The following is a 230,686-nucleotide window of genomic DNA, read 5'->3' as shown; positions in this document are numbered from 1 at the left end:
GTTACTGGAGGTGCGAGCCTCCAATCGCGCTGCCCGCGGCCTGTATCACAAGCTCGGATTTTCCGAAGACGGTCGCCGCAAAAATTATTACCCGAAGGCCGACGGAAGCCGGGAAGATGCGTTGCTTATGAGCCTGGATCTCTGACACGGGTACATTGTAAGCGGAACGGATTTTCCATGCCGGCCGTCGAATTTTCCGGGCTGAGGCCCTAGAATAGTCGTTCAATTTTTAGCGCCTTCTTTAGAGATAGCGCACTACCTCGCCGGTTTTCACCACACCCATGCCCAGTAGCAAAAACCCCTCATTACTTGACGGCTCCGTCGCCGGCCATCTGCAGCGCCTGGCGTTACCCATGGTCTGGGGCATTCTCGCCACCATGTCATTCAACGTGGTGGATACCTATTTTGTAGCCCAGTTGGGAGATGCACCACTGGCTGCGATGAGTTTTACCTTCCCCGTGGTGATGGTCGTTAACGCACTGGCCATCGGCCTGGGAGCGGGAACCTCATCCGCCGTGGCAAGGGCCTATGGCGCGGGTGACATGGCGCAGGTGAAACGGTTGGTGAGCGACGCCACCTTGCTGGCGTTGCTGATCGCAACATTGGTCAGTGTAACGGGGCTGCTGACTGTAGAGCCGTTGTTCCGGTTGCTGGGTGCCCAGGAGCGGCTGCTGCCACTCATTGGTGACTATATGGTGACCTGGTATCTGGGGGCGGTATTTGCAGTGGTGCCGATGGTATCGCTGTCGGCGCTGCGCGCCATCGGCAACAGCGCCCTAACCGGGCGGATCATGCTGGCGGTGGCGTTGTTTAACCTGATTCTCGATCCATTGCTGATTTTCGGCCTATTCGGTTTCCCGCGGCTGGAGCTGGAAGGGGCGGCACTGGCTACGGTCATTGCGCGGGGGCTGAGCTTCGCCATAGCGCTCTACATACTGGTGAGCCGGGAGCAGATACTGGCACTGCCTAGCCGGCACTGGCCGCAACTGAAGGCATCGTGGCGGAGTTTGTTGTCGGTAGGGCTGCCGGCGATTGCCACCAACGTGATCATTCCCATGTCTGGCGGCGTGGTGGTAGCACTGGTGGCCGCTCATGGTGCTGATGCGGTCGCGGGGCTTGGAGTGGCGCTGCGTATCGAGCCTGTGGCGCTGATCGTGTTTTACGCCCTTTCATCCGTAGTTGGACCGTTCATGGGACAGAACGCCGGGGCGGGGATACATGAGCGCTTGCAGCAGACCATATCGGTGCTGGCGCGGTTCTGTATCTTTTTCGGGGTGGGTATGGCTGTGTTGCTGTGGCTGCTGGGTGCACCGCTAGTCTCTCTTTTCAGCGACTCGCCACAGGTGGTCGCTGTGGCGGTGGCTTATCTGAGCCTGGTGCCATTCAGCTATGCGGGTTACGGGTTTGTGATGTCGGCGAATGCTGCCTTCAATGGCCTCGGTCACCCCCTTCCCGCGACCCTGATTTCCTTTTTGCGGGTGCTGGGCCTCTATCTGCCGCTGGCATGGCTGGGCAACAAACTCTGGGGTATTCAGGGGCTGTTCGTGGCCACTCTGGTTTCCAATCTGTTGCTGGGAGGAGTGGCCTGGTGGTGGCTGCGGGGTTACCTGGCTGCGCGGGCTGCCGAGTCAGAGAGTGGGATGGGCAAGAGTGTGCTGGCCAAGTAACAGCGATTCACTGTTTGAAACGCCCGCGCAAACAAGGCGCGCGGGCGTCGTAGGCATCTACAGTACCTCGCCCCTGGCGATCGGTTTGGTGGCCGCCTGCAGCCACTCCTGGGTTTGCTCGTTGACCAGTGGCAGCAGAGCTTCCCGTACTTTCCGGTGGTAGCGGTTCAGCCATTCCAGCTCGCTGTCGCTCAGCAGCGTCGGCTCAATCAGATGGCGATCAATGGGTGCCAGAGTCAGATCTTCAAACTCCAGAAAGCCCGGGTAGTCGGCACTCTCCTTCACAAAGATCAGGTTCTCTATGCGGATGCCGTACTCGTCGGTGAGATAAAACCCCGGTTCGTTGGAGACAATCATCCCGGCCTCTAGCGCCACATTGGTGGCAGCCTTGCCAATCCGCTGGGGTCCCTCGTGTACACTGAGAAAACTGCCCACACCGTGGCCGGTGCCGTGGGCGTAATCCAGTCCCGCATCCCACAGCGATTTCCGTGCAAAGGCATCGATTTGTTCGCCGCAGGTGCCGATGGGAAAACGCAAGGTGGCAATGGCGATATGCCCCTTGAGTACACGGGTAAAGTGCTCTTTTGCTGGTGCCGGGAATGCTCCCAGTGCCACGGTGCGGGTGACATCTGTGGTGCCATCCGGGTACTGACCACCGGAATCGATCAGGTAGATACCCTCCGCCTTCATCGGCAGGCTGGATTCTGGGCTGACCCGGTAGTGGACGATGGCGCCGTTGCCGCGATAGCCGGAAATGGAATCGAAACTGTCGTCGGTAAAGCCCTCGCGAAGTTCGCGTTTGCTGCGTAGCAGTTGCACGGCTTCCAGTTCGCCAAAGTTTTCCTGCTGCACCGCCTTAGGTAGTTCCGCGAGAAATTCGCACAGGGCGGCGCCGTCGCGAACGTGCGCAGCGCGACTGCCAGCCAGCTCGACGGCATTTTTGCGTGCCTTGGCGCCGGTGATGGGGTCTCGTTCCAGCAGCAGGTGCATTTCCCGGTTTCTGAGCTGTTGCAGGGTCCAGCAGTTGGTCAGAAGCGGATCCGCCCAGACTTTCTGTACATGCTGCCGTTCGGCGGCGGCAAACAGTTGGGGTTTGTCACTGACGAGTTCTACTTCCCTTCCCAGGTGTTGGCGCAGGGCGTCGCTGCTGGCGCCGTCCGCCAGATACAGGGTCGCACTGCCGTCCTGGTAGAGAAATCCCATAGACAGCGCCACCGGCAAGTGAGGAATATCACTACCGCGGATATTGAACAGCCAGGCACAGACTTCCGGATTGGCAAGCCACAGGGCATCCTGTTTTTTATCCGTGAGTAACTGGGCAATACGCTGGCGTTTGCTGGCGGAATCTTCGCCGGTGAAGGTATGGGGGTGGGGACATGCCACGCCATTGGGAGAGGCAGGGCGGTTTTCCCAGATACGGTCGATGGGGTTGTCATCCAGAGGGCGCAGCAGAATGCCGCACTCAGTGAGCCGCTTTTTCAGCGGGGCCAGTGCAGGCTCGGTATGCAGGCGCGGATCGTAGCCGAGAGTATCCCCTTCATTCAGCGCGTCACACAGCCAGTTGGCGATGTCGGCAGCGGATAGGCTTTGCTGTTCGATGGGTTGAGAGCCAATTTCCTGCGCCGCCTGCAAGGTGTAACGGCCATCGACGAACAGCGCGTTGCGATCGCGAGCGAGAGCGGCGAGGCCCGCGGAGCCGGTGAACCCGGTAAGCCAGGCGAGGCGCTCGTCAGCGGCGGGTACATACTCGTTCTGGTATTCATCGCCGCGGGGGACCAGGAATGCATCGATTTGCTGGCCAACCAGCTCAGATCTCAGCCGCTGGAGTCGCGTAGGGTTCATGGGGTTCCTCTGGGTTTATGACTTAAAGACCATAGGCAGTGTAACAGCCATGGATGCGCGCAAGCTGCACTCTTCGGAAGCCAAATTACATGCTCGAATTCCGAAACCGTGAAATCTCGTCGCCGGCAACAGGTCCCACGCTGGTGACCCGATGTTCACAGGCATGCATAGTCTGACGAGTTCCACCCGCTTCCCTGGGCCTGGACGTGTATAATGCGCCCCTTATTTTAGCTGTATCACCACCAAGACTATGGGCCAGAGTTCTTCACTGGCGGGCATCAATGGCCGCCGCACCTTCGCCATCATTTCCCACCCGGACGCCGGTAAGACCACGGTGACCGAAAAGCTCCTGTTGTTCGGAAATGCCATTCAGCTGGCGGGCTCGGTCAAGGGCAAAAAGGGCCCCCACGCGCGCTCGGACTGGATGACCATGGAGCAGGAGCGGGGTATCTCCGTGACTTCCTCGGTGATGCAGTTCCCCTATAAGCAGCGAGTGGTTAACCTGCTGGATACCCCGGGGCATGAAGACTTCTCGGAGGACACCTACCGGGTGCTCACCGCCGTGGACTCGGCACTGATGGTGATCGACGGGGCCAAAGGTGTGGAGGACCGCACCATCAAGCTGATGAACGTGTGTCGTCTGCGTACCACGCCGATCCTGTCATTCATCAACAAGCTGGACCGGGATATCCGCGACCCCATCGAGGTGATGGACGAGATCGAGGAAGTACTGAACATCAAGGCGGCGCCAATCAATTGGCCGCTCTCTTCCGGCAAAAATTTCAAGGGCGTGTACAACCTGTACACGGACACTATCCATGTGTTCAAGCAGGGGCAGGGACACACGATTCCCGACGATATCCAGATCAAGGGATTGGATTCCGCCGAGGCCGACGCCCTGCTCGGTGAATATGCGGACGATATCCGAGATGAAATCGATCTGGTGCGTGGCGCGACCCACGAATTTGACCTGGACGAGTACCGCGAGGGCAAGTTGACCCCGGTATTTTTCGGTACTGCGCTGGGTAACTTCGGCGTGCGAGAGATGTTGGATGGCTTTGTGGAGTGGGCCCCGGGCCCGCAGCCGCGGGAGACCAGCGAGCGCACGGTAGAACCCGAGGAAGACAAGTTCACCGGTTTTGTGTTCAAGATCCAGGCAAATATGGACCCGAAACACCGCGACCGCATCGCGTTTATGCGAGTGTGCTCGGGAACCTATAACCGGGGCATGAAGATGAAGCACGTTCGCATCGGCAAGGATGTGAAAATCGCCGATGCAGTGACCTTTATGGCGGGCGACCGCACCCATGTGGAAGTGGCCATTGCCGGCGATATCATCGGGCTGCACAACCACGGCACCATTCAGATTGGCGATACCTTTACCGAGGGCGAGAGCCTGAAGTTTACGGGCATTCCCAACTTTGCCCCGGAACTGTTTCGCCGCATCCGCCTGAAGGACCCGCTGAAACTGAAGCAGTTACAGAAAGGCCTACAGCAGTTGTCGGAAGAAGGATCCACCCAGGTGTTTTTCCCCCTGGACAACAATGACATCATTGTTGGCGCGGTGGGGGTGCTGCAGTTTGAGGTGGTAGCTTACCGCCTGAAAGATGAATACAAGGTGGAAGCCATTTACGAAAATGTGAATGTAAACACTGCGCGTTGGGTAGACAGCGACAGTGCCAGGGAGCTGGAAAATTTCAAGAACAAGGCCAGTATCAACCTGGCTCTGGACGGTTCCGGCCACCTTACCTATCTGGCACCGACACGGGTTAACCTGCAACTGGCGCAGGAGCGCCACAAGGAAATACGCTTTTACGCAACCCGTGAGCATTGATCCGGAAATTTTTGCCGTAACCGTCGCATTAGCAGCAATAGTATCAGCAGTAGTAACAACAAGAGATTTTCGCAGTGACAGCCGTAAAGAAAACAACAATCCCCGCGCAGCTGCCGGAAGAAATGCCGCGGGTGGGCAACTGGTTTACCCAGGGTATCGGGCTGTTGATCGTCAAAATGCTCGGCTGGCGGTTTGACGGCAATTTCCCGGCGGAAAAGAAATTGATGGTGGCCCTGGCTCCGCACACATCCAACTGGGACTTTGTGGTAGCCATGCCATTTATCATGGCGCTCAAGCTCAAGGCCTCCTGGATGATGAAGAAAGAGGCGTTTTTCTTCCCGTTTAAAGGGCTGTTTATGGCGCTGGGTGGTATTCCTACCGATCGTTCCGCTGCCGGCGGTATGGCCAAACAGGTAGCGAACCAGTTCCGGCAGAACGAAAAAATGTGGGTTGCTATCACTCCGGAAGGCACTCGCAAGAAAGCGCACAAGTGGAAAAATGGATTCCTGCGTATCGCCAATGCGGCGGGTGTACCGGTATTGCTGGTCGCCTGGGATTTCCCCACCAAGCGAATCTGCATCGATTCCCTCTATCATCCCACCGGTGATCTGGAAGCGGATATGCAGGAAATCCAGAAGCGCTTCAGCAAGTACCGCGGGCGAAATCCGGAATATCAGACCGACATCGACACGGTCTGATTGTTGTCGCTGAGCCGGCTACTTTTCCGCGTCGTTAAGGGTCGCAGCGCAACATTTACAGGAAGCACATTTGCAGGAGGCATAGCCAATGACCATTGCCGTGACGGTATGCCTTTCATTTGCTGTGTTCGCGGTGATCGTGTGGGGGCTGATGCATATGCGCACACCGCGCTTTCGCATGGAGCGGGCCCAGTTCCAGCGCGGACTCGAAGATGTCATTGCAGGTCAGGCGGACGATAACGAGTGGCGGGCGTTGACCTGTTACCCCATGCGTCACGACCCTCCTCTGGAGCAGTTGCGCCTCGAGTGCCTGCAGATCGAGGAAGAAGAATACACCGGTAAAATACCGTATCTGTTTACTGAAGCCGGACTGAGCAAGTTGCGGGAAGTGCGCGAACGCTTGCTCGCTCTGCCTCAGCAGGATTGAGCCTCCATTGCGAGCCTCAAAACTCACAATAATTTAACGAGTTATATCGGGAGAAACTATGTTGAAGCTCATGTTGAACCCCATGTTGAACCCCATGTTGAAACCACTGATCAATGTTACTGGAGGCCTGGCAGCTGCGCTGTTGGTGGCCGCCACTCAGGCCATGCCACTCAAGCAGGAAGACGTGTCGGTAGCGGAAGTACTGCGGGATCGCGCACTGGATTCTTCCGATGCCTACAGCCTGGTGGAATCGCTTACTGTTGAAGTAGGTCCCCGCCGTGCCGGCACCGAAGGGGATGAGCGCGCGGTGGCGTGGGCGCAGCAAAAAATGAAAGACCTGGGCTTTGATCGCGTCTATACCGAGCAAATCGATGTAAAACGCTGGGTGCGCGGACACGCTCACGCAGAAGTGGTCGCGCCTTACCCGCAACCGCTGGTGGTGACTTCCCTGGGGTATGGTGCGGCGACGCCGGAAGGTGGACTGACTGCAGAAATTGTCGAGTTCGCCGATGTAGAGGCCCTGCAGAAAGCGCCGGCCCGGAAGATAAAAGGCAAGATTGCTTTTATCAACAAGCGTATGGAGCGCGCGCGTACCGGAGAAGGCTACGGTCCGGCTGCCGCGGGGCGCAGCAAGGGCATGCGTGCGGCTACAGAAAAAGGCGCCGCTGCTCTGCTGCTGCGCTCCGTGGGCACCGATTCCGACCGCTTTGCGCATACCGGAATGATGTCCATCGACGGTGTCGAAAACCCGGTACCGGCACTGGCCCTGTCGGCGCCCGATGCCAATCTGCTGGAAGCAATGCTGAAGCGCGGCAAGCCGGTGCAGGTGAAGCTAGATACCCACAACGAACGCCTGGAAAATGGCCCATCCTTCAACGTGGTCGGCGAAGTCGTTGGCCGTGAGAAGCCGGAAGAAGTGGTGCTGATTGGTGCCCACCTCGACAGCTGGGACGAAGGCACCGGTGCCCTCGACGATGGCGCTGGTGTGGCGATTGTGATGGAAACCGCACGCCTGATTGCCGAGTTGCCGCAACGTCCTCGCCGCACCCTGCGGGTGGTGTTGTTTGGTGCTGAGGAAATTGGTCTGGTGGGTGCCCGACAATATGTAGAAGCCCATGAAAATGACCTGGATAAGATCATCATGGTGTCTGAATCCGATTTCGGAGCTGGCAAGGTGTGGCGCTTTGATACCCGTATTCCGGAAAGTAAATTCGTCATCGCTGACCAGATGATGCAATTACTGGCGCCACTCGGCATTGAGCGTGGCAACAACCAGTCTTCCGGCGGCCCGGACAGCAGTGTCTTTGTTGCGCGCGGTGTGCCAGCGATGGGGCTGTTCCAGGATGGTAGTGATTACTTCGATTATCACCACACGCCAAACGATACTCTGGACAAGGTAGATCCGGAAATCCTCAAACAGAATGTCGCCGCCTGGGTGGTGATGTCTTTTCTGGCCGCCGAAATGGAAGGAAATTTCGGGCGGGTGTCCTCTGAACACTGAGCCGACAATATTCAGAAATGGTGTAATAAAAACCCCGCTTATTGCGGGGTTTTTTGTTTCTGGTATGCCAATTGACTTTGCTGTTGCCCCTCGGCATGCTGCCGGGACTTTAACCACGCTGAATAAAGGAATACCTAATGGCCACTATCACCCTGAAAGGAAACCCAATCACTACCGTTGGAGAACTGCCGGCAGTTGGTAGTCAGGCGCCGGATTTCACCCTGGTGCAGGGCGATTTGTCCGAGCTGACTCTGTCCGAGCTGGCGGGCAAGCGTGTGGTATTGAATATTTTCCCCTCCGTAGATACGCCAACCTGTGCCATGTCTGTGCGCGCATTCAATGAAAAAGTGGCGTCCCTGGACAATACGGTGGTGGTCTGTATATCGGCGGATCTGCCTTTCGCCATGACCCGTTTCTGCGGCGCTGAAGGGATTGAAAATGTGAAGCTGGGCTCTACCTTCCGCTCAGGTTTTGGCAGTGATTACGGTGTGGCATTCGAGACGGGGCCACTGAAAGGCCTGATGTCCCGTGCGGTCGTGGTTATCGATGAGAGTGGCAACGTAGCCTACACCGAACAGGTGGCAGAAACTGCCGATGAGCCGGATTACGAAGCGGCACTGGCTGCGCTGTAATCCCTTGGCTAGCAGCCCTGCGGTGAAGCAACCGCAGGGCTACACAATTTTCCCGTCAAACCAGCGCGCGCTAGCGACTCTCCCCCCGTAATCCGAGGATAGTTGCCTGCAATTGCTCAGCTTTGCACTCTGCCGCAGCAACGGGATCTCCCGCTACCACTGAAACTTTCGACCAGAATCTTCTGGGTAGCGTACTAAACGCGTTGCCGTCCTTGTGGCTGAAAAAACTGCCCCACAGTCCTCGTAAGGCCATGGGAATCACCGGTACCGGCGTGCGCTGTAGAATCTTTTCAATTCCGGCCTTGAACGGCTGTAATTCCCCGTCTTTGGTCAGCTGACCCTCGGGGAAAATACCCAGCAGGTCACCATCTTTCAGCCCTTGTTCGATAGCTTCAAACGCCTGCGCGTAGCCCTGCGGATCCTTTTCCTTTGAGCAGATGGGAATCGCGCGGCTGGTTTTGAAAATAAAGTGCAGTACCGGGATTTCGTAGATGGGCTTGTACATGATGAAACGGATTGGTCGGCGCACCGCACCGGCCAGTAACAGTGCGTCTACATAACTGACATGATTGCAGGCGATGATCGCTGGCCCCTCCGCGGGAATCTGTTCCAACCCTTCGTGTTTGACCCGGTACATGGTATGGGAGAGCAGCCAGATCAACAGGCGCATGGTGAATTCCGGCACTTTGGTAAATACAAATACCGCAACCGCCGCATTCATCAGCGCGATGATCAGGAAGAACTGGGGAATACTCGCGCCCAGCTTATTCAGGAATACGATACCCATTACCGCCGCGACCACCATAAACAAGGCATTCATCACATTGTTCACGGCAATGATGCGCGCGCGGATTTGCGGGGCCGAGCGTTCCTGCATCATCGAGTACAGAGGCACTATGTAAAAGCCGCCAAAAATACCGATCAGGGTCAGATTGGTGAGAATGGCGAAAGAGCCCTCACTGGCCCAGAAGGCGATGGCGGTCGTGGTGCCCGATGGAATGAAGGAACCGGTGGCCGTCGCGAGCAGTGCACCGGCCACGGTGAGTCCGGCAGCGCCAATCGGCACCAGTCCCAGTTCTACACGGCCGCGCGAGAGGCGTCCGCACAGTAGTGAGCCGACTGCCACGCCGACAGTGAAACAGCACAGCAGCAGGGTCACCAGGGATTCACTGCCACCCAGTACGTTGCGGGTCAGACTGGGTATCTGGGTCAGATAGGCCGCACCCAACAGCCAGAACCAGGAGATACCGATAATCGCGTAAAACACCGACGGTGTTTTTGCCGCTTCCTGCAGTATGTCCCGGGTCTGGGAAACCGGGTTGTAGTTGATGTCGATATCGGGGGCGGGAGCCGTGGCGGCGGGAATGGCGCGCGCCGCCAGGTATCCGAGAGCCGCGACGGCAATGATGATTGCGGAAATAAACACTACCCCCAGTTCACCTTCGCCGGTGTGAGCCGCCAGCAGGCCGCCGACGATGGTCCCCAGCAAGATCGATACAAAGGTGCCCATTTCCACCAGGGCATTGCCGCTTACCAGCTCAGTTTTACGCAGGTGCTGGGGCAATATCGCGTATTTCACCGGACCAAAAAATGCGGACTGAACCCCAAGTAAAAACAGCACCGTCAGGCAGAGGTAATTGTTGCCGCTGTAGAGCGCGGTTGCGCCGAAGATGGCAATGCCAATCTCCGCGAGCTTGATACGCTGGATCAGCACACTTTTGTCGGTTTTGTCGGCTACCTGTCCGGCGGTGGCTGAGAACAGAAAGAACGGCAGGATGAACAGGCCCGCGGCCAGATTGATCAGGAAGTTCGCCTGGTCCGCGGCGAGCCGGAAGGCGATCATAACGATCAGGGCATTCTTGAATACATTGTCGTTAAAGGCGCCGAGGAACTGGGTGCAGAAGAAGGGAAAAAAACGGCGGCTGCCGAGTAGCTGGAATTGATTCTGGTGGGCCATTAGGGTCTCCCGAAGTCCTTTGCTGCAATGGTAATCCATTGGCGGGGGGAGTGGGGGAGATTGTAGGGCGATGTCAGGGTAGGCGAGCAGTGGGGAAACGCGGGGGGAGGAGGCGGGCCTTGTGGCCCGCAAGCGGAGCTGGTGCTCCGCGCTCCCGGGGTTGGCAGATTATGACTACCAAATTAGTACTACCAAATTACAACGCGATCTTCTTTTGGCAGGTACATACCATCGCCTTCCTTCACGTCAAACGCGGAGTAGAACGCTTCAATATTCGGCAGTACACCTTGTACCCGGTACTCCGCAGGGGAGTGCGGATCGGTTTTCAGGCGCTCACTCAGGGCCTCATCGCGCATCTTGGCGCGCCACACCTGCGCCCAGCCGAGGAACACGCGCTGGTCGCCAGTGAAGCCGTCAATGACCGGAGCCTCTTTGCCGTTCAGAGACATTTTATAGGCCTTGTAGGCAATACCGAGGCCGGAAAGGTCACCGATATTTTCACCCAGGGTCAGTTCGCCGTTTACGTGTTCACCTTCCAGCGGTGCGAAGCCGTTGTACTGTGCAACCAGCTTGCCGGTAAGGCCTTCAAAGTTGCTGAGGTCGGAGTCGGTCCACCAGTTGTTCAGGTAGCCCTTGCCGTCAAACTTGCTGCCCTTGTCATCGAAACCGTGGCCGATCTCGTGGCCGATCACACCGCCGATACCACCGTAGTTGACGGCGTCATCTGCCTGCATATTGAAGAACGGCGGCTGCAGGATGGCTGCGGGGAATACAATCTCGTTCATCGGCGGATTGTAGTAGGCGTTTACGGTCTGTGGGCTCATACCCCACTCGCTGCGATCCAGGGGTTTACCCAGTTTGTTGCGCTCGTTCAGAGTCTCAAACAGGGTCGCGGCAATGGCATTGCCTACCAGATTGTCGGCGCTGACTTCCAGTGCGCTGTAATCGCGCCATTGGTCCGGGTAGCCAATTTTGGTGGTGAAGTTGGCGAGCTTCTCCAGTGCCTGTTGCTTGGTTTCTTCGCTCATCCAGGTGAGCGATTCGATGGATTCACCGTAGGCGGCTTTGAGGTTGTTCACCAACTCAACCATGCGCGCCTTGGCTTCCGGGGGGAAGTACTTTTCTACGTAACGTTGTCCCACCAGCTCGCCGACAGAGCCGTTAACGAATTCAACGGCGCGTTTCCAGCGCGGTTGCATCTGCTCGACACCGCGGATGGTGGTGCTGTAGAAGTCGAAGTTTGCCTGGGCAATTTCGCTGTGCAGGTAGGGCGCTGCAGAGGAAATTACCTTGATCTTGAGATAGCGCTTCCAGGTTTCGAGGTCGGTATTGGTAACAATCTGGCTGACCGCTTGCAGGTATTCAGGCTGGGCAACCATGAAGTTTTCGGCTTTTTCCAGGTGCGCCATCTGCAGGTAACTGTCCCAGTCGACGGCGGGCAGCAGTGCTTTCAGTTCAGCCACGGACTTCTTGTTGTAATATTTTTCCGGATCGCGGTTATCAACCCGGGTGCGGTGATGGGCTGCCAGGCTTTTTTCCAGTGCGTAGATGGCGTCGGCGTTGGCTTCGGCATTATCCAGCCCGGCGAGCTGCTGGACCTTCACCAGATAGTCCCGGTAAGCCTGCTGCAGTTTCTGGCCTTTTTCGGTTTCATCGAAGTAGTAATCGCGATCGGGCAGGCCGAGACCTCCTTGCCACAGTACCGCAATGTAATTTTCTACGTCTTTGAGGTCTTGCCAGATACCGGCGCCGAACGGTGTGCTGTAACCGACGGTGTCCGCATAGGCAAAGAAGTCGGTGAGATCTTTAGCGGAGTTGATCGCGTCTACTTTGGCCAATTCGCCAGCGATTGCTGTGAAGCCTTTCTTTTCGATCACCTCTTCGTTCATGAAGCTGTTGTACAGGTCGCCGATCTGCTTGGCACCGGCATTGTCGGCGTGTTCGCCGGCTTCCATGATCAGGGTCTTCACTTCTTCGGTGGCTTTGTCGCGCAGCATGTAGAAGGCGCCCCAGCTGGATTTGTCCGCGGGGATTTCCGTGTTTTTCATCCAGGTGCCGTTCACATAGCTGAAAAAGTCATCCTGTGGGCGCACGTTAGTGTCCATGGCGGAAAGGTCGATCCCGGAACTCAGCCCCGCCTGTTGGGATACGTTAGCTTCAGTCGCGGGCTTGCTGCCCTGGGTCAGTTCGGCAGCGGCGTTGTCAGACTTAGCACAGCCGGTCAGATTGATACCGGCGATAGCGCCGGCAATAGCCAAGGGTAATAGCAGTTTGTTCATGGTTGGCCTTTTGGGCTTGTTGTTTGGACTTATCGTGGTTGACCAGCGAGACGCCGGAAAGGAAATCGATCGCGTAGTATGCACCGGGCGTAGTTCCCGGCAAGGGAAATTGCGGTGAATTGCCGCGAATGAGCGATAAGGTCGGAGGTGAGAGCGGAGGGGGATGGATGCACAAAAAACCCCGCATCTGCGGGGTTTTGCATGGCTGACGGGGTTTAGTTCGGCAGTCGGAAAGTGATTGGCACTGAAAACCTGTATTCGTTCATTTTCAGTTGCTCTGGTGTTGCCGGGTAGGGCCCCGCACGCTCCACCGCATCCAGTGCCTCGCGGTTGAGGCTGGCATAGCGGGACTCCTGCACGGTGGTCACGTCTTTCACATTGCCCTTGTTGTCGATGGTGACATTGAGGCGCACGCTGCCCTCCTGGCCGCGGTCCAGCGCGCGTTTCGGGTAGCTGATGTGCTTGAAGGTGTGGCGCAGCAGCATAGAGTGATAAATCTGGCGGGCCAGAATCATGTCAGCGGTAAGTGGTGCTTCGTCCTCTTCTTCCAGCTCATCTTCGTCCATTGGCGGTGCTGCCGGGCGGGTGGTGGTGGGCTTCAAAGGTTTGGGCTGGACAATGTTGGCGGCGGCGGTTTGCGACTGTGGCTGCGGACGCGCGGATGCCGGTGAATCGACCGCTGGTGTGCCAATGGAGGCCAGGGTGGGTGGTGGAATGTCGGCCAGTCCTGGTTTGATCTTGCTGATCGCGGCCACCTGAGCCAGTTCGGGTTTTGCTGGTTCCTCAGGCTTGGTGTTTGTCGACGCGGTTTGCTCTGTGGCTTCCTGCTCATCCACCTGTGCGGCAATCTCGGCAACGCGACCGGCCTCTGGTTGCAGGCCTTCGAAGGTCGCGAGCAGACCGGAATCCGCCTGGCCGGCTTTCAGCAGGTTGTCGCGGAAGTCGGTTGAGGGGGGCACCGGGCCAATCCAGGCACGCAGCAGGGTGTTGAAAAACTCCCGGTTTTCAATGGTGCCCAGCAGTATGTCGTTGAGTGAAATCGACGTGGTGCCGGTGTCTGCAGCGAAGTCGATACGCAGCTGGTCTCCGGTCTTCAGGCGGCCTTTGAACAGGTTGGCAAAGGTCACCATGTTTTCCGCTTGCATTGTCAGGGTATTGCTTGGGTTATTAATGGCAATACCTTCCATCCACTGGTTGCGAAAACGGCGAGCGGACAGGTTGTCGGCGATAATGCGGACCTGCAGGCTGCGGGGTGTATTGTTGTCGAGGAGCGCGTTTACATCACTGGCTAGCCGCTCGGAATATACTGCCGCAATATAACGGTCTTTGTTGAATTGCTGTTCTAGTGCGAGTCCGTTGAGAAGTGGTGCCGCTTTTGCCGTCAGAGCCGTAGCAAACAGCAGCAGGGCGATGACAATTTTGGTCGATTTCATTTTTGCTTTGGTATCTTTTGCTAGCCGGATGGGCAGAAGCCGGCAGATAAAGCGCTGAAGATCCTCCAAAATACCCCAGACAGGACAAGCAGCAACTTCGATCGCGCCCTCCCCCCGAAAGGCGCGGACCCGGATCAAATTCAGTGCGCCATTATTCGAGCAAAAAATGCCCATTAGGAAATGAATTTCATCGAGGATCGACTCAACTCTACTTTAACTGTAATGGAGTTCAAGCCCGAAATGGGTAAAATGTCTCGTTTCCTTAAATTCGTACGCTCTCGGGGAAGACAGTTGCCTCTTTACCCCTAGAATGTGCTATCAATCGGTGCGTTGTTATTCTCTGCGACCTGTTGCAAAACTGCAGTACCTTTCACTAGCCTTTTCATACCGCCAAGATTTACATGGATTACAAACCGCTCAGTGATTACCCGCGCGATGCGGTGGATCGTCTTTTAAACGTCATTCATCTCTTTCGTGATATTCGCGCCACCAGCGAATGGCAGTACGATGTCTTACTAAAGCGTTCGCGCCTGGTTACCCTGGCGCCTGGCGAGGCACTGCTGCACGCCGGTGATGTGGATCAGTGGGTATATTTTCTGCTGCGTGGGGAGCTGCAAGTTCATGTAGACGATGATGCGGCAGCCCGTGGAGAAAGGCCTCTTGCAGAAATCCGCCCGGGAGAGGTGTTTGGAGATCTGTCCATGATGCTGGAGGAACCCCGCAGTGCGACCATCGTCGCGGCACCCGTAGGGCAGAGTATCCAGGTGTTGGCCGTGGACTGTACGCTGTTTGGCGATCTGGAAAATTTCTCCCTGCTGCATTTGCCAACGAAGCTGGTGTTCTACCGCAATATGGTGCATTCACTGCGCTGGAAGCTGGAAGTGTACCGCTCGAGATATCCTGCCCATGAGTTGGCCAATAGCCACCGACGACTCAAGCTCTACACCGGCCCCAAGAATTGTAAAGAGGAGCTGGTTTCTCTCGCAGGCCAGGCGCGCAATCTGGCCCGGATCCTGTTGGACTGGAATGCAGAGTTCGGTAGTGGCCAGCTGGCGGCGGAAGAGTCCGACATGACGGACTTCCTAGAATCCATACTCTCCTGATTGATACTCTCACTTGTCTGATACTTTGCTCAAGTGCCCGCTGACGTTTTGAAGGTGGCGCGTGACCTTGGGAGCGCGCCTCACTTACACCTTACTTTCTCCTCTCTGCTTCCTTCTTCTCTATCTTCTATATATTGATCTGTCATCTGTCTGCCAACGTATTCTGCTCATAGCCTCATCTGGAGCCGGCCTTGTGCCGATGGATTTCGTAATCCGGCAGTTATTCACAATGCGCGGCAATCGCTTTGTGCATAAAATGCGCGCTGATTTTGTTGTTGTATTGCAATTTTTCTCTTTCCGTTACGCGAGCAGGAATACGGGTATGAATGTTCTGGTGAAACTCTGGAGGCAGCGCAACTATCGGATTGCTGCCATTGTCGCGCTGTTGGCCGTCCTTTGGCTGGCGAGTGGTCTGCTGGCAGAAAAATCGGGCAGTGGTGATGGCCAGGATCACCGTATTGCGCAGGCGGTAGCCGATACTGAATCCATGACCGTGAAGGCCCGTCGCCTGGAAGCACAGCCCTATTTAACCCGAGTTGTTGTCAACAGCCGCACTGAAGCGAATCGCAGCGTGCAGCTGCGGGCCGAACTGGATGGCGTCATTGCGGCGTTGCCAGTGGCAGAGGGGCAGAGGGTGGTTGCCGGTGATGTGATCTGTGAAATCGCTGCAGAGGATCGTCCTGAGCAGTTGGAGAGTGCCCTCGCGGCCTTGCGCAAGGCTGAAATCGACTATGCCGGAGCGAAAAAACTCCAGGGCCGCGGCCTCCAGTCGGATGCGGGCATGGCTCAGCAGGATGTGGCGTTGGCGAATGCCAGGGCAGACTACAAGCGAGCTCAACTGGCGGTGAGGAACCTGAAGGTGCGCGCGCCCTTTGAAGGTGTGATCAACAGCCGAGCGGTGGAACTGGGAGACTTCGTTCGCCGTGGTGAAGAGTGCGCAACGATTCTTGATCTGGATCCGATTCTGATCGTGGGAGAGATTTCTGAGTCCAATGTCGGAAGTGTGCAGCTTGGGACCTCTGCCAGCGCCCAGCTACAGCAGGGACAAGTGGTGCACGGGCAGCTGCGCTACGTAAGCCAGGAGGCGCATGCGGTTACCCGCGCATACCGGGCTGAAGTTGCAGTACCTAATAAAGAAGGGATATTGCGCAGCGGAATCAGTGCGCGCATGGCACTGCCTGCTGGTGAAGTGATGGCACACCGCATCAATTCTTCCCTGCTGACTCTGGATGACCGCGGTCAACTTGGGGTACGTACTCTGGATGAAGAGCTGCGGGTCCAGTTTGTGAACGTGCACCTGGTCAGTGACGAGAGCGAAGGTGTGTGGGTCACCGGCCTGCCGGCGCAGGCGGTGGTGATTACCGTCGGCCAGGAATACGTCAGTGAGGGAGAGCTGGTCCAGGTGGAGTTCGAACAATCCGCAGGTGACCTGCCCGCGCCACAGGTACCCCCGGCTGGCGCTGTCGAGAGTGCGGCGGATTATTCTGGTGCGGAATCCAGTACGCAGGAGCTGCAACCATGAAACTCTTGGATGGAGCCGTAGACCGCTTTCGCAGCAGCATTAGCCTGATGTTGTTGATTGTTATCGTCGGTATCGCTGCCCGCGGTGCCATGACGGTGGAATCCAGCCCCGAGGTCAATCCGCCGATCGTCATCGTCCAGGTGATGCATGAGGGGATTTCTCCGGAAGATGGTGTGCGCCTGCTGGTTCGGCCGTTGGAGCAGGAAATCCGTGCGCTGGAAGGGGTGGAAGAGGTCATCGCGAATGCGCGGGAATCCCTGGTTTATCTGATCGTCGAATTTGACTCCGCGCTGGATATCGATTTTGCCGTGGATGAGGTGCGCAACGCTGTCGACCGCGCCAAGGCGGAATTGCCGAGGGATGCGGAAGAACCCATTGTGGAGGAAGCTTCCGCGCAGCCGTTTCCGGCAATTGTGGTAACGCTCGCCGGAGAGCACATCAGTGAGCGAGAGTTGTTGCGCAGTGCGCAGCAGCTAAAGCGCAAGATTGAAAATATCAGCGAAGTACTGAGTGCGGATATCAAAGGTAACCGGGAAGAAGTGGTGGAGGCCACCATTGATCCGGTGCGTCTGGAGCACTACCAGATTACCAGTGGCGACCTGATCAATGCGGTACTGGGAAATAACCTGTTAATTCCCGCGGGAGAGATGGATGTCAGCAAGGGGCGTTTTTCCGTCAAGGTGCCCGGGTTGATCGAAACCGCGCAGGATGTTTACCAGATTCCGTTGAAACAGTCTGACCATGGGGTGGTGACCCTGGGGCAGGTCACCGATATCCGTCGCACCTTCAAAGACGCCACCAGTTACACCAGTGTCAACGGTCGCCCCGGTCTTGCGATCAATGTGGAGAAACGCACTGGCGCCAGTGCGGTGGATCTTGCGGATACGGTGCGGGCAGTGGTGAATGCCGAGCGGGAATATTTACCTCGCGGAGTCAAGGTGGATTTTGTTTTCGATATGTCACAAGTGGCCAGAGATATGGTCAGTGAGATGGAGGGCAACATCCTCACCGCCATGTTGCTGGTGATGATTATTGTGGTGGCTGCTCTCGGCTTCCGCTCTGGATTACTGGTCGGGTTCGGTATTCCATTTTCATTGCTGTTCGGCATCATCATCACCTGGTATCTCGGGTATTCCTTCAACTTTATGGTGATGTTCGGCATGTTATTGGCGCTCGGCATGCTGATCGATGGCTCCATCGTGATTACCGAGTTTGCCGATCGCAAAATGGCGGAGGGGCTTTCTGCGCGCGCGGCCTATGCTATATCCGTGCGGCGCATGTTCTGGCCGGTAGTGGCCTCGACGGGAACGACCATGGCGGCTTTCCTGCCGATTATATTCTGGCCCGGGGTTGTGGGTGAGTTTATGCGCTATCTGCCGGTTACTGTGTTCGCGGTGCTGGCAGGTTCACTGGTATATGCGTTGTTTTTTGCTCCTGTGCTGGGATCGGTGTTTGGCAAGAGCAATATGGATCTGCAGACCCAGCAGTATCTTAAACAGCTGGAAGGTGGCGATCCTACCAGCCTCGGCGGTATCACCGGCCTGTATGCGCGCGTACTCGATCCGGTAGTACGCCGCCCGTTTCTCTCGTTCGGCGCCAGTATTGCGGTTCTGGTGGGGATTTTTATTGCCTTTTCCGCATTCTATCCGGGGGTGGAGTTCTTTACCGAGACCGAAGAGCAATACGGCAATGTGGAGGTGCGGGCTCAGGGAAACCTTTCACTTGAAGAGAAAAAAGTGCTGGTCGCACAGGTGGAAACGGCGGTAATGGCCGTGCCGGAAGTGCGAGTGGTGTATTCGGCGATCGGTTCCGGTGGTATTTCCGGAAATACAGAAAAGTCACCGGATCAGATCGCCAGCCTGCTGGTGGAACTCTTGCCGTCCATGGAGCGGGAGCGGAAGAGTAAGGAAATCTTCGCTGACATTCGCCAGCGCACAGCCCATTTCGCGGGTATCAAGACCAGTGCCAATGCCTTTGAAGGCGGTCCGCCGGTGGGCAAAGATGTGGTACTGGAATTGCGCAGCCGGGATTACGACCAGCTGCTGGCGGAAACCAAACGCTTGCACGCTGCGCTGGAGAACGAGTTTGAAGGTCTGCGGGATATCGTCACCACAGCGCCGTTGCCTGGCATCGAGTGGGAAGTAAAGGTCGACCGTGAAAAGGCCGCGCTCTATGGCGCGGGCCTCACCGCTGTGGGGCGTGGTGTGCAGCTGGTTACCAACGGTGTACTCATGGCGGAATACCGCCCGGACGATTCCGATGAAGAAGTGGATATTCGTATCCGCTATCCGGATTACGCACGGGGTATTACCGCGCTGGATCAGCTGAAAGTGAATACCCCGTCGGGGGCCATTCCGGTGAGCAGTTTTGTCAGTACCCTGGCTGGGCCGAAAGTAGACAAAATTGAGCGTATCGACGGAATCACCCGGATGCAGATAAAGGCCGACGTCGAGGACGGCGTGCTGGCCGACGATAAGGTTCGGGAAATTCGCCAGTGGCTGGGGGCGCACCCAATCGATAACGGGGTCGAAGTGCTGTTCCGCGGCGCGGATGAAGACCAGAAGGAATCTCTGGTTTTCCTGAAGGTGGCATTTTCCCTGTCGCTATTCCTGATGTTTATTCTGCTGGTAACCCAGTTCAACAGCTTTTATCAATCGGCGCTGATTCTGTCGTCTGTGATCATGTCCACGGCAGGAGTAATGTTGGGCCTCACCCTGACCCAGAGTACCTTCAGTGTGATCATGACCGGTGTCGGCATCGTGGCGCTGGCGGGTATTGTGGTGAATAACAACATCGTACTTATCGATACCTACAATTACGTGCGCGAGGCGGAACCGGAGCTGGGGCCTGGTGCCGCTGCGGTAAAGGCGGCAACTCAGCGCTTGCGACCGGTCTTCCTGACCACCGCCACAACCATTCTCGGGTTGTTGCCTCTGGCACTGGGGGTGAGTGTGGATATGGTTGGGCGCACCATGGTAGTGAATGGCGTGATCGCATCGTTCTGGGTGAAGCTGGCCAGTGCCATCGTATATGGTCTCAGCTTTTCCACGTTGCTGACCCTGATTGTTACACCGGTAATGCTGGCGTTACCTGCGGCGCTCAGGGCGCGGGTGAGTGCCTGGTTGCCTGCGAAACAGGGGCTGTTAGCGGGAGAGAAAGTTGAGCGTTAGACGTGTTTGCCGGGTATCAGGCTAAAAAGAATTAGAAGGCTACAAAACAAAAAAACCCCGGCGAGCCGGGGTTTTTTGGGACTGTCAGTAGTGACAGCTTAGGCTTTGGTTTTCGGCGGACGACCGCGACGAGCCGGAGCTTTCTTGGCAGCGGTAGCCTTGGGCGGACGGCCTGGCTTCTTCTTGGCTGCGGTGGATTTGGCGGGACGGCCAGGCTTCTTGGCTGCCGTTTCGGTAGCCGCTTTCTTGGCAGGGCGACCAGGCTTTTTCTTGCTGACGGCTTTCGCTTTGGCCTTGGCTTTAGCGGCAGCTTTTTTTGCGGCAGCGGCAGCTTTTTGCTTGGCGGCAGCGGCTTTTTTCTTCTCAGCAGCGGCCTTCTTTTTGGCGGCAGCGACGGCTTTCTTCTTGGCAGCAGCAGCCTTTATCTTGGCAGCAGCAGCGGCCTTCTTCTTGGCTGCAGCGGCTTTCTTCTTGTCAGCAGCGGCTTTCTTTTTGGCAGCAGCAGCGGCTTTCTTGGCAGCGGCGGCAGCTTGTTTCTTGTCGGCAGCGGCCAGCTTCTTGGTGATGGCTGCTTCTTCCTTGGCTACGGCTTTGGCGACCTTGGTAGCCAGCTGGTTTTCGGCGCTGATGGTTGCCAGTTTGGATTTGGCGTCAGTGGCGGCAGCCTTGGCTGTGGCGGCGGCTTTCTTGGCAGCAGTTGCTGCAGCCTGGGCAGCTTTCAGTTGCTTCTGTTGAGCGGCAGACTTTTTCTTGGCTTTTGCTGCTTTTACCTTGGCTTGAGCTGCCTGTGCTTTCTTGGCTGCGGCGTCTGCGTCCTTGGAAAGCTTGTCGGCGTCTTTCTTGGCGCTGGCTTCCTGGGTGCTGCGCGCTTTTTCCAGTTGGGTTTTCAGCGAGGCGAGTTCCGCTTCCAATTTTGCTACGGCGCTCACCGCGGTAGTGGCTTTTTTACGTGCGGCCATAAAATATCCCTGTATCTAAATTTTGTATTTAGGTGTTATTTTGGATGAGTGGAATTCATCGCGCTAATTGCAGCTCATTTATATACTTGAATGCAAGTGTTTTAAGGGTGTTTTTACTCTGTAATGAATAAATTTAAGGTTTTTTTTACTTTTCTCGCGTTTATTTGGTTGTTGGGCTGCGGGTTTTGGTCGATCTACAGCTTTTTACTGCATCCAGAGAGCCGCTGGATCGGGTTGCTGATAAATGCCTGGGCGCTGCCTTTCTGGATGTTATTACGCTATCAGTTCAGTGGTCGCATTGAGGGAGATTTACGTGAACCGGGTGCGTTTGCCGGTGTGCTTGGCGGTCTGGCAATTGTGCTGCTGACAGATGTTGATCGCGGTATGGCAATTTATCTGGCTATCTACAATTTGTTTGTACTGCTGATCTATCTTTATCATTTGAGCGCGGTGCACCATCCCAAAATGCCGAGGGTAGATGCGACATTTCCAACGCTCTGCAGAGTTGACCAGCGCAAATGGCAGGCAGCGGAATATTGTCGCCAGCGTCAGTTGAATGGCGTGGTGCTGATTTTCCTGCGAGGAAGCTACTGTGCAGACAGTCGCAATCAGCTTCTCCAGTTGTGCGGGCTGCAGCGGGAAATGGCGCGATTGAAGATCGGGTTGCTGCTTTGGAGTGTGCAATCGGCAAATCAGTGGCCACAGCGATTGTGGCCGGCGAAGTCCGGAAGTAAATCTGAGCCGGAAGACTTGATGCCTCCGCTGCAGCAGTTGGCCCCGGCCGATGGAAGCAACGCAACGTTTGTGGCTCATTTCGGCGCGCCGTTGCTGCTGAGGCCCTGGATACGCGACGCCGCCCGACCCAGTGCCTGGTTGATTGATGCTGAGGGTTTTGTTGTATGGCGGCAGCTGGCCTCTAATTATCGCACGCCCGTGGATGCTGCCACTCTGCGAAGCCAGCTTTTCCGTTTGCAGGGTTTAGCGGAAGAATAACTGCTGCGATGCCCGCAAGAATTACGAGGTAGGTGATCGGGTGGAGCGCCGATGTCGATAAAATTCTGAGCGGAAAACGAAAAGGCGTATCCAATCTATGGATACGCCTTTTCGTTTTTGGGGCTGGGGGAAGACCGCCCCGGCAATCAAACTGCCAATTCTGAATACACGGTTGCGGAGGGTGCTTCCTTCACAATGGGCCGTAGGGCAGATAGCGGTTATCGGAGTGCGCGCGGATCCAGAGTAATTGCTCCCTGGACAATGGTGATTTGCGCTGACGCAGACATTTGGCGAGAGGGATTACCGGCGATTCAGCGCCTCCCTGCCAGTCCTGCAGTTGCATCTCAGCCAACGTGAAAAAACGGATCAGGGCCCAGATTCGGGCATCGTCCAGTTGCACCGCTTGTTCCAGCCATTGGGTTGCGGGGAGGCCCGCGAGCCAGCTGGCATTCTGAATTTCCGGTGCCAGTGTATTCAGGTCCTGGGTGTCGGGCTCCATGGCAGCGACGATCTGGTGCAGTAATGCGGGCTCGATCGCTCGGCGCGACTGATCGTTGGAGGCTTGATCAGTAGGTTCCCAGGCTCCGACACTCATGATGATTCCTATATAGCTGTATTGGCTGAAAGCAGATATGCGACGAAAACATACTCCGTCGCGCGCGAGGGCGATTATAGACTGCGAGGTTTACGTCCTGTCAGTCGCCCTGATTTGGATAGCCGATGGATGGCGGGCGTGGAATTTAGCATAATTCCCTCCATTCTCGACGCTGGATGTTGTGACTCAAAATCCTGAAAGCGTCACAGGAATTCAATTGGAAGTCTCAACCCTTTGTTGCCTGGGGGCCACATGGAATATATCGACAAGCCCATTGCTGCACAAAAGCGCATTGCACTGGTGGCGCACGACAATCGCAAGGCCGGCCTGATTGGGTGGTGTCTAGAGCATCAGGATATTCTCGCGCGGCACCAGTTGCTGGGTACCGGTACTACCGGAAGCCAGATCGAGGCCGCAACCGGGCTGGCCGTGGAGAAGCTGTTCAGTGGCCCCATGGGGGGCGATCAGCAGCTGGGGGCCAAAATCTGTCAGGGAGAGGTGGATATCCTTATTTTTTTCTGGGACCCTTTTGAACCCATGCCCCACGATCCGGATGTAAAAGCGCTGTTGCGGATTGCGGCGGTGTGGAATATTCCTGTAGCCTGCAATGCCAGCAGTGCCGACATGATGATCCAATCGGCGCTGATGGCTCGCAGTTTTCCCCGGCAGATTCCCGACTATCAGGGGTATCTGGCTGCTCGCAAGAGCGAACTGGCTGTGTGAAGTGTGGGAACAGGTCTCGAATGGTCATTCTAACTTGTTGATTTCTAAAGGGTATCTCCAGGTTGGCGAGGTTGGACTTGCATTGATGGCCATTTACCGGCAATCTTCCCCCCTTGATTAGACCGGTATAACCGGCGAATTCGTATCAAAAAACTGTACGGTGTTTTATGAGTAGACGACGCGGTAAGGCCGTAGAAGAAGAAAAGGCCGATATCGACCTGACGCCCATGCTGGACGTTGTGTTCATCATGCTGATCTTCTTTATCGTTACGGCATCCTTCGTAAAAGAGAAGGCGCTGGATGTGAACGTACCGGATCCAGATCAGACTGAGCAGACTCCGCCGGACCCCGATAAGCAGAATATTCTGCTGATGGTGAACTCCGCCGACGAGATCTGGATGGGGAAAAGCCGCATCGACAGCCGTGCAGTACGTGCCCGTATCGCGCAGCTTTATGCGGAAAACCCACAGGCCATCGTGATTGTCCGTGCGCACAACAAGTCCAGTGCCGACACTTATGTGACCATCGCGGATGCGGCGAAAGCGGTAAACCCGAACATTCAGGTATCCTTGGTGCCGTTCGAGGACAAAAAGCGCTAACGCTGTTCCTTGCACAGCGTGCACAAAAAAAGCCAGCTATTCGCTGGCTTTTTTTGTGCCTGGCGATTCCTGTTTGAAATCGCCAGGTGCTGTTGATTCCGTAACACCGATTCAGAACGGTGGCTCAGATTGCTGATCAGAACTCCGAGCGGATCGCCCACAGGTCGGGAAATACCGGCTTGAACAGGGTGCTCTGCAGATACCCAACACCGCTGGAACCGCCTGTCCCCATTTTGCTGCCGATGGTGCGTTCTACCATCTTAACGTGGCGGTAGCGCCACTGCTGCAGGGAGGTGTCTATGTCTACCAGTGCCTCGCAGATTTCGCTGACCAGTGGATCGTTGCGATACACGTCGACCAGAACCTTCTGCACTGCCGCAGAGGGTTCTGCTACCTGGCTGTAATCACGCTCCAGTACCGCTACGGGAATGTCATGTCCCTCATGGGCGAGAAAGCGTAGAAAAGCGTCCCACAGGGTCGGTGCTTCAAGGCGTTTCTGCAGGCGCTCGAAGTGGTTTGAACCCGGTTCGTAGTTGCTCAGCTTTTTCGCATCTTTGGCTCCGTAGAGGAATTCGAGCTCCCGGAACTGGTAAGACTGGAAGCCGCTGGCAGTGGACAGCCGGTCGCGGAATGACATGAATTCCAGGGGGGTCAGTGTTTCGAGAATATCCACCTGCTGAATCAGGGTCCGATATATGGTGTCTACCCGCTTGAGGGTATGCAAGGCGCGGTTGCGCTCACCGGTATTGAAAAGGCGCACAAGAAAATCGAGTTCGTGTAACAGCTGCTTGAACCAGAGTTCATAGCTCTGGTGTATCACGATAAACAGCAGTTCATCGTGCTCCGGCCCGTCGGAAAGCGGTTGTTGGCACCGCAGCAGTTCGTCCACCTTCAGGTAGGAGCTGTATGTCACCGTCATAACTGGATAATTCCACTTCATAGTATGTTGCCGCAATAGTCGTACCTGTTTTCGCGGCTTTGTTAATCTGAGTTTGCACAAACAAGCACAACTTTGGACATATTATAAGGTTTTCTCCCGGAGGTGTGAAAACAGCCTCTAGTGGTGACCGCAGTGGTTGTGCGGTTGAGATTCCGTATAGCAAACTGGTTGAATCGGACCTCGTACGCAGAAAGCGAGTGACTAGAATAGTGTCCACCAGCGCCGCCCGGTGGGGTGATAACGGCAATTTCAGTTGCTGTTATTGTTCAGAATAGGGATCGCGGTTTGACATAACGACAGATATTGTGGAGCCCACATGCAGAGTCAATGCGAAGAAATTCAGGTCCAGGTGCAAGACCGGGTGCTTGAAATCACCATAAATCGGCCCGAGCGCAAGAATGCGCTGACCATGGCCATGTACTCGGCAATGGCAGAGCTGTTGAATGGTGCGGCGGCCGATCCGGAAATCAGGGTGGTCATCCTGACCGGTATCAAAGGGATGTTTACCAGCGGCAATGACCTGAGTGATTTTCTCGGAGGCTCTGCGACGGGGGAGGAGTCGCCGGTATTCCAGTTCATGTCTGCCCTGTATCACTTTCCCAAACCTGTGATTGCGGCGGTGAGCGGGGTGGCCGTCGGTATTGGGACCACACTGCTATTGCACTGCGATCTCGCTATCGCGGAGGATCACGCGGTGTTCCAAATGCCATTTGTTAATCTCGGGTTATGTCCCGAGTACGGTTCCAGTTTCCTGTTGCCGCGTATCATGGGGCACGCGAAAGCGTCAGAGTTGCTGCTGCTGGGGAAAAAATTTGATGCGCAGACTGCGGCAGATGTGAATATCTGCAACGAAGTCGTGTATTCCGGTGAGGCCCTGGGACGCGCGCGCGAGTATGCCCGGGAGCTGGTAAAAAAAGCACCGGAGGCATTGCGTCTGAGCAAGCGGTTGCTGCGTCAAGGCACCTTCGAGAAGGGGTGGGAAGTGATTCGGGAAGAGGTGATACATTTTCATTCGCGCTTGCAGTCGGAAGAATTTCGCGAGGCAGCGACCGCATTTCTGGAAAAACGGCCTGCGGACTTTTCAAAATTTGATTGAGTGCCCTGTGAGGGTGCGATTGCCCGGGATACAGCTAGCCCGAGCAACGGAAACCCCACTTTTGCACACAAAAAGGTCGCCACTGGCGACCTTTTTGTTTTTCATTTGGGTTTTATCTGAGGAAAGTATTCCTGTTTGCTGTGAGGCTATCCCGCCGCAGGCCGCCAGTAATTCCTCTATGTTCCAGAATTACCTCGTGATCAAGGCACATGATTATCCGGTTGTGAGTCGGTAAACTGCACCTGGTGGCGGCTCGCGCGTCACGGCAGGCCTTCCCCGGGATATTTTTCGTAGATAGCCCGCACGATAAGAAGTAGACGGGGGAAGATTTTTATTTCCGCATCGCTTTTGCTGGAGCACCCTGGTTTTCAGGATATGACCAATTCTTCTCGCTTGCCGCCCTCTACCCTGGTGGCCCCGTTGGGGGCGCGCTGGTTACTTATCTTGTTTTTCTACTTGCTGTTGTTCGTGGTTGCCGGTGCGGGGCGTCCAGTTTCGGCTGCGGCACTGGCTGGTGCGGTGATTGATGTCGGCGTTGTGGAAAATGGCAGCCAGCGCACCGGACTGTCCGCTATCTGGCATGATCCCAGTGGTAACGCGGGACTTTCACAGGCTGTACAGGCGTGGCAAGACGGTGTTTTTGAACCGTTGCACAGCGCGGGTTCTACAGGGTTACAAAAGGGGAGCCATTGGTCGTATTTCATCCTGCGAAACCCAACGACCACCCCGCTCACACTGCATCTTGAATACATCGACCACCAGTTAATAGGGCTGGCGGCTTTTCAGCGGGATCTTGATGGGAGTGGCGCTGAGCAAAAACACTCGGATACTGCAATAGCGTTCGCCGAAATTGCCAGTCTGGAAATGGGTACCCCGTTTTCAACACGCCCGGTACCGCACAATCGTTTCGTCGTGCCTGTGGCGTTGCAACCGGGGACTAGCTATGAGTTTCTGGTGCGGTTCGATTCCAGGGAAGCGGGATTTGCTTTCCCTTCATGAGGATCTGGACACCGGAGCAACTGAGTAAAGCGCACACCGGGGAAACCGCACTACTGTCATTTCTGTTCGGCGGTGTAGCTCTGATTGGGCTGTTTTCGCTGATCGTGGGGCTGACCACCGGCGAGGCCAGTTTCCTGATCTACTTCGGTTACGGTCTTTCCAAGATAGTGGCCTGGGGCACTATTCTCGGTTTTACCCACGAATACCTGTTGGTGGGTGAGTTCCACTGGAGCTACATGTCCGCCACAGCTGCATTGAGTATCTTGTGCGGTGTTATCTTCGATCGTGTCTTTCTGCAGACCCGCAAGCACACCCCGCGACTGGATTACCTGCTGATCCTGATGATAGTCAATGCTCTGGTATTACTGGGAAGTGCAATATTCCAGATCAAGGTTGCGGCGCTGATGAGCATCACCCTGGCGATGCTGCTCTACCCCGTGTCCACCGTTATCGCGCTGGTGCGCTGGCGGCAGGGTTCCAGTGAAGCGGCGATCTTCGCGATTGGCTGGACTACGCTGCTGGCGGGGCTGTTTTTTCAGGCCCTGCGGGACATGGGCTACGTAGAGCACAATCTTGTGAATTACTATCTGCCGCCGCTCAGCTCCTTTATCGAACTGGTCACCATCATGATTGCTATGGGAATGAAGTTGCGTCGGGTAAGACTTTTAGGGCTGGAGTCGGAGCGGCAGTATCGGCGTCATCTTGAGCAGTCCAAGATGAAACTGGAAGGATTGGTGCGGGCGCGCACGGAGGAATTGGAAAAGGCCAAGTTACAGGCCGAGCTGGAGGCCCGTACTGATCCGCTGACTGGCATTCGCAATCGCCGCAGTTTTCTGGCAGACGGGGAACTCTGTCTCAAGCGTGCGCGGCGTAAAGGCGAGCCGGTGAGCCTGCTGATGTTCGATATCGACCACTTCAAATCCATCAACGACAACCACGGACACGGAATAGGGGATGAGGCTCTGCGTCTGTTCAGTAAAACAATCCAGACGAAAATTCGCGAAACAGATGTGTTTGGGCGACTTGGTGGTGAAGAATTCGCACTGTTGATCACTGAGACTCCGGAGGACTCCCTGTATACCGCAGAAAGGCTGCGCAACAAAATTGCAGCTATCAGCCTGCCGTACCCGGCGGGCAGTGTGCATTTTACCTCCAGTGTGGGTGTGGCGCACGGTGATGAAGGGCAGAGTATCGAGCAGCTGCTGCGCGAGGCGGATCGCGCCCTGTATGTAGCCAAGGCGCGTGGCCGCAATGTGGTCGTTGAGTACGCGACCGGGCACAAAGGGGAGCCGGGCTCTGAATACAGCCGCCAGAACTCGGTAGCAGAGCCGGCTTAACGTACTGGCAGTTCTCTGCTGGCTTGGATCTTGTTGGGGCGCTTGTGGGTGGTGATAAAGGTAATCGCTTTATCCGGGTGGTCTGTGAAAATACCATCTACGCCGATATCTTCGAGAAAAACTGCCAGCAGCTTGTCAAAATCGCCTGCCACTTCGGAAATCTGTTCCGGATCGGCTCTGAAGGTGTAGGGGTGTACTAGTAACCCGAGTGATTGTGCGGTCGAAGTCAGGCCGTTCGCGGTGAAGCGTTCCGTTGTGTTGTCGATCAGCATTGGAAACCAAGGGCCGATACCCTGGGCGTAACTGGCAATTTTCTGTAAGCCCGAGTCGGTACGCATCCAGGCATAATCGTAGTTTTTCAAGCGTCCATCATCAATTACCTGTTTTTCTCCCCAATCGGTTTCGGCGATCAGCTGTACCAGCGGCAAGTCCATTTCCAGATCGGGCATCAATTTGTGGCGGATTCGCTGTAGCTCCTCAGCGTCGAAGCACTGTAGGAAGACTTTCTGCCTACTGCTCGTAAAACCGTATTTTTTCAATGTTTCCAGCACGGCCTTGGAAATATCCCGCCCTTCCCGTTGGTGAAAGTAAGGTTTTTTGATTTCCGGATAAATACCAATCCCGTAGCCCAGTGATGCATTCAACCCCTGTATCAGCTCCAGTTCTTCATCGAAGGTGGCGAGCTGAAACCGGGATTTCCACAGTGGAAAGCGCCTTCCATATTTCGGGATGCGTTTGCCCTGCGAGAGGGCAAAAGGGCCGGTTACCTGCAATTGCTTGAGTTCCGGCAGGGTGAAGTCGATGGTGTAGTAGTGCCCATCTTCCCGGGCTCTGTTCGGATACCGGTCTGCGACATCCGTGACGCCGTCCAGATGGATATCGTGCATCACGATCAGGTGATTGTCTTTGCTCATCACCAAATCCTGCTCGATATAATCCACTTTCATGGCGTAAGCCAGTGTCTTGGCCTCCAGGGTGTGCTCAGGTAGATAGCCGGAGGCACCGCGGTGGGCAATGACAATGGGGGGAGCGTGGCCATTTGATTCGGCAAACGCGGGCAAGGTGTGGGCCACTAGTAAGGTCACTAGCAAAACGCCGTGAAGCGGAATTCGTATGTTCATCACAGATGTAAAACCCGAAGTATGTGGTGGGTTTAAACATACCGTGAGAAGGTGACAGGTAAACTACCGATCACGCGCTCGTCATAAAGCGGTAATAAATGTGTCGCAAAACTTGGCGGGTATATATCTGACGTGGAGGCCGGGGGTCGCTCCGCGGCCTCAATCCAGAAACGCTTACCGCTACTGCACAATCTTGATCCATTCCCCGGGTTTCGGTTCACCGCGGGGGTAGTAGCCATTCAACAGACGCAGTTGCTCCTCGGCATATTCACCAATTTCCATATGGCGCGCAAGGGAGCCGAAGGTGGTTTTGTCGTTGGCTTGCACATAGCGCAGACGCTTGATGTCTGGTTTGACGATATCGGTTTTGCGCAGTGGCCGGAAGCTGCGGATGCTGGTCAGGAACAGGTTGTCATATTCCGCGGCCGCATCTTTGTCTTTGGGTTTGTCGCTGATCCTGCCTTCAAGAAGATACTGGCGGCTGCCATAAAACAGCACCGCCACGCGATCGGGCGTATTCTCTCCAGAGGTGGGTAACTTGCCGGTATGGCCTTCCAGGCTGTATTGATTGAGTGCCTCATCTCCTTCCAGCGTGCGCACATCATACACACCGCGTAGCGCCATATCCGCCGGCTGATTGCCGTCGCGCTGGTCGACCCTGATGCTCAGTGTCGCAGAATTGTCAGGCGCGGTACCGACAATCGCGGTACGCTGATTCTCCACTTTCCAGCCTTCGGGAAACAGCAGGGAAAAACCCAGACTCTTGTGATTAAAACGGTTTTTCTCACTTTCCTGCGCATTGTTGCCGTACACGATCCCTTCGGTCTTTTCGCGATAATACTCCTGCTTGGTGACTTTCTTGTCTTCCGGCAGTTTGCCGGCGGCTTCGACCACCTCCCGCAGACGCACATCATTGCGAGGGTGAGAAGAAAATACGCCGTGATAGGTCTGCTGCTTTTTCCCTTCTATACGCGCACGGCGGCGGGAAAAGGTTTCCTGGTCTTTTAGTAGCGCGATCACGTTAATCATTGACTGGGGATCATAGCCGGCATTGTACATATACTGGGCACCGAAACGATCCGCTTCCAACTCCATATCGCGGCCGTATCCCTTAACCGCGGCGGTGCTCCAGAGGTTGGTGACATCACCTACCACACCGCTGCCGGTGACCAGTACCGAGAGTACCGAGGCAACCCCGGCACCGGTTGCTGCCGTCTTTTGACGCACCGCATGGCGTGCCGTGATATGGCCGACTTCGTGAGCCAATACTGCGGCCATTTCGGCCTCCGAGTGCAGATAGGTCAGCAGGCCGCGGTTGATATAGACATAGCCGCCGGGGAGGGCGAAGGCGTTGATATCCTGGCTGTCGATGATCGTGAAGTGATAGGTGAGATCCGGTCTGTCACTGGCCTTGGCAACTTTTTGTCCTACATGTTCCACATAAGCCGTGAGAATGGGGTCATTGTAGATGGGCGTACTCTCCACCAGCTTTTCGTGCATCTCGCGCCCGATCTTGATTTCCTTTTCTTCCGACATCAATACCAGATCTGGCCGATTGGTCGCCGGATTGAACGCGCAGCCGGTCGCAGTGGCCAGCAGTATGGCTGCCAGTAGTCTGTTGAGAGTGTGCATCTCTGGTCTCCTGTCGTTATTGTTCCATCTCCAGTCAAATGGGGTGAACAGGTCGGGGCATAAAGCCTCGCGTTAAAATACCCCGGTGTCCTGCGTCCGGTACCTGCCACAACCCTGCGCGGTTTAGCGGCTGGCAGATTGTGGCGGGAGTAAGAATTCCTGCAGCTGCGCCGCCATTCCTTTACAGGCGTTGCTCTGTACCCGGGCGATCAGCGGGATAGGTACCACGATCGCCGGCATATAGGACGTACCCTGGGCATCGGCGCTGATTTTTCCGGATAGTTCCTGGTCGCGGAAATCCCACACCGAGGCCTCGTAATCGGATTCCTTGTCCCAGGTGCCGAAGCCGAAGCAGCCGGCACCGGCCGTGCCAATGGAGCAGCCGATTGAACCTGCACTGGAAGTGGTCTCGGTGGAGCCATCAATCCAGACGATGTATTTCACACCGTATTTCTCCATGCGATCGCGCACTTCGGGAATATCCATCAGCTTGTCGAGGGATTTGATATGCATGGGCGCGGTACGCGGCTCAAACCAGGGGTAGAGGGCGTCCACAAACTGCTGCTCGGGTATGATGTTCATCCCTGCTTTGGGGTTGTGCAACGTCTTGCCCACGCAGTCGATCAGGTCTGGCTCGGTTTCGTATTCACTGGAATGACGCCGACCCAGAATCACCACCGAGTCTCCCAGCGCCAGTTCACCACTACTGCGTCGATACTCATCGATGACGACGGTGGTGCAGCCACTGCCTAATAAGCTCAGTATCATTACTGAAAAAAAAGTGCTCAGGAACTTCATCGCTACATACTCCGTGGATTCGTAAATCCTTGATCCTTGATCCTTGTTGGGTCGAGCAAACGGTGTGGAAACTGAAACAGGATTTTCAGATATCGGCTATTCACTCTCGTCGGTCTGCATGGACAGGGCCCGCTGTTTACTGGTGATGAATGCCTGTAACTCCGGTACTCGTTCAAACCCGGTGTACAGGGTGGCACCGGCGTCCCGCAGGGCGACATTGATGGCTTGAGCGAGGGCGGCCTCCTGGGACTTCAGGAACGCCGTCGGCGTCTTGCCATAAGCGGTAATCACCCACTGGGCGACGGCATCACCCTGCTGGTTGTAGGCGTGCATATCGTATTTGATCCACACTTCGAAAATGTTCACGCGGGTTTCCCGGGGCATGGTGAACTGCAGTTCGCGTACTTCGGGCACAATCACCAGGTCGACATCACTGGGTAGATCCGAAGGATACTGGGCAAGGCTGATGGTTTCCTTGAACATGGAGCCGAGAACTGTCTCAAACAGGTTTTTCTGCGCACGTCCGGTATTGATATTCCACTCATCCCGATCATCGCGGTTTTCGCTGTAAGTGAATTTTCGGAAATCTTCACTGAGGTAAACCCCAACGGTAAGGGGGTGCTGGTCGCCAATGGGCTGGGGAAAGTGACCGTCGACCGAGACCGTATGGGAGCAGGCCGCGAGCAGAAGAACACAACACATTGATAAACAACGTAGGGCATTGTGTCCAAGTACCTTTTCGATCGCGCCAATTCCATTTAACAAGCGATTCATGCATTACTCCCGGGCTTCTCTCACCCCGATTCCTTGTTTTTCCTAGCGGAAATCATTCAGTCCGACAAAGGTTCCGCCATTTTTGTAGGTCAGTTCGCGCATCAGTGCGGCAAAATCAATCCCGGTTTTCTGCAGGTGCATAGGACGCGAGAACTGGATGGGTAAACCGATCGCATGTATGCGCACCATACGGGAATTTTCACCCCGCTGAGCGTTGACTCGGTCTACAGCCATCATTACGTTGCGGATGGATTTGCCGGTAAATTCGTCGCCAAATACATAAATACTGATTTTTTTGTTGGGATCGTAAAAGGTGCGCACCGCTTTCTGGATGCCCTCGACCGGGCTGGAGTTACTGAATGGGTTCCAGGAACGCAGGCGCTCCAGTACCGCGGTGCGCCGGCCAGGCGTGTCGGGGATCCACTTGTTGCGATAGTTGGAGAACATGTAGTCACCCATATCGTTCATCACCTGAATGCCTTTTACATTCGGGTAAAGATTCAGGGTGTTTACCATCTCTTGCATCATCCGATCCCAGCCGTAATTGAACATACTGCCTGAGGTGTCGATGATGAACAGGATGTATTCGCTGTCCACGGGAATGCCGCCGATAACATTGTTTTTGCGCTGGTAGTTTTCCCCCAGTAGCCGCTTCATTTCATCGGTCATGGTCTGCAGGGCGATGGTAAGCTCGCCTTTGATTTTTCCTTCTTCACTCTCGCCCTCGGTTTTCCTGGCGTAGAGGGTCTGCAGGGTTTCCAGTTCTCCCTTGAGCTTGGCAATGCGTTTGGTTTCTATATCCAGCTGTTCTTTTTTTGCGTTGAGATCGCGGTTTAGGATTGTGGTTTCACCACGGATTTCGGCCAGTTGCTCCTGCAGTTCCTGAACCTGGCCGTCGAGATCGACCTCGGCTTCTTCGAGCACAATCGGCTGCACGGTTTTGGCAATCATCAACAGCAGAACAATGGCGCCGAAGCCACAGCAGATGACATCCAGAAAGGAAATACTGAATTCTTCCTGTTGTCGTTTGTTACGTTTTCTACTCATGGCCAATCCTTGGACGGTGCAAGAAAGGAACCCTGGGTGTCCATGGCCAGGCGCCAGTACTCACTGGCCGCGTGATAGTCGCCTTCCATGGGGGCCAGAATGACATTGACCGGGACACTCTTGGGTAACACGTCGATAGCGTCGCGGAACAGTTTCACGCGTTCCTTTCCGGAAATGGTATTACCGCGCGGCGCATTCATACCCTGGGTCGGCAGCCCGTCGGTGATCAGAATGATGTTGTCCGGTAGCGGTGACATGCTGTTTATCGCCGTGAAAATTCGCTCCAGGCTGGTGCCATTTTGCGGTACTACGGAATCCAGCGCCTTGATGGCATCGTCCATCTGGTCGCGATCGTCAACATTCAGCCAGCGATCTTCGGTGCCGACGATGGCTGCGCGAAACCCGGTATTGAAAGTGTAGATCTGGTACTGACTGTCCTGGGGGAACTGCGACACCAGCCAGGACACCGTCTGTTTGGCGCGGCGCCATTTCTCTGTATCGCGTTTTACCGCATCGGACATGTTCCGGGTGCGGATAACTTTGATCAGCTCATCAGCCAGCATACTGGCGGACGAATCCAGCAGGATCAGAGTCCGGTCGCCTCCAAGGCGCAGGCCGGTTAGGTATTGGCGATCGCCATCGCCGACGAACTTGCGCACGTTGTTGCCGAGTTTTTTGTTTTCATCCTCCAGCTGTTTTTTGGCCTGCTCTAGTTTTTTCAGTTTTTCCTGCAGCCGGGCAATATCTGTTTCATCGGTGCTGCTGTCGATTTCGGCGATATTGCCTTTGATCTCTTCAATCTGCTCGATGATTCGGCGGGCCAGTCCCTGAGTTTTGGCGAGTTCGTCGCTGGTGGAATCCAGGGTGTTGCGTGCCAGCACCATATGTTCGCGACCAAACTCGACCTCTTCCTGCAGCAGATTGACCTCCGCCGCCAGATCCTGATTTTCAGCTTTGATGTCGTGGTCGGAACCGTGTTTGATGATCAGAAAGATCAGGGCCACGGCGCCGAAGCCACAGGACATGATGTCCAGGAACGACAGGCTGAAAGCAGTAAACCGCCTTTTCTTACGCGCCATAATGCTCCACGCTGATCGCAGTGATGACATCATCGAAGTTTGCTGCGCCGATGCGGTCGCCGGCATTGAGATTGACCGGAGCGGCGATCTCCTCGCCGTTGAGCATCAGTTGCGCACCCGCATCGACGCGCAGGGCCAGGCGCCCCGCGTGATTGGTGATGGTGGCCGCAGGGTGACTGGGCGGGGTGGGGGTTACCCGCAGCTTGCCTTCCTGCCAGCTTACAAACAGCGGCTGTTGGGCGGCCAGTGCACGGTGGCCGTGCAGCAGGTGGGTGGCGGCGGACTCAGTGGTGATATTGATCTGGATGGCAACGCTTCCCGCGGGCGCGGCTGTCAGGCTGGTGACCAGACGCAAGTTGCCACTGTCACTGTGGATTTCCTGCCAGCGCTGTTCCACCGCCTGCGCCACGGCATTGTGGGGCAGCAGGTGAATACGTTCCGCCAGTTGCGCGCCGCCGGGGATTTCGGCCCAACGATGAGAGACAAATACCACGCTGCTGGTTTCTCCCAGATTTTCGATCATCGCCCGCACCCGAGACAGAATCGGCGTGCTGGCGTCCTGCAGTTGCCGCAGGCTGACTTTTGCGGTGCGGTCGTCCAGTTCCGCCATCACCTCACCCTGGCGCATGGCTTTGGCAATCCACTGTGGCAGCATGTCGTAAAGCTGTTGTTCCGCTTCCGCGGAATGCAGGGGATCGAAGCGGCATTGCATGATGAAGGCATCGGTAAATATTCGTGCCCAGGCTTCCTGGAAATGTTGCAGGCCGGCTTCATTTACGGTCTCTGCAATATCCAGTACCGCATGTTCATTGACCTCAATCCGGCTGACCAGGGTCTGGTGGCGGTGTAACTCGACGTGCAGGTGTACACCCCGCGGGGCACAACTGCCCAGGCAGGCGGTGGCAGAATCGACCAAGGACGCCGTATTGAACGGGCTTTCCTTGACGATACCCAACAGCAGCGCCAGCTGCTCGCGGGTGAAATTGCCCGGTACTGCAAGGGCAATTTCATCCGGTAAATCGCACAGTTCTGCGATGTGTTTAAGGTGGCAGTAGGCGAGGTCCGCGTGATGTCGGCAGCCCGGGTTTTCAGACTTGACGGACTCCAGGCTGAGACGCCGCCAGAACTGGTGGTTGACCTGGGTGGGGTGGTTGCGTGCGCGCATCAGGGCGCCGGTACCGGTGAGTATTTCCTGGCGGTTGATAATCGCTACCCCCGGGCTTTCAAGTACCTCGTTGGATCCGTCGAAAACACGCAGGCCGCAGTCGTTGATTTCCAGTACACCTTTGCTCATGGGAGCTCCTGTCTAAATTCCGGGTGTCCGCAGGCGTTTGCTGTCAGCGTCTGTTCAGCTGACTTTCAAAAAACGCAGCAATTTGTTGTCGCAGTAATTCTGTGCATCCAGTACCAGGCGTTCCTGCATCAATTGCAGCTGGTGGGTAAAAAACATAATGACGATGCTGATCACCAGCGCCACGAACGTGGAGTTGAAGGCAACCCCGAGGCTGACGGTTACACCGGCGATATCACCTTCCACTGCTTTGTGCGCCTGTGCCAGTGCTTCGCCGATCCCCCGTACAGTACCGATAAATCCGATGGAGGGAATGGCCCAGGTGATGTATCGCACCATGGCCAGTTCGCTGTCGAGTCTGTCGCCTTCGGTATCACATATTTCTTTTACCGAGTTGGAAACCGCGGCCACGTTGCGAGTGGAACCGAAGCGCTGCAGCGCAGTAAGCAGTGCGCGCGGTAGCAGGAAATTGCGCTCATCGTCTGGCAGGGCCTGGATCGGTCGCGAAAGGTCCCGCGCGTCTTCCGGCAGAATGGGGGTGCCCTCACTGACATTCAGCAGCGCCTGATCCAGTAGTTTGCGCTCGCGGATACTACGGCGGGCCTTGAACGCCATAATGGCCATGGCCCACAACATCAGGACGAAACAGGCCTCCTGTTCGTAGTCGCGCAATACGATATACATGGAGCGTTGCTGGACATAGGTTTCCCCGGCGGCCTCGCGGGCCAGTTGCTCCTCGATCAGCGCATCTGCATTCGGACGGATCATGGAGACGTAGATGGCATGTACCAGAATGACGGCCCCGAGCAGGGCAAATAACTGGAAGATAAAATCTGAAGATTTGAATTTCATGGGGTGTCCCGCTTATTTGTGGGCCGTACGTTGCGCTGCTGGCCCTGGTATTACTTACGCCGCTGTTCTGCTGTAATTCTCGCCTTGATTCCAGGCGCTCTTGTGTGCACTTGCTGTCAGATATCCACCGGGAAAGAGACCGTGTTGTCTTCGGATATTTCTTCCGATGCCTCGTAGCTATCGGCACTTTCCGCACTCTGTGCTTTGATTTTCTTCTGCGGTTTTTCGCTACTGGTTTGTTTGTCGGTCACAGAAACCGGCTTTGCGGTCACTTCGTCAGATTCCTTGACGCTTTCCTGCTGCTGGCCGTCTTCTGCAGCCTGTTGTGCGGTAACTACTGCGGAACACAGGCCGATCAGCAGTGCGCAGGTGATTACTCTGCTCCATCCCATAACCCGTGCCTCCTATATCCCGTCAAGGATTGTTGGTTTGCGAATATTCAATCCACCCAGCGTGCCAGTCTGAAACCGATATCGTCGCGGGCCTCGGCGCCATAGTCGCGGTAGGACAAGCGCAGTTCTGTGAGTCCGGCGTGCTTCCAGCTGGATCCGCGCACCACGTGATAGTCGCCGTCCTTGGGCCCCACGGGATTTTCTTCCAGCTTGAGCGAAAGGCCGGTACCGATGGTGTAGAGATCGTGAATCCATTCGGAAACATTGCCGCCAAAGTCATAGAGACCGAATTGATTGGCGTTATAGCTGGCGACCGGTGCCGTTGCGGCGTAGCGATCGGTATAGGTCCGCAACACCGCAGGCACTATCTGGCCGGCGCTGGTATCGGCGTAATTGCCGGAATTTTTGCCGACTGGCAAAGAGTCACCCCAGGGGAATTTACGCATGCTGCCGCGCTCGTAGCGCGCTGCCCAGGCCCATTCCGCTTCGGTGAGCAGGCGGTAGCCATTGGCATTGCTATCAAATCCAACGACACGTCCACGCTCGGCACGGTAGACCTCTTTGAGACCGTCGCGGGCGCTCAGCCAATTGCAGAAAAGTGCGGCATCGTTCCAGCTGACGTTTACTACCGGCAGGTTGTCGTTGTCGAGACTGACTCCATTGGCGTGGCTGGAACTATGCATGCGCTGGAAGCGCCGGTATTCGCGATTGGTGACTTCGGTAACCCCGACATAAAAAGGTCGCGTGAGAGAAATTTTACGCAGCACTTCATTGGCGCGACGTCCTTGCTCGCGACGGGAGGAGCCCATGGTGAACTGTGCATCGGGTCGCATCAGCAGCATCTTGCCGCCAGCACCGTGGGTAATTTCCGCGGGCACATTACTCCAGCGCGACTGCTCACCGGTGAGCAAAACCGCACGCACACTCTGCTTGAGTTTACTGGACGGCACTATGGTGGTCTGGTAATCCTCATAGCCCTGCTTGCGCACGGTGATGTTGTGACTGCGGGTGGGAAGAGTAAAAGTCTGTCCCGCGACACCGGCGAGTTTACCGTCGATGAATACCTGGGCATCCGACGGACTGCTGGAAATGGAAACCTGGCCAAACACGGCAGTGAGCGTTACGGACATATCCCGCAGGTCACCGGCATTTACATCTACGGCGCGTTCGACCGTGTTGTATCCGTCCATGAAAAAACGCAATTGGTGGCGGCTGTTGGAAGCGAGTTCCAGATCCATGGGGGTTTGCCCGCGATATTCACCGTCAACCGTGACACTGGCACCGGGAGGTGTGCTGACGACTCGAAGGGTGCCGTCGGCGGCAGCCAGATCCACGGTGGTGAGGGTCTGATCCACTCCGGCAGTTACCGGCACTGGTAGCTGCACGGTTTTGTACTGGGGCAGGGAGATATCCACAACGCGGTCGCCCTGAACCAGCTCTGCAGTGAGTGGTGTGGTGCCGAGGACAGTACCCTCGACACTCACGGTCGCTCCTGGAGGGTTACTGGTGATGTAAATATTGGCCCAGGCAGGACGCAGGCTGGCGGTCAGGGTCTGGGTATTGTCCAGGCCTTCGATCTCGATTTCCTTGCTGAACGGCAAGTAGCGTTCACTCAGTATGGTGATGCGCTTGCGCCCGGCGGGGATGGAATTTGCCAGGCCATCGGCACTTTCCACTTCCGTGCCATTCACCAGAATCCGTACCGGCACCCGCGGCTCGGCGATAACTTGCAGGTGCCCGGGTAAACGTTCCAGCTTCACGGCGTGACGGCTGTTGCTGTCACGGCTTACTTCCACGTCGCCGCTCTGGGGGAGATATCCGGTCGCGCTAACGGTATAACTGTAGTGGCCGGGCAACACCAGGTGGCCATCCCCGAGAGGCAGGGCAAACCCGCTGACGGAGACGTCCGCGTCGCTGGGCGTTGTTTCAAAAATCAGGGAGCGGGCAACCAGTAAATACACCAGTAGCACGGCCCCCAGAAACAGACAGCTGGTCACGGCAATTGCCCTGGGGGTAAGTAACAGCTTTCTGCCGCCAGTGGAAACTGGTGCGGGGGTAAACCCGATAGGCAGGATGACGGAGGCATCCTCATGGGCAGGCTCGTAATCGCGAACGGGTACCGCTTCCTTGGCTGTCATTTATGGCGTCCTGTTACTGCGTATTTATTAATTTTTCCCGCAGCGGCTGTTGGCGCAATCCCGTGTCCTTTTCGGGTTGATACGCGAAGTTTAGCCGCGCATTTCAGCTTAGCTCGCTTCCGCGACTGCAGCCTGAGTGCTGACGCTTTTGGCGTTGTTTTCGATGTGTTACCGATACTGGGACGACAATTTTGTCCACAGAAAAAAACGCAGCGAAAGCACTGAAAAGGCGGCAGGAATCCGTGGTTGGGGAGTCAGGCATGAACGTATGCCAAACCAGCGGGCAGCTGCACTGCGAAAAAAATCCAGTGCTGTTTTGAACTGCCCCAGGTCAATGGGTTTCCTTGGTCAGGAATTATTGGCGCTGTAGATTTTTTCTGCGCACTGGATGGTGACGGTAGTGGGTTCGCCGGAGGGTTCGACGACAAATTCCCTGCGCACATCGCGATAGCCCTGGCGTGTGCCCACGGCTGTATAGCGACCGGGCTTCAGGGCAATTTCACGTTCGGAAAAATTTCCCAGCTGACCCACGTGATAAATGGTCACATTGGTGCTGGCATCGGATTGCAACAAAACCGTAATCGGAATCAGTGACTTGGTCAGTGCATTTTCCAGTTGCTCTACCTGCCCGTTGAGTCTCGGTGTGTCCGCTTTCAGGGCGCGGGCATCGGCAAGTACCTTGCGCGCATACTGGTTGCGTTTACTCTGGCCGAGATCCAGTGGGTTGGCGAGCAGGTCCTGTAGCTGGTCGTCCAGTTTGGCGCGGGCTTCTGAGCGGGCTTTTCCCGTAAGCGCTTCTACCAGACTGTTGTCTTCATCGATTAGTTTGCGGTATTTCTCGGCGGCCTTGTGCCACTGTTCGTCCCGCTCATTCTGCGCCGCACCGGCGAACAGGCGGTCGATTCGCGCCTGTGCGATGCCGTTTTCGGCTTGCCTGATGCCGACACCGGGATCCGTTGCATCGGGTTTCAGTTTTTGGGCCTTGCCAAAAAAGGTTCTGGCACGGTCAAATTCGCCGGCGCCAATAGCAGAATATCCCGAAGACATGGCCTCACTGTAATCCCGCTCCAGAATCGCGGCGATGACCTTGGGAAGAAGGGTCTTTGCAGGTTGTGTATCGCCATCAATGGCAAGTGCCTGTTCCAGTTCTGATTTGGCTTTGTCCAGTGCCAGGTCCGTGAATGCCTCCGTGCCGGCAGTAACATGTGGCCAGACCTGGGGCAGTAATTCAGCGCGTTGTTTTCCTTTGACGCCCCGGGGGTGATTCTCGGAAATGGTTAAAACCAGCTCGAAAGATTTTTGCGCGGCGACCGTGTCGCCGGAATCCAGAGCTGAGTTGCCCGCCGCAATATGTTGCTCGATGCGCTCGGGGATACTGTCGCGCAACCGCTGCATACCGGTCAGCGCCAATCGGTACTGCTCAAGTGCCTGCATGAATTTGCGCTGGCGATAAACAGCATCCGCATCTTCCGCCAAAGTCCGCGCGCTAAAGTATTCCTCTGCCGCCCAGGTCTCGACTTTGCGCTCCAGAAGCTCTTCCTGCAATTGCAGAATCTCCTGCAGTACCTGTTGTACATCCCGTCGTTGCTGCGCAATTTCCGCGTCGGTGAATGGCGATTCCTGTATTTTTTTGGCGGAGGTTGGAGAATCTGTTTTCGTTGCCGTGGTAACCGTTTGAATGTCGGGTTTTTCTATTACCTGCGGCAGCCCCCAGAATACACCGACCAGACCCGCGATTAGCCCTGTGCCGATTATTAACGGCAGCAGCTTGCCGGGTTGTCGGGTGCTTTCTCTGTTCCCTGAATAGCTTGCGCTTCCAGCGGCGGGAGAATGTGCATCCCCACCGAAGGAAAAGTCCGCAGGCTGAATAAATTTTTGGTCTTCTGACGATGAATCGCGGTGTTGCATGATTGTTTCGCAGGGCTGCGCTGTTATTGTCGAATTGCCGGCACCCAGATAGGGTGCCGGCTCTCAGTGTGGAACACGGGAGTGGTGCTTCCCCATTTTCCAGAAGTCAGATATCCCGCAGGCCGCCGGTTTCCGCCTGGTAAATCTCTTTCAGCAGCTCGCGCCACTGCTGGTACTGGTTTTCCACCGAGCCGGAAAGGGTAACTGTGCGATCTTCCAGCTCGACGATACGGGGTTCCACTTCCGCTTCCATGGAGTCGCCCAGTTCCTGCAGCGCTTCAATATGCATCTTGGCTTCAGAGCGGCGGTCGAAGCCGCTTTTAACCAGGTAGCCACCGCCGGCGACCGCAACATGTCCCGCCTGGCGTGCGGCACCGCCACCGGCCCCGGCGGCGGCAATTCCGCCGACGATGGCGGCGACACCCATGATGGTGTTGTTACGGGCTTTGCGCTTCAGTTCGCGCATTTCCTTGACTTCCTCGTAGCTCATGGCGCGCCACTCCTGATAGGGCGTTTCCATGGTTTTTACGAAGGTGTCGTAGTACCCCTGCAGGGTATCCACGAACAGGTAATCGCGTTCGCGAATCTGGCGTACACGCATCAGCATGGGGTCGTTGTCCGCGGGCAGCGCGGTCAGCTGGTAGATGCCGCTTTTGTCCTGCACCAGATAGCGTTCGAATGCCGTGGGGGAAAAGCTTTGCGCGAACTTGATCTCGGAAATGGTGCGCAATTCCGCGATGTACTGATCAGATAGCTGCTGGCGATAGATCAGCATGTCATTGGAAACACGATTGTAGATTCCCTGAAACGCATCGCCTTCGGTGGGATGCTTGCGGTCATAGGCGTAGTGGGAAGCCTGTTCGGTATATTGCTTGGTAAACCAGACCTGTCCCCGTGAGTCTGTGACGGTCACGTCCACGGTAAGGGTCTCGCCATCGGATTGCACGATGGTCCCGCTCACGGTGACATCGATATTGGTGCGCTCACTGGGGATTACCCGCACCGCGCCCCAGCCCTGACTGGACTGCAGTGCATCCGCGAGAGTAACGGCGATATACCGGGATTCGGCGCGGCGCAGTTCAGGGAACACCAGTTCGTCTTCTTCCGGTTCCTCTTCCGTGTCCAGCCCGGTATTGAACTGCACAATCCCGACATCCAGCAGCCGGTTTTCCGTAATGGTGTCATCTTCCACCGTCAGTGGCGTGTAGGCGGTGGTGCGAACTTCGGTGGTAGTGCATCCCGCCAGGGTCACAAGCCCCAGTATCAGGCTGCACAGGGTTGCGCGTGCGTAAGAGAAAAACATAGGACGACTCTCCCTGATCATTGCATATTCGCTCAAGAGTTCACTTCTGAGACTTTTTATATTTGCGGTACTCTTCCCAGAGTTTTTCCTGCAGTTCCGGGTCGCTTTCACGCATGGCGGCTTCGCGGATCTGGCGTGCAACCACGTCGTCATCGTCACCGGGTGGTACATTTTCCGGGACTACGACTGCGCTGCCGCTGTGATCGAACTCGCCTTTGCGTCCTTTGGTCGGTAATCCCGGGCCGGTCGCCTGGCCACTGGAATTGTTCTGTTCCGGGCCACCTCCTTCTTCTCCACCCGCGCCACCGGCGGGCGGTGCAGGCAGTTCCGCTTCCGCAGACTGGATCAGGTCTTCCAGGGATTCTCCCGGCGGCACGTCGTCCGCGGCTTCTTCATCTTCTGCTGACGCCGGGCGATTACGCACATAGTCCCGTTCACGCAGGATCATGCCGTCATAGGTGGCCATGGTGGATTCGAAGCGCCCCTCAAGCTCTGCTACCCGCTCGGCCGACGTCATCGGCGCCTCGTTAGGGGCACCGCTACTTCCGCTGGCAGGGCTACCGGCACTGGACGCGCTAGCCGGTGCGCCGCCACCGGAAGGTCCACCGCTGGCAGAAGCGCTTTGCTGGGCACTCGCCGATGAATTACTGGCGGAGGAGCTGCTCGGCGCACTGCTGGAGGCACTTGCACTGCTGGAAGATGAGCTGCTCGATGAAGAACTGCTGGATGAACTGGATGAGGCGCTGCTGCTGGCGGTTTGTTGTTCTTCGGAAAAGTCGATATCGTCCGGTGGTTCTCCCTCACTGTTGGAGGAAGGGTCCGGCGGCATGCGGGAGTCTTCCGGGGGGCGATCGGAATCATTGTATACCTGACTGGATGCAGTGCTGCGGGCGCCCGGCTCTTGTGCGCTGCTGTTGGATGAGCGCGAACGTTGGGATTGTGATTCCTCGCCACTGCGGGAGGCAGTGCTGCTCTGCTGGCTCGACTCGCTTCCGGATTCGATACTCGGGAATGAGGTGTTCGGCTGCGCGCTGCTGGAGGTCGACATGCTCGGGCTGCTACTGCTAGTGGGTGAGCTGGGCGACGGCATGCTACTGGCCGTGGATGGACTCGATTGTGACTGACTGCGCGACGAGCTGGACGATTGCGACTGTGATTGTGACTGAGATTGCGACTGCGAAGAACTGGATGAGCTCGACTGTGATTGCTGCGGTTGTGCCGGGGGCTGCTGCTGAGTCTGCTGGCTTTTACAGCCGCTGATCACTGCCGCGAGAACCGCCATCGAGGCCAGAGTTTTCCAGTCCCATCTGCGACTTCCGTCCGCGGCCAGGGTAAAGCGTTGTGCGAACTTCCTTAATGTCATTTGTTTTCTCCTGATGCGTTTACGGGCTGCAGCGATTTCGCTTCAGCCCGTTTTGCTCCTTGCTCTGTTCGACAGTTTTCCTTCGTCGGGGTTTAACGGGCAGAATTTTTTACTGCCAGTTTTACTCCCGTTGTCAGGTCAACTTCCTTTTCACTGCGTTACATCAGTCGAACAACTGTTTTTTCAATCAAATACAAACCGCTGCACAATTCCCGTGGTGTCCACCGGTTCACCATTTTCAAAGCGCGGGCGAAATTTGGCCCGTTTGAGCACATTGCGTACGCGCGACCGAATGCTGACCTTGTCTTCGGGTTGTGCGCTGAGAATCTGGATATTACGGGCCTTGCCAAAGGCTGTGACATCGTAAGAAACCGTCACGTAGGAATTGCTCAGCGCTTCACGGTCTTCGTCCAGTAATGGCAGCGACGGCAGCGCAGCGGGGTGACCAAAAATATCGTCAATCTCCTGATTGGTCGCGCCGTTATCCCACAGGGCCTGATAGGCTTCACCGTATGTTTCCCGCGCCGAGTGCCACTTGTTGAACATCATGTACCAGTCGCCGAGTTCGACTTTGGCCTTGGCGGAGGCCGCTGGGGGCGAGGCGGGATTCTTCTGGTAAACATCCATGATTTTGGTGATCGCTGTTTTGCCTGAACTGAAACTGTTCATGCGGTAGTGATCCAGTTGTGCGCGCCGGTCGGGTGCGGTATTGGTGTTGCCGAAACTGGCGTTGACCACTACCGCTTCCTCGGGTTCACCTTTATAAGTGGCCAGATAATAATTGGTGGCCTTGAGTCCGCGCAGCGCTTCTACCAGACGCAAATCGTTGGCGCCAAAGTTCTGTGAAATAATATCCACCGCGAGCTGGTACATGTTGGTGGCGTTGATCAAATGCTCGAACAGGGTCGCCCCTTTTTCATCGACATACGCCTGCAGGTGCCAGCTGCTCAGCTGATTGATGATTGGCAGCATGCGCGGATCTTTTTCGCCGAAATTTTTCGCATGTAGCCAGAACAGGTATTCCTGGTTATCGTTCACGTCTTCCCATTGATTCAGCACGAGCTGGCTTTCGATCATGCGCTCGACCATGGGCACCTGGTTCAGGGAGTAAAGCCCTTCATTTACGCGATTGATCAGCATTGCCCGCCGAAACTGGGAAATGGCTTCCTCGTGTGCACCGGCCCTTTGCAGGGCGCTGCCCAAACCCATCAGTTGTTCGTCGATACCGGCTCCGTAGGCACCGTGTTCCGCTTCCAGATCTTCGATGCGTTGGCGATATTCATCCGCTGCTTGCGAGGGGCGGAGCTGTCGTTTGGGTTTTTCCAGAGGCTTGGAGGCGGCCTCTATGTAAGCGGCCGGAGGAGCCTTGGCATTGTCCGGGGCGGGGTCTTCCTCCGCCGTAACAGCGCCACACAGCAGAGCTGAGGCTGTAAACATCAAGCCGATAGCAAATACCTTGCTGGATTCTGTCTGTGTCACAGTTGAACCACTTCCATTCCATGTTGTGCCTTTCCCGTCGGCGATACAAAAATGTCCGCTGACGAGCACGGATTTCAGCATTGAGCCGATGAGTGTTGAGCAGGCGCAATCGCGGCTGTCGCAACCCAAGCTCTGCGGAATCTCTCTCCCTGATGTGTGGTTCGTTCACTTTCCTGCCGGTTTCCCCGGTTGTCGTCATTGTTGTAGTCATTTTCGATACTGGATTTCGACGTTGCGGGAACTTATTACCAAGAGATTGGCAGTGGTTTCCCTTGCATTTGGCAAGCGCCGTCCATGTATTTCTGAGTATAGCTAACGAATTTTCGCCGCCTTCCTCTGCGGGTGGGCTTGAGCGTCAGTGCGTTATTACGCTGAACGTTTTGTGACGCAGCCGGCCCGAGCACGGATCAGACAGTTCAATCAGGGGATTTCAACAGTCTGGCAGTCAGACCACGGGGGGAGGGAAATATATCGTTGGACTCAAAAAAGCCGGTGCCAAAAATTTCAGGGCGGCCATTGGGCCGAGTATTCTGTCGGAAGGAAGCTCTCTGTAGCTATCGCAGTAGGCTAGTTTGTCGGTTGTTCTGTCACTCCGAACGCCGGGCGAAAAATGTTGCGCACGGTTGGTTGGGGGAATTTTTGACGAATACTCGAGCGGTGTAGATCGGGATTGCAATCGAGGGAGCAACTTCCATCCTTAATTGGTCTTTTTTTTATGTTGGATATTGCACTAATTTGGGTGTGGTAGGCGTCTATGTTTGGAAAGATGGCGGAACAGCGCCATAATTTGCTGAATTGATGATTACTGTGCAATTTCAGTGGGAGAGCTTTGTGAGCATAAAAATACAACCGGAAGCCATCGCCAGCCTGCGGGGATTCGAGATTCCCGAGCGCCTGGGGTTCGGTACCGTTATGGCTCCGGTCATGTTTCGCGCGCGCTATCAGGACGGCCGCTGGAGCGATGGTGAGCTGCTTCCATACGGCCCGTTGGCACTGGATCCGGCGGCCAAAGTATTGCACTACGCACAGACCTGCTTTGAAGGTTTGAAAGCCTATCGCTGCGGTGCCGATGTGGCGCTGTTCCGGCCGGAGCGCAACGCTGCGCGTATGGCCCACTCTGCCCGTCGCCTGTGTATGCCCCCGGTACCTGAAGCATTGTTTATGGATGCCGTACGTACCATCGCGGCCTACTGTGCGAATCTGGTTCCAGGCAACAGTGGCGAATCACTATATATCCGCCCGTTCCTTATGGGGACTCAACCTGATCTCTCTGTTACCGCCAGTCGCGCGTACGAGTTCTACGTCATTGCCAGCCCGTCTGAAGCCTACCATTCAGGAAATATGCGCCTGTGGGTTGAGCGGGAAGACAGTCGCGCTGCGGTAGGTGGAACCGGAGATAGCAAGGTTGGGGGGAATTACGCAGCCTCCCTGCTTAGTATCGCGCGCCTCAAGGAGCGCGGTTACGATCAGTCCCTTTGGCTCAGTCCCGGCAACCGCCACACCATTGATGAGTTGTCGGGTATGAATTTCTTCGCAGTGATGGATGGCGCTTTGCATACGCCTGCATTGAACGGTTCCATTCTTGAAGGTGTTACCCGGGACTCCCTGCTGACCCTGGCGCGGGACCAGGGGATCGAAGTCCACGAGCGGGAAATGGATATCGATGACCTGCTGGCGCTGGTGGCGTCCGGTACCTGTAGCGAAGTGTTTGCCTGCGGCACCGCGGCGATTGTCAGCCCTGTCAGTGAACTGGGGGATGGCGAGAGTCGCTACAAGCTGAAACAGGCACCGGGTCCGGTCGCGGATCAGTTGCGCCGTGCGTTACTGGATATTCAGGAGGGCAGGGCCGAAGATCGCTATGGCTGGATGCAAAAGGTGCAAGTAGCGAGCTACTGATGTCTTTGGTTACTTATGTCGAAAAACCTGGCAGAGCTGTGCGTTACCGGGTGACATAGGCCTTCCGGCAAGGCTTTCGAGTGTTTCGGTAGCACTCTCTAAAATGCGGTTGTTTCTTGGAGAAACGGCCGCATTTTTATTTCCGCCACATTTACTAGATCCGTTGACTTGCATGACCGAGGTGTTACAAATAGAAGGCACCTTGAGTCCTATGCTGTCCCTGCGTAATCCGCCGGGTATCGGGTACAGGGTTGGTGCTCGCACCCGGTGTGCGAGAAATGCGCGTCAACAATAATAACTGGAACTTTGGGAATAGCCTTTGGCGTTATCCCTCACTTTGACAAGTAGTATCCAGATCAATTTGAGACACGGGAGTCCCCCGTAACTCGTGACTCCCATATTAAGGCTCTCCCTTGCAGTCAAAAGCTGCGAGTTCCTCGCGAGTGAGGAGATTGGGAATGCTGAATCATCTCTTTGGCCTGATGGTGCAGCCGCGCCGACAGTGGCAGGAAATTGCCGGACTGTCAGAAAAAGGGCTTAACCGCCAGATTCCTTACGTGATCGTTCTGGCCTTGGTACCGGCACTCTGCTGGTATTTCGGTACCACGGAAATCGGCTGGAGCATCAGCACCGGCGGCCAGGTTCGTACACTCACAGCGGATAGTGCCCTTTCGCTGGTTGCGGTGTTTTATATCACCATGATCCTGGCGGTGGTTGCGGTGGGCTATTTCATTCACTGGATGGCGAAAACCTACGGTGCCAAAACCCACCCCATGAAGGGGATGGTGATTGCCGGGTTTACCGCGACTCCCATTTTTATTGCCGGCGCCGCCGGTCTATATCCGGTACTCTGGCTGGATATACTGCTGGCGATGGTGGCGGTAGCCTACGCGGTTTACCTCCTGTACGTGGGTATTCCCATCGTTATGAATGTGTCCGAAGAACGCGGCTTTCTGTTTGCCAGCGCGGTAGTTACCGTGTGTCTGGTGATGGCCGTTGTGGTGATGGTGGGTACGGTGCTTTTCTGGAGCCTGGTTGCAGGACCCGTGTTCCAACACTGATTCCGAAGCCCTGGGGTCAATCCCACCCCTTTTATTGCACCGCTATGAAAGTTACTCGCCAGAACGCGGCTGTCATAGCGTTGGGTCATAACGGTTAGGTCGCAACGATTAGGTCACAACGATTAGAAAGCCGCGTTGGGAGGTATCTCTGCGCGGCTTTTGCGTATATTTGGCGCAGGGAATTTAGCCCGGGTGGGTATATGGCCTGGTGCGGGGAACCATCTGGTCAAAATCTATCTGGTTAAAACGAGACAGAGTTCCCCTTTCCGTGTTGCTCGCTCCATAGGCATTGGATACTATCCAGCCAGTCGCTTGGCGCATTTTTTATGCCCCTTAATTGGTACAATCGTACCAGTTAAGGGTGGAGTGGGAGTGGGGAAGTCAGTCCGCTCATATATGCCAGACCAGGACAGGGTGTTGGTATCACATCGAAACGATACCCAAGTAACACCGACACAACACCGAACAAAAGTAATAAAGGATTGCGGGAGATCTCATGAAAACACCAGCGAAATTGGGTGTAGTACTGCTGACGGCACTGGCGGCAGCCTGTTCTCAGGATTCGGGCAGCCAGAAGAGCGCAGAGGCGGTGAATCCCGCTTCCGCAGATTTCCAGAAACAACTGCTCAAACAGTTGATCCAGGCTCAGCCGGGAGATGTGATCGAGATTCCTGAAGGTCATTTTCAGCTGAATCGCAGTCTGTCCCTGAATGTGGACGGCGTGACCATCCGCGGTGCGGGCATGGACAAAACCATTCTTTCCTTCAAAAACCAGATTCAGGGGGCCGAGGGCCTGCTGGTCAATGCCAGCGATTTCACCATTGAAGACCTGGCGATTGAGGACACCATTGGCGACGCGCTCAAGGTCAACGAAGGCAAGAACATTATCATTCGCGATATTCGCGTGGAGTGGACCAATGGCCCCTCTACTGAAAATGGCGCTTACGGTATTTATCCGGTACAGACCGAAAATACTCTGGTAGAAGGCACCGTGGCTATTGGTGCATCCGATGCGGGTATCTACGTGGGACAGTCCCGCAATGTGATCGTGCGCAACAACCGCGCTGAGTACAACGTGGCTGGTATCGAAATTGAAAACACCATTGGTGCCGATGTATACGACAACATCGCCACCAACAACACTGGCGGTATCCTGGTATTCAATATGCCGAACCTGCCGCAGCCTGGCCACAGCACCCGCGTGTACGACAACAAGGTGTTCAAGAACAACACCGAGAACTTCGGTCACGAAGGCACGCCGGTTGCCGCGGTGCCGGCAGGTTCCGGGGTGGTGATCAACTCCAATGACTATGTGGAAATTTTCAATAACGAGATTTCCGATAACGACACTGCCAACGTCATTGTCAGCAGCTATTTTGCCGCCGGTTACTACACCGACAAATCGACCCAGGAAAACTTTGACCCCTACCCGGAAGGTATCTACATCTACGACAACACCTTCACCGGTGGCGGTGGCTCACCGGATCATATGGAGCTGAAAGCGCTGAAAATTGCCAAATTCGGCCTGACTGGCAGCCTGCCTGACGTCATGTGGGATGGCGCGATCGACAGCGCGAAAATGGTGGATGGCAAACTGCCGGACGAACTCAAGCTGTGTATCGAAAATGAAGGCGCGGGCATCATCAATGTCGATCTTCAGGGTGGCTACAAGAACATCACCACCGATATTTCCGCGCACCAGTGCAGCCTGAAAAAGCTGCCGCAGATCGTTTTGGAATTTGACCAGCCTCAGGACGAGCAGAAGGCAGAGGAAGAGGTAGCTGATGCGTAAACTGCTGTTGCCCAAGTGGTTAGGGGGCACTGTATTGGCGCTGGTACTGGCGGGGTGCGATGCACCCCGTGACCAGGTCACAATCCACGAAAAAGATAGCGTACCGGACAGCCTCAGTGCCTGGCACGTGGTAGAAGCAATAGACGGTGAGCTGGCGCTTAACGAGCGCGTGGTACCTTACGATCTCAACACCGCACTTTTCACCGATTATGCGCACAAGCTGCGCACCGTATGGATGCCGGAAGGCACCAGTGCTGCCTACGGTGAAGAAGATTTCGAATATCCGGTCGGCACGATTATCAGCAAGACCTTCTATTACCCAAAAGGGGAAGAGGGAAAGGTGCTGCGTACGGATGACTACAGTAATGATTTTGCCGGTTCCGGACTCGACCTCAGCAAGGTGACCCTGCTGGAGACCCGGATTCTGGTCCGGCGAGCGGATGGCTGGCAGGCCCTGCCCTACGTTTGGAACGAGCAGCAGACCGATGCCTTGCTGGAAATCGCCGGGGATGCACGACGTTTGCAGCTGGTCAGCGCAGATGGTGCAACAGAGGCATTTACCTACGTCGTACCGGACGCAAACCAGTGTGCTGGATGCCATGCAGACAATCACACCCAGAAGGCGGTGCGTCCCATCGGTCCCCGCGCGCGACACCTCAACAAGGATTACGCCTATCAGGGTGGCAGTGAAAACCAGCTACTCTACTGGCAGCAGGTAGGGTATCTGAGTGGTGTACCGGAGCTGGCAGCGGTGCCACACAATGTCGACTACCAGGACGAAAGCTCCTCGCTATCTGAGCGGGCGCGCTCCTATCTGGATATCAACTGTGGTCATTGCCACAACCCCAGCGGGGCGGCAGATACTTCAGGGCTGATGTTGCATCACGGTGAGCAGGATATGCGACGTCTGGGCTTCTGTAAGCCGCCGGTAGCTGCGGGTACAGGTTCCGGCAATCGGTTGTTTGCGATAGTGCCGGGCAGTCCGGAGAAGTCGATTCTGAATTTCCGCGTGGAATCCACAGATCCTGGCGCCATGATGCCGGAGCTTGGTCGTAGTCTGGTGCATGACGAGGGTGTGGAACTGTTGAAAAACTGGATTGCATCCGAACCTGGAAATTGCAGCTAATTTAATTGACTTAGGGCGGCGGTTTTATACCGCCGCTTTTTATTGGCTGCTCACAAACTGGGGTGGACTCACAAGAGGTGGGCTTACACGTTCAGCAAGATAGTCCCATTGCCTCGGACGCAAGTAATCCGGGAAAAACAAATCCATGACATTGCCGGTTTCAAGCTCGGACCTGCGTTCATAGTCTTCCAATAACGCGACGTAGGTACGAAAGCGAGCCTGAATTTTGCGCACATAGTCGTAGGGCTCTTGGCCGCGGGCGAACCCATAGCGTGCCTGTTCGTAATATTTCTTTTCCGATAACAACAGCATCGCCTTTTCCACGTTATCGAACCAGACCCTGCGGTCCCAGCCTTTTTCCTCCGCCAGATCCTGGGCGTCGTAAACGTGCCCAAGCCCAGCGTTGTAGGAGGCGAGGGTGAACCACATCATATTCTCCGGGCTGATGCCTTTATCCTCGAATTTTCGGTGCAGCCATTCAAGATACTTTATACCTGCACGTACGCTGGATTCGGGATCAAACAGGTTTTTTTCACCCACTTGCTTTCCGGTATCCGGCATAACCTGCATCAGTCCACGCGCGCCAACCCAGGATTTTGCTCTGGGGTTGAACGTACTTTCCTGAAACATTTGCGCTACGACGAGACGCCAGTCGAAATCAAATTTTTCGGCGTATTTCTTCACGAACTTGTCATAGGGTGAAATGGTGCCGTTGGCATTGAGCTCATTGATCTCGGAGCGGGTTTTCTTGGGTGCTTCGAAATATTTGGTGTAGAGCACTTTTTCCAGTTTTTTGGTGCTGTTTTTTTCGAAAAACTTGTCTACCGCTTTTAGTAGTTCGGGGTTGTTATCCCGCAACATCCACGCGTAAACGTTATCTTCCTTATGGAGATCGATAAGTTCATCAATATTTTTTCGCCATGCGTGTTCCAGCTTTACGGAAACGTCATCGGCAATGGTCAGGTCGTATTCCTTTTCTGCGACCAAGTCGATGATCTGTTGTATGTTGAGATCTTCCGGAGCCAGTTCAATTTTTACGTCGGGAACTTTTTTCTTCAGTTCCATGGCGACGTCGTATTGGCTGCTGGATTTGCGCACGTGGATCGTGCGCCCGGAAAGATCATTCAGGCTGTCAATTTTGTCATCATCGCGCCCGACCACCACTACCTTTTCCTGCATATATGGCGGGCCGAATGCCATGCCTTCATTTTGTCGGCGCTCGGTAATTGACAGCAGGCTCGCGGCAATATCGGCCTTGCCACTTTCCAACATGGTTTGAAGGTCTTGATGGGTGGGGGCGACGACAATTTCCAGTCGTAAATTCAACTCCTTGGCGAAGGCTTCTGCGAGCTCGAACTCGAAGCCCATGATTCGGCCTTTCCACATGAAGTAGGTTCCCGGATGGTTGCGGGTCAGTATTCGAATTGCGCCTCGTCTTTTTATTTCGTCAAGATCACCTACTGATCGCTGTATCGAACGGGTAAGTTTACTTTGACGGACAAAGTCGTCGATGGCGGCGAGTAGTTGTGGGGAATTTTTCCTTACCGCCCAGGCCATTTCGTATTCTTGTGGAAATACATAGTTTTTTTGCAGGTTATCCTTGAACTGTGATACCAATTCATAAATCTGCTGCTCTACGACGGTGAAGTCCAAATTGCCTTCGGATACATCGATCACCAGCTCTACATAGTTCTTTTTCGTTGCCTTGTATTTCAGGTCCAGGTGCTTTTCTGCGTATTCTTTAGCGAGTCTCTCGTAGGCTGTACCTTTTGTAATCTCGAGGGATTTCCCCTGAAGGTCGGCAACAGTGGTAACCGGCTTTTCATCGTTTCTGGAGACAAGAATAAAATGGGTGTTTGCTGTGGGAATAGAGAAGTCGACTTCCTGTTTGCGTGATTCATTCACCACCATATTGTTGGCGATGATGTCTCCTTTTCCTGCATTTAATAGCGGGATCAGCTGCTCGAAATTGTTTGCGTAAAGCACAACCGGTTCCAGCCCCAGGTGTCGGGCCATGCGTTTGGTTTCTTCCAGTTCGATATCCTGTTGTGTGGCTTCCCGGTGTAGGGAGTCGACATTGGCGATATCCACGAGAATTCTCAGCTTCCCCTGCTTTTTAATCGCATCGAGGTCGCCGGCTTCGACGTAATTGTTGTAGGCGTTGATAGGGTACTCGCCGCTAGTTTCTTCTGGCCATTTGGCTTCGGGGCGCACGTCTTTTGCGGTGGCCGGTCGCAGTCCGGTATTGGTCTGTTCTTCGGCTGCTTCCATTTCTTTCGCTTTTTCCGCGGGCGTTGGCGGAGCCGTCTTTTGCTGGTCCGTATGCTCCGCGGCAGCTTTACCGGATTGTTTGTCATTGTGTGCGGTTGCAGAGTCTCGCTGGCAGGCGGCGAAGGCCAACAGCATCAGCAGAACGCAGAAAATAGCCTGGCGGGAAAGCGAATTCATGGCACTCGTTCAAACATCCGGTGTTATCACTATCAGTCTAGTCGCTCATTGTAGTCACGAATATTTTGTGCCGCGGATACCGAGTAAATTGCGCCAGCCCTTGTGGGACGGAAAGGAAGGTTTTGCGTTTCAGCCGCGGCAGATTGCGGCTTCGAGGAGTTCTGCTGTGAGCTGAAGTCAGTCGGGGAGTGAAGAGGTCGCAGGCAGTTTTAAGCTGCCTGCGAAGGCGCGGAGAAGATCGCCGCTGGGGGCTGTCAGGCCGTTTTTGATGGCAGGATTTGCGGCGCCAGGGTCTCTGCTTGTGCCGGAATTATACCTTTGATCATCATGGATACCGAGCGCTCCAGCAGGGGCGAATCGATGGAGATTGCGCCACTGAGTACCTGGAATTCGAGGTTGAGGATAGTGCCGTGTACAACCTGCGCAGCGGCGAGGGGATCGGCCAACTGCAGCAATTCAAAGAATTCCACGATCAGATTCTGAATGGCCTGGTTGGCCATGCGCACCGCCTTGGTCAACTGTTCATTGCGCAGGGCCTCGTTCTTGAAGGCAAGTTCAATGATGCGGTTGTCGCGGCTACTGGCCTGGGCGCGGATGTGGTTCAGGACAAAGCGGGTGAGTTGTTGAATCAGCTGGCGGCGGCCGGCAGCCGAGGCCAGCTGTTCCGGTGTGAGCTGACGGGCCGCGGCGAAACTGTCGTCCTGCAGTTGCCGGGTCTCCATAACATTCTTTTCTACGAAATAGGTAAAGGAGTCGCTGATAAGATCATTCAGGTCTTTGAAGTAATACGTGGTCGCGGCAAGGGGGACTGCCGCTTCCCGGGCGACTGCGCGGTGGCGGATACCGCGGATACCTTCTTTTACGATCAGTCGCAATGTGCCCTCAAGGATCGCTTTGCGGCGTTGACGGCTATCGGCGCGCTGGGCGCGACGCCCTTGATAGACCAGTTCAGACTTTCCATTGTCTACAGTCATGATGACGGTAATTCCTGTGCTGGATAAAGCAGAAAACTATCGGAAATCAGGTAGTACAAATTCCGGATAAAATTAACGTTATTGATAGAGGGGTGTTGGCGACGTTGCCTGTACACAGTGATCCGCCCGTAGAAGCTTCCAGTCGTTCCCGTTGATCGGCAGGGTTTAATTTGCCGGTTTATTCTGTGAATCAGTCTAACGAATGTCTTGGACCAAATGCCATGAGTGGCTGTGACCGGTTAGGCACTATCAAACGGTCGCACTATTTTAACGTGACGGTGAAGGTTGGCTACTCAGGTTTTTGTTATTGTGAATAAAATCCCATTACATTCCATTACATGGGAAATTGTTTGAATCATTGTTCGGAAATTGAGAAATGATTTTCTTTGGGTCTATAAAAAATGCCGGCGCTGTTCACCAGGCCGGCATTTTTTGCGGAATATAGTGGATCTATTCAGTGAGAACGTTACTGGATTTTTCCTGTGGTGCGCACACGCTTGCTGCCGCTGACAATTTTTACCGAAGTGTTGCGCCGCCGTTCAATTCCGGCATCAATGGCATTTTTGGCCGCAATCAGCAAACCCGCCACAAGAAAGGCTCCCGGCGGCAGTACCGCCACCAGAAACCCGGAGTAGTCCTGTCCCATGACCGGAATGGCCCAGTTTGCGGCGACCGGGCCGAGCAGCAGTTCCATGTCACTGAATAAGGTGCCGCGACCGATAATTTCCCGCACCGCACCGATCACAACAAGCACCGCACTGAACCCGAGTCCCATCATAAGTCCATCCAATAGGGACGGCAGTACCGGATTCTTGCTGGCAAAGGCATCGGCGCGGCCGAGAATTGCACAGTTGGTCACGATCAGTGGAATGAAAATGCCCAGCACCAGATAGAGTTCGTAGGTAAAGGCTTTCATCAACAGTTCGGCACAGGTGACAAAGGTGGCGATAATCATCACCGACGCAGGCAGCCGCACGGTCTCCGGCATCTGGTGACGTACCAGGGACACCGCCAGGTTGGAGCAGGCCAGTACCGCGGTGGTGGCAAGGCCCAGACCGATGGCATTGACCACCGAACCGGTGACCGCCAGCAGCGGACAGAGCCCGAGCAACTGCACCAGTGCAGGGTTGTTTTTCCACAGACCGTTGTGGGTGATTTCGCTGTAGTTGGGTGTTGAGCCTGGGGTGGCCATCAGTTGTTCTCCCCGTTGTTTTTCTTACTGCTTGCCCCGTTACCGTTAGCGGACTTTTCCCCGTCGGAAGCCTGCGGCTGCGCGACCTCAACGGCGCGGTTGGACACCGGCGCAGTGAAAATTTCCTGGTGATGCTCCTTCACAAAGTCGAGCACCCTGCGCACCTGATTGACCACGGCGCGCGGGGTAATGGTGGCACCAGTGAACTGATCGAAGGCGCCGCCGTCTTTCTCTACCGCCCACATGTCCCGTCCCGGATCCTGTAGGGACTTGCCATTGAACGAGAGTATCCAGTCGCTTTTCTTCACTTCCACCTTATCGCCGAGACCGGGTGTTTCTGCGTGACTGGTGACCCGTACTCCGGCTATGGTGCCGTCGAAATTGACCCCAACCAGCAAACGGATGGGGCCGGAGTAGCCATCCGGAGCGACGGCGGGGATGATCACGGCCGTCACACGGCCGTCAGCTTGCCGGGCCAGGTTGATATCCGCCTGCTGCTTCAACCCCAGCAGTGCCCAGTACTGTTTGGGAATGGGATAGGTGTCCACCAGCAGGTCGTTGCTGTGGCGCTCGATGGGGATGATCTCCAACAGCGCCCTGGCCGACGCCTCTCGGATAGCCCGCTCGATGGGCTCTTTGGTGGTGATCTGGGTGATGGCGAGGGTGCCGGCGGTGGCGAGGGCGAACAGGGCCAGTACCACCGCATTGGAACCGATGGAGCGCTTCAGCATCACTGTTCCTCCAGGTCGGTGGCCTTGCGCGCGGCCTTGTGGCCATAGGTGCGCGGCAGCGTGTAGTTATCGATAAAGGGTGCGGCGAAGTTCATCAGCAGCACCGCAAACGCCACCGCATCCGGATAGGCGCCCCAGGCGCGGATCACGAACACCAGCAGTCCTACGCCGGCGCCAAAAATCAGCCGGCCCTTGTTGCTGGTGCAACCGCTTACCGGATCGGTAACGATAAAGAAGGCCCCGAGCATGGTGGCACCGGAAAACAGATGCAGCAGTGGTGAGCCCTCACTCAGGGAGCTGCCCCCGTCGTAAAACACTACAGAAAGGATGGCCAGGGTGGCGAGCATAGCCACCGGTGCGTGCCAGGTAATCAAACGGCGGTACAGCAGGAACAGGCCGCCCAGCAGGAAGCCGAGGTTGGCCATCTCCCAGCCGATACCGGCGACGTTACCCTGGCTGAACACTGGTTCCATCTGGTATAGCTGGGCGAGAATGGTAGATTCGTTGTGGCGAACGATTTCCAGCGGTGTGGCGCGGGTGAAACCGTCCACATTCATATGGCCGAAGATCAGGGCGAAGGTTTCTTTCAGGTCGGGGGTGCCATGGATCAGCTCAGCCGGCGCTACCCAGCGGGTCATCTCTACCGGATAGCTGATCAGCAGTACCACGTAGCCCACCATCGCGGGGTTGAACGGATTGTAGCCCATGCCGCCGTACAGTTGTTTTGCCAGTGCGATAGCGACGAAGGCGCCCAATACCGGCAGCCACCAGGCGCAGTAGGGGGGCAGGGCAATACCCAGCAACAGGGCTGTTACCAGGGCGCTGTAGTCCTTCAGGTAAAAGCCCACGGGGCGATTGCGCAGTTTCATGACCGCGGCTTCGGTGACCAGCGCGGTGGCGACACACAGGGCGATATTGATCAGGACACCCACGCCAAAGTAGATCACCAGCGCCAGTATGCCGGGTATGGTGGCGGCGGCCACCTGCAGCATCACCTTGGCGGTGCTCTGGCCCGAGTGGGCGTGGGGGGATGTGATTCGCATCAGGGACATGGTATTTCTCTTTTCTCCCTCGCCTCAGTCCTGCTCGCCGGCCTGTTGCTGTTTGTCTGCCAGCTTGTCCTGCAGTTTGCTAAGCGCAGTTTCAAACGCGGCGGTGTTGGGGTCGTCTTCACTGCGGGCTTTTTGCAGCCGCGCTTCGGCCTTTGCCACCCTTTTTTTCAGCGCGTCGATTTCCGAAGTGAGCTTTTCCTGAGGGCTCATGCTGGCGCGGGCGGCGGCAGCGGCCCTGGCTTTCTCAATGGCGGCATTTGCGGCTGAGGACGAAGCGCCGGCCACGGTCAGTTTGTCTTCGGCGATGGACGGTTCCGCGTCGCTGGCTGCGGCCGGGGATAGATCCGATGCCGGTGTCGACGCAGCCGGTTGTGCGTTCTGTTTTTGGGCTTCGGCCAGCTTGTCGCGGGCGTCCTGAAGTTTCAGCTCGGCGGTCTTCAGCTGCGCTTCCAGTTGTGGGCGCTGCGCTTCGTCCGCCTCGGCCACTTTCTGTAACATCCGCTCCACTCTGTGCTCGGCACTGGTGAGTGTGCGCTGGGCCCGGGCCAGCTGCTGCTCCGGAGAGGCCTGTTTGGCCTTTACCCGTGCCATAGCCGCGGCGACGACATCGGATTCCTGCTTGGCGGCCTGCGCCTCCGGAGAGTCGGCGTTCTGCTCGCGCTGCTTGCGGGCTTCTTCCGCGGCTATCTTGCGCGCCAGGCGTTTGGCTTCTTTTTCCTGCTCGGCCTTTTCCAGGCGCAGCTTGCGATACTCGAAGCGCTCGCGCGCACGATCGGCCTTTTCCTTTTCCAGTCGCGCTTCGCGGATATCGCCCTTGGCGGCGCGATAGTACTGCACCAGTGGAATACTGGAGGGGCACACATAGGAGCAGGCGCCGCACTCGATGCAGTCGAACAGATTGTAAGCCTGGAGCTTTTCGCGGTCCTCGGCGCGCGCATACCAGTAAAGCTGCTGGGGCAGCAGGCTGGCGGGGCAGGCCTCTGCACACAGGCCGCAGCGGATACAGGCCTGCGCCGGCGGCGGTGGTGGCAGCTCTTGATAGGTGGGCGCGAGAATACAGTTGGTGGTTTTTACCACCGGCGCGTTTTCGTCCTCGACGGTGTAACCCATCATTGGCCCGCCGATCACGATACGCTGCAGTTGTTTGCGGTCGATACCGTGGTTTTCCAGGATATGGCGAATGGGGGTGCCGAGAGGTACCTCGATATTGCGCTGGCGGGCCAGGGATTCCCCCACCACCGTCGTCACACGGCTGATCAGCGGTTCGCCCAGGGTGACTGCACGGAATACCGCGCGTGCGGTGCCCACGTTCTGGCACACGATGCCCACATTGGCCGGCAGGCCCTCATTGGGTACTTCGCGCCCGGTCAGAATCTGGATCAGCTGCTTTTCACCACCGGACGGATACTTGGTAGGGAAGACCACCACATGGAAGCGGGTACCTTCCGCGGCCTGTTTCATGGCGGCGATGGCTTCCGGCTTGTTGTCCTCGATACCGATGAGTACCCGCTCTGGCTGGTCCAGCAGGTGCGCAAGTATTTCCACACCACCGATGATTTCACCGGCGCGCTCGCGCATCAGCATATCGTCCGCGGTGATATAGGGCTCGCACTCGGTACCGTTAATGATCAGGGTGTCGATGACCGCGCCGCCGCGGGGGCTGAGTTTCACCGCGGTGGGGAAGCCTGCACCGCCCATGCCGGCGATACCGGAGTTGCGGATCTGCTCCAAGAGTTCTTCCGCATCACGATTTTTGTAGTCCGCCAGCGGAGTGAGCGCACACCATTCATCGCGGCCGTCGGTGCGGATCTGGATACAGTCCGCCACCATGCCGGAGGGGTGGGGCACCGTCATCGGCTCAATGGCAACCACCTTGCCGGAAGAGGGCGCGTGTACCGGGCAGCTTACCGGACCGTCGGCCTCGGCAATCTTCTGGCCTTTCAATACCAGGTCGCCGAGCTTGACCAGCGGAATGGCGGTGGCGCCGATATGCTGATTCAGCGGCACGATCAAATCTTCCGCCAGCGGAATGCTACCTATGGGCTCGGCGGTGGATTGATGCTTGTTTTCCGGCGGGTGGATGCCGCCGTGGAAATCGTTGATCTTCAGCTCGCGGGACAGATCCCGGGCTTTTTCACTGGCGATCAGGTGCGCTTCGCGGGCCGCACGGTGCTCGTTGGCGTGGTGCCTTTCATCTACCTGGCTCATGCTGCACTCCGGTCATCGAGGTGCAGGTCGGGTCTGTCACTGGCGATCAATTGAATACCGTCTTTGGGTTTGTTCGGGTGCCACTGCTGTAGGCTCGTCTCCAATGGCACCATATCGATACAGTCCACCGGGCAGGGTTCCACACACAGGTCGCAGCCGGTGCACTCGTCCACAATCACCGTGTGCATCTGCTTGGCGGCGCCGACGATGGCGTCGACCGGGCAGGCCTGGATGCACTTGGTGCAGCCGATGCACTCCGCCTCGCGGATAAACGCCACTTTCTTGACGTCTTCTACCCCATGCTCGGCATCCAGGGCCGGAGCTTCCACGTCCAGCAGGTTGGCGAGTTCATTGATGGTGGCCTGGCCACCGGGGGGGCATTTGTTGATGGCCTCGCCATTGGCGATGGCCTCGGCGTAGGGGCGGCAGCCCGGGTGGCCGCACTGGCCGCACTGAGTTTGGGGTAGCAGGGCGTCGATCTGGTCGACGATAGGGTCACCCTCCACCTTGAAACGCACCGCGGCAAAGCCCAGCAGGCCACCGAAAATAAGTGCCATTCCGCCGAGAACCAGCAGGGGCGTGGATACGTCAGACAGCCATTCCATTATCGCCTCCTCCTTATACCAATCCGCTAAAGCCCATAAAGGCCAGGGACATCAGTCCCGCCGTCATCATACCGATGGCCGCGCCCTTGAAGGGTTTGGGCACGTCGGCCATCGCAAGGCGTTCACGCATGGCGGAGAATAGGATCAATACCAGGGAAAATCCCACCGCCGCGCCGAATCCGTACAGGGTGGATTGGACAAAATTGTTTGCCTTCAGGGTATTCTGCAGCGCCACGCCCAGCACCGCGCAGTTGGTGGTGATAAGGGGAAGGAAAACCCCCAGCACCCGGTACAGGAGCGGGCTGGTTTTCTCGATAAACATCCGCGCAAACTGCACTACCACCGCGATCACCAGAATGAAGGAAATGGTGCGCAGGTATTCCATGCCGAAGGGTTCGAGCAGGTAGGTATTCACCAGATAGGAACAGATGGCTGCCAGGGTCAACACAAAGGTCGTGGCGCCGGCCATGCCGATGGCTGTTTCCAGCTTGTTGGAAACCCCCATGAACGGACACAGGCCGAGGAACTGCACCAGCACATAGTTGTTCACCAGGATGGTGGAGAGCAGGATGACGGTAAATTCGGTCATAGGTAGTCCGTTCAGGCTTACTGCCGGCGTTGCACTTGTATAAAAAGTAGCCGGGTTGGGCGCGGCGACATAGAGGTGGTCAGTTGATCTTACCTGACCCTCACGCCGGGGTTTGTCAACGCGGTCTGTAGAGGTGAAAAAAGTACCTGTCAATCGGGGGCGGTATTATGGGGGAGCGGGTATGGGCGTTCAACTTGGTGACTATGTCATTTTGGGATATCGGTAGACGGTAGGCCGATGCGCAGGAAAAGCGATAGGTTTCAAACGAGATTTTGTCGGTTTTGTGCAAAATTTCGGCGTAACAGGGTGTAATTGACCCGCCTCTATCAATGTCGTAAAAGGTGCCAACCAGTTCTCAAAAATAAAGGCGGCCCGGTTAGCACCATGGAAGAAGTACAGAACCGCCGTTTCTGGCTCATTGAGTTGATCGCATACTGGGAAGGTCGGCTCACTACAAAGCATCTATGCGACTTCTTTGATATCAGTCGACAGCATGCCAGTACGGAAATTAACCGATACCGCAAAGCCTTTCCCGAAAACCTGATGGAGTACCGTCACAAGGATAAGGCGAACCTGCCCAGCGCCGACTTCTGCTGCCATTACATCAATGGCGACGTAGCGGAATATCTCAGTTGGATGAGTGGCTTCCAGGCACAACCCCTTTCACATCAATCCTCGATATACCTGCCGCATTTCATCCTTCCCCACCCGCCCAGGAATGTCACTCCAGAGGTCATACGTCCGCTGGTGCGCGCCCTGCGCGAATCCCGCCGCGTAGAGGTGGACTACGGCTCCATCGCCAACCCTGACCGTGAGGGCCGCGTGATTGTCCCCCACACCTTCGTCAATACCGGTCCCCGCTGGCATTTACGCGCCTGGTGTGAAAAGAACGGTGAATACCGTGACTTTGTCTTGAGTCGCTTCCATGGTCAGCCGGAGATATTGAATAACTCAGTACAAACCGCAGAGCGTGATATCGACTGGAGCACGCTAGTTACTGTGGTTGTGGAGCCGGACTTCCGGCTCAGTGAAGAGCAAAAGGCCGTGCTGGAACACGACTATGGCTTGGAAAACGGTCAACTCCATCTGACAACCCGCGCTCCACTGGTGAACTATTTGCTTCAGGAAATGCGGGTGAATACCAAAATGCTTGAGGGCCGACCGGAGGCGCAGCAGCTGGTACTTGTCAACTATGACGACGTTAAACAGTGGCTATTTTAAGCGCATACCGCCTGGGTTTCGCCTGGAATGTCAATTGGGATTACGTGGGGATTTGTGCAGTGTTTGTAGTTGACGGTGCTGCGGTTAAATTTGGGTTAATCAAAATTTAGGATAGAAATCCAATGTCGGAGTTACCGCGGATTGACTTTTATGCACACTCAACCGAAAGGGACGACAAATCGGACTGGCAGACGCTAGCTGGACATCTTTCTGCGGTAGGAGAGCTGGCTGCGCAGAAAGCAGCCATCTTTGGGGGGGAGGGTGCTGCCAGTGCGGAAGGGTTGCTACACGATCTCGGCAAGTACACGGAAGAATTTCAGCAGAGGCTGGAGGGCAGCCCGGCACGTGTAGACCACGCTACACATGGTGCCGTGATGGCGGTCGAGCGTTTTGGTCCCATGGGAAAGCTTATCGCATATGCCATTGCCGGTCACCACGCGGGCCTCGCCAATGGCCGCGACAGTGGTGAGCGCACAAGTCTCAAAGACCGTTTGAGAAAGGAGTTGCCGCAACTTCTGCCCCGCTGGGAAAGTGAGATTGAACTGCCGGAGACCTTGCTACCGCCGGAGAGCTTCCGGCCCGTAAAAGGTCGCGGTGCCTTTCAGCTCTCCTTTCTCGGTCGCATGCTCTTTTCCTGCCTTGTGGATGCGGATTATCTCGATACCGAGGCCTTTTACCTCAAAAAGGACAAGGGGCTAGAAGGCCGCGACCAGGTATTTCCATCCCTGTCTGCGCTGCGGGAACGGTTGGATCAAACGCTCAGCCAGTTCAAGCCGGATTCCGAGGTAAACCGTATCCGTGCCGGGATACTTGAGCATGTGCGTAGTAACTCGGGACAAGCGCCAGGGCTCTTCTCTCTTAATGTGCCCACGGGGGGCGGGAAGACGCTAGCCTCCTTGGCGTTCGCTTTGGATCACGGCATAGCCCACGGCTTGCGCCGCGTGATCTTCGTAATTCCCTTCACCAGTATCGTTGAGCAGAACGCCGCGGTATTCCGCCAGGCGTTGGGCGATTTGGGCGACGCGGCAGTATTGGAACACCACAGCGCCTTTACTGATGACGGGACCAAAAGCAGTGATCCGCAATCGATAGATAAGCTCCGTCTGGCAATGGAGAACTGGGAAGCACCGATCGTCGTAACCACTTCGGTGCAATTTTTCGAGAGCCTGTTCGCCAATCGAAGCTCCCGCTGCCGCAAGCTGCACAATATCGCCGGCAGTGTAGTGATTCTGGACGAAGCACAAACGCTGCCGCTCAAGTTACTGGTGCCCTGCGTTACGGCAATGGATGAACTGGCTATGAACTATCGAACCAGTCTTGTCCTGTGTACTGCAACGCAGCCAGCGCTGAAAGTGGAAGAGGGCTTCGCAAGCGGGCTGACGAATGTGCGAGAGCTGGCCCCCGAGCCTGCACAACTGCTCAGACAACTGGAGCGGGTAAGGGTGCATTATCGCGGCCCGCTTACCGACGAAGAGCTGGTGGCCGAGATAGCCCAGCGTGAGCAGGTACTATGTATCGTCAACAGCCGCCGCCACGCCCGCAGCCTATATCAGTCAATTTCCCATCTGCCGGGTGCACGCCACCTCACCACTTTGATGTGCGCCAAGCATCGCAGCCATGCGCTGAAGGAGATTCGGCAGCTGTTAAAGAGCGGCGAGCCTTGCCGGTTGATTGCCACGTCATTGATCGAAGCGGGTGTTGATGTGGATTTCCCCACGGTATTTCGCGCTGAAGCTGGATTGGACTCCATTGCCCAGGCCGCCGGCCGCTGCAACCGCGAGGGGCGGCGGCATTCGGTGGAAAGCAACGTATACGTGTTTGCTGTTGCCAGCGACTGGCCCACGCCACCAGATGTAGAGCAGTTCGCCGGGGCTGCACGCTCTGTCTTCCGCCGCTACGTAAATCCGCTGTCCTTGGATGCGATCCAAGATTACTTCCGTGAACTCTACTGGGTGAAAGGTCGGGATCAATTGGGCGCACCCATGCTGAAATCGGTGGAAGACGGCCAATTGGATGGTATTCCCTACGAAAATCTGGCCAGGGATTTCCGCATGATCGACAGCAAAATGTTGCCTGTCATTGTGCCCTACGACGACGAGGCAAAAAATGCGTTGCGAGCTTTAGCGTGGGCGGAATCCTGTGGCGGCATTGCGCGCAGGCTACAACCCTATCTGGTGCAGTTGCCGGAGAAGGCTTTCAAAACACTGAGGGGCACTGGGGCAATTCAGCCCGTGCAGTTTGACCGCTTCGGCGAACAGTTTATGGAGCTGGTGAATGAGGATATGTACCACAAAAAATTTGGATTGGACTGGGACGACCCGTCGTTTATCAGCGCGGAAAAATCGGTGATGTAAACAAGTCGCTGCATAGTGGCGTGGATCTTGGAGGAACAATGGCATACGGAACAAGATTGATGGTCTGGGGCGAGCGGGCCTGTTTTACCCGACCGGAGATGAAAGTGGAGAGGGTAAGTTACGATGTAATTACCCCCTCGGCGGCACGCGGTATTCTGGAGGCCATTCATTGGAAGCCGGCCATCCGCTGGGTAATCGATCGGATACAGGTACTCAAACCTATCCGCTTTGAATCGATACGCCGAAATGAAGTGGGCAGCAAGATCAGTGCGCGTAACGTGAGTTCCGCAATGAACGCCGGCACTACCGCGGGGCTGGTCAATTACGTGGACGATCCGAAAGAACGACAGCAGCGTGCCGCCACCGTACTGCGTGACGTAGCGTATGTGATTGAAGCGCATTTTGAAATTACCGAAAAGGCAGGTGCAGACGACAGCGAAGGTAAACACCTGGATATCTTCAATCGTCGCGCACGCAAGGGGCAATATTTCCATGCGCCTTGTATGGGTGTGCGTGAGTTTCCGGCAAATTTCCGTCTTTTTGAGGAAGGTGAGCCGGAGCCGGACGTATCACTGGTTGGCGAGCGCGATCTAGGGTGGATGCTACACGATTTCGATTTTAAGAACGGTTGTGAACCACGATTCTTCCGCGCTTGCATGCGTGACGGCTTGATCGAGGTTCCGCCGTTTGTCAGTGAGGAGGTAAAAGCATGATCCTCTCGGCACTAAATAACTACTATCAGCGCCTAATGGCAAGGCAAGTAGATGGCGTGGCACCTTTTGGGTATAGCCAAGAGAAAATTAGCTTTGTACTGCTCTTGTCCAAGAAGGGAGAGTTAGTTGATGTGTGGAAAATTCTTGATACTACAGGGAAGAGGCCTGAAGCGAGATTGCTTTGTGTGCCGCAGCCTGAAAAGCGTACATCTGGAGTTAAATCAAATTTTCTCTGGGATAAAACTAGTTATGCACTTGGGGTAAGCTCAACAAGTAAGAGAGCAAGTGAAGAGCATCTTGCGTTTAAACTGTTGCATAAGGAAGCACTTTCTGATGTTAAAGATCCATCGGTTGTGGCGTTTCTAAAATTTCTCGACGCTTGGAACCCTGCTGACTATGAGAAATACGATAGGCTCACACGTTTTGGCGATGAGTTGATGGATTCGAATGTTGTTTTTCGTGTCGACGGAGAGTTTTGCTATCTTCATGAAAGTTCCGTTGCGCAAAAAATTATCACTCAGCGGCACAGGGAAGAGGAGCAGGACAGTAAATCTCTTTGCTTGGTGACTGGAGAAGAAGATTCTATCGCGCGACTTCACCCTGTTGTGAAAGGAGTTAATGGTGCTCAGAGTTCTGGGGCAAATATTGTTTCATTCAATCGAGAAAATCCCGCCTTTAGTTCTTACGGGAAGGTTCAAGGAGATAATGCGCCAGTTTCAATAAATGCTGCATTTGGATATACCACGGCCTTAAATCATCTTCTCCGAAAAGGCAGTCGCCAGCGACTGCAGCTGGGGAATACCTCGGTAGTTTTCTGGGCGGAATCCAGTTCAACTGCGAATGCGGAGGCGGCAGAGGGATTATTCTCCGGGCTACTCGACCCGTCAGCGACCGATGATTCTGAGGCTGATAAGCTGCGATCAGCTCTGGAAGTCGTAGCCAAGGGCCGACCTATGAGAGAACTCGATCCGGAACTGGAAGACGACACTAGAGTGTGCGTACTTGGTCTCGCACCCAATGCATCCCGTCTATCGGTACGTTTCTGGGAGTCCGGATCACTGCACAGCTTTGTCGAGCGTCTGGCGCAGCATTATCGGGATCTGGAATTGCAGCCACTGCCTTGGAAAAGGGAGCCTTCTGTAGGTTGGTTATTGTTGCAAACAATTCCTCCACATGAGCGGTTCGATAACAATAAGAACATCAAAAAAAATGCTCACGAGAAGGTAAAACCAAATTTGACGGGGGAAATGATCCGTGCAGTTTTAACTGGAGGTCGTTATCCCCAGAGCCTACTTGCAAATCTAATCATGCGTATGCGTGCCGACGGCGATATCTCGCCTTTGCGCGTGGCTCTGTGTAAAGCGGTATTGGTCAGAGATGCGCGTATTGCCAATAAATTGAAAGAAAAGGAGATCCCTATGAGTCTAGACATAGAAAATGTCGAACCTGGCTACCTGCTGGGGCGGCTCTTCGCCGTGCTAGAAAATGCACAGGAAAAAGCCCTGGGGGGTAGCGTTAACTCAACAATTCGTGATCGCTATTACGGTTCCGCTTCCGCCACGCCGGCCATCGTATTCCCAGTGTTAGTACGCAATGCCCAGCATCATCTCAGCCGTCTGCGAAAAGACAACAGGGGAGCGGCGAAAAATCTTGCAAAGCAGATCAATGAAATCGTTGATAAGTTGCCAAGTTTCCCGAAGAGTCTGCGCATCGAGGCTCAAGGGCGCTTTGCCATTGGTTACTATCACCAGAACAAAGCCCGCTACGTCGGTCAGGAATCCAGTATTGAAGAAGGAGTTGAATTATGAGTGCCATCACTAACCGCTATGAATTTGTTTTTTTGTTTGATGTAACCAATGGCAACCCCAACGGTGATCCTGATGCCGGTAACTTGCCGCGCCTGGACCCGGAAACCAACCAGGGCCTGGTGACCGATGTCTGCCTGAAGAGGAAGATTCGCAATTATGTGAGTCTGGAGAAAGAAGCTGAGGCTGGTTACAAAATTTACATGCAGGAAAAGTCGGTGTTGAACAACCAGCACAAGCTGGCTTATGAAGCGCTTGATATTGAATCAGTACCCAAGAAACTGCCAAAAGAGGAGGCCAAGGCCAGGGAGTTGACGGCCTGGATGTGCAAAAATTTCTTTGATGTGCGGGCCTTCGGTGCCGTGATGACGACTGAAATCAACGCCGGCCAGGTGCGAGGCCCCATCCAGATGGCTTTCGCTTCCTCGATTGATCCCGTGGTGCCCATGGAGGTTTCCATCACGCGCATGGCGGTAACCAACGATCGGGATCTAGAGAAAGAGCGCACTATGGGACGAAAATACATCGTTCCTTATGGTCTCTACCGCGCCCACGGATACATATCGGCCAAACTTGCCGAGCGCACCGGATTTTCCGATGGCGATCTGGAGCTTCTGTGGCGTGCGTTCATCAACATGTTCGAACACGATCGTTCCGCTGCGCGCGGTGAAATGTCCGCACGGAAACTGATCGTGTTCAAGCACGATCATCCGATGGGTAATGCACCGGCCCACAAGTTATTTGAATCAGTCAAGGTTGAGAGAGTTGAAGGTGAGGATGATTCTCCTGCTCGTGGCTTCCAGGATTATCGTGTGACGGTCGATGCTGAATCCCTGCCAGTAGGGGTGTCCGTCGAGGAAAAACTGTAGGTCGCACTATGGACGATTTTCTGCCCCTTTCTGCACTTCAGCACTACGCCTACTGTCCGCGGCAGTTCGCGCTGATTCATATAGAGCAGGCGTGGGCAGAAAATCGCTATACCGCGGAAGGGAGGATACTGCACGAGCGTGTGGATTCCGGTGTAGCCGAGCAGCGCAAGGATGTACGTTTTGAGCGCAGTGTAATGTTGCGCTCGGAGCATCTTCGTCTGACAGGGAAGCTCGACCTGTTGGAAGTTCATGGTAGTGAGCGCTTTGTCCCGGTGGAATACAAACGGGGTAAGCCCAAGTTAGTGGACTGGGATCGCATTCAGGTATGTGCTCAGGCGTTGTGTATCGAGGAAATGCGCTCCATTCAGGTGACTGAAGGCGCTATCTGGTACTGGGAAGTTCGACGGCGGGAGCTGGTGGCGCTGAGTCCTGACCTACGTAATTTGACTCTCTCGATGATTGAAAACTGCCACTCATTGATCGAGCTAGGCCAAACGCCGAAGCCGATATCGGACAATAGCCGCTGCCGAGCCTGTTCGCTTAGAGACCTGTGTGGTCCAGATCGTTTCCGTCGCGACAACTCAGTCCGCTATGCAAGGGAGTTGTTTGAATTTTGAAAAAACTGCTCAACACTCTGTACATTACCCGTCAGGAAAGCTATCTGCACAAGGATCGGGAAACGATTGTCATCAAACAGGGTGACGAGAAATTAGGTCAGTTCCCAGCACTTTCCCTGGGAGGAATCCTATGTTTTGGTCGGGTTTCCGTGTCGCCGTTCTTGATGGGTTACTGTGCGGAAAATGGTATTTCTATTGCATTTTATACGGAATACGGTCGGTTTCTCGCCAGAGTTCACGGGCGTCAGACCGGGAATGTATTGCTGCGCAGAACGCAATATCGTTGGGCAGATTGTAGTGATCGCAGCAAAGAGATTGCTCGGTTGTTTGTTGCAGCGAAAATCGCCAATAGCCGTTCAGTACTTCTGAGGGAACTCAGGAATCATGGCGATAATCCTAGACTCACTACTGCTGCGGATAGACTGGCATCCAGTCTGAGACGTGCGCGTACTGCCAAATCTGTAGATGAAGTGCGCGGTATCGAGGGCGATGCCGCGAGCTGTTATTTCTCTGTATTTGATGAGCTACTACGAGGTTCCGGGTTTGCGTTTGGTGGTAGAGTCAGGCGGCCACCAACAGACCCTATCAATGCGCTGCTATCTTTTATTTATTCTCTTGTTACGCAGGAATGTGTCTCTGCATTACAGGGAGTGGGACTCGATCCTTATGTTGGATTTCTGCACAGGGATCGACCAGGCCGAGCCAGTCTCGCGTTGGATCTTCTAGAGGAATTCCGAGCCTCTTGGGCTGACCGCTTTGTCCTCACACTGGTTAATCGTCGACAGATCCAGTCCGGAGATTTTGTCACTGAAGCGAGTGGGGCTGTGCGACTACAAGAAGACGCCCGGAAAAAGCTTTTAACACTTTACCAGCAGCGCAAGCAGGAGGAGTTAACGCACCCTTATCTACAAGAGCAGTTGCCAATTGGCCTGTTACCTCACAGTCAAGCTCTGCTGTTGGCCCGGCATCTAAGAGGGGATACAGAGTGCTATACACCCTACGTGGTGAAATGAAATGCTAGTTCTCGTCACTTACGATGTCAGCGTTACTACGGCGGAGGGTCGTAGACGACTGAGAAACATCGCGAAAATCTGCCTGGACTACGGTGTCCGAGTTCAGAACTCCGTATTCGAATGCGAAGTTGACCCAGCCCAGTTTACCTTCCTCAAGAATCGGCTACTGGAAACTTATGAGTCGGACGAAGATAGTCTCAGGTTCTATTCTCTCGGCAAGCGAGGTCGCCAGCGGGTCGAGCATTTCGGAGCCAAACAGGTCGAAGATCCTCTTCGCGACGCGTTGATTCTGTAGCCGCTGACCTCCAGTACTCATGCGAACCCTGGGGGGGTAGCGGAGTCCTAACATATTGATTTTCTGATGGTTGCTCATTTTTTCTACGCATCATTTGGCCCTATATTTTCCGAACTGCATTGATTAGCGGAAATTGCAGAATTTCTCTTTTCCCCTTAACAACTTACAATTGCGCGGTCGCGCCCTTCGCGGGCGCGTGGATAGAAACTGGTTATCAAAGTGGGGGCGCACCGGCTGCCGCCGTCGCGCCCTTCGCGGGCGCGTGGATAGAAACATAACGCCCGTACATATTCAAAACCCTCAGTGGGTCGCGCCCTTCGCGGGCGCGTGGATAGAAACACCCAGGGCCAAATAGAATTCCTGCTGGCGATACGTCGCGCCCTTCGCGGGCGCGTGGATAGAAACAAATTCGCAGACCGCCGTGTCGCGTATCCCGAGCAGTCGCGCCCTTCGCGGGCGCGTGGATAGAAACTGACGTGTTGGCGGTTTGCGCGAAGGACAGGGCAGTCGCGCCCTTCGCGGGCGCGTGGATAGAAACTGCAACACCATGCCGGACTGATCGAGTACGCCCAGTCGCGCCCTTCGCGGGCGCGTGGATAGAAACCTCAACGGTAAACGAGCTGATCACGTTGCCGTGAGTCGCGCCCTTCGCGGGCGCGTGGATAGAAACACGATTTCGGACTACGACAAAAACGTCCCCGAAGGTCGCGCCCTTCGCGGGCGCGTGGATAGAAACGCACTATCCCGCGCCGCGACTACAACAAGCCAGCGTCGCGCCCTTCGCGGGCGCGTGGATAGAAACAGGCGTACTCACCGCGACCCCGCTGGTGGACGTCGTCGCGCCCTTCGCGGGCGCGTGGATAGAAACCGCTTTGATGGTGCGGAACAGGTGCGCTGGTCGTGTCGCGCCCTTCGCGGGCGCGTGGATAGAAACCCACGGGTGCCTACGCGGGTGCCGCTGCGCTGGACGTCGCGCCCTTCGCGGGCGCGTGGATAGAAACATGGGTCAGCCGTAGTACTTGAGGCCGGGGGCAAGTCGCGCCCTTCGCGGGCGCGTGGATAGAAACCGGCGTTATAAGTGCCCGCACCTCACAAAAACCCTGTCGCGCCCTTCGCGGGCGCGTGGATAGAAACGTTTACAACAACGCCTTGGGCACTAGTGCCGGCAGGTCGCGCCCTTCGCGGGCGCGTGGATAGAAACCGGGTCCCTGGGCAACGTGTCATTTTTTAGCCAGGTCGCGCCCTTCGCGGGCGCGTGGATAGAAACTTGCCCTCCACCTGCTGCTGCAACGACAGCACAAGTCGCGCCCTTCGCGGGCGCGTGGATAGAAACAGCTTGGTGATATCCAGCTGGCTTTGGTGGTCCAGTCGCGCCCTTCGCGGGCGCGTGGATAGAAACAGCTTGGTAATATCCAGCTGGCCCTGCGCCTCGAGTCGCGCCCTTCGCGGGCGCGTGGATAGAAACATAAACACCAACGACAATTTCTGAGGAAACAACCAGTCGCGCCCTTCGCGGGCGCGTGGATAGAAACTCCGAAAACGGCTACGGGGAAAACCGCCTGGACGGTCGCGCCCTTCGCGGGCGCGTGGATAGAAACCTGATGCAACAAAACTTCGGGACCTGAATCGGTCGTCGCGCCCTTCGCGGGCGCGTGGATAGAAACGTGGATGGTGTGGGCGAGAGATACGAAGATGGAGTCGCGCCCTTCGCGGGCGCGTGGATAGAAACATCACGGCCCCAATGGGTCTTTTAAAAGCTTCGGGTCGCGCCCTTCGCGGGCGCGTGGATAGAAACCGGCGCTGCGTCTGGTAGCTCCTGGAATAGTCAAGTCGCGCCCTTCGCGGGCGCGTGGATAGAAACAACACGGGCAGTGCAACGGTAACCGCGGTCAACTGTCGCGCCCTTCGCGGGCGCGTGGATAGAAACCCGCGTCATATTTTCGCTGTACGCCGTTTTTATCGTCGCGCCCTTCGCGGGCGCGTGGATAGAAACTGGTGGGAGGGCAAATTATACCGCGCGCACTACACGTCGCGCCCTTCGCGGGCGCGTGGATAGAAACATGTTATCCCCTCAATATCCAAATCAGCCCCACCGTCGCGCCCTTCGCGGGCGCGTGGATAGAAACGCTTTGATCCGGGCGCGATTATACGCATCCCGAATGTCGCGCCCTTCGCGGGCGCGTGGATAGAAACTCTGTCCTTGATTGGGTGCCCACTCTGGTCAACAGTCGCGCCCTTCGCGGGCGCGTGGATAGAAACTGCCGAGCCGGCGAGCGCGTTGGTACCGCGGATCTGTCGCGCCCTTCGCGGGCGCGTGGATAGAAACAATGAACGCCTCCACCGCCTGGCCGACGACTTGGGTCGCGCCCTTCGCGGGCGCGTGGATAGAAACATGGAAAACGTGTTTGCCTGGCTACCGTTTGACGGTCGCGCCCTTCGCGGGCGCGTGGATAGAAACCGGGCGCTGGCGTCCGCCAACCGCAGCGGCAAGGTCGCGCCCTTCGCGGGCGCGTGGATAGAAACTACCGCAGTCGGCATGGCTGCTATGGGCCTTGTTGTCGCGCCCTTCGCGGGCGCGTGGATAGAAACCCGCCAGGGCGCGCAGCTTTTCGCCGGCCTCGCTGTCGCGCCCTTCGCGGGCGCGTGGATAGAAACTGCCTGGTGGCGGGGGTGTTGCTGCGTCTGGCGGGTCGCGCCCTTCGCGGGCGCGTGGATAGAAACTTTGTGCCTGCGCTCATAGCGTGCGTAGACCTGGGTCGCGCCCTTCGCGGGCGCGTGGATAGAAACCACTTCCACCTTGGCGGAGTTGATGATTGTCTGCGTCGCGCCCTTCGCGGGCGCGTGGATAGAAACCTATTAAAGAGCTTATGGAAAATTGGATGTTTGCGTCGCGCCCTTCGCGGGCGCGTGGATAGAAACCACCCACCTGCAGTTGTGGATGGAAGCGCACACCGTCGCGCCCTTCGCGGGCGCGTGGATAGAAACGGACTCAAGGTGCCGAAGAAGCAGTCCAAGACCACGTCGCGCCCTTCGCGGGCGCGTGGATAGAAACTTGTGTCACCCAATATCGGAAAAATACACAAGGAGTCGCGCCCTTCGCGGGCGCGTGGATAGAAACCTCCCTTGGCCTGTAGGCTATTTCCGGCCGCTGGTGTCGCGCCCTTCGCGGGCGCGTGGATAGAAACACGCTCACAGACCGCGCCGACGCTCTTTTCATGGTCGCGCCCTTCGCGGGCGCGTGGATAGAAACAATGACTTCCTGCAAAAATGCGACCAGAACCGCGAGTCGCGCCCTTCGCGGGCGCGTGGATAGAAACACCTGAACCAACCGCACAGGGTAGCGACGCTATGTCGCGCCCTTCGCGGGCGCGTGGATAGAAACAGTGAACGATTGGCCACGCTGCCGATAGCCAGCAGGTCGCGCCCTTCGCGGGCGCGTGGATAGAAACCTGTCTCAACGAAACAAAAATTAATGTGTACGCTGTCGCGCCCTTCGCGGGCGCGTGGATAGAAACAGCAGACGCTTCGCAAACGGGTCGTTGCTGGCCCGTCGCGCCCTTCGCGGGCGCGTGGATAGAAACCTGGTATTCCTCGCATAGCCCGTCATCACACACCGTCGCGCCCTTCGCGGGCGCGTGGATAGAAACACCGATAAAAACGGCGTTCCGAGAGTATATGACGTCGCGCCCTTCGCGGGCGCGTGGATAGAAACGATTTATCGCATTCCTGGTATCACTGCGCCTGCTGGTCGCGCCCTTCGCGGGCGCGTGGATAGAAACAAAAAAGCAAGCGAAAAAACATTGGAGATAAAACGTCGCGCCCTTCGCGGGCGCGTGGATAGAAACATGGTGATGCTGTGGCATGACACAGACAAGATCGGTCGCGCCCTTCGCGGGCACACGGATAGAAACAGGTTATTTTCGGAAACTTTGCGAGTGCCATGTGTCGTGCCCTTCGCGAGTGCGAGATAGAAACTTGTGATCCGTGTGAATCACTTGGTGCTGGGCTATGCCATACCCGACAAGGGAAGCGTATAACAACTTGTCCAAAAAATTGAAAGCAACCACTCGCGAGATTAAAGGTGGCGCTCGTGTCGTAAGAGGAATAATAATTTGGCTGATTCGGCGCAAGTGGAAATAGTAGTCGGGGGCTCCCTCAGTAGAATTGAGGTAAACTCTGGCATCATATCCAACCCTAAAAATTGGGGCGCTGACGATGCTGGAAGGACTACAAATCATTCGGGATGACCTCACGGGCAAGGAAATTGCCGAGCTTTTACAGACGCATATCGATGATATGCGTGCTACCTCGCCCCCGGAGAGCAAACACGCCCTGGATCTGGACGGGCTGCGCCAGCCGGACATTACTTTCTGGTCGGTATATGACGGAGACCAGCTGGTAGGGTGCGGCGCGCTGAAGGCGCTGTCTGCGGACCATGGCGAAATCAAGTCCATGCGTACCGGCGCCGATGCGCGGGGGCGGGGTGTGGGAAGTGCCATGTTGCAGCACATCATCGCTGAGGCACGTCGGCGGGGCTATACACGCCTCAGCTTGGAAACCGGTTCCATGGCGTTCTTCCAGCCAGCACACCGACTGTATCGACGCCACGGGTTTACTGAGTGCCCTCCCTTTGCAGAGTACACCGACGATCCCAACAGTTTGTTTTTAGAGCTGGTCCTTTGCCGTGATTGATGAGAAGGCGTATACAAATCCACACGCGGATGTAGAGAATCGATATTCAACTTGAAATTAAAGATGGAACTTGAGTCATGTTGACTAACCCCGGAAAAAGCCCCCAATTTGTTACCTTGCTTGGACCGCTTGCGGCTGTTTTGCTGCTTATATTCAGTTTTCCCACAGTAGCTACGGAGCCCAATCGCAGCTACGACACGGCAGTGGAGGCGTTTGCGTATCGTGGGCGGCCGCGGGATCAGGTTGAGTTGGCCGCATATGGCTCATCCCCCTCCCCTTGCCAGGGGGAGCATTCTGACTGGGCGGTGGACGTTGGCTTGAGCAACTATGCCAAATGGGCGCGGTTATTTGATGAACTGGGGCGTGGAGACCCTCGCACTCTGAAGGCTTTTGACGACCAGATTCAGGCACTGGCCTACTTGGTTACCAAACTGGACTGTCAGGATCCCTTGATACGCTATCGCTACGCCAATGCCTTGTATCAGCAGCGTAGCTATACGGAATCCCTTGCGGTACTGGAAACCCTGGAGAAGCCGTTGCAGGAGTACTACCCGGATTTCTACCCTATGTATCTGAATCGCATTGCGGCCGCATTGAGGCGGACCGATCAGCACGACCGCGTGATCAACATCCGTCGCGAGTTAGCTGATCTGGTTCCCGGGGATGTGAGCAATATGCTAAACCTTGCCGGGATGTTATCCGTACGCGACCAGACTGGCGACGCGCAGGAAGCGCGCCTATGGGTTGCCAGGGCTCGCCAGGGTGGTCTTTCTCTGTACGGGGAAAAAGTTGCCGGTGATATCATCGCGCGGCTGCGCGTGAAGCACGCCAATTAAATTGATAAGCCTCCCCAAATTACATTTACCCATCGAAGCTGGAGTCGTTGATATGTCGGATGTGTATACCCCACCCAAGGTCTGGAAATGGGATTCTGAAAGTGGCGGTCAGTTCGCCAATATCAACCGCCCCATCGCCGGTTCCACCCATGAAAAAGAACTGCCGGTGGGCAAGCACCCGATGCAGCTCTATTCTCTGGCTACCCCCAACGGTGTCAAAGTGACGATCATGCTCGAAGAGCTACTGGCACTGGGACACAAGGGCGCCGAGTACGACGCTCACCTGATCCGCATTACCGAAGGCGACCAGTTCGCCAGTGGCTTTGTGGATATCAACCCCAATTCCAAAATCCCCGCACTGGTAGACCACAGCACCACGCCGCCGATCCGCGTGTTTGAGTCAGGCTCTATCTTGCTGTACCTGGCGGAAAAGTTCGGCGCCTTTTTGCCGCACACGCCGGAACAGCGTACCGAAGCCCTGAACTGGCTGTTTTGGCAAATGGGGGCGGGGCCATTTCTTGGCGGTGGTTTTGGTCATTTCTACGCCTACGCGCCGGAAAAATACGAATACCCAATTAATCGCTACACCATGGAGGTCAAGCGCCAACTGGACGTTCTCGATCGCCAGCTGGCCGAGCATCCGTATATTGCCGGTAAGGAGTACACCATCGCCGATATGGCCATCTGGCCCTGGTATGGTGCGGTGGTAAAAAACAAGGCCTACGATGCCGCGGAGTTTCTTGAAGCCCACACCTACAAAAATGTAAATCGCTGGGTGGATGAAATTGGCCAGCGTCCAGCCGTCAAACGTGGGAATATGGTGAACCGCACCTGGGGCGACCCTTCCGAGCAGTTGCACGAGCGACACGATGCCAGTGACTTTGAACTTCGCACGGAAGATAAGCTCTCTGAGCAGGGTGAAAATAACTGATCGAACGTTTGCTGCAGTTCAACGATCGCGCTACGGGGAATACGCGTCTGCTTAGGTTTTTCTCAGACGGTCGATAACAAGTCGGCGTATGTGCTTGAGACGCTTCAGCAGGCCGCTGGATTGAAGGAATCGGTTGGCGGTATTGGCCAGGCTGTTTAGCAGCCTGGCAGCACGTGCTTTAGGTGACGACGCGTAAAAATTCATTGAAGCATCTTCCCGCCGCCAGGTGCCATAGAGTTCTTTGTAACTGTAATCGCCAATACCGTAGTCGATCCAGCGAACGCCTTCGTCCTGTAGTCGTTCGATTACTCTGCGAAGCAAATAGGTGCCCGGTGCCAATCTTCCGTATTGTGGGAGAAAGGACGTGGCCAGCAGGGTAAAGGTACCGTCTACTAACGGCCCTACGATATAGGCAATGGGTTCGCCTGCGGCTTCCAGCAGGTAGCCGCGGAAGCTGCCGTTGCTGGCGTGGATTCTCGACACACTTTTCCAGGACGCATCGTCCTTTACTCCCACGCCGATGCTCTGTTGATAGCTGGCGGCTACGATGTTAACGGCCACCTTTAAAAAACCAGCGACGTCTGCCGGGTCGCGAATTTCCCGTACTTCAACGGAACCGTTAAACGCCTCAACCAGCTTGCGGTCTTTGCGGCGAAATCCGCTGCGTGTTTTTGCCGAATTGGTGGCGACCGGGCTTCCGTGGCGATCAACGAGTTCGGTGAACCAGCGGGCCATTTTTTCCGGGTTGCCATCGCCTGGGCGGTTGAGTCCATGTTCGAGCAATTGTCCGATTTCCCCCTCCGGCGACAGGCGAAATATGGAAATGCAGTCCAGATTCCCGTCGGCCAGTAACTCTTGCAGGTATTTTTTCTGCTGCCGGGCAGTTTCTGCGCTCAGTGCCTCAAGTCCACCCTCGGTAATGTTCAGGGTGCGAAGCCGTGGCATCGGAACCCGCCAATTGCCGATTTCTATTAGCGGGCGCCTAACACTCAGTCGGCCTATCAGTATTCCATCGGGTATCCCGTTTGTTTTCCATTGCACCACATAGGGCGTTTTTTCACCGGGTATCTCGGAGAGAAATGGCAGGAAAAAATCGGCTTTTGCCGTAGCTACTCTGGGCGTGCTTCTCGGGTCTGTGCGCTCCCAATAGTGAAGCAATTTTTTTGCGCCCTCCAGGGTAAGCTCGACATTCAGGCTGAATCCGGATTTTTCTGGCGCGGGCGTTGATGTTTGCAGATTAATGGCGTGGGCTGGAGTATGCGCTTCCATGAAGAATCCATTCGTCGACGTGTTATTTTTCAGTCAGCTCAATTGCTAATAGATTCTGATGGAGAATTTTTTTCGCGAGTAAATATGCCTGCCATTATTTTGTGCTGGTCTGGGGTGATAAAAATGCACCGGCTGCCGCTGAAGTGGCGGCAGTTACTGTGCTTTGGCGTGCCGAAGCTGACCTGTCTTCCGGTATTTGGCTGGGGTTTGCGTGCAGAGTAAAGCAGGCTAAAGAAGAAAGCGCGCGGGGGATTTCGATGGCACTTACAGTTGCTGCAGCACCGTGGCCAGTGTTTCCGCGATCCGGGTATTCAGCTTGAGGTCAATCAGGTCATCGGCGCGGGTGCGTCCGAGGGTGAGAGACGCCTGCGGCTTGTTCCACTCTTTTGCAATGCGGCAAAATCGAAATCCCGAATAGACCATCAGTGAGGACCCAACTACCAGCAGCGCGTCGCTATCGCGCAGGGCAGCCAGTGACTGCTCCAGCCGTGCCTTTGGCACGTTATCCCCAAAGAAGACCACGTCGGGTTTCAGAATTCCGTGACAAACCGGGCAGTCGGCTACCTGAAAATTACTGAAATCCACTTCCAGGTCTGCATCCCCATCCGGCGCCGTCTCCGCGGTGTAGTGGCGAAAGGTCGGGTTCAGGTCATAACTGCGGTCGTGTACCAGCTGCCGCATCACCCGGTAGTCACAACCCATGCAGCGAATCTCATCCGCGCGCCCGTGCAGATCAACGACCCGCGTGCTCCCCGCCCGCTGATGCAGCCGATCCACATTCTGTGTGATCAACAGATTGATATGCCCGCGCCGCTCCAGCTCCGCCAGGTGAAAATGTGCCGGATTCGGTGCCGAATTGCGGATCACCGGCCACCCGATCAGTGCGCGGCCCCAATAGCGCTGGCGGGTGGCCGCGCTCGCCATAAACTCCCGGTGATCCACCGGCGGCTTGCGCTTCCACTGTCCGTTGTGATCGCGGTAATCGGGAATGCCGGAATCGGTACTGACACCGGCGCCGGTCAGCACCGTTAACCTCGGGTGGCGACGGATGAAATCTGCCAGTTGCGCGGCTGCTGTTTCCACGGTCAGCGAGGAATCGAAAACAGAGTTTTGTGTGGGGGTGTCAGGGGAGGACGCTGTACTCAAGCTCATACCAACGGGTCTCGTAGCTGGACCAGTATTGTATACGAGTGTGGCAGCGACAGGTTGCAGGGACGTGACGCCGGCAGCGGTCACGCCGCCGGCGCCGAGATATCCGCTGAGGCTCAGTACATCTTGTAGGGCAGGAACTTGCCGGACATCACCATATTTACGCGGTCGCCCTTGGGGTCCTCTTCCCGCTGGATATCCATGGAAAAGTCGATCGCACTCATGATGCCATCGCCAAATTCCTCATGAATCAGTTCCTTGATGGTGGTGCCGTAGACATTCACCAGTTCGTACAGGCGGTAAATCAGTGGATCGGTGGGCACGGCGGTGGGCAGGGAACCTTTGTAGGGGGCGATCTGCAACCAGGCGACAGCTTCGTCGTCGAGATCGAACAGCTCACCCACGATTTCGGCCTGTTGTTTAGTAAAGGTCATCTGCCCGAGGCAGGCGGCAGTGGTCCACTCCTTGGACTGGCCTACGGCGTCGGCAACCTGGGACCACTTCAGGTCTTTTTTCACCTTGGCGGTGAGAATCCTATCGGTCACTTGCTGGCGGTTACTGATCATTGTGATGCTCCCTTGTTGTTTACTGTTGCTGTTCACTTTGGTTGTTCACTTCGGGTTGTTCACTTCGGGTTGGTTCAGGCAGAAGAGGAAATCAGACTCAACAGATACAAAACGGTCAACAGCAGCACGCCGCTGACAGACTGCCAGAAGCGCACCGGGTAGCGTTCCATCAGCGGCGGGCGCGTGGCGTGCAGGTATTGCGGGTTCGGATGTCGCAGCTCGTAGACAAATTCAGACAGGGCCTCGTGGCGCAGCCGTGGATTCGGCTGCAGGGCCTTTTTCAGGGTGGCATCTATCCACGCGGGAATCGCGCGGGTTTCACTCAGCACGCTGCGATAACGCAATTTGTGTTGCGCTGCGACCGTTGTGCAGCGGGCAACCTGAGTGCCATAGGGGAACTCGCCAGATAGCAGGTGGTAGGTAAGTACTGCCAGTGAAAAGAGGTCCGAGCGCGCGGAGCCCATATCACCGAGGAAATATTCCGGCGCGGTATAGAGCGCGGTGCCAAGAATTTGCTGGCCACTGTTCACGGCGGAATCTGGATTGTCTTCGATGTCGGTTGTGGCGAAGGTGGCTGAAATGGTAGCTGAAAAGGTTTCGGCGATACCGTCGACCCTCGCAGAGCCAAGGTCGATCACGGTAACGGTGCCGGCCGGGCTGATGATGATATTTTCCGGGCGCAGGTCCTGGTGCAGGATTTCAGCCCGGTGCAGGGCCTGCAGTCCACTGGCAATCTGCTCAACGATACGGCGCACGGTTTCCAGCTGAGGGTCCGGGTTGTCGGTCATCCACTGGCGCAGGGTCTGTCCTTCAACCACTTCCATCGCGGTATACAGAAAATTGCGTGGGCGGTGGCTGGTAGCGGCGCGCACCACATGGGTGCTGTTGACCCGGCGCGCAATCCACTCTTCCATCAGCAATCTTTCCAGGTAGGCGGGGTCGTCCGCGAGGTCGATGGACGGCATTTTCAGGATTGCCTGAATACCGCTGGACTTATCCGTAGCCAGATAAACATGGCTGCGGCTACTGGCGTGGATCTCGCGCTCGATGATGTAGCCGTCCAGGCTGTCACCAGCTTTTAGCAGAGGCGGCAGTGGCAAGCTGCCCGCCTGTTCCATCGGAGTTTTCACGGGTTCGGGCAAACCGGTGACGCGCACCAGTTGCACCGTGAGATTGTCGTTGCTGCCGTTGGCAAGCGCTGCGTCGACCAGGGCTTTTGCGGTGGTATTCAAACTGGTGGTTGGCAGTGCCAGTTGTTCGGTCAGGAACTCGTGCGGCAGTGTTTCGTGTACCCCGTCGGTGGTGAAAACAAGCAGGTCTCCGGGTTCCAGTGACACCTGTCGGTAGTCGACGTCCAACCGTTGGGATGCGCCGAGGGCGCGGCTCAGGTAGCTGTGTACCTCGCCAACCCATTTGCGGTGATCATGGGTGAGTTGTTCGAGCGTGCCGCGACGCAGGCGATAAATTCGCGAGTCACCCAAGTGAAAAAGATGGGCTTCAGCGCCTTGGAGAATCGCCGCGCTGAAGGTGCAGACATAGCCCTTGTCTCTTTCGAAACGATAGGGGCTTTGCTGGGTCTGGCCATAAAGCCAGGCGTTGGTTGCCTTGAGTACGCGCTCCGCAGCCTGTTGCACGTTCCAACCATCCGAGGTGCAGTAGTAATCGTCGAGAAAACTTTTGACTGCGGTCTGACTGGCGATGGCGCTGACCGGACTGGAGCTGATGCCATCGGCGATGGCGAAGGCAGCGCCTTTCAAGCCCAGCTGCGGATCCAGTGGCACACGGGCACCGCAGCTGTCCTGATTTTCCGGTTTCAGCCCTGCGCTGGTGTAGTGGCCGATTTCCAGGGAGAGTGTGTTATTCATAGAAAAATAAAGCCCCGCAGGTGCGGGGCTCAAACGGCTATCAGGCCAGGGCCTCGTTACCCGCCTTGCTGTCAACGGCAGCAGTGAGCTGACGCTTGGGGGCAGTTTTGTAGTGAGTGCTGTACAGGGTCAGGCCGGTGAACGCCAGACCGCCTACCAGGTTGCCGAGTGCGGTCGGGATTTCATTCCAGATGAAGTAGTCAAGCACGGAGAAATCGCCACCCATCATGATCGCCGTGGGGAACAGGAACATGTTTACCACGGAGTGCTCGAAGGCCATAAAAAAGAACAGCATGATGGGCATCCACATGGCGAGTACCTTGCCGCTGACATGGGTAGAAATCATTGCGCCTACCACACCCATGGAGACCATCCAGTTACACAGCATGCCGCGCAGGAAAATGGTGAACCAGCCAGCGGCACCGTATTCCGCGTACCCCAGGGTCCGGGCTTCACCAACAGCGGCAAGCTTGGCGCCAACTGCGCCGGGTTCGGTGTTGAAACCCATGGTGAACACAAAGGCCATCATCACCGCGACGGTGAGCGCGCCGGCGAAGTTGCCGAGGAATACCAGGCCCCAGTTGCGCAGAATGCCGCCCCAGGTGACGCCGGGGCGACGGTCCAGCCATGCCAGTGGCGCGAGAACGAATACTCCGGTCAGCAGATCAAAGCCCATCAGGTAGAGCATGCAGAAGCCCACCGGGAACAGGATGGACCCCACCAGATGGGAGCCGCTGGCAACCGCGACGGTCACCGCAAATACCGCGGCCAGGGCGAGGATGGCGCCGGCCATATACGCGCGTACCAGGGTATCGCGGGTGGACATATAGATTTTGGATTCCCCGGCGTCGACCATTTTGGTCACAAATTCGGTTGGAACGAGATAAGCCATAGTTTTCACCTTATTGAGTGTTTAAGGATCGGGTGTCCACCTGTGCAAGGAATTTCAGCGATCCGGTACCGCAACAGTCCGTCAGCACTGGAAATTCGGGGCACAAAAAAAAGCGCCCACACAGACCGGCCGTTGCCGGAAAGTGATGGACGCCTTTATCCAGTGTGTTCTATTTGTCGCAGGCCTCTGGCCTGGTGAGCGGCATGGGCCAGGCCATACAGCGCGCTACAGGGAATTGATAGCAATCTCGGTGCCAACTTACCGGAAAGTAAATTTTCATTGCCAAAGTACGGATTAACGGCGGGGTTTTAGCGGCTTCTACGAAAGAATGACGTAAAAATCCTTATTTAGTGATTTATGCTGGTGCGAATTTTCCTGTTTGCACTGAAATGGTGCCACCTGATTCTGGCATCGAAAATTTTTGAAGCCGTAACTTGTTACTGGAATGTTTATTGCTCAGCTCAGAATAGGGATTATTTTTCGGGGAACGCGGAGTCATGACCAATCACAGAGAGGATGCAGAAAAATTTCTGCTGGCAGCCAAACGCGCAGAGATTCAGGCGCTGCAGCGACTGGTGCGCAGTTGTGAACTGGTGACGACGGTTTCTGATCTGGTGCATCAGCTACAGCGCGAGCGCGGTATCAGCAACATCTATCTGGTTTCTTCCGGGGCTCGTTTTGCGGATCACCGCCAGGATCAGATGCACTGCAGCAGCGACAGTGAAGGGGGGTTTCGCCAACTGCTGCACGAGCAGTATCTGGGACCTGGTCGCTACGACAGCCCCAGAGATATGCGGCTGCTGAACGGTATCGCTTACGCTCTCCACGGTCTGGATGAACTGGTCAATCTGCGCCGGCATATCGATGCCTTTGAAGTCAGTGCACTGGAATCCACGGATGCATATTGCCGACTGATTGCCGGTTTGCTGTCGGTGGTGCTGGAAGCTGCGGATGTGGCGGATGATCCCGAAGTAACCAGATTGCTCGTGGCCCTGGGCAACTTTATGCAGGCGAAAGAATTTGCCGGTCAGGAGCGCGCCTGGGGGGCCATCGGCTTTGCCGGCAGCAGTTTCGATGAAAGCCTGCACGGACGCCTGAACCACTTACAGGACTGCCAGCGCCACAGCCTGGAAGTGTTCTGTGAATTCGCCGGAAACGTGGAGCTGGCGCGCTGGCAGGCGATAGAAGACAGCCAGGATGCGCGCGATCTGCAGCGTTTACGCCTGATGATTGCCGCGCTCAAGGACGGTGAACCGATTGCCTCCGAGATCAGCGAAGTCTGGTACCAGCTGGCTACCGCGCGTATCGACGCCATGCATCGCCTGGAGAATGCCATCACCGCGAAATTGCGCGAGGCCAGTCGCAAGCGTGTCGCCGAAGCACAGGCGGAACTTGGCCACCACTATGCGCAACTGGAAATGATGAAGTCCGCCGTTTGGGACCGGGTGCCGGCGTTGACAGTGTTATTCGATCCGGAGGTGCCGGGCCTGTATGGCAGCGCTACGGCGACCAGCGTGCCGGCGTTGCACGGGCAGACGTTGACGCATTCCCTGTACGACCTGATCCGTTCCCAGGTGACGCATATTCGTCGGGTGAGTGAAGAGCTGGAGGAAGCTCGCCGGGCTTTGAACGAACGCAAACTGATCGAGCGGGCGAAGGGCGTGTTGATGCGCAGCCTGCGCTTGAACGAGGAAGAGGCCTATCGCACCATGCAGCAGCGGGCGATGGAAATGAACCTGAAGCTGGTTGACGTGGCCAAAAAAATCATCGACATCGGCAACCGCCCCGGGGGGGCGGGAGAAACACTGAGTGTGGCGAAATCCGGAACCTAAGCCAAGGCCCGGACCACTACGTGAACCACTAGAGTGCCTGCCAGGTCAGGTACCAATTCAGCAGTGTTCGCGGATGTGGATTGCGGAATATCCGCTGGACAAGGAAGCCACCGGCAAAAGCCACCGCCATCGCCAGTGGCAGGGGCACGCTTTGTGCCTGCATCAGCGCCTGGGTTCGCTGTTGTTGCAGCAGGCGCAGAGCGCTGCGTCTTTGCAGATCCATCTCCTCGCAGTGAAGTTCAATTTGCCTGTTTAAAGAGCGCAGAGACATCATTCAACGCCTGTTGAGCCTGTTTACGGGATTCTTCAAAACCCAGTAACGCACGTAGCTTCCGCAGTGACAGCAGGAGAGCGGTAACAATCAGCAACTGCGCCAGCACGAAAATACCGAAGCCGATATAGATGGAATTGAAAAAGTAATAGCCGAGTAAACCCGCCCCCGCGCAGAGACTCTCGATCAGGGCGATGGCCAGGAAAAATAGCAACAGTAGCAGCACCACGATGCGCTTCCCTGCACCCAGCGTACGCTGAAACTCCAGCCGCACGAGACTGGAATAATTCTCAGCCCAAGCAGTGGCCAGCGTCATGGTGGCTTCCGCGCGCTCAAGCAGTCCATGGAAATCCTCAGTAACACCGGCACAGTCCTGCGCGGGATCGGTAAACGAGGATTCCTCTTCCGGGTCACTTTGCGCGGACGCGCGGGAGGCATCGTGCTGCTGTTTGGACTTGTCATGCGCGGCCATCAGTTGCCGCTCCTCTCAATTTTCATCAGGTCATCTCAATTTTCATCCGGTCATCTCAATTTTTACCCAGCATTTATCGCTTGCTGGTTTCTTAACAACCGTTCACCTGCGTACCGATGTTGCATGAGGGAAATGTCGACCACTTGCTCGCGGGTATACATACTGAAGGGAGAGTTATTTGAGAATCTTCGCAATTAGCCACCCGGCGGCAAATGCACAACCAACACTGATCAGCGGGTGCGCCTTGATCGAATTTTCTGCCCGTTCGGTCACATCGTGCGCGTGCTGTTTACCTTTTTCCACGGTTTCACGGGTGCGGCTTTTCACTTGATCCGCCGTTTCCCGCGCGCGCATCTTCACGTGTTCCGCAGTATCGTGCGCGGCTTCACCGGCAAGGTTGTAGGCCTTGTGCAGCTTTTCACGGCCAGCGCCGCTGTTGGGGGCCTTTGTTGTCGCCATTGGAGAACTCCTTCTGGAATAGAGGTTACTCATCGAATCCTAGTGTCAATTTCGGTGAAACCCAGAGATTGCCAGGAGAAATGCGCGGTCGCGGTGGGAGTGGGATGTAGGTGTTGTGTGACGTGCTGATCGCCGATCAGTAAAACCGCGATGGAGCTGGGGAGGGATACCCGGCGACCGCGTGTCGGTCGCCGGGCAAGTCTGTGTTTAGACCGCGTTGGTTTTTGCTGTGCCGTTGGGGTTCAGGGCCTGACGGATGACAAACCGGATATGTTCCTTGTGTGCACGGGAAACCGGGTTGTTACCCTGGGTTTCAAGCTGTCGTTCAATCTGCTTGAGGGAATATCTCGCCAGTGCCTGTGCCTGCTGTTGGCGGGCGCCGTCCTTGCTGGAGCCGGATATGGCAACCAGGCGGTCAACGTATTCCCGCTGCAGATTCTGCCGGAAACTATCCACATTGCCGGTGGCGTCCGCGGCGAAAATGGCGAGGTTCAGGTCGGCGTACAGGTCGGTCATGGAATAACCATTGCCATACAGCGTCGAATCCTGAATGCGTTTCAGTACTACCGGGTTCAGCACATGAACCAGCACCGACTTCTGGATATTCAACACCAGGTCGTGCACTTTCGGGTCTTCGGTTTTTCCGTAAAAGAAAAACCAGCGGCGCTGCTGTTGCAACTGTTTGATCAGCTCCGGTGAAAGTACCAGCGCATCCGGTGCGAATACATATTCTTCCAGTATTTCCATTGCCCGTTTCTGCTCGGACGCAGGTATCGGGCGGAAGGGATCGTTGCCGCCTTCCTGCCCGACCATGGCCCGGTCCACCATAACGCCGCCGATGTAACGGGAAACCGTTTGCGCCGCACTGCCGTATTGGGCCAGAGCAACGTTGGCTCCGTTGACCAACTCCTGACGGGACTCCCCCTGCCTGAGCAGGCGGCTCGGCAGGGAGCCCAGTATTTTCTGAGTCAGCTCGAACTGGTTCTGTGCATAGCCAATCGCATCGCCACTCATGTCATTGATCATAATGCGAGGGTCGATACCCGCCCCGGGGGTGCGCATATCATCGGCGTCGTTGCCAAAGGCCAGCGCGGGGTCGGTGGAGCGGGCGAGGATGTTCGACAGGCGCTGCGTCTCCTCTTGAGGGTCGACCACCGCCGGTGAATAGCCGTATTCAATGGCCCAGCGGTCGTAGGCTCCGGGCGCAACGTCGTAGAACTGTCCCTGGGTGTCCGCATCCGCCGACAGGTTGGGAGCGGGGTAATCCATGACGGATGCGGTCAGGCCCTGGGCGCGGGTGTGTTGATTATCGAATATCGACGCCAGGGGCTGGTGCTGGCTGGCAATGAAATTGTGGTTCAGCCCCAGGGTGTGACCCACCTCGTGCAGGATCAGAAAATACAGAAACTCCTCGGAAAAACGGTTGCTGGTGGCCTTGTCTGCATCCATGGCGGCGAGTGCCGCGGTGCCAAAGGCGCTGCCCGTAAAGAGGGGGGCATGAGACTGTGCTGCAGCATGGAAAGTGGTCGTGGTGGCGGGTGTTGTACTCGCCGGCACATCGAATATATTTTCCATTCGCGATCTGTTCTGCATGGCGACCAGTTCGAGCATGATGTCAGCGCCAAGGATCTGGCCGGTGCGGGGGTCGCCGATACTCGGTCCGAGTCCACCAAACAAGGGTTGTGGCGACGCGGTCCAGCGCAGCACGTTGTAGCGCAGGTCTCCCGCATCCCAGTCCGCATCGTCCGGCTGCACTTTTACCTGAATGGCATTTTTAAAGCCCGCCTGCTCGAAGGCCTGGTTCCACGCCAGTGTCGCGTCGCGAATGGTGTCCCGGTATTCCAGTGGCGTTGTGTTTTCGATCCACCACACGATGGGTTCCACTGGCTCGGAAACGTCCACCAGGGGATTTTTCTTGACCAGGTGCCAGCGATTGATGAAATCGCCGTAAGGGGCTGCACTGTCCGAGGTCATCACCTGTCTGAGGGCTGTGAAATAGCCCAGGCGTGGATCATCCGGTCGCGGTATAAAGTCATTTTCCGGCGCCTGAATCAGAATATGGCGGATACTGAAGGCCAGGCTGCGTTCATCTCCCAGTGCATAATCTGCAATGTTGCCGCCAAAATCTTTTGGCAAGACCGGCTCCGGGTTGTCGTAAACATACTCGACCACCACATCGGTATTTTTCGGGTAATTGTGCAGACTGGTGAAGCGGGTTTTGTCTCCATTCAGTTTCCCCAGGGTAAGCCGGTCCCCGGGTTTTTCCTCGGGGTTGGGCGATGGTTTCAACTGGCGCAGGGAGTCGTTGAGAAACAGGCTGTCCACATTGATGAAGACTGCGCCGCTGTCCTTGTCACGGGCTTCGATTTCGAGTGCGGCCAGCAGTGGGAGGTTGAGATTAGCATGGTTGGCGCGACTCACCGGGTTTTCCTTGTCAAAGGTAAAAATGGTGTTTTGCTGCCGCACGTGGATCTTGTCGAAGTAACGCTCGAAGCGGAGAATCCGCGGCTCAAAGTACATTCCCATGGTGTGAAAAATGTTGTTTCCGGGAATGCCGTTATTGACCTGCATATGATGAATGATGTCCTGGCCGAGTTGCTCTGGCAGGATCTTCAGGTAAAGACTGCCGCTTTTTTCGTTCTGGTATAAATCGAACAGGCCGGCAAAGTGCGTGGAATTTTTGGTGATTTCGGCAACGGGTTTGAAATCACTTTCGGTATTTGCGGATTCATTGGTTGGAGCGTCTTTGCTGCAGGCTGTGAACAACAGCAAAAACGCGGTGGCAGAGAGTAGCCTGGCCGCATGGGTGAGCTTCGCCATGGGGAAATTCCTTTTATTGTGAATTGGGCTGTCATGACAGGGATTCAAACAGCCTTACTTCTTCCTGTTGACCGAGGGAGTAAATCAAATTTTTACTTTGTGAGTCCAGTCTGCCGGATTGGCACTGGGAATGGATTGCAGCGATTTATTGTTGTCGTATTTCAGCGAATTTGTTGAATAGGGAGAAATGTCAGCTCAGCTCGGACGCGGCCCGTAGTATAGAAAATGAGAAAGGCAAAATTATTTTTCCCACATTAGTACTTTGATGCCAGTAATTTTCAATTTTGCGAAAGACGACGCGTTTTGAGCGTGAAAAATAGAAGGTCGTAACTGTGGCAATGCCAGGAGATATTGGCGTCTATTTTTCTTTCGTGTGGTCGCGAGGCATGTTTACCGTTGGTGGCGCCAGTGAAGGATGTTATTTACAACTCCATCTAAAAGTCGCTGGCGGCTCTCGCGGCTGATCCAGGCGTTGTGTGGGGTGATGATCAGGTTTGGGATATCGGCGGCAAGCAGAGGGTGGTCCGCCGGTGGCGGTTCCACACTCAGTACGTCGAGTGCGGCACCGGCAATGGTGCCATTTCGCAGGGCGTCGACCAGCGCGGGTTCGTCTATCAGACCGCCGCGCGCGGTGTTGATCAGGAAGGCGGAATCTTTCATCGAGGCAAGAAATGCCCGGTTGACCAGCTGATCCGTCTGTTCCGTGAGCGGGCAGTGCAGGCTGATCACGTCGGCTTCCGTCAACAGTTGTTCCAACGGCACCCTGTCAGGTTTTTGTTCCCCGCTAAAGGACTGGGAAATCAGGATCTCCATCCCCAGCGCCGCGCCCAGTTCCGCGACTTTCTGCCCGAGATCCCCGTAGCCGATAATTCCGAGTTTTTTACCCGCCAGCTCGATTACCGGGTAATCCAGCCGACAGAAAATCGGCGATTGGCTCCAACGGCCTTTTTGCACATCGTCCGCATACTGGTGCCAGCGGGTGGCGAGGGCCAGGAGCAGCGCAAGGGTGTGCTGGGCGAGGGAGCTGCCGGTGTAGCCGGCCACGTTTTTTACCGAAATATTTCTGTCCGCCGCCGCGTCCAGATCGATATTGTTGGTGCCAGTGGCGCAGACACAGATCAGTTTCAGGTTGGGGGCGTTTTCGATCAGCGTGTGGTCGAGTACGACCTTGTTGGTGATGACCACGTCGGCATTCTGGATACGCTCGGCAGTTTCTTCGGCGGCAGTTGTTTCAAAAAATTCCCAATGGTCGAGGGACTGGTCGAGGGCTGAGGTATCCAGTTCTTCCAGTTTCATGGTGAGGGTATCGAGAAAAACACCGCGCATGTTTGCCTCTCGTTATTTTTAGTTGGAATTGGCGTGATCACTGTAGGAGCCTGCCTGCAGGCGAAGGGGGGGCTGGGCGGTCCCTGGGCTGTTCGCCTGCAGGCAGGCTCCTACAGTGTGGTTGTGAGTTGGTGCGTTGGGCGGCCTTGTGGCCCGCATGCGGAGCCGGGGCTCCGCGCTCCCGGATTACATCACCCGCATACCCGGCTGGGCGCCGGCGTGGGGTTCCAGGATCCACAGGTCTTTGCCGCCCGGTCCGGCGGCGAGGACCATGCCTTCGCTGACACCGAAGCGCATTTTCCGTGGCGCCAGGTTGGCGACCATGACGGTGTGTTTGCCGATCAGGTCTTCCGGGCTGTAGGCGCTCTTGATACCGGCGAATACGTTGCGGGTTTCACCGCCGAGATCCAGGGTCAGTTTCAGCAGTTTGCCCGCACCTTCCACGTGTTCGGCGTTGGCAATCAGGGCGATACGCAGATCGACTTTGGCAAAATCGTCGAACTGGATTTCCTCGGCAATCGGATCTTCAGCCAGCGGACCGCTCTTTGCTTCGCTGGCAGCGCTTGCTTTTGTCTCTGCCTGCAGTTGTGCGAGGGATTCTTTCGCGGCTTCCTGCATCGCGTCTACCTGTTCTTTTTCCACACGCTGCATCAGCGGCTTGAACTTGTTGATGGTGTGGCCAGCCAGCGGGGTGGCGGCGGTGTTCCAGTCCAGCGGCGCGCCGAGAAATTCCTCGGCCTTTTTCGCGGTTTCCGGCAGTACCGGTGCCAGCCAGGTGATCAGGGCGCGGAACATATTTGCACCCTGGGAGCAGATCGCCAGCACTTCCGCATCCTTGCCTTCTTCTTTGGCCAGGGACCAGGGGGCCTTATCGGCGATCCAGGCGTTGGCAGCATCCGCCAGCGCCATGATCTCGCGAGTGGCACGGCTGTATTCGCGGGTCTCGAAGTATTCGGTAATGCGCGGCGCGGCTTCCACAAACTGGTTCCACAGAGTTTCGTCTGCGAGTTCACTGGCGAGGGCACCACCGGACTTGCTCACGAATTTGGCGGTGCGGGATGCGATATTGACCACCTTGCCGACCAGGTCCGAATTCACCTTGGCGATAAAGTCTTCCAGGTTCAGGTCCAGGTCGTCCACGCCACCGGTGAGCTTGGCGGCGAAGTAATAGCGCAGGTATTCGGGATTCAGGTGATCCAGATAATTGCGTGCATTGATAAAGGTGCCGCGGGACTTGGACATCTTCTTGCCGTTGACCGTCAAAAAGCCGTGCACACACACCTTGGTCGGGGTGCGGAACTGGGCGGAGTCCAGCATGGCCGGCCAGAACAGGGCGTGGAAGTTGACGATGTCCTTGCCGATAAAGTGATACACCTCGGCACTACTGTCTTTTTTCCAGTACTCCTGCCAGTCGAGACCTTTCCCGTCACAGTAGTTTTTCAGGCTGGCCATATAGCCGATGGGCGCGTCCAGCCATACATAGAAGTACTTGCCCGGTGCATCGGGGATCTCGAAGCCGAAGTAGGGGGCATCGCGGGAGATATCCCACTCCTGCAGGCCTTCATCCAGCCACTCGGACAGCTTGTTGGCCACTTCCGCCTGAAGGGTGCCGGAGCGGGTCCACTGCTTCAGAAAGTCGGTGAAAGCAGGCAGGGTAAAAAAGAAGTGCTCAGACTCTTTCTCCACCGGGGTAGCACCGGAAATCGCAGAAACCGGGTTGATCAGTTCGGTGGGGCTGTAGGTGGCACCGCAGGCTTCACAGTTATCGCCGTACTGGTCTTCGGTTTTACATTTCGGGCAGGTGCCCTTGATGTAGCGGTCTGCCAGGAACAGTTCCTTCTCCGGGTCGAACGCCTGGGTAATGGTGCGCGAGGCGATATGGCCGTTTTCACGCAGGCGTTTGTAGATCATCGCCGACAGCTCGCGGTTTTCCTCGGAGTGGGTGGAGTGGTAGTTGTCCACGCCGATCAGGAAGCCGCTGAAATCGCGCTCGTGTTCCGCCTGCATATTGGCGATGTGCTGTTCCGGGGTCAGGCCCAGTTGTTCGGCCTTCAGCATGATAGCGGTGCCGTGGGCGTCGTCGGCGCACATGTACAGGCACTGGTTGCCGCGGGCGCGCTGGAAGCGGGCCCAGATATCGGTCTGGATGTACTCGAGAATATGACCCAGGTGCAGGGAGCCGTTGGCATAGGGCAGGGCACTGGTGACGAGGATGTTTCTGGGCTGAAGATCGGTCTGAGACATCTTGGGTTCCAAAGGCTGCGAGACTTGCGTTTGTCTGTAGGTCGGTTGCGGTTCGGGTCTGGGTTCGGGGTTAGGTCCGGGTCTGTATGGCCCGCGCGGAGTTCCCGCGCGGGATGGTCGCCCGATGATGGGCCCGAAAGAGCGCGGAATATAGCAGAAATGGGCCCTGCAAGGCACCCGAGGTCGAGTGCACTACCCTTGTATTCGCGGTGGGGCTTCCCCCACAATGCCGGCCGAATTTCAGTGTCAGCGAGGACTGCCAGGTGACCGATCACGACCATCACCACGACCACCACGAACATGAGCACCACGACCACGACCATCAGGACCTGCCCCCGGAGGTCCAGGATGCGCTGGAGCGGGTGGCGGAAGTGATCGGTCAGCTGGAGGATCCGGCTACTGGCATGGTGCTGGACACTCTGGATGCGGATATTGAAGTGGGGTACGACGACGGCACTGTCTACACCGGGGTGACCCTTGGGTATCCCTGTGCCAGCCAGCAGGTGGACTGGGCGCAGCGCGTAAGGCAAGCCTGTGCACCCCTGCTGGCAGATGGCCCACTCGCCGGGGCCGATATCCACAGTGATCTGTATTTCGACATCCAGCGTACTGAGTCGGGAGCCGTACCGGAATCTCTGGACAGAGTGAAAAACATTATCGCGGTGGCGTCCGGTAAGGGCGGCGTGGGCAAATCAACCACCGCGGTCAATCTGGCCCTGGCGCTTGCCGCGGAGGGCGCGACGGTAGGCCTGCTGGACGCGGATATTTATGGTCCCAGCCTGCCCACCATGTTGGGCACCGAGGGCGTGCGTCCAGAGATCAAGGGCGGCAAGTTTTTCCTGCCGGTGCACGCTCAGGGTCTGAAAACCATGTCTCTCGGATACCTGCTGACCGAGGATACGCCCGCGGTCTGGCGCGGCCCGATGGCCAGCGGAGCGCTGAATCAGATGCTGACCCAGACCCTGTGGTCCGAAGACGGCGAAGCGCTGGACTATCTGGTGGTGGATATGCCCCCGGGTACCGGAGATATCCAGCTGACCCTGTCTCAGAAAGTGGTATTGGCCGGCGCAGTCATTGTCACCACCCCCCAGGACCTGGCGTTGGTGGATGCGATGAAAGGTGTGGAAATGTTTCGCAAGGTCTCGGTGCCGGTACTCGGTATTGTCGAGAATATGGCACTCCATACCTGCTCCAACTGCGGCCATCAAGAGCCGATTTTCGGCAGCGGTGGTGGTGAGAAAATGGCTGCAGATTACGATACCCGCTTGCTGGGGCAGTTGCCGCTGGACATGGCAATTCGCGAACAGGTCGATGGCGGCAAGCCCACGGTGGCGGTGGAGCCCGACGGCGAGATCGCGGCTCTGTATAAAACCATTGCGCGCAAGGCGGCAGCAGCGGTGTGGTTGGGGCAGGATGAAGGTGGGGCTATGCCGGAAATAGAGCAGGGCTAGCGGGCGCGAGAAAAGGAATTATCCAAGAATCTTGCAAAAAATTGTGACGGGCTTTTTCGGTTTTTTTCCGGGTGGCGTTTATGCTAACCGCCGGCTCAGGGGGTGTTGTTTTCGGCGCACCCTCGCCCTGAACAATAAAAATGATCGTGAGAACACTGTGACCGGGGCAACGATGCCCTGTCGGTAATCGGCGCGCCCTGGGGCGAAGGAATGGAGTCCTTACCGGTGCAAATTGAGGTGAAGAGAGAGGGGAAGGAGTCGTGAGCTTTCAAATCCGCTTTAATCCCGACACTCGTATCGTCACAGCCGTTTTTTTTGATCGCGTCGATTTTTCTGACAAGGTGGCGTCTGCACGACAGATTGCGGAAAAGTTCGGCCATCTTCATCCTTTATTGCTTCTGGTAGATGTCCGCCGGGCGGACATCGTGCTGTCCGTCGATGAGCGCCGGGAATTTGGTACTTTCGCAGCACACCTTCAGGGGCTGAGCCACTGCCGGGCCGCCGTGCTTCACGCTGTGGATCACAACGCCAATGCCATTATCGACAGTGCGGCTCAAGCGGAAGGTATGCATATCCGTGAATTTGTTACTGAGCAGACTGCGCTGACATGGCTGGCGGGGAATGCTGACGGTGATCGTAATGCGGATTAATCGGTACGTTTTATCTTTTTAGGCCGCAGTGCGCGCACTCCTGCTTGCCTCACATCCTTGTTTAGCTTCTTTATTAGCGACTTCTATTTACCCCTCTCCTTTAGTTGTTTTTTGTGCCAAAAGCGTGAGCGATGCTCGTAAGTAAAAAGTAAGACTAATGCTGCTGTAATCTGAATCGGCCTTGAAATTGCATTTATCGTTGCGGGCACGGAGGTTGTCGCCAATATTTGTTTTTTATTTTTATTAAAAATGAGAACAAATTTCCATTTTGGAGCGTGAAAGAGATTAATCGAGACTAATGGAGGTTGCTTTTTAACACTTGCTTATAGACTGGAGCGGCTGTCGCCAAATTTGGCGTAGACAGCGCATACACACGCCGGCGTGCGGCAGGGAAATAACAATAAAGTGGATTGGAGCAGTTGCAGTAATGAATTTCAAGATCCGTTATGACAGTCGGAATCGAGTGGTTTATTTACTTTTGTATGGGGAGGCAACCTACGCCAATCGGATGGAGGCTGTGCGTCAGCTGGTAGGAAAGTATGGCCACCTCAAACCACTGCGGGTGCTGGCGGATGTGCGGGGTGTCACGCAGATGTCGATGACCCTGGAGGAGCAGGAAAGACTGGGACGATTTGTGGCGCAACTGCCTGAAATGTCAGGCGCCAGAATTGCGATGCTCAATCGCAGAGAGCTGAATACCACTGCGGTAATGAGAAACAAAGCTCGCGAGAACGGGCTGGAACTGTTTTCATTTCTGACCGAGGCAACGGCAATGAACTGGCTCACCAGTTCAGCGGAAGTGCCCGGTTAGGACCGGGCACTCTGCTCACAGACCGGGCCTATCCCTATGCCCGCTGCGCCTCTTCTGCCTGGCGGCGGCGCAGAGCCTGTTTCTGTTTGCGACGGTTCTCTGTGCAGGCCTTGGCGTCGTGACCCAGATGATCTTCGCCGCGGGATTTTGCCAGCTGAATCTGCTTTTCACGCTCACGGAAGCGGGCCTTGTCGGCCTCCGATACGCTGTCGTGACAGTGGGGGCAGCTGACGCCCTGTTCGAACAGTTCCGATTGCATTTCTGCTTCGGTGATGGGCATGCGGCAGGCGTTGCACTGTTCGTAGCTGCCGCGCTCGAGATCGTGGTCCACGGTAACGCGATCATCAAACACGAAGCACTCACCTTTCCACAGGGTCTCTTCCTTCGGCACGTCTTCCAGGTATTTCAGGATGCCGCCCTGTAGATGGTAGACCTCGTCAAAACCCTGCTCTTTCAGATAAGCGGTGGATTTTTCACAGCGGATACCGCCGGTGCAGAACATCGCCACTTTTTTATGCTTTTGCGGATCCAGATGATCCTTCACATAGGCGGGGAATTCCCGGAAGGTGGTGGTATTCGGGTTGACCGCGTTCTCAAAGGTGCCCACCTGGACTTCGTAATCGTTGCGGGTGTCGATCAACAGAACGTCTGGATCGGAAATCAGCGCATTCCAGTCCTGTGGCTTGACGTAAGTGCCCACGGTGCGGCGGGGGTCGATGCCTTCCACGCCCATGGTGACGATTTCCCGCTTCAGTTTCACTTTGCTGCGCAGGAAGGGCATGTGTGCGGTGTAGGATTCCTTGTAGTCCAGCGCCGCCAGGCGCGGGTCGGATTTCAGGTAGGCGAGCAGGGCGTCGATACCACTGCGGCTGCCGGCGACGGTGCCGTTGATGCCTTCCCGTGCCAGCAGCAGGGTGCCGCGCACATCGTTATCCAGAAGTACCTGTAGCAGGGGTTCGCGGAGGGATTCGTAATCGTCGAGGCTGACAAACTTGTACAGCGCGCAGACCACGGTATCGGTGGAGCCGGTCATAACTATGTCCTCGTGCGGGCCGGAACGTAAATCCGGGGCATGGGTAAAAATCGCCGCGCATTCTAACGAAACTTTCAGCGGCTGTCGTACACTTTTTCGGCGGTGCAGGCGCTCCTTGACTGGTGATCCGCTCATTGTCAGTTTGGCCGCCAAACATATTTCTCTTTTACATTGCCAGTGAGGCTTTTCCCATGGCCGATGACGTCACTCCCCAGGAATCCCCTCTGAGCCGCGCGTATAGCGATGGCAACCACACCGTCAATATCGACATCTACGAGGATGGCGAGGGCGGCTGGTTGCTGGAAATTGTTGATGAGAACAACAATACCACCGTATGGGAGGACGCCTTCGAAACCGATGAAGACGCTCTGCAGGAAGCCCTGGACGCGCTGAAGGAGGAAGGTGTCGGGGCCTTTATCGGTCCGGCGGAGGCGAGCGGTGGCTGGGAAGCCCCCTGACCGGTGGGTAATCGATGGTTTCTAGATAGTTTCTAGATGGCTTCTATCTGTTATCTGTCGGTGTTCTTTCGACGGCTTTCGCAGGCTGTGACCAGCAGGTACAGTCGCGTTTACAAATAAAACCCGCCGCACTCAGCAGGTTTTTCCCCGCCTGCTATGGTTATACCTAGAAGGGAATCGCGACAGTGTAACAGCACTACCCAATCGCGGTGCCGCCGCGGGCAGCAGGGATTGTTGCCCGGGCGGGACCAACTGTTCGCGGTCTGCAGATGTATTAAACGTGGTTGCTCTGCATGAAGTATTTCCTTCCCCTCCTGATGGTCCCCCTGTTGTGCTTTTCCCCATGCATGTCGGCCTATTCCGGTATTGCGCTGACGCTCTCCGATAAGCGCACCATCGAGGTCGATCTGGCGGAAGCAAAACTGATTTCTGAACTGAACGGCTATGCCATCATCGCCGGTCGCACTTGCGTGGACTGCGACGAAAATACGGCAATCTTTCTGGAAAAAATTGATGGTCCCCGGGGCCTGCGGCCGCTGAGCGGCGCGGAGGACGAGGAACCCCCGGAGCCGGAGCGCTTTGCCAGCGAAGAGGAGTTGCGGGCTGAGGAAGACGGCGGCAAGGAGGATGCCAGTATTCTGGATCGACCTCAGGCGGACGCCACGGATGGGGTTGTGGATCTGGATCTGTCCGGCGAGCGGTTTACCTATCCGGGCCAGTACCGGGATTACCTCACCAGGGAGCTGGTGGAGAAAACCCGTATGTTTTACGGCAACTGCCACGAAAACTCGCCGGCGCTGCTGTGGTTAAGCGAATACCGCACTGACAAGGGGTGGGCGAAGGAGGAGTATCTACTGGTCTTTCGCGATGAGGGTGTTGAACACCGTTACAACCCGTCTCGCCAACCCAGTATTTACGCCACGAAAAATGCAAATTGCAAGGAGCTGCCGGGGGTGTCCATGACCACGGAGCCATGAAGTCGAGAGAGTGCGAGCCGGTGTGGCGGCCCAAAAAACAAAACCCCGCGAGTGCGGGGTTTTGTTTGGGGCTTTGTTTTGGGGACGGGGAGAAGCGCCACATCCACTAAAGCCTCGCTGGCGTGCGTGTTTTACTTCTCGTGGTCCCAGATGATTTTCAGTTTCTTCTTGCCCCACGAGCGCGCCTGCTTGATGTCCTTCTCCATCCACACATCGATGCGGTTGGTATAGCGCTTGTTCATACGGTCACGCACGGTATAGGTGCCGGGCAGGCCTTCGATCTTTACCTTGGTTCCGTTGGTCAGTCCGTGTTTCTCCAGATCGCGGGAAACGGCGATGATCTTGTCACCGGGACGCAGACGGTTGTTCCAGGCCGCGGTCCAGGGGTCGTCATCGGTCTGGCCTTTCACCGAGTTATAGGCGGTGGCGGTGACGGTCATGGACTTTTTGTCATTCGGCTCTTTCTTGATAGCGGCAAAGGCATCGCCACCGGCCATAGCCGAGAGTGTTACTGCGAGTACTACGGCGTACTTTTTAAGACTCTGTCGCATAAGATTCTTTACCTCCGAAAGCTCTTCAGTCACAGACCGGAAAAGTCTGCACGGCCTCCAAGTTGATTTGGAAATAAGCGATCAATCTTTGATCAGGGAGGGCAATAATAAATAGCGGGGACCTGGAATCAATATGTTCCGGGGACCCGGCTGAAAACCGCATGGATTGTCGTGTTGTTGCTGTGAGACAGGGTGATCAGGCTAAAAAGCCAATCAAATTGAGGCCCTGATTTCCGGTTGCAGCAAAATGACGGCGATGAGGGCGGAATTCAGGCAATTTTATTGGCACGGGGTTCCTGATTTCAAAAATGCTATGACAGCGATGTCATCTCCATTTGGTGGAATTTTGTACGATTACTGGTCGCTGACCAGAGGGTTTGTGGGAGATAATTTTTTTTGAACTATTTGCGACCAATGGTCCAAAAGCGGCGACTTTTGCTGATGACAGCGTTGTATTGCGGACGGCGCACAATAATTTGCCGGTTTAGGGCAAGGTCCAGACTATTAGCCCCATAGAAAATCCCCTTGGGAAGGAAGTTTATCCTGCTGTATTTCCTGGGGAGTGAGGGGATTTTATACTCAGATTTCCCGGCAGTTAACCGAACTTGTCAGTATTAACGGACGTTTGACCGTTAAAAGTGCGCCTGAGTGGCGCCCGGTCTCTTGAAAGAGGTATTTGGGGACAAACGTAGGTGTAAAAAAGACAGGAAGACCGCGGCAGAGCCCTGAGATTGAGGGCGGGACCATGGGGCGAGGGCGTCAAAGGGGCGAGGGCGTCAAATAGCGGTATTCTCAGCCACCGGGCGTTCAGGATTTACCAGTTCGCGCAGTGCTGTCAGGTAGGCCTGGTCCTCTTCCAAATCGGCAAACCCGTGTTGACGATCCAGCTCTACCGCCTGCTCCAGCCAATCAATGGCTTCCTCCAGATTGCCCTGCCATTCGCACACCTGGCCAATATTGAACGAAGTGATCGCCAGGTTCTGCCAGTCCTCCTCCCGGCGCAGGTCGTCAATGGTACTCGCATACAGCTCATAGGCATTGCGCAGCATAGCGATGCGCTTGCTGGGATTGTCCTGCAGGGCCGAATGCTGGTGGTAGGTGTGGGCTATGGCCGAGCGTACCCGGGCGGCAGAGTGCTCAAACGGCAACCCAGGTGCACTGTTGATGTACTCCAGCACCGCTTCAAACTGATGGCGGGCGAGGGGGTAGAGATCCGGGCGCTGGCCGCCGAGGGCAGTCAGTACAATACCGTAGCGGTAGCGCAGTTGGCTCTGGCGGTGGGGTTCGGCCGTCAGCGCGGCGATGGCGCGTTCATATAAAGGCAGCGCTGTGTCGTAGTCACCCGCAAGGGCCAGAGTTTCCGCCTCTGCAATCCACTCCGATACCGGAGCGCCTGCTGGCCTGGAGTCCGCCTGTGCCAGGGGCAGGGTGGATATCTGCAGGGTCAGCAGGGCGGCGCCCAGGGCGGGCAACCATCGGGCCTGAAACATCGGCTCGTCTCCGGTATCGGGTAGGTCAGTGATTACTCACAGTAAACCCCGAATCTTCAATCTGTGCCAGTAGTGCCTGCAGCGGATGGCGCAGATTGGCATCGGCAAAGCGTTTGCTCTGGCAGCGACAGGAGTAGCCGGTGGCGAGAATGGTGCTGTTATCACCATTCAGTTTTGGTGCCCAGGACTGTTGGAAAATGGTGCGGGAGGTCTCCTTGTTGGCAATCTCGTGGCCGTAGGTGCCGGCCATACCGCAGCAGCCGGCGGCCTGAGTGTGAAGCTCCATACCCAGGGCGGCGAACACCTGTTGCCACTGGCGGGAAGAGCTGGCGGCGTTGGACTGCTCGGTGCAGTGGGGCAGCAAGGTAAAGCTGTCACTGCGCAGGCGGTTTTTATTCCCGGCCAGATGCTCGGTGTGTTCCGCCAGCCACTCCTGCAACAGGTGCACCGTCGGTGCCTTGTCGCCCAGCAGCTTCTGGTATTCGCTGCGGTAAGTCATGGTCATGGACGGGTCGATACCCACCAGGGGAACCCCGGATTCCGCCAGATCGTTGAGTTCCCTGCTGTTATTGGCGGCGACCAGGGCAAACTGGCGCAGGAAACCGTGCACATGCAACGGCTTACCGTTGGCGCGAAATGGCGCCACCAGCGGATTGAAGTCCAGCAGCTTGAGTAGTCGCAGGGTGTCGGCCACTACCTCAGTATCGAAATAGCTGGTAAAGGCATCCTGTACGATCACCACCGCCTTGGCGCGCTGTGCCGGGCCCATGGCGCGCAGGCTTTTGCGACTGGCGTAGGGCACGCCCAGTTCGCGCATTGCGTTGTCGAGATTGGTGGCAGAAAGACGCGGGGAGTCTGCCAGACCCAGACCGCGCTCCATCAGCCAGCGCACCGGCTTCAGGCCCAGGGGGAAATTGTACAGTTGTGGCACCCGCGCCAGATGGGGCATCACAAATTCAAGTCCACCCACAAAATAGTCTTTCAGTGGTCGCAGGTAGCGGCTGTAGTAGAGCTCGAGGAATTTGGCGCGGAAGGTGGGAACGTCCACTTTGATCGGGCACTGGCCGGCGCAGGACTTGCACGCCAGGCAGGCCTGCATGGAGTCGTTCACTTCGTGGTTGAAGTCGTACTCACCGCGGGCCTTGGCGAGAGAGTTCTTGATGCGTCCCGGCAGCCCGATGATAAAGGATTGCTCGCGGCTCTTGCGCGCCACGGCTTCCGGGTCGACAGATCGCTCGGCCAGCAGGCGCAGCCACTCGCGGATCAGGGAGGCGCGGCCTTTCGGTGAATGGATGCGATTGCGGGTGCCCTTGTAGGAGGGACACATGGCGTCATCGGGATTCCAGTTGAAGCAGGCGCCGTTGCCATTGCAGTGGACGCCCTCGGCATAGCCCTCCCAAACCTGTACCGGGATCTGGCGGTCGCGCTCGCCGCGGGTTGCTACCTGGTCGATCTTAAGCAGGCCGGAGGCGGCACTGGGGGTGGCAATCTTGCCCGGATTCAGCTGATTGCGGGGGTCGAAGGAGGCCTTGATCTTTTGCAGCTCCGGATACAGCTCGCCGAAAAACGCCGGCGCGAACTCCGAGCGCACGCCCTTGCCGTGCTCGCCCCATAGCAGGCCGTTGTACTTCTTCGCCAGTGCCACCACCTTTTCCGTGATGATCCGTACCTGTTTGGCCTGTTCCGGGTCTTTCATGTCGATGGCCGGGCGCACATGCAGTACCCCGGCGTCCACATGGCCGAACATGCCGTAGGCGAAGCCGGCTTCATCCAGCGCAGCGCGGAACTCGGCGATAAAGTCGGCGAGGTTTTCCGGGGGCACTGCGCAGTCTTCCACGAACGGAATCGGTCGCTGTTCACCTTTGGCGTTGCCCAGCAGACCCACCGCGCGCTTGCGCATACCCCAGATCTTGTTCACCTGACTGTGTCCGCGGGCAATGGTGTAGCCGAAGCTTTTACCAGGCTGGCCGATCAGACTGTCGATATGCGCGGTGAATTTCGCCAGTGCCGCGTCCAGTTCTTCCTCGGATTCCGCGGTGTACTCCACCAGATTGATACCGTTTACTGGACGTTCGTTCTGGGGGAAGAACTCACTCACGCTGTCCCATACGATATCTCCCATGGCCAGTTGCAATACCTTGCTGTCCACAGTTTCGATGGAGGTAGGGCCGGCCTTCATCAGGTCGCTGGCGTCTTTGAGGGCATCCTGGAAGTGGTCGTAATTGAGGTTCACCAGTGCCGCGCACCTGGGAATCCGCAGCAGGTTCAGTTTGGCCTCGGCGATAAAACCGAGGGTGCCCTCGGAACCGCACAGGATATTGTTGAGGTTGAAGCGACCGTCTTTTTCCCTGTCCCGGATATGCGCCAGGTCGTAGCCGGTGAGGCAGCGGTTCAGTTTCGGGAACTTGGCGTCGATCAGGGGGCGTTTATCGCGCTCGATACTGTCCACCAGACGGTGGATCTTGCCTGCGCGGTCTGCGCGGTCGTTGATCTCGGCCAGCTCGGTGTCGTCGATCACGTGGGATATCCACCGTTCGCCGCCCATTAGTACGGTTTCCAGCTCCAGCACGTGGTCGCGGGTCTTGCCGTAGACACAGGAGCCCTGCCCGGAGGCATCGGTGTTGATCATTCCACCGATGGTGGCGCGATTGCTGGTGGAGAGCTCCGGGGCGAAAAACAGCCCATGGGGCTTGAGCGCCGCATTCAGCTGGTCTTTTACCACCCCGGTCTGCACCCGCGCCCAGCCTTCCTCGGCGTTGATTTCGAGGATGCGGTTCATATAGCGGGAGATGTCCACCACCAGACCGTCGGTGAGGGACTGGCCATTGGTGCCGGTGCCGCCACCACGGGGGGAAAGCACGACCTTGTGGTAGTCCTCCTGGTCCGCCAGCTCCATTAACAGTTGCAGATCGCCGGTATCTCGTGGATAGACAACCGCTTGCGGCAGTACCTGATAAATGGAGTTGTCTGTGGACAGTACAGTGCGGCTGGCGTAGCTGGGGCTGGCGTCACCGCGAAAGCCCGCCTGCTTCAGTGCTTCGAGAAACTGCAGGTAGAGCGCCTGTACTTCGTTGATTTCGCGCAGTGCTGGAATCATTGCGGGCCCCGGTGGGTATTTGGTACTTATTTAATCGGACTGGCATTTTAGCGGCGGTGGCGGGCCGCGCAACAATTACGGGATTTTCCCCTGGCAAGTATGTGGAAATTGCGCGGATTGGCAAAACGGGTCTTTCTAGTCACTCGCACTAGTCACTCGTACTAGTCACTCGCACTAGTCATTCGCTCTGGTCACTGCGCTAACCATTGGCACCCGCTATTGCGGTTGTCATCCAAGGGGGCCCGGATTGCGTAAGATACACTGAAGCAACACGGTTTCAGGTCAATAGTGAACGCAAGCGATGAAGATACAGCAGCGCCAGTCGAAGATTCCGGTGGGGATCAGCCAGTGCGCCATGGGCGACCCGGTGCGCTTCAACGGCGGCCACAAACACAGTCGGGTGTGTACGGACCTGCTGTCCCGGGTTTTCGAGTACATACCGCTGTGCCCGGAGGTCGCCATTGGCATGGGGGTGCCGCGCAAGCCCATCCATTTGCTGGTGGACAAGGGGGATGCCCCGGTTGACGCCATCCGGGTGGTGGGGGTGGAGGACCCCAGCGTGGATGTGACCGAACCCCTGAGGGCCTATGCGGATTCGGTGGTGCCGGAACTCGCGGGCATCCGCGGCTACATCTTTATGCAGAACTCCCCCAGTTGTGGTCTGCACGGCGTCCGTCGTTATCTGGACAATGGGCACAGTATCGACAGCAAGGGGGTAGGGGCCTTTGCCCGCCGCATCCAACAGCATTTCCCGCACCTGCCCCTGGAAGAAGTGGGGCGGCTCAACAACAGCGAATTGCGGGAAAACTTTTTGGTCCGGGTATTCGCCTACGATGCCTGGTTCCGCTATGTGGAAGGGGAGGAGTGGACTGAGAGCGAAAAGTTGCCTTCGCGGATCGCTCGCATTATCGAGTTTTATACCGCCTACAAATACCTGTTGCTGGCCCACAACCAGGATGCCACCCGCGCCCTGGGACATGTGCTGGCCGATGCCCGGGCCATGCCGGAAGACGAACTGGCCTTTGTCGTGCGCGGACGCATTATGGAAATCCTTTCTCATCCGGCCAGTCGCAAGGACAGAACCAACGCCCTAATGCACAGCCAGGGACATTTAAAGGCGTTCCTCAACAAGGAAGAAAAAGCGGAATTGCAGCAACTCATCGACGAGTATCGACGTGGTCACAAGCCGCTGTCAGCAGTGCTCACACTGCTGCGGCATTACCTGCCGCGCAGCCCCCACGGGTTTATCCACAGTCAGGTTCTGCTGTCGGCGGAACCGGCGGAACTGGGGCTGTGCGATTTTCAATGACACACCACCATGTCTGACAAACCCTTCCGGCGTGGGCTGATGTGGCTGCGCAATGACCTGCGCATGCACGACAATACTGCGCTGTACCGTACCGACAGGGGGTGTCAATCCTGGGCTGCGGTGTTTATCGCCTGCCCGCAGACCTGGGACAGCCACGGCGACGGCGACAATGTGGTTGCCATGCGGCTGCGTTCGTTGCAAAAACTGCAGCAGGCACTGGGGCAAAAAAATATTCCCCTGTACTTCGTCGAATTGCCCGGGTTTGGCGACGTGCCCGCCGCCCTCAGCCAGATTGCGCAAAAGCTTCAAATCGATGCGTTGTACGCCAACGCGGAGTATCCGCTCAATGAGCAGCGCCGGGACCGTGCCGTGCGCGATGCGCTGAAAATTATCGGCGTGCCGGTGGAATATTGCAGCGACCGTACCCTGACGCCCCCCGGCAGTCTCACCACCAATAGTGGCGATGGCTTCAAGGTGTTTACGCCGTTCAAGCGCGCGTTTATCGCACGGCACGACAATGGTGCCGAGGGTTCCGCGTCATTGCCGGCTCCGCGTAAAAAAAGTGCCGATCACCTGGCGCAGTGGCCGGAGTGGCTCGCTCTTGAAAGTAAGCACAATCTGGTGCGAAAAATCCCCGAGACGGTCACCGGTTACGGTGTTGCAGACGGCGGGGAAGCCAAGGTTCTGGGGTGGCCGGTAGGGGAGTCTGCCGGCCAAGCCCAGCTGCAGGATTTTGCTGCCAAGATCGCGGATTACCACCGGTGGCGTGACTTCCCCGCGCACCCGAATACCTCCCGCCTTTCGCCCTACCTGAATTGCGGTGCCGTCTCCATTCGTCAGTGTGCGCAGATGGCTCTGGCCGAAAATGGCGGACGCTGGCAGGGGGCCAGTGAAGGCGCTAGCAGTTGGCTCAATGAATTGTTGTGGCGGGAGTTCTATCAGCACCTGCTGGTGCACTATCCGCGGATTTGCCGCAACCAGTCGTTCAAACCCGAAACGGAACGGGTACCCTGGTCCAATAACACATCGGATTTCCAGCGTTGGTGTGATGGGCAGACTGGCGTGCCCATTGTGGACGCGGCCATGCGGCAGCTGAATCAGACCGGCTGGATGCACAATCGCCTGCGTATGGTGGTGGCCTCCTTTCTTACCAAGAACCTGCTGACGGACTGGCGCAAGGGTGAGCACTATTTTATGCGGCAGTTGCTGGATGCCGATTTCGCAGCCAACAATGGCGGCTGGCAGTGGGCGGCATCCACCGGCACCGATGCGGCACCCTATTTTCGGGTGTTTAATCCCTATAGCCAGTCGCGCAGATTCGATCCCGACGGCGAGTTCATTCGTACTTTTGTACCGGAACTTACTGATCTATCCGACAGTGATATTCACTGCCCCCCACAAGATCTTTTTAGTCAAGTGGACTATCCGCCACCTATCTGTGATGTGACCGAATCCAGAAAACACGCAATCGAAGTGTTTGCTAACTTGAAGTCTTGAGTATGCTCTGATTTATTCACTACGCCTCCGATTATTTGTCGGTGGCACTGCGCTCGCGGTACAGAATTTCTTCTGATGATCAAGTCGCCGATGAATTACAAAAAGCTGGCCAATTTCATGCTGTTTCTCGCTGGATGGTGGACAGCTTTGCTCTACGGTAATGCCCTGGCCCTGATTGCGTTATTTGTCGTACTTATGTTGCATTTCATCCTGTGGCGGGATGTGCGGGATATTTTCATTATTCTCGTTTTTATCTTTTGCGGCTTTGGTATCGAGTGGGCGTTTATGGCCAGTGGCGTACAGGATTACCGCTCCAATTTGCCCCCCGCCTGGGTGATCTGTATCTGGGCGATGCTCGCCACCATCATGCGCTATTCGCTTTCCTGGCTGGTCAACAAACCTCTTTGGGCTGCCTTGGTCGGATTGCTGATTGCCCCGGTGTTCTATTACAACAGCGTGCAATTTGGTCCCGCTGGCTGGTCGCGCCCCATGTGGCAATGCCTGCTGGTGATTTCGCTGGTGTGGGGCGGGCTCGCCGCTTTCATCAGTGGCGTGCTGGTACCGATCATTGAGCAGATGGAAACGGTGGAAAGCAGTGATCCTAAAAACACCGTTGAGCGCTGAAAGCAAAAAGTAATGCGTGCTGCTGACCTATACTTGCCACGAAAATTTACCGTGGCAAGGAGGCCGCAGTGTTCGTATTCGGAAAATCGTCCGCCAGAGATCCTGCTCTCCCATACGCGCTTTGTTTTTCCGTTTGCGCCGCATTAATGGCGGCGCAGGTGCGGGGAGACGAAGCGCTTTTCGGTTCATTGATCGTATTTGGCGACAGTCTTTCCGACAATGGCAATGCCGGTATTTTCACTTCGGATGATCCGCTGGGAGTCTATCCCCGCCAACCTGCCGCCGCGTTTCTCGCCGATCACCTCGGGCTGCGCAAACAGAACTCCTGCTACGGACTGGGTCCCGCATTCGGCGGCGCCATTCCCTGCGCCCCGGCCGCCGTTACCCCCGCCGAGCAACTGCAACAGATTGCCGGCTCGGTACTTGGCAATGGTCCCAACTGGGCCGTGGGCGGAAACCGCACTGCGGATGTGCTGCTGGATCTGGTTGGTTCCCAGCGATTTCAGCAGCTGTTTCCGGATACGACGGTGGCCGACCACAACGTGCTGACGACTATTCTCCCGGACGCCAGTCGCTGTGGTAGCGATGGCATTTGTGATCCCGCAGCGGGAGAGAGTCCTTACCTGACCACGGCGGAAGTGCAGGCCGCGTCATCGGCCTTCGGTGATCCAGCGGCACTACAGGCCCTAGTGGACGATCCGGATAACAATATCACCCTCGGCGGGGTGCCCTTTGCCACCGGACAGGGCTATCTGCAGCAAAATGCCGTCGTGGCAAACAGCCTGTATTTCTTGCAGGGAGGCGGCAACAACATACTCGATGGTGTGCGCGGGGGGGATCTCTCACCCATGTCGATGGAGCGCGCCGCTACCTTTCTGTCGACCGCGGGCAGTGAACTCCAGGCCGCCGGCGCCAGGTATATCGTCATGACCAACGCGCCGCGTATCGGTCGCACCCCGGCGATTTACGCCCAGGGCAATGCCGCAGTGAATTATGCCAACTACGGCTCCGAGCTGTTCAACGATAGCCTGCGCCAACAGCTCAACGATATCGGCAACATTCTGCTGCTGGATATGCAGGGGATACTTGAGCTTGCCGTCATGCACCCTTCGGCCTTCGGGTTCGCCAATATTGATCAGAGTGCCACCTGTTATATCAACTGCGCCAACCCGCACCCGGTGTACGGTGCTGGCGGCAGCAGTCCCAATGCCGATATGCTGGTGTTCTACGACAGTATTCATCCCACGCTTGCGGGCCAGCGACTGCTTGCGGATTACTACTATGAAACCCTGACCGCCGCCGTGGGCTTCGGTACACTTCCGGATCTCGGTTATCAGAACAGCCGCCAGCACAGGATCAACCTGGATCACCATCTGCTCTCCCAGCGCTACCGCGATCCCTTTACCACGGTTTTCTTTGGCGCCAGTGTGGGCCACGCAGAAATGGGCTTCGGCCCCGCCCCCAACGACGAATTCCCTGCCTGGGACGGTTTCCTCGGTATGAGTTTTGCCGGCTTTGAACAGCTGGAATGGGGGCTTGGTATGTCCTATGGCGGCAGCGAATACGAGCCAGACGGTTTCTTTGCCAAATCCCGTAACTTCAATCTCAGTGCCTTCGCCCGCTGGGACAACGACTTCTGGTTTGTCGACGGTGGCATAGGCTTTGCGGATATCCAGTACAACGATATCCACCGGTCCTTTCGCCTGGGGGATGATTTCTCGACCCGTCTCGACGGCGATACCGATGGCACCGGCTACAACCTGTTCCTGCGTGCCGGTTACGATGCCAGCCGCAACCTCGAAAGCCATATGGGCCCGTTCTTTTCCGTCGACTGGGCTGAAATCGATGTCAGAGGTTTCAGCGAAAGTACCCGCTCCGATCTCACCTACGCCGGCCAATACGGTCTGCCCCAGGACCCTCTGGGCCTGCGGGTGCGTGGCCAGGAGCGCGAATATCGCCGCTGTCGCGCCGGATTTTTTTATAACAGCCCGGAGTCTGCCGAACGCGAATGGTTTGGCGAGCTCTGGCTGGAGCACACCGCAGGTGATGACTATGCGGATCTCGGTATAGGCGTCAATTCTATCCGCGGAAACTGGGGGCGTTTGCCCTCCTACCGCGGTGAAAACGCGGGTTTCTTCCAGAACGGCGTGGGGGCCATGGTGGGGGTGAGTATCACGGATAAGCTGCGCCTGGCCGCGGACCTGCTGGTGCGGCCGGAAGATACGGTGGGCGGGTTGAGTCTGAATTACCGGTTCTGACCGGGCTCACCAAGACACTTTTCTGGAATAGCGCGGTTGTGCGAAATTGACCGATCCGAATTTTCTGCGGTAAACGTCGCAAAAAAATCCGTCTGCTGCGAAAACCTCCACTGTGAAGCGGCATGGATTACCCCGCTGGTTGTTAACGTACTGTTACCTATAACAACCTTCCCAAAGATGGACCGCGAAGATGTACAGCCCTCGATTCAGCCATATGAGCCAGGCCCTCAACTCTGCCGACGCCGACGTCTGGGCCGTCAGTGATCGAGCCCACGCCCTGGCCAACAAAGGGGAAGATGTCATCTTCCTGTGTGTCGGCGACCCCAACTTCAACACCCCGGAACCGATCCTCGACTTCGCCCGCGCCCGTTTGGGCGTAGGCCGCACCCATTACTCCCCCGCTGCCGGCGAACTCATGCTGCGTCGCGCCATCGCCGATATCGAAAGCAAGGTCAGTCCACATCCCTGTAGCCCAGATGACGTCGTTGTGTTTCCCGGCGGTACTAACGCCATCTTCGCGGTACTTTCCTGTTTACTGAATCCCGGCGAACAGATCGTTATTCCCGAGCCCATGTACATCGGCTATGTGCCGATTACCGATGCACTGCGACTGGATGTCAAAAAAGTCGCCTGCCCCGCGGCGCAGGGTTTCGCCTTTGATATCGAATCCATCAAGCGGACCATTGGCGAAGACACCCGCGCCGTCATGATCAACACCCCGGTCAATCCCACGGGTGCCATGGCCACCCCGGACCAACTGCGGGAACTCGCGGCTTACTGTCGCGCGCGAAACATCTGGCTCATCTGCGATGAAATGTATTCCATGATTACCTTCGCCCGCCGCCACACCTCACTGCGTACAGCGGCGGAATATCTGGACAATGTGATCGTCATCGACGGCCTGTCAAAGTCCCATGCCATGAGCGGCTGGCGATTGGGGTGGGCTGTCGCCCAGGGCGAGCTGGTCGCGCGTCTGATCGAGTATGCGGGAGCCACTATCTTCGGCGTGCCGCAGTTTATCCAGGAGGCTGCCGCCTTCGCGCTGGAATTTGATACTTACTTTGTAAAACAGATGCGCGACGCCTATGAAAAACGCCGTGATCTGATCGTCGAACGCATCAACCTAATCCCCGGGCTCAGCTGTAATTCACCGGAGGCGGGTATGTTTGTGATGGTGGATGTGTCTGCGGTGGCGGCAACTGGCGAGGCATTTGCACAGGCATTGCTGGATGCGGAACGGGTATCGGTACTGCCCGGCAAACCGTTTGGTCCCAGTGCCGTTCACCATGTGCGCCTGACCCTCGCCGCCGACGACGTGGAACTGACTCGAGCGCTGGACCGTATCGAACGGTTTGTGACGAGCGGTTGTCTGAAAGCGGGTTAATATACGCGTAAATGACCCGGCAATTTCACCAGGTCAACGTACCTGTCTGTGCAGAAGTGTAAAAATAGCGTGAAAATAGACCGTCACAATCTCAAGATTCTCGAAGTCCTGCAGACCAATGCCCGTATCAGTAACCTGAATCTCGCGGACGAAATCGGCTTGTCAGAGAGCGCCTGCCTGGCACGGGTGAAGAAACTTACCAGCGAAAAGTTTATCCGTGAGTTCCAGGCCGAAGTCAATCTCGACAAGGTGCGCCATGCGGAGTTTTACGTAAACGTGGCACTGAAACGTCAGGATGCCCGCACCAGCGAAAGCTTCCGCCGCGCAATCAACAAGATTGAGCAGATTGTATCCTGCGTGAAAATGTCGGGAGAATTCGATTACATGTTGCGCTTTGTGTGCCCGGATGCTGGGGATTTCAATCGCGTTTCCGAGCAGCTACTGGCGGATGAAGACGCGGCGATTACCCGCATGACTTCCCATCTGGTGATTGAGAAAACCAAACCGTTTACCGGTTATCCACTGGAGCTATTGTTTCAGGACTAGTGTTTCAGGACTAGTGTTCCAGGAGTAGTGGGTAGCCGAAAACAGCTAGCCCGGATCAGACCACCAGGGAAACCGTGCGGCTAATCAGCCACCACGCGGAAAGCCCTCCCACCAGATAGGCGACAGGTAGGGCACTGGCCATGGTGGCGGTGTGCCCGGTGCGAATTTCCCATTGGTGAACCACCGGCAATTTGCGGAATAGAAACATCAGGCTTGCCACTCCCGCGATAAACATGAGCTGCCCGGTTTCCACGCCGATATTGAACAGCGCCAGTGACAGGGGAATCGCATGGTGCGGCACGCCGATATCAGACAGGGCGCCGGCAAAACCGAGTCCGTGCAACAGGCCAAATCCAAATGCCACGATCCACGGTTTGCGAATTGCCAGGGTTTTACGTCCTTCCAGTTTGTGCAGAATTTCTATCGCGATAAATACGATGCTCAAGGCGATCACCGCCTCTACCGGTGCCTGGGGCACCGACACCACACCCAATGCGGCGGCCGCCAGGGTAAGGCTGTGGGCCAGGGTGAATGCCGTGATGGTGGCCACCAGTTGCCGGGCTCCGGTGACCAGCACCACCAGTGCCAGCACAAACAGCAGATGATCGATCCCCAATAAAATATGTTCGATGCCCAGGGCAAAATACATCCAGGCTATGGCGCTGTTACCGGCTTTTTCTTCCACCCGCAGCTGTGGCTGATCCGCCAGTAACCTTGCGACCTGCTCGCGGCCGTCCAGCCAGCTGATGCGGACCAGTGCGTCGGTCATGGTGTTATTGAGTCCGTCGATGGTGATGGTGCTGCCCAGTAGATCGTCCGGATGTTGAATCTTCCAGCGCTCGGCATAGTAACCACCTGAGATTTGCGCCGCAGGCAGGCTTGCCTGCTGGGTCTTTGCGTCAAACTGGACGTCCAGGGAGAGACGCATATCGCCGCGGGCGGGTACCCGCCAGGTGACATCGAAACGGTGTGGTGCTGTCTGTGAAATATTCAGGGATGCTGGCCGCAACTCGTGACTGAGGGCGGTTGCGGGAAGTAGTAGTATCGCAAGAAAAATCAGTAGTGATCTCATTGTCTGACCATCTCCATTGGCGTTTCCGCGATCTCAATCCAGTAGTTCGCGCGCAGGGTGTCGTACTGGGTCTGTAGAATTTTTTTCTGCTCTTCCTCTTGCCAGTCACGCAGTACATCTGTGCGGATTCCGCCAAAGTCCGGCTGTCGTTCGGGGCGATATGCGGTAATGCGCACCAGGTGTTCGCCAAAGGCGGAGGTGAGGGGGCCGCTCCACTGATCGGAATGCAACTCTCGCAATTGCTGTGCGAAACCATTGCCGAAAGTACGATCTATGCGCTCGCTGCTGATGTGCTCGAATCTGTGCTGTAACAGAGAACCGTCGCCGAGCTTTTCAGGATCGCTGCCGGCGGTCAGCTTTGTGAGCAGGATGCGCGCATCTTCCGCCACCTCGACGCGCTTGTCGCTGTCGAGAAATACCTGCTCAAAACTGTATTGCGCGGGCTGAATGTATTTGTCGAGGTGTTGCTGGTAGTACGCCTGCAAAACCTGATTGCTGGGTTCGATGGCATCTATCAGGTCTTTGGCGAGGTACTCCATTTTCATCCGCAGACGGCGCCGGATAACCGTGTCGTCCTTGTCCAGCCCGAGACGCATCGCTTCCCGGTAAAGGACTTCCTCCCGCACAAAATCTTCGACCAGTGCCTGTAATTCATCGCGGTTTGGCGGGCGCTGCCAGCCGCGTTCGTAGATTGCTGCGAGGTGGCGAATACGGCTCTCAGAAATGACCAGATCGGAGCGGTCGGATTGTCCGGGATCTGCGAATAAACTGTTGATGACGAAAAGCATCGCGCCAATGACGGCAAAATGAAGGCAGGGATCCCTGGTCCAGTGTGATGCCATTAACTCGTACCGATTTATTTGTTTATGCGACAGTGGTGATGTTTCAGGAATTAGGATAGTTCATGAGTCGATTTTTTGACGTTCGGGGTTGCCGCGGCAGGTTTTAGTTTTCGGTAGCGGTGAATGCCAGTAGAAAGGCGCCAAACTGAAAGCGGAAATAAAACGGAGGCAGCAAAAAGAAAATTGTGGCTGTTGTCCAACGCGGCCACTAAACTGGGAGGGATTTTGCGCCCGCTGTATTTTGGGCCCAGGTCTTATTTCACCATTAACAGGAGTCAGTCGTGAAAATATTGCCGATCATTGCCGGGTTAATTCTTCTTGTTCCCCTGGCCAATGCAGAATCTGTAGAAGAACAATATAAAAAGGCCTGCTTCGTTTGCCATGACACGGGCGTGGCAAATGCGCCCAAGGTTCATGACGTGGAAGCGTGGAAACCGCGTTTGGAAAAAGGCATGGATGCACTACTGAATTCGGTCAAGAACGGACTGAACGCCATGCCGCCGGGTGGCATGTGCACAGGCTGTTCCGATGAAGAATACAAAGCACTGATTCAATACATGTCATCACCACAACAGTGACCCTGAAAGAGGGGTTTGCAGGAACCTGTTCCACAGACGAGATGGTGACTGGGCTAAGTATCTGAAGAGCAGGTCCTGCAAATTGAGTGTGGCTCAGCAGGCGGGTTTTGGCTTACCTGAATAGAGAATATTCCGACTGATTTTTGAGCCTTCTGAGTCGGGTGGCATAGTGCGTCAGACAGCTAATTGTTCCCTGCGAAACTCTGTCGGTGTCTGGTTGTGGTGGCGTTTGAAGGCCGCATTGAACGGGCTCAATGAGCGGTAGCCGATATCCAGAGCGATACTCAACACCGGCAGGTGGGCCTCGTTTGGATCCGCCAGGCGGCGGCTGGCTTCGTTGATACGGAACTGGTTCAGATATTCGTTGAAGTTGCGGTAGCCGAGGTGGCGGTTGATCAGCGCGCGCAGAATATGTTCGCGGGTGTCGAGCTGTTGTGCCAGCTCGCGAATGGTGAGCCCGGTGTGCCTGTACCCACCGGTTTCCATATGTCTTTTCAGTTTCTCCAGTAACGCACACTGGGCTTGATCCAGGGGTTCCGCAGCGTTCTCTTCATTATTTTCCGCGACTTCCGTTACACCGGGGAGGGAGTCTTCCAGCGCCCTCGGAGACAGGGCCAGCAGCCACAGACAGGATGCAAAGGTGAGCGTCGACACCATGATCATATGTAGGGTCGGAATCCCTTTCGGCACCTGATGAAAACTGAACAAAAACTCTGCGCACACCACGACGACCATATACCCGCCGACGGCGATCAGCAGCGCAATCCGCAAAAGCCTGCGTTCCGCCACCAGGTCAGACTGCAATTGTTGCACAAGGGTGAGCAGCGCAGCGCCGATCAGCCCAAGCTTGAAGGGCTGGGCGATGACATACAGTAGCGGGTGCTGGTTGAACTGGCCGGCCAGTTCAACCGCAAAATCTGTCGCGATGAAACCCCAGCCCCAGCGTGGGAACGGTCGATGGTCCCCACACAGTGTATGGGTGAACAGCCAGAAGGCCGCGGGACAGAAAATCACTGGCAGGTTGAACAGGAAATGCACCAGGGGATGCTGGATAGAGAGCAGGGGTTGCAGCAGGTAACAGAGCGCGCCGCAGATCAATACCAGCAACCAACAGCCGCCCTGGCGGTGGGTGTTACCAAGACCGACTCTGGCGGCGGCGAGCAGCAGCAGGCTGCAGGAGGCACCGGTAAAAAAATCGTAATTCACTGGGTGCCTCTGAATACTTTCAATCTAATTCCTCAATCTGTCCTTTCGGCTCACTTCAATACCCGGTATCAGCGCCAGCGTTCGACCCAGGCATCCAGTACTTTACGGCTGTAGGTGTGGCGGCCGTAACTGCCGTTGTAGTAGGCCAGGGCATTGGGCATATTGCCTTTGGCTTTGGCGATGTAATGTTTGAGGATGGTACAGCCGTAGCGGAGGTTGGTGTCCATGTTGATGAGGTTGTCGTCCGGACGACCGATTTCATTTTTCCAGAAGGGCATCACCTGCATCATGCCCTGTGCACCGACGCGGGAAACGGCATAGGGATTGAAGGCACTTTCGATCTGGATCACGGCAAGCACGATTTCCGGCTGCAGCCCTGCGCGGGTGGCTTCCCGGTGAATCGCCTTGAGTACGTGCATACGCTCCTGGGGATCTTTGATATAGCGCGCGAGCGGCTGCGACTTGGACATCAACCAAACTTCGGCATCGAAGCGGTCGACAAATGAGCTGGATTCCGTGACGGCGCTCTTGAGGGCTTCCAATGCCTCTGCGTCCACCTCTTTGACCTGGGCGGATGCAATGGTGCTGAACAGACACAGCATTAGTGTGGCGAGGATTGTTCTTGTCATGGGGGGGATTTTACGGGTTCAGTACTTCTCTCGGAAGAGGGCGTAGCGGAGGTCCCGGTATCAGGCCCTTAGCATCAGAGTATTGTGCTTCGCCCACCTGAACAGAACTCAAGAGTAACGGGCGAAGGCCCACTGCTGGGGCGGAGGGTTTCAGAATCGTCGCAAACAGGGACGTTTGCGACGAAGCTCCCAGGGATGGGTTCACAGCGGTCCTGAGTCCATCCCCCCAACGCACGGCCGCGGGCCTGCTTACGGAGTAAGATGGACTCGTAGGGCTGTGCGAGATTTAGTGCGGGATTTTTTCGAGAAGAATATCCACGATCTGATCCGCAGAAAATTCTGAATTCTCGGAATCGCGACGGCCTTTGTACTCAATTTTTCCGCTTTCCAGACCGCGGTCGCCGACCACGATACGGTGTGGAATACCCATCAGCTCGGCGTCTGCAAGCATTCCACCCAGGCGCGCCTTCGGCTCGTCCATCAGCAGTACATCGATACCCTTTGCAGAAAGAGCTTTATAAATATGTTCGCACTTCTGGGTAACCGCTTCGCTCTTCTGCATATTGATCGGCACAATCGCCAGCTGGAAGGGTGCGATGGCCGCCGGCCAGATGATGCCCGCGTCGTCATGGTTCTGCTCGATGGCCGCCGCCACAACCCGGGAAACCCCGATGCCGTAACAGCCCATGACCATCACCTGCTCCTTGCCATTTTCGTCCAGGACTTTGGCATTCATCGCCTTGCTGTACTTGTTGCCCAGCTGGAAAATGTGGCCCACTTCGATGCCGCGCTTGATCTCCAGGGTACCCTCACCATCCGGGCTTGCATCGCCCGCAACCACATTGCGCAGGTCTTCGACGCGGGCGATGGCTACATCGCGCTCCCAGTTCACACCGGTCAGGTGGTAATCGTCCCGGTTGGCGCCGCAGACAAAATCCGCCAGATGCGCAGCTGCGCGGTCCACGATCACATCGATGTTCATGCCCACCGGGCCAAGAGAACCGATACCGCATCCCAGTTCCGCAGCAATACGCGCTTCCGGTGCGAATTGCAGCGGGCTGGCGACACCCGCCAGCTTCTCGGCTTTCAGCTCGTTCAGATCGTGATCGCCGCGCAACACCAGTGCCACCAGCGGTGCTTCTGCGCCTTCTTCGTCGGTCTCCCCCAGCACAATCAGGGTTTTCACCGACGTGTTTGCGGCGATGCCATAGGCCTCTTCCAGCGCGGCAATGGTTTTCTGGCCGGGAGTGTGCAGCTCTGCCATCTCTTTGGACGGTGCCGGGCGCTCGCCCGCAGGGGCCACAGCTTCCGCCAGTTCCACATTTGCCGCGTAACGGCTCACGGTAGAAAACGCGATATCGTCCTCGCCGCTCTGGGCAAGAACATGGAATTCGTGAGAGTGGGAACCACCGATGGAGCCGGTGTCTGCGAGAACCGGGCGGTAATCCAGGCCGATACGGTCGAAGATGCGGCAGTAGGCATCGTGCATGACATCGTAGGTTTCCTGCAGGGAGTCCGCGGTCAGGTGGAAAGAGTAGGCGTCCTTCATGGTGAATTCACGGGCGCGCATCACACCGAAGCGCGGGCGGATTTCGTCGCGGAATTTGGTCTGGATCTGGTAGAAATTTGCAGGCAGTTGTTTATAGCTGTTGATCTCGGTGCGAATCAGGTCCGTGATCACTTCCTCGTGGGTCGGGCCCAGGCAGAAAGGGTTGTCGTGACGGTCCTGAATGCGCAGTAGCTCCGGTCCATATTGCTGCCAGCGGCCGGACTCTTCCCACAGTTCCGCCGGTTGTACCACCGGCATCAGCACTTCCAGTGCCCCCGCGCGGTCCATTTCCTCGCGCACGATGCGCTCCACCTTGCGCAGTACACGCAGACCGGTGGGCAGCCAGGTGTAAAGGCCAGAGGACAGGCGGCGGATCATACCCGCACGCAGCATCAGCTGATGACTGATGACCACTGCGTCATTGGGGGTTTCTTTCTGGGTAGCGATCAGATAGCGGGATGCGCGCATAGGGCTTTCTTTTTCGTTCGGTGGAATTTAGGGCTAAATCGAAAGGCGGCCATTTTACGCCGGTGCGAATGTGTTTTGGTAGGGGCCGCCAGATTCGAAGTGTCAAAAGCAGAAAACCCCGCAATCGCGGGGTTTTCATGGCTGAAAGCGGCGAGAATCAAGACTCGGCCATTTCCTTCAGCTTCTTCAGCGGGCGGATTTTTACCTGGATGCTGGCAGGCTTCGCCTTGAACATGGTCTCTTCGCCGGTGAAGGGGTTGATGCCCTTGCGTGCTTTCTTGGCCGGCTTCTTCACGGTGGTTATTTTCAGCAGACCCGGCAGAGCGAACTCGCCTACTGCGCGCTTCTTCACGTGGCCTTCGATCACGTTGGTCAGTTCGTCCAGAACCGCCTGAACCTGCTTGCGTGACAGTTCGGTGCTCTCGGCGATCTGGTTCAGGATCTGGGTCTTGGTGTACTTTTCTTTAACGGCAGTCACTTTCTTGGCCGGAGCGGCCTTGGCTGCTGCTTTCTTTACTGGAGCCTTCTTGGCTGCAGTTTTCTTGGCGGGGGCTTTCTTAGCTGCTGCGGTCTTGCGTGCGGCCATAGTTAGCTTCCTTCTATATAGATGTTTTTCCAGTGAAAGTGTTTGTACATCTGGGGATACCCAAGTACTGAGCTGAAGTATATCCAGTTTTTGTTCGAGCGCATCGGGTCAAAACGGAAAAAAAGTGCTTTTTTTTAGGGGTTTGGCTGAAAAATGGCCCAGAAACCACTTGTCTGCTGCCCTCCGGTAGTACCTGATACCCCCGGCAAACGCTCCGCAACCTGCCTTCTTCTTCCCTCGCAGGTGCTCATGTATAATCTGCGCCCCTTTATATTCTGGCACCTCGGGGAACCGTCGCGAGGTGGCCAACAGTGAGATTCGGGTACATCGCCATGCCTATCTACGAATACCAGTGCAAGGCCTGCGGGCACCAGATGGAAGCCCTGCAGCGTATGAGCGACGCTCCGCTGACCGACTGCCCGGCCTGCGAGAAAGCGGAGCTGAGCAAGAAAATCAGTGCCGCCGGATTCCGTCTTAAAGGCGGTGGCTGGTACGAAACCGACTTTAAAACCGGCAGCAAGAAGAATCTGGCCGGTGATGCGGCCAAGCCTGCCAATGCCGGGAAATCCGCTGGCACGGATGCCAAAGCCAGCTGATACCGCCAAACCAGATACGACTATAGCGTTTACGACTACGACTAATAGCGTTAACAACTAGCGTTAACAACTAAGGGAATAAGACTCCATGCGCACCGACTACTGTGGCGCCCTGCGATCCGCCGATATTGACCGCGAAGTAACCCTGTGTGGCTGGGTAGACCGCCGCCGCGACCACGGTGGAGTCATTTTCATCGACCTGCGCGACCGCGATGGCATTGCCCAGGTCGTATTCGATCCGGATGCTGGTGAACACTTCCAGCTGGCCGATCGCGTGCGTAGCGAATACGTACTGAAAGTCACCGGCCGCGTGCGCGCCCGCGCCCCGGAAGCGGTCAATCCGAATATGGTGACCGGCGAAATTGAGGTTTACGGCCTGCAGCTGGAGATCCTCAACAGTGCGGAAACCCCGCCCTTCCAGCTGGATGAGCACACTGCGGTCGGCGAAGACGTGCGTCTGAAATACCGTTATCTCGACCTGCGCCGGAGTGAAATGCAGCACAACCTGCGCTTCCGCTCGAAGATCACCAATGCCATCCGCAACTACCTGGACGGTGAAGGTTTCCTGGATATCGAAACCCCGATCCTGACCCGTGCCACCCCGGAAGGGGCCCGCGATTACCTGGTACCCAGTCGTACCCACGCGGGCAAATTCTTCGCATTGCCGCAGTCTCCTCAGCTGTTCAAGCAGCTGCTGATGGTGTCCGGTTATGACCGCTACTATCAGATCGCCAAGTGTTTCCGCGATGAAGATCTGCGCGCTGACCGCCAGCCGGAATTTACCCAGATCGATATCGAGACCAGCTTCCTCGACGAAAACGCGATCATGTCCATTACCGAAGGCATGATCCGCAAGCTGTTCAAAGATCTGCAGGGTGTCGAGCTGGGTGAGTTCCCGCGCATGCCCTATAGCGAGGCAATGGAGAAATTCGGCTCCGACAAGCCGGACCTGCGAATCCCGCTGGAGCTGGTCGACATCAAGGACCTGATGACCGAAGTGGACTTCAAAGTGTTCTCCGGCCCGGCCAACGACCCGAAAGGCCGTGTGACTGCGCTGAAAGTACCCGGCGGCAACGACAAGCTGACCCGCAAGCAGATCGACGACTACACCAAGTTTGTCGGCATTTACGGTGCCAAGGGCCTGGCGTACATCAAGGTCAACGACCGTTCGGATCTGGAAAACGGTCTGCAGTCTCCGATCGTCAAGTTCCTGCCGAATGAAGTGCGCGGCGCGATCCTTGATCGCCTGCACGCCGAGAACGGCGACCTGATTTTCTTCGGTGCGGACAAGGGCAAAATCGTCACTGAAGCCCTGGGTGCACTGCGCTGCAAGCTGGGTGAGGACCTCAACCTGTACGTGGCCCAGTGGGCGCCGCTGTGGGTGGTGGACTTCCCCATGTTCGAAGAGAACGATGACGGCAGCCTGACTGCGCTGCATCACCCGTTCACCGCACCCTCCTGTGCGCCGGAAGAGTTGAACAAGAATCCGCTGGAAGCCCTGTCCCGGGCATACGATATGGTGTTGAACGGCACCGAGCTGGGCGGTGGCTCCATTCGTATTCACGATCAGGCGATGCAGCAGACCGTATTCCGTGTGCTGGGTATCCAAGAGGAAGAGCAGCGCGAGAAGTTTGGCTTCCTCCTGGATGCGCTCAAATACGGCGCGCCGCCCCATGGTGGTCTGGCGTTCGGACTCGATCGCCTGGTAATGCTGATGACGGACAGCGATTCCATCCGCGATGTAATCGCCTTCCCGAAAACCCAGAGCGCTGCGTGCGTGATGACCGACGCTCCCGGAGCGGTAGATGCCAAGCAATTGCGCGAACTGAGTATCCGCCTGCGTCAGAAAGAGGATCAGGTGGGCTGAGTTTCTTTGACCGTCATTCCGGCGCAGAGTCCGGAATCCACGCTGGACCCCGGCCTGCGCCGGGGTGACGGGAAGCAATTTGAGCGTGAAGTTGGAGTACGACCGGAGAGATATCGATGGCTGGACATAGTAAATGGGCCAACATCAAGCACCGCAAGGCGGCTCAGGATGCCAAGCGGGGCAAAGTTTTCACCAAGATCATTCGCGAACTGACGGTCGCCGCCAAGTCTGGCGGGAACCCGGATGATAACCCCACCCTGCGGACCACCATCGACAAGGCCCTGGGTGCGAACATGAAGCGGGATACCATCGACAAGGCCATCGCCCGTGGCGCTGGCAATGCGGATGGTGAGAGTTACGAAGCGGTAACCTATGAAGGTTATGGCGTGGGTGGCGTCGCCGTGCTGGTTGAATGTCTGACCGACAACCGCAATCGCACTGTGGCAGATGTGCGCCACGCCTTTACCAAGCGCGGTGGCAACCTGGGTACCGATGGTTCTGTTGCCTACCTGTTCTCGCGCAAGGGGCAGATGTACTACGAGCCCGGTGTGGACGAAGATGCGCTGATGGAGGCCGCGATGGAAGCCGGGGCTGAGGACATTGAAAGCAATGAAGACGGCAGTATCGAGGTAAGCACCGAGTTCACCGATTATATGTCGGTGAAGGATGCGCTCACCGAAGCCGGTTTTGCCCCTAGCAATGCGGAAATCGCCATGGTCCCCTCCACCACCATTCCTCTGGATAAAGAGGGGGCGGAAAAGGTGCTGGCACTGGTGGATATGCTGGAAGATCTGGATGACGTGCAGAACGTCTACACCAACGCTGATATCCCCGAAGAAGTCATGGCCGAACTCGGGTAACCTCTGGGCGCGTAGCCGCCGGCTCCGCACGTTCGCCAAAGCGCACTCCTGGCCTGAAAATGCCCCGCAACCCGGGGCATTTTTGTGTCCAGCCTCCGGAAAGCCGCTGAGCAGAATTCCCTCCTGCCTTGACGCATTGGCGTCACCTTGGGACACTTCCCGCAACAATTGTATAAATGTACAGGGGGTAGCCTGCCGTGACCCGAATTCTGGGGATAGACCCCGGCTCGCGCAAGACCGGTTACGGCCTGATCGATATCGAGCGCTCCAGTGCCCGCTATGTGGCAAGCGGGGTTATCAGGCTGCCTGATGGCCCTCTGCCCGAGCGGCTTAAATTGATTTTTGATGCTGTCAGCCAGATCGCTCAGCAATATCAGCCCCATGAGATGGCGATCGAGAACGTGTTCATGTCCAAGAGCGCCGGTTCAGCGCTGAAACTGGGGCAGGCGAGGGGTGCGGCGATCGTTGCTGCGACCCATGCGGACCTTCCGGTTGCAGAATATGAGGCGCGCAAAGTCAAGCAGGCGGTAGTGGGCAACGGCGGTGCCGACAAGCTGCAGGTACAGCATATGGTCAAAACCCTGCTGAGACTTCCCGCTTCACCGCAGGAAGATGCTGCGGATGCGCTGGCGGTGGCGCTTTGTCATATGCATACCATGCAGACTTTGATTCAGACTTCGGCGGGGAATCGGACTCGGTTCCGGCGCGGACGGTTGAGCGTAACGTAGCTGACCTTGTGGCCCTTTTTAGTTATGGGGTCAGTTATGGGTCCTGCAATTGACAAGGCGAGTGGCGACTTTGCTACCGGCAGCAGGGTAGCCACGGAATTGGAAAAGTACGTATCACCGGGCCTTGAGGTCCGGACAATATAGAACCTGGAATAAGAATGATTGGAAGACTCACCGGCACCCTTGCCGCCATCCAGCCGCCCCAGTTACTGTTAGACGTTCAGGGTGTGGGTTACGAAGTCCTGGCCCCGATGACCACCATTTTCGAATTACCTCAGTTGGGCGGCAGTGTGCAATTGCACACTCACTTAGCAGTTTCAGAAACTTCCCAGCAGCTGTTTGGGTTTATCCACGAAGCCGATCGCCAGTTGTTCAGAACCCTGATCAAGGTCAACGGCGTAGGCCCGAAAATGGCGCTGGCGATTCTGTCCGGGCTCGATGGTGCGGCGCTGGCCCGCTGTGTGGCCGATGACAACGTGGCTGCGCTGGTCAAGGTCCCGGGCGTGGGTAAGAAAACCGCAGAACGCCTGATCATCGAATTGCGCGGCAAGCTAACCCCGCAGGTGGGTGATCTCGGGGATATCCCGTTGATGGCCACCAACAATGAGCCGAGGGTTGATCATGCCGGCGAGGCCGAAAGTGCCCTGGTAGCACTGGGGTATAAGCCCACCGATGCCAGTAAGATGGTCGCCCGCGCCTGCAAGGAACAGGCCGACGCGGATAGCGCCACGCTGATCCGTATTTCCCTGAAGAGCATGGCGCCCGCCTGACCGAGTAGAAATTTCCGTGAGAAGCCCCCGTGATTGAAGCAGATCGTCTTATCGCCCCGGAGCCCATCGGCCCCATCGGCGTGGAAGAGCAGTACGACCGCGCCGTGCGCCCGAAAACCCTCGCCGATTATGTTGGCCAGCCGGTGGTGCGTGAGCAAATGGAAATTTTTATCCAGGCCGCCAAGTTGCGTAAAGAAGCCCTGGATCACACCCTGGTATTCGGCCCTCCCGGCCTTGGCAAGACCACTCTCGCGAATATCATCGCCGCGGAAATGGGTGTGGCGATCAAGACCACGTCGGGCCCGGTGCTGGAAAAGGCCGGCGATCTCGCCGCCATCATGACCAATCTGGAGCCCGGCGATGTGCTGTTTATCGACGAGATCCACCGCCTCAGTCCGCATGTAGAAGAGGTGTTGTATCCGGCGATGGAGGATTATCAGCTGGATATCATGATCGGCGAGGGCCCCGCTGCGCGCTCGATCAAGCTGGATCTGCCGCCGTTTACCCTGGTGGGCGCGACCACTCGCGCCGGTCTGTTGACCTCCCCGTTGCGGGACCGCTTCGGTATTGTGCAGCGGCTGGAGTTCTACAATATCGACGACCTCACCAGTATCGTTGCCCGCTCCGCGCGCCTGATGGGTGTGGAAATGGACGAAGAGGGCGCGCGCGAGGTGGCCTGCCGCGCCCGCGGTACGCCGCGTATTGCCAATCGCCTGTTGCGTCGGGTGCGGGATTTCGCGGAGGTGAAAGGCAATGGGCATGTGTGCGCCGATACCGCCGATCGCGCCCTTAATATGCTGAATGTGGATACCCGCGGATTTGACCAGCTTGACCGACGCATGCTGCTGACCATGATCGAGAAATTTGATGGTGGTCCGGTGGGGGTAGACAGTCTGGCGGCGGCGGTGAGTGAGGAGCGCGACACCATCGAGGATGTGCTGGAGCCCTACCTGATCCAGCAGGGCTATATCACTCGCACCCCGCGTGGACGTGTAGCGACCGCGCTGGCCTACGAACATTTCGGAATTCCAAAGCCCGACCGGACCTGACGGATCGGTCGCCTTCCTGTAGCATGTGTCTTTAACGCTGATGGTCGTCGGTGCTGCCTCCCGGGTATGAGCCGCCGGCCCAGAGCCGCTAACAACAACGAAGCTAAGCGCGGTCACTCGGATTTCAGATTAAGGACAAGGTGTGTCAGAAGCCTTCAGTATCCCCATTCGCGTGTATATCGAAGATACCGATGCGGGTGGCATTGTCTATTACGTAAATTATTTGAAGTATATGGAGCGGGCCCGCACAGAATTGGTCCGTTCCCTCGGCTATGATAAGCCTGCGATGCCGCAGCGGGGGCTGTTGCTGGTGGTGCATTCAGCGCAGGTTCAGTATCGGAAGTCTGCAATATTGGACGACGAGCTGCGGGCCTCCGCTACCGTTGGCAAATTGGGGCGCGCCGCTGTTACGTTCGAGCAAAAAATCTGGCGTGGCACTGAAATTATTTGCGAGGCTGTGGTCAAAGTGGCCTGCGTGGATGACGCGAGCCGCAAACCCTGCGCTCTACCCGAAACCATATATCAAGCATTGAAGGCAGTGAGTTAAGACATGAATGCCGGTGAACAACTTTCTCTGTGGGGGCTGATTTCCAGCGCCAGTCTGCTGGTGCAACTGGTGATGCTGATGCTGCTGCTGGCCTCCGTGATCTCGTGGGTGATGATCATTCAGCGCGGCACCTACCTCTCCCGTGCGCGCAAGGCGATGATCAACTTCGAGCGGAAGTTCTGGTCCGGTTCGGACCTCAATCAGCTGTTCCGCGACGGCAATGCCGCAGCGGAAAAAGGCAAGATCGACGGAGTGGAGTCGCTGTTTCGTGCAGGTTTTACCGAATTCACTCGCCTGCGCCAGCAGGGTAAGAGCAGTCCCGCGGCGGTAATGGAAGGTACCGAGCGGGCCATGCGCGTGGCCATGTCCCGGGAGCAGGAAAAGGTGGAGATGAACCTGCCCTTCCTGGCTACTGTCGGTTCCGTCAGTCCCTATATCGGTCTTTTTGGCACGGTATGGGGCATCATGAATTCATTCCGCGGCCTGGCAACCATGCACCAGGCCACCATTGCCACGGTAGCGCCGGGAATCAGTGAGGCGCTGGTGGCAACGGCTATGGGCCTGTTCGCGGCCATCCCCGCGGTGATGGCCTACAACCGCTATTCCGCCAAGGCAGAGTGGCTGCTGTCCAGTTATGAGACCTTTGCCGAAGAGTTCTCTTCCATCCTGCACCGCAAAGTGCACGCCAGTTAAGGCGCGAAGGCAGGGGAAGCTATGAGCAATTTTCGCAAGGCACCCAAACGCAAGCTGGTGTCCGAGATCAACGTGGTGCCCTACATCGACGTGATGCTGGTGCTGTTGATTGTATTTATGGTTACCGCGCCCCTGCTGATGCAGGGGGTGAAGGTGGACCTGCCGGATGCCCCGTCGGCGCCGATTGACGATACCGATGACGAGCCACTGATCATTTCCGTGCGTGCCGACGGCACCTATTACCTGAACCTCGGTGAAGATGAAAAAGTGGCTAAGCCCCTGAATGAAATCAAGGACACCGTCGCCAAAGTATTGCGGCAGAAGCCGAAAACGCCAGTCCTGGTGTGGGGCGATACCGATGCCAAATATGGGCTGATTGTCGGTGCCATGACGCACCTGCAGCAGGCCGGTGCGCCCAGTGTGGGTCTCGTTACCGAGCCGCCGTCAGAGTGATCCGGGACAAGAGGCAGATATGAACGGCTCTTACGGCCCGGCTATCGTTATCAGTATTGCCCTGCACGCGCTGTTGATCGCGGTGTTGACCTTTGGTTGGGAGGCGAAGCAGGAGCGCGAGCTGAAACCTATGCCCAAATTCGTGCAGGCGAAGCTGGTGCAGTTGGAGTCCAAATCCGACAAGCCGAAAGCGCCGCCGAAAGTGGACCTGATCGAGAAGAAGCGCCGCCAGCAAGAATTGGAGCGCCAGCAGCAAGCGGCGGCAGAGCAGAAGCGCAAAGCCGCCGCGGAGCGCAAGAAAAAAGAAGAGGCTGCGAAAAAGCGCAAGGCTGAGGAAGCCCGTAAAAAGCGCGAAGCGGAAGACAAGGCTCGCAAGGAAAAGGAGCGCAAAGAAAAAGAGCGTCAGGATCAGCTGAAGCAGGAGCGCGAGAGTGCGTTCGAAGAGGCGCTGGAAGATGAAGAGGCGCTGGAAGATGAAGAGGAGTGGCGGGATGCCAGTAATGATGCTGCGGCGGTAATGTCTGTGGCTCAGGCTATCCAGCAGCGTATCGAGGATGCATGGAACCAGCCTCCCAGTGCCCGCAACGGCATGGTAGTAGAGGTGCAAATCAACTTTGTACCTACAGGGCGGGTGGTTGCATCCACCATTACCCGGGGCAGCGGCAATGCCGCCCTGGACAGGTCCGTGCTGACCGCGGTCAAGAAAGTAGAGGTGTTTCCCGAAGTGGCAGAAGTTGCTCGCGAAGAGCCGTCACTGTTCGAGCGCCAGATTAGAACTACCAAACTGATATTCAGAGTCGAAGGCCTGCGCCAATGATGAAAAAAACAGTCTCACTCATCTTTACCACCCTACTGGGTTGCCTGCTGGCGGTTTCCGCTCAGGCGCAGCTGGTGGTAGAAATCACTCAGGGTAACCAGGACCCGACCCCTATTGCGGTGGTTCCGTTTGACTGGTCTGGCAGCGGTGTGTTGCCGGAGGATGTTTCGGCGATTGTGTCTGCCGACTTGCGCCGCAGTGGCCTGTTCGCACCGGTGCCGCGGGATGACATGCTGTCGTTCCCGAAAACGCCGGAGCAGGTTAGCTTCCGTGACTGGCGCATGTTGGGGGCGGAGTATGTGGTGACTGGCCGCATACAGCCTCAGGCCGGCGGCTATCTGCTCAGCTTTGATCTGGTGAATATCTTTGGCCAGCAGAAAATGTTCACCAAGCAGGTCACTGGTGGTGCTCAGCAATTGAGGGACATTGCGCACCGCGCGGCGGATGAAGTGTTTGAAGCAATTACCGGTATTCGCGGTGCCTTTGGTACCCAGATGGTTTACGTACAGGAGACCAAGCGTGGGGGGCAGCCCAGTTACGCGTTGATGCTGTCGGATATTGACGGTGCCCGTGCACGGCAGATTCGCCGCTTCAGTGCGCCGGTCATGTCTCCCAGCTGGTCGCCCAACGGGCAGGAAGTGGCCTACGTATCTTTTGAAACCGGGCGTCCCGCGATCTTCCGCGAAAACCTGCGCAGCGGTGCTCGCCAACAGCTGACAAACTTCAAAGGGTTGAACAGTTCACCGACTTGGTCCCCAGATGGCACTAAACTTGCCATGGTTCTGTCGAAAGACGGTAACCCCGAGATCTATGTTCTCGATCTGGCGAGTGGAAAGTTCACGCGGATGACCCGCCACTTCTCCATTGATACAGAGCCGAACTGGATGCCGGATGGTAAATCGCTGGTTTTCACTTCCGACAGGGGAGGTAAGCCACAAATTTACCAATTGACCCTTGCCACGGGTCAAGTAGACCGCTTAACCTTCGACGGCGACTATAACGCGCGTCCGCGGGTTTCCCCCGATGGCAAAACGCTGGTAATGGTACATCGTAGTAGGGGTGTATTTACAATCGCTACGATGGATATCGTTTCCGGCAGAATGCGTGTCCTTACGGAGACGCGCCTGGACGAATCCCCAAGCATTGCGCCCAATGGCGCGATGCTGATGTACGCCACCAAGCGGGGGAGCAAGGGTATTCTAGCTGCGGTGTCGCTGGATGCCGGGGTGAAATACAACCTGCCTTCGCAGCAGGGAGATGTCCGCGAGCCAGCGTGGTCGCCTTACTTTGATTGATGTAGTACCCGAAGCGGGTCTTATGAATCCGCTGAGAGTGTGAGATCAAACAAATAAGAAGATAAACGGTTGTTTTAAAGTCTTACAGGATCCTTCGATAACACTAAAGCGGAGTTGTTTTATGTTTAAATCAGTAAAAACCGGTCTTGGCCTGGCTTGCGTACTGGCAGTAATGGCCGGTTGTTCCAGCACCGACACCGACGATAGCGCAAACACCAATAATTTCGACCAGACTCCTCCTCCGGTCGTTGAAGATACTACTGCTACCGAAACCGCAGTTGCGCTGGACAACGTCGTTTATTTCGACTTCGACCAGAGCCTGCTGAAGCCCTCCACTCGTGAGCTGCTGATCAAGCACGCTGACCGTATGCGCGCTGCCACCGGCACCGTACGTCTGGAAGGCCACGCTGACGAGCTGGGTACCCGCGAATACAACCTGGCACTGGGTGAGCGTCGCGCCAATGCCGTTCGTGACTTCCTGGTGCTGCAAGGCGTAAACGCCGCTAACCTGGAAGTGATCAGCTACGGCGAAGAGCGTCCGGCTGCTGAAGGCAGCAGCGAAAGCGCCCGCGCTATGAACCGCCGTGTGGTTATCAACTAATCTGAAAGCATGCAATTGTCATTTCTGATTAGAAATATCGCGATTGCCGCAGCCTTTATGGCTGCGGCTTCGCCTGTATTCTCTCAGGCTCCGATTGTGGATCTGTCTGATAGCAGTAAGCTCAATCGGGGTTCGCAAACTCCGCCTCCTCCGAGTTATCCACAGCTCGCCGCCCGTACCGATACTTCCGCTGGTAATCTGCAGGCCACTCCTCAAGCTGAGGCGTACTACCAGATGCAGGTGCTGCAACAGGAAGTGCAGGAACTTCGCGGTGCGGTGGAAGAGTTGCGCCATGAAGTCAAGCGCCTGCGTCAGCAGCGGACAGAAGACTACATGGATCTGGATCGTCGTATCGCCCGTCTTTCCGGCGAGGCTCCTGCCGCCGGGACACCAGGAGGAGATGCATCTACTTCTGGCGAAGTTAATGGCGGTGCCGGGATAGCTACGGCTCCGCCTTCCACTTCTGCCGCTGACGGAAATACCACCAGCGGTGGGGAAGATGAGCGCGAACGCTACCAGGCGAGTTTCGGTCTCGCTCGCAACGGGGATTACGAAGGAGCCAGTAAGGCATTCAAAAGCCTGCTGGAAGATTACCCCAACGGCCAATACGCACCCAATGCCAACTACTGGTTAGGTGAAATTGCTCTGGTGCAAGGCAACGTTGAGGAAGCGCGCAGCTGGTTTGTGGCGCTGCTCGATGGCTACCCCAATTCCAACAAAGTTTGGGATGGTCGCTATAAACTTGGTACGGTTTACCATCAGCTGGGTGACAATGCCAAGGCCAGGGAATTGCTGGAACAGGTGGCATCCAGCGACGCCCGGGCATCGGGGCTGGCCAAGCGGTACCTGGAAGAAAACTTCCGCTAAGGTTATAGGGCCGCCTGTGTCCGCGATAGCGGATCCAGGTGTGCTGGTTTTATGATCAGAAAAACTCTATGATCCCGCGCCCGGATGGCTTTTGCTCTCCGGGCGTTTTTATTTGCGCTGGCGCCGCCGGCGGTAAGTTTGATGAGCAGTATATGGCCGCGACTGAGACCGATCTGATTGCGACAGACCTGACCGGGGAGTCTCTTCGCATCAGTGAAATTTTCTATTCTCTCCAGGGAGAAGCCCGGGACTCGGGGTTGCCCACGGTATTCGTGCGCCTCACCGGCTGCCCATTGCGCTGTACCTACTGTGACTCCGAATACGCCTTTTATGGCGGCGAGCGCATGTCCCTGGCCGACATTTTGCAAAAAGTGCAGAGCTATCCCGCCCGGCATGTCTGTGTGACGGGCGGTGAGCCGTTGGCGCAACCCAACTGTATACCGCTGTTGAAGGCGCTGTGCGATGCAGGGTATCAGGTCTCACTGGAAACCAGTGGCGCTATGCCGGTAGATGCGGTGGATACCCGCGTGTCTCGGGTGGTCGATCTGAAAACGCCGGCCTCCGGAGAGCTGGCGCGCAACCGTATGGAGAATATTCCACTGCTGGGCCAGCGCGACCAGGTCAAGTTTGTGATTTGCGACCGCGCTGACTATGAGTGGGCCAAGTCTACTCTGGACGAATATGGGCTCTCCCGGCGGGTCGGGGAGGTGCTCTTCTCACCAAGTTACGAGCAGCTACCCCCTCGCCAGCTGGCCGAGTGGATACTGGAAGATGGCCTGCCGGTGCGTATGCAGATGCAGCTACACAAGTTGTTGTGGGGCGATATTCCCGGCGTATGAGGACCCTTGTGCGGGCCACTATCGGAACAGATTCAGGTTGAATTATGAGTGACAAGAAAGCGGTAGTTCTTCTTTCTGGCGGCCTTGATTCCGCCACCGTTCTCGCTATGGCCCGCAGTGAGGGTTATGTGTGTTACGCCCTGGGGTTTGACTACGGTCAGCGCCACAGTGCCGAGCTATTGGCGGCGCAACGGGTGGCGGCAGATCTGGACGCCCGCGAGCACAAGGTGGTTAAGCTTGACCTGCGCGTCATCGGTGGCTCGGCGCTGACCGACGACAGTATCGCTGTGCCGGAAGAGGAAACCAGTGGTATTCCGGTTACATACGTCCCCGCACGGAATACCGTGTTTTTGTCGATTGCTCTGGGCTGGGCGGAAGTGCTGGGAGCGCAGGATATTTTTGTGGGCGTCAATGCGGTTGACTATTCTGGTTACCCGGATTGCCGCCCGGAATATATCGAGGCCTTCGAGAGAATGGCCAATCTGGCGACCCGGGCCGGTGTCGAGGGGAACAAGCTGACGATACGCGCGCCACTGATGAAGATGAGCAAGGCAGATATCGTCAAGCGGGGTACCGAACTGGGTGTGGATTACAGCCTCACGGTCAGCTGTTACCAGGCGCAAGCGAATGGCGCAGCCTGTGGCCGCTGCGACAGTTGCCGCCTGCGTGCGGCGGGCTTCAATGAGGCTGGATTGGCGGATCCGACCATCTACGCTTGATGGGCCTAACCCCTTATATTTGTTAGAAATTTTTTTGTAACCAAGGCTTGTGTTTTCGAATTAGATCCGTAAGATACGCAGCTCCCGAGTTGAGGGGGTCAAGGGTCGTTAGCTCAGTTGGTAGAGCAGTTGGCTTTTAACCAATTGGTCGCTGGTTCGAATCCAGCACGACCCACCATCTTCCTTCCTGTATCGGTGTTCTGGTTGTCCAATCGAACCGATACATTTAAAAAGCCTGTCGCAAGCCAGGTTATACAAGCAGTTATGTCTGGGCTGATTCGGTCCCGGCAGTATTAAGGGTCGTTAGCTCAGTTGGTAGAGCAGTTGGCTTTTAACCAATTGGTCGCTGGTTCGAATCCAGCACGACCCACCATTTCCTTAATACTTCTTTATATCCTTCAGGCTGTTTTCACGGTCGGCTTTATCCGCTTTCCCTCCTTGCAACGCATCGTTCCATGCCACTTGTGACCTTAGAATTTGCTATTCAGGTTGGGAGCGAGAGTCCGGCGGAATCCAGAGCAAAATCGGCGAAATTTTTCCCAGTCGGTATAATGCCGGCTTTTCCCGGCGTATCAGAGTGTTATGACAGACAGTAGCGAGAAAATTGCCACCAGCCCGGCCCCGAACGCGATTAATGCGCGGGACTTCGTGCAGGAGCACATGGCTCACCCGTCCGAGCATCACTATAGCGAGGAAGAGCTGGATTTGTGGCGAGAGCGGATCAAGCGTCTTCTAAAAGAACAGAATGCAGTGCTGGTCGCGCACTACTATACCGACCCGCTGATTCAGCAGCTGGCTGAGGAAACCGGTGGGTGCGTCTCCGATTCCCTCGAGATGGCGCGTTTCGGCGCTGAGCATCAGGCAGAAACCCTGATCGTCGCCGGTGTGAAATTCATGGGTGAAACTGCCAAGATCCTCACACCCAACAAGCGCGTGTTAATGCCCACACTGGAAGCAACCTGCTCTCTCGATCTCGGTTGCCCGATTGACGAGTTCTCAGCGTTCTGTGACCAGCACCCGGATCGTACCGTGGTGGTTTACGCAAACACCTCTGCCGCGGTGAAAGCGCGTGCGGATTGGGTGGTGACGTCCAGTATCGCGTTGGATGTGGTGGATTACCTCGACGCGCAGGGTGAAAAAATACTGTGGGCACCGGATAAACACCTCGGTAGCTATGTGCAGAAACAGACCGGTGCGGATGTGCTGCTTTGGGACGGTTCCTGCATCGTGCACGAGGAGTTCAAGGCGAAAGGGGTGGCGGATCTGAAGGCGCTTTACCCGGAAGCTCTGGTGCTGGTGCACCCTGAATCCCCAGCCGCCGTTGTGGAGCTGGCGGACGTTGTCGGTTCCACTTCCCAGATCATTAACGCCGCCAAAACCCGTCCCAATAAGCAATTTATCGTTGCTACGGATCAGGGCATTTTCTACAAAATGCAGCAACAGTGTCCTGACAAGGAGCTGATCATTGCCCCTACCGCTGGTTCCGGTGCTACCTGTCGCAGCTGTGCCAATTGTCCGTGGATGGCGATGAACTCACTGGAGAACCTGTGTGGTGTGCTGGAGCGTGGGGATAATGAAATCCTTGTGGATCCGGAACTCGGCAAGCGCGCAATGATACCGCTGCAGCGGATGCTGGATTTTCGCAAACCGCTGGATTGAGCGGGCTTGCGCAGATAAAAAAAGAGCGGCAATTGCCGCTCTTTTTTTATCTCGATGGCAGTCGAAGAATTAAAGTTCCTTCGCCTTCTCCTGCATCTTGATCACATCTTTCATCCGCTGTTCCAGAATCGCGTGGGTCTGGTAGTCATTCTGTGCCAGGCGCACGCCATGGCGCAGGTGTTGCAGCGCCTTGTCGAACACGCCGTTCAGAATGTAATACTCGGCGCGCGCCTCATGTACGCCGACAATATCGCCGGCGAGACCGTGGGTCTCGGCCAGCAGATACCAAACTGCCGGGTCCTTGCGGCGCACACGGCTGTGTTTTTTCAGAATGCGCTCCGCAGCCAGGTAATTACCGGCTTTAAAGTGTGCGTTTGCCAGCCCCATGGTCAGCGCGTGGTTCTTGGGATTGTTGTCCACGGCTTTTTGCAGGCGGCGGGTGGCACTGGTGTAGTCCTGGCGGGCGAGATCGATATCCGCACGCGCAAGTACGAAGGCGTCTTTGTCGGGTTCCTTGTCCAGTAGCGGTTGCAGCGTATCCAGGGCGGTATCCGGTTTGCCCGCGGCGGTCTGTGCCAGTGCCAGTCCGTAGCGCGCTGCGTCCTCATTGTCGTTGACGCCGCGCAACTCCGCCTGAAAGCGTTTCACCGCCTGCTGTGGCGTCGCTTCGGCATTTACGCGGATGCGGGCGCGCATCAGGTGATATTCGCGGCTGTCTCGCAGCGGCACTTTTTCCATGCGATTGGCGCGCAGCCTGGCATCGGCAATTCGCTTTTCGGTCACCGGGTGGGTCAGAAGGAATTCGGGGGGGCGGCGGTAGTAGCGGGTGGCCTTCAGCATCTGCTCGAACATTTCCCCGGCCGCCTGTGGGTCCATGCCGGACTTGGCCAGGGTCTCGATACCTACCCGGTCTGCTTCCTGTTCATTCTGGCGGGAGAAGCGCAGCTGGTTGTCCAGCGCTGCGGCCTGGGTGGCGGTCATCGCGGCAATACCCGCGTCACCGCCAGCGGTGGCGGCGAGAACCAGGGCGCCGAGCATTCCCGCGAGGGTGGGCAGGGTGCTGTTGCGCTGGGCTTCGAGTGAGCGGGCGTAATGGCGTTGACTCAGGTGCGCCAGTTCGTGGGCGAGCACCGAGGCAAACTGGTCTTCATTTTCCGCAAACAGGAACAGCCCGGTGTGAACGCCTACGACACCGCCAGGCACCGCAAAGGCGTTCATGGTGTCGTTCTTGACCACAACAACGTCGAGTGATTTGTCCTCGAGCGGGCTGTATTCGGCCAGGGATTTCAGGGAGTTTTCGACATACTGCTGCAGCAGGGCGTCGCTGGAAGTGCGCACCTGGCTGCGGAACATGCGCAGCCACATTTCCCCCAATTCATTTTCCCGCGCGCGGGATACGAGTCCGCTGCTGGTGTCTCCCAGTTGCGGGAGCTGGATATGGTTGTCGTCCTGGGCAGTGGCGACAATGGGCGCGCCCCCCAGTAGCAGGCCGGCGGCAATGCCGGTGGCGGTCCGGCGCAGGCCCTGCCAGCGCGAGCCGGAGCGTTGGTCGCGCCCTGAAACTTGCCTGAAAGCGTTGGAATTCTCGGTCATATTTTTAACTGCGTCTGCCGGGTTGCCTGTGGCTAACACTATACGTAACCCTGTGGGACTGTCGAGGTTTTGAACAGCAGCATCGGAAAAGGTTCTGGTGCTCGTCCCATTGACCCGATGGTGTCAGTATAATTCGCGGCGTTTACCAATCTTTACCACCTCGACCACAGGGTTATGACCAGTCCAGCCAAACAAACCACAGAACCTCGGGAATTGGATTGGGGTTCAGCGTTAAGGGTAGATGCCTGCGGACTTCCATGCCCGCAGCCCTTGCTGGCCATGCGTCGTGGGCTGAAAACGCTCGCGCCGGGGTCGCTGCTGCACCTGATCGCCACAGACCCGGCATCCCGCGATGATATTCGCAGCTTCTGCCGCCTTAGTGGTGTTCCTTTACTGCGCGCCGAATGCCGGGGGGGCGAGCTCCACTACTGGCTCATGGCCATCTGAGCCGGTTGTTCTGCGGCTCTAATTTCAGATACCGCTTGTCAGCAGTTGTCGTCTGTATTCGCGATCCCCAAGGGCTGCCTGCTACCTGAATTGGTGTTAGGCAAGAGTGGATCACTACACTTTCGTTTTTCGGCCGTTTTCCGGCATTTCCAGAAAGGCGATGGTTTAGTTTCTACTTCTCCGCACAGAGGTGAGCCCCATGATGAAGGCTGCAGTCGTTCGAGCATTTGGAAAACCCCTGGAGATTTGCGAGGTCGAGCGCCCCTCGCTCACCGATTCCGGCGTCATCGTGAAGGTCGCGGCCAGTGGCGTGTGTCACACGGACCTTCACGCGGCGGAAGGGGATTGGCCGGTGAAGCCAAACCCGCCATTCATCCCCGGTCACGAAGGGGTTGGCACGGTCGTTGAAGTTGGGCGCAATGTGAAGGGTGTCAAGGAGGGTGACCGGGTAGGCGTACCCTGGCTCTATACCGCCTGTGGTCATTGTCGCCACTGTATGGGCGGGTGGGAAACGCTGTGCGCTGAGCAGCAGAACACGGGCTACAGCGTCAATGGGGGTTTTGCGGAATATGTACTGGCCGATCCGAACTATGTAGGGCGCCTGCCACGAGGGCTGGACTTTGCCCCCGCAGCCCCGGTGTTGTGTGCGGGTGTCACCGTCTACAAGGGCCTTAAGGAAACCGATACGCGACCGGGGCAGACAGTGGTGATCTCGGGTATTGGCGGATTGGGCCATATGGCGGTGCAATACGCCAAGGCGATGGGGTTGCATGTCATCGCGGTGGATATCGCCGATGACAAGCTTGCTCTCGCGCGGGATCTCGGCGCCGACCAAGTGATAAATGCGCTGGAAACCGATCCTGTTGCCGAAGTTCAGGCCGGGGGCGGGGCCGAGGGTGTGCTGGTCACGGCGGTCGCGGGCAAGTCTTTCGAGCAGGGTGTCGGCATGCTGGCGCGGGGCGGTACCATGAGTCTGGTGGGGTTGCCGCCGGAGAGTTTCCCGCTGCAGATTTTCGACACGGTCCTCAATCGCAAAACCATTCGTGGCTCCATTGTCGGAACGCGCAACGATCTGGCGGAAGCGCTGCAGTTCGCGGCCGAGGGCAAGGTGGCTGCGCATTATTCTACGGAGACGCTGGAGGACGTAAACAGTATCTTCGAGCGGATGAAGAAGGGGCAGATCGAGGGCCGGATCGTCATGGAGATTACCGGCGGGTAGTGAGCTGTCCTGTCGGATTCCACTTACCCCGTTATCTGGCATTGCGCACCGCGGCACTTGGCAACCAACAATCCCACACTCCGCGAGGATATTCGCAGCTTTTGCCGCCTGAGTGGTGTACCTTTGCTGCGTGCCGAATGCCCGCGGGATAACTTCTTCCAACGGCTTGCGGCCATCCATTCAAATTCAAATAACCACAGTCAGGTAACGTCGTTTTATGTTTGCGATTGTCAGGGGTTGGGTAAATCGTTACTTCAGCCAGGAAGAGGTAGTCCTGCTGGTATTGATGTTGCTGGCGGCCTTGGTCGTGCTGGCGACCCTTGGTGGAGTGCTGGCACCGGTTCTGGCGGCGTTAGTGATCGCTTTCCTGATGCAGGGGATGGTGCTGCGACTGGAGTCCTGGAAGGTGCCTCACTGGCTGTCTGTGACGATTGCCTGCCTGGTGCTGGTTGGCGCTATCGCCGGCCTGATGTTTGTGGTGATGCCGATTATCTGGCGGCAGACGATACGCCTCTTTTCCGAGCTGCCAAACATGATTGACCGCGGTCAGGAATTGCTACTGTTACTGCCGGAGCAGTACCCGCGGCTGGTGTCCGCCCAGCAGATCGAGGAGATTTTCAATACTGTCGGTAGTGAATTGGGCTCCCTCGGGCAGACGGTGCTGACCTTTTCCGTGGCAAATCTGCCGATACTGGCCGCAGTGCTGATCTACCTGGTTGTTGTTCCTATCCTGGTGTTCTTCTTCCTGAAAGATTCGGAAAAACTGGTTGCCTGGTGCACGTCCTTCCTCCCCCACCAACGTCCGATGTTGCGCCAGATCTGGTATGAAATGAATGACCAGGTGGCCAACTACGTGCGCGGCAAGGTCATCGAAATCGCCATCGTGGCGGTGGTCAGCTATATCGCCTTCCTGTTGCTGGGAGTTAACTATGCTTTGCTGCTGGCGGTGGCGGTAGGTTTGTCGGTGCTGATTCCCTATATCGGTGCGGCGGTGGTGACGATTCCGGTGGCGGCCATCGGCCTGTTCCAATGGGGTTGGGGCAGTGAGTTTTTCTGGTTGATGTTCGCCTACGGCATTATCCAGCTGCTGGATGGCAACGTGCTGGTGCCTATTCTGTTTTCCGAGGCTGTAAATTTGCACCCGGTGGCGATCATTATGGCTGTGCTGGTATTCGGCGGCATCTGGGGGTTCTGGGGTGTATTCTTTGCCATCCCCCTGGCCACTCTGGCAAAGGCAATCATGAACGCCTGGCCCACCGCGGATCACCAGGCGGAATGGCAGGAGCGCGAGGCGCTACTGAGCGCACCTGGGGTGGTCGACGACGCCGAGCAGTAACCGGCTCGGGCACTGTGGATTTATCCGGCCCGGCACACTAATATCCCGCGCTTCAATTCAGACCCACCCGCGTTCCGCGGGTGGCGACAAGCCATAGGAAAGATCCATGAGCCTTGCTGACAAAGTACTGGCGGTCAATAACGATCTGCCAATCCGTACTGACAAGCCTGTCCACAGCGGTAAGGTCCGCTCCGTTTACTGGCTGACCGAGGCCGACAGCGCCCGCCTGATCAAAGAGAAAGGTTACCCGGTGGCGCCAGATGCACCGCTGGCGGTGATGGTAATCTCCGACCGTATCTCCGCCTTTGACTGTATCTGGACCGGCGAGGGCGGCATGCGAGGGGTCCCAGGTAAAGGCGCGGCGTTGAATGCCATCGCCAACCACTGGTTTGGACTGTTCAAAGAGCAGGGGCTGGCGGACAGCCACATTCTGGATATTCCCCATCCGGCAGTGTGGATCGTGCAGAAAGCCCGTCCGGTCAAGATCGAAGCCATTGCCCGCCAGTACATTACAGGCTCCATGTGGCGTGCCTACAGCAAGGGCGAGCGTGAGTTCTGTGGCATCGAGCTGCCGGACGGACTGCAGAAAGACCAGAAGCTCCCCGAACTGCTGATCACCCCTTCCACCAAGGGCATTCTCACCGGCATCCCCGGTGTGCCGGAGGCGGACGATGTGAACATCACCCGCAAAAATATTGAAGACAACTTCGCCGCTTTTGGTTTCCACAGTGAGGATGACATCGCCCAGTACGAGAAGCTGCTGAAAGAGGGCTTTGACGTTATCTCTGCGGCGTTGGCGAAGCTGGATCAGGTATTTGTGGATACCAAGTTCGAGTTCGGTTATGTCACCGATACAGATGGCAAGGAAAAGCTGATTTACATGGACGAGGTGGGGACACCGGATTCTTCCCGTATCTGGGAGGGCGAGCAGTACCGCAATGGCAAGGTGGTGGAAAATTCCAAAGAGGGATTCCGCCAGGCGCTGCTAAACCATTTCCCCGACCCGGACATCCTGCTGAACAAGGACCGTATGGACGAGCGCGAGGCGTTGGCGCGCGACAACGAACTGCCGGAATCCATGCTGATGGATGTCTCCGCCACTTATGTGGGTATCGCCGAAAAAATTATCGGTGGCAAGTTGGAGATTTCTGACAATCCCAAGGCGGAGGTTATCCAGGTGCTTCGGGACGGTTATGGTCTGATCGACTGAACTTTTCTGTATTGGGATGTGGAACCGGCCCTTGTGCCGGTTTCTTGTTTTTGGGGGTCGGTGAATTGCTTTTGTACCGCCACTGAACCGGCTACGGAGCACCTGTGCAATGGGACCGAGGCCATAATTTGCCACAATTGATCCCAACCCCGCCCGGTTTGTACCCCTCCGTCGCCCACTTGCCCCTGTTTAATGCCTTCAATGATGAAAATTCTGGAGGCACCCGTGAACCGTCCTTTTTTCCACCCGCCGCGTATCCATCGCGACCTGTTGATTCTTCCTACCGATGAATACTACCGCCGTCGGTACCGCAAAAAGCACACCGGCAGTTGGCTGCTGTTACTGGTGACTGCCGCTGCGGTTCTGCTGGCAGCGGTAGGCGCGAAAGCGCAGGAGTCGGGCGCTGAAATTAGCCCCCGGCAGGGCGCAGTATTTGAGCGTGTGGGTATCAACGATGCCGGTAGTGGCGACCTGTTGTTCCAGTCCGCTGATAGCCACCATTACGTACCGGCTATCCATCTCGGTACCGAGGTGGAAATGAAAGTGCGCGGTCTGGTGGCGGAAGTCACTCTTCAGCAAACATTTTCCAACACCTCTGATCAGTGGCAGGAGGCGGTCTACGTGCTTCCATTGCCGGAAAATGCCGCGGTAAACGGCCTGGAAATAGTGATTGGCGAACGGCGTATCGTCGGAGAGGTGCGCGAGCGTCAGCAGGCTCAAAAAATCTATAAAGAGGCGCGGGAGGCGGGCAAGCGCGCGGCATTGCTGGAGCAGCAGCGTCCCAATCTGTTTACCAGCCGGGTTGCGAATATCGCACCGGGAGAAAAAATTGCGGTGGAAGTTCACTACCTGCAGACCCTGCGATTTGATTCGGGCCAGTTCAGCCTGCATCTGCCCAGTACCTTGACGCCGCGCTATATGCCCGGTGAGCCAGAGGCTACCACGCAAAAAGTGAGCCTCAACGCCCACGGCTGGTCACTCCCTACGGATCAGGTCCCGGATGCAGACCGGATTTCTCCAGTGATGCTGCCAATGAGCGAGCTGGCAGAGCAGGGAAGTCATCAGATGAATATTCAGATCGATCTCGGTATGGGATTACCGCTTGCGGATATATACAGCCCCTATCACGAAATTGATTTTCGAAGAGAGGGTGATCATCGCTATCGTGTCACGCTGAAACAGGGCCGCGTTCCCATGGATCGGGACTTTGCCCTTTACTGGCGACCACAGGCCTCGGCAATGCCCGCGGCCGCGATGTTCGCGGAACAGTCGCGGAAGGCGTCCTCCCAGTTTCTGCAGCTATTGCTGCTGCCGCCGCAGGGCAATGCCAATGGCAAAACGCTGCCGCGGGAAGTGGTGTACGTAGTGGATACCTCCGGCTCCATGGGTGGTAACTCCATTCGCCAGGCAAAGGAAAGTCTGCTGTTGGCACTGTCGCGCTTGAGTGCGATGGATCGCTTCAATGTGATCGAATTCAACAGCAATTACCAAACCCTGTATCCGCGCCCGCAGCTTGCCACGCGGGAAAATATCCAGCGCGCGCGGGACTGGGTGGAATCCCTGGCGGCCAGCGGTGGAACCGAGATGGCGTCGGCATTGAAAGAGGCTCTCTCCCAGCAGATGAGCGAAGAACCCGGGGAACTGGTGCGCCAGGTGATATTTATCACCGATGGGGCGGTAGGCAATGAGCGCGCGCTGTTTGAATTGATTCGTCAGCGGCTCGGCGAGGTGCGCCTGTTTACCGTTGGTATTGGTTCCGCCCCCAATAGTTTCTTTATGGCAAAAGCCGCACAGTACGGTCGCGGCAGTTTCGTACAGATCGGCGATTTGAACGACGTACAGGCCAAAATGGCGGCGTTATTCGCGAAGCTAGAGAGCCCGCTGGTGACCGATCTGCAGGTGCAGTGGCCCAGGGGGGTGAAAGTGGAGGCGTATCCGAAGCGCCTGCCGGATCTATACCGCGGCGAGCCGGTACAACTGGTGGCGCAGTTTGACGGTAGTCAGCTCGGCAGCAGCGATGTGGGTGAAGTCACAATCAGTGGCCGCCTTGCGGGCAAACGCTTTACCCGCAACCTCTCTTTGTCGCAGCTGGCTGTGGATAACTCAGGTAGCGGTATTGGCAGTCTGTGGGCGCGGGAGAAAATCGCTGCACTCAGGGATGAGCAGCGCGAGCGCGGTCACGTGATAGATCCGGAAGACGAAGACCCACTGCGCCAGCAGATACTGAAGCTGGCGCTGGAGTATCAACTGGCCAGTCCCTACACCAGTTTCGTCGCCGTGGAGCAGGCACCGGTGCGCCCGACCTCTGCCGCCCTCAAATCCCACCCGGTGCCGAATGCGGTGGCGCATGGGCAGGTACAGCAGCGGTTTACCTATCCCGCGACCGCCAATGGCATTTACGGACAGTGGTTGATGGCCGCCATCCTGTTGTGTCTGGGGGGATTGCTCCGGGTGCTGCGTTCCACCTTTCCTCGTCTGCGGGCCATTTGCGGGATGCGTAGCGGTGAATAAACGGGAAAAATTTTTGCACTTTCTTTCCCTGCTGCTGATCTGTGCGGGCATCTGGCAGCTGACCAGTGGAACCTGGCTGTTGGTGAAAGCGGAGTTGGCGCAGTACCTGATCAGCGATTCGTGGCAGCGTCAGCTCAGCAGTGGTGACATTCACAAACCCTGGCCCTGGGCGGATACCTGGCCGGTGGCTCAGTTGAAACTCGGCGATGACAAGCCCCTGGTAGTACTGCAGGGCACCAGTGGTCAGGCGCTTGCCTTTGGACCGGGGATGTATGAATCAACCGCTATGTTACCGGGGGATGGCTCGCGGGCGCCGGTCAAGGTCATTGCCGCCCACAGGGACACCCATTTTCGGGGACTGGAGCGGCTGACCGCCGGTGCGCCGGTGGCGTTGCAAGGCAGTGACGGCGGCTGGCGCAGTTACCTGGTGACAGCGACACGGGTGGTCGACAGTCGCACTGGATCACTGCCGGATTTCGGCCATGTTGGCAGTGCTCCCGGGTTGATACTGGTGACCTGTTATCCCTTTGGTGCCGTAGATACCGGCGGCCCCCTGCGGTATCTGGTGTACGCGGAGCAGGTCTCAACGGTGCAGTTGTAGGGTATTTGCGGTAAACGGGGAATCCACTGGCGCTGGAACCGACTGTCCGTCGAAAAGCGCAGGAGTTGGTACGGGCGTGACTGAAAAAGGATTTCTGGACTCTATTTTGTAATAGAATTTCTCGCTTACGCGGCAAAATTATCCGCATAAGCCGGTTTGTGAAAACTAATTGTTTTGGAATTTGGTTTTATTTGTTACTAATCGTCCTATCTGGTAAATCGTTTGTAGTAATACTACAATCGCCTCCGCTTGCTTACTCAGGGCCGTTAATTGAGGACAGCGATATCGGTCTTGGTACCGATTCCGGTCCGTATTGCATTTGACAGGCCCCGTATGCACTATCGAATTCAATGCCGAATTCATGTCGAGCCGGTTCAGGGAGCCTCTGCCGATAGAGAGTCCCGACCGGCGGTATTCAGGTCGCACAGTCCTTCAGTCTTCACTTGCCAGTGCTGAAATGCTGATCAGTGAACGCCGCTTTTCTGCCAATTGGGGTGGTGAATTGGCGACTGCGGTATCAGCATGGGTGTAAATGCCCATGGATGGGGTACTGTTGCGCAGCAAAATTCTGACCATAAAAAAACACCGACTCGACGTCGTACTTTCGCCGAGGAGCATTTGATGCACGAAGAAACTGACATTCAGGAAACGCAGGAATGGCTGGACGCACTACAGGCGGTTATCCGCCACAGCGGCAAGGAACGCGCTGCGTTCCTGATTAAGCAGCTGTCCGACCGCGCCACCAATACCGGCGTACAGCTGCCGGCTGCCATCACCACCCCGTACCGTAATACCATTCCGCAGGAAGCGGAAAAGCGTATGCCGGGTGACCTGTTCATGGAGCGTCGAATCCGCTCTCTGATCCGCTGGAACGCGCTCGCCATGGTGGTGCGTGCCAACTCCAACAGCGACAGCCTCGGCGGTCATATCGCCAGCTTCTCGTCCGCTGCGACCCTGTACGACGTTGCCTTCAACTACTTCTTCCGCGGCAACGAAGGCGAAGAGCGCGGCGACCTGATTTTCTTCCAGGGCCACAGCGCGCCGGGCATCTACGCCCGTTCTTACCTGGAAGGCCGCTTCGATGAAGAGCAGCTGGACAACTTCCGCCGCGAAGTAAACGGCAAGGGTCTGTCTTCTTACCCGCACCCCTGGCTGATGCCGGAATACTGGCAGTTCCCCACCGTTTCCATGGGCCTGGGTCCGATCCAGGCGATCTACCAGGCGCACATCATGCGCTACCTGTCTGCCCGCGACCTGTCTCCGCGCGGCGACCGCAAGGTGTGGGCGTTCCTCGGTGACGGTGAGTGTGACGAGCCGGAATCCCTCGGCGCTATCGCCCTGGCGGGCCGCGAGAAGCTGGAAAACCTGGTATTCGTGGTCAACTGTAACCTGCAGCGCCTGGATGGCCCGGTGCGCGGTAACGGCAAAATTGTTCAGGAGCTGGAAGGCGTATTCCGCGGTGCCGGCTGGAACGTGATCAAGGTCCTGTGGGGCCGTCTGTGGGACCCGCTGTTCGAGAAAGACGAAAAGGGCCTGCTGCAGAAAGTCATGGACGAAACCGTCGATGGCGAGATGCAGAATTTCAAGGCCAACGGTGGCGCCTACACCCGCGAGCACTTCTTCGGTAAATACCCGGAGCTCGAGGAGATGGTCAAAGACTTCTCCGATGAAGAAATCATGAAGCTCAACCGTGGCGGCCACGACCCGTACAAGGTGTACGCGGCTTACGCCGAAGCCATGGCGAGCAAAGGCAAGCCCACCGTGATCCTGGCGCAAACCGTAAAAGGTTACGGCCTGGGTGCTGCCGGTGAAGCGGCGATGGATACCCACAACGTGAAGAAGATGGACACCGAAGCGCTGAAGCGCTTCCGCGACCGCTTCGCCATCCCGATTACCGACAAGGAAATCGAAGAGGTTCCGTATTACCGTCCGGCGCCAGACAGCCCGGAAATGAAGTACATGGCCGAGCGTCGCAAGGCACTGGGTGGCCCGGTACCGTCGCGCAGCACGGAAGTGGCCAAGCTGGAAATCCCGGAACTGGACGCCTTCAGCGCACTGACCAAAGGCTCCGGCGACCGCGAAATCTCCACCACCATGGCGTTTGTACGCGCACTGTCGGTGCTGGTGAAAGACAAGAACATGGGCAAAAACGTTGCGCCCATCGTACCGGACGAAGCCCGTACCTTCGGTATGGAAGGTCTGTTCCGTCAGCTGGGTATCTACTCCTCACAGGGTCAGAAATACACCCCGGTCGACCACGGCCAGATCATGTATTACAAGGAAGACAAAAAAGGCCAGGTGCTGGAAGAAGGCATTAACGAAGCCGGCGCCATGTCCGCGTGGATGGCTCTGGCCACCGCCTACAGCAACCACGGCGTGCCGATGGTGCCGTTCTACATCTACTACTCCATGTTTGGCTTCCAGCGCATCGGCGATCTCGCCTGGGCGGCGGGCGACATGCAGGCGCGCGGCTTCCTGATCGGTGCCACCGCTGGCCGTACCACCCTGAACGGTGAAGGTCTGCAGCACCAGGACGGCCACAGCCTGGTACTGTCTGGCACCATCCCGAACTGTAAGAGCTACGACCCGGCCTACGGTTACGACCTGGCGGTAATCATGCGCCACGGTCTGAAGGAGATGTATGAAGAGCAGAAGAACCTCTTCTACTACGTCACCATCGAAAACGAAAACTACCTGCAGCCGGAAATGCCGCAGGGCGTGGAAGAAGGCATCATCCGCGGTATCTACAAGCTGGACAATAACTCCCGCAAGCCCGGCAAGGGCAAAGCGGCGAAGAAGCACGTTCAGCTGGTGGGCGCAGGCTCCATCCTGCGCGAAGTGCTCGCGGCGGCGGATATCCTCGCCGATCAGTTCGGTGTGACCTCCGACGTGTGGAACCTGACCTCCGCCACCGAAGCTTCCCGCGAAGCCCAGGACGTGGCGCGCTGGAACATGCTGCACCCCACCGAAACACCGCGCAAAGCATGGGTTAGCGAGCAGTTCGAAGGCAACGACACGCCGGTGGTGATTTCCACCGACTACATTCGCGCCTACGTCGAGCCGCTGCGCGAGTTTATCGATGGCGACGTGATTGCCCTGGGCACCGACGGTTTTGGCCGCTCCGACAGCCGCGAACAGCTGCGCCGCTTCTTCGAAGTGAACCGCAACTACGTGACCATTGCCGCGCTGACCGGCCTGGCGAAGCAGGGTGTGATTGAAGCTTCCGAAGTGGCAGAAGCCATCAAGAAGCTGAATATCGACCCGGAAAAAGTCAATCCGCGTCTGGTTTAAGGCCCGCTGAAAAGGAATAGAGATATGGCAAAACAAGTCATTAAAGTGCCCGATCTCGGCGGCGCCGATCAGGTCGATGTAATTGAAATTGCCGTTGCCGTGGGGGACATGGTAGCGGAAGAGGACGCACTGATTGTAGTGGAGGGCGACAAGGCCTCCATGGACGTTCCCGCGCCCTTCGCGGGCAAGATCCTGAGCATCTCCGTGAAGGAAGGTGACAAGGTTTCCGAAGGGGATGTCATCGGCGAAATGGAAACCGAAGCCGCTGCTGAAACTGCAGAAGAAGCTGCTCCTGCCCCGGCAGAGGCGTCCGCACCGGCACCGGTTGTCGAAGCAGCTCCTGCAGCGGTGGCCGCTGCTGCCGGCGAAGAGCGGGAAGAGGAAATCCGGGTGCCCGATCTCGGTGGCGCCGATGCGGTGGACGTGATTGAGATTTCTGTTTCCGCTGGGGACTCTGTGGAAGAGGGCGACGCCCTGATCGTGGTGGAAGGCGACAAGGCCTCTATGGACGTTCCGTCTTCCGCCGCCGGCACCATTGTTTCCATTTCCGTAAAGGAAGGTGACAAGGTATCCACCGGCGACGTGATTGGTGTGATCAAGACCGTTTCCGCTGGTGGTGCTGCGCCGGCACCGGCTGCAGCCGCACCTGCGCCGGTTCCTGCTGCCGCTGCGACTCCAGTGAGTGAAGTAGAAGCGCCCCAGGAAGCGCCTAAACGAGACCCGCATGTAGAGCGCGATCACAGTCCGTCCGCAGAAGTTTACGCCGGTCCTGCTGTGCGCAAACTGGCCCGCGAGCTGGGTGTAACCCTGAACAAGGTCAAGCCCACCGGCCCGCGCAGCCGTGTTACCAAGGACGACCTGAACGCCTACATCAAGGAGCAGGTGAAGAAGGCCGAAAGCGGTGCTGCAGGTGGTGTTGGTGGCGGCATCGGCATAGCGCCGATGCCGGAAATCGACTTCAGCCAGTTCGGCCCGGTGCGCACCGAGCCGATGACCAAGATCCACAAGCTCACCGCGGCCAATATGTCGCGCAACTGGCTGAACGTACCTCACGTTACCCAGTTCGACGACGCGGATATCACCGAGCTGGAAGAATTCCGCAAGTCCATGAAAGCGGAAGCGGAAAAGCGCGGCGTGAAACTCACTCCGGTGCCCTTCCTGCTGAAAGCCGCGGCTGCGGCCCTGCGCGAAGTGCCGAGCTTCAACGTGTCTCTGCACAACGACGGCGAGCACATTGTGCACAAGGACTACGTACACATCGGTATGGCGGTAGATACGCCAAAAGGCCTGATGGTTCCGGTGATCCGCGATGTGGACAAGAAAGGCCTGTACGAGCTGGCAGAAGAAGCGACGGCAATGGCCATTGCTGCCCGTGATGGCAAGTTGAAGCCCCGCGATATGCAGGGTGCCTGCTTCACCATCTCCAGCCTCGGCGCCATCGGTGGTACCGGTTTTACCCCGATCGTCAATGCGCCGGAAGTGGGTATCCTCGGTGTTTCCAAACTGGCAGTGCGTCCGGAGTGGAACGGCAAGGAATTTGTGCCGCGGCAGATGTTGCCGCTGGCGCTGTCCTATGATCACCGCGCGGTAAACGGTGGTGATGCCGGTCGCTTCCTGACTTACCTGGCCGACGTTCTCGCCGACGTGCGCCGACTGTTGCTGTAATTTTTCTGGGCGGTTGCCGACGGGGGTGTTTGTCCCTTGTCTGGCTCCGGCTGGTTAACGGCATGTGAAAAAACGCCGATGGGCTTTCCCATCGGCGTTTTTTTATGTTCGAAGGAAACTGGCTTGATCGTAGTTAGCAACCTCAGAAGTGCAGCGGCGCGCCGGTTTTCTAAAACCTGTCGCGAGAATAATGTTGCTGTGGAAAAACGCGTATTTAATTTTGGTTAAATAGTGAGCTGCGACGCCGAACACGTCGCGAGCGCTAAACTCAGAATAGTGGTAGCTGACAAGTTGCCAGGAGTTGCCAGGTGGCAGGCGCGGATATTCCCTGCCGGGTAATTCCGCGCCAAGTGCCGCTGGACGTGGTGAGGATATTGTGAGGTAGTTGAGCCATGATTCGCACAGGGATTGCAGTAGTGGCAACGGGTGCCGCGCTGTGCATACAAGGTTGTATTTTCGTGCCCTATGAAGACGAAAACAGTTACGATCCGTTTTTTTTCAATACGAGCGAAAGGCATGACAGCGTGGACTTTGCCGAAGTGGATAACTTCCTGCCCGCAGCGGCTGCGCCCCCAGTGGCCAGTCCGCGCTGTTCGACCAATATGGAAAGTCCGGGAGAGGGCTCAGCCTGCTGGTTTTTCCCAATAATGCGGGTGTACTGACAGCCGCATCGATCAATGGATCGCGTTATGAAGGAGGCTATATGCGCGAACGAGTGATTCTTCTTTCCCTGCTGGTGGCGGCAACGCTACTTTCGGCCTGTGGTACCAGTAGCGTGCGCGATCAGGTGGTCTACCCTAACAGTGCTCCCATTCCCCGACAGCCGGTGGCTGAGCAGAAGACCAACTACGGCGGTTGCCCGGGAGATGCTGAAGAGCTGGCTCCCGGATCTATCTGTCCTGCTACCGCCCAGTGCTATGAAATCAGCGGCGGTCGCCGCTGTATCGTGTACGAGAAATAAGCCGTCGGCTTTCCACTTGAAAAGTACAGGGAATGGGCAGGGAAGCCCACTGGTGTTCACAGAGGAAGTGAGATGAAAATGCGCCTGTCCGCCCTGTTCGCAACCGTTTTTTTTGCCGGTTGCGCGGGTACCGCCAGCAATATCGAAAATATCAGATGCTTTGACGGCTTCTGGTGTGATTTGACCGGTGCACCGACCACCTATTACCAGGCGCGGCTTCCCGCCAACCTGGTTCCCGCCTTTCCCCGCAATTGTTTGTCGGACGATATCCAGGTAACGACTGCTGGTAACTGCCTGATGGATGATGCAGTGTGTTACCAGCTCGATACGGGAGCATGGTGTACTGCAGGTCGTATGCCACAATGTCCCGCGGGTTCTGAGATGATGGAGATGGATGCGCCTTGTCCGGAAAATGGCCGTTGCTGGATATACAGCGAAGGGCTGCGTTGTCAGTCGCTGGCGATATAGATATTGCCAGCGCAGTAAACGGATACCGAATTGAAAAGGGCGGCAAATTGCCGCCCTTTCTTTATTGCCTGGTTGGATATCTATCGCGGTCTTTATCGGTACAGCAATACTTTACCAACGGACTTGTCATCGCTTTGGGAGACCACCCGAACCTTCAGACCGTAGCTTGATATTGCCCGACCGGCATCAGGAATCACGCTGTTGCTATAGTCCGCACTGTCGTTAAACAACGGGTTGCGCGCGGTAAAGTTGTCCCGTAGCAGCAGGTTGTTACTGATCAAAAGATCGAGCGTTTCCTTGTTGGCCTTGTCGATACTGAACGCTGCGTCGTGCACCTGGTAGCGAGTTGATGCGGCAGAGTGATCGTTCCAGGTATTCACATGCTGGTCCGCGTCGACCACGCCGAGGAAGCCGTTACCGGGGTGAATGCCAACCCAGTTGTCGCTATAGGCGGAATCGGCATACCAGATGATCAGCCCCTCGTTAAACTCCAGTAGTTCCCCTGCCACATTGATATGTGCGAGGCCCTGGTCTACGCCACTGTGCGTGCGCCATTCGAGCAGGTAATAGTGGTCGTGCAGTGAAAAACCCATATTGCGGGTAAACCCGGTGAGACTGAAAGTTCCGGCGGTCTCAGCGTCGTCTGTCCACAGCACCGTTTCGTCGGCACTTACCTGAATATCGTCGGCGAAAAACCCGGGGTTGGAGACGTAGCCATCGGTCCAGTAGTAGAACACCAGGAAAAACTGCTGTCCGGCATAGGCGCTGAGATCGAACTCCGCATCTACCCAACCACTGGAGGCGCCGGTAATCCCGAAGCCGGGATTCTGTCCGTAAGGGTCGGTGGTGGTGCTGATATTACCCTCGATGGGGACGAGCCCCGCTGCGCTATACACAGCGATATAGGCGTAGTCCCAGTCGGTTTCGATATCGTACCAGGCCTTGAAACTGACTTTCGCGCTGGTTGCACCACTCAGGTCTACGGGGACCAGCATGTAATTGTTCAGGCCGTCGCCACTGCCGCTGTAGTAGGCGTAGTCGCCGCTGGTGGGGATGGTAAGCACCTTTTTCTTCTGCGGCAGGTCGATACGCAGGGCATCGTTATTGGTGCCTTTGCTGACGGCCTGATCGAGTAGTGCTTCTACACCTTCAGCGGAGATGTCTTCGAGGGCAATTGTGGCGCCGTGCAGCCAGTTGCCGCCCATACTGGACTGCAGAAACTCTTTCGCCCAGGCGGAAAAACCGGTGGGTTCAGACCCCGGGATAACACCTCCCCAGCTGCCACTGGACATAACCGACCAGTAGGAGACGGGCTCTCCACGACCGGTGTATTGGGTGTCGTATTCGTCGGGAAGTCCCAGGTCGTGGCCGTATTCATGGCTGACGACGCCGGCCGCCGCATCGATAGGCTGAACGGTGTAGTCGTAGGCCGCCATAACACCTCCCCAGTAACCCACTGAGGCGCTGGTGCCGGACAGCGGGAAAACCCCGCCCAGGTCCCAGCGATGGGCCCAGATCGCATCCTCACCCAGTTGGCCGCCACCGGCTTCTTCACCGACGGAGGAGTGAAAGATCATCACGTGGTCGATGAGACCGTCGGCTTCCCAGTAGTCGCCGTCTCCGTCGAGGTCGTAGCGGTCTTCAAGGTCGAAGTCCGAGAGGTTTATGCTGGGGTCGTTGGCGGCGGCGAGCAGTGCTTCGCGGACAAGGGCTCGGGCATCGCCGTCTGTATTGTTGCCATAGAATGCGGCATTTTCACTGGCCATATACCAGCCGGCTACTGCACCCTCGACACTGTAGCTGTTACCGGACTGCTGCCAGTAAAACTGTTGCATCGACAACAGAGTTTCACCGCCGGGGCCGGCAAAGCCATCTTCGGAAAACAGCAGGTCGCTGTAGTGTTCCGGTGTGTAGTCGGCGTAGTACATGTCGCTCTCGCCGGGCTGGATACTGTTGTGTGGGAAGTCAGGGAATTCCATCAGGATGGCCAGCACCCGGGCGGTTTTGCTGCTTCCGCTGTAGATTTCTGGCGATAAGGGGGCGGGAATCTGCTTTTTTCCCTGGCCGAGCTTATTGCCGTTACCGTTCTGCAGGGAGTGCTGCAGCTTGTTGCCGTAGGCGTTGGCGAGTACCCGGGAATCCGGGCTAGCCAGGTTGCCTCCGCGTTGCGCGGCCTGCGCTGCGCGTTCCTTCAGGTAACTGCGCAGGGCGGCTTCCGCTTCGGGAAAGGATGCGTTTTCGTCGATGCGCCCGGAGCGCTTCAACATTTCGATCAGCCTGTCTTCATTTGCGATAGCAAGGTCCAGGGCCCCTCCCTGTTGCGGCCTGTCGGCCGCGTGTACATTGGTCAGTGCAATACCGAGCATAAATACACCGGCAGCAAAAAAACGCGTGGGATTTTTCATGGTACTCCTCATTTTTCATTCTGATTTTTGCGATCAGGCAAAGGAGCTTGTCTCGACGGGTAGTAATGCTTCCGTAAGCCATCCTTGGCCCATAACGGTGGACTATATGTTGTCACCAAGAAACGTAACGATTGGGGATGAAAGTCACGTAATGAATACCCCGCCTTTATTGGGGTGAAATGGAAAAATAAGGTTTTTATTCAGGTGGAGTCGGTAATTCAGCAGAAAATACCGCGGTGAGCGGCTTGGGGATTGGCTCAATCAGTCTGCGGCCATGGAAGCCAGAGATTTACCTGTAAGCCGCCTCCGGACCGATTGTGTAGCCGGATATGACCGCCATGTGCATCAATGATTTCCTTACACAAGGCCAGTCCAAGTCCAACACCTTGAGGTTTGGTCGAGAAAAAGGGCAAAAGCGCCTGCCGCAGAATGTTGTCGGTCATTCCCGGTCCCCGATCGCACACGCTGATCAGTTGTCCGTGGAAATCGGTTTCAATTTGCAGTGTTATTTCATTTTCATTGCCGCCAGATTCCGCGGCATTTTTCAACAGGTTTAGCAGTGCCTGCTCTACCTGCGCGGGGTCGAAATATCCGGGGCGTTCAGGCAGTGTACCGACCAATTTGAACGGGTGTAGCGGTTGGATACCGGCAATGAGTTTGGACCAGGGTACGGTTTCGCAATTCGGTGGTGGTAATTTTGCAAAGCGCGCGTAGCCCTGGGTGAAATCTGTCAGGCGGCGACAGCGCTCGGCGATCACATCGAATACCCCGGCAAGTTGCTCAGACTCCAGCTTTTCAGAAAGGAGCTTGCCACTGTGAGCCATCGATGAAATAGGTGCGAGAGAGTTGTTCAATTCATGGCTGATCAGCCGGATCACTTTCTTCCACACCTGTACCTCTGCCCGGGTCAGTTCGCGGGTCATCTCCCGCAGGAGAATCAAGCGATGTTTTTGCGAATTCAGCACAAAAAGACTATTGCTGATATGCAGGGTGTGGGTGCTCTCGTCACTGAGGTAGCTGATCAGTCCATCGTATTGCTGTTCGATGGCCCGAGCCAGTTCCGCTGGGCAGAGAGGAAGAATCTGTTCCAGTTGGTGCCCCTGTAGCGGCTTGCCATTGTGCAGCAGGTGGCGGGCACTGGTATTGGCGTAGATGATATGTTCACTCTGGTCGACCAGCAGCAGAGCCAGTGGCGAGCTTTGGATGACGGTATCCAGTAGCAGTTCCCGTTGATGAATATGCGCTCGTTCCCGCCGAAGTATTTCGCCCACTTCGTTATAAAGCCTGGCCAACTGTCCAAGCTGGTCTTCACGGCTTAGGGCCAGGGAGATGGAAAAATCACCGTCACGGAAATTCAGCAGCCCGCCTTCGAGGCTTTGCAACGCGCGATTGAGGTTGCGGGTGAGAGGGCGCAGCAACAGGGTGGCAACTGTCAGGGCCAATAGCAGGCCGGCACTCCACGCGAGAATTGGCTGGGCGCCGAGGTATAGCAGGCCGAAAGGAATGCCGGTCCCCAGTGCTACGGCAAGAAGTACTGCCGCAAACAGTTTTCCTTCGATCGAGAAATTCAGGTTTGCCATCCCGGGCATCAGTAGGGAATCCCGTATTTGTCCAGGCGCCGATACAGCGCCTGTCGACTCAGGCCGAGCTCGCGCGCCGCCTGCGCAATAATGCCGTTGCAACTGATAAGAGTCTGCTCCAGCAGTTCGCGACTGGGTTCGAAGCTGTGTTCCGGTACTTTGAGCTGAGTGTCTTCCGGTAGCGCGAGGGTGCTTTCTTCGATGGTGTCGCCGCGAGTCAGTACTGCGGCCCGTTGCATCACATTGTGTAGTTCGCGCACATTGCCGGGCCAGCTGTAACGCATCAGGCTCTGCTGGGCCTGTGGCCCCAGCTGTTTCCCACTGCGTGTGAGGAAGTCGCGAGCCAGCGGAAGGATATCTTCCGGCCGTTCATGGAGCGGAGGTAGTTTCAATTCAATGACGTTAAGGCGGTAGAAAAGATCCTGACGGAAGCTGCCGTCGTGGATCATCTGCTGCAGATTGCTGTTGGTCGCACTGATCACTCGTACACGCACCCTGCGAGTCTCGCTGCTACCTAGGCGCTGGAATTCACCGGTCTGAAGCACTCGCAGCAGTTTCACCTGGCCGGTAGCGGAGAGCTCACCGATTTCGTCGAGAAACAACGTGCCACCATCCGCGGCTTCGAATCGGCCCCGGCGTACCTTGTTGCCGGCGCCGGTGTAGGCACCGGCCTCCGCACCGAAAAGCTCGGCTTCCATCAGATCTTCCGGCAGAGCACCTACGTTGACTTTGATGTAGGGGCCATCTTTCACGGCAGAATTCGCCTGCACAATATCGGCGATCTTTTCTTTGCCGGCACCGTTGGGGCCAGTGATCAGTACAGGTACATCCGAGTGAGCGACCTGAGTGGCCACTTCCAGTAGTGTGTGGATACTATGGCTGCGATAAACAATATCCTGCAGATCGAATTGTTGCCGCAGTTGTTCACGCGCCTGCTGTGCGCGACTTTGGGTTTGACGCTGCTGCTGTTGCAGATCGTGCAGCTCCAGCAGGTTTTTGATGGTGGCGATCAGTTTATTGTCATCCCAGGGTTTGCCGACGTAATCGGCGGCACCAGCCTTGACCAGCTCCACGGCCATTTCCAGCTGAGTCCAGGCGGTAAGCAGGATGACGGGAATATCCGGTTGCAGCTCGCGCAGCGCAAAAAACAGGGCGCGGCCCTCTTCACCAGAGGTAGTATCGGCGGTGAAGTTCATATCCTGGATGACGAGGCCAATATCCGGATTTTCCCGCAGTAGCTGCAGTCCCGCCTGAGGGGTAATGGCGGAAAGAGTCTGAATATCGTGCAGGGACAACAGCAGGGAGAGCGCGGAGATGATGCCGGTGTTGTCGTCGATGATCAGGACCTTATCCAAGTCCGTGTCTCCCTGAGTGACTGGCACTGAATTGTAGGAGCCAGCCTGCTGGCGAACGGAATTACGTGCAGATTCCTGTTCGCCAGCAGGCTGGCTCCTACTATCGTGCTGGAAAATTTATACACTTCGCGTCGCCATTGCGGGCGATATATTGGCAGCACGCATGGCCGGCATCAATGCCGCAGTAAGGCTGACAGTGAGCAATATTACCGCACACACCGCTAGCATCGAAAGCGACAGTGCCGGTTGAGAAAACTCGCTCACCATCAGGCGGTTTATAATCAGTGCAGCTGCGGTACCCAATATCAGCCCGGTAGCGGCGATTATGGAGTTCTCTACCAGAAAATAGCGACTGATATTGGCGCGGGTGGCGCCCAGGGCGCGTCGCACACCGATCTGTTTGGCGCGCTGATTGATCCAGAAAATGGTGAGACCAACGATACCCAGGGCGACGATAAACGTCAGCAGGGTCATTACGAGAGAAAGCACCTTGACCATGATGTTGTCGCTTACGTAGGTAGATGCGAGGTTTTCGGCAAGGGTTTCCAGGTGGATGACCCGCTGCGGATCCCGCTCCGCGAGTTTGTCTTCCAGCTGTTTGAAGATGGTATCTCGATGGCCGGGTTGGGTACGGACCAGATAGCGTTTGTGGTTGCCTGCTACCAGTAACGGATGGAACACCACATTGCCGGCCAGAGACCAGCTGGGCCAGGCACCCAGGTGACGCTCGACGATACCGATGATCTCCATGGGGGTGCTCTTATTGCCGTAATACAGAAATTTGCCCAGGGCGTCGCCTTCAGGAAAGGCGGTGTCGGCGAACTGCTGGGTAACGATAATGACACTGCCATCGAAGTTTTCGTTGGCGCCCACCACGTGCATTTCGTCTTCGCGGAAGTTGCGTCCTGCGATCAGATTCAATCCTAGTGCGTTGATGAAGTGCGGATCCGTTTCGTAATAATTACCGTCTATATCGCCAATCTGGGCGTTGGGCTCCAGATAAAAGCTGCTTGCAGAACCTGATCCGGATACCGGGATCTGGTTGGTGACAGAGGCATCCACCACCCCGGGCATGGAGCGCATCATGTCCAGGTCGGCGCGCACTGCGCCCGCCATATCGTAGTCATTGGGCACCGGCATAAAGGTGACGGCAATGATGTTATCCACATCCATACCGGTTGGGCGCGCCATATTGGCGAGGCGGTCTTTTACGATGACGGTGGCATTGCTGACTATGGCCAGGGTCAGGGCCAGCTGCAGAGCGATCAGCAGCGCTGATACTTTGTTGCGCCAGAGGGCGGACAACATGGGTTTCAATTCAAACATGGTCGTTTCTACTCCGGCTCACTGGGTTTTCAGGTAGACAGATGGATTGGTGCGGCTGATGCGCCAGGCCGGGTACAGGCCGGCGAGCAGGCTGGCGAGAATCGCGAGGCCTACTGCGGTGAGCATCATCAGCCAGTCCATGGAGGCGATCTGATCGATGTGGCCCATGGACAGCATGCGGATACCGGTCAAGCCCAGCAGCGCGAAGCCAATGCCGATCAGGCCGCCCAGAACACCGATACAGCTGCTTTCGATCAGATGCTGGGTGAAAATGGCATTGCGGCCGGCGCCCAGTGCACGGCGTACACCGGCCTCGGGAGCCTTGCGCAGGAATTTGGCGAGCAGCAGTGCTACAGCATTCACTATGCAGACAAGCAAGAAGGCGAGGGACAGCCATCCCAGCACGCGATTGTCATCCCGTAATACTTCATTCAGTACCAGCCACTCGGACGGGCGTGTGAGGGCAAACTTTAGCGGGCGCTGGAAGCGGCCCTGTTCTTTCTGTTGCTGGATATAGCCGGTGAGAAAGTTTTCGTATTCCTGCTTTTGTGTGTTGTTGTCGAGCTCAACCCAGAACTGTATCCAAACGCTCTCTCCAAGCAGATGTCCTTCGTAACCTTCGATTCCGGAATCCGGGCTGTTCCAGCCGTTATTGTTACCCCAGCTGTAAATCTCGAACTTCCGGTGTAGGCCGAAGGGTATATATATTTCTTCGGAATCACTAAACGGACTGTTGTTCAGATCGTATACCTTGGGCGACGGATTCCAGTAATCCATCACACCGGCAACCGTAAAGGGCTCGCCGTTGAGCTGTACGCTTCTGCCAACACTGTCTTCGCCACCGAAAAGTTTTTCGTTGATCGCTTTGCTCAGGATAACGGTCTGTACCGGTGCGCTGTCTGCTTCCTGATTCCAGGTGTTTCCGTACAGCATGGGGACATCAAACATGGCGAAAAAATCGCGGGTGGTTACCCGTGTCTCGGCGACAAATGGCCGTACGTCGGAGTCTTCCATGGTAACGGTGAAGCCAAAGCGGTGCATGGCTACCTGTCGCGTCGGGATATCTGAGCGCAGCAACGCGGTGACATCCTGATAGGTCAGCTGATATGGGATTTCATTGTTGCTGCGTGTATAGCCCTGATTCGGATCCCAGCTGTCTAATTGTACCGCGTAGAGTACATCGTCCTTCGCCGCGAGGGCGTTTTGGGACATCATGTAGTTAAGGGTGAGCACGGTCATGCAGGCGCCGACGCCGACAGCGATGGCGGCGATCATAAGAGTGCTCAAAATAGGCGTCCCCCGCAGACTGCGCAGCGCGAGACTGATGTAGTAGCCGATCATTTCGGTTTCCTTTTTTTGTTCAGCTTATGCAGTGGCAGCTTCGGGTTGTGCGATTGTCTGGCGCAGATCAGAGACCTGGCCGTCGACGATCTGGATATTGCGCTGCGCGCGGCGCGCGAGATCCGGATCGTGGGTGACCATGATGATGGTGGTGCCCCATTCGTTGATGAATTCCAGCAGTTCCATCACCTGGCGGGCCATCAGGGAGTCCAGGTTCCCGGTGGGTTCGTCCGCGAGCAGAAAACGGGGTTCGCCGGCCAGTGCGCGGGCGATGGCGACGCGTTGCTGCTGACCGCCGGACAGTTGAGCGGGCAGGTGCTTGGCACGGGCGGAGAGGCCAACTTGTTCGAGGGATTTTTCGATACGGCGGCGACGCTCCTTGGCGTTGAAGCCGCGATAGCGTAGCGGCACGTCGATGTTGTCGAACAGGTTGAGGTCGGGGATCAGGTTAAAGCCCTGGAAAATAAAGCCGATTTTCTCGTTGCGCAGGCGGGAACGCTCGCGGTCGGAAAGTCCACCCACTTCCTGTCCATCCAGCAGATACTGGCCACCGGTTGGGGTTTCCAGCAGGCCGGCGATATTCAGAAAGGTGGTTTTGCCGGAGCCGCTGGGGCCGGTAACGGAGACGAACTCTCCCTCGTTCACTTCCAGGCTGAAATCCCTAAGCGCGTGGGTTTCGATGGTGTCGGTGCGATAGCTTTTACGGACGTTGTGCATTTTCAACATGGTGGATTTCCTTGTCTTCGTATTTGTTTTAAAAGTTCGTTTCAGTAGGAGCCTGCAAGCAGGCTCCTACAATGCATTAGTCTTTCAGCGCTACCAGCTGCGCCTTGTCCAACTCTTCTGCCGACGAGGTGATAATCTGATCGCCGACTTGCAGGCCGGAAACAATCTCCACCTGGTTCAGACCCAGTGCGCCGATGGTGATAGGCACTTTCACTGCCTGGCTCTGGTCGTTCAGTTTCCACGCGAAACGGCCGCCACTCTGATCGAGGAAAGCGCCGCGCTTGACCAGTATCACGTCGCTGCGATTTTCCAGCAGTACACGGGCGGTGAGACGGAGGTTCTGGCGCAGGTTGGCCGGTTGTTCGCCGGTAAAGCGCACCCGCGCGGTCACCTGGTTGTCGATGACTTCCGGCGCGATTGCGGTGATTTCACCGGGAAGATGTTTGCCGCCCATATTGATTTCTACCGCCATGGCGAGGCCCAGGTCGTCGGCGTAGTTCTCTGGTACGGCGGCTTCCAGTTCGAAGCTGGTGAGGTCGACGACGGTAAGCAGTGGCGCGTTGGCGGCAACGGCGGCCCGTTGCGTTGTGGACAGGCTGCCGATGGTGCCGTTGACGGGGGAGATGATCTGTAGTTCATTCACCTTGCGCTGGAGTTCTTCCATCTGCAGCTTCTGTTGGGAAACCTGCAGCTCGAGAGTCTGGGTTTCGAACGCCAGTGCTTCGTTTTCCAGCGCCGCGTTCTGCACCGCCTGAGCGTGCTCCAGCTCTGCGCGTGCCAGGTCATCGCTGGCTTTTTCAAAATCCAGCTGTGAAATGATCTGCTTTTCCATGGAAATTTCCGCGCGCTTCAGTTCCCGGCGCGCGGCGGTGAGATCTACCTTGGCGAGGTCTGCCTTCTGGGTGTTTTCGAGGCGTTGGCGCTTGGCCTGAATTTTTTGCCGCGCCAGCTCCACGCTCAGCTTGTTGAACAGGGCACTCTCCTGGGCAAGCTGGTTCTGTAATTGCGGGCTGTCCACTTCCGCCAGCAATTGTCCCCGCTGAACCCCGTCGCCAGCCTTCACGGCGAATTTCACAATGCCCTGGGCCGGGCTGAAAAGTGTGGGGCTGTTTGCCGCTACCACCTTCCCCTGAACCACCAGATCCCGCACCAGATTTCCGCGCTCCACCGCGGCGATATTAATCCGTGACAGCGACAGGCTCGCATCCACCGCGTTGGTGCTCTGCCAGCTCATCAGCCCCCACGCCACAAATGCCACTGCGCCAACACCAAGACCGGCGCGGGTCAACAGACGTTTGTTCTTCCACGGACTCTGCGGGGTGAGTTGGATGTCTTGCCCGGAGGTATCTCTGATCATGTTGTTCCCAGGTACTTCGAATCGGTTTGTGTTGTTCTGTCACTGTGACGCAGGAGTAATTCACCCCGGATTCACTGCCCTTTTTTTCGTTGCAGCGGGCTTATCGCAATCGCTGTGCCAACCTGGAAAAGCTATTTAACTCTTTGAAAAATAAGGAAAATAAATTTCCACTGAATTTGAGGTGAGTGGACGATGTGTCCGCAAAAAGTGTCCGTGCAGGGGGTGTACGGCAAGTCGGACAGAAGGGGAGTTTGGCGACATTTCAGATTGTTGGGCAAAGGAGCCCGGCGACGTGCCCAACAGGCGCCCTGCCTGTTCTTTAGCCAGAACCCTCAAGATGCTAGAATCCGCGCCCCCGATTCAGGGCTTCGAACAAGACTTTCCAGACAATTTTTCCTGGCAACTTTTATCCAGACAGAATTCCCAGACAGGCTCTCCTGATTATGCAGTTCTCCAACACCCTGTTGTCGTCCACCAGAAACGACTGGTTTGGCAACATTCGCCGCGATGTACTGGCCGGCCTCGTGGTTGCTCTCGCGCTCATTCCCGAGGCGATCGCCTTCTCCATCATTGCCGGCGTGGATCCGCGGGTGGGTCTCTATGCATCATTCTGTATCGCCGTGGTTATCGCGTTTGTGGGTGGCCGTCCCGGTATGATCTCCGCCGCGACCGGTGCGATGGCCCTGCTGATGGTGACTCTGGTCAAGGAGCACGGCCTGCAATACCTGCTGGCGGCGACGCTGTTGACGGGGGTACTGCAGATCATCGCCGGTTATCTCAAGCTGGGTAGCCTGATGAGTTTTGTATCGAGGGCGGTGGTGACGGGGTTTGTGAATGCCCTGGCCATCCTGATCTTTATGGCGCAGTTGCCGGAGCTGACCGATGTCACCTGGCATGTGTACGCCATGACTGCAGCGGGCCTCGGTATCATCTATCTGTTTCCCTATGTGCCGGTGGTGGGCAAGCTGCTGCCGTCGCCGCTGGTGTGCATTCTGACGCTGACCGCGGTTTCTCTCGCGCTGGGGCTGAATATACGCACGGTAGGGGATATGGGTGATCTGCCGGATACGCTGCCGGTATTCCTGTGGCCAGATGTGCCGCTCAATTTTGAAACCCTGAAGATCATCTTCCCGTATTCCGCGGGCCTGGCGGTGGTGGGGCTGCTGGAGTCGCTGATGACGGCGACCATTGTGGACGATCTGACCGATACCAGCAGCGACAAGAACCGTGAGTGCAAGGGCCAGGGGATTGCGAATATCGGTGCGGGTCTGCTGGGTGGTATGGCGGGCTGTGCGATGATCGGCCAGTCGGTGATCAATGTGAAATCCGGGGGCCGTGGCCGTCTTTCCACGCTGGTGGCGGGTGCTGGCTTGCTGACGCTGGTGGTGTTTCTGAGCGATTGGGTGGCGGTGATCCCGATGGCGGCGCTGGTGGCGGTGATGATCATGGTATCCATCGGGACTTTCAACTGGGGATCTATCCGCGATCTGAAGCATCTGCCGCTGTCGACCAATCTGGTGATGCTGGCGACAGTGATTGTGGTAGTGTTTACCCATAATCTGGCGTTTGGGGTATTTGTGGGTGTGCTGTTGGCTTCGTTGTTCTTTGCCAACAAGGTCAGCCACTTTATGTATGTGAACTCGGAGCTGGATGAGGCGAGCAATTGCCGGACCTACAAGGTGGTGGGGCAGGTATTCTTCAATTCGGCGGACAAGTTTGTTGCGGCGTTTGATTTTAAAGAGGCGCTGGACAAGGTGGTGATTGATTTGAGCCGGGCGCATTTCTGGGATGTGTCGGCGGTGCACTCTCTGGACAAGGCGGTGGTGAAGTTCCGCCGCGAGGGTGCCGAGGTTGAACTGATCGGTCTGAACGAGGCGAGTTCCACCATCGTCGACCGCTTTGGGGTGCACGATAAGCCTGAGGAAATTGAGAAAGTGCTTGGGGGGCATTAAAGCCCGGAGCTTTTTTCAGGAGCCCCGTCCAGGCTTCGGTGGCGCCGAAACACTGGATGGAAGCTTTTGAAATCGCACAAGTACATCCCTGTATGCTCCGTCGGCGACGTCCCTGTCGCCGACGGTTTCAAAAGCTTCCATCCAGCATTTCGGCTTCTCCCTTGTCCTTTCACTTCGTAAGCACCTCGTTCTTCGTAGTTTTATAAGTTGGATAGCGACAGAGAGAAAATAATAATGACCGAACAGAAAGACCCCCTCGTACTCACCTGCATCGACGGTTCCCGCTACAGCGGCGCCGTGTGTGATTACGCCGCCTGGATCGCCAGCCGTGCCGGCGCCCCGGTGAAACTCCTGCACAACATCGAACGCATCTCTACCCCAGCGGTGGCGGACCTGACCGGGAGTATTGGTCTCGGCAGTCAGGAGGAGTTACTGGAGGAACTGACGGCGCTGGAGCAGCAGCGTTCCAAGCTGTTACTGGAGCAGGGCCGGCAGATGCTGGATCAGGCGCGGGCGCGTGTGGTCCGCGCCGGGGGCGAGCGAGTGGTGACCTGTCAGCGTCACGGCTCACTGGCAGAGTCGTTGGTGGAGCTGGAAGATCATATCCGCGTGCTGGTGCTGGGGATTCGCGGTGAGGAGCATGAAGGGTCGAACAAGGGGTTGGGGGCGCAGCTGGAGACGGTGGTGCGCTCGTTGCACAAGCCGATTTTGGTGGTAAACCGGGAGTTCAAGGCGCCGCAGTCGGTGATGCTGGCTTACGATGGCAGTGAGTCTGCGCGCAAGGCGCTGGATATGGTGGCGCATAGTCCGGTATTCCAGGGAATTACCTGTCACCTGGTGTACGTGGGGGATGCTGCTGAATCCGTATTGGCGGAGGGGGCGGAGGCGCTGGGGCACGGAGGTGTTACGGTGATCAGTGCGAACCTGCAAGGGAAAACGGTGGACGCGCTGATTGCCTACCAGCGCGAACACGAGATCGATCTGACGGTGATGGGGGCGTTCAGTCACAGCAAGCTGCGGGATCTGTTGCTGGGCAGTGTTACCGCAAAGATGCTGCTTGGTACCCATCAACCCTTGTTGCTGTTGCGTTAGGAACCTCGAGTTCAGAACGCCCGGGTATTCTCATGCGCGAGCGCACGGCTATAACTGCCTGGTAGCCGCTAAGGCCCTGGGTTCACGCAGAGATTCTGTCTGTCAGGCCGCGTTTTTCTAGCTGGCCAGCTTGCTGGCCATGGCGGAAGAGTTCGCTGCCTGCTCTAACGTCATCCCGGCTTTCTTGTGCGGCGTTGGCTTGCCCTCGGCATCCAGCGCCACAAACACAATGCGCTCTACCCGAACGATCAGATCCCGGGTCTGCTTGTTGCGCATTTCGCAGTGCACGGTCAGCGAAGTCCGCCCTATATCGGTTACCTCAAAACCAAACTCCACGATGTCACCGCATACCGCGGAGCTGACGAAATCAATCTCCGACATCATTTTGGTCACGATATTGGCGGTGCCCATCTGGCACCCTGCGAAAATGGCCGCCTCCTCATCTATCCACGCCAGTGCCTGACCGCCAAACAGACGTTGTGCCGGGTTCAGGTCGCCGGGTTTTACGAAATGACGTGAGTAGTACTTCATGAGTGATTACCTCTTTGGTTACCCCTTATCTGGGATGGAAAATTGCCGCGTTCCATAGCGGCTCCACTCCAGGAAGTGCATGAAGTGTGCCAATGAATTCGACTGCTTTGTGACGGAAGTATGGTGCGTTGGATGGAAGGTACGGCGCCTGGACCTGTCCTGAAAACTGCTGCCAGAGTCTCTCTGACACGGTGGGCAAAGATGGAGGTCGGGGACGTTGGTCAAGGCTGGATTGCTTAAAAAGTGTGCAGCTTGCACTTGTTCAGGGCGCGCGGGGGATGGAAATTGGCTAAATTGGCCGCTCGCAAGGATATTCTGGCCGCAAAGATCCCGTAGCGTGATCTGCCGCTCTGGGAGTCGCCCGCAAACGCCATTAGAATGTGCGCCTTTATGGCCGACCAGTCGGCCCTGGTACCACTGAATACCTACTGCGCGTGCGCCTGGCGGCGACCGGCGGTGCTCGCAATCCTCACGTACTGAAGTACGCTCCGGTTGCTCCGCTCCGGCGGCCACCACCAGCCCCCCGCTCGCTACGGTTTTCAGCGGTCCCATCAATTCGGAAAAACCAACGGAGAGCCCGGCATGATCATCCAGCCGAAAGTTCGCGGATTCATCTGCACCAACGCCCACCCGCAGGGCTGCGCCGCCAACGTGCGCGAGCAGATCGAATACATCAAGTCCCAGCCCGCCATCGACAAGGGTCCGAAAAATGTTCTTGTTGTAGGCGCTTCCACCGGCTATGGCCTCGCCTCCCGTATCACCGCCGCCTTTGGCTGTGGTGCCGGTACCGTCGGGGTTTTCTTTGAGAAGCCGCCCACCGACAAGCGCACCGCTTCTGCCGGCTACTACAATTCTGTGGCCTTTGAAGAGGAGGCCCACAAAGCCGGTCTGTATGCGAAAAGCATTAACGGCGATGCCTTCTCCAACGAAATCAAAGCCCAGACTATTGACCTGATCAAACAGGATCTCGGCAAGATAGACCTGGTTATCTACAGCCTCGCGTCTCCCCGTCGTACCGATCCGGAAACCGGCGAACTGTACAGCTCTGTACTCAAGCCCATCGGCAAGTCCTACACCGCGAAAAACCTCAACACCGACAAGCTGGAAATTTCCGATATCAGTGTTGACCCGGCGAGCGAGGAAGAAATCGCAGCCACCGTCAAAGTGATGGGTGGTGAAGACTGGGAACTGTGGATGAAAGCCCTGGGCGACGCGGGTGTACTCGCGGACGACTGCAAAACTGTTGCCTATACCTACATCGGTGAAAAACTCACCTGGCCGATCTACGGCCACGCCACCATCGGCAAGGCCAAGGAAGACCTGGACCGTGCCGCCAAGGCCATCAGCGACAGCGGCAACGCCAGCGCCAATGTTGCAGTACTGAAAGCTCTGGTGACCCAGTCCAGCTCTGCCATCCCGGTGATGCCGCTGTACATCTCCCTTGTCTACAAAGTGATGAAAGAAGAGGGCACCCACGAAGGTTGTATCGAACAGCTTTACCGCCTGTACACTGAAGGCCTGTACACCGACAGCCCTCGCCTCGATGACGTCAACCGCTTCCGTATGGACGACAGGGAACTGCGCGCGGAAACCCAGGCCAAAATTGAAAAGCTGTGGCCGGAAGTAACCGAGGCCAACCTGTTCGAGCTGACCGACTACAAAGGCTACAGCGACGACTTCCTCAAGCTGTTTGGTTTCGGTGTAGACGGTATCGACTACGATGCCGATACCAGTCCCTTGGTGGCAGCGGACTTCCAGTAAGCCCCGCCAACCCGTCTGGCTTCAGGCCAACACCAGCGCCGGGCAATTGCCCGGCGTTTCCGTTTTATAATCCGATACTTTTGATCCCGTAGGAGTCATTCCATGGAAACCCGCAAGCTCGGAAAAACCGATCTTCAGGTCAGCAAGATCTGCCTTGGCACCATGACCTTTGGTGAGCAGAACAGTGAGGCCGAGGCCTTCGAACAACTGGATTACGCCGTCGCCCACGGGGTGAACTTTATCGACTGCGCGGAGATGTACCCTGTGCCGCCAAAGGCGGAAACCTACGGGCGCACGGAAGAATTTATTGGCAACTGGTTGCAGAAGCGGCGCAATCGCGCGGGGCTGGTGCTGGCGACCAAGGTGACCGGGCGCGGCGAAGGCAATTCCGGCGTGAGCCATATCCGCGGCGGCCCGCGTCTCAGTCGCGAACAGGTTCTCAAGGCCTGCGACGATTCCCTGGCTCGCCTCAAGACCGACTATATCGACCTCTATCAGGTGCACTGGCCAGAGCGGCAGTCGAATTATTTCGGCAAGCTCGGTTACGTACACGGCGAAGACGACGGTGTGGATATCAGCGAAACCCTGTCTGCGCTACAGGAACTGGTGGCGGCGGGCAAGGTGCGTCATATCGGTCTCTCCAACGAGACCCCTTGGGGACTGCATCGCTACCTGCGCCTGGCGGCCCACGGCAGCAAGCCCCGGGTCGCGTCCATTCAGAACCCCTACAGTCTGCTGAACCGGACGTTTGAGGTCGGCCTGGCGGAGATGGCCATTCGCGAGCAGTGCGGCCTGCTGGCCTATTCCCCCCTCGCTTTCGGTACTCTGAGTGGGAAATACCTTAATGGTGCCAGACCCGAGGGTGCGCGCCTCACCCTGTTCGAGCGCTTTCAGCGCTACACCGGCGCTCGCGCCGAGGCAGCGACGGCACGGTATGTGGGGCTCGCTGGTGAATTCGGGCTGGATCCCGCGCAGATGGCGCTGGCGTTCGTTACCCAACAGCCGTTCGTCACCGCCAATATCATCGGCGCCACGACCATGGAGCAGTTGAAAACCAACATTGGCAGCGCCGAACTGAATCTGGATGCGGAGCAGCTGGCTGCCATTGCCGCGATCCACAATGACAACCCAAACCCCGCCCCCTGAATAGGGGGCTGGGACTTAACCCGCTTGTGGTCCTGCGAATTGTTATACAAGGTTCCGCAAGGACCACCAGCCGTTTCCGCTATCTATAATCAGTAGTGCTTCGCGCACACTGACACATGACAGGGGAATCGCTATGGAAACCGGCCACCACACACTCAACGACCTGTTTGCCCAGCTGGGTCTGGGCTCCGACGACACTGCCATCGAAGACTTCCTCGGTCGCCACCATCTGCAGGGGGAAGAAAAGTTGGCCAGAGCTGAGTTCTGGAGTGACAGCCAGCGCAAGTTCTTGCGGGATGCGATTATCGAAGACTCAGACTGGTGTGAAGTGGTGGATGAGCTGGACGCGCTGCTTCGTCACTGAGGGTAGCTGGGCTGCCCGTCGCTTACCGGGTGCAGACCGCGCGGTCATGCGCGGGTGTGTCGATCGTACCGGCAGTTCGAACGGCCGCCGAGTCAATAGTGGGGTGGGGTGAGTATCAGTAACGGGGCGGGCGCGGCTATAATGCGCCGCTTTCCTCCGGTCATCCATGTGGACCGGATATCTGTTTCCGCTAGCAGTTGCCCTCGTTTTATGGAAAAACCGCACTTTCGCGCCGCCCTGTTGCACCCGCGTTACTGGCTGACCTGGATGTTGTTCGGTCTCTGGTACCTCCTCGCCCAGTTGCCCTATCGCTGGCAAATTTCCCTTGGTCGCGCCCTTGGTCGTTTGATGCTGCGTTTCGCCAAGAGTCGGCGCGACATTGCCGAGCGCAATCTTGCCCTGTGCTTCCCTGAACTTTCCGCGATAAAGCGCGAGCAGTTATTGCGGCGCAATTTCAGCTCCAACGGTATTGCGTTGATGGAAACCGGCATGGCCTGGTTCCGTTCCAGCCGCTGGCTGCGGCGGCGCTTCACTATTGAAGGGCTGGAATATCTGCAGGAGGCGAACGACCGCGGCCAGGGCGTGGTCATGATGGCAATGCACTTCACCACACTGGAAATCGGTGCTGCGTTCATGTCCATGAGTCACCCGGTGGACGGCATGTACCGGCCGCACAAAAACCCGGTGTATGACTATATGCAACGCAAGGGGCGCGAGCGCCACGGAGAGGATTCCGAGGTGTACCAGCGCCGGGACGTGCGCGGTATGTTGCGGGCACTGCAGAAGGGGCGTGCGGTCTGGTATGCGCCGGATCAGGACTACGGTATCAAGCAGGGGGTATTTGCCCCACTGTTCGGGATTCCGACCGCCACGGTAACCGGCACATCGCGTTTTGCCCGGGTGGGGCGTGCGAAAGTGATCCCTTACACCGTCACCCGCCTGGAAGAAAAAGGGTTTTACCACCTCAAGGTGTTTCCAGCGATCGAGGAAATCCCGTCGGGGGACGAACTGAAGGATGCGGTACTGGTGAATCAGTTCGTGGAAGCGCGCATGCGCGAGAATCCGGCCCAGTACATGTGGGTGCACCGCCGTTTCAAGACCCGCCCCGAGGGCGAGGAACCTTTTTACCGGAAAGAGAAAAAACGGCGCAAGAAGCGCAAAAAATGATCAATTTTTGGCCGGGGCCGCTGGCGGCTGCGCGATGATTTTTTTGCGCTGGCATCGAACAGGTACGGTCAGTAACATACCGCATTCAATTTTTGGTGGTACAGGCCGGATTCAAGCCGGCTGGAGAAGGAGTTGCAATGATTTCCGGCAGTATGGTGGCACTGGTTACACCCATGTACGCAGATGGCAGCCTCGATTGGGAGAAACTGCACGAGCTGGTGGAGTGGCACATTGAACAGGGTACCCGCGCTTTGGTGGCCGTGGGTACCACGGGGGAATCGGCGACTCTCGATGTGCATGAACACCTGGAGGTGATCCGGCGGGTGGTGGACCAGGTGGCCGGCCGTATCCCGGTGATTGCCGGCACCGGCGCAAACTCCACCACGGAAGCCATCGAACTCTCCGCCACGGCAGCTCGCTGCGGCGCCGATGCCTGCCTGCTGGTCACGCCCTATTACAACAAGCCTACTCAGGAAGGCCTGTACCAGCATTACAAAGCGGTGGCCAAAGCCGTCGACATTCCCCAGATTCTCTACAATGTGCCGGGCCGCACCGCGGTGGATATGCTGCCGGAAACCGTGCAGCGACTCGCAACAGTGAGCAATATCGTGGGTATCAAAGAGGCTACCGGTGACCTGGAACGGGCGCGGCAGGTGCTGGAAAGAGTGCCGGAAGGATTTGCAGTTTACTCCGGTGACGACGCCACCGCGGTGGAACTGATGCTGTTGGGTGGCCACGGTAATATCAGTGTGACCGCCAATGTAGCGCCGGCTGCTGTTGCACAGATGTGTGAAGCCGCCCTGGCTGGCGATGGGGAAACTGCCCGCGCGATCAACCAGCGCATCGACATATTGCACAAAACGCTGTTTGTGGAGTCCAACCCCATACCGGTGAAGTGGGCGCTGAAAGAAATGGGCCGCATTGATAGTGGAATCCGCCTGCCTCTGACCGCCCTGTCGGGAGAACACCACGCGCTGGTGCGAGAAGCACTGCGCAGCGCCGGCGTTCTCTGACAACCTCCGTGTTCTGGCGTTGCAGAATAAGTTTGCCGCCTCGGAAAATCATCGATCGGGACAGAATCGACAAGGTACGAATAATGACAAAATTTACCGCCGGAGCCGTGCTGTGTGTTGCGGTTACTGCCCTCAGTGGCTGTGGCATCTTTGGCAAAAACGGATATTTCCGCGACCGCGGTGACGACTATCAACTGGCGGACAGCCTGCCGCCGCTGCAGATGCCGGCGGGGGTTACGAGCAAAAATCAGGAGGAGCTCTATGAAGTGCCTCAGATTAGCGGCGAAGTAGAGCGCGGAGAGTTTGTGGTTCCCCGCCCGCAAGCCCTGTCGGTCAACGTGGGCCTGGATCGGGTAAAAATCCAGAAACTGGGCAACCGTCGCTGGGTGCTGGTCAACCAGCCGCCGGATGAAGTCTGGCCGCAACTGCATTACTTCCTGCGTACCACCGGCATGCAGCTCGCCATGTCCGATGCCGGCGCCGGTACCATGGAAACCACCTGGCTGACCTTTGGCGAAAACCCGGAGACCAAGGACAAGTACCGTTTGCAGGTGGAATCCGGGGTGCAGCCGGACACCACCGAGATTCATGTCCGCCACCTGTCTGTGCCGCTGGATACTCCGGCGAGCGTTGCGGTGAACTGGCCGGCCCAATCCACCAGTCCCGAACGTGAAGGCTGGATGATTGACGAAATGTCCAATGCGCTGGCGGCGGAATCTTCCGGCGCAGCGGCGTCGCTGGTGGCGCAGGCCATCGGTGGCGGCAAGGTCAAGGTGCAGGTGATGGAGCCGGCGGGTAAGGAACCGTTTATCGCGCTGGACCTGGCTATGACCCGGGCCTGGGCCACTGTTGCCCATGCACTGAATACCGGCGCTTACCGGATCCACCAGGAAGATTCCGAACTAGGCCTCTTCTACGTCACTTACGACGCTGACCGCGAACTGTCGGAGGATGAAGACGGCTGGTTCTCCAGCTGGCGCTCCGACAAAGGCGAGGACAAACTGGCCAAGACCGCAAACGCCTACAGCCTGCAACAGGTATTGGCGAATATCGACGCCACTGCCAGCGTCGAGCCGGCACTGTTTGCCAGCATGGCGGGTGTCGGTGGCGCGCCCAACGCGGATATCCCCGGTTACCTTATCGTGTTGCGCACCGTGGATAACGCTGCAGAGGTACGTATTCGCAATGCCCGCGGCCTGCCTCTGTCGCGCACCAGAGCGTCTGAATTGCTGATGGCGATTCGCCAGAATCTGATCTGACGTCGCTGGCGGTAACTGGTAATGGCGATCAGATTTGCCTCCCTGGGTAGTGGTAGCAAGGGCAATGGTACTCTGGTCGCAACCCGCGACCACTGTCTGCTGGTGGACTGCGGTTTCACCATCAAAGAAACCGAGCGGCGCATGGCGCGGCTCGGTATGTCTCCGGCGGATCTCTCCGCCATCCTCGTGACCCACGAACACAGTGACCATATGGGGGGCGTCGGCCCTCTGGCGAGAAAGTACCGGCTGCCGGTTTACCTGACGCCGGGCACGCTGCGCGCACGGGATATCGGAGCCCTGCCGCAGGTGGTGCTGATCGAAGGGCATCAGGTATTCGCAGTGGGGGATATTCAGGTGACGCCGGTAGCGGTGCCCCACGATGCCCGCGAGGCGGCGCAGTTTGTTTTTCGCAGCTGCGGCAGCAGTCTTGGCCTGCTCACAGATCTCGGCACCATCACTCCCCATGTGGAGTCCCACTATGGCGATTGCGATGCACTGGTACTGGAAGCCAATCACGATCCCATGATGCTGGCCCAGGGTCCTTATCCGCCCTCGCTGAAGCGGCGGGTGGGAGGCGCCTACGGACACCTGAGTAACCAGCAGGCCGCGGGCTTTTTACAGCGCATTGGCAGCCAGCGGTTACAACATCTCGTAGTGGCCCACATCAGCGAAAAGAATAACAGCCTGGAATTGGCCCGTGCCGCACTGGCAGAGGCCGCGGCTGAGGCGGCCAACTGTATTTATGCCTGCCAGCAAGAAGGGTTTGACTGGCTGCAGATCGAAAAGGCAGAGTAGACCTTGTTTCCGACGCCATTCGGGTGTCGGTCCCCCCCTATTACAATTTCGAAAACGGAGTTTCCGGCAGTGGCAGTGCATGACTATCTCACCCGTACCGACAGCGACACGCTCTATAGCAAGCCAGGCCTTGACCTGCTGCTGGTGGAAACTGAACTGTGCCGCGCGGTGATTTCCCTGCAGGGTGCCCAGGTGCTGGAGTTTGCCGCCCGCGACCGCGCGCCACTGCTGTGGCTGAGCCCCACCAGTGTGTTCGAGGCAGGAGTAGCGATACGCGGTGGCGTGCCGCTGTGTCTGCCCTGGTTTGGTGAAGACCTGAACGATCCGTCCAAACCCAAACACGGCCTGGTGCGCACCCAGTACTGGGAGCTGGTGGGCAGCAAAGCAGAGACCGATGGCGCGGTCGTGCTGGAGATGCGTTTTCAGCATGCCGGCGACGAACTGTTTGCCGCGAGCTTCGACTGCACCCTGAAAATCGGCCTGGGTGAATCGCTTACTTTCGATCTCGAGCTGTGCAACACCGCCGACATCCCCGCGGATTACAGCTGGGCGCTGCACAGCTACTTTGCGGTGGAAGATGTGAATGCGGTGGAAGTCGAGGGATTGGACGGTGGTGAGTTTCTCGACAAGACCCGTGGCTTTGCCCGCGACCGTCTCAGCGGAATGCAGACCTTCGCCGGCGAAGTGGACCGGGTGTTTGAGCAGGCGCCGGCCAGGCAGGTTATCCAGACACCGAGTCCGATTACCGCGGAGAGCGATAACTGCCACACGGTAATCACCTGGAATCCGGGTGCAGAACTCGCCGCAACCATTCATGATATCCGCGAGCACTACCGCGGTTTTGTCTGTGTCGAACACGGTAATGCCTTTGCCGATCGCTGGCAGTTGCAGCCCGGTGAACGTGCCGGTGCCAGGCTCGCGCTCAGCCGTTGATTCCGCGTCGCGAACTGCGCCAACACAGGAGGCCTGATGCAACAGGGACTGATACACGCATACCTTCTCGATGGTCGCGGCGGCAGTCGTCGACTGCAGTGGCCGGAGGTACAGCAGTGGACCCCGGGTCAGGGGCGTCTGTGGTTGCACTTTGACTACACCGACGAGGAGGCCCGTAACTGGATTGCGGGGCCAGCCAATCTCGATCCGCTGGTATCCGATGCCCTGCTGACGGAAGAGACCCGTCCGCGCACCACCAGTATTGGTGACGGTTTGCTGATCGCATTGCGTGGGGTCAACCTGAACCCGGAATCGCAACCGGAAGACATGGTGTCTATTCGCCTGTGGGCGGAGGAGTCGCGGGTGATCAGTACCCGTCGGCGCCGGCTGCTGTCAATCAGCGACCTCTGCGCCCAGCTGGATAGTGGACGCGGGCCGACTTCGAGCGCAGGTCTGGTAGTGGCAATTGCGGATCTGCTGGTATGGCGCATGAGCGACACGGTGGACAACTTCGAGGATGTGATCGATGAGCTGGAGGACCGGGTGGTGGGGGATGCCAGCGCCAATCTGCGACTCGATCTCGCCATGCTGCGCAAACAGACCATTACCCTGCGGCGTTACCTGTCGCCACAGCGGGAAGCGCTGGCGCGTTTCCTGGGGGAAAAACTGGAGTGGATCAGTGAGGCGGATCGTCTGCAGTTACGCGAGGTAAGCGACCGCTTGCTGCGACATATCGAAGATATCGATGCTGTGCGCGAGCGCGCGGCAGTCACCCAGGAAGAACTGATGAGCCGGATTTCCGAGCAGCTCAACAGCCGCATGTACGTGCTATCCATCATCGCCGCCATCTTTCTGCCCCTGGGGTTTCTTACCGGCCTGCTGGGAATCAACGTCGGCGGTATCCCCGGTTCCGAAAACCCCCACGCTTTCCTGATCTTCACTGTGCTGCTGGTGGTGACGGTGGCGATTCAGTTAGTAGTATTCCGCTGGAAGCGCTGGCTCTAGCTTTACCCGAATACCGAAACCGTCTGCCGCGACAGCGCCAGCAATTGTCCTTTCCCATCCCACAGCCGCGCCTGGATAACGCCATAGCCGTCGTCCGCCTGTTCCACTTCCGCCAGGTACTGCCACCATTCGCTACTGTCGTGCCCCGCTTTCACTACTTCTGATGCGGCGGGCATCATTTCCACCGTCCAGGTCAGGGAACTGGCGGGAGCGGGCGTTTTCAGCATCGGTAATACTGCCGGTGGCCAGGCGTCGATGAGGGCGAGCAGGTGGGCCGTGGTGACCGGGCCGGCGGACTCGCGGAAGCGAATCCAGCCGCCGAGGCGGTTTTCCAGGCTGCCGGTAAAGGGCAGGGCGCCGGCGCCGAGGCGATAGTCGAAGTGCCGGGTAAACTCCGGTACCAGACCTTCGATATAGGGGAGGGCCTGGCAGGTTTCCGGTGCGGCGAATACTGGTGCGTTTGCTGTGGCGATAGAGATGGCGGACGCGCGCGGTTTACCGAAGCTGGCGAGGGCCGCGGTAACGACCTGTTGAGTCTGCTGTTCACCACTTTGCTGAAGCTGGCTGGCTCGGGCTTCGATTTGCACTGCTGAGCGACCGGCTCGCAATATTTGCGCGCTGGTCTGCAGGGAGCCGGCGGCTGCCGGGGCCACGAAGGAGATGGTCAGGGAGCGTAGTGGGGTATCCGCTTGCGGGCTCTGAGTGGCCTGCTCGAGTGCCGCCTCGATGGGCTGGTGCAGCACCGCAGCAACAAGACCGCCAAATGTGGCGCGCCCCTGGCCCCAGCCGGCGGGTATGACGGTTGCTTCACTGCCGCGTGCCGCGCTGAGAATACTGCTGAAATTCATTTCTCTGGAGCCTGGTCTGGTTTGGGGGCTGGTTCGGGTGATGGTATGCCTGCGATCAGCTAAAGCTGTGGGCGTCGTCGGGGAAGGTGCCGTTTTTCACATCTTCGGCATATTTACGCAGGGCGCCGGGGATATCTCCCGCTTCCACCAGAAAATTCTTGGAAAACTTTGGCGGCTTTTCCGTAAGACCGAGAATGTCGTTGATCACCAGTACCTGGGCATCAGTCTCGGGGCCGGCGCCAATGCCGATGGTGGGCATGGACACGGTGTCGGTGATGCGTTTGCCCAGTTCCGAGGGCACACACTCCAGCACCAGCAGATCGGCCCCCGCCTCGTCCAGCTGCACCGCGTCATTGAGAATCTCGCCGGCCTGATCATCGTCGCGACCCTGCACCCGGAAACCACCCAGTTTGTGCACCGATTGCGGGGTCAGCCCCAGGTGCGCACAGACCGGAATGCCGCGCTCAGTCAGCATCTTTACCGTGGGCGCGAGCCAGGCGCCGCCCTCGATTTTTACCATGTGGGCACCCGCCTGCATGATACGGGTGGCATTAGTGAGCGCCTGCTCCGGTGTGGCGTAGGTCATAAAGGGCAGGTCACCCATGATCAGGGACTTTTTGTTGCCCCGGGCGACAGCTTCCACATGGTAAATCATCTGCTCCATGGTGACGGGAATGGTGCTGTCGTAACCGAGTACGGTCATGCCCAGTGAGTCGCCGATCAGTACGGTCTCCACCCCTGTGCGCTGGGCCATAGCGGCCATGGGGGCGTCGTATAGAGCGACGCAGATAAATTTTTCTCCACTGGCTTTCATCTGACGCAGGGTCTGAACCGTTATCGGTTTGCTCAGCTCGCTGGTGGCGTAGGGCATGGTGGTAACTCGCAATTGGGGAAGGCAGGGCTTCCGATTACTGGCAACGGCTATTTGCCGGGATTGTAGTAGTGGCGTCCGCTTTTTACATTCAGCAGGTATTCCACCAGTTGCAGGTAATCCTGTTGCTGGTCGACGATATCGATGTCCGCACAGTTCACGATCAGCAGTGGCGCCTGGTCGTAGTAGTGGAAAAAGTTGGTGTACGCCTCATTGAGCGTGGCGAGGTACTCGTTGCTGATACTGCGCTCGGCGGCAATGCCGCGCTTGTGAATACGCTGCTGCAGAACTTCCAGCGGCGCCTGTAAATAGATAACCAGATCCGGCTTGGGTGCTTCCAGAGTCAGGTGCTGGTAAACCTTGCGGTAGAGCTGCAGTTCGTCACTGTCGAGGGTGACTTCGGCAAACAGGTGGTCTTTCTCGATAAGGAAGTCCGACACCCGCACCGGATTGAACATGTCGTCCTGGCGCAAAGCCTGAATCTGCTGCGATCGTTGCAGCAGGAAATGTAATTGGGTAGGGAGTGCGGCGCTTTTCGGATCGCGGTAAAAGCGCTCCAGGAACGGGTTGTCTTCGGGGAGCTCGAGCAGGGTGTCGTAATTGAAGGTGGCGGCGAGCTTTTTTGCCAGGGTAGTTTTGCCTACGCCGATATTGCCCTCCACGGCGATGAAGCGAGGTAGGGTTCTGCCATGCAGATCCAGTTCCTGGGCCAGGTTTCCAGCACTGTAGTCTTCGCTTTGTGCGGATTCTGTCGGGGCGAGGGTTGTCACCGGGTTACTCCTTTTTATTTCCGCGGCCGGCAGCAGCTCGTTGGGGCTGGCTATTTGTGTGTCAGGATTACAGCCGCTGCAACCGATTGGGTGGACACAGCCGCAGCAAGACTTGTAGCGACGTACCGTCCGGCAATTGCAGGTCCGGAGCCAGCTCTGCCAGGGGCTCCAGAACGAAGTTTCGTTCGCCCATCCGGGGGTGCGGCACCGTGAGGCGCGCGCTATCCAGCTGTTCGTTACCGAACAGCAATATATCCAGGTCCAGGGTACGTGCGCCCCAGCGCAAGGTTCGTTCGCGGCCATGCTCCGCTTCAATGGCCTGCAGGGCATCCAGCAGTGCTTCCGGGGCGAGCTCGGTGTCTACGCAGGCGACGGCATTTACATAGTCCGGTTGTTCGCCTGGGCCTATGGGGGCACTGCTATACAGGGACGAAGATGCTTCCAGCCGGGTGTGCGGAATGCGGGCAATGTCTTCGAGGGCGCTGTGCAGTTGTCCTGCGGGGTCTGCCAGGTTGCTACCCAGACCAATATAACAGCGAGTCACTTGGGAATTCCGCTCAATTTTGCGGGCGATCTGCGCCGCCGCTCTTGTTGCTGTTACTGCGGTTTTTACGCCCGCTGCGGCTGCGACGACCGCGACTCTTACTACCGCGGGGGCCGGCGTTGCGAGGCAGGTCCCGGATCATCTGCTGGCGCTGGTCTTCGTCGGCCTGCTGGAAATCGGTCCACCATTGACCCAGTCCGGCAGGGATCTCGCCACTTTCTTCCCGCAGCAGCAGAAAGTCGTAGGCAGCGCGAAACCGCGGCAGCTCCATCAGGCGCAAAGCGCGCTCTCCGCTGCGGCGGGGAAGGCGGGATTGCATATCCCAAATTTCGCGCATGGGCATAGTGAAGCGCTTGGGAATGGCGGTGTGGGCCAGCTGGTTGCTGGTGATTTTCTGCGCGGCCTGGGCCAGTGCCGGTACCGGCGGAATGCCCTTTTCGGTCAGGAATATCTGTTCTGCATTCACCGCAGGCCACAGCAGTGCGGCGTAGAGAAACGCCGGGGTAACACGCTGGTCGGCGCGAATACGTCTGTCGGTATTGCGCAGCGCCAGGCGGGTCATCGCCAGCGCTTGCGGGTTGTCCAACATCCGCGCGTTGTCCGGGAACAGGTGGGGCCAGAGCTCATATTCGCGCAATAGCTCGAAGGTGCGTTCGCCGTAGCCACTCATTAGCAATTTCAGCACCTCATCGAACAGGCGTGCCGGCGCTATATTGCGCAGCAGTGGCGCCAGTTCCGGGAGCGGTGCGGCGGTGCCGGGTTCGATGGCGAAGTCGAGCTTGGCGGCGAAGCGCACGGCACGCAGCATGCGCACCGGGTCTTCCTTGTAACGGGTGGTGGGGTCTCCGATCATCCGGATCAGGCGCTGTTCGATGTCCTGGATACCACCGGTGTAGTCGTGGATCTCGAAGCCATTAATGGTGTAGTAGAGGGCATTGACGGTGAAATCCCGGCGTACGGCATCGCTCTCCAGGTCTCCGTATACATTGTCCCGCAGCAGCATGCCGTGCTCGGACTGCTGTGCCTCGTGATCGTCACCGTCACTGTGGTGCCCGCGGAAGGTCGTCACTTCGATCACTTCGCGACCAATACGGGCGTGCAGGATGCGGAATCTGCGGCCAACAATGCGCGCGCCGCGAAACAGTTGTTTGGCCTGTTCCGGTGTGGCATCAGTGGCGACATCGAAGTCCTTCGGGTGGCCTCCCAGCAGCAGGTCGCGGACACTGCCGCCGACGATAAATGCCTCGAAACCGGCTTCCTGCAGGCGCTTCATTACCGTCAACGCGGCGCGGCTGATATCCCGGCGGGAGAGAGTGTGGTCGCTGCGGGGGACGACGACCCGAGTGGTTTCGGGGCGTTGGGGTTGTTTGCTCGAGGAAGCGCGCTTGCGCACTGGTTTACTCTGGCCGCGTTCGGCCTTGCTTGCGCGGGCTTTATCGGATTTGGGGGTGTCTTCGGTGGTTTTCGATTTACTGTGCCAGCGTTTGATGCTGCTGATCAGGGAATTGAACATACGCCTTACTGTGTTATCCGCGGCCCGTTCGTCGATGGGCGGCTGTACGGTTACTCCGGGAAATTGGCGCTGGTATGGCGCTGTTCCGGACTATTGTGGGCGGATTCTAACACACACAGCGCAATGCACAGCTGCCGGTCCCGCTTCCTGCGGGGCCCAGCAAACATGTGTGCATCATCAGACACGGAAAAGAAGGGAGTTATTGTTATTCGATGAAGGCAGCGGCTTCCTTGCGCTATCAATTTGCTTTTCAGCAAACCCTCTCCCAGGCACAATCAGTCAGTTTGTCACGTACTTGTCGTTATTTTTGTTGTCTTCTACAAAAAATTATTGTTTTTGTTATAGCGCTTTATTCTTATTGTTTATTTTTATTGTTGTTTGTTATTACTTTTTGTTTATTTTTATTGTTATTTCGAACCTTATTATTTTTATTGTTCGAATTTGCTCCGGAATCGATCACTTTGGCTTTTATTGTCGATCTTCCCATCATTATTCTTATTGTTTCACGCCCACTTATTGTCAGTTGTTATTAGGGCTTAAACAGTCATTTATTTTTATTCTTGGCTGTTATCGTTGTTTGAGCTAGTTAAAGCAGATAGCGTGCCAACTTTATAAAATCCTTATAAATCAATAAGTTAAGATTTTAAGGAACTTTTTTCCGCCACGAAAATACAGTTTTCCGTTACGCATGGTGAGGTGGTTGTTACTCGGGTGTGAGAGGGGGTAACACTTTCACTTGTTACCAATTTCCGTTCTCCGCTGTTCCCTCGGTAGCGGCAGGTAACAGGCGTAAAATTTAGCGACAATCCTCTGCATGGAAGGTGTTTTGGGCACAGTAAAAAGCCCGGGCAGTGGTTGCTGGCCGGGCTTTCTGTGTAACTGTGGTGGGCTTTGTGCGACGTGTTATCAGGCTTCGACGACACGCTTGGCCTTTTTACGCGGGATACCGAGTTTCTGTCGGCGCTCCCACAGGCATTTGCGGCTTACCCCCAGCTTCTTGGCCAGCTCGGTTTCGCTCATGGTTTCCTGATGCTCGAGTACAAAACGGGCGAAGTAGTCTTCCAGAGAGAGGTCCTCCCGGGGGTCTTCATGCAGGCTGGCTCGGGGACGGCGCTCCGGGTCCGCTTCGTCGATGGGTACCAGGTCCAGGTCAATGTCGAGGGTGTGGTGATCGATCTCGGCACTATCTTCAGTCAGGATCACCGCGCGCTGGATGGCGTTCTCCAGCTCGCGCACGTTACCGGGCCAAGTGTAGGTGGTAACAGCCTGGATAGCTTCCGGAGACAACTTCAAGGTTGGGCGGTTGATCTTGGCGCAGAACTTTTCCAGTAAGGCCTCGGCGATCGCAAGGACATCTTTACCACGCTCCCGCAGTGGCGGGAGGCTCATCTGTACCACGTTGATACGGTAGTAAAGGTCTTCCCGGAACTTGCGCTCCGCCGCCAGCTGGCGGAGGTTTCGGTGTGTTGCAGCGACCAGGCGCACGTTGACCTTGCGGGATTCAATGGCGCCGATAGGGCGGACCTCACCTTCCTGTAGCACCCTCAGCAACCGGGCCTGGGCTTCCAGGGGTAGCTCACCAATCTCGTCGAGGAACAGGGTGCCGCCGTCCGCGGCGGCGACCAGTCCTTCACGGGCGGTCTGGGCGCCGGTGAAGGCGCCTTTTTCGTGGCCGAACAGTTCGGCTTCGATCAGAGTTTCCGGAATCGCCGCGCAGTTGACGGATATCAGAGGTTTGCCGGTGCGCTGGCTTTCTTCGTGGATGGCGCGTGCCACCAATTCTTTACCGGTACCCGTTTCGCCGTGTACCAGTACCGTAGCGTCGGTGGGTGCCACTTTGTGGATGCGGGAGTAGAGGTCACGCATCACCGGGCTGTCGCCGATCATACCGGCGATGGCGCGGCCCCCGCTTTTGTTGGCTGCCGCTGCGGCACCGGCGGCCCGGTGCTGTTCCGCCTTGCCGATGACCCGGCGCACGGTGGCCAGCATTTCGTCGTGGTCGAAGGGTTTGGCGATGTAATCTGCGGCGCCCATACGCATGGAGTCCACCGCGGAGCGCAGGCTGGCATAACTGGTCATGATCAGTACAGGCACATCGCCCGCCAGTTTCAGCAGGTCGGTGCCCGGAGCGCCGGGCAAGCGCAGGTCTGAAATGATCAGATCCATGTCGGCCAGACGGTACTTGGTGGTCGCCTCGCGCACGGAGCCAGCTTCACTGACCTTGTAGCGATGCCTCTCCAGCAGCTTGCGAAGCGCAGTGCGGATAATGGCTTCATCTTCTACGATCAGGATGTGGCTCATACGTTACGCCTGGTTACAAAGTGTTCAGGGGGAGCTAAGTTTTACCTGTCAGGCGTTTCGATGCAACCCAATTCCCCGATTGCGCGCAAAAATTGCCCAACTTCCATGTTTGCGGGTAACGCTCGGGCAGTATTAACTGTTTATGGCCCGGAATTTGGCAGTGGAGATTCCAGTGGCAATTGCACAATAAAGCGTGCGCCGCGCCCCGTTTCTGGATGGGCCGGGCTGACCAGCTCCAGTTGCCCGCCGTGCTCTTCCACAATGCTGTACACCATGGCCAGGCCAAGGCCAGTGCCTTCGCCGGGTTCCTTGGTGGTAAAAAAGGGCTCAAGAATACGCTCGCGGTGCGCCGCTGAGATGCCGGGGCCGTTATCCGTGACTGCCACGCAGGCGAGACCGTTGCGGATATATCCTTCTGCCTGGATATGCCCCCCGTCGGGACTGGCGTCGCGGGCGTTGCTCAGCAGGTTGATAAATACCTGAATCAGACGCTGGTTGTCACCGAGCGCGTAGAGGTCCCCTGGAACCTGGTTGGCAAAGGTGACCTGGGTCTTGTCGCGCTGAAGTGACAGCAGCTGTATCGCTTCTTCTACACAGGCATGCAGGTCTACGGGTGCTTTTTCGGTGTCCTGGCTGCCGCTGTGGGAAAAACTCACCAGCGAGTGCACGATGCGACTGATGCGCTGGGTTTGGCTCAGAATCTGGTCTGCCGTATCCAGCACTTCCGGATTGTCGGATTCATAGTGGAGGTTTTGCGCCAGGCAGGCGATACCGGTAACCGGGTTGCCCACTTCGTGCGCCACGCCTGCCGCGAGCCGCCCAACGGAGGCCAGGCGCTCACTGTGCATCAATTCCTGTTCCAGAATCTGGGTTTCAGTGATGTCTTCCACCAACAGCATCTGACCGTCGCCGCGATTGTCTTTGCCGTTGTCCCGCACAAGGTCGCGGCCGTATTTCTTGCCGCTGCGCTGCTTGAGGCGGGTCTTGTGCAGGTTGAGCCAGTGGCTGTTGCCATCCATTTCCACCTGTTGCTTGAAGCGACTGCCGTCGGCGGAGTGGGCAAACTCGGTCAGCAGGCCGCGCCAGGGCTCTGGCAGGTATTCCAGTTTTGAGCCGATTACCTCACTGGCGCCAATGCCGGTGAGATCTGCCATGGCATAGTTCCACAGCAGCAATTCGCCATCGCGCCCCAGGGAGCAGGCGGCCATTGGCAGCTCTTCCAGCATCTGTCGGTGGTAGAGGCGCAGGTTGTTGAGTTCCGCCGCGAGCCCGGTCAGCTGGTTCTTGTAGCGACTGAGGCGGGTTTCGATCAGGTTGATATCTTTGTTGGCGGGCTGATCGCTGGTCACAAAGGGCAGGTGGCGGTCGACGATCTGGCCCGCCAGCACCCGTCCCAGCAGACCGGACAGGTTCGCTTCCAGTTTGTCCCTCAGTTGCCGCAGCGCGTAAGGCCTGCGTTCGTCTTCCGGCAGATTGAGCTGGCGCAGGGCGCGACTCACTTCCTGGCTGGCCGTCGCGGCGCCGAGACTTTCCGACAGGCGCAGGCGGAAATCTGCGGCAGATTGGGCGTCCAGTTCCAGGCGCAGGGCCTGGCTGATGGAGTCATCGCTACACAGGTCCGCAGCATAGCGTTCCAGGCTGGATGTCGAGGTGAAAATCGACAGGCATACAAACAGCAGTACATTCATCGACAGAGACAGGGTGGTGATCTGGGGCCAGATTTCCATGCCCAGTGGAATCTGGAAATCGCCGCCGGGCAGGGCGATGCCACTGTTGCCCACCATTGCCGGGAACAGCAGTCCTGCCGCCCAGATCAGCATGCCTGCCAGCAACCCGCCAATAAAGCCGCGCCGGTTGCCCCGGGGCCAGTGAATCACCGCAAAAATACCGGGCAGGAACTGAAGAGAGGCAATAAACGCGATGATGGCGAGATCCGACAGGGACAGCCGGTTGTTCAGCAGCAGGTAAAACGCGAAGCCGGCGAGAAACAGCGCGGTCACAAGAGCGCGGCGCAACCACAGCAATTGGCGGTACATATTGTCGTCGGATTGCCAGCGGGTACCGGGCAGCAGCCAGTGATTCATGACCATGGTAGAGAGCGCCAGGGTAATCATGATTAGCGCGCCGGTGGCCGCAGAAAGTCCGCCGATAAAGGCCAGCACGGTGAGTAGTGCCGAGCCGCTGGCTCTGGGTACTGCCAGGGTGAAGTATTGCACCGGCTCGGTAACATCCAGGGCAAAACCCGCCCACATGATCGGGAAGATTGGCAGCGCCATCAGCAGCAAAAACAATGGAAAGCCCCAGCTTGCTGTACGCAAGCCCTGGGCAGCCGGGCGCTCGGCAATGCTCAGGTAGAAAATGTGGGGCATGGCCACTGCGGTGGCGATAAACACCAGCAGCAGGGTGTGGGATGAGCCCTGCCGAATCGGTGAATACAGCAACTGTTGCATGTCACTGTTTTGCAACAGCCACTGGTCGAGCCCAGCCATCCCACCGAATACGCCATAAACGGAGTACAGGCCAACAGCCAGTAACGCCACCAGTTTGACCATGGATTCGAGAGCCATGGCGCTGGCAAGCCCTGCCTGTCGTTTACTGGTAGCACCGTAGGTGCTGGTGAACAGCGCCAGCAGCACACAGTAAAAGAACGCGATAAGGTCTTTACTGGTAACCCCGCTCTCCGGTAGTGCGAGCGCAGCGACGTTGTCGCGGGAAAGCAGTGCCAGCGTCTCCGCTACGGCCTGAATTTGCAACGCGATTAGTGGCAGTAATCCCAGCAGCATAAACAGGGTTGCCAAGGTGCCGGCCTCGCGGCTGTGGTAGCGAAATACCAGCAGGTCTGCAGGGGATGTGAGCTGGTAGCGCTGGGCAAGGCGGGCGAGGGGCTCGAGTGCGACCGGCGCAAACAGGAACATGGCACCGGTGCCCAGGTAATAGGCCAGCACACCGTAGCCGTGCTGCCATGCGAGATCGATGATCCCATAGTAGGTCCAGGCGCTCAGGGATACTCCGAGCGACAGTACATAAAAAAATGGATGGCGTACCCATTTGCTTGACAGCCAACCCTTGGAAGTGGCGAAGGCGACAAAAAACAGCGCCAGTATGTAGGCGACGCCGATCAGCGCAATATGGGCAATCTCAAAGGTCATCCGGACTGCGCCTCCGCTGAATAAAGATCGCCAGCAGGATCAGGACGAACCAGAGGATAAAAGGCCGGTACCAGGCGCCGGAGGGATTGATCATCCAGGTGAATACCGTGGGGCTGAATACATAGCCCACAAGCACCAGCAGGATTAACAGGGTACGGTTGCTCATCTAAGACCTGTCGGGTCGTCCTGCGGCAGAGGCAGAAAATAATTGAAACAAAAAACTGGCGCAAAATGGTAAAGCCGTGCCGGGGGGCAATTCAACCTGCGGGTTTCAATCCTCCAGCAGGCGGTTACGCATGTCTACCTGGTGTCGCTGCCAGCGGGCTATTGCCCAGGCCAACACCTGTCGCGGTGTTTCCAGTGCCAGTTCCAGCGGTGGCTTGAAACCGAGAAATTGCAGTGCCCTGATCAGGTTGCCGGAGGCCAGGGTGTCATCCAGTGGTGCGGCCTGATTTTGCTTGCTGAGTTTTTGGCCGCCTTCATTCATTACCAGTGGCAAATGGCCAAATTGCGGCGGCTCGGAGCCGAGTGCGCGAAACAGCCGTTGCTGCACTCCGGTACAGTCGAGCAGGTCTGCGCCGCGTACCACGTGGTTCACGCCCTGCGCGATATCGTCCACGACTACCGCCAGCTGGTAGGCAAACAGTCCGTCCTTGCGTTTCAGGATCGGGTCCTCAGTGATGGGGTGGGTCTGGAGCCCGTGCCACAGGTCGGAGAAGGATTCCTGTTCGCCCGCACAGCGAAACCGCTGGGCGAATTCTTTGTTTGCTGTGTGTGGGGTGCAGTTTTTCCGGCGGTGGCCGCCAGCTTTGCGAATCTGCTCCCGGGTGCACTGACAGGGGTAAATCAGCCCTTGTGCAGCGAGCCGTTCGAGCGCGTCCTGGTAATGCTGGTGTCGGTGGCTTTGCCAGATAACAGGCGCGTGGGAGTGAAGGCCGTGGGAGTCCAGTGTGTGTAGGATACGTTCGGCAGCCCCGGGCATTTCTCGCGGCGGGTCGAGGTCCTCCATGCGCACCAACCAGTGGCCGCCGTGCGTTTTGGCGTCCAGGTAGCTGCCGAGGGCGCAGACGAGGGAGCCGAAGTGCAGCGGTCCGGTAGGTGAGGGTGCAAAGCGGCCGATATATTTTCCGGACACAGGAGGGGCGAGGGAAGTCATCGGAAAGGGGGTAGTTTCCGGGCGGCCCCTGTATCAGGTCCGCCCGGAGATTCGTCGATCAGCCAGAAATCTGCTTTTCCTTGATCTCAGCAAGGGTTTTGCAGTCCACACACAGGGTTGCTGTGGGGCGGGCTTCCAGACGACGGATGCCGATTTCGACGCCGCAGGCTTCACAGAAACCGTAGTCGTCCTGATCGATTAATTCGATGGTCGCATCAATCTTCTTGATCAGCTTGCGTTCCCGGTCGCGGGTGCGCAGTTCCAGGCTGAACTCTTCTTCCTGGCTGGCGCGATCCGCCGGATCGGGGAAGTTCGCAGCTTCGTCCTTCATATGAGTTACGGTGCGATCCACCTCTGCCATCAGTTCGGCCTTCCAGGCCAGCAGCAGATTGCGGAAATGCTCCTGCTGCTTCTCATTCATGTACTCCTCGCCCTTCTGTTCCTGATAGGGCTCGAAGCCGTGCAGAGAATCGGATTTCGCAGCAGTATTGGGCATAGTCATTGCCTCTCTCGTAATACGGGCCCTGTGTTATCGGGGCACTACAACCAATTTCAAGCCTAGCAGTCTGCAGAGATTGGGCATTTTCCCTACAGGGCGGACCGGGTTCTCCCCTTCCGCTGCAGAGCAGCCCCACTCTGACAGGCCGCTTTCCGGCACAAAGCCTAAGCAACCGCAGGCTGTATCCTGTGGCCGCCGCGGCGGCCAAGGCGAGGAAACTATCAAATCTCTTTGATCTGCGCCACAAAATGTTGTCCCGCAACGGCGCTGGCGAGGATCCTCCGGCAAAGGATGACTGGATTGGTGTATTCTGGCGGCCGCTTTTTATACAGAATGGCGTTCAATCCATTCAGAACTGACTTTTACAGGACCTTTCGTGAAACTGGACCCGTCCCTGGCTCAGGGGAAACTTCTCCGTCGCTACAAGCGTTTTCTTGCGGATGTCGAGCTGATGTCTGGCGAAATTATAACCATCCACTGTCCCAATACCGGCTCAATGAAAAACTGCTGGGAAGAAAATACCCCCTGCTGGTTTTCCGATTCCGGCAATCCCAAGCGCAAATACCGCCACACTCTGGAAATCACCACTACCCCGGAAGGTGCCCTCGCCGGGGTGAATACCAGCCGCGCCAATCAGCTGGTGGAGGAGGCGATTACCACTGGAGTTGTGGTGGAGCTGCAGGGGTACGATAGCCTGCGGCGGGAGGTTAAATACGGCGAAGAAAACAGCCGGATCGACTTCCTGCTGAGTGGCGATGCCGGTGACTGCTATGTGGAAGTGAAGAATGTCACCCTCGCCGAGGGGGCTCGCGGTCTCTTCCCAGACGCGGTCAGTGCCCGCGGTACCAAGCATCTGCGGGAATTGCAGAAACTCGCGGAATCCGGTGTGCGCGCGGTGTTGTTGTACTGCGTGCAGCACTCGCAGATCGAGACGGTGGAAGCGGCCGCTGAAATAGATCCGGCTTATGCTGCGGCACTTGCCCAGGCTACCGCCGCAGGTATGGAAATAGTGGCATACCGGGCGGAACTGGGTGCCGGGGAAATTCGCTTGAGCGAACCTGTTCCCTTTGTAGGTTGATTCAATGACCGTTTGTCGTGCCCGCTGCCTTTATCAAGCTCGCTGGTAAACGTTTGACCGGTTGTAATCGTGTAGGTTGGGCAAAGGCGGCGAGCCCGATACAGGGCACGGCAATCAGTCTGCCAGAAGCACATAGAGTCCATCCTGAGCGTATTCCACCGGCACCGGCGTCAGCGCATCACCCGCGCAGGGCCCGGCGATGCATTCGCCGGTGCTGATCTCAAACAGTGCGCCGTGGGAGGCGCACTGGATCAGCGCTTTTTCCGAGTCCAGAAACTGATCCGGCTGCCATTCCAGATTGATACCCCGGTGCGGGCAGATATTTTTATACGCGAACACTTCGCCATCTTTCTTCACCGCAAACACATTGTCCGTGCCTGCGCTGTTATCCCCCAGGGAAAAGCCCTTGGAGTCGCCTTCGTTGAGGTCTTCATAGCCACAGAGAAAGTGTTTTTGCATGGTAAATTCAGTTTGTTTCAGGGGCGGCCAGAGTAACAGATGTGCGGAATTCTTCCCCGTCGCGCAGGTAATCCACGCCCACGCGATCACCGGGGCGGTGGTTTTCCAGCACATTCATCAGGTCGTCGTAATTGTTGATGGCCTGGCCATCAATGCCGACGATGACATCCCCTAGCTGCCAGCCCCCGCGGTCACTGCGGTAGACACCCCGCAATCCGGCCTGCTCCGCGGGAAGCCCCGGGGATGTGCGCAGTACCGCAACGCCCTTGAAGTCATAGCGGCTCGCCCACTGGTCCGGGGCAGACTCAATACCGAGAATCGGCCGCACCAGACGCCCGTGGGCGATCAGCTCTGGAACGATTTTTTTCACGGTGTCTACCGGAATGGCAAAACCGATACCCACGCTGGCGCCGCTGGGGCTGTAGATTGCCGTATTCACGCCAATCAGCCGCCCGCTGGAATCCAGCAGCGGGCCGCCTGAATTGCCGGGATTGATGGCCGCGTCCGTCTGTATCACATTGCGGATCGTGCGGTTACCAGCGGCGTCGATTTCCCGCCCCAGAGCGCTGACGACACCGGTGGTGAGCGTAGTGTCGAGGCCGAAGGGGTTACCGATTGCCAGTACCTTGCGGCCTACCGCAAGCCCCGCAGAGTTGCCGGGCAGTAGTGGTTTCAGCAGTGCGCGAGGGGCGTCGATTTTCAATACGGCGAGATCTTTCTCCGGCGCCGTGCCTACCAGCTGCGCCGGCCATTCGCTGCGGTCCTGCAGGGTAATGGTGATCTTGCGGGCTTCTTCGATGACATGGAAGTTTGTGACTACATGCCCCTGATCGTCCCAGATAAAACCGCTGCCAGCGCCTTTGGGTACGGTGTGCAAGCGCAGGGTCCAGCGATCGCGCACCAGGGTTTCATTGGTGACGTACACCACCGACGGGCTGGCGAAATTGAACACCTGCATGGTGTTCTGCTCATCGTCGGTAGCGAATTGTGGCGTGCGGGTTTCGGCACTGGCGCCGAGGGCGGCGAGGATAAAAATAACGCTGAGGAACGTTCGCAGGGTGTTGTTGGTTAGTGACATGGCAATGGACAGTTTCCTGATCGAAAGAGTCTTGTCTCGTTGGGAGTCGCCCGCATCGGCGGGCAGCTCCAAATTAAACAGATCAACGGGCAGAATTTTGCAGCGCCAGAATTCGGTCTTCCAGAGGCGGGTGGCTGGCCAGCAGAGCGGCCATACTGCCGCCATAGATACCGAACGCCTTCATGTTGGACGGCAGTGGCTCCTCGCGGCCGGCTTCTGACTCCGCCTTGATCCGTGCCAGAGCTGCGATCATGGCGTTGGGGCTGGCGAGGTGGGCGCCGGCGGCGTCAGCGCGATACTCGCGGCGGCGGCTGAACCAGGCTACTACCAACATCGCGAACACGCCAAACACCATGTCCATCACTATAGAGGTGATGTAATAGCCAATGCCGAGCCCCTGTTCGTTGCGCAGCAGTACCCGATCGACAAAAAAGCCTACCAGACGGGCGAAGAACATCACAAAGGTGTTCACTACACCCTGAATCAGCGCCAGGGTGACCATGTCGCCATTGGCTACGTGGCCGATCTCGTGGCCGATGACCGCGCGGGCTTCGTCGCGATTGAAGCGTTGCAGCAGACCGGCGCTGACGGCGACCAGAGCATTATTGCGATTCCAGCCGGTGGCGAAGGCGTTGGCCTGGGGCATAGGGAAAATGCCCACGTCCGGCATGCCGATACCGGCCTTTTGTGACAGTTCACGCACGGTTTCCACCAGCCAGCGCTCATCTGCGGTCTGCGGCCGGTCGATGATCTGGGTGCGGGTGGACATACGGGCGATGGTTTTGGACATCAGCAGCGAGATCAGGGCGCCGCCGATACCGAAAATCGCACACATCAACAGCAGTCCGGGCAGGTTCAGGTTGACACCGTTGGCATCGAGAATGCCCTGAATGCCCAGAAGGTTGAAAATAATGCCGACCAACAGCATCACCGCCAGGTTGGTCAGCAGAAAAAGCCCTATTCGCAACATCAGCCTTCTCCAGAAAGATGGAAGTTATTTGTCCATGAACTGTGTGGGCACCAGCTGCTGCTGGTGTTATCTGTAGGCTTAAATAGGGGCGGAATCTTCGCTTTACAAGTCCCGTAAATACGAATTCAGCGCCCGCCGACAGGCGGAGCGTAGCTGCCAACATTCTGTCAGCTCGCTGTGTCCGGGGCTCGGTCCGAGTAGTGGCGCGTGTACGCAGGAGGAGTATAGGGTCAGGCGCTGTCTTTGCGGGAGAGGCGTTGCTCGACTTCAGTTACCAGGCTGGCTTTCAGGTCCGGATCCAGGTCGTTCCAGTGAACATCCAGCAGCGCGCCCTGCAGGGCGTAGAGGAGAACCCGGGATACATTGATGCCACGGCGGCGAATACTGGCAAAAGCCTCTACGGGGCCCACGCGGTGGAGATCTTCGAGGGTGCGAATGCCAATGGAATGCAGGATATTTACGGAGGCGAGTCCCAGGTTTTTCAGTTGTAACAACTCTGATTGACTTGGGTGCATGAATTTCATCCCTGAACTAATGAGACTTGTTAGTAGCCGCCTGGTAGTCGTTGCCTGGTCGCTACAACAGTTATCACTTGTTGTCCTGGCTACCGGTTGCTATGCATCGCCAGAAACAGCTGTTCCACTCGCGGCAATCCCGGGGGAACTCGGGCAGAGTTTCAGACCGCCGGATTGATGTGAGCGGTGCGTGAATTGCCTGTGACTGTACTGGAAAATGGTGCACCATCCTGGGTCCACCTCAACGGGCGTCCAACATAGCACAAAAAAATAAAAGGCCAAACCGGCTCACCCCTGAAACGAGTGGTCAAACACCTGCGTACAAGGTGTCCGGTTCACCGCGCAGTGAGTCAAAGTGCCATCGGAACCGTTAACTCATCTGTCGCTGTGGGGGGATAGTTTCGTGCTACTTTGTTGCCCCTGCAGCAAAAGCCTAGTCTGCATTTGTGATTTTTGCAGTATGCCATTAATTTCACAGAAGTGATTTTCGTCGGTTCGAGGTTGAGAAATGCATTCCGTTTTGCGCAACACCGTTTTCGGTCTCAGTGATGCACACGTAATTCTGGAGCCTGTATCGGGGCAGTTGATGCACCCGGAAGCGCTGACCGCATTTCAGCTGTTGCGACGGGACGCCAGAGCAGCAGGCTTCGAACCGAAAGTGGTGTCCGGCTTCAGAAGCTTCGAGCGCCAGCAAATGATTTGGAATGCCAAAGCCTGTGGCCGGCGCCCGGTCTTTGACAGTACCGGTAACCCTTTGGATGTGACTGCTATGTCGCCACAGGATGTCGCTTTCGCTATATTGCGCTGGTCCGCACTGCCCGGTGGCTCGCGCCACCATTGGGGCACGGATTTCGATGTGATCGATGCCGCTGCCGTCAATCCGGAATACGAGGTTCAGTTGACCCCGGAAGAGGTAGATGACGAGGGCGTATTTGGTGCTTTTCACTGCTGGCTGGACGAGCGAATTGCGGCAGGCAGTAGCTACGGGCTTTTCCGCCCCTACGGGGAGGACCGCGGCGGGGTGGCGCCGGAGCGGTGGCACCTGAGCTATGCGCCGCGGGCCAGGGAGTTTCAGCAATTGCTGAGCGCAGACGAGCTGCGTGAACTGCTGCAGTTGTGTCAGCGGGAGGGTGAGCTGGCACTGGCGGATACCGTGTGCGGGCAGATGGATGAAATTTTTTCGCGCTTTATTGCGGTGCCGGAATCAGCCTACCCAATCAATATGGATCGGTTGTAGAAGGTGGCGAGAAACGCTTTGAATGGCCAGACAAAGGAACAAAAGTTATCAACGCCAGCGAACTGAAAAACCGTGATATCTGGTCGGCCATGCGCGAAGAAGCGGCAGTAGCGGCATCCTCGGAGCCGGTGCTGGCCAGTTATTTTCACAACACTGTTCTGCGTCATGCCACTCTGGATCGCGCGCTGGCCTACCAGCTTGCCTCCGTACTGGATCACCCGGCGCTGACCGCGACCGCTCTGCAGGAGGTCATCGCATCGGCACTGGCGGATGATCCGGGTATTTCCCGCTGTATGCAGGCAGATATTTGCGCCTGGTACGACCGTGATCCGGCCTGTGATCAGTACCTGACCCCCTTCCTGTACTTCAAGGGGTTTCATGCCCTGCAATCCCATCGCATCGCCCATTGGCTGTGGCGCAACGGGCGGCAAACCCTGGCGCTCTACTTCCAGAGCCGTGTGTCGGAGCAGTTTGCCGTGGATATTCATCCCGCCGCCAGCTTTGGCAGTGGCATCATGATTGATCACGCCACCGGGCTGGTCGTAGGTGAAACCTGTGTGGTGGAGGACGATGTTTCCATTTTGCATTCGGTAACCCTGGGCGGCAGTGGCAGTGGCGGCGGTGATCGCCATCCCAAAATTGGCCGTGGGGTGATGATCGGCGCAGGGGCCAAAGTACTTGGTCCGGTGAAGATAGGAGAGGGAGTAAAAATCGCCGCGGGCAGCCTGGTACTGGCTGAGGTGCCAGCGCACGCTACTGTGGCTGGTGTCCCGGCCCGTGTTGTGGCAGCCAAGACTGCTGCCGCACCGGCCTATACCATGGATCAGACACTGGATTCTGAAGACTGAATCCGGTTGAATAATGCGCATACAGAAAAACAGACCCGTTCCTGCCACTGTTGCAGCCACAAGGAGATGGAGTTACTTGCATGTCTGACGTTACATACAGCGTGATTTTCCGGGGGGATCTGGAGCCCGGATACACCACAGCCGATGTAAAAGCCAACTTTGCCCGTTTGTTCAAGGCCGGGCCTGAAACACTGGAAAAACTGTTCAGTGGCCGTCCGCTGGCACTCAAGAAAGGCCTGGGTAAAGCGCAGGCGGAGCAGTTGCAGGCAACGCTGGCCAAGTTCGGCGCTCAGTCGACAATGAAAGTGGAAGGCGAAGAAGGGCAGCCTTTGGCGGAAAAAGTCGCATCAGCGCCTGTAACTCCGCCGGCACCCCGTGCTGAAGCAGAGGGTAAGGTAAGGGAATCGGAGCTGACCCTGGCGCCGATGGAAGGCTACCTGGTCAAGGACAACGAACGGCAAAAGGTCGAGCCGGTACAGGTGCAAGTGAGCCATCTCAGCCTGCAACCGGAAGGTGGTAATCTGGTTCAGGAATCCGAGCGGGAAGTTGTGTCACCGGTTGACGTCCAGGTGCCGGACTGGAAGCTCAATAGCATAGCTACATTCAAGCTTCCGGACTGACACGCTATTTGCCCGCCGGATTTGTAAACCGTTGCCTCGCGGCAGTCACCAGGGGCCGGGTTAGACAGCCGATAGCGTGATCGTTAATCAGCCCCATTGCCTGCATAAACGCGTACACGGTGGTGGGGCCAACAAATTTCCAGCCCTTTTTTTTCAGGTCTTTTGAAATGGCAACGGAAATTTCTGAGGTGGATTGGGTTTGCGGTGCCGCCAGAGATTCCGCCTGCGGCTCGAAACCCCAGAAATAGGCCGCAAGTGATCCCTCCTGCTTGACCATTTCTCTGGCGCAGCGGGCGTTGTTGATTACTGCCTCGATCTTGCCCCGGTGGCGCACGATGCCTGCATCTCCCAGCAAGCGCTCCACATCTTCAGCCATGAAACGTGCGACTTTGTTGAAATCAAAATTCTTGAAGGCTTTACGGAAATTTTCCCGCTTTCCAAGAATGGTTCGCCAGCTCAGGCCAGACTGAAAACCCTCCAGGCACAGTTTCTCGAACAGCCTGCGGTCATCATCCACCGGAAACCCCCACTCGTTGTCGTGGTAGGCAATATATTCCTCAGTGGCTATGCACCAGCCGCAGCGGGGTTTGCCATCCGGGCCTGGTTCCGTGATTGCCATGGGTTCATCTCCTGAAGGGGGGGGGCGGCTGGCATCTTAGCAGGCACAAAAAAGCCGGCACAGGGCCGGCTTTTCTGGGAAGAAAATGGCTATCAGCCTTCTTCTTTCAGGTAACGCTCGCGGGAGGCCATAACCTCTTTGCGTGCAGCGTCGGCGTCGGCCCAGCCGTCTACCTTCACCCACTTGCCCGCTTCCAGGGCTTTGTAGTTTTCGAAGTAGTGTTCGATCTGTTTGATCAGCAGTTCCGGCAGGTCGCCGATTTCGTTGACGTGGTCGTACAGCTTGGTCAGCTTGGTGTGCGGTACCGCCAGCAGTTTGGCGTCTACACCGGATTCATCGGTCATGTTCAGAACGCCGATTACGCGGGAGCGGATTACGGAGCCAACCATAACCGGGTAGGGGGCTACTACCAAGACATCCAGGGGGTCGCCGTCTTCAGACAGGGTTTGGGGTACGTAACCGTAGTTGGCCGGGTAGAACATCGGGGTGGCTACGAAACGGTCTACGAATACCGCGTCTGCGTCCTTGTCGACTTCGTATTTGATCGGATCGTGGTTGGCCGGGATCTCGATGATTACGTTGATATCGTTGGGCAGGTCTTTGCCCGGGGAAACCTTGTCGAAGCTCATTGCTGTTCCTGACTGATGAATGGTGGGTTGAAATTCTGGAGGGCGGATTATATACCCTGAGCGGGCGCTAACATAGCCGCCAGCGAATTTGGTGAAAAACGCACCACTTCACCGGTTGCCGCCTCACCACTGGGGGGCCCTTTCTCGACTATGCTTTAGGCAAGATTCCGCCCGGCACTTGCGTGCGACGGGTTGGTCACAATAACGGAGCCCACACATGGACGAGTCCACCGAAGTGCCGCCGTCGTCGCCGGCGCCATTTTCTCCTTCTACGCCTGCATTGCCCTCAGCCGGTATTGCCATCAGTCCTCGCCAGGTAACGTCGGCAGCGGATGCCCGGCAAATCGTGGAAGCCCGCGGGCTCAGCCATGTGAAAGTGGGGTTGTTCGACAATGACGGCGTCATGCGCGGCAAATACATGAGCCGCGAGAAGTTTTTCTCCGCTCTCGACCACGGTTTTGCCTTTTGTGACGTGGTGCTGGGTTGGGACGTTCAGGATCAGCTGTACGACAACGCGCGCTATACCGGCTGGCATACCGGCTACCCGGATGCGCCGGTGCGCATTCTTCCGCAAAGCTGCCGGGAGCTGCCGTTTGAAGATGGCATGCTGCTGTTCCTGGCCGAGTTTTGCGGTGCTGCCGAAGAGGTCTGCCCACGGGCGTTGCTGCGACGGGTAATCGAGCGTTGTGAGCGGGCCGGCTTTGCCCCGTATGCGGCACTCGAGTATGAGTTCTTTCTGTTCGATGAAACCCCGGACTCCGCCCGCGCCAAAGGTTATCGGGATTTGAAGCCCTTCACCCCGGGGTGGTTTGGTTATTCGATGATCCGCAATTCGGTACATGCGGATATTTACCACGAGATTCTCGACCTGGCGCAGCGGATGGATTTCCCCATCGAAGGGCTACACACGGAAACCGGACCAGGGGTATTGGAAGCCGCGATTACCGTGGACCAGGCCGAGGCCGCGGCAGACAAGGCGGCCCTGTTCAAGACCTTTGTCAAAGTGCTCGCCCAGCGGCGGGGCCTGATGGCGACCTTTATGGCCAAGTGGTCGAACGAATATCCGGGCCAGAGCGGGCATATCCATTTGTCCCTGCGCAACAAGGCTGACAATAAATCCGCCTTTTACGCCGAAGATAAACCCCACGGTATGAGCGAGATCCAGCGTCATTTTCTGGCGGGACAGCAGCGGCTGATGCCAGAGTTGCTGAGTATGGTGGCGCCGACGGTGAACAGTTACCGGCGCATGATTCCGGGTTTCTGGGCGCCCACCGACGCGACCTGGGGGGTGGAAAATCGCACCGCTGCGCTGCGGGTAATTCCGGGCAGTGACAAGTCCCAGCGCCAGGAGTACCGCCTGGGCGCCGCCGATGCCAACCCCTATCTGGCTCTTGCCGTTGCACTGGGCTCAGGGATTTACGGAATCGAGCAGGGCTGGGAACCGGGCGCAATGGTCACTGGCAGCGCCTATGCCGGCGAACATCCGCCCGAACTGGCACTGCCGCGAACGCTGTGGGATGCGGCCCAGCGCCTGAAAAAATCTGAGGCGGCAAAGGACCTGTTTGGCGATGCCTTTGTCGAGCACTTTGCTGCAAGCCGCGAGTGGGAGGAGCGAGAGTTTCGCAAGCATATCGGCGACTGGGAATTGCAGCGTTATTTCGAAATCATCTGATCGCAAAAAAGTTCGAATACGGAAATTTATTGCTCCTCGTGTAATAAATATTGTTCCTAGGGCAGGCAGGCGCAGCGCTCCAGTGACACAGGCAGGATGCCACAAAAAATTATGCAAAAGCTTCAGTGTATTTCGCCGGTCGACGACCGTGTGTATGTCGAGCGCCCGCTGGCTACGGAATACGAAATCCAGAATGCCCTGAACAGTGCACAGGGTGCCCAGTTGAGTTGGAAACAGGTTCCTATTGGCGAGCGGGCAGCGCTGGTGCGTGCCGCGGTCAAACACCTGCAGCAGAAGAAGGCTGATCTCGCCCGGGAAATCTGCTGGCAGATGGGGAGGCCCATCGCGTTTGCCGGTGGAGAGATTGACGGCCTTGCCGAGCGCGCGCTGACTATGGCGGAACTGGCAGAGCTATCCGGTGGCCCGCTGAGTGATATTCCGCTGCCGGAAAAAGTGGGGTTCAAGCGGTTTATCCGCCGCGAGCCGCTGGGTACAGTATTTGTCATAGCGCCGTGGAATTACCCCTACCTCACGGCCATCAATGCGGTGGTGCCGGCGCTCCTGGCGGGCAACAGCGTATTGCTCAAGCATTCGACCCAGACCCCATTGTGCGCGGAGCGACTGACAGAAGCCTTCCGGGATGCCGGTTTGCCCGAGGGGGTTTTTCAGTATCTGCATCTGGATCACCGCGATGCAGAGCAGGTCATTATCAACGGCAGCGTGCAGCACATCGCTTTTACCGGGTCCGTCGCCGGCGGTGCGGCCATCGAAGCGGCAGCAGCGGGGCGCTTTGTCTCCCTCGGCCTGGAGCTGGGTGGCAAGGACCCGGCCTATGTGCGGGAAGATGCGGATCTGGAATATGCCGTGGCCTCCATCGTCGACGGTGCGTTTTTCAATTCTGGCCAGTCCTGTTGTGGTATCGAGCGGCTGTATGTGCACCACACCCTGTTCGATGAATTCGTGCAACGGGCAGTGGCCCTGATCCGCCAATACCGCCTGGGACCTCCGGACCACGAGGGTACAACCCTTGGCCCATTGGTGCGGGCCAGCGCCGCTGATTTTGTGCGCGACCAGATCGATGAAGCGGTGGCACAGGGTGCTCAACCTCATATTGATGGGGGCGAATTCGAACTGGACCGGCGCGGCAGCGCCTATATGGCCCCGCAGTTGCTCACCAACGTGAATCACAATATGCGTGTAATGAATGAAGAATCCTTCGGTCCGTTATTGGGCGCAATGTCGGTGGCGGACGACAAGGAAGCATTGGCACTGATGAACGACAGCGAATACGGACTCACTGCGGCAATCTACTCCGCTGACCCGGAGGCCGCACTGGCCCTGGGGGATAAATTGCAGACCGGCACAGTATTTTTAAACCGTTGTGATTATCTCGACCCGGCGCTGGCCTGGACCGGGATAAAAAAATCCGGTCGCGGCTGCACATTGTCCGGTGTTGGTTTCGAGCATCTGACCCGGCCAAAATCCTTTCATTTCAAACTCGTGCCCTGACCATGACGGACCAATCCTATTTCACTCACTGGAATTACCCCACGGCGATGCGCGTGGGAGCCGGCCGAATTTCCGAATTGCCGCAGCTGTGCCGGGAACTGGGGATGGCGACACCGCTGCTGGTGACAGATCCCGGTCTGGTATCGCTGCCGATGGTGCAGTCGATTGTCGAAGACTGCCTGGTGGCCGGTTTGCCGCTCGCAGTATTCAGCGAGATCAAGGGCAATCCCACCGGCGCGAATGTGCATGCCGGAGTCGCCGCGTTCAGGGTCCACGGTTGCGACGGGGTTATTGCACTGGGCGGTGGCTCCGCACTGGATGCGGGCAAGGCCATTGCACTGATGGTGGGGCAGACCCACCCCATCTGGGAGTTTGAAGATGTCGGCGACAACTACCTCAAAGTGAATACCCACGGAATGATGCCGGTTATTGCGATTCCCACCACCGCAGGTACCGGCTCGGAGGTGGGGCGCTCGTCAGTGATTACCGATGAACGTGCCAAATTGAAAAAAATTATTTTTCACCCACAGATGCTCCCGGAAATCGTATTGCTCGACCCGGAGCTTACCCTGGGGCTCCCCGCCCCAATCACTGCCGCCACCGGTATGGATGCGCTGTCGCACAACCTCGAGGCTTTCTGTGCGAAAAATTTTCATCCCATGGCGGAGGGAATTGCGCTTGAAGCTATGCGTCTGATCAATGTGTACCTGCCTCGCGCGGTGACGGACGGCTCGGACCTGGAGGCGCGTATGCAGATGCTGGTGGCTTCCAGCATGGGTGCCACTGCATTTCAACGCGGGCTTGGTGCGATGCACGCGCTGGCCCATCCGCTCGGCGCCCGTTACGACAAACACCACGGTCTGCTGAATGCGGTTCTGATGCCCTATGTACTGACCGCGAACCGGGCTGCTATCGAAGAGCCCATGAGTCGGCTATCGCGCTATCTGGCGTTGCCTGCCTCGGGCTTCAGCGGCGTATTGGAATGGGTGCTGTTGCTGCGCCGGGAGTTGGGTATTCCCCACTCACTGGCGGAAATTGGTATTGGCGAAGAGGATGCTGATCAGGTTGCGCAGATGGCTGCGGCAGATCCGTCTGCAACGAGTAACCCGCTACCGCTTTCTGCTGAAGACTACTGGTCAATTTTCCTGGCCGCCTGTCGTGGGACCCTGTGACTTGGAAGGTTTACGCGGAGCTCTCTGAAGTGACGCGGGCGCTGATACCGAGCGGGGGATCGAAGTTGCCGAAGTTTTCTGAAATTTGTTGGCGTTCGAGGCACTAATTTGTTTCAGTGACTTTTGACGGTATTCTGACAGTAAGGCCCGATTTCCCTTCCTGAACCGTAAAGGCGCATCCCTTAAGGCTTCTCCACCGTGACGGGATTATGATTGTGTAGTATTTCGTGCCATATTCGGTGGATCTGTTCTCCGTAACCGCCTGTTCCATTGGCCGCATGCGCCATTAATTTAATAACATAGCGTGTAATAGGGTCGAGAGCGACGGCCTGAAATTTGCAACGGACTTTTTATATTCTGCAGCCAAAGGGGGTGGGCATGGACCGTCGACTATATCATTTGGATTTTCTCAGGGCGTTCGCGCTGTTTGTTGGCGTGTTTTATCGTTCGGCTCACGCCGATGCAGGTGCGGGTGATTATGACTTTGTTCGGGATGCTTCCGGTGCATTTCGGATGGCCTGTTTTTTTCTGATATCAGGATACTTTTCAGTGGCCGTAATCGAGCGTAAGGGGACTTTGCCTTTTCTGAAAGGACGGTTGGTAATGCTGACAGTTCCCGCACTGGTATGCGTAATTCTGTTGGCTCCTTTTACGGCGGAATGGATGGCGACTTATTACAGTGAGGCGGATTCCAGCAAGGATTTCAAAATGTTCTGGATGTATCACGCCTGGTTCCTGTTTTCACTGTTGGCGTATACATTGGTCTTGAACTATACCGTGCATGTTTCGAAAGTGTCCGTTGCCTGGCTCTCGCGGTTCATGCCTGAAAATGCCGCTCGGATAGTCCTTTTTTCGACAGTTGTTTTTGTGTGTGCCCTCTCATACAAAGTTCTGTTGCCGAGCTTTATGTGGGAAATACCTTATATTCATGTGATCGGTTTGTTTGTTTTGATTTCTGTTCAGCACTTCCCATATTTTCTTTTGGGGGTGTTTATGTTCCTTTGGCAGGATGTCTATGAAAGGTTCAATAGTGGGTACATTCGCTGGGGGCTGGTGGCGCTGGTGTGTATTGGTGGGTCCGTGGCGCTGAGTCTGCTGACTGATTATTATCAGGGCCGCGGAGTCGAACTGCATTTTCTCGAGTTTTTTGCCACGATTTACGAGTATCTGCTGGCTATCCTGTTATCCATTTTCTTCTGCGCTTTCGGCGCGCGTTTCCTGGATAAAGATTTCTGGATTGTCAGGGCAATGGCCCAGTCAGCCTACACCGTATATGTTGTCCATTTTATTATCGTGGCTTTCCTGTTGTTTGCCCTGCAAAAGATCGGTATACCAATGGATGCTCGTATGCTGCTGTCTGCAGTCGGTGCCTGCTTGGGAGGGATGTTGTTCCATTTCGTCGTGGTGAAAAGGTTTAAAATCGCTTCACTGCTGTTTAATGGCAAGCTGAACTATGGTGCTGGAGCTGCTGGCAGTCCCGTAACTGCGGGTTCTACCAAGGTGTAAGGAATAGGGTGTTGCAACTGCGCACCCACCTTGGAGCTCCCCATAGCCTGGCCGACATTGGCATCGACGTTGCACCGGCAGAGAAATTCGGAGAAAAGTTTGCAGGGATGTTCGCAGAGAAGGCGGCAGTGGACCCATATGCAGGCGGCAATCTGGTCCTGTTTTTTTCGGGGGAATACCGCGAGCTGTTTGCTCGTGCCTGGAGTGGGGAAATCTGACCCGCGAATGCAACATTTCTTTCCCGTATTGTTCATTCAGCTGTAACGGCATTTTATTCATCCTGATGCACTCTGCTGAGTACGTTTTTTGCATCGTATTCTGATCAGGTTACAAGGAAGAAAATAATGCCAAATAAATCATGGGAGTCTCTGTCGCTTTTTTGTTTGTCCGCTTTATTCAGTGTCGCCAGCAACGCTCAGCTGGTGTTTTCTGAATATATCGAAGGCAGCGGTAACAATAAGGCACTGGAAATTTACAATGCGTCTAATGCCACGGTTGATCTCGATGGCTATTCCATTCAGGTTTTTTTCAATGGCGCCACATCCGCTGGCGCGAATATCACGTTGAGCGGCAATCTTGCAGCGGGAGGCATTTTTATCCTCGGCCACTCCAGCGCCGGTGATGAAATTCTCGCGGTGTCCGATCAACTTTACGGTGGCGGACTTTTCAATGGTGATGACGCTGTGGCTTTGGTTGGCCCAGCCGGTTTCGAAGATGTTATTGGCCAGATCGGCGTCGACCCCGGCAGTCTGTGGGGGGATAGTAGCCTGGGGACTCAGAATCAGACCCTGATACGCGATACCAGTATCGCCAGCGGGCGATCCGATGGCAGTAGTGTGTTTGATCCCGCAGTGGAGTGGACCAGTCTGGGTCTGGACGATTTCAGCAACCTGGGCGTGCACAATGGCAGTGTTGCGGGAGGAGATGACGACGACGGTGACGAAGGCGATACTCCGGGAACAGTGGCTGGCGTCTGTGGTGATCCGGCGACCCTGATCAGCAGTATTCAGGGCAGTGGCGGCGCCAGCCCCGAGGTGGGGAATTACCACCCGGTGGAAGCGATTGTGGTGGCGAGCTTTCAGAATCAAGACAGTGGTCTGGCCGGCTTTTTCCTGCAGGAGGAAGATACGGATCAGGACGGCAATGAGGCAACCTCCGAAGGCCTGTTCGTCTACGACAACGGTTTCGGTGTTGCGGTAGCCGTCGGCGATCATGTGCGAGTGGGCGGCGTGGTGAAGGAGTATTTCGACTTGACCGAGCTGGCCGATGTGGACTCGGTCAGCGTGTGCGGTACTGGAAACGCGGTGTCCCCGGCAGAGCTTGCACTGCCGTTCGCCAGCGCGGAAGCCCCTGAAAGTGTCGAGGGTATGCTGGTGCATTTTGGCGGCGTCCTGACCGTGAATGGCACCCAGAATCTGGGGCGTTACGGGGAAGTGGTTCTGGCCAATGGTCGCCGCTATGTCCCTACACATAGTAATGCGCCCGGTGCTGCGGCTCTGGCGCAGCAGGTACAGAACGGGTTGAATCAGTTATTACTAGATGACGCCTCTTCGATACAGAATCCGGAAATCATTCCCTATCCCGCGCCGGCACTCGCGGCCGATAGCAGCCTGCGCGTCGGAAACACGGTGGCAGATCTGCGCGGTGTGATCGGCTACGGCTTTGGTGCCTACCGTATTTATCCGGTGGTCACTCCGGAATTTGTGGATACCAATCCTCGTACATCAGCACCGGTATTGCCCGGCGCCGGCAGCCTGCGGGTTGCGAGTTTCAATGTGCTGAATTATTTCAATGGCGACGGGCTGGGCGGAGGTTTTCCCACCAGCCGCGGTGCCGATAGCGCAGAAGAGTTTGTCCGCCAGCGCCAGAAAATCATCGCGGCAATTCGCGCAAGCGGTGCCGATATCATCGGCCTGATGGAAATTGAAAACGACGGCTATGGAGAGGACAGCGCAATTGCGGATTTGGTGAGCGGACTGAATGCGGCGCAGGGCAGTAGCGTCTATGGCTATGTCGATCCGGGCCTTGCAACACTGGGGGGAGACCAGATCGCGGTGGGGCTGGTTTATCGCACGGATACAGTACAGCTGTCCGGTGATCCAACGGTTCTGGAAACCTATCCTTTTGACGAGGCCACCAGTCTCAACCGCCCGCCACTGAGGCAGGCATTCACCGAAATTGCCACGGGCGAGTCTTTGTCGGTAGTGGTCAACCACTTCAAGTCCAAGGGCAGCTGCCCCAACGACGGCAGCCTGAATGACGACCAGGACGATGGACAGGGCTGCTGGAACCAGGTCCGTACCCATGCGGCGAATGCCCTGGCGGCCTGGCTGAACGCTGACCCGGGTGCTAGTGGGCGGGTGCTGGTACTCGGAGACCTCAACAGTTATGCACAGGAAAACCCGATCACTACCCTGGCAGAGTTCGGTTTCACAGATTTACTGGCAAATTTCATGGGCGGCAACGCACACTCCTACGTATACAGCGGTGAATCCGGTTATCTGGATTACGCTCTTGCAAACACCGCGCTGCTACCCCTGGTGACCGGTGTCAGCGACTGGCATATCAACGCCGATGAACCACCGGTGCTCGATTACAACACCGAGTTCAAAAGTGAACAGCAGATACAGTCGCTCTATGGCGCGGGTCCCTATCGCGCATCGGATCATGATCCGATGATCGTCGAGCTGGACCTCACGGCAGGCAACCTGCCTCCGTTGGCGGGGTTTGTCAGTCGAGCGCGGGGGCCGTGGGTAATATTAAGGGATACCAGTAGCGACGAGGACGGTGAGCTGGTTTCCTGGCGTTGGGATTTCGGCGATGGCGTAGTCAGTAGCGAGCGCAACCCCCGACACCGTTACCGGAAGTTGGGCCGCTATAGCGTTACCCTGACGGTGACCGACAATCACGGCGCCGTTGCCGACATCACCCGGGAGGTGACAGTGGGACCCCCGAAACCAGCGCAGGCACGGCATCCGCGCTAAAAGCTAATATCGAAATTGCGGATGCCGTTGTATACGTTTATCGCGGCTATTATTACGGCTCTGAATTCGCATTGCGGATCAGAGCCTGATAGAAACCTGTCGCCTTCACCATATTGTCGATACTGATTCGCTCGTTGGTGCCGTGGAATCCATGCACGTCTTCGCGGGTGACCAGCATCGGGTTGAAGCGGTAGTTGTTATCGGCAACCTCCTCGTAGCGGCGGCTGTCGGTACCGGCGATGGTCAGTCCTGGAGCGGTAATCACCGGGCCGAACACTGCACGGCTGGTCTCTGCCAGCAGGTGGAAACCGGGAGCCTCATTACTGGATACCCGGGAGGCGGAAGTCCCGGTGCGCATCACCACGTCGATACGCTCGTCGTCGATGACCGTTTCCACATGCTGCAGCACATCATCGATGCTGTCCCGCGGGTGTAGGCGGAAGTTCACCGTGGCGGTGGCCGTGATGGGTAGCACGTTTTCCTTCACGCTGGCGGAGAGCATGGTCGGTGCGGTGGTGGTACGCAGCATGGCGGCGGTACTGCCCTGCTTTTCCATTACTGCTTCGATACCGCTGCCGAACAGCCACTGGTTGGCGAACATCAGGCGTTTTTCAAACGGCATATGGCGCGCGGTGGCATCGAACAACTTTTGGCTCAATCCCTCGAGGCCACCGGGCAGGGGATTCCGGTTCAGCCGCACCAGAGCTTGCGCGAGAATGTCCACCGCGGTTTCTGGCGGCGGCATGGAGGAGTGACCGCCCTGGCTCCGCGCCACCAGGTCTACGGTGAGATACCCTTTTTCTGCCACATTGATACTGGCAACCGGGGCATCCACACCGGGAATAAATCCGTGCAGCAGGAAGGAGCCTTCGTCCAGACTCCAGTCCAGCTGTACCCCTTCGCTTTGCAGCTTTTCCACCACCGCGGCGGTGCCGTGGTCGCCCCCGGTTTCCTCATCGCTGGTGAGGCTGATATAGACGGTGCGCTCGGGCTGGTAGCCCTGCTGGAGCAGGCCGGTGGCCGCTTCCATCAGGGCAATCGCTGCACTCTTGTCATCCAGTGCGCCGCGTCCCCAGATATGGGTGTCGTCCACGCTCCCCGCGTAGGGAGGATGTTGCCATTCGGCTTCCGTTCCCGGAATTACCGGCACCACATCGTAGTGCGCGGAGAGCAGAATCGCGGGCAATTGCGCATTTTTTCCCGGCCAGGTGAACAGCAGTGAAAATGCCTGCCCGTCCTGCTTGCCCAGCCTCTGCGGGGGCATCGCGCTGTGGACTTGCGGGTAGGTCGCCGCCAGCCAGTCGATAAAATTGTGGAATTCCCGCTGGGTTTCACTCTGCTCCAGTTGTGAGGAGATGGTGCGGAACTGGATCGCCTCGGACAGGTGCATGGCAATGGTGCTGGCGTCGAGGTCGAGGGGTTCTGGCTCGCTCTCTGCTACCGTCGGCGCGGTAAAACTGAGTGTGCGGATTACGATCACGGAGGCGAGTAGCAGCACCGCCAGACCGGCGCCGGCAAGGCATCGGTTAAGTATTTTGGTTTGCATGGTCAAAGTCTTGCATCGTTGTGTGACGGGCCCGGCGGTAGCGCCGCGCGGGCCCGAATGGACATTGCTTTTGGAATGGTGTCAAACGTGCGCGACGGAATACCTCAGAAACGGTATTCCAGTTCGATCCCGGCGGTGCGCTCCAGTCCATAAAAATGGCCCAGGGTGCCGAGGAAGTCACGGCTGGTGTCCACCAGATATTCCTCATCGGTGAGGTTGTGCACAAACAGCGCGGCATTCCAGGTGTCGGCCTGGCTTTCCAGTCCAACCCGCGCATTTACCAGATGGTAGGCGTCCACCTGGCCGAACTGCACGGTATCGCCGGTGGCCAGGGTACGCTCGGTTTCATTATCCGCACTGTTGTACATACTGCCGCGGTAAATGTAATCCAGGCGCAGCAACAGGTCGGCGTTGATACTGTCGATCGGCAGATAGTACTGGCCGCTCAGATTGAACGAGGTCTCCGGTGCGTTAGGCAGTTTGTTGCCGGACAAGTCACTGCCGTTGGCGTCCGCGTTGGGGTAGCTGGCAAATTCCGCATTCAGCAAGCCCAGAGAGGTATTGATGGTTAAGTTTTCGCTGGCAAGCCAGGTGACTTCCGCTTCCAGGCCGGAGGTTTCCACTTCTGCGGCATTGCGAATGGAAATGGATGTGGCGCCGTCACCCAGGTCCACAAACTGGTTTACCTGGTAGTTTTCGAACACCGAATGGAATAGCGCCAGATTGTAGCTGAGCTGGCGGGACAGCGCGGTGCCCTTGAGGCCTATCTCAAATGCGTCGACTGTTTCCTTGTCGAAGTCGATGCCCGCGGCGAGGTCACCGGCGGCGACAAAGTCGAGGTTGAATCCGCCGCTTTTGAAGCCGCCGCTGTATTTCGCGTAGGTGTTTACGTCTTCGCCCAGGGCGTAATTGATACTGACGGTCGGGGACACGTGGGTGTCGGTACGCTTGTCATTTACGGCACCGGTAGCGATCTGGAACAGGGGCGCGCCACGGCCGTCGATGGCCCAGTCCACGTCCTTCTGCTCTTCGGAATAGCGCAGGCCAAAGCCCAGCTTCCAGTCTTCGTTCAGCTGGTAGGAGCCGTTGACATAGGCCGCGATGCTGCTGGTGTCCACCACCCCGGTGGTGGACACCGGGCTGTCCGCATCGATCAGGCCGGGGAAGCCGTATTGTGCCTCCAGCAGGTTTTCAAATACTTCCGACGAGGTCACCAGGCGATAGCTGTCGGCCTCCTGCTGGTACAGGTAGAGGCCCGCCACATAGTTGAAGTCGTCCGCGCCCGGCGACACCAGCTGGAATTCCTGGGTCAGCTGGTCGTAGCTGTCGGTATAGTCGATTTCCACCAGTGGATAGGGAGAGTAGTCCGTGTCGTTGTTGTAGGTCATCTCCGTGGTGCGGGATGCGGTGATGGAGCGCAGGGTGAAGTCATTTGCCAGATTCCAATCCATGGTCAGCGCAGCGCCGCGGATCTCCCGCTCCTCAAACGGGTCCACATCCATCGCCACCTCGTATTTTTCCGGCGCGGCGGTGTCCGGCGCGCTGCCGAAGGTGTCGGTCACAGCTTCACCGGTAGAGGACAGGCGATCGCTCTGCATGCCGTCCACGGCCAGGATTGCATTGAAGGCGCCGCCGGCGTCGTACATCAGCTGGGCGCGGTAGGCGCTGCCGTCCTGTTCGTTAAGCAGGTGGTTGGTGGTGAGGTTTTTGATGTAGCCGTCGCGCTGCTGGCGGTTGACGGAAACCTTGCTGAACAGGCTGTCGGACAGTGGCGCGTTGATGGTGGCAGACAACTGGCGGGAGTTCATGCTGCCGTACTCGGCGCTGACACTGCCGGAGAATTCATCCGTGGGCTTCTGGGAGATCAGGTTGATGGCGCCGGCGACGGTATTTTTGCCGAACAGGGTGCCCTGGGGGCCGCGCAGCACTTCGATACGTTCCAGATCCACCAGGTCCTGGTTGATCGCCGGGGACTGCCCCAGATAGACACCATCCAGATAAACCCCCACGCGGGTATCGAAGCCGATATTGCGGCTGTTGGAGCCTACACCGCGCATGCTTACCGAAGTGGTGAAATCGGTGCCAGAGCTGATATGTAGGTTGGGTACGAACTGGGCAACTTCAGTCACCTGGCGAACACCGGTCTGCTTGATCGCTTCCGCCCCCACATTGGTGATGGCAATGGGGACCTCGGTGATGCGTTCGGCGCGCTTCTGCGCGGTGACCGTGACTTCTTCCAGTTCCGCGGCGAACGCGACGGGGGCCGCCTGGGCGGTAATCGCTGCCGTTACGGCGGCGGCCAGGGCGTGGGGCAGAGATAAGTTTCTGGCAGGGCGGCGGGCAGTCATGGGGTTCTCCTGACGAATTTATTGTTTTGGTGCCCGGGCATTGTTCTGTGCGGGGGCTCGCGAGGGTTATAGCGGATCTGTGCCAGTGCGGCGTCCGGCCTCGCAAAGTCGGAGAGATTCGTTTGCTGAAAAAATCCGAACTTGCGAATCCGGATTTATTTTTCATTTAAAATCAGATGGTTACGGATTTCTGTTGGCGGCTGCGGTAGCGGCTGGGAGACTCTCCAAGGCGCTTTTTGAACTGCGAAAAAAAGGTGGAATTGGAATTGAATCCGGCCTGCAGGCCGATATCGGTGACCGACAGATGGGTGTTCGACGGGTCGGTCAACAGCTGCGCGGCCTCTTCCACCCGGTACTGGTTGATAAAGTCGTAAAACGACTGGCCGGCAATGCCGTTGATGGTTTCCGACAGGTGGTGCGGCGGAACCTGCAGTAACTCTGCCAGCTGCGCGATCTTCAAGCCGGGTTCCAGGTAAGGCTTTCGCTGTTGCATGGTGACCTGCAGCTGCCGCCACAGGGCTTCTGCGGAACTCTCGCTCAGGTTGCGCACAGCGGACTTTCTGTTGGCTGGTATCGAATCAGCCGGGGGGGTCGCTACGCTGTTCCCCGACTCGGACTCTTCTTCTTCTTTTTCTTCTTCCTGTTCGACAGGGCGTTCCGCTGACAGCCGGATATTGCGCTGGCGCAGGCCGAACCCGCCGAGCAGTACACTGATGATCAGCGGTAACAGCGCCTGCAGCAGTCCGGGGGTCAATTCCCGGGTGGGGGCCTGCCAGCTGTAGATCTCCAGGAGGATACAGACTGCGGTGATTACCAGACAGGTATGGCTCAGCACCCACAGCCAGCTCAGGTTCACGGGCTCGATAGTGGAATAGCTCTCCATCACCCGGCGCTGGTAGGGCCGCAACAGGCGCAGTACCCAGATGGAGTAGGCGATTGACGAAATCATCGCCGCTGCCCGGTGTATAAAGCGCGCGCGGATGGTCTCGCTGGTGGTGCACACCGCTTCGCCGATACAGGGTGCGTTCAGCAGGCCGTCGCTCGCCAACTGCAGTTGCCACAGCAGTGCCGAGGCCAGAGCCGGCAGCAGGTGCCACAGGTGCTGTCGTTGCCAGCGGAACTCCGGTTCCGTCAACAGACGGCAATAGAAGTACAGCAGAGGGCCGAAAAGCAGTTGCAGGGCAAACAGGGCAAAGAAGGCTGCCGACGGCGACGCCACTTCGGTGTGCGGTACATACGCCAGCGCCAACAGGCTGCTGGTCGCCAGCAGCGCGCCGAGGCAGCGGTTTGCGCGGCGGTTGCCCCAGGGGGCCATGAACAGCGGCAGAGCCAGAGTGAAACCGGTGGTGCCGCCGAACAGAATAACGAGGCTGGAGAAGTGAAGGGTGATCTCTTGGGTCAGGAACATGGGCGGGGATACTTCTGATGACCTGGCTAAAAGAGGTGCTAGCTTACTCAAAAGCCGCAAGCAGGTCAGTGATTTCTGCGCTCAGAGCCGTTCCCCCCATGGATAGGTTGGCGGATTCGGGGGCGGATTTGGAGGCCTGCACCGCATACCAGAGTGCCGACAGATAGCGGTACATCCGTTGCCAGTGGGCCAGCTTGTGCCGGTCGGCCTCCTCGACAGGGCGCTGCAGGTAAGCCGCAAGCAGACCCTGCTGCTGTTGCTGATTCAGCCGATACCCCTGTGCCACCGTCGCCAGGTCAAAAAACGGCTCGCCGAGCGCGGCGTACTCCCAGTCGATGGCGCGGAGCTGGCCGGCGTTATCCACAATGAGGTTTTCCGGCAACAGGTCGTTATGACACAGTCGATAGGTTTGCGGGTTGCTGGTGCGCCGGAGTAGTGACTCCATCCGCGCATGCAGTTTCGACAGTGCCGGGAAGAACCGGGCGGACCTGTCGATGGACTGCCAGTAGCGGTTCGCCTTGTCTGCGATATCCAGTCGGGCGGAAATTGGCGGCAACTGATGAATCTGCCGCAGCAACTGCGCGACTTGGGCAAGGGCCTCGGACTGGTTCAGATCCATCGGTACACCGTCGACAAAGCGGGTCAGCAGGTAACGGTGATCCGGGTCGATATATACCAGCGGTGCGCACAGGTGGCGGGCACTGGCAAGACGCAGGGCGTCCGCCTCTGCGGCTCGGTCGAGATCCAGTGCGCGGGAGTTGCCCGCGTTGATACGCAGCACCAGCTTGTCACCACCGGCCTGCAGCAGAAAACTGCGGTTGGTCAGCCCGCCGCTGAGCGGGCGAATCAGTTGCGGCTGGCTGTCGCTCCATCGCCGCCATTCGTCGGCGAGAAGTTTTTCCACTTCCGCACTCATGCGGCGACCGCTTGCCCGGGTTCAACCTGCTGTTGCCGGTACAGGGCGTACCACTGGAAAAAGCCGATCACCACCAGAATCACGTAGAGCACAAACAGCAGTGCCGTCAGGTACAGCTCGCGGTCGATGTACAGATAAATTGCGGCGCCATCGATCACTATCCAGTAAAGCCAGTTTTCCAGCACCTTGCGGGTGACCATATAGGTGGTCACCACCGCGCCCCAGGTGGTGAAGGAATCCAGATAGGGCAGCGCGGCACTGGTGTAGTTATCCAGCACATATCCGAATATCAGGGTAAGTACACCGACAGCGACAAAGGCGCAGAGGTGAGCGGCACCGGACCAGCGGTGGATGTGCAGTGTTTCGCCATCACCTTTTCGACTACGCCACTGCCACCAGCCGTACACCGCGATCAGCAGATAGAAAATCTGCAATGCCGACTCCATCACCAGGCTCACATCCCAGAACAGGAACAGGTAAATAGCGGTGCTGGCGAAGGCCGCGTACCAGCACAGGATATTTTCCCGCATCGCCAGCAGCAGGTAGGCCAGCGCCAGCACCACGGCGGCCACTTCCCACAGGGTCATGGCCGCATACGCGTTGGCGAGTGCTTCGCGAATTTCCGGACTAAGCATCGGCAGCGGGACTCAGATCGCCATCGATAAACTTGCACACGAATATCGCGCGCCCAAACTGCTCGTGGCTTTTGCGCATCTCCGCTTTCAGTGTGTCCATCACCAGGTCGTAGTCACCGAAAACCTGGGTGCTCATGGTGTTGGTGATGACCTGCAGTTGCGGGTGCGTGTTCAGGCGCTGGATAAATTCCTTGATCGCCGGAATGTACTCGTCTTTTAACGGGTACATGCTGATTTCGACGGAGAGCTTCATAGGGAACTCCTGATTAAAAGGTATAGCTGGCGGAGACTCCGGCAATTCTAGGCTCGCCCAGCTGGTAGTACGCCTCCGGCGCATAGCCGTTGGCGGGATTGTTACCGAACTGGTTGCTGAAATAGAACCCGCGGGTGTAGACCACCTCGTTGGTGAGGTTTCTGCCCCACAGGGAAACATCCCAGCGGTCACCGCGGTAGGTCAGGCGCGCGTTGACCAGCTCGTAGGCGGTGGACTTTTCGTTGTGGCTGTTGGAAAAGTAGAAGTCGTCCTTGCCTTCCAGTTCCATGCGCGCCGTCAGGTTGTCCGTCAGTGCGTATTCGGCACCGGTGAAGTACTGGAAATTGGGCGCGTGGGCCAGGTCGCGGCCGCTGAGGTCAACCGGTGACGTTTCGCCGGTGTTGTCATCGCGGCCATCGACATGGGTGCTGCTGACAAAGTCTTCGAATTCGGCATTCAGCCAGCCGAAGGTGGCGAACAGTTGCAGCGCGTCGCTGGCCTGGAAGTTAATTTCCGCTTCGATACCGGTGCTGTGACCGCCGGCGGCATTCGCCAGATAATCGTCGAAGGAAAAGTCCTCCGGATCGAAAATGGACTGCTTGGCCTGCACGTCGCTGCGGTCCTGATAAAACGCGGCGACCTGAGCCTGCAGGCGGCTGTCCAGCCAGTTACCTTTTAACCCGAGTTCGTAGTTCAGCATGCTTTCGGTATTGAACAGGAAGGTGTCACTGCCAATGTCTGGGTTACTTTCCGAGGCGGAAATAATATGACCGTTAACGCCGCCCGCCTTGTAGCCGCGCGAAAGAGTGCCGTACAGCATGATGTTGTCGCTTGCGCTGAACTGCAGGGTGATGTTGCCGCCCCATAGGTCTTCGCTGGTATCGCTGGTAACGGCGAGCGAGTCGCTGTAATCCGCGTGGCGTTGCTCCAGACGCAGGCCGGTAATCAGTTCAAAACGCGTGCCAAGGGCGGTATTCAGCTGCCCATAAATGGCCGCATTGTCAGTATCGAACTGGCTGGCAAAGCTGGCATTGCGCTCCAGTGTTTCTTCCTCGGTGCGCAGATAAACCCCGGCCACCCAGCCGGTGCTGCCGCCGAACAGCCGGCTCTCTTCGGTGGAGACCAGTCGCAGGTCCACACTCAGGTTGTCACGGTCGCGCAGGTAATTATCGGTAGAGCTGTATTCCCAGGGGTGGAAGCCCACGTAGGTCCAGTCTTCGTCGTAACCGTATTCGGTGTCGGAGCTGGCGGCGCTCACTACGGATTTGAGGGTAAACAGGTTGTTGCCAGTCCAGAGTCCGCTCACCGCGCCCGCGATGGTTTCCTGGCGGTCCCAGCCCGGCTGGTCGGACAGGGTGTTGCGGGAGTTGTCCAGGGTGAAGGCGTCGTAACCGTTGTCCGCGTCCAGATAGTACAGGGTGAAGTCCAGCTGCAGGTCGTCGCTCGCCTGATAGCGGAGTTTGCCGCGGGCCACGGTCTCGTCGATATTGTTGGTGTCCTTACGGCCGAGATAGCGGTTGTGCACATAGCCGTCGGACTGCTGCTTCTGCACCGCGAAGCGGTAGCCCAGTTGCTCGGACAGCGGGCCGCTGGTAACGGCGGACAGGGTGTGGGAGCCGTACTGGGCGGCCTCCGCGGCTACTCGCGCATAGTTCTCCGTGGTGGGCGCATTACTGGTCATGCTGATCAGCCCCGCCAGCGCATTGGCGCCGTACACCGTGCCCTGGGGGCCGCGCAGGATCTCCACCTGTGCCATATCCAGGGTGCTGGCGGCAAGACCGAGGCCGGTGAAGTCGATGCCATCGACAATCAGCCCCACGGAGGGATTCACCGGGTCGATAAACTGGCTGCGCTCGCCGATACCGCGGATCTGCACAAAGCGGCCGCGGGAGGCGCCGCTGGAGAAGTTCACATTCGGCGCCAGATTCAGCAGCTGCTCGAGATTGGTCGCACCGCGGGCTTCGATGGCCACGCTGTCCAGCACGCTTACACTGGTGGGGGTGTCGAGTTGCGCTTGCTCGCGCAGCTGGCTGGTGACCACCACTTCTTCCAGTGCAGCGGGCTCCGCCATGGCGATGGACGCGCCGGCCGTGGCGATGAGGCCGATACAGCGGGCGAGGGTGTTTATTCTGGGGTGTGACTTCATGGCTCTCTCTCTTCATCCGATAGGAAAGAGACCCGGTGTGCGACGTGAAAAGGGGGGAGTGTGAGAACCCACACTGGGTACCTATTCCTACGCCGGTATTAACCGGATCAGGTTCAAGGGTTCGCTGTGCAACAGCATCTCAGGCGTACGCCACCCCTTAGGTTTGCGGGCGCGATGGTAGCAGAAGCTCACAGTGGCGAGAACCTCTGGGACCTGCGCAGTTCCCGCGAATGGGCTATCGCGCTACCTTTGTCATCGCGAGCCTGTTTTGGGCTGTTATTTTTACTTTGTTTGAGCGCCGGCCAGGAAGTTTGTGATCCGGCTTGCGAGCTCGGCAACCGTTTCCCTGAGGATGTTTATGCGAAACTTTTCCCTGCTCGACCTTTCACTGATTACGGATCGGGGCGACGCGCGCCAGGCGTTGATGGACTCCCTGGATCTGGCCCGGCATGCCGAGACCTGGGGATACCACCGTTTCTGGATGGCGGAACATCACAACATGATCGGCGTGGCCAGTGCCGCCACGTCCGTGGCACTGGGGTATATCGCCGCCGGTACGGAAAAAATCCGGGTTGCGGCCGGTGGGGTGATGCTTCCGAACCACGCGCCGCTGGTGATTGCCGAGCAGTTCGGCACACTGGCGGCGCTATATCCGGACCGGGTCGACCTCGGGCTGGGACGCGCTCCGGGTACCGACGGCGCCACCATGACCGCCCTGCGGCGGGATCCGCTGCACGCGGCGGACCATTTTGCGGATGATGTGCAGGAGCTACTGCATTACTTCGCCCCGGAAAAACCCGGGCAGCGGGTGCGCGCGGTGCCGGGGGTGGGTTCAAAGGTGCCGGTGTGGCTGCTCGGTTCCAGTCTCTACAGTGCCCAGCTGGCGGCGGCGCTGGGGTTGCCGTTTGCCTTCGCTTCCCATTTTGCACCGGCGATGTTGGATCAGGCCCTGTATCTTTATCGTCAGAAATTCCAGCCCTCGGCATTTCTCGAGGCACCCTATGCGGCGGCAGCCATCAACGTATTCGCGGCGGATTCAGACGAACAAGCGCGGCGATTGATGACTTCCATTGAACAGCAGTTTGTGGCGCTGCGTCGCGGTACGCCGGGAAAGCTGCAACCGCCGCTGGATGATCCGGAGTCTGTGGCATCGCCATCGGAGCGTTTGCAAGTGGCGCAGGCACTGGCGGAAACCGCCGTGGGCACGCCGGCATCGGTGGCGGCGTGGATCGACCGCTTTCTGGCTCGTACCAGAGTGGAGGAATTGATCGTGACCGGGCCAATCTACGATCACGCCGCGCGACTGCACTCCTTCGAGCTGGCGGCAGCGGTGCTGCGGGAGCGTTTGGGTGGTTGAGCGCAGTCACTGGCTGCAGTTTCTCGCTCACTGCCTGTTCTTCCTGGCGGCCTGGACGCTGTTTATCAAGTACCTGTTTCCGATCGGCTTCGCCCTGGCTACCGGCGAACCGTGGAACAGCCATGTTTACTGGGATCTGTGGCCGCTGGCCCATGTGTGGTTGGGCTGGGCACTGCTGGCGCAGCCGGGGTATACCCGCAGGCTGGCGATTGTCATGTCGGTGATCGAGATCGCCATTATCGTCAGTAAATTTGTCGTGTTCCTCGGGGACCCGGAATGGACCCTGTGGCGGGGCAACTGGTTCGTCAACAAGGTGTTCGTGCTGGTGTGTTTTATCTTGATACTGGTGACCGCGCTGGTGAAACCGGGCCTGTTCAGGTCCACGGACTGAAACAGGGATTCACTCATGCAAGATCAACCTACCCGCAGGAAGTTTCTCAAACTGCTTAAGGCCGGAGTCATCACCGCCTGGGGGTTACCGTTGCTTTCGGCCCTGCCGGTGTCGGCGCAACAGGGGAGCTTGCAAAAGGGCGACTTGCTCACCAAGCCGATTCCCGCCAGCGACGAGCCGCTGCCGGTGATCGGCATGGGCACCTGGCGCACCTTCAATGTGGGGAATGACCCGCAGCTGCTGGAGGCGCGCACCCAGGTGGTGAGAGCATTTTTTGCCCACGGTGGAGGCCTGATCGATTCATCGCCCATGTACGGATCGGCGCCGGATACGCTCGGCTATGCGCTGAAGCAGCTGGGCACACCGAAATCCCTGTTTTCCGCGGAAAAAGTCTGGAGTCCTGCCGGTGGCACGGCCCGCGAGCAGATCGCCGGTCTCGCGGAGCGCTGGGGACTGTCGAAGTTTGACCTGGTGCAGGTACACAACCTGGAGGACTGGCGCGAACATCTGCCGGTACTGCGGGAGTTGAAGGCCGCCGGTAGCATTCGCTATCTGGGAATTACCACCTCCCACGGCCGGCGCCATGACGCGTTCGAGCAAATCCTGGCCAGCGAGACGCTGGATTTTGCCCAGCTCACCTACAACATCACCCACCGGGAGGTGGAGGCGCGACTGTTGCCACTGGCGCGGGAAAAAGGCGTTGCGGTGATCGCCAACCGCCCCTACGACGGCGGCAACCTGATCAAAGGGCTCAAGCGCAGAGAGGCGGTGCCGGAGTGGGCGCAAAAGGAACTCGCCTGCCGGACCTGGGCAGACTATCTGCTGAAATTTATCGTCAGCCATCCGGCGCTGAACTGTGCCATCCCGGCCACTTCGCAAGTGGCGCATATGAACGAAAATATGCAGGCCGGCACCGGTCCGCTACCGGACGCTGCGGGGCGACAGCGCATGGCTGCGTATATCCAGTCTTTGTGAGGGACGTACTGTGAGCGATTGGGCCAGCTACCAGATTCAGGACTTCATTCCTTTTACCGCCGATGTGTATTTTCGACTGCTCGCGCAGCTGGGGGAAAGTTTCTGGCCGCTGCAACTGTTGACCCTCAGTACCGGCGTTACTGCACTGGTGATGGCACTGACGGGCCACTACCGGGTTGCCCTGGCTCTGCTTGCACCGCTCTGGGTACTGGTGGGTTTGGCTTTTTTCGGTGAACGCTACACCAGGCTCAACTGGGCGGGGGGGTATTTCTGTTGGGCCTGGCTGCTACAGGGCGCGCTGTTGGCGTTGCTGGCGGCCAGCGGCCGTGGGCTGGCGCGGCCCCGCTCCCTGCTGGACCCCGCTACCCAGTCCGGGCTGCTGATTAGCTTGTGCGGATTGGTCGGTTTTCCCCTGTTGGCACCAGTGATTGGTCACAGCTGGCGTCAGGCGGAGGTCTTCGGTCTGCATCCTGATCCCACTGCGGCGGTTACTGTCGGTGTTCTGCTGCTGGCGGTGCGGGGCCCTTTGCTCTGGGTAGTGGCCGTGATACCGGTGCTGTGGCTGGTGGTTTCCGGTGTTACGCTCAAGGTGCTTGATTCCCCCTGGTTCCCGCTGTTATTTGTACTGGCGGTGGCCGCATTTGCGGGCCTGATCTCAGGCTTTCGCGCTTCTTCCAGCCGCTGACCCATCAAACCTGCCTGACCGGTTTTTATTAATCGGCCAAACACATATAATCCGCGGACTGAAAATCCACCGCATCGGTCGTGATTTGTTCGGATAGTGAACGGGCCGGTGCCGACACATATTCCAGCGCTGCCCGCGAGGGCCAAGGGGAGAGAGCCATGAAAATTGCATTGATGAATGAATTCAGCCAGGCGTCCAAAAATGCCGTCGTGCTGAAGGAGCTGCAGGACGTTGCCGGCGAACTCGGGCATACCGTTTACAACACCGGTATGAGCGATGACAACGATCACCGCCTCACCTATATCCACCTGGGTATCATGGGCAGCCTGCTGCTGAACGCCAAGGCCGTAGACTTCGTGGTTAGTGGCTGTGGCACCGGTCAGGGCGCATTGATGTCCCTGAATGCCTACCCGGGCGTCGCCTGTGGTTACTGCATTGATCCGGCAGACGCCTATCTGTTTGCCCAGATCAACAACGGCAACGCACTGTCCATTCCTTTCGCCAAGGGCTTCGGCTGGGGCGCGGAGCTGAACATCCGTTATATGTTCGAGAAAGCGTTCACTGGTGTGAAAGGTCAGGGTTATCCGCCAGAGCGCAAGGAGTCCCAGGTGGCCAACGCCGGCATCCTGAACCACATCAAGGAAGCCACTGCGAAGAATTATCTGGACGGCCTCAAGGCGATCGATCCGGAACTGGTGAAAACCGCTGTGGGTGGTGAGCGCTTCCAGGCCTGTTTCTTTGAAAACAGCCAGGATCAGGCTCTGACCGACTTCGTGCGCGCCGCACTGGATTCCTGAGCTGCTATTTACGCCGCCTGGCAGGAATGAAAGCCACTTCGGACCCAGGTCCTGAGTGGCTTTTTTTTGTCCAGGGTTTGCCCCGGGATTGAGGCTGAGCGTTACCGATCAGCCCCGGGGTGGTGGGCCGGTGGGTTTGTCAGTCTCAGACAGGATAAGGCGATTGTTCAGCTGTTTTATGGGGGGAGCCTGGTCCGCCAGAACGGGCAGCAACTGGCGTGCGGCGAACGCCGTCAGGTGGTCGTCGTCGCGGTACAGCAGCTGGCTGTTGATGGCGATGCGGCAGTTATCGTCGCACATCAGCCGCCGCGGATTGACGGTGTGGGCGCCGTGGCGCTCGGCGATCAACTCGATGATTTCATCCGCCTGTCGTTGTCGGGCCTCGACCCGGCTTGCCGCCGGTCCCTCGCTGACGGCAGTTTCGGTAAACGCTGCTTTGGCAAGGTCCGCGGGGACCGAGTGGCCGATTTCTGGCACCCCTTTTATCAATACAACCTCTCGCCCGGTTGCGCGGATGGCGGCAACGGTCTGGTCCAGTCGGTGCGCCACAAGTGCGGCCCGGTGAGTGTCCGTCGCCTGGGCGGCCCATGCCGGTATCGGAGCGGTAAAGCTTTTTACCGATGCCAGCTGCATACCCTCGCCACCTTCCGGGCGGGTTTTCTCGACCGCCAGGGCCCAGCGTGCAGCCAGTACCACAACCGGCAAATCTTCCCGCGACTGCAGTAATGCCAGCACCTGATCGTTGAACTGGTCACAGCGGTGGGACGCGGACTTGTCCTGCCGGCGCAGGCCCAACAGTGGGGGGCAGCCAGACTTGAGTGCCGCCATTCCGGTGTACTTATGGGTTTCCAGCAGGTGATCAAATCCAGGTAGCCAGGCTGCGGCATGGGAATCGCCCCACAGGAACAGGCTGCTGGACTGTTGGCTTCCGTCCGGAAAACTACCGATGCTGCACAGCTCTGTCGCCGGTGTTCTCTTCATGCAGCGTTCCTGACGGTCGATACCGGTAAAGGCCTGCTGGTAGACCGCAAGATGGGCCTCGGGCAGGCGGCCAGGAAAGCCGTCGAAGGCCTTGATCGCACTACCGGTGGCAAGAAATAGTATCGCGCCAAATGCCGAAAGTCGTACCAGTACCAGCTTCGATACCCGGGCATTGCTCCCACCGCGAAACGGCTGTTCGATAAATTTCCAGCTGATCCAGGCGAGCACCAGGGAAATGGCTACGGCAATCAGCGCACCGGCAGTCGCAAGGTGGCTGCTGCCCTGCAGCAGGCGCGCGCCAACCAGCACCGGCCAGTGCCATAGATAAAGAGAGTAGGAAATCAGCCCGATACCCACGGGTATCCGGCTGCCGAGTAACTGCGATACCCGGTTGTTCGATACGCTGCCGGACCAGATCAGCGCAATGGCGCCGGTCACCGGCAGCAGCGCCGCGGCGCCGGGGAATGGCGTCTGCGGACCGTACAATATGACCCCGAAAATAATCATCAGCAGACCGGTAACGCTGATGCATTCTGCCACCGCACGCCGGCGCACCCCGGGCAGCACACCCATGGCGAGTAGCGCGCCGGCACCCAGTTCCCACACTCGCGCGGGGGTCAGGAAATAGGCGGCGGTGGGATCCGCCCGGGTTTGCCAGATTGAAAACAGGAGAGATACTCCGGTCACCATGGCGACGCCGCTAACCGTGGATGTCTTTGACCGGCGGGCGAGAAGCCACAGCAGCAGCGGAAATACCAGATAGAACTGTTCTTCCACCGACAGTGACCAGGTGTGCAGCAGGGGCTCCCACTCGGCGTCGGTACCGAAATAATCCTCGGTGCTGCGGGCAAACCAGGCGTTGGAGAGAAACAGGATGGTGGCCATGACCGAGCGGCCGAGAGCCCCCAGGGCTTCCGGCGGCATCAATAACCAACCCATGACGACACAGGCCAGCATCATCGCGAACAGGGCGGGGAGAATACGACGTGCGCGGCGCTCGTAGAACCGGGCCACAGAAAAATCGTCGGCGGAGATTTCCCGCAGCAGGATTCCGGTGATCAGAAAACCGGAAATAACAAAAAAAACATCGACCCCGATAAAACCACCGGAAAAGCCCGGAAAACCGGCGTGACCCAGTACTACTGGCATTACCGCCAGAGCCCGCAGGCCGTCGATATCAGGGCGGTAACCCTCTCTCCCGCGAACTTCTACTACCTTCAACTCGGACAACCTGCCAACTCAACGCCGAAAATACGAAAACCAACCGGCCTCTGCAGGCACGGACTGAATGGCGCGAGATTATAACAGCGCAAAGACAGAATGACGTGCGTCAGTTCGAGGATTGAATGGTGGGGGAAGGGGCGGGGGGTAAGACCGCCCGGGTAGTGGTAACCCGGGCGGCGGTACGAAAGTTAAACGCTGAAGGCTTCTTTCAATTTCTTTTCCACCAGCACTTTTTTCAGGCGTGCGTACTGAGGAATGCCATTCTTGTAAGGCGGATAGTCTTCGCCCTGGATCAGCGGTTCGAGATATTCGCGACCGGCCTGGGTGATGCCGAAACCGTCTTCGGAAATAAACTCTTCTGGCATGAATTTCTCGACATTGGCCACTTCGGAAAGCGGGGCTTCGCCGATGCTCCAGCTGTAGTCGGCGGTCGTTTTACCGATGCGCTCGATGGTGGGCATGATGGCGTTTTTGCCTGCCACCGCGGCTTCCACCGCAGCCTTGCCCACGGCGTACGCCTGCTCCACGTCGGTGGCGGAAGCGATGTGGCGGGCGGCGCGTTGCAGGTAGTCGGCCAGGGCCCAGTGGTATTTCATGCCCAGTTCGTCCTTGACCATTTTGGCCAGGGTCGGCGCTACACCGCCCAGCTGTTTGTGGCCGAAGGCGTCGACACTGCCGGCGTCGGCAAGGAAGGTGCCGTCTTCATATTGGGCACCCTCGGAGGCGACGATCACACAGTAGCCCTCGGTATCGACGGTTTCCTGCACTTTTTTCAGGAACTTCTCTTTGTCGAACGCCACTTCCGGCAGCAGGATGATGTGGGGCGCGTCGCCTTCCTGTTCCTGGGCGAGGGCGCCGGCGGCGGCAATCCAGCCCGCGTGGCGGCCCATGACCTCAAGGATGAATACCTTGGTCGAGGTGGCGCACATGGAGGCTACGTCCAGCGCCGCTTCCTTGGTGGAGACCGCGACGTATTTGGCCACAGAACCGAAGCCGGGACAGTTGTCGGTGAAGGGCAGGTCGTTATCCACGGTTTTCGGGATGTGGATGGCCTGGATGGGATAGCCCATTTTTTCCGACAGCTGGGAAATCTTGAGACAGGTATCGGCAGAGTCGCCGCCGCCGTTATAGAAGAAGTAGCCGATGTCGTGGGCCTTGAACACTTCGATCAGACGCTCGTACTCGGCGCGGTTCTGCTCCAGGCTTTTCAGCTTGTAGCGGCAGGAACCGAAGGCGCCGGAGGGGGTGTGGCGCAGGGCGGCGATGGTTTCGTCGCTCTCCCGGCTGACATCGATCAACTCCTCCTTGAGGGCGCCGACAATGCCGTTGAGGCCAGCGTAGACAGTGCCGATTTTGTCCGGGTGCTGGCGGGCGGTTTCAATAAGCCCGCACGCGGAGGCGTTAATGACGGCGGTGACGCCGCCGGATTGCGCGTAAAAAGCGTTTTTCTTCGACATGTCTATCCTATGGCTGCAAGTTTCTCGTCTTAGGCCACGCTTGCGCGTGTTGCCGGTGGGCGGCTTCTGGTGGCTGCCTCACGCGGCGCGAAGTCTAATGTATTCATATGGCAATTGCATGGAATTGCGGGCATTTGGCACTTACTACTGTAAATGGCCGTGATAAGCTGGCGCGCCCCCAAAAATGGGGCTTGCGATAGCAATCCCGATTGCTGCAACTATCGAAAGCAAAAACCGCGCCGCTGCGGCTTTTGCGCTGAGAAACGCGGGAAATGGCGGGAATGATTGCGTGAATAGGCGGTCTCATCCGGCACCTGTTTCCACCTGAGAGAGCAAAGAACTGGCATGCATATTCATATTTTAGGGATCTGTGGCACATTTATGGGCAGCCTGGCCCAGCTGGCGGTGGCGGAAGGCCACAAGGTGACCGGTTCCGATGCCAATGTGTACCCGCCCATGAGCACCCAGCTGGAGCGCGCAGGGATCACCCTGACCGAGGGATACGATCCGGCCCAGCTGGAGCCGGCGCCGGATCTGGTGATCATCGGCAACGCCCTGTCCCGTGGAAACCCCGCAGTGGAAGCGGTACTTGAAAAGGGCCTGTCCTATACCTCCGGTGCCCAGTGGTTGTGCGACCACTTTCTCGGCGGGCGCTGGGTGCTGGCGGTTTCCGGTACCCATGGAAAAACCACTACGGCGAGCATGCTGGCGTGGATCCTGGAATACGCGGGGATGGAGCCGGGGTTTCTGATTGGTGGCGTGCCGAACAATTTTGATGTCTCCGCCCGCTTGGGCAACACCCCCTTCTTCGTGGTGGAGGCCGACGAGTACGACACGGCGTTCTTCGACAAGCGCTCCAAGTTCGTCCACTATCGCCCGCGCACCCTGATTATCAACAATCTGGAGTTTGATCACGCAGACATCTTCGACGATCTTGCGGCGATCCAGAAGCAATTCCACCATCTTGTGCGCACGGTCCCCGGTAGCGGACTGATTGTCGCGGCTCGCGAGGATGCGGTGACCCAGGTGCTGGAAAAGGGCTGCTGGAGCCAGGTACAGCGTTGCGATCTGGAGCAGGGTGACGGGGTGCGTCTCGGCGACTGGTGTGCGGTGAATGTGGCGGCAGATGGCAGCAGTTTTGACGTGCTGCTGGAGGGCGGCAATGTTGCCCGTGTCCAGTGGCAACAGACTGGTCAGCACAGCGTGAGAAACGGTCTTGCCGCCATGGCCGCGGCGCGTCATGTAGGGGTGGAGCCCGCAACCGCGGCGGAAGCGCTGGCGGCGTTCGCTGGGGTCAAGCGGCGCATGGAATGTCTGGGAGAGGTGCAGGGCATCCGTCTGTACGATGATTTTGCCCACCACCCCACCGCGATTGAAACCACCCTGAACGGCCTGCGCGCCAAGGTCGGCAGCGACAAGGTTATCGCCCTGATTGAACCGCGTTCCAATACCATGCGTATGGGACGTCATCAGGGGCAACTGGCGCGGGCCTGCAGTGGGGCGGATCTGGTGCTCTGGTATCAACCAGAGGGGATGAACTGGTCTCTGGATGAGGTGGTTCACCATTCAACTGTGCCGGCGAAGGTTCTCCACAGTATCGACGCTGCGGTAGAATCCGTCCTCGAACTGTCGGCCCCCGGAAGTCACGTGATCGTGATGAGCAACGGTGGCTTCGGTGGTGTACACCAGCGCCTGCTACAGGCCCTGGAGCAGAAATACGGCAAATAGCCCCGTTGTCGGGGCGAATACGGATACCTCCTTGGCTGAGCCGAACTTCCCCAAGACCATCACTCTGGCCATTACCGGTGCGTCCGGCGCCCAGTACGGCCTGCGCCTGTTGCAGTGCCTGCTGGCGGCGCAGGTACGGGTGTGGCTGCTATTGTCCGAAGCGGCGCGGGTGGTGATCAACACCGAAACCGGGATGGAATTGCCGGAGGACGATGCCGGCACCGAGTCCTTCCTGCGCGAGCACTACGGTGCGCAAGCGGGGCAGCTGACCCTGTTTGGCAAGCGCGACTGGTTTTCGCCGGTGGCGTCCGGCACCGGCGCCGCCAGCAGCCTGGTGATCTGTCCGGCCAGTGGCGGTACCCTGTCCGCCATCGCCTGTGGCGCCTCCAACAATCTGATTGAACGGGCGGCGGATGTTGCACTCAAAGAGCGACGCCAGATGATTCTGGTGCCGCGAGAGGCTCCTTATTCCGAGATCCACCTGGAAAACATGCTCAAGCTCACGCGCATGGGCGCGGTGATACTGCCGGCGAGCCCGGGCTTTTACCAGAACCCCACTTCCGTGGAAGATCTGGTGGACTTTGTAGTGGCGCGGATCCTGAGCCAGCTGGATATCGAACAGAACCTGCTGCCCCCATGGGGGCAGCGCTGAATACGAGCGCAGATTCTTACTCTATGGATAATTCAGTCACCATCCACTACTGCGTCCAGTGCAACTGGATGCTGCGCGCCACCTGGATGGCCCAGGAGCTTCTTTATACGTTCGCCGACGACCTGGAGCAGGTAGCTCTGAAACCGGGCAGTGGCGGGGTGTTTGAAATCAGAGTGGGGGACCAGCTGATCTGGGAGCGCAAGCGGGATGGCGGTTTCCCCGGCCCCAAAGAGCTGAAGCAAAAAGTGCGTGATCTGCTGTTCCCGGAACGGGATCTGGGGCACGTAGACAGATAGCCCGGCCGGTACGGACAATTTAATTTCATTATGGGGCGCGATCCGTTTGCGCCATCTTCATCGGAAAATAAGCGAACTCATTATGCTGTTGGGCTTGAAGACCTGGTACGAAAAACTGGTGCTCGGACATCCGAAAACCGTCCTGGCACTGGTGGCACTGCTGACCATTGCTGCTGCCGCGGGCTTGCCGCGGTTTAAACTGGACGCGTCGGCGGACTCCCTGACCCTGGAAACCGACGATTCGCTGGATTTTTATCGCGAGATTTCCGAGCGTTACAATTCCGGCGATTTTCTGGTGGTGACCTATCGCTACAACCAGGGTGACCTGCTTAGCGATGAATCCCTGGCAACCCTGCGCCGGTTGCAGGATGAGCTGGCGATGGTGGACGGTGTCTCCGGGGTGCAATCCATCCTGAATGTCCCACTGCTGTACAGTCCGAAACTTTCCATCAGCGATGTTGCTGATGGTATCCGCACCCTGTCATCACCGGGGGTGGACAAAGAGCTGGTGCGCCAGGAATTTCTCACAAGCCCTATCTATAAAGAGCTGATCCTGAGTCCCGATGGCGAGACTACAGCGATGATGCTCAATCTTGAGCTGGATAAAAAGGGTTTGGATCTGGTGCGCGAGCGGGACGCGCTGCGCCGCGAGCGCAATAGCAATGGCCTGAGCCCGCAAGACGCCCAGCGCCTGGAAACGGTGACTGCCGAGTACCTGCAGCATCGCACTAACCAGGAAGACGCCGCGCGCCTGCGGGTACAGGAAGTACGGGGCATTCTTGCGCACTACGATGACCGTGCGGAGCTGTTTCTCGGCGGCCTGACCATGGTCACGTCCGACATGATCGCGTTTATCCAGAGCGACCTGATGGTGTTTGGGGCGGGTATTCTGCTGTTTATCATCATCACCCTGCTGCTGATCTTCCGCCAGCCGCGCTGGGTGCTGTTGCCACTGATCACCTGTGTCACTACCGCAGTGATGATGCTGGGGCTACTGAGCTGGCTGGACTGGCGCATGACGGTGATCTCCGCCAATTTCGTGGCACTGCTGCTGATCATCACGCTGGCAATCACCATTCATCTGGCGGTGCGCTACCGGGAGTATTTCGCCGAGCATCCGGAATGGGATCGATTCCAGCTGGCGTCCGCCACCGTAACCTTTATGGCCAAGCCCTGTCTGTACACCGGGCTTACCACCATGGTCGCGTTTATTTCGCTGGTGGTAAGCGGTATTCGCCCGGTGATCGACTTCGGCTGGATGATGACCATGGGGGTCACCCTGGCTCTGATTCTGTCGTTCCTGATTTTGCCCGCCAGTCTGATGGTGCTGAAAAAACGCGATGGCGGCCAGGGCGACGACAACTCCCATGCGTTTACCCAGGTTTTTTCCCGCTTCGCGGAGAACCACAAGGGCATCGTGCTGGGAGTGGCGATCATTGCGGCAATTGTCAGCGCTGTGGGTATTACCCGCCTGAAAGTTGAAAACCGTTTTATTGATTACTTCGACGATTCCACCGAAATCTATCGGGGCATGCTGGTGATCGACCAGCGCCTGGGCGGCACGATTAACCTGGATATCGTGCTGAATAAACCGCAGGACACCGCGACGGAATTTGCCGGGGAGGAGGATCCTTTTGGGGCCGACTTCGGTGGCCCGTCAGCAGATCAGGCCGGCGATGATTCCGGTGAGCTGCAAGGGGAATACGACAGCGAGAGCGTCGGAGAAGACGTTGCCGACCCCTTTGCCGCGGAAGACCCGTTCGCGACCGATGACCCGTTTGCCGGCGGTGGCGAAAGCCAGGAAGCGGATGCCTATTGGTTCACCGTGGCCGGACTGAACCAGATCGAGCAGTTGCACGATTTTCTCGAGGCGCAGCCGGAGATCGGCAAGGTGCAGTCCCTGGCTACCCTGTACAAGGTGGCGCAGGACCTGAACGATGGCGGTCTGAATGATTTCGAACTGGCCATCGCCCGCCAAAGCCTGCCGGAAGAGATCAATCAGGTACTGGTGCATCCCTACTGGTCCCCGGAGCAGCATCAGGCCCGTATTACCATGCGGGTGATGGAAACGGATCCCGATCTGCGTCGGGATGAACTGATCCAGCGCATTTACGCATACGCGGAAAACGAGATGGGGCTGGCACCGGAAAACGTTCGCCAGACCGGGATGCTGGTGCTTTACAACAATATGTTGCAGAGCCTGTTCAAGTCCCAGATCCTGACATTGGGCGCGGTGTTTGCGGGTATTCTGTTAATGTTCCTGGTGCTGTTCCGCTCTCTGTCGCTGGCGGTGATTGCGCTGGTGCCGAATATGCTGGCGGCCTGTGTGGTGCTGGGTGGTATGGGGCTGGCGAATATTCCCCTGGATATGATGACCATCACTATTGCGGCCATTACCGTTGGAATCGGGGTGGATCATGCCATCCACTATCTCTACCGTTTCCGCGAGGAATTTGCCAAGGACGGTGATTACATCGCCACCATGCACCGCAGTCACGCGACTATCGGGCGTGCGATGTTCTATACCGCCATCACCATCATTGCCGGATTCTCGATTCTTGCGTTGTCCAAGTTTGTGCCTTCCATTTATTTTGGTCTGCTGACGGCGCTGGCCATGTCAGCGGCTCTGCTGGGTTCGCTGACCCTGCTGCCATTGCTGCTGGTGCTGGCCAAGCCACTGCCGAAACCTGCGGAGGTGGCCCTGCCGGAAAAGAAGCCGGTAGCAGAGGTTGAGGTCTGTACCAGTTGATCGCAGAGGTCGGTCGTCACTTCCTCTCAGACTTCTGACCGTTGCACGGCAGCGGTTGGACAGATCGGGCCCGCGGATTGAATCCCCGGGCCCGATTTGTTTTCAGCAAACTTCGCTTGCCGCTAATCTTATGGGGTAGCTGAGAGTAACTGGCCGGCGGGTGGAAGGTGGCTGCGAAAATACCAAAGAGCCGGGTTGTCATCCTGATTCCCGGCATCTTCGACCGGGGTTTTTCGATGCTCCGGATGCACCGAGCCCTGGAACAGGCGGGATTTTCAGCGCACACGATCAGACTGAAGACCAACAGCGGCTGGTACGGGATGGAGCCGATGGCGGTGCAGCTGGGTGACCTGGTTGAAGCGGTCACACCGAAAGGGGCGACCTGCGCACTGGTGGGATTCAGTATGGGGGGGATCGTGGCGCGCTACTATTTGCAGCGGTTAAATGGCGCGGCCAACGTGCACAAGTTTATTGCCCTCTCCAGTCCCCATTTTGGTAGCTTGTGGGCGCATCTGCTGCCCTATAAAGGCGGGCGACAGCTGCGGATCGGCAGCGAATTTCTGCACAACCTGAATCGGGACGCCGCTATGCTGGAAGGCGTTGCGCCGGTATCCATCTGGACACCCTACGATGCCACCATTGTGCCCCACACCAGCTCCCGCCTGCCTTTGGGCGAAACCTACCAGGTACCTGTGAGCCTCCACCGCTGGGTGCCTCAGAATCCTGAGGTCATCAGGATTGTGGTTGCTGAGCTGGTGGAGGTGTTCGGGAGTGGTGGAGGCAGAACCGGCAGTCAGTTTTCCTGCATGAAAAAATCGCGCAAATAGCGGAACAGTTTGCGCTGGTTTGTCGGTGCTTTCTTAGTGGCGATCTCTTTGTTGGACTCGCGAATCAGGTTGCGCAATTGCTGGTGGTCTGCCCCCGGATAGGCATCGAAAAATTCGCTTTGCGCTTCTTTGCCCTGTTCTATTAGACGGCCGCGCCACTCTTCCGCCATGCGGTCAAAACGCAGGTGCAGGTGGTCCTGTTCCTTGTGTTTCTGCAACACCGCTTCAATCGCTTCCACATCCGCCTTGCGCATCAGCTTGCCAATGTACTGCAGCTGGCGACGTTTGGCCTCGCGGGATTTGATCCGGTGCATGGTGGCGATGGCTTCGGCGAGGTCCGGATCCATCGGCACTTCCGCCAGTTTGGACGCGCTGAGTTCGGTCAGCTGCTTGCCGAGGTCCTGCAGATCATGCATTTCCTGTTTGACCCGGGTTTTGCTCTTGGGCAGATCGTCATCAAAATCGTCAAAAGATTCGAAATCGTCGGAGTGTTGCATTTACTGTCTCTGAAAATGAATGGCTGGTCTGGCCCGCGTCAGGCAAAAATCCAGGTCGCGAGGCCGAGAAATGACATAAAACCCACCACGTCGGTGACCGTGGTCAGGGCCACGCCCCCGGCCAGGGCCGGGTCAATGCGCAGGGCCCGCAGGGCTACCGGCAGTATCGCGCCGGCGAGAGCGGCGGTGATCAGGTTGATCACCATGGCAGCAATGATAATCAGGGCGATGCGGGTATCCCCAAACCATAGTGCCGCAATCCCTCCCATTACCGTGGACCACAGAATGGCGTTGAGGGCGCCGGAGCCCAGTTCCCGGGACAGCAGCCAGCTCAGGTTGCTGCGTCCAATCTGCCCCAGAGCCATGCCGCGGATCACGACGGTCAGCGTCTGGCTGCCGGCAACGCCTCCCATACTGGCAACAATCGGCATCAACACGGCCAGCGCCACTACCTTATCGATAGTGCCCTGGAACAGGTTGATGACCCAGGAGGCCAGTAGTGCGGTGAGCAGGTTGATCCCCAGCCAGATCGCGCGCCGCGGGGCCGTGCGAATGATCGGGGCGAAGGTGTCTTCCTCCTCATCCAGACCGGCGAGGCTCATCAGCGAGTGGTCTGCGTCTTCACGGATTACGTCCACCACATCGTCGATGGTGATACGCCCGAGCAGACGCCGGTCCTCGTCGACCACCGGTGCGGTAATCCAGTCGTACTTGGCAAACAGCTGCGCGACCTCATTGTCCGGCAGGTCTGCGGGAATCGGCTCCACGTCGGTGACCATCACTTCCCGCACGGTGACCGAGGGATCGGTAGTGAGCAGCTTGGTCAGTGGCAGCAGGCCGATAAACCTGTCCTGCCGGTTGACCACGAACAGATTGTCGGTGGATTCGGGCAGTTGCTCATGGCGGCGCAGGTAGCGCAGTACCACGTCCAGGGTCAGGTTTGGGCGCACGGATACGATGTCCGTATCCATCAGGCCGCCAGCAGTTTCCTCGCCGTAGGCGAGTACCCCTTCCACGCGCTGGCGGTCGCTCTCACTCATGGCCGAGAGTACTTCCGCCATTACCCGCTCTGGCAGTTGCTGGAGAATGTCGGCCACGTCGTCCGCGTCCAGTCCCTCCATGATGGCCACCATTTCTTCGGTGTCCATGGTGGAGAGGATCTGGGCTTTTACATCGTCGGCGAGTTCCTGCAGAACTTCACCTTCGACCTCGCGGTCGATCAGTTTCCACAGAACCTGGCGGATGCGCGGCGGTGAGCTCTCCAGCAGTTGCGCGATACTTTGCGGCGACAGGGAAGCCAGCATCCGCTGTACCTCGCGCCCGGTACCGCTATCCAGCGCCGCGTACAGCTCACTGAGCTGGTTTTGCGCGCGGAACGAGATGTCGGCATTGACGGGATTGGGCACGGAGATTCCTGCTGACTGCTGATGGGGCGGAAAGTGCCGGCATTATAGCGGGCGGCTGCGGGGAGGGATATTGCCGCCGTACAGTTGGGGATGTTGGATGCGAAGGTGCCGGTACCGCCAGGAGACTCATCGGTGGAGTGTCATTCACCCTCGCCAAATCGATCATTGATCAACGCACAAATCGCCTCGTGCGCGGAGTCTTCATCGCGTCCGCAGATCTCCAGTTCCAGTTCCACCCCTTTGCCGGCGGCCAGGAGCATCAGTGCCATCACGCTCTTGCCGTCCACCGCCTTGCCTTCGCAGTAGACTTTGACCTCGGAAGAAAAGCGGGCACTGGTCTGGGCGAATTTGCTGGCGGCGCGGGCGTGGAGGCCCAGTTTATTGATGATGGTGATGCGGCTTTTCTGCATGGTGCTGTTCTTGGGTCTAGCGTGCGAGAGGCAGGTTTATTTCTGCTGCTCGCGGTGACGTATCTGAATGTTTTTAAACTCGCTGGCAAATTTTTTCGCCAGTTGCTCAACCATGTAGACCGAGCGATGGCGGCCGCCGGTGCAGCCGATGGCGACACAGGTGTAGCTGCGGTTGCTCTGCTGGTAGCAGGGCAGCCAGCGCTCCAGAAATACCGTGATATCCCGCTGCATGTCTTCGGTTTCCTGGTGTGAGCGCAGGAATTCGGCCACTTCCGGGTCCAGCCCGGTCTTGTTGCGCAGTTCTGCCACCCAGTAGGGGTTGGGCAGACAGCGCAGGTCGAACACCAGGTCTGCGTCCACCGGAACCCCGTGTTTGAAACCGAAGGACTGGAACAGGATTGCCATCCCCGGGGAGTCTTTGCCGACTACCCGGGTTTTGATCTGGTCGCGCAGCTGGTGCAGGCTGAGACTGCTGGTGTCGATGACCAGGTCGGCCATGGCGGCGAGAGGAGCGAGCAGTTCTTTTTCGTGATTGAGCGCTTCCAGCAGGTGGGTGCGGCTGTCGCTCAGGGGGTGTTTGCGGCGGGTTTCACTGAAGCGCTGAACCAGAATGGGAGAGCGGGCGTCCAGATAGATAACGTCGCAATCCACACCGCTTTCCCGCAGGTCGCCGATTACCCGCGGGGCCTGACGTACATCGTGCCAAAGGTTGCGGGCGTCGATGCCGAGTGCGAGCTGGAGATTTTCTTGCGGCGGCTGCTCGGTGACCCGGCGTACCAGCTCGGGTAGCAGGCTTGCGGGGAGGTTGTCGATACAGTTGAAGCCAACGTCTTCCAGCAGTTGCAGGGCGGAACTCTTTCCGGACCCCGAGCGGCCGCTGATGATGACCAATCGCATTGCACAACGCTCCTTGCTGTTTGAACGGCGGATAGACCGGGTGCCGGCGGAGCAGGAGCCGCCGGATGGGCAGCAGGCATTATGCCGCGGCGGCGCTGTTTATGGCCAGTGCGTAGAGTTCGTCGCTGGTGGTCGCCTCGCGCAGCTTTTCCCGTACCCGGCTGTCACTGAACAGGGCGGCGATTTCCGCCAGGGTGTCGAGGTGTTCCTGATCCGCGCCTTCCGGTACCAGCAGCGCAAACAGCAGGTCTACGGGTTGGCGGTCGATCGCGTCAAAGTCTACTGCGGGAGAGGTGGTGCAGAGGACGCCGATTGGGCGCTCACAGCCGGGCAGGCGACAGTGGGGGATAGCGACACCCTCACCGATGCCGGTGGAGCCCAGGCGCTCCCGGGCTACCAGCTGGTTGAACACAGTGTCCGAATCCAGTTCTGGGTATTGTTCAGAAATCGCCTGGGCGATGTTGAGTAACAGCTTTTTCTTGCTGCTCCCCGCCAGGTGGCAAAGGCTCAGGCGGGGAGAGAGTAGTGCGTCCAATGTCATATCTTGCTGGTGGTCCAACGCTAGCGGTCTAGCGGTGACTGCGTAACTTTTCTTTGTGTTTAAGCAGTTGCCGGTCGAGTTTGTCGGTCAACGCATCAATCGCCGCATACATATCGTCCGCTTCCGAGTCTGCATACACATCCTTGCCATTCACGTGAATCCGCGCTTCGGCTTTCTGGATCAGTTTGCTGACGGAAAGAATGACCTCAGTATTGGTGATCAGGTCGTGGTGGCGGGAGAGTTTGTCCAGTTTGGTCAGGCAGTAATCGCGAATCGCCGGAGTCACTTCTACGTGGTGGCCACTGATGTTGGTCGGCATGGATTTCTCCTCATCGGGTTCAGCACAAACTGGCTGCACCCCCGCACAGGGCGGCACCCTACTAGGAAGTGCGCCAGAATGGAAGGATACACTCAATGTCTGGCTATTGGTTGTCCAGAAAGTGTACGAAGAGAGGTTACTGCGCCCATATTTTGACTGTTACAGTCAGACCAGTCGCTTGCGCTCGCTAGACGAAGGGATTCCCATGGACTCGCGATATTTGGCTACGGTGCGCCGGGCTACCTTGATGCCCTGGGCGTCTAGCTCCTGGGTAATCTTGTTATCGGATAGTGGCTTGCGCGGCTGCTCGCCGTCAATGAGCTTGCGGATCAGGGCGCGGATGGCGGTGGACGAGGCATCCTCGCCAGAATCGGTGCTCACGTGGCTGGAGAAGAAGTACTTGAGCTCGAAAACCCCGCGGGGAGTGAGCATGTACTTCTGGGTGGTTACCCGGGAAATGGTGGATTCGTGCATGCCGATAGTTTCGGCAATATTGGCCAGCACCATCGGCTTCATGGCTTCCGGACCCTGTTCGAAAAAGCCCTGTTGTTTCTCGACGATACAGGTTGCCACCTTGAGCAGGGTTTCGTGCCGGCTCTGCAGGCTTTTCAGGAACCAGCGCGCCTCCTGCAGGTTATCGCGCAGGTAGTTGTTTTCGGTGGAGTTGTCTGCGCGCTTTATCAGGGAGGCATAGGCGTCATTGATGCGCAGTTTGGGGGTGGTTTCCGGGTTCAGCTCCACTACCCAGCGCTGTTGCTTGCGGCTCACGATCACGTCTGGAACCACGTACTGGGGCTCTTCGCCACCAAAGGCTTCGCCGGGGTAGGGGGTGAGAGTCTGAATCAGGCGCATGACTTCGCCCAATTGTGCTTCGCTGAGACGGGTGCGCCGGCTCAGCTGACGGAAGTCCCGCTTGCCCAGCAGGTCCAGGTGCTGGCCGACTACGATCAGCGCCTGTGGCAGCCAGGGGGTCTGCTCAGGCAGTTGCCGCAGCTGTAACATCAGGCTCTCGCGCAGATCGCGGGCGCCACAGCCCACCGGTTCAAACTGCTGGATGGTTTTCAGTACCGCCTGCACTTCGTCGACATCCACGCCAATTGCGACGGCTATCTCTTCCAGCTCCGCAACCAGAAAACCGTTAGGGGCGATAGCGTCAACCAGGGCTTCGCCAATGTGCTTGTCTTCGGCAGTCAGCGGCGTCAGGTTGAGTTGCCAGAGGAGGCTGTCCTGCAGGCTTTCTGATGCGGCATTGCGTTGCTCGAGGGCGTAGTCTTCGCCCTCGTTGCCCTGGTAGCTGTTGTTGGTATAGATGTCGTCCCAGCGGGTGTCGACCGGCAGGTCGTCAGGGATGTCACTATTCCAGTCGCTGTCAGCGCTGGCGTCATTTTTTGTGTCAGCTGCGCCGTCGCTGTCTTCGCGCTGGGCTCCCTCCTGAGAGGGGGTGTTCTGTTCCTGATGAGATTCGCCGGCGTGCTCGTCAAAATCCGCTTCGAGTAACGGGTTGCTGTCCAGTGCGGACTGGATTTCCTGCTGCAGGTCCAGGGTCGACAGTTGCAGCAGGCGGATAGCCTGTTGCAGCTGCGGCGTCATCGTCAGCTGAGTGCCGAGTTTTAACTGGAGTGACTGCTTCATAGGAGTAGTGCCGGCAGAAAATTCTGGCGTGAATCCGCCGCGACAAATTCTGGGTTTGAAGCGGCGGCGTAAAGCTCATTTGCTGCAGACTACCGCGGAGGCATACGGAACACAAGCGGCACGTTAAGCAATAAGCGTGCCGAAAAATTGGTGAGCAGAGAGGAATGTTGGGGGTCGTTGTGCGGAATTGTGACAGACATCTGTATAGGAGCGGGGAAGTGTGGATGCAACTACTCGGATCCGCTCAGATAGTGAAGTCGTGTCCCAGATAGACGTCTTTTACCTGTTTGTTTTCGGCGACGTCTGTGGGGGCTCCTGCGGCGATGATATGGCCCTCGCTGACGATATAAGCAATTTCACAGATGTCCAGGGTCTCGCGCACATGGTGATCGGTGATCAGCACACCGATTCCGCGATCCCGCAGATGGCGGATGATCTGCTTGATATCGTTGACGGAAATGGGGTCCACCCCGGCAAAGGGTTCATCCAGCAATACAAATGCCGGGTTGGTGGCCAGTGCGCGGGCAATTTCCACTCGTCGGCGTTCACCGCCGGAAAGTGCCATGCCCAGGCTCTCGCGGATATGCGTGATGTGGAATTCTTCCAGCAGGGCTTCCAGCTGCTGCTTGCGCTGATTGCGGTCCAGGTCCTTGCGGGTTTCCAGAATGGACAGGATGTTGTCCTGTACCGACAGGCGGCGGAATACCGACGCCTCCTGGGGCAGGTAACCGATTCCCTTGCGGGCGCGGCCGTGCATGGACAGTCCGGTAATGTCTTCGTGGTCGATCAGTACCTGTCCGGCATCCGCCTGCACCAGTCCGGCGATCATGTAAAAGCAGGTGGTTTTTCCAGCCCCGTTGGGGCCCAGCAATCCGACGACCTGGCCACTGGAGACGCTGACGGATACATCGTGTACAACTTTGCGCTTTTTGTACTGCTTGGCGAGGTGTAACGCTTTGAGCGTCGGCATAGTCAAATCCGATATCTTGGCAGTATCGCTGCCTGGTTATTCTCAATCTTGATGTGGGGCGGAGTTACTGGTTGTTCTCTGCCGGCTTGGCTTCCGGTTTCCAGATCATTTCCACGCGCTTCTTCTCTGATTGGCCCTGGGCCTGCATCTGTTCGCTGTTGAGATCGTAATCGATACGCTCGGCGGAAAGGGTGTTACCGTCGCGGTCCACGAAGGCCTCGCCGGTTAGTTGCAGGGCATCATTGGTTACCTGAAATTCGATGCGTTTGGCGCGGGCTTTGACCGGGTTGGTGCTTTCTTCAACCTGCTGCTGAAAGTGTGCCGGCGTGCCGGTGGCGATAACCTTGTTGATCTCGCCTTTGACGCTGCCGTGCACCTCTACGCGGTCGGCACGGATCTGCAGTGAGCCCTGGGTGATAACGACATTGCCGCTGTAAACGGAGAGGTTTTTGCTGCGGTTGGCTTCCAGTTTGTCGGCGGAAACCTTCACTGGCTGTTCGCGATCATTCGGCAGGGCCTGCGCATTACCCGCTGCCAGCAGGGCTGTGTACAGGGTCGCGGCGCCAAGAGTGCGGAGCAGGGTCGGGGAGACGAATGCGCGAGGCAAATCAATGAGTTTCATAGCTGCTTTCCACATCAGACAGAATTTCTACCTTGTCTTGTTTGAGATCGGCGCGCAGTCCCTTGCCGGTGGTGCGGTTGGGACCATCCGTAATGGTAACAACTTTGTCGGTCTCGGCGAATTCTTCCCGGGGTTTGATCACGATTCGCGGGGTGTGCAGGGTGATGCCGGGTTGAGGCAGCTCTTCCACTGTGACGTTCCCGGAGAGTACCACTTTCTGGCCGTTGTCGTAGGCGACCCCGGTCTGGGATTCCGTACGCCATTTGGAGTCTTCGCCCTGGTAGAACATCATGCGCGGTTCGGTGAGGTCTGCTCGATCCCGGCGGGCAAACTGGAAAAAGGTGATGCGTTCGGCGTCAACTTCGTAGGCCAGGTCGCCTTCGATATTGTAGTGGCGCGTGCGGGCGTCACGGATGATCAGGTCCGCGGCCTTGTTGTGGTCCTGCTGGGTTGGACGTTTCCCCAGCAGCTCTGTGGATGGGCTTTCTGTAAACCAGAGCCAGAGAGAAATCAGGGTGACCACAATAACCAGTGGTAGCCAGGTGCGCATGCTCGATCCGTGTGTCAGTTGATAGGTTGAGGGAAAACCGCACAGCCGGCGGTTTAGTCTGCCCTCTGGCCGTTAGGTTCCAAAACTCCGTTATTCCGCCGGCTGTTCGCGGTGCTCACTTGGCCAGATAGGGTGCCAGGGCTGCATTAAACGTGCCCTGGGCCTGCATGATGCGATCGCAGACTTCCCTTACTGCACCCTCGCCACCGCGGCGCCCGGTTACAAACAAGGCTCGCTCAAGCACGGGCGGTGCCGCGTCAGGTACTGCAATCGGACAGCCGACCCGAGTCATCAGTTGCAGATCAGGATAGTCGTCACCCATATAGGCGATGTTTTCCAGGTCGTATGGCTCGTTACTAAACAGTTCCAGAAACGCGCTGTATTTGTCTTCGCGTCCCTGGATCAGGCGGGTTATTCCTAGGTCGTGTGCACGTTTTTCCACCAGAGAGCTGCGGCGACCGGTGATGATTGCAACGGCTACACCGGAACTTTGCAACATCTTGATACCGTGACCGTCCAGAGTGTGGAATGTTTTCAGTTCATTGCCGTGGTTGTCGAAATACAGGCGCCCGTCCGTGAGGACGCCGTCTACATCGAGAATCAGGTGGCGCACGCGGGCCAGCTTGCGCTGGATGTCTTCGTGGGAGGTCAAGAGCGGTTCCTTCTATTTATATCTCAGGTGCAGGCGTTCAGATTACACCGGCACGGAGTATGTCGTGCATATGCAGCAAGCCAACCGGATGGTGCTTCGCGTCTTCCACCACCAGTGCGGTGATTTTGTTGTCTTCCATAATTCGCAGCGCCTCGGCAGCGAGGGTGTGGGCGCTGACGGTTTTCGGACGACGGCTCATCACCTGCTCCATGGTGGCGCTATCCAGTTCTACCTTGTGGTCGATAACCCGGCGCAGGTCACCATCGGTAAATACCCCCAGCAGCTGCCCCTGACTGTCCACCACGGTGGTCATACCGAAACCTTTGCTGGTCATTTCCAGCAGTGCCTTGGAGAGTGGGGTTTCCGGGGTTACCTGGGGCAGCTCCTCCCCAGCGTGCATCACGTCTTCGACTTTCAGTAATAGCTGGCGTCCGAGGGCCCCGCCCGGGTGGGAAAACGCGAAGTCCTCGGCGGTGAAGCCTCGTGCCTCCAGCAGCGCCACGGCGAGAGCGTCGCCCATTACAAGGGTAACCGTGGTGGAGGAAGTTGGAGCCAGGTTGAGAGGGCAGGCCTCGGTGTCCACGGCGATATCCAGATTGACGTCGGCGGACTGCGCCAGCGGGGAGTCTGCCTTGCCGGTCATGCTGATGAGGGGGATTCCCAGGCGCTTGAGCAGTGGCAGCAAGGTCAGGACTTCATTGGAGGCGCCGGAATTGGAGATGGCAATCACAATATCCTGGCGGGTGATCATACCGAAATCGCCGTGAC

201 protein-coding genes, 2 tRNA genes, 1 CRISPR repeat array and 1 riboswitch (2 of these 205 running past the window's edge) are annotated in these 230,686 nt (G+C 57.3%); of the genes, 106 read left to right on the top strand and 97 right to left on the bottom strand.

Annotation, left to right across the window (positions count from 1 at the left end):
* Both rimI and PVT68_RS07665 read left to right on the top strand, forming a co-directional pair.
* Positions 1-145 carry the final stretch of a ribosomal protein S18-alanine N-acetyltransferase gene (gene rimI, locus PVT68_RS07670; RefSeq protein WP_280322128.1) on the top strand. It extends 257 nt beyond the left edge of the window, so the window shows 145 of its 402 coding nt (coding positions 258-402); the start codon falls outside the window, past its left edge; the stop codon is at positions 143-145.
* Positions 146-281: 136 nt separating this feature from the next.
* Positions 282-1,667, top strand: coding sequence for an MATE family efflux transporter (locus PVT68_RS07665; protein WP_280322127.1), 1,386 nt, complete (start codon positions 282-284; stop codon positions 1,665-1,667).
* 57 nt (positions 1,668-1,724) lie between these two features.
* Here PVT68_RS07665 and PVT68_RS07660 read toward each other — a convergent pair whose 3' ends face one another.
* Positions 1,725-3,509, bottom strand: coding sequence for an aminopeptidase P family protein (locus PVT68_RS07660; RefSeq protein ID WP_280322126.1), 1,785 nt, complete (start codon positions 3,507-3,509; stop codon positions 1,725-1,727).
* 250 nt (positions 3,510-3,759) lie between these two features.
* On the opposite strand from PVT68_RS07660, the gene PVT68_RS07655 reads away from it, so the two are divergent.
* From PVT68_RS07655 to tpx, 5 genes are all read left to right on the top strand, one after another.
* Complete coding sequence (locus tag PVT68_RS07655; RefSeq protein WP_280322125.1) at positions 3,760-5,343, top strand: peptide chain release factor 3; 1,584 nt, start codon at positions 3,760-3,762, stop codon at positions 5,341-5,343.
* 74 nt (positions 5,344-5,417) lie between these two features.
* Positions 5,418-6,041 carry a lysophospholipid acyltransferase family protein gene (locus PVT68_RS07650; RefSeq protein WP_280322124.1) on the top strand — a complete coding sequence of 208 codons (624 nt, stop codon included), beginning with the start codon at positions 5,418-5,420 and terminating at the stop codon, positions 6,039-6,041.
* A gap of 88 nt (positions 6,042-6,129) precedes the next feature.
* Complete coding sequence (locus PVT68_RS07645) at positions 6,130-6,468, top strand: hypothetical protein (RefSeq protein ID WP_280322123.1); 339 nt, start codon at positions 6,130-6,132, stop codon at positions 6,466-6,468.
* A 58-nt stretch (positions 6,469-6,526) separates the two neighbouring features.
* Complete coding sequence (locus PVT68_RS07640; protein WP_280322122.1) at positions 6,527-7,969, top strand: M20/M25/M40 family metallo-hydrolase; 1,443 nt, start codon at positions 6,527-6,529, stop codon at positions 7,967-7,969.
* Between the two features lie 137 nt (positions 7,970-8,106).
* Positions 8,107-8,601, top strand: coding sequence for a thiol peroxidase (gene tpx / locus PVT68_RS07635; protein WP_280322121.1), 495 nt, complete (start codon positions 8,107-8,109; stop codon positions 8,599-8,601).
* A 70-nt stretch (positions 8,602-8,671) separates the two neighbouring features.
* Here the strand turns inward: tpx and PVT68_RS07630 are convergent, their stop codons facing one another.
* The 3 genes from PVT68_RS07630 to PVT68_RS07620 form a co-directional block, all read right to left on the bottom strand.
* The gene (locus tag PVT68_RS07630; RefSeq protein ID WP_280322119.1) at positions 8,672-10,558 is read right to left on the bottom strand and encodes an MFS transporter; all 1,887 of its coding nucleotides are present in this window, start codon (positions 10,556-10,558) and stop codon (positions 8,672-8,674) included.
* Between the two features lie 188 nt (positions 10,559-10,746).
* Entirely contained in the window at positions 10,747-12,837 is a 2,091-nt protein-coding gene (locus PVT68_RS07625) for a M13 family metallopeptidase (protein WP_280322118.1), read from the bottom strand.
* A gap of 215 nt (positions 12,838-13,052) precedes the next feature.
* Positions 13,053-14,270, bottom strand: coding sequence for a TonB family protein (locus tag PVT68_RS07620; protein WP_280322116.1), 1,218 nt, complete (start codon positions 14,268-14,270; stop codon positions 13,053-13,055).
* A gap of 401 nt (positions 14,271-14,671) precedes the next feature.
* On the opposite strand from PVT68_RS07620, the gene PVT68_RS07615 reads away from it, so the two are divergent.
* The 3 genes from PVT68_RS07615 to PVT68_RS07605 all read left to right on the top strand — a co-directional run bounded on the left by PVT68_RS07615 (position 14,672) and on the right by PVT68_RS07605 (position 20,065).
* The gene (locus PVT68_RS07615) at positions 14,672-15,373 is read left to right on the top strand and encodes a cyclic nucleotide-binding domain-containing protein (RefSeq protein WP_280322115.1); all 702 of its coding nucleotides are present in this window, start codon (positions 14,672-14,674) and stop codon (positions 15,371-15,373) included.
* A gap of 322 nt (positions 15,374-15,695) precedes the next feature.
* Positions 15,696-16,895 (top strand): efflux RND transporter periplasmic adaptor subunit, encoded by a 1,200-nt coding sequence (locus PVT68_RS07610; RefSeq protein ID WP_280322114.1) that lies wholly within the window; start codon positions 15,696-15,698, stop codon positions 16,893-16,895.
* The gene (locus PVT68_RS07605; protein ID WP_280322113.1) at positions 16,892-20,065 is read left to right on the top strand and encodes an efflux RND transporter permease subunit; all 3,174 of its coding nucleotides are present in this window, start codon (positions 16,892-16,894) and stop codon (positions 20,063-20,065) included. The genes PVT68_RS07610 and PVT68_RS07605 overlap by 4 nt, the downstream gene beginning before the upstream one ends.
* A gap of 98 nt (positions 20,066-20,163) precedes the next feature.
* On the opposite strand, the gene PVT68_RS07600 is transcribed toward PVT68_RS07605, so the two are convergent.
* Complete coding sequence (locus PVT68_RS07600) at positions 20,164-21,024, bottom strand: hypothetical protein (protein WP_280322112.1); 861 nt, start codon at positions 21,022-21,024, stop codon at positions 20,164-20,166.
* A 123-nt stretch (positions 21,025-21,147) separates the two neighbouring features.
* Here PVT68_RS07600 and PVT68_RS07595 point away from each other — a divergent pair, with 123 nt between their 5' ends.
* Positions 21,148-22,017 (top strand): hypothetical protein, encoded by an 870-nt coding sequence (locus tag PVT68_RS07595; RefSeq protein ID WP_280322111.1) that lies wholly within the window; start codon positions 21,148-21,150, stop codon positions 22,015-22,017.
* A gap of 190 nt (positions 22,018-22,207) precedes the next feature.
* Here PVT68_RS07595 and PVT68_RS07590 read toward each other — a convergent pair whose 3' ends face one another.
* Positions 22,208-22,612 (bottom strand): hypothetical protein, encoded by a 405-nt coding sequence (locus PVT68_RS07590; protein ID WP_280322110.1) that lies wholly within the window; start codon positions 22,610-22,612, stop codon positions 22,208-22,210.
* 252 nt (positions 22,613-22,864) lie between these two features.
* On the opposite strand from PVT68_RS07590, the gene PVT68_RS07585 reads away from it, so the two are divergent.
* Both PVT68_RS07585 and PVT68_RS07580 read left to right on the top strand, forming a co-directional pair.
* A complete protein-coding gene (locus tag PVT68_RS07585) occupies positions 22,865-23,335 on the top strand; it encodes a methylglyoxal synthase (protein WP_280322109.1) in 471 nt (156 codons plus the stop codon).
* 167 nt (positions 23,336-23,502) lie between these two features.
* Positions 23,503-23,934 (top strand): ExbD/TolR family protein, encoded by a 432-nt coding sequence (locus PVT68_RS07580; RefSeq protein ID WP_280322108.1) that lies wholly within the window; start codon positions 23,503-23,505, stop codon positions 23,932-23,934.
* 136 nt (positions 23,935-24,070) lie between these two features.
* Here the strand turns inward: PVT68_RS07580 and PVT68_RS07575 are convergent, their stop codons facing one another.
* Positions 24,071-24,853: a tryptophan 2,3-dioxygenase gene (locus tag PVT68_RS07575; protein ID WP_280322107.1), complete on the bottom strand. Its 783-nt coding sequence runs from the start codon at positions 24,851-24,853 to the stop codon at positions 24,071-24,073.
* A 337-nt stretch (positions 24,854-25,190) separates the two neighbouring features.
* Between PVT68_RS07575 and PVT68_RS07570 the strand changes: the two genes are divergently transcribed.
* The 3 genes from PVT68_RS07570 (at position 25,191) to PVT68_RS07560 (ending at position 28,306) form a co-directional block, all read left to right on the top strand.
* A complete protein-coding gene (locus PVT68_RS07570; protein WP_280322106.1) occupies positions 25,191-25,970 on the top strand; it encodes an enoyl-CoA hydratase in 780 nt (259 codons plus the stop codon).
* 420 nt (positions 25,971-26,390) lie between these two features.
* Positions 26,391-26,969: a 7TMR-DISMED2 domain-containing protein gene (locus PVT68_RS07565; protein ID WP_280322105.1), complete on the top strand. Its 579-nt coding sequence runs from the start codon at positions 26,391-26,393 to the stop codon at positions 26,967-26,969.
* Complete coding sequence (locus tag PVT68_RS07560) at positions 26,966-28,306, top strand: sensor domain-containing diguanylate cyclase (RefSeq protein WP_280322104.1); 1,341 nt, start codon at positions 26,966-26,968, stop codon at positions 28,304-28,306. The genes PVT68_RS07565 and PVT68_RS07560 overlap by 4 nt, the downstream gene beginning before the upstream one ends.
* Here PVT68_RS07560 and glpQ read toward each other — a convergent pair.
* The 13 genes from glpQ to PVT68_RS07495 all read right to left on the bottom strand — a co-directional run bounded on the left by glpQ (position 28,303) and on the right by PVT68_RS07495 (position 43,107).
* Complete coding sequence (gene glpQ, locus PVT68_RS07555) at positions 28,303-29,391, bottom strand: glycerophosphodiester phosphodiesterase (protein WP_280322103.1); 1,089 nt, start codon at positions 29,389-29,391, stop codon at positions 28,303-28,305. The two genes, PVT68_RS07560 and glpQ, sit on opposite strands and share 4 nt — an antisense overlap.
* A gap of 216 nt (positions 29,392-29,607) precedes the next feature.
* Positions 29,608-31,059 (bottom strand): M48 family metalloprotease, encoded by a 1,452-nt coding sequence (locus PVT68_RS07550; protein ID WP_280322102.1) that lies wholly within the window; start codon positions 31,057-31,059, stop codon positions 29,608-29,610.
* A 123-nt stretch (positions 31,060-31,182) separates the two neighbouring features.
* Positions 31,183-31,857 (bottom strand): hypothetical protein, encoded by a 675-nt coding sequence (locus PVT68_RS07545; protein ID WP_280322101.1) that lies wholly within the window; start codon positions 31,855-31,857, stop codon positions 31,183-31,185.
* A gap of 96 nt (positions 31,858-31,953) precedes the next feature.
* Positions 31,954-32,631: a hypothetical protein gene (locus tag PVT68_RS07540; RefSeq protein WP_280322099.1), complete on the bottom strand. Its 678-nt coding sequence runs from the start codon at positions 32,629-32,631 to the stop codon at positions 31,954-31,956.
* Between the two features lie 42 nt (positions 32,632-32,673).
* Complete coding sequence (locus tag PVT68_RS07535; protein WP_280322097.1) at positions 32,674-33,678, bottom strand: vWA domain-containing protein; 1,005 nt, start codon at positions 33,676-33,678, stop codon at positions 32,674-32,676.
* The gene (locus tag PVT68_RS07530; protein ID WP_280322096.1) at positions 33,675-34,757 is read right to left on the bottom strand and encodes a vWA domain-containing protein; all 1,083 of its coding nucleotides are present in this window, start codon (positions 34,755-34,757) and stop codon (positions 33,675-33,677) included. The genes PVT68_RS07535 and PVT68_RS07530 overlap by 4 nt, the downstream gene beginning before the upstream one ends.
* Positions 34,747-36,051, bottom strand: coding sequence for a hypothetical protein (locus PVT68_RS07525; RefSeq protein ID WP_280322095.1), 1,305 nt, complete (start codon positions 36,049-36,051; stop codon positions 34,747-34,749). Before PVT68_RS07525 ends, PVT68_RS07530 begins: the two co-directional genes overlap by 11 nt.
* A 54-nt stretch (positions 36,052-36,105) precedes the next feature.
* Entirely contained in the window at positions 36,106-36,900 is a 795-nt protein-coding gene (locus PVT68_RS07520; protein ID WP_280322094.1) for a MotA/TolQ/ExbB proton channel family protein, read from the bottom strand.
* A 116-nt stretch (positions 36,901-37,016) separates the two neighbouring features.
* On the bottom strand, positions 37,017-37,292 hold the full coding sequence (locus tag PVT68_RS07515; RefSeq protein ID WP_280322093.1) for a hypothetical protein: 276 nt from the start codon (positions 37,290-37,292) through the stop codon (positions 37,017-37,019).
* A 47-nt stretch (positions 37,293-37,339) separates the two neighbouring features.
* The gene (locus PVT68_RS07510) at positions 37,340-39,430 is read right to left on the bottom strand and encodes a PEGA domain-containing protein (protein ID WP_280322092.1); all 2,091 of its coding nucleotides are present in this window, start codon (positions 39,428-39,430) and stop codon (positions 37,340-37,342) included.
* A 348-nt stretch (positions 39,431-39,778) separates the two neighbouring features.
* Positions 39,779-41,338 (bottom strand): tetratricopeptide repeat protein, encoded by a 1,560-nt coding sequence (locus tag PVT68_RS07505; RefSeq protein ID WP_280322091.1) that lies wholly within the window; start codon positions 41,336-41,338, stop codon positions 39,779-39,781.
* Between the two features lie 106 nt (positions 41,339-41,444).
* Positions 41,445-42,641: a hypothetical protein gene (locus tag PVT68_RS07500; protein ID WP_280322090.1), complete on the bottom strand. Its 1,197-nt coding sequence runs from the start codon at positions 42,639-42,641 to the stop codon at positions 41,445-41,447.
* A gap of 40 nt (positions 42,642-42,681) precedes the next feature.
* Positions 42,682-43,107 carry a hypothetical protein gene (locus PVT68_RS07495; protein ID WP_280322089.1) on the bottom strand — a complete coding sequence of 142 codons (426 nt, stop codon included), beginning with the start codon at positions 43,105-43,107 and terminating at the stop codon, positions 42,682-42,684.
* 1 nt (position 43,108) lies between these two features.
* On the opposite strand from PVT68_RS07495, the gene PVT68_RS07490 reads away from it, so the two are divergent.
* Positions 43,109-43,513 (top strand): hypothetical protein, encoded by a 405-nt coding sequence (locus tag PVT68_RS07490; RefSeq protein WP_280322088.1) that lies wholly within the window; start codon positions 43,109-43,111, stop codon positions 43,511-43,513.
* Positions 43,514-43,522: 9 nt separating this feature from the next.
* Entirely contained in the window at positions 43,523-43,765 is a 243-nt protein-coding gene (locus tag PVT68_RS07485) for a hypothetical protein (RefSeq protein ID WP_280322087.1), read from the top strand.
* Between the two features lie 422 nt (positions 43,766-44,187).
* Here PVT68_RS07485 and PVT68_RS07480 read toward each other — a convergent pair whose 3' ends face one another.
* Positions 44,188-45,483, bottom strand: a complete 1,296-nt coding sequence (locus tag PVT68_RS07480; protein ID WP_280322086.1) for a hypothetical protein — start codon at positions 45,481-45,483, stop codon at positions 44,188-44,190.
* Between the two features lie 831 nt (positions 45,484-46,314).
* Here PVT68_RS07480 and PVT68_RS07475 point away from each other — a divergent pair.
* The 4 genes from PVT68_RS07475 to PVT68_RS07460 all read left to right on the top strand — a co-directional run bounded on the left by PVT68_RS07475 (position 46,315) and on the right by PVT68_RS07460 (position 51,358).
* A complete protein-coding gene (locus PVT68_RS07475; protein ID WP_280322085.1) occupies positions 46,315-47,379 on the top strand; it encodes a branched-chain amino acid aminotransferase in 1,065 nt (354 codons plus the stop codon).
* A gap of 458 nt (positions 47,380-47,837) precedes the next feature.
* The gene (locus PVT68_RS07470; RefSeq protein ID WP_280322084.1) at positions 47,838-48,440 is read left to right on the top strand and encodes a Yip1 family protein; all 603 of its coding nucleotides are present in this window, start codon (positions 47,838-47,840) and stop codon (positions 48,438-48,440) included.
* A gap of 496 nt (positions 48,441-48,936) precedes the next feature.
* Complete coding sequence (locus PVT68_RS07465) at positions 48,937-50,232, top strand: parallel beta-helix domain-containing protein (RefSeq protein WP_280322083.1); 1,296 nt, start codon at positions 48,937-48,939, stop codon at positions 50,230-50,232.
* Positions 50,225-51,358, top strand: coding sequence for an SO2930 family diheme c-type cytochrome (locus PVT68_RS07460; protein ID WP_280322082.1), 1,134 nt, complete (start codon positions 50,225-50,227; stop codon positions 51,356-51,358). Before PVT68_RS07465 ends, PVT68_RS07460 begins: the two co-directional genes overlap by 8 nt.
* A 39-nt stretch (positions 51,359-51,397) precedes the next feature.
* Here PVT68_RS07460 and PVT68_RS07455 read toward each other — a convergent pair whose 3' ends face one another.
* The 8 genes from PVT68_RS07455 to rsxA all read right to left on the bottom strand — a co-directional run bounded on the left by PVT68_RS07455 (position 51,398) and on the right by rsxA (position 61,157).
* On the bottom strand, positions 51,398-53,806 hold the full coding sequence (locus tag PVT68_RS07455; protein WP_280322081.1) for an MltF family protein: 2,409 nt from the start codon (positions 53,804-53,806) through the stop codon (positions 51,398-51,400).
* Between the two features lie 254 nt (positions 53,807-54,060).
* On the bottom strand, positions 54,061-54,780 hold the full coding sequence (locus tag PVT68_RS07450; RefSeq protein ID WP_280322080.1) for a TetR/AcrR family transcriptional regulator: 720 nt from the start codon (positions 54,778-54,780) through the stop codon (positions 54,061-54,063).
* 466 nt (positions 54,781-55,246) lie between these two features.
* Complete coding sequence (locus PVT68_RS07445; RefSeq protein ID WP_280322079.1) at positions 55,247-55,972, bottom strand: electron transport complex subunit E; 726 nt, start codon at positions 55,970-55,972, stop codon at positions 55,247-55,249.
* Entirely contained in the window at positions 55,972-56,703 is a 732-nt protein-coding gene (gene rsxG, locus PVT68_RS07440) for an electron transport complex subunit RsxG (RefSeq protein ID WP_280322078.1), read from the bottom strand. Before rsxG ends, PVT68_RS07445 begins: the two co-directional genes overlap by 1 nt.
* Positions 56,703-57,755, bottom strand: a complete 1,053-nt coding sequence (gene rsxD / locus PVT68_RS07435; RefSeq protein ID WP_280322077.1) for an electron transport complex subunit RsxD — start codon at positions 57,753-57,755, stop codon at positions 56,703-56,705. The genes rsxG and rsxD overlap by 1 nt, the downstream gene beginning before the upstream one ends.
* Positions 57,756-57,779: 24 nt before the next feature.
* Entirely contained in the window at positions 57,780-59,963 is a 2,184-nt protein-coding gene (gene rsxC / locus PVT68_RS07430) for an electron transport complex subunit RsxC (RefSeq protein WP_280322076.1), read from the bottom strand.
* Complete coding sequence (gene rsxB, locus PVT68_RS07425; RefSeq protein WP_280322075.1) at positions 59,960-60,568, bottom strand: electron transport complex subunit RsxB; 609 nt, start codon at positions 60,566-60,568, stop codon at positions 59,960-59,962. The genes rsxC and rsxB overlap by 4 nt, the downstream gene beginning before the upstream one ends.
* Before the next feature lie 13 nt (positions 60,569-60,581).
* A complete protein-coding gene (gene rsxA / locus PVT68_RS07420) occupies positions 60,582-61,157 on the bottom strand; it encodes an electron transport complex subunit RsxA (RefSeq protein WP_280322074.1) in 576 nt (191 codons plus the stop codon).
* A 384-nt stretch (positions 61,158-61,541) separates the two neighbouring features.
* Between rsxA and PVT68_RS07415 the strand changes: the two genes are divergently transcribed.
* The 11 genes from PVT68_RS07415 to yghU all read left to right on the top strand — a co-directional run bounded on the left by PVT68_RS07415 (position 61,542) and on the right by yghU (position 76,503).
* The gene (locus PVT68_RS07415; protein ID WP_280322072.1) at positions 61,542-62,378 is read left to right on the top strand and encodes a helix-turn-helix transcriptional regulator; all 837 of its coding nucleotides are present in this window, start codon (positions 61,542-61,544) and stop codon (positions 62,376-62,378) included.
* 122 nt (positions 62,379-62,500) lie between these two features.
* The gene (gene cas3, locus PVT68_RS07410; RefSeq protein WP_280322070.1) at positions 62,501-64,732 is read left to right on the top strand and encodes a CRISPR-associated helicase Cas3'; all 2,232 of its coding nucleotides are present in this window, start codon (positions 62,501-62,503) and stop codon (positions 64,730-64,732) included.
* 38 nt (positions 64,733-64,770) lie between these two features.
* Positions 64,771-65,445, top strand: a complete 675-nt coding sequence (cas5c, locus tag PVT68_RS07405; RefSeq protein ID WP_280322069.1) for a type I-C CRISPR-associated protein Cas5c — start codon at positions 64,771-64,773, stop codon at positions 65,443-65,445.
* The gene (gene cas8c, locus PVT68_RS07400) at positions 65,442-67,253 is read left to right on the top strand and encodes a type I-C CRISPR-associated protein Cas8c/Csd1 (protein WP_280322068.1); all 1,812 of its coding nucleotides are present in this window, start codon (positions 65,442-65,444) and stop codon (positions 67,251-67,253) included. The genes cas5c and cas8c overlap by 4 nt, the downstream gene beginning before the upstream one ends.
* Entirely contained in the window at positions 67,250-68,119 is an 870-nt protein-coding gene (gene cas7c, locus PVT68_RS07395; protein ID WP_280322067.1) for a type I-C CRISPR-associated protein Cas7/Csd2, read from the top strand. The genes cas8c and cas7c overlap by 4 nt, the downstream gene beginning before the upstream one ends.
* A gap of 8 nt (positions 68,120-68,127) precedes the next feature.
* Positions 68,128-68,736: a CRISPR-associated protein Cas4 gene (cas4, locus tag PVT68_RS07390; protein ID WP_280322066.1), complete on the top strand. Its 609-nt coding sequence runs from the start codon at positions 68,128-68,130 to the stop codon at positions 68,734-68,736.
* Positions 68,733-69,749, top strand: a complete 1,017-nt coding sequence (gene cas1c, locus PVT68_RS07385; RefSeq protein WP_280322064.1) for a type I-C CRISPR-associated endonuclease Cas1c — start codon at positions 68,733-68,735, stop codon at positions 69,747-69,749. Before cas4 ends, cas1c begins: the two co-directional genes overlap by 4 nt.
* Before the next feature lies 1 nt (position 69,750).
* The gene (gene cas2, locus PVT68_RS07380; RefSeq protein ID WP_280322063.1) at positions 69,751-70,044 is read left to right on the top strand and encodes a CRISPR-associated endonuclease Cas2; all 294 of its coding nucleotides are present in this window, start codon (positions 69,751-69,753) and stop codon (positions 70,042-70,044) included.
* Positions 70,045-70,220: 176 nt separating this feature from the next.
* Positions 70,221-73,955: direct repeats of the CRISPR family, unit length 32 nt; unit sequence GTCGCGCCCTTCGCGGGCGCGTGGATAGAAAC.
* Positions 73,956-74,259: 304 nt separating this feature from the next.
* Positions 74,260-74,736, top strand: coding sequence for a GNAT family N-acetyltransferase (locus PVT68_RS07375; RefSeq protein WP_280322062.1), 477 nt, complete (start codon positions 74,260-74,262; stop codon positions 74,734-74,736).
* A 77-nt stretch (positions 74,737-74,813) separates the two neighbouring features.
* Positions 74,814-75,572 carry a tetratricopeptide repeat protein gene (locus tag PVT68_RS07370; protein ID WP_280322061.1) on the top strand — a complete coding sequence of 253 codons (759 nt, stop codon included), beginning with the start codon at positions 74,814-74,816 and terminating at the stop codon, positions 75,570-75,572.
* A gap of 52 nt (positions 75,573-75,624) precedes the next feature.
* Entirely contained in the window at positions 75,625-76,503 is an 879-nt protein-coding gene (gene yghU, locus PVT68_RS07365) for a glutathione-dependent disulfide-bond oxidoreductase (protein WP_280322060.1), read from the top strand.
* Between the two features lie 51 nt (positions 76,504-76,554).
* Here yghU and PVT68_RS07360 read toward each other — a convergent pair whose 3' ends face one another.
* On the bottom strand, positions 76,555-77,448 hold the full coding sequence (locus tag PVT68_RS07360) for a GNAT family N-acetyltransferase (protein ID WP_280322059.1): 894 nt from the start codon (positions 77,446-77,448) through the stop codon (positions 76,555-76,557).
* 285 nt (positions 77,449-77,733) lie between these two features.
* Here PVT68_RS07360 and PVT68_RS07355 point away from each other — a divergent pair, with 285 nt between their 5' ends.
* The gene (locus PVT68_RS07355) at positions 77,734-77,994 is read left to right on the top strand and encodes a hypothetical protein (protein WP_280322058.1); all 261 of its coding nucleotides are present in this window, start codon (positions 77,734-77,736) and stop codon (positions 77,992-77,994) included.
* Between the two features lie 42 nt (positions 77,995-78,036).
* Here the strand turns inward: PVT68_RS07355 and PVT68_RS07350 are convergent, their stop codons facing one another.
* The 4 genes from PVT68_RS07350 to PVT68_RS07335 form a co-directional block, all read right to left on the bottom strand.
* Positions 78,037-78,924 (bottom strand): NAD-dependent protein deacetylase, encoded by an 888-nt coding sequence (locus PVT68_RS07350; protein ID WP_280322057.1) that lies wholly within the window; start codon positions 78,922-78,924, stop codon positions 78,037-78,039.
* Between the two features lie 113 nt (positions 78,925-79,037).
* Positions 79,038-79,487, bottom strand: coding sequence for a cyanase (gene cynS / locus PVT68_RS07345; RefSeq protein WP_280322056.1), 450 nt, complete (start codon positions 79,485-79,487; stop codon positions 79,038-79,040).
* Positions 79,488-79,561: 74 nt separating this feature from the next.
* The gene (locus tag PVT68_RS07340; protein WP_280322055.1) at positions 79,562-81,352 is read right to left on the bottom strand and encodes a bifunctional protein-serine/threonine kinase/phosphatase; all 1,791 of its coding nucleotides are present in this window, start codon (positions 81,350-81,352) and stop codon (positions 79,562-79,564) included.
* A 40-nt stretch (positions 81,353-81,392) separates the two neighbouring features.
* Positions 81,393-82,244 (bottom strand): formate/nitrite transporter family protein, encoded by an 852-nt coding sequence (locus PVT68_RS07335; RefSeq protein ID WP_280322054.1) that lies wholly within the window; start codon positions 82,242-82,244, stop codon positions 81,393-81,395.
* A 497-nt stretch (positions 82,245-82,741) separates the two neighbouring features.
* Here PVT68_RS07335 and PVT68_RS07330 point away from each other — a divergent pair, with 497 nt between their 5' ends.
* Positions 82,742-84,076, top strand: a complete 1,335-nt coding sequence (locus PVT68_RS07330; RefSeq protein WP_280322052.1) for a nitrate regulatory protein — start codon at positions 82,742-82,744, stop codon at positions 84,074-84,076.
* Between the two features lie 28 nt (positions 84,077-84,104).
* On the opposite strand, the gene PVT68_RS07325 is transcribed toward PVT68_RS07330, so the two are convergent.
* From PVT68_RS07325 to metG, 6 genes are all read right to left on the bottom strand, one after another.
* Entirely contained in the window at positions 84,105-84,299 is a 195-nt protein-coding gene (locus PVT68_RS07325; RefSeq protein WP_280322051.1) for a hypothetical protein, read from the bottom strand.
* Between the two features lie 16 nt (positions 84,300-84,315).
* Positions 84,316-84,819: a hypothetical protein gene (locus PVT68_RS07320; protein WP_280322050.1), complete on the bottom strand. Its 504-nt coding sequence runs from the start codon at positions 84,817-84,819 to the stop codon at positions 84,316-84,318.
* Positions 84,820-84,993: 174 nt separating this feature from the next.
* The gene (locus PVT68_RS07315; protein ID WP_280322048.1) at positions 84,994-85,278 is read right to left on the bottom strand and encodes a DUF883 family protein; all 285 of its coding nucleotides are present in this window, start codon (positions 85,276-85,278) and stop codon (positions 84,994-84,996) included.
* A 207-nt stretch (positions 85,279-85,485) separates the two neighbouring features.
* Positions 85,486-88,098 (bottom strand): zinc-dependent metalloprotease, encoded by a 2,613-nt coding sequence (locus PVT68_RS07310; protein ID WP_280322047.1) that lies wholly within the window; start codon positions 88,096-88,098, stop codon positions 85,486-85,488.
* Between the two features lie 390 nt (positions 88,099-88,488).
* Positions 88,489-89,424: a D-2-hydroxyacid dehydrogenase gene (locus tag PVT68_RS07305; protein WP_280322046.1), complete on the bottom strand. Its 936-nt coding sequence runs from the start codon at positions 89,422-89,424 to the stop codon at positions 88,489-88,491.
* 186 nt (positions 89,425-89,610) lie between these two features.
* Positions 89,611-91,668, bottom strand: a complete 2,058-nt coding sequence (gene metG, locus PVT68_RS07300; protein WP_280322045.1) for a methionine--tRNA ligase — start codon at positions 91,666-91,668, stop codon at positions 89,611-89,613.
* A 263-nt stretch (positions 91,669-91,931) separates the two neighbouring features.
* Here metG and apbC point away from each other — a divergent pair, with 263 nt between their 5' ends.
* The 3 genes from apbC (at position 91,932) to PVT68_RS07285 (ending at position 94,580) form a co-directional block, all read left to right on the top strand.
* Positions 91,932-93,119 (top strand): iron-sulfur cluster carrier protein ApbC, encoded by a 1,188-nt coding sequence (gene apbC, locus PVT68_RS07295; RefSeq protein ID WP_280322044.1) that lies wholly within the window; start codon positions 91,932-91,934, stop codon positions 93,117-93,119.
* Positions 93,120-93,379: 260 nt separating this feature from the next.
* A complete protein-coding gene (locus PVT68_RS07290; protein WP_280322043.1) occupies positions 93,380-93,769 on the top strand; it encodes a hypothetical protein in 390 nt (129 codons plus the stop codon).
* 427 nt (positions 93,770-94,196) lie between these two features.
* Positions 94,197-94,580, top strand: a complete 384-nt coding sequence (locus PVT68_RS07285; RefSeq protein ID WP_280322042.1) for a hypothetical protein — start codon at positions 94,197-94,199, stop codon at positions 94,578-94,580.
* 34 nt (positions 94,581-94,614) lie between these two features.
* On the opposite strand, the gene trhO is transcribed toward PVT68_RS07285, so the two are convergent.
* The gene (trhO, locus tag PVT68_RS07280) at positions 94,615-95,613 is read right to left on the bottom strand and encodes an oxygen-dependent tRNA uridine(34) hydroxylase TrhO (RefSeq protein WP_280322041.1); all 999 of its coding nucleotides are present in this window, start codon (positions 95,611-95,613) and stop codon (positions 94,615-94,617) included.
* Between the two features lie 191 nt (positions 95,614-95,804).
* On the opposite strand from trhO, the gene PVT68_RS07275 reads away from it, so the two are divergent.
* Positions 95,805-96,071 (top strand): hypothetical protein, encoded by a 267-nt coding sequence (locus PVT68_RS07275; RefSeq protein WP_280322040.1) that lies wholly within the window; start codon positions 95,805-95,807, stop codon positions 96,069-96,071.
* 293 nt (positions 96,072-96,364) lie between these two features.
* On the top strand, positions 96,365-97,048 hold the full coding sequence (locus tag PVT68_RS07270) for a hypothetical protein (RefSeq protein WP_280322039.1): 684 nt from the start codon (positions 96,365-96,367) through the stop codon (positions 97,046-97,048).
* A gap of 131 nt (positions 97,049-97,179) precedes the next feature.
* Here PVT68_RS07270 and PVT68_RS07265 read toward each other — a convergent pair whose 3' ends face one another.
* From PVT68_RS07265 to ydiJ, 3 genes are all read right to left on the bottom strand, one after another.
* Positions 97,180-97,599 (bottom strand): 3D domain-containing protein, encoded by a 420-nt coding sequence (locus tag PVT68_RS07265; protein WP_280322038.1) that lies wholly within the window; start codon positions 97,597-97,599, stop codon positions 97,180-97,182.
* Between the two features lie 776 nt (positions 97,600-98,375).
* Complete coding sequence (locus PVT68_RS07260; protein ID WP_280322037.1) at positions 98,376-99,089, bottom strand: tetratricopeptide repeat protein; 714 nt, start codon at positions 99,087-99,089, stop codon at positions 98,376-98,378.
* Positions 99,090-99,114: 25 nt separating this feature from the next.
* A complete protein-coding gene (ydiJ, locus tag PVT68_RS07255; RefSeq protein WP_280322035.1) occupies positions 99,115-102,186 on the bottom strand; it encodes a D-2-hydroxyglutarate dehydrogenase YdiJ in 3,072 nt (1,023 codons plus the stop codon).
* 301 nt (positions 102,187-102,487) lie between these two features.
* Between ydiJ and PVT68_RS07250 the strand changes: the two genes are divergently transcribed.
* The 6 genes from PVT68_RS07250 to PVT68_RS07225 all read left to right on the top strand — a co-directional run bounded on the left by PVT68_RS07250 (position 102,488) and on the right by PVT68_RS07225 (position 109,804).
* Positions 102,488-103,495 carry a YbgA family protein gene (locus PVT68_RS07250; protein ID WP_280322034.1) on the top strand — a complete coding sequence of 336 codons (1,008 nt, stop codon included), beginning with the start codon at positions 102,488-102,490 and terminating at the stop codon, positions 103,493-103,495.
* Positions 103,496-103,504: 9 nt separating this feature from the next.
* Complete coding sequence (locus tag PVT68_RS07245; protein WP_280322033.1) at positions 103,505-104,992, top strand: cryptochrome/photolyase family protein; 1,488 nt, start codon at positions 103,505-103,507, stop codon at positions 104,990-104,992.
* Between the two features lie 75 nt (positions 104,993-105,067).
* Positions 105,068-105,616 carry a DUF2878 domain-containing protein gene (locus PVT68_RS07240; RefSeq protein ID WP_280322032.1) on the top strand — a complete coding sequence of 183 codons (549 nt, stop codon included), beginning with the start codon at positions 105,068-105,070 and terminating at the stop codon, positions 105,614-105,616.
* Between the two features lie 68 nt (positions 105,617-105,684).
* The gene (locus PVT68_RS07235) at positions 105,685-107,874 is read left to right on the top strand and encodes an autotransporter outer membrane beta-barrel domain-containing protein (RefSeq protein WP_280322031.1); all 2,190 of its coding nucleotides are present in this window, start codon (positions 105,685-105,687) and stop codon (positions 107,872-107,874) included.
* Between the two features lie 190 nt (positions 107,875-108,064).
* A complete protein-coding gene (locus PVT68_RS07230) occupies positions 108,065-109,258 on the top strand; it encodes a pyridoxal phosphate-dependent aminotransferase (RefSeq protein ID WP_280322030.1) in 1,194 nt (397 codons plus the stop codon).
* 69 nt (positions 109,259-109,327) lie between these two features.
* A complete protein-coding gene (locus PVT68_RS07225; protein ID WP_280322029.1) occupies positions 109,328-109,804 on the top strand; it encodes an Lrp/AsnC family transcriptional regulator in 477 nt (158 codons plus the stop codon).
* Positions 109,805-109,859: 55 nt separating this feature from the next.
* Here the strand turns inward: PVT68_RS07225 and PVT68_RS07220 are convergent, their stop codons facing one another.
* Together PVT68_RS07220 and PVT68_RS07215 are read right to left on the bottom strand one after the other, a co-directional pair.
* Positions 109,860-110,876 carry a HupE/UreJ family protein gene (locus PVT68_RS07220; RefSeq protein ID WP_280322028.1) on the bottom strand — a complete coding sequence of 339 codons (1,017 nt, stop codon included), beginning with the start codon at positions 110,874-110,876 and terminating at the stop codon, positions 109,860-109,862.
* Entirely contained in the window at positions 110,873-111,718 is an 846-nt protein-coding gene (locus PVT68_RS07215; RefSeq protein ID WP_280322027.1) for a peptidyl-prolyl cis-trans isomerase, read from the bottom strand. Before PVT68_RS07215 ends, PVT68_RS07220 begins: the two co-directional genes overlap by 4 nt.
* Before the next feature lie 281 nt (positions 111,719-111,999).
* Between PVT68_RS07215 and PVT68_RS07210 the strand changes: the two genes are divergently transcribed.
* A complete protein-coding gene (locus PVT68_RS07210) occupies positions 112,000-112,296 on the top strand; it encodes a c-type cytochrome (RefSeq protein WP_280322026.1) in 297 nt (98 codons plus the stop codon).
* A gap of 174 nt (positions 112,297-112,470) precedes the next feature.
* Here PVT68_RS07210 and PVT68_RS07205 read toward each other — a convergent pair whose 3' ends face one another.
* The 4 genes from PVT68_RS07205 to PVT68_RS07190 form a co-directional block, all read right to left on the bottom strand.
* The gene (locus tag PVT68_RS07205) at positions 112,471-113,502 is read right to left on the bottom strand and encodes a helix-turn-helix transcriptional regulator (protein WP_280322025.1); all 1,032 of its coding nucleotides are present in this window, start codon (positions 113,500-113,502) and stop codon (positions 112,471-112,473) included.
* A gap of 68 nt (positions 113,503-113,570) precedes the next feature.
* The gene (locus PVT68_RS07200; RefSeq protein ID WP_407666132.1) at positions 113,571-114,131 is read right to left on the bottom strand and encodes a lytic transglycosylase domain-containing protein; all 561 of its coding nucleotides are present in this window, start codon (positions 114,129-114,131) and stop codon (positions 113,571-113,573) included.
* Between the two features lie 286 nt (positions 114,132-114,417).
* Positions 114,418-116,148: a proline--tRNA ligase gene (locus tag PVT68_RS07195; protein WP_280322024.1), complete on the bottom strand. Its 1,731-nt coding sequence runs from the start codon at positions 116,146-116,148 to the stop codon at positions 114,418-114,420.
* Positions 116,149-116,305: 157 nt separating this feature from the next.
* Entirely contained in the window at positions 116,306-116,734 is a 429-nt protein-coding gene (locus PVT68_RS07190) for an HU family DNA-binding protein (RefSeq protein ID WP_280322022.1), read from the bottom strand.
* 332 nt (positions 116,735-117,066) lie between these two features.
* Here PVT68_RS07190 and PVT68_RS07185 point away from each other — a divergent pair, with 332 nt between their 5' ends.
* From PVT68_RS07185 to nadA, 18 genes are all read left to right on the top strand, one after another.
* The gene (locus tag PVT68_RS07185) at positions 117,067-117,330 is read left to right on the top strand and encodes an FmdB family zinc ribbon protein (RefSeq protein ID WP_280322484.1); all 264 of its coding nucleotides are present in this window, start codon (positions 117,067-117,069) and stop codon (positions 117,328-117,330) included.
* Positions 117,331-117,418: 88 nt separating this feature from the next.
* Positions 117,419-119,197 (top strand): aspartate--tRNA ligase, encoded by a 1,779-nt coding sequence (aspS, locus tag PVT68_RS07180; RefSeq protein WP_280322020.1) that lies wholly within the window; start codon positions 117,419-117,421, stop codon positions 119,195-119,197.
* Positions 119,198-119,313: 116 nt separating this feature from the next.
* Positions 119,314-120,057: a YebC/PmpR family DNA-binding transcriptional regulator gene (locus PVT68_RS07175; protein WP_280322018.1), complete on the top strand. Its 744-nt coding sequence runs from the start codon at positions 119,314-119,316 to the stop codon at positions 120,055-120,057.
* 197 nt (positions 120,058-120,254) lie between these two features.
* Entirely contained in the window at positions 120,255-120,785 is a 531-nt protein-coding gene (gene ruvC, locus PVT68_RS07170) for a crossover junction endodeoxyribonuclease RuvC (RefSeq protein WP_280322016.1), read from the top strand.
* 158 nt (positions 120,786-120,943) lie between these two features.
* A complete protein-coding gene (gene ruvA / locus PVT68_RS07165; protein WP_280322015.1) occupies positions 120,944-121,555 on the top strand; it encodes a Holliday junction branch migration protein RuvA in 612 nt (203 codons plus the stop codon).
* Between the two features lie 29 nt (positions 121,556-121,584).
* The gene (ruvB, locus tag PVT68_RS07160) at positions 121,585-122,604 is read left to right on the top strand and encodes a Holliday junction branch migration DNA helicase RuvB (protein ID WP_280322014.1); all 1,020 of its coding nucleotides are present in this window, start codon (positions 121,585-121,587) and stop codon (positions 122,602-122,604) included.
* A 142-nt stretch (positions 122,605-122,746) separates the two neighbouring features.
* Entirely contained in the window at positions 122,747-123,151 is a 405-nt protein-coding gene (gene ybgC, locus PVT68_RS07155; RefSeq protein ID WP_280322013.1) for a tol-pal system-associated acyl-CoA thioesterase, read from the top strand.
* Between the two features lie 3 nt (positions 123,152-123,154).
* Positions 123,155-123,844, top strand: coding sequence for a protein TolQ (gene tolQ, locus PVT68_RS07150; RefSeq protein WP_280322012.1), 690 nt, complete (start codon positions 123,155-123,157; stop codon positions 123,842-123,844).
* 21 nt (positions 123,845-123,865) lie between these two features.
* Positions 123,866-124,297 carry a protein TolR gene (gene tolR, locus PVT68_RS07145; RefSeq protein WP_280322011.1) on the top strand — a complete coding sequence of 144 codons (432 nt, stop codon included), beginning with the start codon at positions 123,866-123,868 and terminating at the stop codon, positions 124,295-124,297.
* A 19-nt stretch (positions 124,298-124,316) separates the two neighbouring features.
* Positions 124,317-125,114, top strand: coding sequence for a cell envelope integrity protein TolA (gene tolA, locus PVT68_RS07140; RefSeq protein ID WP_280322010.1), 798 nt, complete (start codon positions 124,317-124,319; stop codon positions 125,112-125,114).
* Complete coding sequence (gene tolB, locus PVT68_RS07135) at positions 125,114-126,409, top strand: Tol-Pal system beta propeller repeat protein TolB (RefSeq protein ID WP_280322483.1); 1,296 nt, start codon at positions 125,114-125,116, stop codon at positions 126,407-126,409. The genes tolA and tolB overlap by 1 nt, the downstream gene beginning before the upstream one ends.
* Before the next feature lie 121 nt (positions 126,410-126,530).
* Positions 126,531-127,010 (top strand): OmpA family protein, encoded by a 480-nt coding sequence (locus tag PVT68_RS07130; RefSeq protein ID WP_280322009.1) that lies wholly within the window; start codon positions 126,531-126,533, stop codon positions 127,008-127,010.
* 15 nt (positions 127,011-127,025) lie between these two features.
* On the top strand, positions 127,026-127,877 hold the full coding sequence (ybgF, locus tag PVT68_RS07125) for a tol-pal system protein YbgF (RefSeq protein WP_280322008.1): 852 nt from the start codon (positions 127,026-127,028) through the stop codon (positions 127,875-127,877).
* Positions 127,878-128,029: 152 nt separating this feature from the next.
* Positions 128,030-128,716, top strand: coding sequence for a 7-carboxy-7-deazaguanine synthase QueE (gene queE, locus PVT68_RS07120; RefSeq protein WP_280322007.1), 687 nt, complete (start codon positions 128,030-128,032; stop codon positions 128,714-128,716).
* Between the two features lie 44 nt (positions 128,717-128,760).
* Positions 128,761-129,435, top strand: coding sequence for a 7-cyano-7-deazaguanine synthase QueC (gene queC / locus PVT68_RS07115; protein WP_280322005.1), 675 nt, complete (start codon positions 128,761-128,763; stop codon positions 129,433-129,435).
* A 102-nt stretch (positions 129,436-129,537) separates the two neighbouring features.
* Positions 129,538-129,613: transfer RNA gene (locus PVT68_RS07110), tRNA-Lys, on the top strand.
* 119 nt (positions 129,614-129,732) lie between these two features.
* Positions 129,733-129,808 (top strand) — tRNA-Lys (locus PVT68_RS07105).
* Between the two features lie 209 nt (positions 129,809-130,017).
* Entirely contained in the window at positions 130,018-131,094 is a 1,077-nt protein-coding gene (gene nadA, locus PVT68_RS07100) for a quinolinate synthase NadA (RefSeq protein WP_280322003.1), read from the top strand.
* Between the two features lie 69 nt (positions 131,095-131,163).
* Here nadA and PVT68_RS07095 read toward each other — a convergent pair whose 3' ends face one another.
* Positions 131,164-132,687 (bottom strand): M48 family metalloprotease, encoded by a 1,524-nt coding sequence (locus tag PVT68_RS07095; protein ID WP_280322002.1) that lies wholly within the window; start codon positions 132,685-132,687, stop codon positions 131,164-131,166.
* A gap of 174 nt (positions 132,688-132,861) precedes the next feature.
* Between PVT68_RS07095 and PVT68_RS18365 the strand changes: the two genes are divergently transcribed.
* The 6 genes from PVT68_RS18365 (at position 132,862) to PVT68_RS07065 (ending at position 140,011) form a co-directional block, all read left to right on the top strand.
* Positions 132,862-133,134 carry a sulfurtransferase TusA family protein gene (locus tag PVT68_RS18365; RefSeq protein ID WP_328517465.1) on the top strand — a complete coding sequence of 91 codons (273 nt, stop codon included), beginning with the start codon at positions 132,862-132,864 and terminating at the stop codon, positions 133,132-133,134.
* A gap of 199 nt (positions 133,135-133,333) precedes the next feature.
* On the top strand, positions 133,334-134,353 hold the full coding sequence (gene adhP / locus PVT68_RS07085) for an alcohol dehydrogenase AdhP (protein WP_280322001.1): 1,020 nt from the start codon (positions 133,334-133,336) through the stop codon (positions 134,351-134,353).
* A gap of 217 nt (positions 134,354-134,570) precedes the next feature.
* Positions 134,571-135,689 (top strand): AI-2E family transporter, encoded by a 1,119-nt coding sequence (locus PVT68_RS07080; protein ID WP_280322000.1) that lies wholly within the window; start codon positions 134,571-134,573, stop codon positions 135,687-135,689.
* Between the two features lie 106 nt (positions 135,690-135,795).
* Positions 135,796-136,899 carry a phosphoribosylaminoimidazolesuccinocarboxamide synthase gene (locus tag PVT68_RS07075; protein ID WP_280321999.1) on the top strand — a complete coding sequence of 368 codons (1,104 nt, stop codon included), beginning with the start codon at positions 135,796-135,798 and terminating at the stop codon, positions 136,897-136,899.
* Between the two features lie 225 nt (positions 136,900-137,124).
* Entirely contained in the window at positions 137,125-139,410 is a 2,286-nt protein-coding gene (locus PVT68_RS07070) for a marine proteobacterial sortase target protein (protein ID WP_280321998.1), read from the top strand.
* A 13-nt stretch (positions 139,411-139,423) separates the two neighbouring features.
* Complete coding sequence (locus tag PVT68_RS07065; RefSeq protein WP_280321997.1) at positions 139,424-140,011, top strand: class GN sortase; 588 nt, start codon at positions 139,424-139,426, stop codon at positions 140,009-140,011.
* Between the two features lie 432 nt (positions 140,012-140,443).
* On the opposite strand, the gene PVT68_RS07060 is transcribed toward PVT68_RS07065, so the two are convergent.
* Positions 140,444-140,587, bottom strand: coding sequence for a hypothetical protein (locus PVT68_RS07060; RefSeq protein ID WP_280321996.1), 144 nt, complete (start codon positions 140,585-140,587; stop codon positions 140,444-140,446).
* Positions 140,588-140,632: 45 nt separating this feature from the next.
* Here PVT68_RS07060 and aceE point away from each other — a divergent pair, with 45 nt between their 5' ends.
* From aceE to PVT68_RS07040, 4 genes are all read left to right on the top strand, one after another.
* Positions 140,633-143,302, top strand: a complete 2,670-nt coding sequence (gene aceE / locus PVT68_RS07055; RefSeq protein WP_280321995.1) for a pyruvate dehydrogenase (acetyl-transferring), homodimeric type — start codon at positions 140,633-140,635, stop codon at positions 143,300-143,302.
* 24 nt (positions 143,303-143,326) lie between these two features.
* Positions 143,327-144,967 carry a dihydrolipoyllysine-residue acetyltransferase gene (gene aceF, locus PVT68_RS07050; protein WP_280321994.1) on the top strand — a complete coding sequence of 547 codons (1,641 nt, stop codon included), beginning with the start codon at positions 143,327-143,329 and terminating at the stop codon, positions 144,965-144,967.
* A 703-nt stretch (positions 144,968-145,670) separates the two neighbouring features.
* Positions 145,671-145,928, top strand: a complete 258-nt coding sequence (locus PVT68_RS07045; RefSeq protein ID WP_280321993.1) for a hypothetical protein — start codon at positions 145,671-145,673, stop codon at positions 145,926-145,928.
* 72 nt (positions 145,929-146,000) lie between these two features.
* Positions 146,001-146,396 carry a hypothetical protein gene (locus PVT68_RS07040; RefSeq protein ID WP_280321992.1) on the top strand — a complete coding sequence of 132 codons (396 nt, stop codon included), beginning with the start codon at positions 146,001-146,003 and terminating at the stop codon, positions 146,394-146,396.
* A gap of 92 nt (positions 146,397-146,488) precedes the next feature.
* Here the strand turns inward: PVT68_RS07040 and PVT68_RS07035 are convergent, their stop codons facing one another.
* The 7 genes from PVT68_RS07035 to PVT68_RS07005 all read right to left on the bottom strand — a co-directional run bounded on the left by PVT68_RS07035 (position 146,489) and on the right by PVT68_RS07005 (position 156,486).
* Positions 146,489-148,801: an immune inhibitor A domain-containing protein gene (locus tag PVT68_RS07035; protein WP_280321991.1), complete on the bottom strand. Its 2,313-nt coding sequence runs from the start codon at positions 148,799-148,801 to the stop codon at positions 146,489-146,491.
* 257 nt (positions 148,802-149,058) lie between these two features.
* On the bottom strand, positions 149,059-150,390 hold the full coding sequence (locus PVT68_RS07030) for a sensor histidine kinase (protein WP_280321990.1): 1,332 nt from the start codon (positions 150,388-150,390) through the stop codon (positions 149,059-149,061).
* Entirely contained in the window at positions 150,390-151,736 is a 1,347-nt protein-coding gene (locus PVT68_RS07025) for a sigma-54-dependent transcriptional regulator (protein WP_280321989.1), read from the bottom strand. The genes PVT68_RS07030 and PVT68_RS07025 overlap by 1 nt, the downstream gene beginning before the upstream one ends.
* 117 nt (positions 151,737-151,853) lie before the next feature.
* On the bottom strand, positions 151,854-153,062 hold the full coding sequence (locus PVT68_RS07020; RefSeq protein ID WP_280321988.1) for an FtsX-like permease family protein: 1,209 nt from the start codon (positions 153,060-153,062) through the stop codon (positions 151,854-151,856).
* Between the two features lie 18 nt (positions 153,063-153,080).
* Positions 153,081-154,403 carry an ABC transporter permease gene (locus PVT68_RS07015; RefSeq protein ID WP_280321987.1) on the bottom strand — a complete coding sequence of 441 codons (1,323 nt, stop codon included), beginning with the start codon at positions 154,401-154,403 and terminating at the stop codon, positions 153,081-153,083.
* Positions 154,404-154,427: 24 nt separating this feature from the next.
* A complete protein-coding gene (locus tag PVT68_RS07010; RefSeq protein WP_280321986.1) occupies positions 154,428-155,129 on the bottom strand; it encodes an ABC transporter ATP-binding protein in 702 nt (233 codons plus the stop codon).
* Positions 155,130-155,205: 76 nt separating this feature from the next.
* On the bottom strand, positions 155,206-156,486 hold the full coding sequence (locus PVT68_RS07005; RefSeq protein ID WP_280321984.1) for an efflux RND transporter periplasmic adaptor subunit: 1,281 nt from the start codon (positions 156,484-156,486) through the stop codon (positions 155,206-155,208).
* Between the two features lie 443 nt (positions 156,487-156,929).
* On the opposite strand from PVT68_RS07005, the gene PVT68_RS07000 reads away from it, so the two are divergent.
* Both PVT68_RS07000 and PVT68_RS06995 read left to right on the top strand, forming a co-directional pair.
* The gene (locus PVT68_RS07000) at positions 156,930-158,438 is read left to right on the top strand and encodes a SulP family inorganic anion transporter (RefSeq protein ID WP_407666131.1); all 1,509 of its coding nucleotides are present in this window, start codon (positions 156,930-156,932) and stop codon (positions 158,436-158,438) included.
* Positions 158,439-158,672: 234 nt separating this feature from the next.
* Positions 158,673-159,530 (top strand): universal stress protein, encoded by an 858-nt coding sequence (locus PVT68_RS06995; RefSeq protein WP_280321983.1) that lies wholly within the window; start codon positions 158,673-158,675, stop codon positions 159,528-159,530.
* A 117-nt stretch (positions 159,531-159,647) separates the two neighbouring features.
* On the opposite strand, the gene PVT68_RS06990 is transcribed toward PVT68_RS06995, so the two are convergent.
* On the bottom strand, positions 159,648-160,061 hold the full coding sequence (locus PVT68_RS06990; protein WP_280321982.1) for an acyl-CoA thioesterase: 414 nt from the start codon (positions 160,059-160,061) through the stop codon (positions 159,648-159,650).
* 582 nt (positions 160,062-160,643) lie between these two features.
* On the opposite strand from PVT68_RS06990, the gene fabV reads away from it, so the two are divergent.
* The 9 genes from fabV (at position 160,644) to zntB (ending at position 169,504) form a co-directional block, all read left to right on the top strand.
* Positions 160,644-161,822 (top strand): enoyl-ACP reductase FabV, encoded by a 1,179-nt coding sequence (gene fabV / locus PVT68_RS06985; RefSeq protein WP_280321981.1) that lies wholly within the window; start codon positions 160,644-160,646, stop codon positions 161,820-161,822.
* 102 nt (positions 161,823-161,924) lie between these two features.
* On the top strand, positions 161,925-162,968 hold the full coding sequence (locus PVT68_RS06980; protein WP_280321980.1) for an NADP(H)-dependent aldo-keto reductase: 1,044 nt from the start codon (positions 161,925-161,927) through the stop codon (positions 162,966-162,968).
* 133 nt (positions 162,969-163,101) lie between these two features.
* Entirely contained in the window at positions 163,102-163,332 is a 231-nt protein-coding gene (locus PVT68_RS06975) for a DUF2789 domain-containing protein (protein ID WP_280321979.1), read from the top strand.
* 210 nt (positions 163,333-163,542) lie between these two features.
* Positions 163,543-164,499 (top strand): LpxL/LpxP family Kdo(2)-lipid IV(A) lauroyl/palmitoleoyl acyltransferase, encoded by a 957-nt coding sequence (lpxL, locus tag PVT68_RS06970; protein ID WP_280321978.1) that lies wholly within the window; start codon positions 163,543-163,545, stop codon positions 164,497-164,499.
* A gap of 137 nt (positions 164,500-164,636) precedes the next feature.
* Complete coding sequence (dapA, locus tag PVT68_RS06965; RefSeq protein WP_280321977.1) at positions 164,637-165,512, top strand: 4-hydroxy-tetrahydrodipicolinate synthase; 876 nt, start codon at positions 164,637-164,639, stop codon at positions 165,510-165,512.
* Between the two features lie 83 nt (positions 165,513-165,595).
* Positions 165,596-166,771 (top strand): outer membrane protein assembly factor BamC, encoded by a 1,176-nt coding sequence (gene bamC, locus PVT68_RS06960; protein ID WP_280321976.1) that lies wholly within the window; start codon positions 165,596-165,598, stop codon positions 166,769-166,771.
* Between the two features lie 21 nt (positions 166,772-166,792).
* Entirely contained in the window at positions 166,793-167,566 is a 774-nt protein-coding gene (locus PVT68_RS06955) for an MBL fold metallo-hydrolase (protein WP_280321975.1), read from the top strand.
* Between the two features lie 69 nt (positions 167,567-167,635).
* Complete coding sequence (locus PVT68_RS06950) at positions 167,636-168,499, top strand: D-hexose-6-phosphate mutarotase (RefSeq protein ID WP_280321974.1); 864 nt, start codon at positions 167,636-167,638, stop codon at positions 168,497-168,499.
* Positions 168,500-168,535: 36 nt separating this feature from the next.
* Positions 168,536-169,504, top strand: a complete 969-nt coding sequence (gene zntB / locus PVT68_RS06945) for a zinc transporter ZntB (RefSeq protein ID WP_280321972.1) — start codon at positions 168,536-168,538, stop codon at positions 169,502-169,504.
* Between the two features lie 2 nt (positions 169,505-169,506).
* On the opposite strand, the gene PVT68_RS06940 is transcribed toward zntB, so the two are convergent.
* From PVT68_RS06940 to dksA, 10 genes are all read right to left on the bottom strand, one after another.
* Positions 169,507-170,352 (bottom strand): acyl-CoA thioesterase, encoded by an 846-nt coding sequence (locus PVT68_RS06940; RefSeq protein WP_280321971.1) that lies wholly within the window; start codon positions 170,350-170,352, stop codon positions 169,507-169,509.
* A 55-nt stretch (positions 170,353-170,407) separates the two neighbouring features.
* Positions 170,408-171,223 (bottom strand): 3-methyl-2-oxobutanoate hydroxymethyltransferase, encoded by an 816-nt coding sequence (gene panB / locus PVT68_RS06935; RefSeq protein ID WP_280321970.1) that lies wholly within the window; start codon positions 171,221-171,223, stop codon positions 170,408-170,410.
* Between the two features lie 50 nt (positions 171,224-171,273).
* The gene (locus PVT68_RS06930; RefSeq protein ID WP_280322480.1) at positions 171,274-171,936 is read right to left on the bottom strand and encodes a deoxynucleoside kinase; all 663 of its coding nucleotides are present in this window, start codon (positions 171,934-171,936) and stop codon (positions 171,274-171,276) included.
* 124 nt (positions 171,937-172,060) lie between these two features.
* Positions 172,061-172,537, bottom strand: a complete 477-nt coding sequence (gene folK / locus PVT68_RS06925; protein WP_280321969.1) for a 2-amino-4-hydroxy-6-hydroxymethyldihydropteridine diphosphokinase — start codon at positions 172,535-172,537, stop codon at positions 172,061-172,063.
* A 13-nt stretch (positions 172,538-172,550) separates the two neighbouring features.
* Positions 172,551-174,050 carry a polynucleotide adenylyltransferase PcnB gene (gene pcnB, locus PVT68_RS06920; protein WP_280321968.1) on the bottom strand — a complete coding sequence of 500 codons (1,500 nt, stop codon included), beginning with the start codon at positions 174,048-174,050 and terminating at the stop codon, positions 172,551-172,553.
* 906 nt (positions 174,051-174,956) lie between these two features.
* On the bottom strand, positions 174,957-176,351 hold the full coding sequence (locus PVT68_RS06915) for a sigma-54-dependent transcriptional regulator (RefSeq protein WP_280321967.1): 1,395 nt from the start codon (positions 176,349-176,351) through the stop codon (positions 174,957-174,959).
* 140 nt (positions 176,352-176,491) lie between these two features.
* Positions 176,492-179,500 (bottom strand): ATP-binding protein, encoded by a 3,009-nt coding sequence (locus tag PVT68_RS06910; RefSeq protein ID WP_280321966.1) that lies wholly within the window; start codon positions 179,498-179,500, stop codon positions 176,492-176,494.
* Positions 179,490-179,666 carry a hypothetical protein gene (locus tag PVT68_RS06905; RefSeq protein WP_280321965.1) on the bottom strand — a complete coding sequence of 59 codons (177 nt, stop codon included), beginning with the start codon at positions 179,664-179,666 and terminating at the stop codon, positions 179,490-179,492. Before PVT68_RS06905 ends, PVT68_RS06910 begins: the two co-directional genes overlap by 11 nt.
* 105 nt (positions 179,667-179,771) lie before the next feature.
* A complete protein-coding gene (gluQRS, locus tag PVT68_RS06900; protein ID WP_280321964.1) occupies positions 179,772-180,656 on the bottom strand; it encodes a tRNA glutamyl-Q(34) synthetase GluQRS in 885 nt (294 codons plus the stop codon).
* Between the two features lie 58 nt (positions 180,657-180,714).
* Positions 180,715-181,152 carry an RNA polymerase-binding protein DksA gene (gene dksA / locus PVT68_RS06895; protein ID WP_280322479.1) on the bottom strand — a complete coding sequence of 146 codons (438 nt, stop codon included), beginning with the start codon at positions 181,150-181,152 and terminating at the stop codon, positions 180,715-180,717.
* Positions 181,153-181,531: 379 nt separating this feature from the next.
* Between dksA and sfsA the strand changes: the two genes are divergently transcribed.
* A complete protein-coding gene (sfsA, locus tag PVT68_RS06890; RefSeq protein ID WP_280321963.1) occupies positions 181,532-182,233 on the top strand; it encodes a DNA/RNA nuclease SfsA in 702 nt (233 codons plus the stop codon).
* A gap of 114 nt (positions 182,234-182,347) precedes the next feature.
* On the opposite strand, the gene PVT68_RS06885 is transcribed toward sfsA, so the two are convergent.
* From PVT68_RS06885 to PVT68_RS06870, 4 genes are all read right to left on the bottom strand, one after another.
* The gene (locus tag PVT68_RS06885) at positions 182,348-182,692 is read right to left on the bottom strand and encodes a Rieske (2Fe-2S) protein (RefSeq protein ID WP_280321962.1); all 345 of its coding nucleotides are present in this window, start codon (positions 182,690-182,692) and stop codon (positions 182,348-182,350) included.
* 7 nt (positions 182,693-182,699) lie between these two features.
* A complete protein-coding gene (locus PVT68_RS06880) occupies positions 182,700-183,770 on the bottom strand; it encodes a S1C family serine protease (RefSeq protein WP_280321961.1) in 1,071 nt (356 codons plus the stop codon).
* 82 nt (positions 183,771-183,852) lie between these two features.
* A complete protein-coding gene (gene htpX, locus PVT68_RS06875) occupies positions 183,853-184,740 on the bottom strand; it encodes a protease HtpX (RefSeq protein WP_280321960.1) in 888 nt (295 codons plus the stop codon).
* A 230-nt stretch (positions 184,741-184,970) separates the two neighbouring features.
* Positions 184,971-185,255, bottom strand: coding sequence for a TfoX/Sxy family protein (locus tag PVT68_RS06870; protein ID WP_280321959.1), 285 nt, complete (start codon positions 185,253-185,255; stop codon positions 184,971-184,973).
* 508 nt (positions 185,256-185,763) lie between these two features.
* Between PVT68_RS06870 and PVT68_RS06865 the strand changes: the two genes are divergently transcribed.
* The 3 genes from PVT68_RS06865 (at position 185,764) to PVT68_RS06855 (ending at position 187,960) form a co-directional block, all read left to right on the top strand.
* Entirely contained in the window at positions 185,764-186,492 is a 729-nt protein-coding gene (locus tag PVT68_RS06865; protein WP_280321957.1) for a M15 family metallopeptidase, read from the top strand.
* Between the two features lie 89 nt (positions 186,493-186,581).
* Positions 186,582-187,340: a serine O-acetyltransferase gene (cysE, locus tag PVT68_RS06860; protein WP_280321956.1), complete on the top strand. Its 759-nt coding sequence runs from the start codon at positions 186,582-186,584 to the stop codon at positions 187,338-187,340.
* A gap of 80 nt (positions 187,341-187,420) precedes the next feature.
* On the top strand, positions 187,421-187,960 hold the full coding sequence (locus PVT68_RS06855; protein WP_280321955.1) for a hypothetical protein: 540 nt from the start codon (positions 187,421-187,423) through the stop codon (positions 187,958-187,960).
* A gap of 4 nt (positions 187,961-187,964) precedes the next feature.
* On the opposite strand, the gene PVT68_RS06850 is transcribed toward PVT68_RS06855, so the two are convergent.
* Both PVT68_RS06850 and ppa read right to left on the bottom strand, forming a co-directional pair.
* Positions 187,965-188,579, bottom strand: a complete 615-nt coding sequence (locus PVT68_RS06850) for a DNA-3-methyladenine glycosylase I (protein ID WP_280321954.1) — start codon at positions 188,577-188,579, stop codon at positions 187,965-187,967.
* Positions 188,580-188,671: 92 nt separating this feature from the next.
* Positions 188,672-189,208, bottom strand: coding sequence for an inorganic diphosphatase (gene ppa, locus PVT68_RS06845; protein WP_160152760.1), 537 nt, complete (start codon positions 189,206-189,208; stop codon positions 188,672-188,674).
* Positions 189,209-189,425: 217 nt separating this feature from the next.
* Here ppa and PVT68_RS06840 point away from each other — a divergent pair, with 217 nt between their 5' ends.
* The 6 genes from PVT68_RS06840 (at position 189,426) to PVT68_RS06815 (ending at position 198,051) form a co-directional block, all read left to right on the top strand.
* Positions 189,426-190,880, top strand: coding sequence for a glutamine synthetase family protein (locus PVT68_RS06840; RefSeq protein ID WP_280321951.1), 1,455 nt, complete (start codon positions 189,426-189,428; stop codon positions 190,878-190,880).
* Positions 190,881-190,991: 111 nt separating this feature from the next.
* Positions 190,992-192,389: an aldehyde dehydrogenase family protein gene (locus tag PVT68_RS06835; RefSeq protein ID WP_280321949.1), complete on the top strand. Its 1,398-nt coding sequence runs from the start codon at positions 190,992-190,994 to the stop codon at positions 192,387-192,389.
* Between the two features lie 2 nt (positions 192,390-192,391).
* Positions 192,392-193,561, top strand: a complete 1,170-nt coding sequence (locus PVT68_RS06830; RefSeq protein ID WP_280321948.1) for an iron-containing alcohol dehydrogenase — start codon at positions 192,392-192,394, stop codon at positions 193,559-193,561.
* A 378-nt stretch (positions 193,562-193,939) separates the two neighbouring features.
* Positions 193,940-195,067 carry an acyltransferase family protein gene (locus PVT68_RS06825; protein WP_280321947.1) on the top strand — a complete coding sequence of 376 codons (1,128 nt, stop codon included), beginning with the start codon at positions 193,940-193,942 and terminating at the stop codon, positions 195,065-195,067.
* A gap of 11 nt (positions 195,068-195,078) precedes the next feature.
* Entirely contained in the window at positions 195,079-195,285 is a 207-nt protein-coding gene (locus tag PVT68_RS06820; RefSeq protein ID WP_280321946.1) for a hypothetical protein, read from the top strand.
* 126 nt (positions 195,286-195,411) lie between these two features.
* The gene (locus PVT68_RS06815; protein ID WP_280321945.1) at positions 195,412-198,051 is read left to right on the top strand and encodes an ExeM/NucH family extracellular endonuclease; all 2,640 of its coding nucleotides are present in this window, start codon (positions 195,412-195,414) and stop codon (positions 198,049-198,051) included.
* Positions 198,052-198,103: 52 nt separating this feature from the next.
* Here PVT68_RS06815 and PVT68_RS06810 read toward each other — a convergent pair whose 3' ends face one another.
* The 7 genes from PVT68_RS06810 to PVT68_RS06780 form a co-directional block, all read right to left on the bottom strand.
* Positions 198,104-199,597, bottom strand: coding sequence for a M20 family peptidase (locus PVT68_RS06810; protein ID WP_280321944.1), 1,494 nt, complete (start codon positions 199,595-199,597; stop codon positions 198,104-198,106).
* 104 nt (positions 199,598-199,701) lie between these two features.
* Entirely contained in the window at positions 199,702-201,945 is a 2,244-nt protein-coding gene (locus PVT68_RS06805) for a TonB-dependent receptor (protein ID WP_280321943.1), read from the bottom strand.
* Between the two features lie 172 nt (positions 201,946-202,117).
* Positions 202,118-203,353: a helix-turn-helix domain-containing protein gene (locus PVT68_RS06800; protein ID WP_280321942.1), complete on the bottom strand. Its 1,236-nt coding sequence runs from the start codon at positions 203,351-203,353 to the stop codon at positions 202,118-202,120.
* Between the two features lie 43 nt (positions 203,354-203,396).
* Complete coding sequence (locus PVT68_RS06795) at positions 203,397-204,269, bottom strand: choline kinase family protein (protein ID WP_280321941.1); 873 nt, start codon at positions 204,267-204,269, stop codon at positions 203,397-203,399.
* On the bottom strand, positions 204,266-204,904 hold the full coding sequence (pnuC, locus tag PVT68_RS06790; protein ID WP_280321940.1) for a nicotinamide riboside transporter PnuC: 639 nt from the start codon (positions 204,902-204,904) through the stop codon (positions 204,266-204,268). The genes PVT68_RS06795 and pnuC overlap by 4 nt, the downstream gene beginning before the upstream one ends.
* Positions 204,897-205,157, bottom strand: a complete 261-nt coding sequence (locus PVT68_RS06785) for a YkoF family thiamine/hydroxymethylpyrimidine-binding protein (RefSeq protein ID WP_280321939.1) — start codon at positions 205,155-205,157, stop codon at positions 204,897-204,899. The genes pnuC and PVT68_RS06785 overlap by 8 nt, the downstream gene beginning before the upstream one ends.
* Before the next feature lie 13 nt (positions 205,158-205,170).
* Entirely contained in the window at positions 205,171-207,303 is a 2,133-nt protein-coding gene (locus PVT68_RS06780; RefSeq protein ID WP_280321938.1) for a TonB-dependent receptor, read from the bottom strand.
* 67 nt (positions 207,304-207,370) lie between these two features.
* A riboswitch (TPP riboswitch) is annotated at positions 207,371-207,471 on the bottom strand.
* Between the two features lie 190 nt (positions 207,472-207,661).
* On the opposite strand from PVT68_RS06780, the gene PVT68_RS06775 reads away from it, so the two are divergent.
* The 5 genes from PVT68_RS06775 (at position 207,662) to PVT68_RS06755 (ending at position 211,508) form a co-directional block, all read left to right on the top strand.
* On the top strand, positions 207,662-208,660 hold the full coding sequence (locus tag PVT68_RS06775; RefSeq protein ID WP_407666130.1) for an LLM class flavin-dependent oxidoreductase: 999 nt from the start codon (positions 207,662-207,664) through the stop codon (positions 208,658-208,660).
* Positions 208,653-209,051 carry a hypothetical protein gene (locus PVT68_RS06770; protein ID WP_280321936.1) on the top strand — a complete coding sequence of 133 codons (399 nt, stop codon included), beginning with the start codon at positions 208,653-208,655 and terminating at the stop codon, positions 209,049-209,051. The genes PVT68_RS06775 and PVT68_RS06770 overlap by 8 nt, the downstream gene beginning before the upstream one ends.
* A gap of 15 nt (positions 209,052-209,066) precedes the next feature.
* Entirely contained in the window at positions 209,067-210,026 is a 960-nt protein-coding gene (locus PVT68_RS06765) for an aldo/keto reductase (protein WP_280321935.1), read from the top strand.
* A gap of 10 nt (positions 210,027-210,036) precedes the next feature.
* Complete coding sequence (locus PVT68_RS06760; RefSeq protein ID WP_280321934.1) at positions 210,037-210,711, top strand: DUF6064 family protein; 675 nt, start codon at positions 210,037-210,039, stop codon at positions 210,709-210,711.
* 158 nt (positions 210,712-210,869) lie between these two features.
* Positions 210,870-211,508 carry an RpiB/LacA/LacB family sugar-phosphate isomerase gene (locus PVT68_RS06755; RefSeq protein ID WP_280321933.1) on the top strand — a complete coding sequence of 213 codons (639 nt, stop codon included), beginning with the start codon at positions 210,870-210,872 and terminating at the stop codon, positions 211,506-211,508.
* A 108-nt stretch (positions 211,509-211,616) separates the two neighbouring features.
* Here PVT68_RS06755 and PVT68_RS06750 read toward each other — a convergent pair whose 3' ends face one another.
* The gene (locus PVT68_RS06750; RefSeq protein ID WP_280321932.1) at positions 211,617-213,719 is read right to left on the bottom strand and encodes an acyltransferase family protein; all 2,103 of its coding nucleotides are present in this window, start codon (positions 213,717-213,719) and stop codon (positions 211,617-211,619) included.
* A 182-nt stretch (positions 213,720-213,901) separates the two neighbouring features.
* Positions 213,902-215,170, bottom strand: a complete 1,269-nt coding sequence (locus tag PVT68_RS06745) for a 6-phosphofructokinase (RefSeq protein ID WP_280321931.1) — start codon at positions 215,168-215,170, stop codon at positions 213,902-213,904.
* Between the two features lie 345 nt (positions 215,171-215,515).
* Here PVT68_RS06745 and mpl point away from each other — a divergent pair, with 345 nt between their 5' ends.
* The 5 genes from mpl to PVT68_RS06720 all read left to right on the top strand — a co-directional run bounded on the left by mpl (position 215,516) and on the right by PVT68_RS06720 (position 221,422).
* A complete protein-coding gene (gene mpl / locus PVT68_RS06740; RefSeq protein WP_280321930.1) occupies positions 215,516-216,898 on the top strand; it encodes a UDP-N-acetylmuramate:L-alanyl-gamma-D-glutamyl-meso-diaminopimelate ligase in 1,383 nt (460 codons plus the stop codon).
* Positions 216,899-216,929: 31 nt separating this feature from the next.
* A complete protein-coding gene (locus PVT68_RS06735; protein ID WP_280321929.1) occupies positions 216,930-217,550 on the top strand; it encodes a flavin prenyltransferase UbiX in 621 nt (206 codons plus the stop codon).
* Between the two features lie 23 nt (positions 217,551-217,573).
* Positions 217,574-217,846 carry a SelT/SelW/SelH family protein gene (locus PVT68_RS06730; RefSeq protein ID WP_280321928.1) on the top strand — a complete coding sequence of 91 codons (273 nt, stop codon included), beginning with the start codon at positions 217,574-217,576 and terminating at the stop codon, positions 217,844-217,846.
* 82 nt (positions 217,847-217,928) lie between these two features.
* Positions 217,929-220,595: an efflux RND transporter permease subunit gene (locus PVT68_RS06725; protein WP_280321927.1), complete on the top strand. Its 2,667-nt coding sequence runs from the start codon at positions 217,929-217,931 to the stop codon at positions 220,593-220,595.
* 167 nt (positions 220,596-220,762) lie between these two features.
* A complete protein-coding gene (locus PVT68_RS06720) occupies positions 220,763-221,422 on the top strand; it encodes an esterase/lipase family protein (RefSeq protein WP_407666129.1) in 660 nt (219 codons plus the stop codon).
* Here the strand turns inward: PVT68_RS06720 and yjgA are convergent.
* The 12 genes from yjgA to PVT68_RS06660 all read right to left on the bottom strand — a co-directional run.
* The gene (yjgA, locus tag PVT68_RS06715) at positions 221,389-221,919 is read right to left on the bottom strand and encodes a ribosome biogenesis factor YjgA (protein WP_280321924.1); all 531 of its coding nucleotides are present in this window, start codon (positions 221,917-221,919) and stop codon (positions 221,389-221,391) included. The two genes, PVT68_RS06720 and yjgA, sit on opposite strands and share 34 nt — an antisense overlap.
* Positions 221,920-221,957: 38 nt before the next feature.
* The gene (gene mgtE, locus PVT68_RS06710; protein WP_280321922.1) at positions 221,958-223,325 is read right to left on the bottom strand and encodes a magnesium transporter; all 1,368 of its coding nucleotides are present in this window, start codon (positions 223,323-223,325) and stop codon (positions 221,958-221,960) included.
* Between the two features lie 140 nt (positions 223,326-223,465).
* Positions 223,466-223,735, bottom strand: coding sequence for an HPr family phosphocarrier protein (locus PVT68_RS06705; RefSeq protein WP_280321920.1), 270 nt, complete (start codon positions 223,733-223,735; stop codon positions 223,466-223,468).
* Positions 223,736-223,771: 36 nt separating this feature from the next.
* Complete coding sequence (gene rapZ, locus PVT68_RS06700; RefSeq protein WP_280321919.1) at positions 223,772-224,632, bottom strand: RNase adapter RapZ; 861 nt, start codon at positions 224,630-224,632, stop codon at positions 223,772-223,774.
* 79 nt (positions 224,633-224,711) lie between these two features.
* The gene (gene ptsN / locus PVT68_RS06695; protein WP_280321918.1) at positions 224,712-225,173 is read right to left on the bottom strand and encodes a PTS IIA-like nitrogen regulatory protein PtsN; all 462 of its coding nucleotides are present in this window, start codon (positions 225,171-225,173) and stop codon (positions 224,712-224,714) included.
* A gap of 28 nt (positions 225,174-225,201) precedes the next feature.
* Positions 225,202-225,492: a ribosome hibernation-promoting factor, HPF/YfiA family gene (gene hpf, locus PVT68_RS06690; RefSeq protein ID WP_280321917.1), complete on the bottom strand. Its 291-nt coding sequence runs from the start codon at positions 225,490-225,492 to the stop codon at positions 225,202-225,204.
* Positions 225,493-225,657: 165 nt separating this feature from the next.
* On the bottom strand, positions 225,658-227,124 hold the full coding sequence (locus PVT68_RS06685; RefSeq protein ID WP_280321916.1) for an RNA polymerase factor sigma-54: 1,467 nt from the start codon (positions 227,122-227,124) through the stop codon (positions 225,658-225,660).
* A 244-nt stretch (positions 227,125-227,368) separates the two neighbouring features.
* Positions 227,369-228,094, bottom strand: a complete 726-nt coding sequence (gene lptB, locus PVT68_RS06680; RefSeq protein ID WP_280321915.1) for an LPS export ABC transporter ATP-binding protein — start codon at positions 228,092-228,094, stop codon at positions 227,369-227,371.
* A 64-nt stretch (positions 228,095-228,158) separates the two neighbouring features.
* Positions 228,159-228,716: a lipopolysaccharide transport periplasmic protein LptA gene (gene lptA, locus PVT68_RS06675; RefSeq protein WP_280321914.1), complete on the bottom strand. Its 558-nt coding sequence runs from the start codon at positions 228,714-228,716 to the stop codon at positions 228,159-228,161.
* Positions 228,703-229,266, bottom strand: coding sequence for an LPS export ABC transporter periplasmic protein LptC (gene lptC / locus PVT68_RS06670; protein ID WP_280321913.1), 564 nt, complete (start codon positions 229,264-229,266; stop codon positions 228,703-228,705). The genes lptA and lptC overlap by 14 nt, the downstream gene beginning before the upstream one ends.
* Positions 229,267-229,381: 115 nt before the next feature.
* Entirely contained in the window at positions 229,382-229,918 is a 537-nt protein-coding gene (locus PVT68_RS06665) for a KdsC family phosphatase (RefSeq protein ID WP_280321912.1), read from the bottom strand.
* Between the two features lie 37 nt (positions 229,919-229,955).
* Positions 229,956-230,686, bottom strand: partial view of a KpsF/GutQ family sugar-phosphate isomerase gene (locus PVT68_RS06660; protein WP_280321911.1) — the 3' portion only. 241 nt of this gene lie beyond the right edge of the window; 731 of the gene's 972 nt are visible here — the last part of the coding sequence; its start codon lies beyond the right edge, outside the window; the stop codon is at positions 229,956-229,958.

The organism is Microbulbifer bruguierae (assembly GCF_029869925.1).
Taxonomy (GTDB): domain Bacteria; phylum Pseudomonadota; class Gammaproteobacteria; order Pseudomonadales; family Cellvibrionaceae; genus Microbulbifer; species Microbulbifer bruguierae.
This window is presented reverse-complemented; position numbering and strand designations above follow the sequence as displayed.

Bases quoted from the DNA above. Each gene is read 5' to 3' on its own strand.
- PVT68_RS07665 (WP_280322127.1), top strand. From the start codon at position 282: ATGCCCAGTAGCAAAAACCCCTCATTACTTGACGGCTCCGTCGCCGGC.
- PVT68_RS07660 (WP_280322126.1), bottom strand. From the start codon at position 3,509: ATGAACCCTACGCGACTCCAGCGGCTGAGATCTGAGCTGGTTGGCCAG.
- PVT68_RS07655 (WP_280322125.1), top strand. From the start codon at position 3,760: ATGGGCCAGAGTTCTTCACTGGCGGGCATCAATGGCCGCCGCACCTTC.
- PVT68_RS07645 (WP_280322123.1), top strand. From the start codon at position 6,130: ATGACCATTGCCGTGACGGTATGCCTTTCATTTGCTGTGTTCGCGGTG.
- PVT68_RS07640 (WP_280322122.1), top strand. From the start codon at position 6,527: ATGTTGAAGCTCATGTTGAACCCCATGTTGAACCCCATGTTGAAACCA.
- tpx (WP_280322121.1), top strand. From the start codon at position 8,107: ATGGCCACTATCACCCTGAAAGGAAACCCAATCACTACCGTTGGAGAA.
- PVT68_RS07630 (WP_280322119.1), bottom strand. From the start codon at position 10,558: ATGGCCCACCAGAATCAATTCCAGCTACTCGGCAGCCGCCGTTTTTTT.
- PVT68_RS07625 (WP_280322118.1), bottom strand. From the start codon at position 12,837: ATGAACAAACTGCTATTACCCTTGGCTATTGCCGGCGCTATCGCCGGT.
- PVT68_RS07620 (WP_280322116.1), bottom strand. From the start codon at position 14,270: ATGAAATCGACCAAAATTGTCATCGCCCTGCTGCTGTTTGCTACGGCT.
- PVT68_RS07615 (WP_280322115.1), top strand. From the start codon at position 14,672: ATGGATTACAAACCGCTCAGTGATTACCCGCGCGATGCGGTGGATCGT.
- PVT68_RS07610 (WP_280322114.1), top strand. From the start codon at position 15,696: ATGAATGTTCTGGTGAAACTCTGGAGGCAGCGCAACTATCGGATTGCT.
- PVT68_RS07605 (WP_280322113.1), top strand. From the start codon at position 16,892: ATGAAACTCTTGGATGGAGCCGTAGACCGCTTTCGCAGCAGCATTAGC.
- PVT68_RS07600 (WP_280322112.1), bottom strand. From the start codon at position 21,024: ATGGCCGCACGTAAAAAAGCCACTACCGCGGTGAGCGCCGTAGCAAAA.
- PVT68_RS07595 (WP_280322111.1), top strand. From the start codon at position 21,148: ATGAATAAATTTAAGGTTTTTTTTACTTTTCTCGCGTTTATTTGGTTG.
- PVT68_RS07590 (WP_280322110.1), bottom strand. From the start codon at position 22,612: ATGAGTGTCGGAGCCTGGGAACCTACTGATCAAGCCTCCAACGATCAG.
- PVT68_RS07585 (WP_280322109.1), top strand. From the start codon at position 22,865: ATGGAATATATCGACAAGCCCATTGCTGCACAAAAGCGCATTGCACTG.
- PVT68_RS07580 (WP_280322108.1), top strand. From the start codon at position 23,503: ATGAGTAGACGACGCGGTAAGGCCGTAGAAGAAGAAAAGGCCGATATC.
- PVT68_RS07575 (WP_280322107.1), bottom strand. From the start codon at position 24,853: ATGACGGTGACATACAGCTCCTACCTGAAGGTGGACGAACTGCTGCGG.
- PVT68_RS07570 (WP_280322106.1), top strand. From the start codon at position 25,191: ATGCAGAGTCAATGCGAAGAAATTCAGGTCCAGGTGCAAGACCGGGTG.
- PVT68_RS07560 (WP_280322104.1), top strand. From the start codon at position 26,966: ATGAGGATCTGGACACCGGAGCAACTGAGTAAAGCGCACACCGGGGAA.
- PVT68_RS07550 (WP_280322102.1), bottom strand. From the start codon at position 31,059: ATGCACACTCTCAACAGACTACTGGCAGCCATACTGCTGGCCACTGCG.
- PVT68_RS07545 (WP_280322101.1), bottom strand. From the start codon at position 31,857: ATGAAGTTCCTGAGCACTTTTTTTTCAGTAATGATACTGAGCTTATTA.
- PVT68_RS07540 (WP_280322099.1), bottom strand. From the start codon at position 32,631: ATGAATCGCTTGTTAAATGGAATTGGCGCGATCGAAAAGGTACTTGGA.
- PVT68_RS07535 (WP_280322097.1), bottom strand. From the start codon at position 33,678: ATGAGTAGAAAACGTAACAAACGACAACAGGAAGAATTCAGTATTTCC.
- PVT68_RS07530 (WP_280322096.1), bottom strand. From the start codon at position 34,757: ATGGCGCGTAAGAAAAGGCGGTTTACTGCTTTCAGCCTGTCGTTCCTG.
- PVT68_RS07525 (WP_280322095.1), bottom strand. From the start codon at position 36,051: ATGAGCAAAGGTGTACTGGAAATCAACGACTGCGGCCTGCGTGTTTTC.
- PVT68_RS07520 (WP_280322094.1), bottom strand. From the start codon at position 36,900: ATGAAATTCAAATCTTCAGATTTTATCTTCCAGTTATTTGCCCTGCTC.
- PVT68_RS07515 (WP_280322093.1), bottom strand. From the start codon at position 37,292: ATGGGATGGAGCAGAGTAATCACCTGCGCACTGCTGATCGGCCTGTGT.
- PVT68_RS07510 (WP_280322092.1), bottom strand. From the start codon at position 39,430: ATGACAGCCAAGGAAGCGGTACCCGTTCGCGATTACGAGCCTGCCCAT.
- PVT68_RS07505 (WP_280322091.1), bottom strand. From the start codon at position 41,338: ATGCAACACCGCGATTCATCGTCAGAAGACCAAAAATTTATTCAGCCT.
- PVT68_RS07500 (WP_280322090.1), bottom strand. From the start codon at position 42,641: ATGTTTTTCTCTTACGCACGCGCAACCCTGTGCAGCCTGATACTGGGG.
- PVT68_RS07495 (WP_280322089.1), bottom strand. From the start codon at position 43,107: ATGGCCACCTATGACGGCATGATCCTGCGTGAACGGGACTATGTGCGT.
- PVT68_RS07470 (WP_280322084.1), top strand. From the start codon at position 47,838: ATGCTGAATCATCTCTTTGGCCTGATGGTGCAGCCGCGCCGACAGTGG.
- PVT68_RS07465 (WP_280322083.1), top strand. From the start codon at position 48,937: ATGAAAACACCAGCGAAATTGGGTGTAGTACTGCTGACGGCACTGGCG.
- PVT68_RS07460 (WP_280322082.1), top strand. From the start codon at position 50,225: ATGCGTAAACTGCTGTTGCCCAAGTGGTTAGGGGGCACTGTATTGGCG.
- PVT68_RS07455 (WP_280322081.1), bottom strand. From the start codon at position 53,806: ATGAATTCGCTTTCCCGCCAGGCTATTTTCTGCGTTCTGCTGATGCTG.
- PVT68_RS07450 (WP_280322080.1), bottom strand. From the start codon at position 54,780: ATGACTGTAGACAATGGAAAGTCTGAACTGGTCTATCAAGGGCGTCGC.
- PVT68_RS07445 (WP_280322079.1), bottom strand. From the start codon at position 55,972: ATGGCCACCCCAGGCTCAACACCCAACTACAGCGAAATCACCCACAAC.
- rsxG (WP_280322078.1), bottom strand. From the start codon at position 56,703: ATGCTGAAGCGCTCCATCGGTTCCAATGCGGTGGTACTGGCCCTGTTC.
- rsxD (WP_280322077.1), bottom strand. From the start codon at position 57,755: ATGTCCCTGATGCGAATCACATCCCCCCACGCCCACTCGGGCCAGAGC.
- rsxC (WP_280322076.1), bottom strand. From the start codon at position 59,963: ATGAGCCAGGTAGATGAAAGGCACCACGCCAACGAGCACCGTGCGGCC.
- rsxB (WP_280322075.1), bottom strand. From the start codon at position 60,568: ATGGAATGGCTGTCTGACGTATCCACGCCCCTGCTGGTTCTCGGCGGA.
- rsxA (WP_280322074.1), bottom strand. From the start codon at position 61,157: ATGACCGAATTTACCGTCATCCTGCTCTCCACCATCCTGGTGAACAAC.
- PVT68_RS07415 (WP_280322072.1), top strand. From the start codon at position 61,542: ATGGAAGAAGTACAGAACCGCCGTTTCTGGCTCATTGAGTTGATCGCA.
- cas3 (WP_280322070.1), top strand. From the start codon at position 62,501: ATGTCGGAGTTACCGCGGATTGACTTTTATGCACACTCAACCGAAAGG.
- cas5c (WP_280322069.1), top strand. From the start codon at position 64,771: ATGGCATACGGAACAAGATTGATGGTCTGGGGCGAGCGGGCCTGTTTT.
- cas8c (WP_280322068.1), top strand. From the start codon at position 65,442: ATGATCCTCTCGGCACTAAATAACTACTATCAGCGCCTAATGGCAAGG.
- cas7c (WP_280322067.1), top strand. From the start codon at position 67,250: ATGAGTGCCATCACTAACCGCTATGAATTTGTTTTTTTGTTTGATGTA.
- cas4 (WP_280322066.1), top strand. From the start codon at position 68,128: ATGGACGATTTTCTGCCCCTTTCTGCACTTCAGCACTACGCCTACTGT.
- cas2 (WP_280322063.1), top strand. From the start codon at position 69,751: ATGCTAGTTCTCGTCACTTACGATGTCAGCGTTACTACGGCGGAGGGT.
- PVT68_RS07375 (WP_280322062.1), top strand. From the start codon at position 74,260: ATGCTGGAAGGACTACAAATCATTCGGGATGACCTCACGGGCAAGGAA.
- PVT68_RS07370 (WP_280322061.1), top strand. From the start codon at position 74,814: ATGTTGACTAACCCCGGAAAAAGCCCCCAATTTGTTACCTTGCTTGGA.
- yghU (WP_280322060.1), top strand. From the start codon at position 75,625: ATGTCGGATGTGTATACCCCACCCAAGGTCTGGAAATGGGATTCTGAA.
- PVT68_RS07360 (WP_280322059.1), bottom strand. From the start codon at position 77,448: ATGCCACGGCTTCGCACCCTGAACATTACCGAGGGTGGACTTGAGGCA.
- PVT68_RS07350 (WP_280322057.1), bottom strand. From the start codon at position 78,924: ATGAGCTTGAGTACAGCGTCCTCCCCTGACACCCCCACACAAAACTCT.
- cynS (WP_280322056.1), bottom strand. From the start codon at position 79,487: ATGATCAGTAACCGCCAGCAAGTGACCGATAGGATTCTCACCGCCAAG.
- PVT68_RS07340 (WP_280322055.1), bottom strand. From the start codon at position 81,352: ATGAATAACACACTCTCCCTGGAAATCGGCCACTACACCAGCGCAGGG.
- PVT68_RS07335 (WP_280322054.1), bottom strand. From the start codon at position 82,244: ATGGCTTATCTCGTTCCAACCGAATTTGTGACCAAAATGGTCGACGCC.
- PVT68_RS07330 (WP_280322052.1), top strand. From the start codon at position 82,742: ATGACCAATCACAGAGAGGATGCAGAAAAATTTCTGCTGGCAGCCAAA.
- PVT68_RS07325 (WP_280322051.1), bottom strand. From the start codon at position 84,299: ATGGATCTGCAAAGACGCAGCGCTCTGCGCCTGCTGCAACAACAGCGA.
- PVT68_RS07320 (WP_280322050.1), bottom strand. From the start codon at position 84,819: ATGGCCGCGCATGACAAGTCCAAACAGCAGCACGATGCCTCCCGCGCG.
- PVT68_RS07315 (WP_280322048.1), bottom strand. From the start codon at position 85,278: ATGGCGACAACAAAGGCCCCCAACAGCGGCGCTGGCCGTGAAAAGCTG.
- PVT68_RS07310 (WP_280322047.1), bottom strand. From the start codon at position 88,098: ATGGCGAAGCTCACCCATGCGGCCAGGCTACTCTCTGCCACCGCGTTT.
- PVT68_RS07305 (WP_280322046.1), bottom strand. From the start codon at position 89,424: ATGCGCGGTGTTTTTCTCGATACCCTCACCATGAAACTGGAAGAACTG.
- metG (WP_280322045.1), bottom strand. From the start codon at position 91,668: ATGTCTCAGACCGATCTTCAGCCCAGAAACATCCTCGTCACCAGTGCC.
- PVT68_RS07285 (WP_280322042.1), top strand. From the start codon at position 94,197: ATGAATTTCAAGATCCGTTATGACAGTCGGAATCGAGTGGTTTATTTA.
- trhO (WP_280322041.1), bottom strand. From the start codon at position 95,613: ATGACCGGCTCCACCGATACCGTGGTCTGCGCGCTGTACAAGTTTGTC.
- PVT68_RS07275 (WP_280322040.1), top strand. From the start codon at position 95,805: ATGGCCGATGACGTCACTCCCCAGGAATCCCCTCTGAGCCGCGCGTAT.
- PVT68_RS07270 (WP_280322039.1), top strand. From the start codon at position 96,365: ATGAAGTATTTCCTTCCCCTCCTGATGGTCCCCCTGTTGTGCTTTTCC.
- PVT68_RS07265 (WP_280322038.1), bottom strand. From the start codon at position 97,599: ATGCGACAGAGTCTTAAAAAGTACGCCGTAGTACTCGCAGTAACACTC.
- PVT68_RS07260 (WP_280322037.1), bottom strand. From the start codon at position 99,089: ATGTTTCAGGCCCGATGGTTGCCCGCCCTGGGCGCCGCCCTGCTGACC.
- ydiJ (WP_280322035.1), bottom strand. From the start codon at position 102,186: ATGATTCCAGCACTGCGCGAAATCAACGAAGTACAGGCGCTCTACCTG.
- PVT68_RS07250 (WP_280322034.1), top strand. From the start codon at position 102,488: ATGAAGATACAGCAGCGCCAGTCGAAGATTCCGGTGGGGATCAGCCAG.
- PVT68_RS07245 (WP_280322033.1), top strand. From the start codon at position 103,505: ATGTCTGACAAACCCTTCCGGCGTGGGCTGATGTGGCTGCGCAATGAC.
- PVT68_RS07240 (WP_280322032.1), top strand. From the start codon at position 105,068: ATGATCAAGTCGCCGATGAATTACAAAAAGCTGGCCAATTTCATGCTG.
- PVT68_RS07230 (WP_280322030.1), top strand. From the start codon at position 108,065: ATGTACAGCCCTCGATTCAGCCATATGAGCCAGGCCCTCAACTCTGCC.
- PVT68_RS07220 (WP_280322028.1), bottom strand. From the start codon at position 110,876: ATGAGATCACTACTGATTTTTCTTGCGATACTACTACTTCCCGCAACC.
- PVT68_RS07215 (WP_280322027.1), bottom strand. From the start codon at position 111,718: ATGGCATCACACTGGACCAGGGATCCCTGCCTTCATTTTGCCGTCATT.
- PVT68_RS07200 (WP_407666132.1), bottom strand. From the start codon at position 114,131: ATGACAAGAACAATCCTCGCCACACTAATGCTGTGTCTGTTCAGCACC.
- PVT68_RS07195 (WP_280322024.1), bottom strand. From the start codon at position 116,148: ATGCGCGCATCCCGCTATCTGATCGCTACCCAGAAAGAAACCCCCAAT.
- PVT68_RS07190 (WP_280322022.1), bottom strand. From the start codon at position 116,734: ATGGCCGCACGCAAGACCGCAGCAGCTAAGAAAGCCCCCGCCAAGAAA.
- PVT68_RS07185 (WP_280322484.1), top strand. From the start codon at position 117,067: ATGCCTATCTACGAATACCAGTGCAAGGCCTGCGGGCACCAGATGGAA.
- aspS (WP_280322020.1), top strand. From the start codon at position 117,419: ATGCGCACCGACTACTGTGGCGCCCTGCGATCCGCCGATATTGACCGC.
- PVT68_RS07175 (WP_280322018.1), top strand. From the start codon at position 119,314: ATGGCTGGACATAGTAAATGGGCCAACATCAAGCACCGCAAGGCGGCT.
- ruvA (WP_280322015.1), top strand. From the start codon at position 120,944: ATGATTGGAAGACTCACCGGCACCCTTGCCGCCATCCAGCCGCCCCAG.
- tolQ (WP_280322012.1), top strand. From the start codon at position 123,155: ATGAATGCCGGTGAACAACTTTCTCTGTGGGGGCTGATTTCCAGCGCC.
- tolR (WP_280322011.1), top strand. From the start codon at position 123,866: ATGAGCAATTTTCGCAAGGCACCCAAACGCAAGCTGGTGTCCGAGATC.
- tolA (WP_280322010.1), top strand. From the start codon at position 124,317: ATGAACGGCTCTTACGGCCCGGCTATCGTTATCAGTATTGCCCTGCAC.
- tolB (WP_280322483.1), top strand. From the start codon at position 125,114: ATGAAAAAAACAGTCTCACTCATCTTTACCACCCTACTGGGTTGCCTG.
- PVT68_RS07130 (WP_280322009.1), top strand. From the start codon at position 126,531: ATGTTTAAATCAGTAAAAACCGGTCTTGGCCTGGCTTGCGTACTGGCA.
- queE (WP_280322007.1), top strand. From the start codon at position 128,030: ATGGCCGCGACTGAGACCGATCTGATTGCGACAGACCTGACCGGGGAG.
- queC (WP_280322005.1), top strand. From the start codon at position 128,761: ATGAGTGACAAGAAAGCGGTAGTTCTTCTTTCTGGCGGCCTTGATTCC.
- nadA (WP_280322003.1), top strand. From the start codon at position 130,018: ATGACAGACAGTAGCGAGAAAATTGCCACCAGCCCGGCCCCGAACGCG.
- PVT68_RS07095 (WP_280322002.1), bottom strand. From the start codon at position 132,687: ATGACCGAGAATTCCAACGCTTTCAGGCAAGTTTCAGGGCGCGACCAA.
- PVT68_RS18365 (WP_328517465.1), top strand. From the start codon at position 132,862: ATGACCAGTCCAGCCAAACAAACCACAGAACCTCGGGAATTGGATTGG.
- adhP (WP_280322001.1), top strand. From the start codon at position 133,334: ATGATGAAGGCTGCAGTCGTTCGAGCATTTGGAAAACCCCTGGAGATT.
- PVT68_RS07080 (WP_280322000.1), top strand. From the start codon at position 134,571: ATGTTTGCGATTGTCAGGGGTTGGGTAAATCGTTACTTCAGCCAGGAA.
- PVT68_RS07075 (WP_280321999.1), top strand. From the start codon at position 135,796: ATGAGCCTTGCTGACAAAGTACTGGCGGTCAATAACGATCTGCCAATC.
- PVT68_RS07060 (WP_280321996.1), bottom strand. From the start codon at position 140,587: ATGGTCAGAATTTTGCTGCGCAACAGTACCCCATCCATGGGCATTTAC.
- aceE (WP_280321995.1), top strand. From the start codon at position 140,633: ATGCACGAAGAAACTGACATTCAGGAAACGCAGGAATGGCTGGACGCA.
- aceF (WP_280321994.1), top strand. From the start codon at position 143,327: ATGGCAAAACAAGTCATTAAAGTGCCCGATCTCGGCGGCGCCGATCAG.
- PVT68_RS07045 (WP_280321993.1), top strand. From the start codon at position 145,671: ATGCGCGAACGAGTGATTCTTCTTTCCCTGCTGGTGGCGGCAACGCTA.
- PVT68_RS07040 (WP_280321992.1), top strand. From the start codon at position 146,001: ATGAAAATGCGCCTGTCCGCCCTGTTCGCAACCGTTTTTTTTGCCGGT.
- PVT68_RS07035 (WP_280321991.1), bottom strand. From the start codon at position 148,801: ATGAAAAATCCCACGCGTTTTTTTGCTGCCGGTGTATTTATGCTCGGT.
- PVT68_RS07030 (WP_280321990.1), bottom strand. From the start codon at position 150,390: ATGCCCGGGATGGCAAACCTGAATTTCTCGATCGAAGGAAAACTGTTT.
- PVT68_RS07020 (WP_280321988.1), bottom strand. From the start codon at position 153,062: ATGTTTGAATTGAAACCCATGTTGTCCGCCCTCTGGCGCAACAAAGTA.
- PVT68_RS07015 (WP_280321987.1), bottom strand. From the start codon at position 154,403: ATGATCGGCTACTACATCAGTCTCGCGCTGCGCAGTCTGCGGGGGACG.
- PVT68_RS07010 (WP_280321986.1), bottom strand. From the start codon at position 155,129: ATGTTGAAAATGCACAACGTCCGTAAAAGCTATCGCACCGACACCATC.
- PVT68_RS07005 (WP_280321984.1), bottom strand. From the start codon at position 156,486: ATGATCAGAGATACCTCCGGGCAAGACATCCAACTCACCCCGCAGAGT.
- PVT68_RS07000 (WP_407666131.1), top strand. From the start codon at position 156,930: ATGCAGTTCTCCAACACCCTGTTGTCGTCCACCAGAAACGACTGGTTT.
- PVT68_RS06995 (WP_280321983.1), top strand. From the start codon at position 158,673: ATGACCGAACAGAAAGACCCCCTCGTACTCACCTGCATCGACGGTTCC.
- PVT68_RS06990 (WP_280321982.1), bottom strand. From the start codon at position 160,061: ATGAAGTACTACTCACGTCATTTCGTAAAACCCGGCGACCTGAACCCG.
- fabV (WP_280321981.1), top strand. From the start codon at position 160,644: ATGATCATCCAGCCGAAAGTTCGCGGATTCATCTGCACCAACGCCCAC.
- PVT68_RS06980 (WP_280321980.1), top strand. From the start codon at position 161,925: ATGGAAACCCGCAAGCTCGGAAAAACCGATCTTCAGGTCAGCAAGATC.
- PVT68_RS06975 (WP_280321979.1), top strand. From the start codon at position 163,102: ATGGAAACCGGCCACCACACACTCAACGACCTGTTTGCCCAGCTGGGT.
- lpxL (WP_280321978.1), top strand. From the start codon at position 163,543: ATGGAAAAACCGCACTTTCGCGCCGCCCTGTTGCACCCGCGTTACTGG.
- dapA (WP_280321977.1), top strand. From the start codon at position 164,637: ATGATTTCCGGCAGTATGGTGGCACTGGTTACACCCATGTACGCAGAT.
- bamC (WP_280321976.1), top strand. From the start codon at position 165,596: ATGACAAAATTTACCGCCGGAGCCGTGCTGTGTGTTGCGGTTACTGCC.
- PVT68_RS06955 (WP_280321975.1), top strand. From the start codon at position 166,793: ATGGCGATCAGATTTGCCTCCCTGGGTAGTGGTAGCAAGGGCAATGGT.
- zntB (WP_280321972.1), top strand. From the start codon at position 168,536: ATGCAACAGGGACTGATACACGCATACCTTCTCGATGGTCGCGGCGGC.
- PVT68_RS06940 (WP_280321971.1), bottom strand. From the start codon at position 170,352: ATGAATTTCAGCAGTATTCTCAGCGCGGCACGCGGCAGTGAAGCAACC.
- panB (WP_280321970.1), bottom strand. From the start codon at position 171,223: ATGCCCTACGCCACCAGCGAGCTGAGCAAACCGATAACGGTTCAGACC.
- pcnB (WP_280321968.1), bottom strand. From the start codon at position 174,050: ATGTTCAATTCCCTGATCAGCAGCATCAAACGCTGGCACAGTAAATCG.
- PVT68_RS06915 (WP_280321967.1), bottom strand. From the start codon at position 176,351: ATGAGCCACATCCTGATCGTAGAAGATGAAGCCATTATCCGCACTGCG.
- PVT68_RS06910 (WP_280321966.1), bottom strand. From the start codon at position 179,500: ATGACCTTTGAGATTGCCCATATTGCGCTGATCGGCGTCGCCTACATA.
- PVT68_RS06905 (WP_280321965.1), bottom strand. From the start codon at position 179,666: ATGAGCAACCGTACCCTGTTAATCCTGCTGGTGCTTGTGGGCTATGTA.
- gluQRS (WP_280321964.1), bottom strand. From the start codon at position 180,656: ATGACTTCCCTCGCCCCTCCTGTGTCCGGAAAATATATCGGCCGCTTT.
- dksA (WP_280322479.1), bottom strand. From the start codon at position 181,152: ATGCCCAATACTGCTGCGAAATCCGATTCTCTGCACGGCTTCGAGCCC.
- PVT68_RS06885 (WP_280321962.1), bottom strand. From the start codon at position 182,692: ATGCAAAAACACTTTCTCTGTGGCTATGAAGACCTCAACGAAGGCGAC.
- PVT68_RS06880 (WP_280321961.1), bottom strand. From the start codon at position 183,770: ATGTCACTAACCAACAACACCCTGCGAACGTTCCTCAGCGTTATTTTT.
- htpX (WP_280321960.1), bottom strand. From the start codon at position 184,740: ATGTTGCGAATAGGGCTTTTTCTGCTGACCAACCTGGCGGTGATGCTG.
- PVT68_RS06870 (WP_280321959.1), bottom strand. From the start codon at position 185,255: ATGCACCCAAGTCAATCAGAGTTGTTACAACTGAAAAACCTGGGACTC.
- PVT68_RS06865 (WP_280321957.1), top strand. From the start codon at position 185,764: ATGCATTCCGTTTTGCGCAACACCGTTTTCGGTCTCAGTGATGCACAC.
- cysE (WP_280321956.1), top strand. From the start codon at position 186,582: ATGCGCGAAGAAGCGGCAGTAGCGGCATCCTCGGAGCCGGTGCTGGCC.
- PVT68_RS06855 (WP_280321955.1), top strand. From the start codon at position 187,421: ATGTCTGACGTTACATACAGCGTGATTTTCCGGGGGGATCTGGAGCCC.
- PVT68_RS06850 (WP_280321954.1), bottom strand. From the start codon at position 188,579: ATGGCAATCACGGAACCAGGCCCGGATGGCAAACCCCGCTGCGGCTGG.
- ppa (WP_160152760.1), bottom strand. From the start codon at position 189,208: ATGAGCTTCGACAAGGTTTCCCCGGGCAAAGACCTGCCCAACGATATC.
- PVT68_RS06840 (WP_280321951.1), top strand. From the start codon at position 189,426: ATGGACGAGTCCACCGAAGTGCCGCCGTCGTCGCCGGCGCCATTTTCT.
- PVT68_RS06835 (WP_280321949.1), top strand. From the start codon at position 190,992: ATGCAAAAGCTTCAGTGTATTTCGCCGGTCGACGACCGTGTGTATGTC.
- PVT68_RS06830 (WP_280321948.1), top strand. From the start codon at position 192,392: ATGACGGACCAATCCTATTTCACTCACTGGAATTACCCCACGGCGATG.
- PVT68_RS06825 (WP_280321947.1), top strand. From the start codon at position 193,940: ATGGACCGTCGACTATATCATTTGGATTTTCTCAGGGCGTTCGCGCTG.
- PVT68_RS06815 (WP_280321945.1), top strand. From the start codon at position 195,412: ATGCCAAATAAATCATGGGAGTCTCTGTCGCTTTTTTGTTTGTCCGCT.
- PVT68_RS06810 (WP_280321944.1), bottom strand. From the start codon at position 199,597: ATGCAAACCAAAATACTTAACCGATGCCTTGCCGGCGCCGGTCTGGCG.
- PVT68_RS06805 (WP_280321943.1), bottom strand. From the start codon at position 201,945: ATGACTGCCCGCCGCCCTGCCAGAAACTTATCTCTGCCCCACGCCCTG.
- PVT68_RS06800 (WP_280321942.1), bottom strand. From the start codon at position 203,353: ATGTTCCTGACCCAAGAGATCACCCTTCACTTCTCCAGCCTCGTTATT.
- PVT68_RS06795 (WP_280321941.1), bottom strand. From the start codon at position 204,269: ATGAGTGCGGAAGTGGAAAAACTTCTCGCCGACGAATGGCGGCGATGG.
- pnuC (WP_280321940.1), bottom strand. From the start codon at position 204,904: ATGCTTAGTCCGGAAATTCGCGAAGCACTCGCCAACGCGTATGCGGCC.
- PVT68_RS06785 (WP_280321939.1), bottom strand. From the start codon at position 205,157: ATGAAGCTCTCCGTCGAAATCAGCATGTACCCGTTAAAAGACGAGTAC.
- PVT68_RS06780 (WP_280321938.1), bottom strand. From the start codon at position 207,303: ATGAAGTCACACCCCAGAATAAACACCCTCGCCCGCTGTATCGGCCTC.
- PVT68_RS06775 (WP_407666130.1), top strand. From the start codon at position 207,662: ATGCGAAACTTTTCCCTGCTCGACCTTTCACTGATTACGGATCGGGGC.
- PVT68_RS06765 (WP_280321935.1), top strand. From the start codon at position 209,067: ATGCAAGATCAACCTACCCGCAGGAAGTTTCTCAAACTGCTTAAGGCC.
- PVT68_RS06755 (WP_280321933.1), top strand. From the start codon at position 210,870: ATGAAAATTGCATTGATGAATGAATTCAGCCAGGCGTCCAAAAATGCC.
- PVT68_RS06745 (WP_280321931.1), bottom strand. From the start codon at position 215,170: ATGTCGAAGAAAAACGCTTTTTACGCGCAATCCGGCGGCGTCACCGCC.
- mpl (WP_280321930.1), top strand. From the start codon at position 215,516: ATGCATATTCATATTTTAGGGATCTGTGGCACATTTATGGGCAGCCTG.
- PVT68_RS06730 (WP_280321928.1), top strand. From the start codon at position 217,574: ATGGATAATTCAGTCACCATCCACTACTGCGTCCAGTGCAACTGGATG.
- PVT68_RS06725 (WP_280321927.1), top strand. From the start codon at position 217,929: ATGCTGTTGGGCTTGAAGACCTGGTACGAAAAACTGGTGCTCGGACAT.
- yjgA (WP_280321924.1), bottom strand. From the start codon at position 221,919: ATGCAACACTCCGACGATTTCGAATCTTTTGACGATTTTGATGACGAT.
- PVT68_RS06705 (WP_280321920.1), bottom strand. From the start codon at position 223,735: ATGCAGAAAAGCCGCATCACCATCATCAATAAACTGGGCCTCCACGCC.
- rapZ (WP_280321919.1), bottom strand. From the start codon at position 224,632: ATGCGATTGGTCATCATCAGCGGCCGCTCGGGGTCCGGAAAGAGTTCC.
- ptsN (WP_280321918.1), bottom strand. From the start codon at position 225,173: ATGACATTGGACGCACTACTCTCTCCCCGCCTGAGCCTTTGCCACCTG.
- hpf (WP_280321917.1), bottom strand. From the start codon at position 225,492: ATGCCGACCAACATCAGTGGCCACCACGTAGAAGTGACTCCGGCGATT.
- PVT68_RS06685 (WP_280321916.1), bottom strand. From the start codon at position 227,124: ATGAAGCAGTCACTCCAGTTAAAACTCGGCACTCAGCTGACGATGACG.
- lptB (WP_280321915.1), bottom strand. From the start codon at position 228,094: ATGCCGACGCTCAAAGCGTTACACCTCGCCAAGCAGTACAAAAAGCGC.
- lptA (WP_280321914.1), bottom strand. From the start codon at position 228,716: ATGAAACTCATTGATTTGCCTCGCGCATTCGTCTCCCCGACCCTGCTC.
- lptC (WP_280321913.1), bottom strand. From the start codon at position 229,266: ATGCGCACCTGGCTACCACTGGTTATTGTGGTCACCCTGATTTCTCTC.